The sequence below is a fragment of the Brevibacterium sp. UCMA 11752 genome (assembly GCF_021532235.1).
Classification (GTDB): domain Bacteria; phylum Actinomycetota; class Actinomycetes; order Actinomycetales; family Brevibacteriaceae; genus Brevibacterium; species Brevibacterium antiquum.
On sequence record NZ_JACBOS010000003.1, the window covers coordinates 169,949 to 400,634 of the forward strand.

Sequence of the window (230,686 nt, forward strand, 5' to 3'; positions counted from 1 at the left end):
GTCTGTCTCATGCATATGCAGACTCGAGTCCTCAATTCGGGTGCACGGGCTCTGCGTGATTCCGTGGCCCGCCGAGGTGGAGACACCGATGCCGGCTCAGACCTGGCAATGCACCTCGACACCATGGCTGCGGATCTCGCTTTGATGAGAGCGCATGCGCAAGCAGAACCGACACAGGATGAAGTGCGTGACGACCTCGTCCGACTGGCACACAGTCTGCGCCGTGAGATGCGCCTGCTGCAGTATGCCGTGACCGTTCATGATGAGCCATCGGCCTCGGCGGCGACCGCTGAACCGAGAATGTGAACGCCGAGATGTCACAGACTTTGCCTGTTCCGGTGAAAGACGGCGATGAGGAGCCACGGGAGTGCTGGGATGTGAACTTCGCATCCTCTGCCCTTGCGCGCGTCGACGGTGCACACGAAGACGAGCCGACTGCTTCGTTCATGCGCGGACGAACAGAGTTCGTACTGCCTAAGGCCCCGGTGACACGGCAAGAGCTTTTCGACCTTGTACGTTCCTCCGACTCCGCCCGACTCCGTCTGCCACACGATCTTTCGTTCCCGGACAAGGCAGACGAGGACGGCGAACACAGCCTCAGGGCCTGGACGTATGCGCTGGTGAGTCGAGTCATCGAGACGACGGGCCCTGCCTTGAGCAAAGAAGCCGATCGGCAGACTCCGCCACTCGTCGCCACAGAGCCGGCGGATGCTCCGACGCTCGTTAGCATCGAATCCCATGCCTCTGCCGCTGTGGCTGCGGTGGACGGCATCCATCGTGCAGTTGCCTCGGTCAGCGGTGCAGACGCTGCTGCAGTGGCCCTCTTCACTGCAGACGCCCTGGAGTCGACGGCGAGAATCTATGGCTGTGGAGGGACGGTTCGGAGACGACTCTGTGATGCGCTCACCTTTGCCGGAGCAGGTTTCGAGTTCCCCTGGAATGAGATCAGATCGGATGCCGAGTCACTGGCAATCCTGTACAACTTCTCACCGTTCCAAGACACCGGTTCAACTGTCGCATCGAAGCGCTTGCGAATGTTCTCCGAATCATTCGACGTCATCGCGTGCTCATTCCTCCAGCACAAGAAACAGGATCCGACGGTCGAGTCGATTTCGCGCCCTTACGTTGTGTCCAAGGAATTCCTGCCGCTGACACCCTCGTGGGCGTCGTGGGCGTCGTTCCGAGCCTTTGCCGAACGGGCCGCAGCTGCGGCCGGCGAGCGCGTGCGGACCCGCACGGACTACCGACGGCTGTACACGCGTGCCATGTGGGCACCGGCGCTGTATGCGGGTGCCAGAGTGAAGTTCATGCAGCCGGATCTGCCGTGGACCGCGGAGTTCTCCGACCCTCTGTCGCTCGACGTCGAGGGCACCTCTCGAGGAGGAAGTCTGCCGCGAGATGCGTTCACCGCGCCCCTCATCGACGAATGGGAACGCGACTTCGGTCCCCTCGAGGAGCTCGACCTCACGATCTTCCGATTCGCCGAACTTCTGGTGTACGCATATGCGGACGAGATCATCTTCACGAACGAACACCAGCGCCTCGTCATGCTCGAATCGATTCGCCGCCCACAACTGCGGGAACGAGTCGCCTCAATATCGACCGTCTCGCACCACCCGACGCTCGATTCGGGATTCTACGATCTCGAACATGTCGACTACCCGCTCGATGACGATCACCTTCACCTCGGGTACTTCGGAGAGTTCTACACCGCGCGAGGAATCACCGAGATCACCGATGCCCTGCGTTCTCTGCCCGAATCCGTCCGGGCACGTGCTCGTCTTCACGTCTTCACGAACTACATCCCCGAATCCGCCGGAGGTGTGAAGCCGGCAAGCTTCTCCCGCAGCCAGTTCGACCTGCTTGTACAGCGAACACTCGACGGGGTCGGGATCAGCGGGGTCGAGGACCTGGTCGTCTTCAACAACTCGTTGCCCTATCTGAGGTTTCTCGCTGTGACCCAGAAACTCGACTACCTCATTGTCACCGATGCACAATCAGGAACCGGACATTCAGTCAATCCCTATCTGCCGTCGAAGTGGAGCGACTACCTCGGATCCGCGGCGCGGGTGTGGGCCCTCGTCGAACAGGAAAGTGTGCTTTCAACGATGGACCTCGATGTCCGGACACCGATCGGCGACACTCATGCGGCCCGCGCAGCGATTTGGACCATGGGGGAAGAGAAGTTCGGTCCGGCGGCCACGATACCGCTCTCAAACGGTGACGTCTTATGAGCACGAGTCCCATGAGAACGACCGTCGAAACCGGCCCTCCGGACAACAGAGGAGCCGCTCTGACCGTCATCGGTCGCGCGGCAACACCTCCCGTGCCAGAGGCTGCGGATGGACTCAGCCTCGGTCGGCTCACCCACTCGACGCCGACCGTGGATCCGGGGTCCGCACTGATCGTCGGAACTCTAGAACTCGCACGTGACGTGCTCACGATTCGACCGGCCGTTGTGGGAATGCCGGGAATTCTCGCCGAGATGGCTTCGCTACCTGAGATCGACCTCCTCATCATCGACGCGGTCGCCTTCAGCCACGGGCCCTGGCTCGGTGCCGACGACCATCAGTCCCGTCACCTCGCCGAGGAGATCTTCGAAGCAGGCAGACTGCTTCGTGCACGCGGAGATCAAACATGGTTCGTTCCGAGCGGAACCCGCTTGGGAACGATGGGTGACCGGGTGCTGTCGACGTGTACGGCGAACTTCGCCGAGGTCTCCGAGGCTGACATCGAAGAAGGAGCGAATCAGTCGCCATTGTGGTCGCTCCTGGTGGACCTGGCGACGGGCGAGAACCCGCGCCGAAGTACTAAAGGAAATCGATGAAGGCCGGAACGCCGACGGCCCTCCTGGCCTGTGACATCCGATATGACGCCGATCCGTTGGGACAGGCGTGGATGGACTCCCTCGTCGCAGCACTGGTCGCCCGCGGGTGGGTCGTTCATGTGCTCGTACGGGAAGTCGACGCCGCGATCGACTATGAAAACATCCGGCGAGCTGGCGGGCAGATCGTCTCCCCGGGGGATGTCCCGGCCGACCATCGCGATGAACACGGTCACGCACCGCGCTTCCGAGCGCGCACGATCGTTCGCTCCACCGCCGAGCTCACCCCCGACATCGTCGTGGTGCAAGGGCGCACCCTCAGCCGTTTCGTCGCTGGGTCGGGACACATCGACACGCGCTTATGGACGATTCCCCTGGATCATCCTTATACCGGCGGACGGTTCGACCACGCAGACTTCTCTGATCTCGCGACGATCGCCAAAACGTCGAATCGAATACTCGTCGCGGACGAGATCCAACGATCGACATTGGACTCCGAGTTTCCCGCTGCGTCCTCGAAGGTACGAATTCTTCCCCTGTTCGGGCAACTCTCCCATTCAATCGAATCGACAGACCTCAGCGAGGCAGCGGCACTGCACATCCATGAGGGACTGTTTGCTGATCATGACGTCGAAGCATTCGAGCACCTCGGCTTCGCGCTTCGCGAACGTCGTCAGATTCCTCGCATCCACATACACGACGATCCGTCCGCCGCGGGACTACCAACCGCTTCGAACCCCGGCAGCGCACAATCGTACGGCCTTGCTGGGATTCTCAGAACACTCCCCGGCGTTGTTTCCTCAAATGCCGGGGCCGCCAGCGGATCGCTCGTCCTTCCCAGCGATCCCATGGCCCGACACTACGGACTTCTCCTGGCTCAAGCTCAGGGACGGTCGACGACCGATCTCGATCGGGTCGGCGGGTCTGCTTCGACTGGCATGGTTTCGAATGGCCCGGTTTCGAGCTGCCCGGATTCGAGCGAAGTGGTGTCGGCTGATCTGGTGCCCGAGGATTCCCGCCCATCGCTTGATCCAATGGATGAAGCCGCGGTCGAACCCATCACAGCGGTGAACAGTCGACCGCTGAAAATGGTCATCGCCGGAAGCGACTTCAAATTCGCCGGTGACCTCGTCGAGACGTTCCTCTCCGATCCCAGCTTCGATGTCCGATTCGATCTCTTTGACCACCATTCACACCCGCAGCCGAAGAAGAGCCGGCCCTACGTGGAATGGGCCGAGGTCATCCTGGCCGAGTTCGCGGTGTACAACGCGATCTGGTATTCGCAGAATTTGGCCTCCCACCAAACGCTGATCGTTCATCTGCACGGATTCGAACTGAACTCGGACTGGATCACGGAGCTCGACATCGACAGAGTCGCTGCCGTCGTCGTGCCCTCAGAGTTCTACCGCCGGCGAGCACATGAGCTGAGAGGGTGGCCGCTCGACAAGCTGGTCGTCATTCCGAACTCGGTGAATCCCTTCGACCTCGTTCGTCCCAAACACGACGACGCACGCTTCCACCTCGGCCTGGTCGGAATGGTTCCGATTCTCAAACGACCCGATCGTGCGCTTGACCTCTTGGAGCGTCTCACGGCAACCGATGACCGCTATATCCTGCACATCCGCGGGCACGCTCCTTGGAACTATTCGTGGGAATGGAAGAAGGCCGCCCACCAAGACGCCTATCGCGACTTCTACACGCGCCTCGGTCGACGACCCGAACTCCAGCGTGCGATTGCGTTCGAACCATTCGCGCCCGACATGGGCAACTGGTTGCGCAAGATCGGCTGGATCCTCTCCCCCAGCAGTCGAGAAACCTTCCACCTCGCTGCCATCGAAGGGGCGACATCGGGGGCAGTGCCTCTGGCATGGGAACGAGAGGGCGCTCAGGAGATCATCGGCGAGGAATGGACGTTTGCATCAACAGACGAGATCTATGAGTACATCCTCGCCCACAATGACACCGCGGAGGGGCATTCCGCAGCGGCCGGACGAGCACAGAAGCACGCCGAACGGTATCGCTCCGACACGGTCGGACACCGCTGGCGATCTGTGGTTTACGAGACCTTCAGCGGAGCCGCGAGAACCACCGCGGCTTCTGTTCCCAGCGGTGTCACGGGGAGTGTCTTCAGCGAGGTCGACGCCCTGGTCGCTGCCGGAGAGTTCGACGAAGCCAAAGGTGCTCTGGACAGAAACATTCAGATCACGAAGAACGATGCGTCGAAGCTCAAGGACCTGGAGCTGTTCGTCCGCGGGTTGCTCGCGCTCGATACTCGGCGCACCGAACTGCTGCCCCCAAACAGTCCAACGTGTCAGTGCGCGCGTACATCACAGCACGGACGGGGCACCGAGACCTACGTTCTCATCTCTGCGCTGGCCACCGGCTCCAGCGGCTCCAGCGGCTCGTCCCTCGTCACCGATCCCACTGTCGTGCCTGAGTCTCTAGGCATCGTTCCGTTCGGATACACGGGTGAGAGGCTCGCTGACGACGTTCCTGTCGCCGCGTACCGAACTGCAGCCGGCACTGCTCGCTCGGCAACGGCACACTCGGGTCCGATCGTCACCGATGTCTTGGAAGACCATCGTGATGCCTATGTGGCTGTGCGCCACGGTCTGCGCTTCGACAGGTGGGTCGAAGCGGTCGCCTCCGAACTGCGCGACCACCTGGGCCGATTCGAATCGAGCCAGGTACTTATCGAGGGGCCGTGGCATACCGCCCTGCCCGCCGCGATTGCGGCAGTTCGAATGGGACGACGCTTCGTCTGGGCACCGCCGGTCGAGTCGACGAAGAACGCAGTCGAAGCGATCAGCTCGAACCCCTACACGGGCGACATCAGAGCGCAGTTCATCGGTCTGCTCATTTCTCGCGCGGCAGCGGTGCTCGTTCCCGAAGCGCAAGTAAGTGTTGAGGAACCGTCAGTTCTGCACCTACAGATCCGCAATCGTGTCGACGTGTCAGCTGTTCGCCGGGAAGGCGTTGCCTCTGCCGACACAGTGCGGTTCGACTCCCGCACTGTGGACCAGATCGAGGAGCTCTCCGCGTCGCTGAATGGTTCTCATCCTCTCGGCGCGCTGAACTCTCCGATGCCGTCACCTGCCGGTGGCGACCGAACCCTGCGCCTGGCGGTTCTGGCCGATGAGCGATTCGTTCACCGCCTCAACTCCGCAGACGAAATGGTCGAGGCGATGTCGTTGAACTCGCCAGATGACCTTGATCCGTCGTTCGACGCACTGATCGTCGACGACAGTGCACTGGCCGAACCCCATACAATGCCTGGAACCAGCACTCTCACACAGCGGATCCGCAGCCTGTTCGATCTGGCGCGTTCTTTAGGTGTCCTCGGGATCTTCAACAGCGAGTCCAATGTCGGCGGTGAACGCTCGGCAACCACGGTCGCAGAGAAGGCCGATGCCCTGACAGGAACGCGCGCCTTGTTCGCTCTCGAACTTTTGGCGCGCAATCCGAATTCGATCACCCGTGTCGGCTCCTCCTCACTCATGACCAGCAACGGTCCTGAACTCCGTGCGGCCCTGGCCGCCGTCGGGGTGGGAACTCTCGGTTCTGATCTCGAGCGCAGCCAGCCAACCGGGCAGAGTGTGGATGGTGTTCGGGTCGATCCGGCCCGCTTGCGGATCAGCGCCTCCGACGGGGTCTCATTGGTCGTCGCCACCAGGCTCGGTGCTCAACGACTGCCGACCATGTTGGCCTCGGTTGCTGCACAGACGATGCATCCGTCCCGAATGGAACTGGTGATCGTTCACAACGGGCCCGAGGATGGGACTCGTTCGGTGGTGGAGGCGTTTGCCGAGGCGAATCCGAAACTGACTGTCCGGTATGCGCACTCCGATATCGAAGGGGCATCACCAGCACGCAATCTGGGTCTTGAACTGATCACTCGGGACTATGTGACGTTTGTCGACGATGATGACGAGATCGAGCGCAACTATGTCCTCAACATGTGGCTGTCGGCCGGCGATGACCTCGTCGTCGCAGCCCCGCTGCGCGACGTCACCGCGGAGGGGATCTCATTGACAGATCTCCCGAACAACCGCCGATTGGCCAATCTCTCCGGCCGACGGATCGGTCTCAACCGAGCCTCCGGCCTGCTGGGCCTGAACGCATGCAAGCTCATTCCTTCCCGCGTCGCACGGTCGATCCAGTATCCGACAGGTCTGCGCAGCGGAGAAGATGTCGCCTATATGAGCCAGCTCCTTCTGCATGACCTCGAACTCGTTCCTGCCGATACGGCACCCGACTCCGCGTATGTTCGGCACATGCGACCCGATTCGGTCTCGAGAAGAGAACTCACCCGGGACTTCGCCGTCGACCAGCGCCTCGGCGTCATCACCCAGCTAGAGAAGGTCCGAGCTGGCGGACCGACGACGATTACCGGCTGCATCCGCGCGCTGCAGATGGACCAGCTCAGCTTCATCGCACGCTATCTCACTGAGAACCCTCACGAAGGTGAGGACGTCATCGGCCGTGTGCTTCACTCCGGAGTGCCGACCTCGCAGCTCGCAGGACGATACAAATCGATGCATTCTTTGGCCCTGAAGATCGAGAGCTCCCCCGCATGACTGACAACCTCATCGAGCAGAAGCTGAAGCATCGTGGAGTCGTTCTCACCCTTGCCATGGATTCTCGCCGACCTGCACGAACCACTTCTCCGTCGTCGGGCAACAGGGAGTACCGGGCTGTCTACGGGCGGGGTGTGCTGTGGACCGACTCCGCGGTCATCTCCCTCGACCACGGCCTGCCGGACGGCATGAGAAGCCAAGCAGTCCGTCACCAATCCGGGCAGTGGTTCCTTCTCTTCCACCGTGCCAGCGATGACAGTTACCGGATCATCACCGATCCCCTCGGCTACCATCGCCTGTACTACTCCTCATTTCGCCGAGGCGATGATCAGATCGTCGTCATCGGGGACAATCAGACCTCCGTTGTCGGCGAACTCCGACGCCTCGGCCGCCCGGTCAACATCGACTGGCCCATCGCGGCCTCACACCTGCTGAGCACACACACGATGATGCAGAGCAGCTTCTCGCACCGCACCATGTACGCCGGGGTCCGATCGCTTCCTGCAGGTGCCGAGCTGGTCGTCGACCATGCCGGTGCGAAAGAGGAGCACAAGCATCTGTTCTCCGCCGCCTCCGATGCAGGCTACGACGACCTGCTGGAGGCAGGAATCGCGCGAGCGCAGGCGCAGATCCGGCTGCTTGCGGACAGCCAGGTGCCCGACAAGCGGCACGCGCTCTCCGGCGGCCGCGACTCACGAATGGCCATGGCGATGACGGTCTCTGCCGGAGTCCACCGCGAGTTCACCATGATGACTGCCGATCCGCGAAGAAGTCGGAATCCCAGCTCGCGAAAAGTGCTGGAACATGACCTCACCGTTGCATCCGAACTTCGTCGCCACCTCGGAATGCAGTGGTCTCGAGAGAGCGGAATCACAGGCGTCAGGCACGATGCCCACACGAGCTTGGACATCTTTCAAAGCCACGTTGCCGGGGCACGCTTCGCATGGGCGGGAAGCGGAGCAACCACGTGGCCCGATGCACTGCGGGTCGAAGTCCACGGAGGCTCCGGTGAACTGCTGAGACGGGCTTACCAGAATATGCGGGACCATCCATCGTTCGGCGCACTCGACGACCGTCCCGAGACCGTGGCAGTAGACGCGCGCGCACTTTTTCCCACTCTGGTCACACACCATGGATACCTGCCGCAGGACATGGCCGAAGAAGCCGCAGAGGCATTCGCCGACAGCCTGGATCGTGACGCGGATCTGCCCATGTCGGAGCAGCTGAATACGCATTACGCAGCGTTTCGCAACAGAGACCACTTCGGGCAGATCAATCAGCAATTCGCAAGGAATTCGTTAAAGCTCTATCCGCTTGCGCAGCCAGAGTTCCTTCAAGCCTCACGTCTCATCCACCCGGACGACCGGAACCGCGGAAGGGTCGCCTATGACATCATTCGGATGACCTATCCTCAGCTCAACGATTTCGCTTTCGACGACGGTCACTGGCCCGAACCGTTTCCGCTCACCGCACAGGTTCGCCGACACGGCACAGCGCCCTATGTCCCCACCGATCATCGGGACTTCTTCGAGGGGGAGGACCTTGATACCGCACTCAGAGCGGCCACGCCGCTTCTCTCCGATCCCAAGCACCCCATCGCGCCTTTCGACGGCACCAGTGCCGCGGCGTCATTGGCCGCGAGCTCGGCAAGTGAGCTGTCGGATCTTACTGACACACCATTGGAAAAACTGCATACACTCATTCCGACTCTCATCGCACAGGGGAGACTGGTCGCGGGAAATACGGCTGCCAAGTTGGAGTCAATGACGACAGTCTTCACCGGTCGCCATACCCCCTATGACTCGGTGCTGTTCGCTTCCGGTCTGCCCGCGAACGGTTCAGTTCTATCCGCTGTCGGGTCATGGCACTCGGCCCCCGCCCCACTGGTGAGAGTTGCGCACGATGAGCTTCTGGTATTCCACGTCGACCTCGAGACCCATACCGACGAGGCAGTCGTCACCATTCGCTGCAATTCTGCCGCTGCGAACTCGGTCGAATGGGCGGTCTACCTATATCAGGAACAGACCAAAATCGGCCAGAAATGGTATGACGATCGTCACTCTGCTCGATTCTCTTTAGCAGACGTGCCTGCCGAGACTCGAATCAGAGCACTCGTCTTCACCCGGGAGAAGGGACCGAGCAGTCGAGTGCATCGAAAGTTCAGCGCCTGGCGCACAATCTGACCAGAAGACTATAGACGTTCAGTCGTAGAGACTCGACGGGGCGAACTCGCCGATGCGCTCTCCGACCCCCAGCAGCTCTTCGATGGCGGCTACGGAACGTGCTGCCCCACGACCGTCACCGTAGGGGTTGACTGCTTTGGCCATGGAATCGTAGGCCAGGGAATCGTCGAAGAGTCGTGCCACCTCGGCGATGATGAGGTTCTTGTCGGTTCCGACCAGCTTCACGGAACCGGCGTCGACGGCTTCGGGGCGTTCGGTGTTCTCGCGCATGACGAGGACGGGCTTACCGAGACTTGGAGCCTCCTCCTGGATGCCGCCGGAGTCCGTGAGGACCACATCGGATGCGGCCATGACCGTGGTGAACTCACCGTAGGACAGTGGCTCCGTGACGAGGACATTACCGAACTTCTCGACTCGCGGAAGCACAGCTTCGCGCACAAGCGGGTTGCGGTGGGCGGGCAAAAGGATGAGGAGGTCGGGCCGCGCCTGTGCAAGTTCGGCCAGGGCATCGCCGATGTTCTCCATCGCCGAACCGAGGTTCTCCCGGCGGTGGGTGGTGACCAGCAGCTTCGGCCGATCGGCAACCACATAGTCCGCGACGATCGGGTCTGTCGGTGCCACGTTCATGTCCACGGCGAGGTGGAGTGCGTCGATGACGGTGTTGCCGGTGACGACAACGTCGGCGGGACTGATGCCCTCGGCGAGGAGATTGTCGCGCGAACGCGGAGTCGGGGCGAGGTGGAGTGCTGAGAGCTGGCTTGTCAGCTTACGGTTCGCTTCCTCGGGGAAGGGACTGTGGAGATTACCCGAGCGCAGACCTGCCTCGAGATGGATGACGGGGATGCCGCGGTTGAACGCCGCGATCGAGGCCCCCATCACCGTCGTCGTGTCGCCCTGGACGAGGACGGCATCCGGTGCGTTCTCTGCCAATGCGGTGTCGAGTTCTGCAATGACGCGCGAGGCGATGCCATTGAGCGTCTGGCCCTTCGACATGATGTTGAGGTCCGTGTCAGGCACGATGCCGAAGAGGTCGTTGACCTGGTCGAGCATCTCCCGGTGCTGGGCGGTGACAAGGGTGCGGGAGTGCAGGGAGCTGCTGGCGTCGATGCCACGGATGAGGGGTGCCACCTTGATGGCTTCCGGCCTGGTGCCGAAGACAGTGAGGACTGTGGGTGTCAAAAGCACTCCTGGTCAAGAGAACTGGGGGCGCCGTAGGGTTCACGGACGAATAGTCCTCATTATCCCATCACGTTTGTCGCACAATCTCGCAGTAATTATCGACCCTTTGCCGCTCGTTCACTCACTATTGTCCCGATCGCCACTCGAAGGGCCTTTCTGTCGACCATTCTGATGTAGTTGCCCGTTCTTCGATTCGGGTAACATCAGAATCTGTTAAGCAACAGTTTGGAGCACCATCCATGAACGCCATCGCCCTCAACAACCGCCCTTCGGTCGCAGTGATCGGTCTCGGTTACATCGGTCTGCCGACTGCCGCGGTCCTCGCCAGCTCTGGTGCGGATGTTGTGGGGGTGGATATCAACCAGGATGGCGTCGACGTCATCAACGCCGGCCAGGTGCCGTTCGTCGAACCCGATATGGCGACAACTGTTGCCGGTGTCGTCTCCCAGGGCTACCTCCAGGCGACGACGGTGACTCCGCATGCGGACAACTACATCGTTGCCGTCCCTACGCCGTTCACCGATGGCAAGAAGCCGGATCTGTCTTACATTGAGACAGCGGGCAAGCAGATCGCTCCGCTGCTGGAAGGCAATGAGCTCATCATCCTCGAATCGACGTCGCCTCCCGGTGCGACAGAGTTCCTCGCCGATACGATCTTCGCCGCCCGTCCGGACCTCACGCTCAAGCCTGGCAGCGCCCAGTCGATCTACTTCGCCCACTGCCCCGAACGGGTCCTGCCGGGGCGCATCATGATCGAGCTGCGCACCAACGACCGCATCGTGGGCACCCTCAACGGTGAGGCTGGGGAACGGGCGCGTGAACTCTACGAACTCTTCTGTGAGGGCGAGTTCCTCATGACAGATGCTCGGACGGCAGAGATGGCGAAGCTGACTGAGAATGCCTACCGCGACGTCAACATCGCCTTCGCCAACGAGCTGTCGATGATCTCGGATGGCCTCGACATCAACGTCTGGGAACTCATCCGACTGGCCAACCACCACCCTCGGGTGAACATTCTGCAACCCGGTCCCGGAGTTGGTGGCCACTGCATCGCCGTCGACCCGTGGTTCATCGTGGCCACCGATCCTGAACGCTCCTCCCTGATCAGGACCGCGCGCGAGGTCAATGACGCCAAGCCCGGCTTCGTCCTCGACAAACTCCTCCCCCAGGCCAAGCGCATCAACGATGTGCAGATAGCAGCACTGGGGCTGGCGTTCAAACCAAATATCGACGATCTGCGGGAGAGCCCGGCCCGGCAGATCGTGGGTCAGCTTGCGGACGAGCTCCCGCAGGCGAACATCATGGCCGTCGAACCCAACATCGACGAGCTTCCTTCCGAGTTGGATGCGCGTGAGAATGTGACGCTGACGGAGATGAACGAGGCCGTTCGTGCCGCCGATATCGTGTTGCTGCTCGTCGATCACAACGAGTTCGTTCGCCTGGATCGGACGCTGCTGGCGCAGAAGATCGTGCATGACACCCGCGGAGTGTGGAGCTGAGGAACTCAACCACACCATACGCAGAACGGGCGCTCGGTCATCGACCGGGCGCCCGTTGGCTTACATACGGAGGTCAGTCCTTCTGCGACTTTGTGAACGCCTGGTATTCCTTGATGACGTCCGCCGCCGGACCGTCGGAACGCAGGACACCCTGCTCGATCCACAGCGCACGGTTGCACGTGTCCTTGATCGTGCGCATCGAGTGCGAAACGAGGAAGACCGTACCGGCGTTTTCTCTGATCGCACGGATTCGGCCCTCGGAACGATCGCGGAACTTCTTGTCACCGACGTTAAGTGCCTCATCGACGATGAGGATCTCGTGCTGGACCGAAGTCGCGATGGCGAACTTCAGTCTCTGGGACATGCCCGAGGAATAGGTGCGCATCGGCAGATCGATGAAATCGCTCAGTCCGGTGAACTCGACGATCTCGTCGAACTTCTCCTCCACCTCGGGGCGGGTCAGCCCCAGTGCCAGGGAACCGAGAACAATATTGCGCGCACCGGAGAGATCAGGAATCAACGCTGCTCCGACGCCGAGGAGGTTCGGCCTCGAGGTCGCGTAGATCGCGCCTTCCGAAGTGGGCGTCAGTCCCGTGATGGAACGCATCAGCGTGGACTTGCCGGAACCGTTGGAGCCGATGACACCGATGGATTCGTTCTTGTGGGCGACGAAGCTGACGCCCTTGAGGGCATGGACCTCGCGAAGTCCGCGCCGCTTTGTCATCACGTCTTTGCTGCCGAGCTTGAGCTTCTTGCCCGTCGCCAAGGTCTTGTAGCGGACGTGAACGTCGTCGCAGACCACAACGGGCGGATGGTTCTTCGTCACGTCGGGAAGACTGCCGGTGTCGTAGACAACGTCATTGGATTCGAGAGCGTCATTGTCACTCATCGCGACCGAACCTCTCCTCGGCCTGCCAGAAGAAGACGAAGCCGATGATGAAGATGCCGAAGGCCCAGATGGCCAGGTGCCAGAAGTAGTCGTAGGGGATGACGCCATCCTTCATGAGGATTCCACGAGCAATAGCCAACACGTTGTTCAACGGCTGCCAATCGGCGTAGGGCTGCAGAGCGGGGTTGATCTTCTCAACCATGACCTTGAGGTCGAAGAAGACACCGGAAGTGTAGAAGATCATCCGCGAAATGAAGGGAGTGACCTGGGAGAGGTCACGGAAATGGACAGTAGCGCGGGCGAAGATGAAGGCCACGCCCTGGTTGAAGATCCAGAACAGGATGACGAGTGGGATGAAGAGGAACCAGTCCCAGCTGGGCCTCGCCCCCCACAGCATGACAAGGAGTGCCATGAAGATGAAGGTGGGGATGAAGTTCAGCAGGTTCTGAAACACTGTGGCAATGGGCAGAACGATGCGCGGGAACGGCAGAGACTGCACAAGGGATGCGTTCGAGATGATCGACTTCGCACCGCCGTTCATCGAGGTGTTGAAGAACTCGAGGACGAAGACGCCGATGATGACGAAGGGCGCGAAGTCGTCCGGACGCGCGGTGGCGCCCCTCATGATGAAGCCGAAGACCGTGCCGTAGATGAGCGCCGAGAACGCTGGACGCAGGAGCACCCAGAGCATTCCGAGGCGGTTGCGTTCGTTCTCACTCTGCATCCGGTACTTGGCGAGAGTGTAGGTGAAGTCGCTGCGAGTGATCAGCTGCTTGATGTACTGAGGCAGTGACGGCCGACCGCCGACTCTTTCGAGCCCATGCTCCTCAGCTAGCTTAGCCATATCCATGTACAGAAATTTCTCTCGTCGGCGACTGGGGCGAACACAGGAAGTCTACGTGATGAGGGTGGCCGATTCTCACAGTCGGCTATGAGCCTTGAAGTCGAAATCAGGGTCGTCGATCTGGGCCCGAGTCGGAATGTTATTACCTGCCAGTATTCGACGGGCGGCTGCCTGCATGGGCGGCCAGTTGAGAGTCTCGACACCGACGAGGCGGGCATCTGGGCCAGATCCATCGAAGTGGAAGACCTGGAATTTCTTGCCGCTCGGATCGTGTCTGATGATCGCTTCGGTAGCATCGGTGCTGGTCAGGCCTGCAGTGAAGACCTTTTCTGGGCCTTGGAAGCTCCAGTGCCACGGGATATCAGACCAGGGTTCGGCTTTGCCGTCCTCGTCGGTACTCAGCAGTTCGGCGAGGTATTTGCCGTGGCTTTCGGCCACCGGTTCGCAAGCCCAGGGATGGTCAAGGGCGAAGGTACCGTCGGCGATCTGCGCACAATCACCTGCCGCCCAGACACCTGGGTGAGATGTTGCCAACTTCTCATTCACCTCCCACGCCTCGGCGGGTCGGAGGCCATCGATGGGAATGAGGGCTGGACGGGCTCCGACACTAGTGACGAACAGGTTGTGAACGTCTGCCGGGATCTCGTCCGGGCTGCTGGTGTGGGCAATGAACGTCACACCGGCTTCTTTGTGCTTCTCAAACAGTGCCCTGCGCACTGGGGCAGATAGTTGTTTTCGCAGAGGTTCGTCGCCGCGCAGGTAGACGGTGGCTTCATGTCCGGCGGCGACCGCCGAGGCCGCCACTTCCATTCCCAGGTACCCGGAGCCCAGGACGCCGACGTTGAGCGGGGCACCGGATTCGGCGACGAACTCACGGATCCATTCGGCCTCGGCCAGGTTGTACACGGGCAGGGCATCCGGGTAGCCGGGGATGTCCGGCCGGTTCGCCTCCATGCCCGTAGCGAGGATGCAGTGGGTGAAGTCCAGAGTCTCCCCCGACGCCAAGTGGACGGTGCCGGCTACTGGGGTGTCTACGGTGGGACTGGCCTGCTGGGAGTGGGCCGCCGCCTCGGCGAGGGTGATCTCTGTGGCCTTGTCACGAACGAAGGTGATGAACTCACCGGCCTCCAGGTGGAAAGGCAGGTGATACCGGGAGTCGTCGAAGAGGTGTTTCGACAGTGGCGGTCGTTCGCTGGTCTCCCCCGCTGCCGGGTCGACGAGTGTGACCGCCTGGCCGCGTTCGCTGAGCTCCCGGGCGGCGGTGGTTCCGGCCAGCCCTGCACCTATGATGACGATCTTCTTTGCCATGTCTCCATGCTAGTCCGAGACAGCGGCTATGCGAGTTTTGTCGCTTTGGGGCGGACCATCACAAGGGGACATCATGAAACAGCCCCGCCGATGGTCGGCAGGGCTGTTTCCGCAGCGGCAGGGTGCTATCAAGCGTCACAGTTGCGTGGTTGCGCTGCCTCCACCGGTGCGATCGCCTGAAACCTTGGCCTTGGCGATCTGCGCAAGCGCGGAGACCTTCCCGCCCTTGAGGCCCCAATGCTGGGCGGAGTCTCCAGTGACCTTGATGAGTCCGAGACTCGGATCGTTGCGACCGCCCTCGAACCACGCAGCCGTCTCGTCATTCCACAGCTCGTCCATCTTGCTTTGGTCGTCGATGAACTCGACTCTGCCGGAGACCGAGAGCCAATTGCCCGCCTCGGCGACGGTAATATTGACCTGCGGGTTCTGGAGGAGTGCGACCGCCTGGTCTCCCTTCATGCCGAGGAAGAACCACACATCCGCATCGTCGGTGACCTGCTGGGGCACCATCGGATGCGCGAGCAGCTTGCCGTCGTCAAGGGCGGTCGTGAGCATCACGTACCCGCTGTCGCGGAGGATCTTCACGACGTCAGCCTGTTCCAGATTCTCAGTGTGTGTCATTGTTCGCTCCTATCGGTGTGCGTCGAACGATGTGTGCTGAGGTCAGCCTGCAGTCATCGGACCTCAGGACTCGTCATCTTGGGCTGCGGATTCATCGATGGCGGTGTGGGACCCATCGGGATTGCGATAGAGGGTCACTCCTTCGCCTTCGGCGGCGTCTTGGGCACGGTCCTCGACGTTGTCTTCGGTGTATCCGACCTTGGCATGGGAATCCATTTCGGAGGTCCCACCTAAAGGCTCAGTCGCCTCATCCAACTTTGCTGCGACATCGCGCGCTTTGTTCTCTGCGCCCGACTCGTCGCGTTGTTCTCTGGTCATGATCTCTTCCCTTCGCCGACGATTCCCAATGCGGTTGTACGGTCATTCTCACATGGGTCTCCACCTGACAACAGCCCCCTTGACCGGTCGCGGCTCACGCTGTCAGCGGCGGACCACCTCGGCGAGCAATCCTGACCGGGAGCATGGTGCATGAGGAACTGGCCCATGTTTAGACTGTGGGCATGGATGAAGAATCAGTCTCCGTGACAGAGATCCCCGATGGCGCTGCCATCATCGACGTTCGTGAGGACGACGAATGGGAGGCCGGGCACATCGAGGGCGCGCTGCACGTGCCGCTGGGCGAACTGCCCACCCGGCTCGACGATCTCCCCCTCGATGACGACATGTACGTCATCTGCCGCACCGGTGGACGCTCCCACCGCGCAGTCGCCTGGCTGACGAACAACGGCTTCGACGCCTATAACGTCACCGGCGGCATGGGTTCCTGGAACCTCGACCACGGCAAGCCGATCGTGTCCGAAAACGGCGAGGAGCCGTGGGTGAAGTAGACGCCACTCGGTTGAGGAGCGCCTCAGCTATCCGGCGATGAACTCCTGGATGATCTCCGGAGATGCGTGAATGCACAACATCTGCAGGTTGTCGCCTCCTAAGCTGCGGAAGCGGTGAACAGTCTCCGCCACAACGGTGACGATATTTCCTGCATGAGCCTCAAAAGTCTCATTGTCAGCCTCGATACGCGCCTCGCCGGCCAGTACCACCCATGTCTCCGTGTACGGATGCCAGTGCAGATCAGGGCCCTTCCCTGCCTGCACATCGACCCAGAAGAAGGAGATATCGGCCCCGTGCTCGGCGCCGATGAATTTCGCTGTCGCTGACCCGGGCAGCAGCGTCTGATTGCGGTCGGTGATCGTGATCATGCCGGTCTGCTCGCTTTGCCATCGAGCCAGAGGGTGTCCGATTCGTCGTTGTGGGCCCCCTCGGTGCCGACATGCTTGCTGTCGATCTGCGGCCCCTTCTTGATGACGTGGACCAACGCCATGCCATGTCCGCGGCCGAGCCCGTAATCAGTCTTGAGCCAATCGAGGATCACCCCGGCCTTCACCGCAGGATCGTCATAGCCGTGAGTCTTGGCGATGTCGATGAGTTCGCGTGGGGTCAGCCCCGTCTTGTCTTCGATGGTGTCGAGATAGGCCTGGAAAGACATGTCGTTGTCCTTTTATCGTCGCAGCGCCGGGCCCCAATGCTCGGCATGCGTGTGTCTGAATAGTACGGCCAGCCGGTGGTGCCAGTCCATGGGCGCGAATTCGAAGGGCTACTTCGTCGGATCCGGGATCTCATCGGGACGATACTTCGGCAGCCGCGAGGCCGGCAGGGCCGCGACGAGACTGATGCCCGCGAGGATGAGAAACCCGATCTTGAGAGTACGCAGGCGCTGATCGGCATTGAGCTCCACGGCCTGCTCGACCTGAGCCGGCGTCGCCGTAGTCTCGGAGAGAACGTCTTCGAGTTCGTCGTTGCTGATGAAGTTGATGTTGTCGAGGTCGACCTGGGCGACGATGTCATCGGGCAGGCCGGCATGGTCGTCGACGGCGTTCATGATTCCCGCGCTCAACACAGTCACCAGCACGGCCCCCATCATCGCCGTGCCCACTGCCGAGGCGAGGTTCTGGGCGGTGCCGCGGATGGAGCCGACGTCGCCGGCCAGATGCTTCGGTGCTGCGGTGACGAGGACGTTGAACACGAGGGTGACGAGAGCGCCTTGACCGATGCCGAAGACGATGAGTCCGAGGATCGTCGGCAGCGTCTCCCAGTTGTTCGTGACCACGAAGGCCAGCCACACCAGTGCCACGGTGGTCAGGCCGAAGGAGAAGAGGGCGATCGTGCGCGGTGAGTAGTGCTTGTAGAAGCGGACGATCAAGGTTGCTGTGACGAAGACGGTGAGGTTGAACGGAAGCATCGCCAACGACGTGTCGAAGGGGGTTCGGCCCTGCACCACCTGAATGTAGGTGGGGACAGTGAAGTTCACCGACGCCTCCATCGCGACGATGACGAACATCGCATACACGGCGGCTCGCTCCGTGGGCCTCGAGAGCACACTGATGTCGACCAGCGGAATCTTGCCATTGGCGATGCGCCTGCGTGTCCACATGAAGAACGCCTGGCCGAGGACGACTCCGACGATGACGAAGACCGGTGCCGGTGACAGACCCGCAATGGAGAACGGGGCGCCGTCCTCGGCGCGGATGATGCCCCAGGCGTTGAGATTGTTGAATCCCATGGTCAGCAGCACGATCGCAGCCCCGATGAGCACCGAGGCGACGAGGTCGATGCGGATGCTGGGATCGCCCTTGTCCGAACGCAGTTTGAAGCTCAGGGCGAAGACGATGGCTGCCAGACCGAGGGTGATGAAGAAGATGGGCCGCCATCCGACCAGAGTGCCCAGCGTGCCGCCGATGAGGAAGGCGCTCATACCCGAGAACGCACGCGCCGACCCCAGCGAACCCACTGCAGCCGCCTGCTGTGACCCCCGATAGTTCTCCGCGATGAGCGCCACCAGGGCCGGAACGATGATGGCAGCGGCAGCACCGGCGAGGATCTGCCCGCCGATCACCCACGCCACTGTGCGCGAGAAGATCATCAGCAGCGACGATGCCGCGAAGACGATGAGCACGACCCTGAAGATGATGACCCAGCCGATACGCTGCCCGAGCTTCGCACCCGTCATCACCAGCGCTGCGACGGCGAGGCCGTAGACGACGATCGTCGACGAGGCGACGGTGGGCGCCACCCCGAAGTCCTCGACCATCCCGCCCAGAGAGATCGGGAGGGCAGACACGTTGAAGGACATGAGCACCTGGGCGAGGAACAACCCGATCATCGGCGTCCAGGATGCACGAACCTCGGCGTGGTCGGTCGGTTCGGCCGGGGCAGTCATAGTGATTCCTTTCAGCGCTGAAGTGAAGCGGATGCTGGGGTGGATGCGAAGAGATTGAGACCCAAGGCTCGGGAGAGGTCGAAGCAGACTCGTTGGCCGCGGACGCTGTTGCCGGCGGAGTCGAGCCGGGGTGAGAACGTACCGAGCGCACCCTTGCCCGGAGCGATGGCGACGATTCCGCCGGCGACTCCCGATTTGGCCGGCAGCCCGATCTCGAAGAGCCATTCACCGCTGTTCTCATACATTCCGCACGAAGCCAGCAATGCGAGGGTGTCACGGGCCACCTCGGCGGAGACCACGCGTTCGCCGGTCACCGGGTTCACTCCCCCATCTGCCAGAGTCGAACCCATCACCGCGAGATCGTGTGCGCTCACCGACAGTGAACACTGGCGGGTGTAGATGTCGACGCTGTCCAGAGGATCAGTGATGATCCTCCCGTAGCTCTCGAGCAGTCGGGCGAGCGCCTTGTTTCGCTGGTTGCTCTCGATCTCGGAGCGGTAGACCCGCCCGTCGAGCTCGAGATTTCGTCCTGCGAACCGGGAGAGACCGCTGCGGATGGTCTCCCACTTCTCTGCCGGAGTCTCACCGGTCACCAGAGCCGTTGTGGCGATCGCCCCGGCATTGACCATCGAATTCATCGGATGCCCATCATTGAGTTCGATGGCCATCACCGAGTTGAAGGGCAGTCCCGTGTTGTTGACCCCGATGCGCTCGTGGACGAATTCATGACTGCGGGCCTGGCAGACGAGGGCGAAGACGAAGGCCTTCGAGATCGACTGAATGGAGAAGGTCACGTCGATGTCGCCTGCCTCATGGGCGCGGCCGGCGATATCGATGAAGCTGAGGCCGAACCAGGTGGGATCCGCCTCGGCGAGGATGGGGATGTAGTCGGCGATCTCGCCGTCGTCGAGGTCACGGTAACGGTGATGAGCCTCGGCGAGGATCCGGGCCGTTGCAGAAGGGCCGGGCAGCTCGCCGGTGTAAGCGCGCTGCTCGGGTCCTGCGGGTTCGCCTTCGAACACTGTCGACCGCCTCCTCACGAACAGGGATTGTTGCCACAGATCGCCACTTTCAGCCTAATCTCCTGCACATGTCCTGGATAGGTGCCGACTGCGATTTTCCGGCGACGATGGACCCTCCCCGTCCACGATGCAAGAACTGGAGGCTCAGGACTGTGTGCATCGGTTCGGGTTTGGCATTGTAGAAGTATGACTACTCGCGCCGGCCAGCTGGCCCAGGACAGGGATCTCGTCGATATCTCCGCACTTCTTGATTCGTATTACGATCTCGTCCCCGATTCCTCCGTGCCCGCGCAGGCCGTGAGCTTCGGGACCTCGGGACACCGCGGGTCAAGCTTCAACCGCGCATTCAACGAAGCCCACATCGCAGCGATCACCGCCGCCATCGTCGACTTCCGCAAGAAACAGGGCATCTACGGGCCCGTCTACTTGGGCCGTGACACCCATGCGCTGAGCGAACCCGCGTTCCTCACCGTGCTCGAGGTCCTTGCCGCCGCTGAGGTGCCCGCGCTCATCGATGAGCGTGACGGCTTCACTCCCACGCCGGTGCTCTCCCACGCGATCCTCGGCTTCAACGCGGGCAAGACCGCAACGGATGCGCAGGCCGACGGCATCATCGTCACCCCAAGCCACAATCCACCCTCCGACGGCGGCATCAAATACAACCCACCGCACGGTGGACCGGCCGGCTCAGAGACGACGACGTGGATCGCCGACCGTGCGAACTCCTACCTCGAAGCAGGATGGGAGAAGATTCCACGCACCGGGTTCCAACGGGCCTTCCACCTGGAGAACACCGAGAACTTCGACTTCATCTCCAACTACACCGAGGACCTCGAGTCAGTCATCGACCTCGATGTCATCCGCAGCTCCGACATCCACATCGGTGCTGATCCTCTGGGCGGGGCCAGCGTCGACTACTGGGCCGCAATCGCCGAGGACTTCGACCTCAACCTCACCGTCGTCCATCCCGAGATCGACCCCACCTGGTCATTCATGACCCTGGACTGGGACGAGAGCATCCGCATGGACTGCTCCTCGCCCTACGCGATGGCCGGGCTCATCGCCTCCCGCAACGACTTCGACATCGCCACAGGCAATGACGCCGATGCCGACCGCCACGGCATCGTCACCCCCGACGCCGGGCTGATGAACCCCAACCACTATCTGGCGACCGCGATCGACTACCTGCTCGACAACCGGCCAGAATGGTCCTCCAGCGCCGGCATCGGCAAGACCCTGGTCACCTCCTCGATCGTCGACCGCATCGTCTCCGCCCACGACCGGCCGCTGTTCGAAGTTCCCGTCGGCTTCAAGTGGTTCGTCCCCGGACTCCTCGACTCGACACTGGCCTTCGGCGGTGAGGAATCTGCAGGTGCCTCATTCCTGCGCCGCAACGGCAAGGTCTGGTCGACAGACAAGGACGGCATCATCATGGCTCTGCTGGCCGCTGAGATGACCGCGAAGACCGGACAGACTCCATCCCAGCGCTATGCGGGACTGGCTGCGAACTTCGGCACCAGCGCCTACGCCCGCCAGGACGCCCCGGCCACCCGGGAGCAGAAGGCGAAACTGGGAGCACTCGACGCCTCCCAGGTGAAGGCGAAGACCGTCGGCGGTGAACCGGTGACCTCAACACTTACCTCGGCGCCGGGAAACAATGCCCCCATCGGCGGGCTCAAGGTCACGACCGAGAACTCCTGGTTCGCGGTGCGACCCTCCGGCACGGAGGACGTGTACAAGATCTACGCCGAGTCCCTGCGCGATGAGGACCATCTGCGGGCCGTCCAGCACGACGCTCGGACATTGGTGGATGGGGTGCTGGAGTAGCCCGAAGCGGCTCCCAGCCACCAGCTGGTTACAGCTCGACGTCCTGATTCTGAGGCGGCAGGGCGGCGATGGCTGGGTGGTCCCGGCCGGTGTTGCCCAGGGCTGCAGCGCCTCCCGGCGAACCGAGCTCGTCGAAGAAGTCCACGTTATAGGTGTAGTAGTCCGCCCATTCCTCCGGGACATCGTCTTCATAGAAGATCGCCTCGACGGGGCAGACCGGTTCGCAGGCACCGCAGTCGATACATTCGTCGGGATGGATGTAGAGACTGCGTTCACCTTCGTAGATGCAATCGACAGGACATTCGTCGACACACGACTTGTCCTTGACATCGATGCACGGCTGCGCGATCACGTAGGTCATGCGGGCCTCCGCTCTCTGCTCGGATCGTCCACTTCCTCCAAGTGACGAATGGGATGAATCTCAGAGCCCACTCTAGGCCTTCGAGCCCAGTCTTCATATGGCCCGGATCACGTCCGACGAGAACGAAGAACCACCTCGGCGAGGTCCGGTCACGATTGGGTTTCACTGTGCAGACGAAAACGTAGCAAACAGCGCTCTGCAACAACCGTGTGTCACAGTCTGGTCGACACCGCCAAGCAGTCGTTCGCACCGCGTCATCAGGCAATATTCGTTGTCGTATGGATCCTATGGATTCCGCGCGCTTGCGCGACCGCCGCAGGATTGCAGACAGCTCGTCTCCAGGCTGTGACCCTCTCCGAGTTTTCTCCCAGGCAGTGTGGTCCTGACTTCAAGTCCGACCGCAATACTGGCAGGCGTCGATGAGGTGTCACCGCTCCGGTGACCACACTCACCGCAGGCATCACACAGCGAAGACGCCCCTCGAAGAAGAAGGATCGACACTATGAAGACCACCATCCGCAATCGCGCAGCAGCTCTGGGAATCACCGCCGTCGCCGGCCTCGCAGGAATCGGCCTGGCCAGTGGCCCCGCACTGGCAGCACCCGCACCCGCAGCGGTTACGAGCACAGCCGCCGACGTCGCACCGCAATCGGTTCACTATCCCACCGACACCGGCATCTACGCCGATGAGCTCGTCAGAGCCTGGGGTGCAGACAACTCGGAGCGGGTCGAAGCCTTTGCCTCACCGCAGGTCGTCGAGGCTCTGAACGAGCACGGCTCGAAGAATGCAACACATTGGGTGAGGACGGGCGGCGACGGAGCTGCGGGCACCATCTATTCGGATTATGAGAACACCGTGACGGGAGAGACCATGTCCGTCGGTGTCGCCAACGAAGAGGTGTCGAACGGCGGCGAATGGGGCGCACCCCACGGAGTCCACAAGGTCCAGTTCGGCAACTGAGGCGACATCACCCGATACGGGTGCGAAGAACCCCGCCCCTGAGAACTCAGGGGGCGGGGTTCTTCACGTGCACGGGTGGGCGGGGCCACCTCGGCGAGGTATCTGGTCTGACGTTTACAGGTGCGACTCCGGAGCGTTCTGGACGTACTCATCGAGGGTGTCGTTCTTGTACGCGTCCTGGACCTTCTTCAGTTCCTCTTCGTCGACGTTGACGATCGACTGACCATCACTCGATGTTCCGACGCCCGCGGTTGGGGAGGTGAAGAATTCGATGTCGCCGGGGCGGACGTCGCGCATCGCGAAGGCCGTGGCAGAGATGTACTGCGCGTCGAGACCGGAGTCGACGTACATATACGGAGAGAAGTCCTTGACCATGTTCTGGATCTTCTTCGGGTTCGACAGGGTGTCGGCGGAGATGATCTCGTTGGTCAGTCCCCGAATGAAGGCCTGCTGGTTGCGGGCGCGCTGGAAATCGCCGTCCTGGAAGGACTTGCGTTCGCGCACGAAGGTCAGCGCCTCGTCACCGTCGAGGACGTTCTCTCCCTTGGTGAAGGTGTAGCCGTTCTTCTCAAACGCCTGCTCGGAGTTCACGGTCACTCCGCCGAGGCTGTCGGTCAGTGCCTTGAAGCCCTCGAAGTCGATGATCGCGACGTGGTCGAGTTCCGTGCCGATGAAGTCCGAGATCGTGGACACGGCCAGGGGCAGACCACCCGTTGAGAGTGCCGAGTTGATCTTGGCCTTGCCGTGGCCTTCGATGTCGACCCAGCTGTCACGCGGGATCGACATGACTTGCACATCGGATCCGGACTCCGGGATGTGCATGACCATGATCGTGTCCGAGCGCAGTCCGCGAGAATCGTTGACGTCGACCTGGTCCATGGGCTCGTCGGAGCCCAGCAGCAGGATGTTCGTGCCGCCGTCTTCCTTCTGATCGTCAGGACGCTGCGTGCCGAAGATCTGCTCGTCGGTGAGCTTGTTCGCGTTGTTGTCGAAGGTCCGACCCACGTTCCACAGGTAGAGGCCTACACCGAGCACGCCGAGGATGACGATGACGAGCAGGGCGACAAGGATCTTGCGCCACACCTTCTTCTTTTTGCGTTTGGGACGCTGCGGTCGGTCTTCCTGGCTGTCGAACAGATCATCGAAACTGCTGTTGTCCGTCATCGGCACTCCGGGTTTCAGTCAATGCGGCGTGGGTGCCGGCGGGAGAGGATTGCAATATCAGCAATTATATAGCTTTTGTTACATTCCCCCGGACACCTTGCCCCGGTGCTCGGCTGTGTCTTGCCTGTGACCTGGGTTGATCGCTCGCCTGCGACTCGAATGACCGTCGCCGAGGTGACTCGACTCACCGGTAACAACGTCATATCCGTATAGTGGGCGCTTCATGCGCTAGGTAGACTTTGCTGGTGTTCAACAACTATCGGGAAATTCTGTCTCTTCCCGGTGCTCTCAAGTTCTCCTTGGCCGGTCTTGTTGCACGTATGCCCATCGCAGTTCTGGGCCTGGGAATCGTTCTGTTCATCCAGGGCGTCAGCGGCTCCTATGGTCTGGCAGGCATCGTCGCCGCCGTGTACATGATCGTCCAAGCTCTTGCCGGCCCCGGGATCGCGCGCCTTGTCGACCGTCGTGGCCAAGCCACCGTCATGGTGCCCATCGTCATCACCCACCTCGTGGCGCTCTCGCTGCTCATCGTCTCCGTCTACGCAGACTGGTGGGTGGGCCTCATCTTCGTCTTCGCCGGAATCGGCGGTGCCACTGTCGGCTCCGTCGGTTCGCTGGTGCGTTCGCGCTGGTCACACATCGTGGATTCGCCGAAAAAGCTGCAGACCGCCTTCTCCTGGGAGTCCGTCGCCGATGAGCTCCTCTTCGTCACCGGCCCCGTCGTCGCCACCGTGCTCGCCACTGCTGTGTTCCCACCGGCAGGCATCATCCTCTCGATGCTCACCGCCGGGATCGGCTCGGCTCTGCTCTACATCCAGAAGTCGACCGAGCCCCCGCCGATCGAACGCACCACAGAGGCTCGCGGGCACGTGTTCTCCAATCCGGGGATCTTCACGATCATCATCGTCAACGTGTTCCTGGGTGTGAACTTCGGCGCCATCGACGTCATCGCCGTGGCCTTCGCCGACGAGCAGGGTGTGAAGTCCCTGGCCGGCATCCTGCTCAGCGCCTTCGCCCTGGGCTCACTCATCGCCGGTGCGCTCTACGGGTCGAGGAACTGGAACTCTGCAACCCATCACCGTTTCGGCGTCACCGTTGCCCTGCTGGCCATCGGCGCGTGTTCGATGATGCTGGCCCAGGAAATGGTCTCCTATACGATCATCCTGTTCATCGTCGGCTTCACGATCGCCCCGAGCCTCATCGGCGCCAACTCCGTCATCGAGGCACTGGCACCGCCGAGGCGTCTGACTGAGGCCTTCGCCTGGCTGGGCACATCCTTGGGCTTCGGCGTCGCCTTCGGATCGGCCCTCGCCGGCAACATCATCGACGCCGCGAATGCGAAGACGGCGATGCTGCTGCCGGCCGGCTGTGCCATCGTCGGTGCTCTCTTGGCGCTGTCGCTGCTCAAACTGCTCAACCCGAAGCGGTCGAGTCACGAGGTGCGGGTCAACCGACCCGGACGGAACGTGTCGCTGAAGGGTTAGAGAGCGAGGGCCGACGGAGTGATCCTTCTGCGCAGACGAGCAGACTGAAGAGCCCGACGGGGCCGGGCCCCACGCTCGAACCGTGGAACCCCGAGCACCAGCCAGTCCAACTCGGCGAGAGGCCCATCGCGCTCGCGGGCGAGCACCACGCACCACGCACCACGCACCACGCACCACGCACCACGCACCACGCACCACGCACCACGAGCATCAAAACACCGCGTTGCAACGGGAGGTTGTGCCGTTACCGGTAGTGATGGCCGCCAAATGTCAAAGATTCTTGACGTGGCATGTCAATGATGTTTTACTTTTTATGTAAAGAATAGTTGACATCAGGAAACGGGATGGACGTTCAGACTTCGAATCTCAAGCACGTCCGCAAGGCCGCCGGTCTCACGCAGGCCCAACTTGCCCAACGCACCGGCGTCTCGCGTCAGACGATCATCGCCACCGAGCGCGGCGACTACGCACCCAGCGTCTATCTGGCACTGCGCATCGCCCGTTCGCTGGAGACCACAGTGGAAGAAATCTTTTCACTTCAGGAGGAAGCATAATGAACAACAGCAGCGACAGGAAGAACCGCAGCAACGAACTCGCCGACAAGATCGCAGGCTTCAACGACCCGTCGATGGGTGATGAACGCGAGCGCGACGTCATCCTGCGCGCGTATACGCTGGGGGCCGTCGTCTCCACCTACGTGTTCTTCGCGCTCGGACTCATCTTCGCAGTTCTCGGCGCGGGATTGTGGAGTGCATTTATCATCCTCGGCTCCATCGTGACCAGCAGCGCCATTTCGGGGTACTGCAAGCGCGAGAATGTGGACTTCGCGATGTCCATGGCCCGCGTCTCAGCGAAACGGCTGATCGTCGGCAACATCGCCGGCGCGGTGTTCGCCATTGTCTGGGTCAGTGCGATTGTCTTCCACATGAGTGAGGGCCATCCGCTCATCGATGCCGGCATGGGAGCAAGCACCACACTCGGTGCTGCAACCAGCACGTACGCCATCGTCATCGGTGCGACGGTCGGCTTCATCGCTACGATCACCCTCATGACGTTCTCTCGCATACGCAAAATCAAGCAGGCCCGTGCCGAAGCGGCCGCGGCGGCAGATATCGAAGACGAGGACTGACCCACCTCGGCGGTGTGGGCATCTGTTCAACCGACTGCCGGGCCCACGGCGGGCATCACTGCTCTTCTTCGCGGCAACGTCACTTCGCATCACTGCCTGAGCGTCCGTCACCGTTAACGCGAAAACACCCCGGCGCACCGGGGTGTTTTTGCTGTTTGCGGCGACGGACGCACGAGATGCCAAGAATGCGAGCGATGCGCGGAGTGCGCCTCAGGCCCAGTTCTTGTGCGGTGAGGTCTCGCCGACCCCCGGGTTGAAGACGTTGCACGGGTCGAGCTCCTTGAAGTGAGCCTCCATCTCCGGAGGCACCTGGTAGAGGCGACCATAGTTGTGCTCGGCGGGCACGGCCGCTCCGCGTGCCTCGAGCAGCGCCATCATCTGCTTCTTCAAAGCGATCGGGTCGACTCCCTTCTTCGCCACATGATCCTGGTGGAAGACGTGGCAGAAGAAGTGGCCGTAGTAGGAACTGATGTGCAGCTGGTCTGAGATCTCCGTGGGCAGCACCTCGAGCCAATCCTCGTCATCGCGTGTCAGCGCGACGTCGAAGGTGATCATCTCCGAGGAGTCTTCGCGGTGGAGATTGAAGTAGCGGGTCGCAGCACTGGCGGCACCGAAGCGGTGGAGCATGGCGGACTGAGCCTCATCGGCAGTGCAGATGAAGAATTCACCGTCACGGCCCGCCTCGGCGAAGAAGGTCGTGAGGAACTCCTCGGTCCTCTGCTTCTGGTCGCCGCTGACGACGAGGAGCAGATGGTGTTCAAAGCGGTCGCGGTACTCAAGCATTCGGTCCGGCAGCTGCTGCGGCAGCAAGTTGAAGGCACCCTGCGCGATGGAATCGGCGACGGTCTGTCCGAAGAAGGGCAGCTTCGCGAATACCCCGTTCGCCCAGTTCTTCAACGCGAAGAGCTTGATCTGTTCGCGGCTGCCGGCGTGTTTGACGGAGACGAACGTGTCCTTGCCGTACTTCTCGGCGAGGTCGAAGGACGGCCGTCCCATGTACTCACCGGAGATCGGCAGCGGCATGTCCGAGGTCAGGATCGCCCGGCGCAGGGCCTCGAGCTCGGCGGGGCTGTCAGTTCCCACGTAGAAGGTCGTCGAATCCTTCTGTTTGGGGAAGGTCCGCGTGCGCACGGCGAAGACCATCAGCTTGCCGGCCGACCCTGACGCCTCATGAAGGAATTTCGGGTTGGCGTTGTAGCGGGCAGGAGAATCGGTGATCTCGCGGACGTGCTCGCTGTATTCGGTGTCGAGGGTGTCTTCCGGGGGCGGCGTGACATCGGCTTCGTCCCATTCGCCGCGTTGGAGTTTATCGAGGATATGGGCCGGATCATCGCCGAGGCTGATGCCCAGGTGATTGACGAGTTCGACCCTGCCCTCGTCATCGACCCGGGCGAAGATCGCGTGCTTCGTGAAGGCCGGGCCCTTGCGAATCTGGCTGCCGCCGGAGTTGTTCGCGATGCCGCCGACGACCGAAGCACCGATCGACGACGAACCGATCACCGAGTGAGGTTCACGCCCGTGAGGTGCCAGCTTGTCATCGAGTTCGTACAGCGTGGATCCGGCCAGACACACGGCCTCACGAGCATCGTTGATGAGATGGATCTGGTTGATGCGCAGGGTGGAGATGATGACGATCTCACGATCGTAGTCCTGATCGCCGGGACCCGAACCTCCGGTCAGGCCGGTGTTCGCCGACTGTGGGATGACGATGAGATCGTGATCGACGCAGACCTGCAGAGCCCGCCACATATCGACAAGGCTGCCCGGCTTGAGGACAGCGAGCACACTGCCGCCGCCGAAGCGATTGCCTTTGGCGAAGGGTTCCGTCGCCCGAGCGGAGGTGAGCACATGACGACTGCCCATGATGTCGATGAAGGCGCTGACCGCCGGCGCTGGTCTCTGTCGTTGACTTCCGAACATTGTTGATAGCTCCTCTTGCATCGATGCGAACGTTGTTCACTCTACAAACCTGCGGATGGAATGGCGCCTGCGCCCATCCGTTATTTGTTCATGTGTCCCCATCGTCTGACGGGTCATTGTCGGCGCGACCTTCGTGCTGACGTTTTTCAGCACGCATCCGATCCCACTCGGTCAGACGCTTCGCGATGATGTGCTCGTAACCGTTGCTGGTGGGTCGGTACACCTTCTCCGGTTCCATGCCCTCGGGAAAGTAGTTCGCACCGGAAAAGCCCCCCGGCCTGTCCGGGTCATACTCGTAACCCTCCCCGTAGCCGAGGTTCTTCATCAGCTTCGTCGGAGCATTGAGAATATTTGCTGGAGGCATGAGGGAGCCGGTCTTCTTCGCAAGCTTCTTAGCCGCATTGAATCCACGGTAGACGGCGATGGATTTCGGCGCGGTCGCCAGGTAGACGACGGCTTGGGCGATCGCGAGTTCCCCTTCTGGGGAGCCGAGCCGCTCGAACACATCCCATGCCGCCAGCGCTTGTTGGACGGCTTGCGGGTCGGCAATCGCGATGTCTTCGTTGGCGAATCTGACCAGCCGTCGGGCGATGTAGAGGGGATCTTCCCCACCTTCGAGCATTCGTGCCAGCCAATACAGTGAAGCGTCGGGGTCAGAGCCGCGCATTGATTTGTGCAGTGCGGAGATGAGGTTGTAATGCCCCTCTTGAGCCTTGTCGTAGATCGGCGCGCGCTGTTGAACAAGATCGACTAGACCGGAGGTGTCGAGAGTCCCGCTGACGGTTTGAAGCTGCTCGATGAGGTTGAGTAGGTAGCGACCGTCGCCATCGGCCATTGCCACCAGGGCATGTCGTGCCTGCGCATCAAGCGGCAGTTCTCTCTCAGTGGTTTCCTCTGCTCGTTTGATGAGCGTGGTCAGCGCCTCCTCGTCGAGGCGTTTGAGGACGAATACCTGGCAGCGGGAGAGCAGTGCGGAGTTGAGCTCGAAGCTGGGGTTCTCCGTGGTCGCGCCGACGAGTACGACCGTGCCGTCTTCTACGTAGGGGAGGAAGGAGTCCTGCTGGGCGCGGTTGAAGCGGTGGATTTCGTCAACGAACAGCATTGTGCCTTGACCGATCTCGCGTCGCTTGGCCGCTGCCTGGAAGACTTTCCGGAGTTCTGCGACACCGGAGAATGTGGCTGAGACCGACTCGAAGACTAAGTTGGTGCGTTCGGCCAGCAGTCGCGCGATAGTTGTCTTCCCACAACCCGGTGGTCCCCACAGCACCATCGAGACCAGCCTGCGTTCGGCGAGCATCCGACCAATCGGGGCCTCTTCCCCCAGGAGGTGATCTTGCCCGATGACATCGCCGAGGGACTTCGGGCGCAGACGGTCGGCCAAAGGACGGCCAACGTCGTCAGGCTCAAACAATGACGGCGGCTCTTGGCTCACGATGTCACCTCCATCTTCATAGCCTAGGTGCAATGGTGGTTCTGCTCGTGTGAACGGTTCTTGATCGGCAGTTGTTCCCGGGCAAGGTCGTATGAGTCCCGAACGAACTCCTCGACCAAGGTTTGGGTGATGTCTTCGCCGGTGCGGTGATCAACCAACACCATTTCTCAGGGACGGCACCCTGGGGCTTCCCGGCACACAAGGCACATTAAGCTCTGAAACACCCCGCCGCAACAGGGTGTTTCAGAGCTGAATGTAGGCGGTGGCAGGTCGGCCAGCGGCATCGCTGCCAAGCGTTGCAAGATCTCAGGCGCGGCCCTTCTGAATGTTTTGGCCGCCGAGACCCACGATGTCACCCCTTCTGTGTTTATGCCGAACACTTGTCATCTTCGGACCTTGCGGCAGCCGGTGGCGTGCGTGGACACCAGGCGATTAGGGGTCCCGCTTGATCGTCAGTTCAAGTCAGTTCAACCTGAAGCTCTACAATTCTTGAACGTCTCTTGGTGCCTGTGTCAGTGTCACCATGCATGATAGAAGCATGGCGAGTACCTTTGGCTGGATAGCGATTGATCCCACACAGCGAAAACAGATGCTGGAGACCGTGGAGCTGTTTCGCGACAAAGGAACGGTCGACGACCTGGGCATCGGAGCTATCAGAGACGCAATCAGCGACACACTTTTCCCTGGTACCTCTACGCTGCACACTCGCCTACGGTACGTTCTTTTTGTTCCGTGGCTGCTCGAAGAAGCCTCAAATCATGACTCGGTGAAAGAAATGAGTTGGGCGTTCCACGATCTCGAACGTGATTTCATCGATGTGCTCAAAGCTGGAATGGGCCAGACTGCTGAAGGAATCGTTGGACGTCGGGCGGGAAAAAGCGTCCAAAGGGTGCCGAGCGTCATTTACTGGGGGATGATGCTCACTTGGGGAATAGTCGAGTCGGGTCTTTCTACCCAAGACTATTTTCGTCGACACGCGCTGCGTTTAGAGCAATTGCGCAATGCTCCGGCTCGTGAGGAAAACGAACCCCCACTCGAACTGATTCCAACGGGCATCGAGCCCAATCTTCCGCCAGCACCTTCGAAGCTGCTCAGAGACGCGACATTCTCACTACGCCATGAAGAAGCCGCATATCTGTCCGAGCAAATATCTCAAACGTGCGCAGGAAGCCTCCTGGTCCACTTGCTTCACCACGCGCCCGATTCGTGGAAGGAATCACATTCAGCTCCGGAGCACCTTTGGTCCCCCGAAGTTATTGAGACGCTCACCCCCGAATTGCAATCGACAGTCGACCTTGCTGAGCGATTTAGCCTGATCATTCAGGGAGCAAATCTTCTTTACAATCTCTTGCTTGCAGAGGCTACATCCAGTCGCGGCCAGGAGCGATTTCACGATGATCGGGTCGAATATTTTCGGAACGAAATGACGGAGTGGGCGTTCCAGGCACGCGAGATGCGCCCACTAGAAGCTGCAGAGCACACTGCCATCGGAAGCCTTATGGCAGTGCGCAGACGCACTTTCACGAAACAAACACAAGATTTTCTAGCAAGTTGGTTCGAGGCCGCACTCGATCCACTTGCAATCGCAGATTCAGATGCTGCGCGGCAACTGGTACGGCGCCGCGAACTTGCCGTCAAACGCCAGCGTGACCGGCTACGCCCCGGCAACTGGAAAGCATTGGACGCGTGGAGTGGTGCCTCAGGTACTAGTCGCTTCGAGTATCGCTGGGCTTACGCACGACGCCATTTGCAAGATATCTTCGACGGTTTGGAACGTGCATAATGCTCAACCCTGATTCTGCTGTACTACTTTCCGATGCATTGCAGCCACCTCCAGACTTTCGCATCGATACAGCGGTCGCCACGACGTACTCCCTTAATCTCACAGCGATGCTCGTTGCTCCGATGACATTCGCATTTGGCGATATCGACGATGCTCGTGCATTGGATTCCGGCGATCCAGTACAAATACTGGACGCGGTACAGCAGCACGTCGAGCGCATAACCGTCTTCTGTCAGGCGGCAGCCATTCACGTGCCTACATCACACAGCCGAATTCACACCTTTCTTGAGGACAGCATTTTCCAAGTTGAGCCAATGGATGAGAATGCCCTGTTCCACCCCAAGTTGTGGGCCCTGCGATACACCCGCGACTCAGACGATTCTCTTCACCATCGCGTGGTCGTTGGCAGCAAGAACCTCACACTCGATAGCTCCTGGGACACAGTCCTCGTTTTGGATGAAAACTCAGACGGAACGATCGCGGCAGCTCCGGCCGCCGATTTCGTATCGCAGCTTCCCGCGCTCTGCACATATCCCCTCCCCGACAACCGAATCGAAGCAATCAATTCGCTCGCTTCCACCATGCAGTCCGTGAGTCTCGAGCCGCCACATCCTTTCACTGGCGGAGACCTTCTGCCACTCGGACTTTCAGTGAATGACGCTTGGCCGTTTAACACCAAATCACAACGAACACTTGCCATCACTCCGTTCATCACGGCGGGCACCCTCAGTCGACTCCGTTCGACTACATCGGAAGCCACTTTGCTGAGCCGCCCAGCGGCCCTCGACCAGATCGGTACAAGAGGCACCTCCGGCTGGGACCTTCACGTTCTTTCTTCCGGTACAGATCTTGTCGATCGATCCGGCGACGAGTCGACGAAAATCGACGAATTCGCCTCGGTTCCTGCAGACGACACCGAGCCGCCTAGCTCAGGAGAGCTCTCTGGACTCCATGCGAAGACCGTCATCACTGATTTTCTCGATGGACGCTCCTCTGTGGTCACGGGGAGCGCCAACATCACAGCTGCGGCGTGGGAAAGAAATATCGAGTTCAACGCTATCCTCACCGGGCCGACGTCCATGTGCGGCGTCGACGCGGTCCTCGCCGGAAGTTCCAGTGGTGGTGGCCTGCAGATGATCATGGAGCCATATACGCCCGAGGGTGAACTCCCTTCGGACGATCCAGCAATAGCTGCCAGTTACCAGCTAGAAAGCTTCCACCGGGATCTGGTCCGAGCACTTCCGCGTCCCAGGCTTGATGTCATTCCACGCGATGATGCTTCTGCGACTGTGCGTCTCACGCTTGCACTTCCAGACGAAGTCCCTGGAGATACGAGTATCTGGCTGTCGACCGTTTCCGGCCAGAGGCGGGCTCTGGCAGAGGTGACTACTTGGGACATCGCGTTGGAGAACATCACTCCATTCATCGCGGTCGAATCACACAAGGAGGTAGAAGGTTCAAGAGTTACTCGCCGTTGCCTCATCAAGGTCGACGTCGTCGGAGCCCCCCAGGAACGCCGTCGACGCGCACTGGCCGACATTCTCAACTCCTCGGAAAGAGTATTGTCCTACCTAGCTCTTCTGCTTGGCATTGAGGAAACTCCTCGCGCAGGTTCGCTCATTGGTGCCCAGGCCGATACCTCGGCAGTCAAGGACGAGTTCAGAATCGCAGACGATGTAACTTCCGCGGCGTCACCGCCGGTCGTGCTATTCGAACCGCTTGTCCGTGCAGTCGGAAATGACCTCAATGAGCTCGCATCAGTTGCGGATCGAATAAAAGAGCTCAGGGATGTTCCTGAGGTGGAAGCACGTATTCCAGCCGACTTTCTGCAGATGTGGGACGTTGTACTGACGGTCATCGCAGAAAGGCGGGGACGATGACAGGCGAGAACGAACTTTCTTCACGGCCCGACACTGCGTCGATGCTTTCAAGCCTGAAGCCATTTCAGCGAGATACCGTCGATCATGCATTCGAACGTCTCTGGCTTGCCGATGACAGCGTTGACCGTTTCCTCGTCGCTGACGAAGTTGGACTCGGGAAGACTCTTGTCGCGAGAGGTGTTGCCTCCCGCTTAATCGACCGATTATGGCCCACTGGCAAGCCGATCACCATTGTGTACATATGTACCAATGCCCAGATTGCCCGTCAAAACCTCAATAGACTCCGCGATCTGACTAGGGGTTCCGAACAGAGTTTCGCAGATCGCCTCACCTTGCTGCCCAAGACTATGGGCCGAGACGATCGCCAGCGGGTCAACGTCATTTCGTTTACACCAGGAACTTCATTCCGCCTGGGATCAGCCACTGGCAGAGTCCAGGAACGAGCATTATTGCATTGGATGCTCAGGCATATTCTCGATTATGGCCTCCTCAGCAGAACGAGTGCACTCAGATATTTTGCCGATCAAGTTGGTCTAGAGAAATTCGTCGAACGTCTGTCATGGGAGAGTAGCCAGCCTGTCATCGGAAGCGCGCTCATAGCGGACTTTGAGCACTATTTGACCAACACTGCGGGACCCTTCGAAAACACAATACTTGATGACTTGATTGACGAGCTTGAGCATTGGAAGGGTAAACACTCTATCTCGGAAGAGATGGCACGACGGCAACGCAGTATGATCGGTGCTTTACGCATTGCCATGGCGCACGTGTCTGTAGCAAGGCTCGAGCCCGACCTCGTCATACTCGATGAGTTCCAGCGGTTCAAAGACCTATTTCCAGCAGCAGATGCCGATTTGACCTATTTGAGTGACGCTCAACGCCTTGCACAACGAGTCATCTCATCTCACGGCACAAAGTCTCTAGTTCTCTCAGCGACTCCTTACAAGATGTTTACTCTGCCAGATGAGCCAGAGGGAGACGACCACTTTCGCGATTTTCGCGAAACCGTAAAATTTCTGGCTGGTGAAGCGCGATCTGACCGAGTCATGGTCCTCTTGTCCGAGGTCCGCAATGGCATGCTCAGCCGAACTGCCCAAGGCAGAGAGACCGCCGAAGAGGCGAACAGGAAAGCCTCCGCGGAATTGAGCCGCGTAATGGCGCGCACTGAACGGTTAAAAGCCACCTCCAAACGCGACGGCATGCTCGTTGAAAAGCAACTTGCACCTCCTCAGTTGCACCCGTCAGACTTGCACACCTGGATGGCGCTAAGTGATATCACGCAGTTTCTGGGTAGCCACGACGCTTTCGAATACTGGAAATCAGCGTCTTACCCAGTCAATCTCATGGATCCGTCAACCTATCAGTTGAAGGCCAGACTGCTTGAAGCAATCGAAGCTGACGCCACCAGCTGCGCTAGCGTTCTCACCGACCACCCGCGCGGACTGCTTCATTGGAACGATGTGCAGAATTATTCTGCCTTGGACGCCGGCAACCCCAAGATGCGGTCGCTCATTGATGACTTCATGGGCCGCGAAGTATGGAAGTTGGCATGGCTTCCTCCTTCGATGCCCTACTTCGAACCGGTCGGGCCATATGCCTGCGAGGGCGCAAAGACTTTCACTAAACGCCTGGTGTTCTCCTCCTGGAACGTCGTACCCAAAGCAATAGCGACAATGGTCAGCTATGAAACGGAACGAAGGCTTGTCGACCATTCTGCTCGGAGAGTTAAAGGGGAACATCCCGTCTACGAAGGGCGCAGTTCCACGTCGAACATCCGTTTTCAATGGGATGTGAACACTGATCAGCCAGGCAATCTCGAGATGCTGGCGCTGGTACACCCATCCGTCGTGCTTGCACGTCTTGGCGACCCTCTCGAAGTCGCGCGGTCCACCGACCAGCAGCTTCCATTAGATCGGGAACGGCTGCTGGCTATGGTTACTGACCGTATCCAAGTCGCACTCGATAGTCTCGATCCGCCGATTTCAGAACTCACCTACACCGAGCCAAATTCACGGTTGGGTACCGGAAAAGCCTGGTATGGGGTCGCACCCTACCTACTCGACATCGCCGCCGGAATTGACGATCCTGGCCTACTCGAGAACTCTTGGACCTACACCACAGAAGAGGACTCTTCGTCCCGCCTCAGCGATCATGTGGCCTTTGCTGTAGATCCGGATCTCTCCCAATTGGGTCCAATACCTGAGGACCTTGCGAGCGTTCTTGCATTGGCTGCGACATCTGCGCCCGGCGTATGCGCTCTACGAGCACTGAGCCGAGCCACTGGACAAGCTGTGTCGTTGGAAGACGAAGGTCTGCGGCAAGCAGCGCTTCGCGCCTCTCGCGGCTTCGTCTCCTTATTCAATCGCCCGTTCATTACTGCCGCTGTCCGCAGTGCCAAATCCGACGCAGGTATGACCGGAGCTTACTGGCAACAAGTGCTCGAATACTGTGCCGACGGTAATCTGCAGGCGGTGCTGGACGAATATACCCATACCCTGATTGATTCGCTCGGGCTGAGTTCAGATCTACCGATCGAACGAATGAGGCGACTGGCTGATCAGATCGCCTCAACCGCCACCATGCGTACTGCCGAAAGTGTAGTGCACAATTTTGATGTCGACCACGATCAAGTCGTTGTCACTGACCGGCGTATGCGCAATCATATTGCTGCTCGTTTCGGTCGAGTTGAAACTTCAGATTCGGCCGCTGCACGTGAGGCTTCGGTGAGGGACAGCTTCAATTCTCCGTTTTGGCCGTTTGTCCTAGCCAGCACTTCCATGGGACAGGAGGGACTGGATTTCCATACGTATAGTCACTCTGTCGTCCACTGGAACCTTCCGAGCAATCCTGTCGATCTCGAGCAGCGTGAAGGACGTGTCCATCGTTATAAAGGACATGCGATCCGGAAAAACGTTGCTGCAGCACACGGCACAGCAGCATTGGACTTTTCTTACTCAGACCCATGGGAGGCAGTGTTCGACGCCGCAGAATTTGCTGAGCCTCCAGGCAGTTCCCTCATCAGCCCATATTGGGTATACGAGGGTGCAGCGGCAATCGAACGTTACGTTCCAGCAATGCCGCTGAGCCGCGAAATTTCCCAATACTGGCGCTTACGGAGAACACTCGGAGCTTATCGCTCCGTCATGGGCCAGCCCAGACAAGAAGATCTCATCCATCTACTTGGACCAGGCGTTGAGTGGCCGACGATAGATGTCTCTCCACGCCCCAACAGGTCGGAAACTCTCTCGGACCCAGCGTCAGCCGAATCCAAATGACGTGGCTTGCGTCTGCCTCCTGCCGCTGATGGGGAACAGTCGCCGCCTGAATGTACTGTCCGGCGGGGTCACTCAGCGGTGTCGCCTCGACGCCAGCGACACCGCGGAGAGGCTGAGCAGGCAGATCACCGCGACTGCTCCAAGCGAGATGCTGTAGGGCATGACCGGCAGCAGCGCCGCGAGCACCGTGGGCAGCAGGAAGCCGGAGTAGGCCAGCGAATAGTAGACGCCGGTGATTCCTGCGAGGTCCTTCGGTTCCGCGATGGCCTGGACGATGACGAGTCCTGCCACCACGCAGATGCCGTAGGCGATGCCGAGGACGATGGCGACGACGAAGGCCATGATCGGATCAGCTGCGAGCGCCGCGACGACTGCAAGGCCCATGCCGAGTGTCATGAGCGTGAGTCCGACGACGAGCGCACGCCCACCCGTCCACCGGTTGATGCGCGGGACAAGGTTCTGCACCAGGGCTCCGGCGCCCAGGGTGGCGACGGTGAGCACGGTCGCGTACATGGTCGTCCACTCCCCCAATGTGTTTTGGACCAGAGCGGGCATGACCGCGTAAGCGACACCCGCTGCGGCGAAGACCCACGGTGCGGCCGGGATGATGAGGCGGATGAAGGTGCGATGGCCGACCAGCGGTATCCGCAGGCCCCGCCACCAGTGCTGAGCCGAGCGGCGCTCCCTCGTGAGAGTCTCTGGCGCAGTGAAGACGATGAGCAGTGCGCCGATGCTCAAGACAGCGTGAACCGCGTAAGGAATCATTTCGGGAAGCGGCCCCCACTGCGCCAGGCAGCCGGTGACCGCGGCGCCGATGGCGAATCCCACAGTCAGCGTCAGTGCGGGGCGGCGAGCGCCGGCGGTGATGTTGGCCGTGCGGTCGAACGGTGGGGACGAGAGTTCCTTGATCCAGCTCGTGCCCACCGACATCGCCACTCCCACGCCGATCCCCGCCAGCACGCGGCCCACACACAGCAGCCAGAAGAGGTTGAAGCCGATGCCAAGAAGAACACTGCCGATAATGGCGGCGATCGTTCCGGCAATGAGAATCGGTTTGCGTCCGCGTCGATCTGAGAGCGCCGAGGCCACCAGCAGCCCTGGAATCAGCCCGCCGACGTACATTCCGAGCAGGAGGTTGGCCTGCCAGACCGCGTAGCCGCCGTCCTCTTCGTACATGTGCACGAGCGGGGTGAAGTGGTTGCCACCCCAGGCGAGCAGGAACATGGCGGGCACGACGCGAAGCCAAGCTCTGCCTCGGCGTTGGGGCACTGTTGCTACGGAGTGAGAGATTGTCGTTGCGATCTGGTGGTCTGCTGTTTCGGTTGCGGGTTCGGAAGTCATTGCCGGCGATTCTGGGTTGAGTGCTGCGGTTTCCGAGGTCACTGGTTCTCGGGGAAGTGCGAGGACTGAATGTGCTCGCGCACGACCTTTCCGAAGCCCTTGGCCTCGCCGCGTTCTGCGAGATCGGTGAGCTCGGCATGCTCGTCGAAGAGCGTGCGCAGCGAACTGGGCTGATCGATGACCACTTGGTAGGTCAGGCGGGCCAAGCGCGGGCCCATCGTGGTCAGCATCTCCTCGACAATGCTGTTGCCGCCGCTGCGGATGATACGGGCGTGGAAGGCGTAGTCGGCACTGGCGAAGTCGAGTGGATGACTGGCATCCAGAGCCTTCTGCTGCCGGCCGAGGAGCGTGCGCAGGTCTGCCGCCAGCGGCGCGAAGTCGCTGTCGAGAGTCAAGGCCTGGACGGCGTCGGTCTCGAACATGGCGCGCACCGCAAGCAGGTCGCGGCGCTCCTGACGGGTCACCGTGGTCACGATCGCGCCCTTTTTCGGCACGAGGCGGACCAGCCTCCAGCGCTCGAGTTGGAGCATCGCCTCCCGTGCCGGTGTCCGGCTGGCTTTCTGAGCCTCGGCGAGGTCGGCTTCTGTGAGGAGTTGGCCGGGCTCGTAGCGCTGCTCGATGATCTCGCGGGCGGCCCACGCAGCCATCCGCGCTGCGATCGGGGAAGCATCGTCGGTGGTCTCCCACGGGAGCGTCAGCAGGTCTTTCATTCCTCCACGCTATCAGATGCATACATCGATAGATGCATCAGTGATCAGGGAATTGCTGTGTCAAATATTCTTGACATCAAGATGTCAATGATGCTTTACTTTTTATGTAAAGAATCATTGACATTGCAAATGAGGTGCGAGGAAGCAGTATGGATGTTCAGACGTCGAGCCTCAAACAGGTTCGCAAGGCGGCTGGCTACACGCAGGTCCAGCTCGCCCAGCTCACAGGCGTATCGCGTCAGACCATCATCGCCACCGAACGCGGCGACTACGCACCCAGCGTGTACCTAGCTCTGCGGATCGCACACTCCCTCGACACCACTGTCGAAGAGATCTTCTCACTTCAGGAGGAAGCATGAGCAACACTCACAAGGTTCACCGGCCCAACGCTCTGGCCGACCGGATCGCGGGAATCAACGATCCGTCGATGGGAGATGAACGCGAACGCGATGTCATCCTCCGGGCGTATATGTTCGGCTCAGTCCTCACCATCTATGTCTTCCTTGCCCTCGCAGTTCTCTTCGCAGTCATCGGAGCAGGATTCTGGACCCTTCCTCTGCTGCTTGGCTCAGGAGTGTTGAGTGTCGCAGCGGCCAGTTACTGCAAACGTGAGAACGTCGATTTTGACCTCGCAACGGCACTCTCTTCCCCGAGGCGGCTGATCATCTCCTACGTCACATGTGGTGCGTTCGCAATCGCCTGGGTCTTCGCCATCGGGTTCCATCAGATCACCGGCCACCCTCTTGTCCCAGCAGGATTGGGTTCGATCGTGGACAGCGCCAACGGCAGTTCCCTGGTGATCGGCGGGATCGTTGGAATGGTCATTGCGATTGCGGCGATGACCATCACCCGCCAGCGCAAGCTCAAACAGGCCCGCCTCCAGGCCGCTCGGGCCGCCGAACTTGAGGACGAGGACTGAACGCCGAGCCGCCGAGGTGAACGATCGCCTCGGCGGCTCGGCGTTGACCATCACTCGCTTATGAAAACTTCTGAAAACTGCTACATTGACTCCTGGCCTCACGGCCACCACAGCATCGATGACACGACACGCGAAGACCTTTACAGAATCTTCTGACACGGCACGGTCGATCAACAACAACCGTCGACATGTCAGGAGAACTGATGACCTCATCACGCCATTCCCGCTCGCGCTCCACAGGACGCGCTGGGTGGATGATCGCGGTCGCCGCAGCCGCTGCGTTCCTCGCCACCTTCAATGAGACGTTCCTCAACGTCGCGTTCACACCGATCATGCCCGACTTCGGCATCAATGTGAGCAGCGTTCAGTGGCTGACCACCGGATACCTACTCGTCGCCGCGGTCTTCGTCCCCGTCGCGAACGTCCTCTATCACCGTTTCCCCACACGCACACTGTTCATCAGCGTCGTCACGATCATGGTCATCGGATCGATCGTGGGCGCGCTCGCTCCAAGTTTCAGCGTCCTTCTCGTCGGTCGCCTGCTGCAGGCCATCGGCACCGGCCTCCTCACGCCCATCGGCATGAACATCACTCTGGCGGTCTCGCCGCGGGAGAAGCTCGGCATGAACATGGGCATCATGGCCGCCATGACCACGCTTGGACCCTCTCTGGCCATCGTGCTCTCCGGCGCGCTGCTGACCATCGCTCCGTGGACGACCCTGATGTGGGTCTTCGGCGCCCTCTGTGTCGTCGTCCTCATCGCCGGCGCCGTCTTCCTGCGCACCGTGACCGATCTGGGCCGCCCTGTCCTGGACATTCCATCGTTCCTGCTCGTGGCCCTCGCCCTCGTCGGCGTCCTCTACGGTGTGACCGCGGCCTTCGGCGGTTCTGCCCTGATCGCGGGTGGCTCCTTCATCGTCGGGCTCATGACCCTATGGCTCTTCATCGTCCGTCAGCGCCGCATCGACCACCCGCTGCTCGACCTGCGTCCGTTCTCCAGCAAGCCCTTCGTGCTCGGTGTGATCATGACGATGCTGGGCCTGCTCTTCGTCTTCGCGATGAATGTCGTCATTCCACTGTTCCTCCAGGCCGCACGCGGCATGGACCCTCTGGGTGCATCGATCACGCTGGCACCGGGAATCCTGCTGACCGTGATCCTCGGTCCCGTGGCCGGTCGCCTGTTCGATCGCCACGGCGGCAAATGGTCGATTCCTCTCGGCTTCCTCGTCATGGCTGTCTTCGTCACTCTTGTCGGGGTTGCTGCCGGCGGCACGTCGATCCTGCTCTTCGGAATCCTCTATATTCCCGCAGTGCTGGCCACCGCTTTCGTCATCGGACCGGCACAGACCTTTGCGCTGTCCCATCTCGACCGTGAGACCAGCCCGCACGGCGTCACGGTCGTCTCGACGAGCTTCCAGATCGCTGGCTGCGTGGGCACCTCCCTGGCCGCCGGAATCTACGGCGCGCTCAGTGGTGCTCGCATGAGTTCAGGTGCCAGCGAGATCGACTCGCTGCTCACCGGTTTCCACGGATCCGTCGGACTCGTCGTGCTCACCTCAGTCATCGGCGTGGTGCTGGCGATCGTCGCCCACCGGTCGGTGCGCTCCGGCCTTTCGGGAGTCACCGTTGCCGCTGGTGCAGATTCGGAGCCCTCGACGATGCAGTCGATCTGATCCCACGGGCCTCGCCGATAGCGACGCCGTTCACCTCCAGCGATCACGGAACGCTCAGCCCAAGGTGTTGAAGTTCCCGACGAAGATGGCCTCCGGGTCGCGCTCCTCCTTGAGTCGGCGCAGCCGCAGCAGCGATTCTTCGGGCAGTGCATCCGCGAGGCTCTCGCTCGGGTTGAGAAACGTCACGGGCTTGCGTCCGGTCGTCGGCAGAGTCAGCGCCAGATCTGCCTGCTTCTTCGTGATGGACTCAGCGGCCTCCTCGGTGACGGGCAGTCCGAACATGTAGACACTGAACTGTTCACTCAATGCCCCGTGCGGGTTGTCGGTTGCTCGCGCGAGCGCCCCGCCGAGGTGCCTGACCTGCACCGATAGCAGCGGATCGATGGGCGTCTCGAGCAGTGCGTCGAGGGCTGAGTCGTCGAGTGAGGTGAGCAGCTCCGCGCGGGAGCTGCCGGGAACAGGGTCGGTCGGTTCGGCGGTGATGGTTCCCAGATCCGCAACGCTCATCGGTGCACGAGTGTCAGAAAGCGGTGTCGGCAACGCTTCGCTCGCGCGCATCAGACTGCGAGCCTCGGCCTCCTCCCCGAGGGAGGTTGAGTCGATCGCGACCATCGGGTCTGCGCCGGGGAAGCTGAGGAGCTCCAGCCACAGATTCAGATGATCCGGCGCAGTCGCTGTCATCGACCGGAACACCTCGGCGACCTCCCTGGCATGGACGGCTGGCCAGAGTTGGCGCCCACCGAACACCTTCGGAGCCTCGTGCAGCTGAACCTCAAGACCGGTGACGATGACGAGTTCGCTTCCCCCGCCGCGCAGAGCCCAGTAGAGCTCGGGATCCGTATCCGCTGTGACCCGTCGGGCCTGACCCTCGGCGTCGACGATGTCGAATGCGCGGATGTTGTCACCCACCCACCCGAAGGACCGGCCGAACCAGCTCAGGCCACCGCCGAGGGCAACACCGGCCACCGTCACCACTGGTGAACTGCCTGGAAGTCCCGTGAGTCCGTGCTTGGCTGCGGCAATCTGCAGCTGCCCGGCTTTTGTGCCGGATCCGATCGTTGCCGTGCGCTGGCTCAGGTCGATGTCGATCGAATTGAGCTGGGTGGTTCGTAAGAGGATCGCCCCGCCTGCTCGCCCGGTCGCGCCGTGGCCGGACGGTTGGGTCGCGATCGACAGGCCCTGAGCCCGGGCGAAGCGCACAAGATTGCTGATGTCGCCGACGTCAGCCGCCTCGACCACGGCGAGGACGTCCTGGTCGATGGCGCGATTCCATGGTCGATGAACCTCGTCGAAATCTGCGCTGCCGGGGAACCAGAGGCGTCCCTGGACAGTTGCTTGCAGCTGGACAAGAATGGATGTCGGCAGAAGAGTCACAATTGCTCCTTGGCTGGTGTTGGTGCGGATGTTGGTCAGTCCGACATCTGCCGAACGTACCCATGAGTCGTTTCCCACGACGAAAACGTGACGAGTCACCACCGGCAGGATGGCTATGACATCGAATTCGACGCCCCACCCCCTCGCCGATGTGGCCGATCAGTTCTCCTTCCATCGACCCAAGCTGTTCGCCATCGCCTACCGCACAATGGGATCTCCTTGGGCCGCGGAAGACGTGGTGCAGGAGACGTGGATTCGATTGCAACGAGCAGACATCGCGGCCGTCGACAACCTCGAGGCGTGGTTGACGACGGTGACCTCCCGAGTGTGCATCGATCTCATCCGCCGCGACGCCGCGAGACGCGAAGACCTGCGCTGGTCCGCGTCGGCCGAAGAGACGGCGGCGGAGGAAGCGCTGGAGGGTCAACCGGCAGACAGTGCCGTGCTCAAGGTCGATCTGTCGGCTGCTTTGACCATTGTCCTCGATACTTTGGGGCCTCTGGAGCGTCTCGCGTTGGTCTTGCACGACTTCTTCGCGCTGACCTATCACGACATCGCCCCCATCGTCGACCGCACGCCCATCGCGACCCGCCAGCTGGCGTCCCGTGCACGAGCGCGCCTGCGTCGCGTTGACGTCACCAGCGTTCAACACAGGCAAGAGTCTGCGATCACGGCCTTTCTCTCCGCAGCCCGTGAGGGAGATTTCGGCGGTCTGCTCCAACTGCTTGATCCCGAGATCGAACTGCGCAGCGACCCAATGGCCGTGGGGTTGGCCGGGGCTGGTGCAGAATTCGGCGCACCTCTCCTCGATCGCGAAATCGCCGGCTCTGACGCCGTGGCCCGAGTTTTCAACGGACGCGCTCAGGCGACCAGACTTGTCCATATCGATGGCGTTCCCGCTGCCGCGTACCTCGTCGATGGCGCTCCTCGGGCAATCTACTGGTTCCGGTTCGCATATGGCAGGGTCGTCTCCGTCGATGTGCTCGCCGATGAGACGATCCTGGCCTGTCTCGACATCATGGTCTAGGTGTCGTTCAAGAACTCGGAACTCGTAGGCACTGTGGACAACGCCGGTAATACCGGTAACGCAGTCAATACAGAATGCGAGACATTTTTTACTCAACGATCCTTGTCAGTTATTGTAGTCCTCGGCGCTATTCCGCGCTCAACGTCGAGCACAATTACAGAGGAGATTTCCGGGCACCCATGAGCTGGGCATTCGGTGGTGTGATCAACGTGGAATCAGTTATCTGGAGCGCCATCACCCTCAGCCTCATCACCGGAATGCTGTCGAAGGCATTGCCTCGAGTTCCGGGCGCGGTCGTGGGAACCGCGTGGGGAGCCACTGCACTGGCGGTGACCGGAGCTCTTCTCGTCAGAGACACCGCCGACACCAACCTTGAGATCGTTGGGCTCGGGCTCTTAGCCACTTTCCCGGCCTTCCTCACAGGTTTCACCCTGATCAGCCTCGTCGGGGATTGGAAGCGCGAGCTCACCGCCTGACAGCTCTGGCGGTGAGCTCGCAGCCCGAGGAACGCCGTCTCACTCCACTGCTGCTTCACTCCACGAGCTTGCCGACCTGGCTGATCTCCTCGACTCGCATGAGCTCGGCGACCTCGGGATCGACGGCGGGAATACTCTCCTTCACCACCCCGGTCGATGGCGACCACACGAGGTTGACCTGCAGGTTCTCATCCTGCTCGGGGTAGTCGCTGCGGTTGTGGCAGCCACGGGTCTCGCGGCGCTCGAGTGCGCATTCCAGCGTGGCGCGCGCTGCCAGAGCCGAGGATCTGAGGTCGAAGGCGTGTGAGAGGTCGGAGTAGCCGGCGATGTCGGGGTGGATGCCCACGTCGCTCATGCGCGTTTCGATCGACGCGAGCTTCTCGAGCCCTTCGGCCAATCCGGCCTCATCGCGGACGACTCCGGCATGGGCGGTCATGAGGTTGCGGATCTCGCGCTGCAGCGCCCTGACATTCTCCGTCCCCTCGGAGGACAGGAGATCATCGATCTCAGCTCTCGCCTCGGCGATGGCAGATTGCGACCGCACCTGCGCCCCCAGCTCAGACGAGTACGCGATGGCGGACTGACCGACGATGCGGCCGAAGACGAGGAGTTCGATGAGCGAATTGCCGCCGAGGCGGTTGGCCCCGTGCAGCCCGGACGAGGCCTCGCCGATGGCCCAGAGTCCCTCGACGTCGGTGCTGTGCTCGACCGGGTCGACCCACACCCCGCCCATCGAGTAGTGCGCGGTCGGGGCGATCTCGATCGGTGACTGGGTGATGTCGAGCATCTGCGTCTCCATCATCGTCTGGAACACGCGGGGCAGCCGGTTCATGATGGTTTCGCGTGGCAGGTGGGAGACGTCGAGCCAGATGCCGCCGTTCTCCGTGCCGCGGCCCTCGGCGATCTCGGTGTAGGCGGCTAGGGCCACACGGTCGCGGGTGGAGAGTTCCATGCGCTCGGGGTCGTAGCGTTCCATGAACCGCTCTCCCAGTCCGTTGCGTAAGATTCCGCCCTCACCACGTGCGGCTTCGGAGACGAGGGTGCCGGCAGCGTTCTCTGGTTCGATGATGCCTGATGGGTGGAACTGAACGAGCTCGGCGTCGCGCAGGCGGGCTCCTGCCTCGACGGCCAGGCGGAAGGAGTCGCCGGTGTTCTCGTCGCGGCGGGAGGATGTGCGGCGCCAGATCCGGTTGTGGCCACCGGCTGCGAGGATGACCGCGTCGGCATGGATCCGGTAGCGGGAGCCGTCGACGATGTCGAAGCCGAATGCGCCGAAGATGCGACCGTCGGCGACGAGGAGTTTGGTGATGTAGACGCGGTCGAGGATGGGGACATTCAGGGCCTCGGCACGATGAATGAGGGTGCGCTGGATTTCGAGTCCCGTGTAGTCGCCGGCGAAAGCGGTGCGACGCCAGGTGTGGGCGCCGAAGAAGCGCTGCGAGATCCGACCGTCGTCCTCCTTCGCGAAGTCCATTCCGTATCGCTCCAGGTCAGCAATTCCCTGCCCGGCTCCCTGGGTGACGATTTCGACGGTGCGGGGGTTGGCGAGGTCATAGGATTCCTTGATCGTGTCGGCTGCGTGCTGCTGCCAGGAGTCGTCGGGGTCCATCGTGGCCAGGGCCGCGTTGATGCCGCCGGCGGCCAGCGAGGTGTGCGCGTCGTCCTTGGGTCGCTTGCCGACGGCGAGGACGTCGGTGCCGGATTCGGCGACCTCGATCGCGGCGCGCAGGCCGGATCCGCCGGTGCCGATGACCAGCACCGAGGTGGAGATCGTGTGTTCGTGTGCGTGGGCATTTCCCTGTGTGGAGTTCATGTATTCCACGCTAGGTTCGGCCACCTCATGCGTCCAATGTATTGTTTCGCTTGAGTTGATAGCGATACGCTATGAACATGAATCTGGAACAGCTCGCGAGCTTCGTCGAGATCGCCAACACCGGTCATTTCACGAGGGCCGCTGCCACGCTTCACCTGGCCCAACCCTCATTGAGTCGGCAGATCTCGACGCTGGAGAAGGAGCTCGGCTCCGAACTCTTCCATCGCGCCCATGGACACATCAGTCTCACCGCCGCAGGCGATACTCTCCTGCCGACCGCTCGACGAATGCTCGCCGACGCCGAGGCGGTCCGTCGTGACATGGATGAGCTCGCCGGGCTGCGCAAGGGGCGGATCCGTTTGGGCGCGACTCCGACGCTGTGCGTCAGCCTCGTCGCCGAGGCGATCAGCAGCTTCCATCATGAGCATCCCGGGGTCGAGCTCGAGCTTGTCGAGAAGGGGTCGCGTGAGCTCATCGAGGCGCTGGGTGCCGGCGAACTGGACCTTGCACTCATCACGCGGACGTTGACTCCGAGCGCGCAGATGCCGAGGTTGCGGATGCGGGAAGTGCTCAGTGAGGACCTGGTGGTGATTGCGGGGGCGGACCGCCGTTCCGGCGGCAGCACCTCATGGTCGGGCGACAGCCGCAGCGGTGCTCCACTCCTGCCCGGTGACACGGTCACGTTGGCGGAGGTCGCGGCACTCCCCCAGGTGCTGTTCCATCACGGATACGATCTGCGCGAGGCCACCTCGGCGGCCTTCGATGCGGCCGGGTTGGCACCGAACATCGTCGTCGAGGGAGCCGAGATGGACGCAGTGCTGCGCTTCGTCGAACGCGGACTGGGGGTCGCAATCGTCCCGGCAATGGTCCTCGTCGATCGGCCGCGCCTGACCTCGGCACAGCTGCTGGAGCCGAGTTTGTCGCGGACGGTCAGCCTCGCCACCCGAGCGGACGTACGGCCGACCAGAGCCGCCTCGGCGATGGAGACAACGATCCTCTCGACCGCGAGGGTACTGGCCGAAGAGGATGCCGGCCTGGCGGCGCATGTGCGGCTGGTGAGGTAAGGGGGCGGCACCGACCACGACAAGCGCCCGCCGACGGGCCCAAGCGTCCACCGGCATGGGAGGATGCTTACATCGAGAGTTCACTGAAAGGGGCGGAGCATGGCGACAGAACGAACGCGCCATCGTCGGGGTGAGGGCGGAAAGCTTCGCGAAGAGATCCTCAATGCCGTCAATCGTCTCCTTGACGAATGGGGCAGTGTTGAACGTCTGACGATTCGGGCTGTAGCGGCTGAGACCGGAGTCGCCGCCCCAAGCATCTATATGCATTTCAAGGACAAGACCGACCTCGTCTGGGCCGCACTGTCCGACAAGTACCAACAGCTGGCCACCCAGATGCGAATCGCCGACGAGAAAGCGGATCAGGAAGGACCGGTCGAACGACTGCGCGCCCAAGTGCATGCCTATTGCCTCTTCGGTCTGAAAAACCCCGGACACTACCGCCTGCTCTACGAGACCAGACAGCCGCAGGCCGATACCGACCGGGTCCGGCACCACCCGGCCAGCGTCGTCTCAGGCAGCCTCCGAGCAGCCGTCACCCGGTGCCAACAGGCGGGTTGCCCCATGTCCCTGCCTGCCGATCAGCTGGTGCAGACCCTATGGTCCGGTGTGCACGGCACCCTGTCTCTCGCACACAGCCTCTTCGACGACGAAGCTCTGGAACCGATCGTTCTCGACATCGCCGACGGCCTCATCGACTCGACAGTCGTGGCCCCCGGGACCGAGTTCACCGACCGATCCAAGCAGATGGACAGTTCGGCCGCCCGGCGCCTCCGCAGCCTGCTCAGCGAATACTAGACTCCGCCCCCAACGATCGCCCTCACCAGGCAAGTTTTGCTGTCGCCAGCGGGTGGGTCTACAGTTTAACTGAACTTAGTTAGGTTATAGGTTCACGACTGTCGACAACGGCTCTCCGAACGAACCATCGCAGCAGACTGCGAGAGCCGCGTACCCGAAGGAACGTGTATGAACAGAGCGCCTCGCAATGACCTCCCCGCCCTTCGAACGGGCGTGATCGGGCTCGGAATGATCGGAGGAGGAGTCGCCACCAGCCTCTCCCGCAGCGGCTACCTTCCTCTCGTCTACGACATCAGACCAGAGGCAGCCGACCTGCCCGGAACCCCTGAACTGGCTGCCTCTCCTGCGGTTGTGGCGACAGCTAGCGACATCGTGTTCGTCTCCGTCGTGAACGCCGATCAGGCCTTGGACGTGCTCAACGGCAAGGACGGCCTGCTGTCCGGTTCACACTCCGGTCTCATCGTCGTCCTGCTGAGCACGGTCAGCCTGGAAACTGTAACCAGATTGTCCGAGCTCTGCACCGAATACGACGTGACTTTGTTGGACTGCGGAGTGACGCCAGGTGACAAGGCCGCCGAGAACGGAATGGTCGCTATGGTCGGCGGCGATGAGGAATCCGTCGAACACGCCCGCCCAGCTCTCGAGGGCTTCGCCAAGGCAGTGGTGCACTGTGGCCCGTTGGGTGCAGGGATGGCTACCAAACTGGCACGGAACGTCATCACCTACGGCAGCTGGCGCACTGTCAGCGAAGCTGCCTCACTCGCCGCATCCGCCGGGGTCAGCCCGCAGACTCTCATCGACGTCATCGAGACCGCCGACCCGGACGGCACCACTGCACTGATGCTGCTGCGTCAACAGCAGACCAGTGCCGCTGCCGCTGTCGGTGAGCAGATTCGTCCGCTGATGGCCAAGGACCTCGCCGCTGCCAAAGAGCTGGCGGCATCCTCGGGCCTGCAGATGCCGCTGGTTGACGTGGCGCAGGACAAGGCGACGGACACCCTTGGGCTGGATGACCCGAAAGCGTCCGCCGAGAATGGCAGCCAGGATGATGCCCACCAGATGATGGATGCGGTCTATGGCTCAGGATTCAGCCAGGCCATGCCGAACACCGGCACGCCTTTCGAGAAGGAGACCGCCGAGCATCTCTTCGGAGACGTCTGGAGCCGCCCCGAGCTCTCCATCCGCGACCGCCGCCTCCTCGTTCTGGGAGCCACGGCAGCCTTGGGCGACGCCGATCTCATCCGAATTCAGGTCCGCGGTGCCCTGGCCAACCAGGAACTGTCCGGCGAACAGCTCAATGAGGCTGTGCTCCAACTCGCCTATTACGTCGGCTGGGGGCGCGCATCGAGCGTGCACCGCGGTGTCGCCGCCGCCCTCGCCGAACACAGCAACCGAGACCAGGCTCACTGAGAACCCGACCCGAGAAGACACCAACCACCGAAGGAAAGAGGACATCACATGACTGAGACAACTACCCCCATGCCCACTGTGCGCGATGCCGAGTCGCCGCTGGATCCACCACCGGAGTACCAGGCACTCCAAGAGGAACGGCCTGTCCACTGGGTGCGGTTCCCCAACGGCTCCGAAGGCTGGCTGGTGACCCGGTTCGATGAGGGGAGCCAGGTCTTCTCCGACCCCCGTATGAGCTCCCACCGCCCGCGACACGATAATCCTGAAGGAGAAGCAGGAGAGAGCGCCGGCACCGATGAGAGCGGCCTGCCTCCGCTGTTCGTGATGATGGATGAACCGGATCACGGCGCTTACCGCAAGCTGCTGACAGGGAAATTCACGCCTAAGGCTGTGGCGAAGAATCTTCAACCGTACATCGATCGGATCGTCGACGAACACCTCGACGCGATTGCGTCGACATCTGGGCCGGTCGACCTCATCGAGGCGCTCTGCCTGCCGATTCCGTGCCTGGTGATCTGCGAGATCCTGGGTGTGCCGTACGAAGACCGTGACGGGTTCCACGGCGCGACAGAGGCAATGATGGATATGGGCAGATCCCGCGAAGAGCGAGACGCGGGAGCTCAGTGGCTGATGGGCTACATTTCAAAGCTCATCGAGACCAAGAGAAGCCAGCCGGAGTCGGACGGACTGATCAGCGAACTCATCCGCATCGCCGCATCGGGCGAGACCATCCTCACCGACAAGGACCTCACGGGCATCTGTGCTCTTCTGCTCTTCGCCGGCCACGACACGACCGCTGCCATGATGGGTCTGTCGATCATGACCCTGCTGACGCATCCGGGCAAATGGGAGGAGCTGCGCGAGAACCCGGAGAAGATCGGTCCGGCCATCGAGGAGCTTCTCCGGTACCTGACCATCGTTCAGTTCGGGCTCGGACGTGTGGCCCTCGAAGATGTCGAAATCGGAGAGGCACAGATCAAACAGGGTGACCTGGTCGTCGTCGCTATGCCGATTGCCAATCGTGATCCTCGGGTCTTCACCGATCCGGACGTACCGGACTTCGACCGCAAGACCACGCGCCATCTGGCCTTCGGCTACGGCGTTCACCAGTGCCTGGGTCAGAACGTCGCGCGCGCAGAGCTCAAGACGGTGCTGCCCAAACTCATCGAACGTTTCCCCGACCTCCACTTGGCCGTCGACCCCAGTGACGTCCCCATGGATGCCTTCGGGACGAACTACGGGGTCCGGGAACTGCCCGTGACCTTCTGAATCACCCCACACAACCGAACTGCCGAGGTGCACTGCGGCTCGACCGAAAGGAATACACAATGAGAATAACCATCGATGAAGACAGGTGCTGCGCGGCCGGCCAGTGCGTGCTGGCAGCCCCAGAGGTCTTCGACCAGCGAGACGACGACGGCATCGTGGTCCTGCTCCAGGAGGAGCCTCCGGAGTCCGAGTACGAGAACACCCGAAATGCGGCGGCGCTCTGCCCGGCCGCGGCAATCGTGGTCGAGGAATGACCGAGCGCCACGTCGTCATCGTCGGCACCGGAGCAGCCGGGATCAGCGTGCTGGAGAATCTGAGACGCTGTGGCTTCACCGGGTCGGTCACCATGGTCGGCGACGAAGAGACGACTCCCTATGATCGGCCACCGCTGTCGAAGCGGTTCCTCACAGGAGAATGGGAGCCGGAACGACTGCACCTCCGCTCCGCCGAAGCATTGGCAGAGTTGGCGGCAACATGGCTGCTCGGCCGCCGGGCTTCAAGCCTGGATGTGCAGGCACGACGTGTGTTCCTCGATGACGGTTCGGCTGTCAGCTACGACGAGCTGGTGGTCTGCACCGGCGTCCGCTCTCGACGACTGCCACTCAGCGATCAGGTCGACGGCGCACACGTGCTGCGCACTGTCAACGACGCATTGAGTCTGCGCGATGGTTTGGACGACCGCTCTGAACTCTTGATAGTCGGCGGTGGCTTCCTCGGAGCCGAAACGGCCGCCGTTGCGAGCAGTCTGGGAACACGCGTCACTCTGCTCAGTTCCACGGTGATTCCGCTTGCCGCGGCACTGGGCGAGGACGTCGCGGGGCTGCTCGCGGACCGACACCGAAGCAATGGCGTGCACCTGGAGCAGGGTCGCGCTCAGGGTGTCACGGTCTCTCCGGAGGGCACAGCCAGCGGGATCACCCTTGACGACGGAAGACACCTGCCTGCTGAGAAGATTCTGATGTCGGTCGGTTCCCACCCGAATGTCGAGTGGCTTGAGACCAGCGGCATTCCGATCAGCGACGGCATCGCGTGCGACGAGCACGGTGGAGTGGTGCCCGGCGTGTGGGCTGCCGGGGACGTTGCTGCCTGGTGGAGGCCCGAGGCTGATCGGCATGTGCGGCTCGAGCACCGGACGAATGCCACGGAGCACGGGATGAACGTCGCTCGCGCAATTCTCGATCAGCCTGCTCTGCCCCCTTCCGTGCCATACGTCTGGTCCGATCAATACGATCTGAAGATCCAGATTCACGGCCTCACTGCAGGAGCGGATTCGTTTGAGGTCATCGAAGGGGACGTCGCAGATGGCAGGTTCACAGCCGTCTATGGCCGGCAAGGACGAATCTGCGCAGCACTGGGCGTCAATATGATGAGACCGCTGAGAACCCTGCGTCCGCACGTTGCGGAGCAGACGCCGTGGACCGAGCTGGACCGGCTCAAGCCCGCCCTCTCGCTGAGCTGAGGCGAACTGAGCTGAGGTGAACTGAGCTGAGTTTTCGCTAGGGTGCTGAGAACCCGCGCTCAGAACCAGGCGTCGGCGAGCAGCTTCAGTGAACGCTCCGCCACTGCAGGGTCGTAGGCGTAGGTGACGGTGATGAGCTCATCTGCCCCGGTGCGCTCGACGAACTCCGACATCTGACGGGTCGCAGTCTCGGGTGAGCCCACGGCGCTGATCTGAAGCATCGGGTTGTCACCGCCGCCGGCCAGCTCACTCGGGTCGACCGGTGGCTGCAGCCGACGGCGCCGGCCGCGGCCGATGTCGGCGAACATCTGCTTGACCGACGTGAACTCGCGCTGGGCGGCGGCGTCTGTCTCGGCCACCATGACGTTGATCCCGGCCATGACGTAGGGCTTGTCGATCTGCGCGGTGGGTGCCTCGGTGGTGAAGGATTCGCGGTAGACGCGGATCGCGGCATCGATCTGGTCAGGAGCGAAGTGTGAGGCCAGCGAGAACGGCAATCCAAGCTGCCCGGCGATCGCGGCGCCGTTCGTCGTCGAGCCCAGCACCCAGATGGGGACGTCGGTGTTGGCCGAGACAGCGGATTCGATCGGCATCGTATGAGCCTTGCCCTCGGAGCTGAACCAGCCCTGCATGTCATAGATGTTCTGGGCAAAGGACTGCGGTTCGGCCGAGGAACGGCTGAGCGCCTGCGCTGTCATTCCGTCAGTGCCCGGCGCGCGGCCCAGCCCCAGATCGATGCGATCGCCATGGATGTTGGCCAAAGTGCCGTACTGCTCGGCAACCATGAGCGGAGCATGGTTGGGCAGCATCACTCCGCCTGAACCCACACGGATCTTCTCGGTCACCGATGCCGCCTGTGAGATCAGCAGGGCCGTCGCACTCGCGGCCAGTCCCATGGTGTTGTGATGCTCAGCGAACCACAGACGGCTATAGCCGAGTTCATCTGCCAGGCGCGCGGCCTGCATTGAGGTGTCGATGGCTTCGCTGGCGGTGGATCCGTCACGGATGGGAACGAGGTCGAGAATATTCAGTGGAACGGACACGGTGGCGGGATCCTTCGGTCGAGGGTGTCAGAGATCAGTCGTTGAGGACAACAGCCGCGCGCCGAGGTTCTATTCCGCAAACGTGCTCAGACGCGGTGAGGCCCCGAGCACATATGCGCTCGGGGCCTCACCATCAGTTCAGAGCTGATCTCTCATGTCAGCGTCGGATCAGCATCACTCGTTCTTCGGGCCGTCTCCCGAATCATCATCATTGGTGGTGCCGGGCAGGCCCTGGGCCTTGCGCCGCATGAGGAGGACGACGATGACGATGATCGCCAGGCCGCCGACTCCGAGCAGAACGATCATCGGTGTCGACATGCCGGAATCACTTCCGGTCGATTCGCCGATCTCGCCGCGCTCTTCGGTGTCCTTGCCCGGTTCGTCGACGACGCCGCCGCCGAGTCCGGCCTGTGAGGACTCTTCGACCGAGCCGCCGGCACCTTCGGCGTCAGCGATTGTGAAGTCGAAGTCACCGGAGATCGGGTGACCGTCCGATGACACCACGCGCCAGGTGACCGTGTAGTCGCCGGGCTTGAGGTTGTCGGGCAGTGCAACGGTGAGCTTCTTGCCGTCGACAGCGAGTTCACCTGCGGAGACGTTCTTGCCGTCGATGACAACCTTGACCTCGGAGCCGACCTCCTGGACTTCACCGGAGAAGGTCATCTCGATCCATTCAGGCTGCTGGTCGACCGTCGTTCCATCCTCGGGGTTCGAGGATACGAGCTGGTCGTGAGCACTGGCCGGGGCAAAAGCAAAAACACTCAAAGTAGCCACCAGCAGGGCAGCGAAGCCGAGCTTGAGGGCGGACCACGTGGTTCGAGTCATGTCAGTTTTCTCCTTCAACAATTACCTTCAGTATCACCGAGTCTGCTCGGCCAAAGAGTGCAGATAGTCTGTGATTCCCGGCACGGACACTTCAATTGTCTCAAGAGTTTCTTCGAAATTCTTCAATTGCCCCGCCCACGGGTCGGGAACATCCGGTGCGGGAGCATCGACTGCCTTCTCCGCAGCCACCCGAGGATCGAATTCGCGCAGCATACGCAGCTGCGGGCGCACCTCGGCGGGGAGGTCTGCGATGAGGTTCTGCAGGGCACGATGATGCCTGCGGGTCATCGCGATAGCCACGTCACGTTCGGCCAACCATTCGGAGGTGATCTGACGCGCCACGTGATCCTCGGTGCGGTAGCCGGCGGTCTTCAGCACCCGCGCCTGAGTGGGGTCGATGGGGTTGCCGGCCTCTTCATCGCTGATGCCGGCGGAGTCCACGACCGCCTCGGCGCCGCTGCGTTCCAGGTGGTTCTGGAGCACGCGTTCGGCCGTGACCGAACGACAGATATTGCCCGTGCACACGAACACCACGGATGCCACCATTGCGCGTTCCTCCTCGTCGATCCGATACCCACAGCTGCGGTGGGCCACCAGCGCATGCGCACCGGAAAATCCTGACCATTGTCCCTACTGATCACGATACTGTTGCACCATGACTTCTGAAACATCGAACGCTTCGGCGCGCCCTCAGGACGATCTGTTCCGCCACATCAACGGCGAATGGATCGACTCGTTCACCATCCCCGACGACCGTGCCGGCGACGGCGCGATGCGCGAACTCTTCGACACCGCAGAGACCAAGGTCCGCGACATCATCACCGCCGTCTCTGATGCCCCGCAGGAGCCGGGCAGCGAAGGCCAGAAGGTCGCCGACGTGTTTTCCTCGTTCATGGATCTCGACCAGATCAACTCCCTCGGCGTCACTCCCCTCGATTCCTCCTTCGCCGCCATCGACGCGGCCGAGGACAAGTCCGAACTGGCCAACCTCCTCGGCCGACTTGAGGTCGAAGGCATCGGCGGGGTCCTCGGCGGCTACGTCACCGCCGATGCGAAGGACTCCGACATCTACGCCCTCTACCTCGACCAGGCCGGGATCTCCCTGCCCGACGAGGACTACTACTTCAACGACGACCACGCCGAGGTGCGTGTGAAGTTCGTCGATCACGTGAAGAAGATGTCCGCCCTCGGCGGGATCGGTGCCAAGAGCAACATCTCCGACACCGAGGTGGCCGCCAAGGTGATGGCGTTCGAAACCGCCTTGGCCCGCCACCACTGGGACCGGGTCGCCTGCCGTGACGCCGAGAAGACCTACAACAAGCTCACCCTCGATGAGCTGCGCGAACTGGGTCCCGGATTCGACTTCGACTCCTGGTTCGCCTCCCTGGCCGCCGACGTCGACGGTGAGCTGACCTACCTGGTCATCGGCCAGCCCTCCTTCGTCACCGGCATGGCCGAGGTGTGGGCGCAGACTGACATCGAGACGATCAAAACCTGGCTGCGATTCTCCGTCCTCTCCGCCAACGCCTCGCTGCTGACCGATGAGATCGTCGAGGAGAACTTCGACTTCAACGCCCGCACCCTCTCAGGAACCCCTGCTCTGCGGGAGCGCTGGAAGCGCGGTGTCGGACTGGTGCAGGGCCTCCTCGGCGAGGCAGTGGGCAAACTCTACGTAGCCCAAGAGTTCCCGCCCGAGGCCAAGGACGCCATCGACCACCTCGTAGCGATGCTCATCAAGGCCTATGACAAGTCGATCAACGAACTCGACTGGATGAGCGAGGAGACGAAGAAGAAGGCTCTGGTCAAGCTCTCGAAGTTCACGCCGAAGGTCGGCTACCCCGAGGTGTGGCGCGAGTACCCGGCCGCGATCGACTCCTCTGACCTGGTCGGCAATGTCCGCCGCTGCGCCCGTGCCGAGCACGTGCGTCAGATCAAGCGCATCGGCAAGGAGATCGACCGCACCGAATGGCTGATGACACCGCAGACCGTCAACGCCTACTTCCATCCGGTGATGAACGAGATCGTCTTCCCGGCCGCGATCCTGCAGCCGCCGTTCTTCGACGCCGCCGGTGATGTCGCAGCGAACTTCGGGGCCATCGGCGCGGTCATCGGCCACGAGATCGGCCACGGCTTCGATGACCAGGGTTCGCGCTATGACGGCGACGGCAACCTCGTCGACTGGTGGACGGCCGAGGATCGGGAGCGTTTCGAGGAGCGCACCAATGCGCTGATCGCCCAGTACGAGGCCCTGGTTCCGGCCGGCCTGGACCCCTCGCAGCACGTCAACGGCGCACTGACCGTGGGCGAGAACATCGGCGACCTGGGCGGACTGTCCATCGGTTGGAAGGCACTTGAGCTGGAGCTGGGTCGGGCGCCGTCTTCCGATGAGGCCGCGACGTTCTTCGAAGCCTGGGCCAAGGCCTGGCGGGCGAAGATGCGCACCGAGGAGCGCGTGCGACGGCTGAGCATCGACCCACATGCTCCGGAGGAATTCCGCTGCAACCAGGTCGTGAAGAACATGACCGCCTTCCACGACACCTACGGCGTGGGCGAGTCGGACGGCATGTACCTGCCCCCTGAGGAGCGCGTCACCATCTGGTGAGCAGTATTCCGGGGCTGGGCTGGTGAGCAGGGTTCCGAGGCTGGTGAGCAGGGTTCCGAGGCTGGTGAGCAGTGTGCCTGGCGGTCAGCGACCCTGACCTTTGGCAGTTAACAGGCGGCGGCTCGGACACTTCGCAGTGTCCGAGCCGCCGCCTGTTTGTGCTGGCATCAGTAACCGCGACCGCTAAACCGCCCCGACGTCACTAATGACGCGCGGCGCCGGGCGAAATTAGTGACGTCGGGGAGTTTTAGGGTGAATGCTGCTGAGGGGTGTCGCCGGCCGAACGCAGCCATTTGGTCAGTCTCCTCCAGAAAGATGAGCCATGGTGTTTCGCACCATCGGCATGTGAGGTAGGTTACTTCGCATGCGAAGTAATATCAACGAGATCGAAGCAGTGAGTGTACGCATCCCCACATCGTCCGGCCCGATCCATGGACACGTGATCGAGCCGGGGAACTCCGAGGGCATTGCAGCAGTCGTCGTGCTCCACCCGGCCACTGCTGTCCCCGAGCGTCTCTACAGGGGATTCGCTGAGTTCCTGGCCGGCGATGGCTTCGCCGTCATCACCTACGACTACCGAGGGACCGGCAACTCAGGTGCGCCGAGTGAGAACCGGGGCATCCGAATGCGCGACTGGATGGCCCTCGATGTTCCGGCAGTCGCGCAGTGGGCCAGCGAGCGGTTTCCGGATGTGCCGCAGCTTGCGGTCGGGCACAGCATCGGCGGCCATGCCCTGTCACTGGATTACGGCTCATCCGGGCTGCGGGGGTTCGTGACCGTCGCGTCTCACGCCGGTGTCACCGCCGCCATTCCGAAGCTCTCGGAGAAGCTGCGAGTCGGCCTTGTGCTGCGCGTGCTCGGCCCCCTCACGGCTCGGCTCCTCGGGTATGTGCCGGGCCGCCGCTTGGGCCTGGGTGAAGATATGTCCGGCGCGTCGATGCTGGAATGGAGCAGATGGTCGAGACTGCCCCGCTACTTCTTCGACGACCCTACAATGGGCGCCGAGGCTCGAGCGGCGCGGGTGACGACGCCTGTCCTGGCGATCGGATTCAGTGATGACCTCTGGGCGACACCCGAGCAGATCGATGCCATTGCCGATCAATTGACCAGCGCCGAGGTGGAACGACGCACCATCGACCCAGGTTCCGTGGGCGCCTCGGCGATCGGTCACATGGGATTCTTCCGGCGAACGAATCGGGACGCTCTCTGGCCCGAGGTGAGCGCGTGGCTGCGACAGCGACTGGAGTTGATCCCATGAGCCGCGCCCGCACGCCTCGCCTGATCTTCCTCCTCAGCAATGCCGAACGCTCCGTCCGACGATGGATCGAAACTCGTGGCAGGTCGAACGGCATGACGGCCGCGAAGGGCGGGGTTCTGCTGTATCTGCGCCAGAACCCGGCGGCGACAATGAGCGAACTCTCGGCAGCGCTGCGGGCTTCCCCCGCCGGTGCCAGTGGGCTGTTGGCGAGAATGGAAGCTGGCGGACTCGTCGTCCGCGCCCCGGATGAATCGGATCAGCGCATCACACGGGTCACGCTGACTCAGCAGGGCAACCACGTTGCCGGCGAGACGACGACTGCGCTCGGCAACCTCAACGCGGCTTTGACCGAGGGATTCGATGAGCAGGAACTGGCCATAGTCGCTCGCTGGCTGAGTCACGCCGCCGACGTCATCAACACCGCTCAGCGGTAACGGCGCCTTCAACACCGCCCAGTAACGGCGCCTTCAGCGCTCCTCAGCGGCGACGGCGCCATCAGCGCTGCTCAGCGGTAACGGCGCCCTCAAGGTTCCTCAGCGGTGCTGGCGGATGAGACAGACCATGCGGTAGTCGAACTCTTCCCAGCTGGCGATCGGGGTGTTCGACTCCATGGCCGCCTCGAACTCTTCGATCTCGTCGAAGTCCGACTCCAGCGGGATGTCATAGGACATCTCGAGGTAGATGAGTCCGCTCGCATCTGTGTGCGCAACGTCGAATCCGGCGTTCTGCGGCGTCAGCTCATTGTTCATCACGATGAGCAGCTTTCCGTCGGTACCCGCGTACTCTTCCTCGATGCCGTCGACGTACCCCTCGGATTCGCGCAGTTCGCGCTGGGCTCGGATGACGAACTCGGCATACGCGCCGATGCCGATCACGGGGATGCGAGAGGTCAGGGCCTCGGTCGCGACCTTGACCAGGCGTGATCTCGCCTTGCGCGTCAGCGGCGCGACATCGCCTCCTGACATGGCGACGCCGTCGAAGCCGACCAGTGACTGAGCGCTGTGTTCGTGGTTCGGGTTGAGCAGCGTGGTGTCGAGTCCGAAGCGGGCGTACCACGGCCGGGTCACCTTCGCGCTCTCTTCGTCCCACCAGACGTAGAACAGGAACGGCACGTTGATGCCGGCTTCCGAGAAGTAGAACGGCGGGGTGCGCTCCCCCGCTGTGACCTCGAAGGGAACGACGTTGCCCTCGATCGGTGCCGGGCAGGTGGCGAATGCAGTGAACGCGAACGGGTAGTTGACGGCCCGGTTGAAGTCAACGACCAGTGAGCCGTCATGGTTCGGGACACCCAGGTCGAGGGTCCTCCACGCGGGTGTGGACACTCCATTCGTGGAGTCGTGGAAGTCGAGTTGCAGTCCGCTGGCGGGGTTGCCTGTGGCCAAGAGCGTCACCTCGCCTGCCTCACTGGTGAAGGAGACGGTGCCGACTGCCGGAGTCAGCACGTTCAGGTCGTCCTGCGCCGTGTTGATCTCGTGCACTTCAGGCTTCTCGAACGGAGTGAACTTGGCGAGGAACACGAAGCTGGGGTTCGGGTCGAAGACGGGAACTTCGAAGAACTTGCCCAGCAGCGGCGACTTGGAGTCGCGCACACGGATTCCGATCCGTCCGGCACGGTCGATGAGTTCGTAGAGCACATTGCCGACGGTGAACCATTGGAGGGATCCACCGGTAGGCAGCTTCGCGCTGAATCCGTTCTCTTCGACCCGTACCTCGGGCCCTGCGATCTCGGGGATCTTCGGCAGAATCGTGGTGTCGCTCGGCACCGAAGCCGAACTGGAAGGAGACGCAGCATTGGTGCTCGGGCCCGCCTCGGCGGACTTGCTCATCAGGTCGAAGGTCGCGGCAGCGGGACCGGCTTTGATCCCAGGCTCAAGGGCTACACTGACCCAACCGTCATCGTCGACGGTGAAGGTGCCAGGAGCGTCGGGCCAGGTCGCCGCGTCTTCGAGCCAGTGCAGACCGGACACACTCAGCCAGCCGAAGGGAGTCGCAAGTGCCGAGTTCCTCGAATCCCGCCAGGTGTTCCATTCGGTCACGAACTGGTTCACTTCGAACACTCCTTGCATTGCATTGCTTCTTGGCGCTGGTTCACGGGTTCTCGGGTGATGGTCGGCGCAGCCCGAGCGGTCGATGGCTCCTAAGGCACCAGCCCCCTCACCCGCTGCCGTGTCGACGCGACCTCGAAAACCAATGCCCTTGTGGCCAAAGCTACCGCAAACGATAGGCTGTGAAAATGAGTGCATCGCCCGTGAGACCACGTACGAAAACCCAGGTCGCAGCCGATCTGGCAGACTTCATCAGTTCTTCTCCCAGTTCCTATCATGCCACCGCGACGGCGGCTGCACGATTTGAGGCCGCAGGTTTCCTCGAACTCGATGAGCGCGAGAAATGGTCTCTCGAGCCAGGTCAGAGCCACTATGTCATTCGTGACGGTGCGATCATCGCATGGCGGACTCCGGCAGGCAAAGTCGGCGCCTCCGAGGCTGGCGCGGATGAAGCGTCCAGCGATTCGAGTGAACTTTTCAGCAACTCGGGTGGACTGCCCGGCACGGTTCCCGGCTTTCGCGTGTTCGGTTCTCACACGGACTCCCCAGCCTTCAAACTCAAGCCGGGCGAGGAGTTCACCACCGAGGGAACTCGCCAGATCGGCGTCGAGATCTACGGCGGGCCGCTGCTCAACTCGTGGCTCGACAGGGAGCTCGCGCTGGCTGGGCAGCTCAGCCTCGCCGACGGTTCCGTCGTCCTCGCGCAGACCCCGCCCATCGCGCGCATCCCACAGCTGGCCATCCACCTCGACCGCCAGGTCAATGACGGTCTGACGCTGGACAAGCAGCGTCACACCACCCCCATCATCGGCCTGGCTGGTCTGGCTGAAGCCGATGTCATCGAGATCCTCGCCGCCTCCGCGAAGGTGGATCCGGAGCAGGTCGTGGGACACGACGTCTACACGATCCCCGTTCAGTCCCCCGGGCTCTTCGGTGCCCAGGAGGAGTTCTTCGCCGCGCCGAGGTTGGACAACCTGTTGTCTGTCCACGCCGGAGTCTCCGCGTTGGTCGACGTTGATGCTGCGTCGTTGGATTCCGTTGCACTCTTCGCCGGGTTCGACCACGAGGAGATCGGGTCGAGTTCACGCTCCGGTGCCTGCGGGCCCTTCCTCGCCGACGTCACCGAGCGCATCATCGCCTCCCTGTTCCCCGGGTCGACGCGCAGTGACTACTTGGCTGCGCTGGCCTCGTCGATCTGCGTGTCCTCCGACGCGGGGCATGCGGCCCACCCGAACTATCCGGAACGCCACGACCCTCATGTCCGCCCCCGCCTCGGCGGCGGTCCGCTGCTGAAGCTCAACGCCCAACAGCGCTATGCCACGGATGCGGTGGGCACCGCCGCCTGGTCGCAGGCATGTACGGCGGCCGGTGTCGAGTACCAGAACTTCGTATCGAACAACGCGATGCCCTGCGGGTCGACGATCGGCCCGCTGACCGCAACCCGCCTGGGCATGACCACCGTCGATGTGGGCCCGGCACTGTATTCGATGCACTCGGCCCGCGAAATGGTCGCCATCGAGGATGTCGTGGCGCTGGGTGCGGCTGCGAAGGCGTTCCTTCAGGGGTGAGCGCGGAGCCGCGGGGGTGAGCTGAGTCGTTCTTGCGGGGCAGTCCAGGGAGTTTCCGCGAGGAGTAACCTGGACTGATGTTGCCGCATGAGCTGCCGGTGTCGCCGGGAGAATGGCCGCGCAGCGCGGGCTCTCTCACGCTGTCTCTGCCTGATCCTGAGGGCGTCGACGCCGTACTGCGCTGGCGCAACGATCCAGAGGTGACGGAGTGGCTGATCCAGACGCGCATCAACCCCGAGTCATTGAAGAAGGAATGGTTGAGCAGCCTCACCAATCCTTTGCAGCATGTTGTCATCGCGTGGCTCGGTGATGAGGTGGTCGCCTCAGGATCGCTGTGGATCGTCGACGGCATGGGCCAGAGCCATGGGGATCCCGAGGCCTACAGCAACCGAGAGGCAGACATCGACGATCTGGTCGATCCTCGCCGCCGCGGACGCGGGTTCGCCAGTCAGATCGCAGGGGTGATGCTTGGTCTGGCTTTCGACGAAGTCCATCTGCGACGAGTGACTGCGGGCTGCTTCGCCGACAACCATGCCTCCCGACGCGTTCTTGAGAAGTCGGGCATGCGGCTCGAACAGTACGGAGTCCGCGACTCGTGGCACGCCGACCACGGTTGGCTCGACGGCTGCACCTACGCGATGCTCGCCGAGGAATGGGCCTCGCTGAATCTTTAGGTGCAGCACCTCGGTGGAGGTCAAGCCTTCGGGGACATCAAGCTGAGGCGGCGCCGGGATGTGGGCGGCGCCGGGATGTGGGGACGAACCTCCACAGGTTAAGTCAGGCTGAGTTGGTTGCAACCAACTCAGCCTGACTTAGCGTGTAGAGCTCACTCGAAGCACACCCCCGCGAGCGGTTGCTGGCCGCTCACGGTTACTGACCGCAGGACTCTGAGCCCACGCGGCTTGATTCCAACCCGCCTCAGACAACCAGCCGTCAGCCAGCCGCCGGAAGCTTCCGGCGCACCTGTCTACTTGTTCAGCTCTTCCAAGGCCTTCTTCGAGCCCGGGTGGAGTTTGATCGGGTCAGGTGTCTCGGCGTTTTCGAGCTTGATGTCCTTAGCCGCTGCGTGGACCTTCTCCAGCTCGGCCTTCTTGTCATAGATCAGCTTCGTCAGAGCGCACGCGGTGCCTTCGTCCATGTCGTTGCGGACCATGAGGACGTTGGGAGTGGCGATGGTCTTGACGGCCTTCACACCTTTGTACGTATCAGCGGGGATCTCGTCGACTTCGTAGACCGGGTTGATCTCCTTCATCGGGTCCTCGAGCTTGGAGATGTCGAGGAATTCGACGTACTTGCCATTGGAGGTGAAGAGGTCGGTGACGCCGGCTGTCGGCAATCCGCCGGACCACACCATGCCGTCGATCGTGCCGTCTTTCATTCCGTCAACGGTCTTGGTCAGGTCGAGGCGCTGAGTTGTCACGTCGTCCTTTTGGAGCCCTGCCGTTTCGATGAGGCGGTTGGCGATGACCTCGGTGCCGGACTTCGGCGAGCCGGTGGAGATCGTCTTGCCCTTGAAGTCCTTGACGGATTTGATGTCTGCGTCCTTGCGCACGATCACGTGAGTGAAGTTCGAGTAGATGCGCGTCAGTGCCGAGATGTCCTCCGGCTGCTTGAAGTCTGCGTCACCGTTGACCGCATCGGCTGCTGTGTCGGCGAGTGAGAACGCAATGTCGTAGTCCCCGGATGACAGCTGCTGCAGGTTCTGCACGGAGGCACCGGTCTCGGCCGCGGTGGCCTTCAGATCGGAGTTGTCGGAGATGATCTGCGCCAGACCGCCGCCGAGGACGTAGTACACACCCGTCGAGTTTCCGGTGGCGACAGTGATCTGCCCGGACGCCGCGGTGCAGTCGCCGCCGCCCTCACCTGCCGGTTTGGCTTCCTGCTTACCGCCGCATGAGCTCAACGCCAGCACCGCGGCAACGGCTGTCGCCGTGATTGTGAACATCCTTGTTCGCTTCATGGACTTCGTCCCTTTCTCAGTTGGACTCGACCGGAGATCCGGTCGAGTGTGTTTCGGTGGATCCGATATCGCTGGTAGTCGCCGAGGTGGTCGTCGGTTTGCGACGCAGCAGCAGGTGAACGATGACGGCGAGGATGAGGGCAGAGAACCCGATCATCATCGACATCGGCTGGAGGTAGAGCAGGGCTCCTGCTGCGATGAAGCACAGGATGCGCTCCGGCCAGCCCGCACGGCGGATGATCCAGCCACCGGCGCCGGCGGCGAGTGCAGCCACGGCGAATGCGGAGACGAGCCCGGTCCATACCGCGCCGACGAAGCCGCCCTGGGCCACGAGGCTGGCACCTTCGGGCGTGAAGGTGAAGGCCAGCGGGACCAGGAACGCAGGTATTGCATACTTGCATGCCTGCCACATCGTTGCGATGACCCGGCCGCCGGTGATCGCCGAGGACGCGACGGCCGCCAGAGCCGTCGGGGGTGAGACCTCGGACAGGACGGCGTAGTAGAAGATGAACATCGCAGCGGCTGCCTCTGGGACACCGAGTGAGATCAGTGCCGGGCCTACGATGACCCAGCTGATGATGAACGAGGCCGTCACGGGCACCGCCAGGCCGAGGATGGTCACGGCCACGGCGGCGAAGATGCAGGTGAAGATGAGGACCGCGGTCGGGTCTGTCGACAATGCCTGCGCGCCCTTGATGAGGATGTCGGAGATGACCTGGCCGAGGCCGGTCTTCGTGATCGTCGAGACGATGATGCCTGCGGCCGCGCAGACGCTGGTCACCGGCAGGACCGAGCGGATGCCCGAGGACAGTGCCCCGTAGAAGACGTCCCAGATCGCGAGGAGAATCGTCTTCGGTTCGCCGAGGCGGGAGATGACGATTTCGATGATCCCGAAGCCGATGCCCACCAGGGTGGCGTAGACGACGGCCTTGAAGGGTGCCATGCCCATGGAGAGGAAGACGACGATGATGCTCAACGAGATGAAGTGGTAGAAGCCCCTCTTCAGGATGGGCCACGCGCGCAGGCCCGGAGGCGGCGTGTAGTCGACCTCGATCTTGCGGGAGTCGATTTCGATGGCGAGGAAGATGCCCAAGTAGTACAGAAGGGTCGGGACCACGGCCCACAACAGGACGAGTCCATAGGAGACGTTGAGCAGCTCCGCAATGATGAAGGCCGCCGCGCCCAGGGTCGGAGGTGAGAGGATCGCACCGATGCCTGAGGCTGCGAGCATTCCGCCTGCATTTTCCTTCGGGTATCCGGCCTTCTTCAGCACGGGCCAGGTCACGGCACCGAGTGAGACTGCAGTGGCGGTGCCGGAGCCGGAGACCGTGCCCAGGAGGAAGCCGGAGAGTGCGACGGTGCGTCCCGGTGCGGCCTTCGACTTCTTGAATAGTGAGAAGCTGAGGTCGATGAAGAAGCTTGCTGCTCCGGTCTTGTCGAGGACCGCTCCGTAGATCGTGAAGAGGACGATGTAGGTGGCTGCGACGTCGAGGGGGATGCCGTAGAAGCCGGATGCATCGTTGTAGAGGGCGTTGACGATCTGGTCGAAGTTCTGGCCGGCGTGGGATCCGGGCCAGCTGACCGGAATGTAGGCGCCGTAGTAGCTGTAGAGGAAGAAGACGATGCAGAAGATCGGCAGGATCAGACCGGTGGTTCTGCGCGTCGCCTCAAGGACGAGGAGGAGCAGAACGCCGCCCATGATGACGTCGAGTGTGGTCAGTGAGCCCTGCCGGTTGAGGAACTCGTTGAAGCCGCCGGAGAAGAAGGGCAGCACCGGGTAGGCACAGGTGAGGAAGGTGAGAACGACGAGCACCCAGTCGATGATCGACGGATTGTCGTTCGACCGGCGCTTTGTCTTCCTGCGTGGTTTCGCGGTGGAGTCAGCAGCCGCACCGCTGCCAGCGCCGACATCGCTGCCGGCAGCGACATCGCTGTCGACAGCCTCGGCGACGTCCAGGGCCTGGTCGGCGACATCGCTTTTGCGGCCGAAACCTGGCCGATAGCAGATGAAGACCAGTGGCAGGACGAACGCCAGGAACCACATGAGGTAGTACTGATTGCCTTGAGTCAGCGGGAAGAACACCTGTTTGAGAACGTACAGTGACACGACGAAACACACGATCCCCACGCCGAGGTCGAGCCTGCGTGTCAGGGTGCGCTGAGGCAGCTCCTCATCGTACTGCGCAATCAGTTCGTCGACGTTCGTCTGCGGTATCGGGTTCGCAGGAGGCGCCTCGGAAGGACGTGCGGACATCATTGTCCTTTCGGATGCTCGGGTCATATTGCTCAAGCTATGTTGCTCAGGTGTTGTTGTGAACCACCTCACAATATACCGAGCGTCCGCTCACCTTCATCTCCCGCGTCCCGACCAGCGGTCATATTGTCGAGATCGTTACTCGCAGTGCCGATAGGTGGGACTGGGACAACGTTCTCACGGCAGTGCCCCACCTCGCCACAGGTGACCCTCAACACACGACGGTTCAAGTTCCGCATTCGCCAACCACGGCGCCACCCTTTGAGATGAAATGTGCCTTGCCGAATACGGGGTAGATTGGGGCCATGAATTCTCCGACCCCGGTCTTCGACTCACACCTGCACATCATCGACCCCAAGCATCCTCTCGTCGAGAACAACGGCTACCTGCCGGACCCCTTCACTGTCGAGGACTATCTGATGCGCATCAGCGGTCTGGGCATTGCCGGCGGAGCAGTGGTCGCCGGGTCATTCCAAGGGTTCGACCAGTGCTACCTTGTCGATGCTTTGAGCACTCTTGGCCCCGACTTCGTCGGCGTCACTCAACTTCCCGTCGACACGTCCGATGATCGCATCCTGGAGCTCGACCGCGACGGAATCAAGGCACTGCGCTTCAATGTCGCCCGAGGAGGCTCCGCAGTCTTGGACGATATGGAACATATGGCTCGTCGGGTCCATGACCTCGCCGGCTGGCACTCGGAGCTCTACATCGATGCCCGCAGCATCGATGAGGATCTCAGTGACCGCATCGCCGGTTTGCCCGCCGTGAGCATTGACCATTTCGGCATGCACAGCGACGGCCTGCCCGCCCTGCTGAAGCTAGTCGAACGTGGCGTCAAGGTGAAGGCGACAGGCTTCGGACGAGTCGAACTCGACCCTGCCACCACGATGCGAGCGATCGTCGACGTTGACCCCTCGGCGCTCATGGTGGGCACGGATCTGCCGTCGACCCGGGCTCCTCGACCGTTCGAGAACACAGATTTCGACATCATCCGTGACACCCTCTCGCCTGAAGAACTCACCGCGGCGTGCTGGGACAATGCCGCAGAGTTCTATCTGGGACGCACGCGCGACTGATGGCGAAGCCGCGGAGAGCCTGATCGCGAGGCCATCGAGAGCCTGTTCGCGGAGCACTGGGCCAAGTCCTGGCGAAGCACGGGGCTCGTCTTGGCCTGTGTTGACCTCGATCAAGTAGCATTCCACGGATGAACTCCCCACGATTGAATCTCGCATCCACCCTGCACAGCCTCGACGGTCGCAGCTACGGAAATTACAAGCAGATCCGGGGCAGCTACGAGTTCGGGCCGGTCACCGTGTTCATCGACCGGGTCCAGGTCGACCCTTTCGCCTCGCCGTCGAAGGTCCGGATCAGAATCAACCGCGCCGAGGCGGGGTTCCCCACTGACATCACCACCGAACGCGCAGATCGCATCGCAGCCGCTGACTTCCTCTTCCGCGTCGGCAATTCATTCCAACGCAGTAAAAACCGCAACGCCGTCGTCCTCGGCCGACAGGGCCAGGAAGTGCTCGAGCGCACCAACGTCATCATCGACGACGAGGGCTTCGAGGCACGACTGCTCGTCAACCTTCCAGCACGCGGCAGACGCATCCTGGGTCACCTGGCCGCGGACATCCTCACCCGCGATGTCCCCGAGCTCGCTCAGGCGATGTTCGTCCACTCCAATCTGCCAGGCGCCGATTCCGGCGACGGCCCCGACGACCGCTCCGGTGGGAACCTGCGTGAGCATGTCCAGCTCCACCGGGATCAGCTGGAACTGCAGAATCACCTCGGCGAGGAAGGTCTTCTCGCGTTCATCGGCAATGGCGCGATCCTGCCGAGGAGATCCGGGGATTCTGACATGCCCATGGATTCGAACGCTGTGGCCTTCACCAGCCCGAGTTCACTCGAGCACACCGTCACGCTCTCGAGCGGGCGCAGGCTCACCGGCATGGCTATCCCGCGTGGTGTCACGGTCATCGTCGGCGGCGGCTATCACGGCAAGTCGACGATTCTGCGTGCTCTCGAGCGCGGCGTCTACCCGCATATTGCAGGCGACGGCCGGGAATGGGTCATCACGGAACCCAGTGCCACCTCCATCCGGGCCGAGGACGGTCGCGCCGTGACCGGCGACGACATCTCGCCCTTCATCAACAATCTGCCATCCGGCACTGACACGAGAGCCTTCACCACGACGAACGCGAGCGGGTCCACATCGCAGGCGGCCAACCTCGTGGAAGCTGTGGAAGTCGGTTCTCGTTCGCTGCTCATCGACGAGGACACCTCGGCGACGAACTTCATGATCCGCGACGATCGGATGCGCGCTCTCATCCCAGCCGACCGCGAACCCATCACCCCTTTCGTCGATCGCATCCGTCCGCTGTTCTCCCACCGAGGCGTCTCCACAGTGCTGGTCGCCGGTGGATCGAGCGCATTCTTCGAGGTGGCTGATCATGTCATCGCCCTCGATGCGTACGTACCCCAGGAGGTCACCGAGAAGGCGCATGAACTCGTGGGGGTGACATCAGCCGATGACACAGGAGAGGCGTTCGCCACGCCTCGACCCCGGATCCCCACGGCGAAGGCGCTGCACCCCAGCTCGAAGACGAAGTCGGCGAAGGCGAAAGGGCTCGGCCAGGTTCAGTTCGGCAAGGCCTTCATCGATCTGACCGCGGTGTCCCAGCTCGTCGACCCGCAGCAGACGACGGGCATCGCCGAGGCGCTTGAGTATATGGCCGAGATCTTCGATGACCAGATCTCACTCACCGAGGCTCTGGCCGAGGTCGAGGACATGCTCGACGCACAGGGAGTCGACGGCCTGACCGGCAACCGCGATCATCCGGGGCATGTCGCCCGCCCTCGTGCACAGGAGATCGCGGCAGCTCTCAACCGCTTCCGAGGGCTGCGTCTGGTGGACTGAGCCGACTCCCCGGAGTCGACTCGCCTTCAGAATCAGGGCACCTGCTCAGTGCTCCTCGATCTCTTTCGAGTCGGTCAGCGTACGAATCCCGATGATCGACATCACCAGTACGATACCGGCGAGGACCGCGAACGAAATCTGCTGTGAGTGCACGAAGCCGGCGACCGTCGCCGAATCCCAGGCCCCCTGCGGCAGTGTGCTGCCGAGAACCGTGGCCATGATCGTGCCGACTATCGCAACGCCCACTGCATTGCCGAGTTCCTGAGCGGTGTCGTTGAGTGCCGATCCGATCGATGTGTGCGTCTCCGGCAGTGCGCCGAGGAGGGCGACCGCACCGGTCGTCATGATCGTCCGCATCCCCATGGTCATGATGAGCATCCCGAGCGCGCACCAGAGGAAGCCGTGTGTGAGCGCGAAGATCCAGATCACGAGACTGACGAGGACGAGCGCGATGCCGCCGATCGAGGTCGTACGGTGGCCGAATCGGGCCACGGCGCGATCGACGAACGGGCCGGCGAGCAGCATGCCCGCGACGAACGGAAGGTTCGCCAGTCCCGCCTGGAACGCCGACCATCCCCAGGCGAACTGGTAGAGCTGAGTCGAGACGAACATGACTCCGACCATGGCGATCATTGTCGCGGTCTGCAGAATCGCTGACCCGCTCACTGTCGGCAGGGCGAGCAGTTTGAGATCGAGCATCGGTTCCTCGGCGGTCTTCTCTCGCCAGATGAATCCGGCAAGGGAGAGCACTCCGGCGGCGAAGACGATCACTGTCAACGGTGCACCCCAGCCGTTTTCGACCCCAGCGGTGAAGCCGTAGAGGAGGAAGCCCAGCGAGGCCACCGACAAGATGCCGCCGGGGATGTCGGCACCGCCTTCGCGACGGTCTGCCGGGTCGTCCTTGGCGACCCCGAAACGCACACCGAGCCAGGCGATGACCGCGACAGGGGCGTTGACCACCAGGAGTGCCTGCCAGGGCAGATTCGTGATCGCCAATCCGGCGATGGTCGGGCCGATTGCGAAGCCGATCATTGAGACGACCACGATGAGGCCGATCGCCCTCGTGCGCAGGTCATCACGGTCGAAGAGGCGGAAGATCAACGACATGGTCAACGGGGCGATGAATGCGGCGAAGACTCCTGCCATGGCTCGCACCGCGATCAGCTGTGCGGGCGTGGAGACGAGCAGCACCGCGAGTCCGGTGAGACCGAACAGCACGAGGCCGAAGAGGAGGGTCCGACGGCGACCGAGCTTGTCGCCCATCGTCCCGCCAACCATGAGCAACCCGCCGAACGTCAGCGAATAGGCGCCGACGATCCACTGCAGGTCTGCTGGAGAAGCGCTGAGGTCTCGCCCGATCGTGGGCAGAGCGACGTTGAGAATCGAGTTGTCGACCATCTCGACGAGCATGGTCAGACACAGAGCGAGAAGAGCAGGCCAAGCAGCTCGGAGACTCTGTGGTTTGCGTGCTTGCGTATCGGCGGATGAGGTGGCCGAGGAGTATGGGGAGGACATGTAGGTCCTTTCGCGGGTAGGTCGAAAGGTCGGCGGGAGTGCCGGCGAGAGAAGAACGTTGCGATCGAACAATGTTCGCCAATGGAACGACGTTCGATGCATCGAACTGTGTTCGAGGATAGAACGGTGTTTGATTGAATGCAAGTCTCTCGGTAGATTCAAGGCATGGCATCTGAGACTCCCCCGCGTCCGCGAGGCGACCACAACGTGAATTCACGCAGCCAGGACCCTCGTGATTCATCGACGGACGCTCAACGCAGGAGCATTCCCTCCCGACGCCGAGGTGGTCGTGGGGAGGCGCGCACGCGTACGTCCCTCTCGCTGGAGCAGATCATCGCCGCCGCGATCACCACGCTCGACGCCGTTGGGGCGGAGAAGATGACACTGCGCGGACTGGCCGCACAGCTCGACAGCGGCGTGGCCAGTCTCTACTGGTACGCCTCCGGCAAGGACCAACTGATGGCCATCGTCTCCGATGAACTGTTGGGACGGGCATTGGACGAGGCCGAGGCCCTCGAACGTGCCGATCAGCCGCACCCGAAGCAGTTCGAGAACTATCCTCCCCCAGAGCCCGATGGCCGCACGAGCACCGGTACCGCTGAGGGCCTGCTGCAGATTCGACGGCTCGTGCTGTGCCTGTTCGCCCAGATGCTCGAGCACCGTTGGCTGGCCTCTCAGCTCATCAAGGCGGGCCCCGACGAGCAGAATTCGCTGAGCTACTGGGAGTTAGTCGGTCAGGCCCTCCAGAATAGTGGGCTGGACCTGACCCGCCAGCTTCAGGCGTCAATGGTCGTGTCCACCTATGCTTCCGGCATGGGCGCGGAAGTCTCTCAGCGTGCGATCGAACGCGAAGCCGCCGAGGATGCTGAAGCCCAACACACTGCCCAAATCGACCACTGGGCAAGTTTCAGTGAGGAAGACTTCCCCTTCGTGCACTCCGTGCTCGGCGAGTTCGAAAACCTCGACGAGGCATCGGATTTCGTCATGGGCCTCGACCTCGTCCTGTCAGGGCTGGAACGCCTCACCTGGGACTGAACTGCTTTGAGGGTGAGGCCACGGCTCAGAAACCGTCGAGCTGCTCGAGGAGTTCGCCCACGGTGGCAACAGGCAGGGAGCACTGCGTCCCTCGGCAGACGATCGCGGTACCTTCGGGCACCTCGACCTCGGATCCGCTCACGCCCGGGACTCCGGTTGAATCGGTCAGGAGCGTGACCGCAGGGTGCCGGGCAGCGAATCCGCTCAACTCGGCATTTCGAGTGGCCACACGCACCGGGCTGAGTGCTCGCTCGGACAGCCACAGCGCGTGACCGCAGCCGCGCGGGGCTCGACCGGCGAGTGCCCTATAGACACCGAGCAAGCGATCGCGCAGTTCAAGAAGTCCTCCAGTGCTCAGATCCTCAGCCCCAGCGGTGCCAGTGGACGAGTCGCCACCCACCGCAAGACTGGCTGTCGGGCCATTTCCAACACTGCTGTCGACACCGAGCTCTGCGAGCAGAAGCGCCACCTCTGCTGCGGCAGATCTGCCGGAGGGCACCGTGTTATCCACCGGATCGGATGCTCTCACACTCAGGATCTCGTCGCCCATGGAGTCGAATACCTCGAGCGTCTCCCCTTCAGCAGTGAAGTCGGCGAACATCGTCGCGCTCAACGACACCAGGTCACTCACCTGCACGGACGCCCCCGGCAGCTGTCGAACTGTGATGCCGGCAGTGATGAACTGTGCCCAGTCAGCGAGTACGGCCTGGCCGGGTCCAGGTGTGTCGCCGGTGAAGCTGCGGCGGACGTTGAGCCTCGAATCGGAGCTGGCACCACCGGCGCTCACGTCTGAGTCGCCGTCAACGCGTGGACCGGAGTCGCCGAAGCGCGCCAGCATCGCGTCCCACAGATGGACTGCCGCACTCCCCCAGCTCACCGACGCATCAGTGTCTGCGGAAGCCCCGGCATCACTCGTCGCGTCCGCATCGCCTGTGGAACCGGTGTACAGCGCCGCTTCGGCCAGAGCCGTCACTGCCAGTGAATTCCATTCGGTGATCGTCTTCTCATCCCGCGCCGGCTGGGACCGCTGCTCCAGCAATTCTCTGAGCCCGGATCGTTGCGCGGCCGTCGCCGAGGTGGCCCACGGCGCGGGATGCTCCTCGTCGAAGGGCACCTCGTCCATGCCCAACCAGTCGATGATCCGGATGGCGGCGATGACGTTCCCGGAGAGCTCTGCGCCAGCCGGCGATTCGACGAGTTGGAGCAGCCCCTCCTGCCCCACCTCGGCAAACTCCTCGGGTGTCACGACGTAAGCGGCGCCCTCTTCCAGCACACCGTCAGCGTTGAGGGAGTCCGCGTCGAGCGCGGCGATGAAGCGGTCCCCGTCGGACATGTCCGCGTTGAGGAAATTCGCGGTGTCGGTGACCTCGCGTTCGGCGAGCGCCAACCACTTAGAATCCGGGTTGAGCGCGCGTTCGACCTTCGCCCACTGGACGGCGGCGCGCAGGTAGAGCGCATTGTCGTAGAGCATCTTCTCGAAGTGCGGCACGAACCACTGCCGGTCGACGCTGTAGCGGGCGATGCCGCCGCGCACCTGGTCACGCATGCCGCCGCTCGCGATCCGTGCGAAGGTGCTGCGCACCGCGATGAGGCAGTCGAGGATGAGTTCACCCTCGAGATGGCCATCGGCTCCCACCGTGTCGACCTTTCCAGGAGCAAGCGCCCCTTCCCTCGCCGAGGTGGTTCCACCCAAGCGCACGAATGTGGCCAAGAGCTGCATGAGGTTCATCAGCGGCGGGAACTTCGGTGCCTTGCCGAACCCGCCCCACGCGGGGTCATACGAGTCGAGCAGGGATTCGGCTGCCGAGTCGAGCTCCTCGGCGCTCAGCAGTTCCGAGGCGGCTTCGGCAGGCAATGCGTCCGAGACGGCGCTGGCCATATCGGCGAGCCCACGATCCATGCGTTTGGTCATCTCGGTCACCTCGTCGCGACGCTCCATCCACGACTGGGACACGGCCGCGAGCACCTGGGTGAACGCGGGCAGGTTCCCCCGCGGCGCCGGCGGGAAGTACGTCCCGGCGTAGAAGGGACTGCCTTCGGGTGTGGCGAAGATCGTCATCGGCCAGCCGCCCTGGCCACGCATCGCCTGGAGGGCGTTCATGTAATAGGAGTCGATGTCCGGGAGCTCTTCGCGGTCGATCTTGATCGGCAGGAAGTTCTCGTTGATGACGGCCGCGATGGCCTCGTCCTCGAAGGATTCGTGGGCCATGACGTGGCACCAGTGGCACGTGGAGTAGCCGATCGAGATGAGCAGCGGTACGTCACGACGGGCCGCCTCGGCGAGGTTGCCCTTCGTCCACATCCGCCAGTCGACGGGATTGTCGGCGTGGGCGCGAAGGTAGGGACTGGTGGACGACGCGAGTTCATTGGCCATGGACCCAGCGTCTCATTCGGAGGCCCGACTTGAGAACCGGCGTCTCATTCCACCGGCCCTGACCGTGGCGTCGACCATTGATCGGAACCGTCCTCTTATCGACAAGCCAACTGGTTAATTACCATGTGGTTCTATGGGATGATTCCACCATGGATGAGGAGACGTATTCACAGACGAAAAGGCCTGGGACAGGTGCCGCCGAGGACCAGAATCCTGCTCTCAGCGGCGGCCCGACTCCGATGCGCTTCACAGTGGTCGCACTCGCGTTCGTCGTTCATTTCGTCGCTTGGATCGGCTACTGCGCACTCATGGTCGCCTCATCCAACTACTACTTCGCCCAGGGCGTGCCCACCGGAGTCGCCATGTTCGTCCTGGCTTGTGTGGCCGGTGCCGCTGCCATCGTCATCGCGCGCGAGCTGCCGCCCATCCCGCGCAGCATTGTCACCGTGCTCAGCATTGCTGTCTTCGGAATCTCCGGCCTCGCCGAGGTGGTCGGACGCGTCGAACGACCGACGCCGGAACTGATGGTTGTGACCTTCGCAGAAATTGTCCCGCTCATCGGCATGCTCGTCTTCCCCTTCATCATCGCGGGGGTCCTCGTTGCAGTGGCGAGCAAGCCTGCGGTGGCGGGCCGGCCGACAGTCGGCGCAGGTATCGTGCTTCTTGCCTGTGTGGTGATCGCGTTCTGCTGCCTCCTGCCGTACTTCGGGTTCCTCGATCCGACTGCGCTGCCCTCATGGTTCAGGACGGAGTTGCCGATCGCACTGAACTCCGGAGTCGGCACGGTTGCCGTGGCGTTCGTGCTTGGGCGTGTGCAGCTCCGCGCCCTGTCGTTCGGCTGGTCTCTGGCCATCCGAGCCTTCGGCTTCGTCACCCTGGCTTGCGGAATGCACCTGTGCAGCCTCTCGACAGGTCTGCTCGTGGGCTTCTATCCTCTTGGCGACGGCGGCAGGATGTTCTGGAGGGGAGCCACGTTGGGGTTCCCCATCGGCGCAGCGGCCCTGCTCGTCTCTGTGGCAGCGGCGAGGCGTCGGCGCTGACCTCAGAGGTCTTCGACGACCGCGACGAGCCGGTCGGGCCTGTTGGTGATGATGCCATCGGCGCCGAGGTCGACAGCCTTCTCCATGTCTTCGACGCTGTCGACGGTCCACACAAGGCTCGACATCCCCAGCTCGTGAACATGGCCGAGGAAGGTGGCATCGGCCGCGATGTACTGGGGATTGACCTGATCGACCCAGGTGGCAAAGTCGCGCAGTTCGTCCGGGCAGGGCCGCCCCAGAACCCCGACGGGGATCTCCGGCGCCAGCGCGTGGAACTCACGGATGAAGGCCCAGTCACCGGACTGGACGACGAGCATCCCCGCCGCCAATGCCCGGTCCAGATAGTCAGGCGATGCGGTCAGAGATTCAACGAGCGCCTGGGCGAACCCCGGGTATTGGGTGGGGTGTTTGACCTCGAGGAGCAGCCCGGTGCGGGTCACGTGCACCAGATCGAGCACCTCGGCGAGAAGAGGGACCCGGACGCCGGTGAACGATTCGGACTTCCAGCTGCCCGCGTCGAGGCTGGCGATCTCTGCTGTGGTCATGGTCTTCACGCTGTAGTCCGTGCGGTCAGGATGGGCGAGGCGGACATTCGTCGTCCGCTCCACGGTGACGTCGTGGATGACGACGAGTTCTCCGTCAGCATTCATGTGCACGTCGATCTCGAGCATGTCGGTGCCCTGGTCGATGGCGGCGACGAAGGCCGGGATCGTGTTCTCCGGATAGTCGGCTGACGCGCCACGATGCGCGATGACCAGAGGCGGAACCCGGGTGTGGGTGACGGCCTCGGAGGTGTGGTTTGCGAGGGTGATTGGCATGGCGGGGACTCCTCAGAGTTGGCGACTCGGTGCAGGCTCGAGCGGCCGATGGCGCAGTGTATTGCCGACAACCCTAAGCAACCCGAGCAATGAACGGATGATGTCTGGGTAGACGCGACGTGAATGCTAGATGGGTACAGCGTCAGTTTCGGTCGGCTTTCGCCTTCCTGAGGGATTTGCGCCTTCCTGAGGGACTTTGCCTGTGTGAGGGACTTGCGCAGGGGCGATGTCATGCGTTTCCTCACTTCGGTGGCAGACTGGAGTGCAACTGCAGAAGTAGCACATGGTGTCCACACACCCCCATACCCACACATCAAGCACTGAGCTTGTCGAAGGAGGCATAGATCGATGGAGATGCTCCAGAGCGCGTTCGACAGTGTCAGCGGAGTCATCACGTACGTTCTCGTCGCGGTTCTCATCCCGACAGGGTTGTACTTCACGATTCGTACGGGTGCCGTTCAGTTACGGCTGCTGCCCGAAATGTTCCGCACGATCGTGGAACCAGGCGGACACGATTCCGAAGGCAATCGGAACATCTCCCCGTTCCGTGCCTTCTCCATCTCCGCGGCCTCTCGTGTCGGCACGGCCAATATCGCCGGTGTCGCGCTTGCCATCTCCTTGGGCGGGCCCGGTGCGGTGTTCTGGATGTGGCTGACTGCCATCGTCGGCGGCGCCACTGCCTTCGCTGAGTCCGCACTCGGGCAGCTCTACAAGGAGAAGGACGGACCGAACTTCCGAGGCGGTCCTGCGTACTACATCAACCGCGCGCTGAACATGAAATGGCTCGGTCTGGTCTTCGCAGTCATCGTCGCCATCACCTATGGCATCGTCTTCAACTCCGTGCAGTCGAACTCCATCGTCGACGCGGTCGGAGCATCATTCGACGTCGACGATTCCAACTTCGCCTTCACCGCAATCACCGGTGTGGTCGTCGCCGTCGGGGCCTACCTGATCTTCGCCGGAGGTGCCAAGCGCATCTCGAACGTCTCCGCATACCTCGTCCCGATCATGGCCGGGCTGTATCTGATCGTCGGCATCATCGTAGTGGCGATCAACCTCGGCGCTGTCCCCGGAATGATCGTCACCATCTTCAGCGACGCGTTCAGCTTCAACTCGATCGCTGGAGGCTCGATCGGTTCGATCATGCTCATCGGTGTTCAGCGCGGCCTGTTCTCGAATGAGGCCGGCATCGGTTCGGTCCCAAATGCGGCGGCGACAGCGTCGGCGTCGCACCCGGCCAAGCAGGGTTTCGTTCAGGCACTCGGCGTGTACTTCGACACGATCCTCGTCTGCTCGATCACCGCTTTCATCATCCTCCTGTCGAACCCGGAATACGGCAGCTCGGCCGAGGGTGTCCAGCTGACGCAGACCGCCTTGAGCGGACAGCTCGGCCAGTGGGCGATCCACTTCCTCACGTTCGCAATCTTCCTCTTCGCGTTCACGTCGATCCTCGGCAACTACTACTACGGCGAAGCCAATATCGAGCATCTGACCCGCAGCAAGACAGCGCTGCGCATCTATCAGGTGATCGTGATGGTGGCTGTCTTCATCGGCGGGATCGCCGCACTCGACCTGGTCTGGACGGCGGCAGACATCTTCATGGCGATCATGGCGCTGATCAACCTGTTCGCGCTCCTGATGCTCTCACCTGTGGTGTTCAGCCTGTTGAAGAACTATATGGAGCAGCGTCGCGCTGGGCTGGAGCCGATCTTCCGCCGCGGTGACCTTCCCACCTACAAACGCATCAACACCGATGTCGACGCCTGGGACGGCACGGACGAAGTCACCACGGCGAAGTTCTGGCAGGACCGTGGCAAGAAGGTACGCCCGGACGACAAGTGATTCTGCCGGCACAGTGATCGTGAAACCACACCGGGCGCACCCTTTGCTGAGAGCGCCCGATGTGGTTTTCATGTTCTCTACCTAGGAGGAAGTTCCCATGACTGTGGTTCGCAGAGAATTGGCCGAGTCCCTCGCCGAGGCGACCGGATGGACGGTCACGGCCGACTCCCATCGAGTGACGTTCACCAGTGATGATCCACCGCAGGTGGTCATCTGGACGGTCACCGATGCGGACCTCGGGCGCCTCCGGTACAACGAGAACCTCCGCGCATCAGGATACGGAGGCCGTCAGACAGCCGAGCTCGGTGTCTTGGGGCTGCCTCTCGGCGAAGCGTTAGGTCCGTTCGAAGGGGCCCGCGGATATATGCACGGGGCAGACCTGACGATCCGCGAGTGACCTAGGTCAGCGCTTGACCGACTTCGAGGTGGCTCCTGTCGCCCAGCTCACCTGGCTGAAGGTGACCCGGTAGGACTTCTTGCTCTTCGTCTTGACCTTGTACGTGGCCTTGCCCTTCTTGGCGGTGACCGTCTTGATGGTCTTCCACTTGCTCCCGGACTTGACCTGGAACTTCACTTTGGGGCTGTAGTTGACCTTGCCGTACTTCTCCGGGTTGTAGACCTTGGTCTTCGAAGTCAGAGTGACGGTCTTTCCGCTGCGCTTGGTCGAGAGCGAGGCGTACGTCTTGCCGCGGACGTAGAAGTAGCCTTTGGTTCGGTCAGCTCGTTCGACTTCACCGTATCTGTAATCAGGGTAGCTTCCATGGCTATACGCCCTGATCTCGGACGGACCGATCGTGTACTTCCCGAGCCCATCTGAAGATGGACAGAGCATGATCCGGTCCTTCTTCGAACTGCTGTAGTCCGAGAACCAAGCCGTATCTGTCCAGCCGTGACGGCCCTTGATGTCAGTGTCGACGTCCCAATCGTCGACCTTTGTCTTCTTGTGCTTCATGTAGACGTTTGTCCACTTGCAGTTCCAATCGGAGACGACAACGCTGTCGCCCGACAACTTGGTCACGTCGAAGGATGTACTTGCGGCCTCCGCGGACACAGCGGGACCGACAACAAGTGCCACAGCGGCAACGGCAGAAACAAGGGCGCGCCTGATGAACTTCAAGGGGACTCCCAAGGTAAGAGGTAAGAACTGGGATTGCCAGAGTTGGAGTCTTGGAATGTACTGTCGGCAGCGTCAGGCATCGAAACTTGAAAGTTGTATGACCGAAGAGTACCACGCCTGCAGTCGACGCTGGCCGCACGCATGAGAAAAGGTGGCCACGCTGCCAATGGCGTGGATCGCTCTATGCGATCGCCATTGGTGCGTGACCACCTTTCACGGCGTCCGCCGGTGCGTCAGCACCGAAACCGGACAACAGCCTGCTTCAGTGACAGATCAACGATCGGCCACCTCGGCGAGGGGGAGCTTGTCAGCTCACGAGAGGATCTCAGTCCTCTTCGACGATGAGCGGGTAGACACCGTTCTCGTCGTGGGTCTCACGGCCGGTGACCGGCGGGTTGAACACGCAGGCCATGCGCAGCTCTTCCTCGGCGACCACGGTGTGCTTCTCGTGTCCGTCGAGCAGGTACATGGTGCCGTCGGAGAGTGGGTAGGTTTCGCCTGTCTCGTGATCGGTCAGTGTGCCCTTGCCCTGCACGCAGTACACGCCCTCGATGTGGTTCTGATAGTGGAACGTCGAGGTGGTTCCTGCGTAGATCACGGTGTCGTGGAGCGAGAATCCGACGCGCTCCTTGCCCAGCACCATGCGGCGGCTTCGCCAGGTCTCTGACTTGATGTCGCGGTCTGTGTCGTTGAGGTCATCGCGGTTGACTACGTACATTCGTGGTCCTCTCGTTTGGTATATCAGACGGGTTGCCGATGTCTCAGTCGAAATGTCGACCGATCCACCGGCAACGCGTCATTCAAGTTACATGGTTGAGTCTCGGCGAACCGAAGCTCAGTTTTTCAGGCTCTCGCGCTCAGCTGGGGGCTGGCTCAGACCGCCGCAGGTTCTGCGGCCGGAGCGAACTTCAGCACAGCGGCCTCGATGATGTCGAGGCCCTGCTCCAGATCGTGCGACGAGATGGTCAGCGGAGGCATGATCTTCGTGACCTCATCCTTGGGACCGGAGGTCTCGAGGAGCAGGCCGTTGTCGAAGGCCTCTGCTGCCACCTTGCCGGCGACCTCGTCGTCCTCGAAGTGCAGTCCGGCGAGGAGTCCGCGTCCACGGATGGATGCTCCCTCTGCCTTCTCCACAATCGAGTCGAGGCGCTGGTGCAGTGCGGCGATCGTGTCGGCCAATTCGTTCTGGAACGTGTTGTCGGCCCAGAAGTTCTTGATCGCGGCGGTCGCCGTGACGAATGCGGGGTTGTTTCCGCGGAAGGTCCCGTTGTGCTCGCCTGGTTCCCAGACGTCGAGCTCGGGGCGGAACAGGGTGAGTGCCATGGGCAGGCCCGAACCGGAGATCGACTTCGACAGGCACACGATGTCAGGTTCGATGCCGGCCTCTTCGAAGCTGAAGAACGATCCGGTACGGCCGCAGCCGGCCTGGACATCGTCGACGATGAGCAGGATGTCGTGCTTCTTGGTCAGCTCGGACAGAGCACGAAGCCATTCGGCGCGAGCGGCGCGGAGGCCGCCTTCGCCCTGCACGGTCTCAACGATGACAGCGGCTGGCTTGTCGACGCCGGAGCCGGAGTCTTCGAGGACCTTCTCGAGCCACAGGAAGTCTGGGATCTCGCCGTCGAAGTAGTCGTCATAGGGAATCTTCGAGCTGTTGGTCAGCGGGATGCCTGCGCCTTCGCGCTTCATCGAGTTACCGGTCACCGACAGCGATCCCAGGGTCATGCCGTGGAACGCGTTGGTGAAGGACAGCATGTGCTGACGGCCGGTGACCTTGCGGGCCAGTTTGAGGGCAGCCTCGACGGTGTTGGTTCCCGTTGGTCCGGGGAACATCACGGTGTAGTCGAGTCCGCGCGGCTTGAGGATGAGGTCCTGGAAGGTCTCGAGGAACTCACGCTTGGCCGGGGTCTTCATGTCCAGCGAGTGCAGAACAGCACCTGACTGGAGGTACTCGATGAGAGGGTTCATCACGACGGGGTTGTTGTGCCCGTAGTTGAGAGCTCCGGCGCCGGAGAAGAAATCGATGAATTCCTTGCCGTCTTCGCCCCACTGCTTCGCGCCATGTGCCTTGGCGAAGGTGGCGGGCCAGGAGCGCGAGTATCCTCGCACCTCTGATTCGCGGGTTTCGAAGATATCGGGAGTTGTGGTCTTAGAGGTTTCGGTCATCACTTGAGTCCTTTCGACTTCTGGATTACCCGCCTGCCTCGTGAGCAAGCGGCTAGGCGGTGGCCGCGACCGATCAGTTTCGGGTACGGCGCTCGCCCGTCGGCGTCCTCAGACGGGATCAGCTGATCCCCAGGTCGCCTGGTGGCACCACGCTTCTCAGCGGTGCATCACAGTGGTGCGATTTCGTACAGGTACTCGGTGTCGTGACCATCCGGGTACAGATCCGGAGTGATCAGCGCACGTCGTTCGCAATTTGCGTCACGCTGCTCAGCGAATGACTGGAACAGTCGGTTTGACGCGTCGTTGTCATCGGTGATCGTCGTCTCCAGGCGGAGCGCATTGGTGCGATCAGCCAGCTCGTTGAGCATGGTCTTCGCCAATCCGTGTCCGCGGAAGTCCGACGACACTGCGACCTGCCAGATCATCAGCGTGTTAGGCCGATCCGGGCGGGTGTAACCGGTGACGAACCCGGCGGGCTCTCCGCCGATTCGCGCGATGGTCGAGGTTGCCGAGAAATCACGACACCAGAGGATGTACGAGTACGAAGAGTTGAGGTCGAGAACGGCCGAATCTTTAGCCAGTCTCCACATGTGTTGTCCGTCCTCCATGGTTGGAGTACGAACATCGGTTTCTGTTTGAGGTTCAGCGACTGCGTTTCTCACGCCCCCAAACCTAACGACCTGAGGATGAGCGTCAACTCCGAAATCGGCGATTCACGCCACATTCGGGGGTGATTCCCGCGCGTGTTCCCCAAGTCATGAACCGGGGCTTCCCCATGGCATCTCTGGGATGCGCCAGGGCTCTCCTGCGCGCTCATTCCGGGGCAGAGCTTCGTTATCGTTTCGTTACATTCCAGAGGGTTTGGAACAGCGGTTCCACGGCTGTTCCACGTTTCGAAGCCGTCTCGGGGCATACCTGGAGGATGGCTTTTCAGGGTATGGGCAGCAGGGCCTCATGGCCGCCTCGTGGGCAGCTTCAGCATTCGACGACGTTGACGGCGAGGCCGCCCTGTGCTGTCTCCTTGTACTTCGAGCTCATGTCCGCGCCTGTCTGGCGCATCGTCTCGATCACCTCGTCGAGGCTGACTCTGTGCTGGCCATCGCCCCACAGGGCCATCCTCGAAGCGTTGATGGCCTTGCCGGCGGCGATCGCGTTGCGTTCGATGCACGGGACCTGCACGAGCCCGGAGATCGGGTCGCAGGTCAGGCCCAGATTATGCTCCATGGCGATCTCGGCGGCATTCTCGACCTGCTCGGGAGTTCCGCCCATGATGGCGGCCAGTCCCCCAGCTGCCATCGACGACGCGGATCCGACCTCGCCCTGACAGCCCACCTCGGCGCCGGAGATCGATGCCCTCTCCTTGTACAGGACGCCCACCGCCGCCGAGGTGAGCAGGAAGTCCACGATCGCCGTGTGCTTGGCGGCCTCGCCGCCCTTGACCACGGAATCCACATAGTTCAGCGCATAGTGGAGGACGGCAGGGATGATGCCGGCGGCACCGTTCGTCGGCGCGGTGACCACGCGGCCACCCGAGGCGTTCTCCTCGTTGACGGCCATGGCGATGAGGTTGACCCATTCCAGGTAGTAGCCGGGATCGCGATCGGGGTCCTCGGCCTTGAGCTTGAGGTACCAGTCGTGGGCGCGCCGGCGCACTTTGAGTCCGCCCGGCAGATAGCCAGAGCGATCCAGGGACGCCGAGGCGCATTCCTCCATCACGGAGTAGATGTGGAGGAGTCCGTGGCGGATCTCGTCCTCATCGCGCATCGACTTCTCGTTGACGAGCATGATCTCAGCGACGGACATGCCCGTGTCCTTGCATCGCTGCAGGAGTTCGACGGCCGAGTGAAACGGGTACGGCAGCTCTTCGCTGTAGGACTGCAGCTCGGCGTCGACGACCGAATCGGCAACGGCGAATTCGCTGGCGTCGTCGTCTCCGGACTCGGCAACAGCCTCGGCGGCCTGCTCCTTCTCACGGAACTCGGTCTCGGAGGTGACGAAGCCGCCGCCCACGGAGTAGTAGGTCTCTTCGGCCAGAGTCTGACCTTCGGCGTCGAAGGCGGCGATGGTCATGGCGTTCGTGTGTCGGGGTTGGATGGTCAGGGGACGCTTGACCATATCGTCTTCGGTGAAGGCGATCTCGACGCCGCCCCCAGCAGAGTTCGCGATGGCCCCAGCAGAGTCCGCGCCGTCGGCAGCACCAGTGCCACCGGCAGCGTCGCCGAGGAGGATCGTTCCCGTCTCGGACATGCGAGTCCGGCGGGCAGTGAGTTCATTGGCTTCGACGCGATCGGGTGCACAGCCCTCAAGGCCGATGAGGATGGCGTCGAAGGTGCCGTGACCGGCACCGGTGGCGGCAAGGGATCCGAACACATCAACCTTGATGCTGGAGACGGATCCGAGCTTGTCGCCCAGAAGTGTGAGGAAGCTCGATGCCGCTCGCATCGGGCCGACGGTGTGAGAACTCGACGGGCCGATGCCGACGGTAAAGAGATCGAAGACGCTCAGTGGCATGGAAGATACTCCGATTCTTTTCAGGTGATCGATGGGACCGACCAAGGCCGGAAGTTCCAGCCCGGTCGGACTGCGTCGTTCCAGCCGTGGCCGGTCCCATCGGTCGGAGGGTGTGTCAGAGGGAATTGGCCTCTGCGTAGCCTGCTGCATCCATCACTTCGCCCAGCTCGGTGACGGTGACTTCGAACAGCCAGCCGTCGCCGTAGGGGTCGGAGTTGAGCAGTCCTGGGTTGTCCGTGGCTGCCTCGTTGATGGAGGTGACTTCACCGGTCACGGGGCAGTACAGGTCGGAGACCGATTTGGTCGATTCGACCTCGCCACAGGTCTCGCCTGCGGTGACGGTGTCGCCGATCTCGGGGAGGTCCACGTAGACGACCTCGCCGAGGGCGTCAGAGGCGACTGCGGTGATGCCGATCTTCACCGTGTTGCCGACGATGGCGTCAGCGCTGGCGTTGATCCACTCGTGTTCGGCGGAGTAGGTGAAGTTCTCTGGAAGTGGGGGCAATTGCGCCATGATCGTCCTTTTCTGCTTGATTGACAGCTGTGTGGGTGAGCAGGTGCCCCCCCAGTGTACGAGTCACCGGGGGCATCGGCACCAGGTTCAACGGATCAGTTCTCGCCGCGTTTGTAGAACGGCAACTCGGTCACCGAGAATTCATGCGCCTTGCCGCGGATGTCGACGAAGACTGGTGTGCCGGGATCGGCGAGTCCGCGATCGAGGAACGCCAGGGCGATGGGGTGCCCGAGCGTCGGCGAAGGCTGTCCGGAGGTGATGGTCCCGACGGTTGTCCCGCCTTCGGCACCGACCTCGTCCGCCGAGGCGAAGACGCTCGCTCCCGATCGTGCGGCGCGACGGCCCGCCGAGGTGAGTCCGACGAGTACGCGGGCCGGTTCGGTCTCCCCCAGCTTCGCCAGTGCCTCACGGGCGGCGAAGTTCTCCTTCGTTGTGAACCCGATCATGCGGCCGAGTCCGACGTCGAAGGGTGAGGTCTCGAGGCTGAGTTCGTTGCCGTAGAGCGGCATGCCCGCTTCCAGGCGCAGCGAATCACGTGAGGCCAGTCCGCAGGGCACGAGGCCGTAGTCGACTCCGGCCGTCGTCAGGGTCTCCCACAGGCGCTCGGCGGCGATGTTGGGAATGTAGAGTTCGAAGCCGTCCTCGCCGGTGTAGCCGGTGCGCGCGAGCATCAGGTCGATGCCCGCGATCGTCAGCGGCATCCACGCGTAGTACTTCAGCTCCCGAACCGCCTCGCCGACGGTGATCCCGGTCGAGTTGACCGAGGAATCATCCGCGGTGCCGTCGACGGCCGCATCGTTGGCCGCTGATCCGTCCGCCGCTGTGGTCGCGGGTCCGAATTCCCCATGTGCACCCTCATCGAGGGCGCGCAGGATGATGGCCTCGGAGTTCGGCCCCTGCACGGCGATGAGCGCAGTGTCCTCGGACTCGTCGAAGAGTTTGGCATCGGCTCCCGGGGACTCGTTCTGCAGGAAGTACCGCAGCCGTTCCTTCAGGGTCGCGAGGACGGTCGGGGTGTTCGAGGCGTTGGGGACGATGAGGAACTCTTCGTCGCCGATCCGGTAGGTGATGAGGTCATCGAGGAGGTAGCCCGCCTCATTGACCAACACACCGTACTTGGCCTTGCCGATCTTCATCTTCGAATACTTCGCCACGAGCGCGTAGTCGAGGAACGCGGCGGCGTCGGAGCCGGTGAGGCGGACTTCGCCCATGTGGGAGAGGTCGAAGATTCCCGCGGCCTCACGCACGGCCCGGTGCTCGGCCAGTTCGGAGCCGTACTTCAGCGGCATGTCCCAGCCGCCGAAGTCGGTGAAGGATGCGCCCAGCTTGTCGTGGGTTGAGTGCAGCGGGGTCTCGCGCGTCGAGTTCTCAGTACTCATCAGTCGTCCTCTTCATCGTTGACTTCGAAGGCCTCTGGCGGCGGGCAGGTGCACACCAGGTTGCGGTCGCCGTAGGCGCCGTCGATGCGGCTGACCGGCGGGAAGTACTTGGTTGCCTTCAGTCCCTTGACCGGGAACACGGCAGTCTCGCGGGAGTACTTGGCATCCCAGTTATCCATCACGACGGTCGCCGGGTGCGGGGCACCGGCCAGTGGGGACTCCTCGTAGGTGTACTTGTCGCCGATCGAATCGATCTCTGCGCGGATGACGCGCATGGCTTCGATGAAGCGGTCGAGTTCGTCCTTGTCTTCAGACTCGGTCGGTTCGACCATCAGGGTGCCCGGGACCGGGAACGCCAGGGTCGGGGCGTGGAAGCCGAAGTCGATGAGGCGCTTGGCCACATCCTCGGCGGTGACACCGGACTTCGCGGTGGCCTCGCGCAGGTCGAGGATGGTCTCGTGTCCGACGAGTCCGTGCTCACCCGAGTAGAGGATGGGGAACACGTCGTGGAGTTTGGCCGCCAGGTAGTTGGCACCCAGGAGTGCGGCACGAGAGGCCTCGCGCAGTCCGTCGCCGCCCATGAGTTCGAGGTAGGCGAGGCTGATCGGCAGGACGCCGGCTGAGCCGAACATCGAGGCCGAGATCGGCAGCTCGTGCGCATTCTCATCCCCGGCCACGAGTTCCGCCGAGGTGGGATCACCGGGCAGGTACGGGGCGAGGTGTTCGCGCACCGCGACGGGTCCGACGCCGGGTCCGCCACCGCCGTGGGGGATGCAGAAGGTCTTGTGCAGGTTGAGGTGGGAGACGTCGCCGCCGAATTCGCCGGGCTTGGCCAGACCGACCATCGCGTTGAGGTTCGCACCGTCAACGTAGACCTGACCGCCGGCTGCGTGGATCTTCTCGCAGACCTCACGGACCTCGGATTCGAAGATGCCGTTGGTCGATGGGTAGGTGATCATGATCGCGGCGAGCTTGTCCGCGTTCTTCTCGATCTTCGCGTCGAGGTCGGCGATGTCGACCGATCCGTCCTCGGCTGTCGCGATGACCTGGACCTTGAGTCCGGCCAGGACCGCGGAGGCGGCGTTGGTGCCGTGAGCCGACTGCGGGATGAGCACGACGTCGCGGTCGGTATCGCCGTTGGCGACGTGGAAGTTGCGGATCGCGAGCAGTCCGGCCAGTTCACCCTGGGAGCCGGCGTTGGGCTGCAGGGACACACGGGCATAGCCGGTGACCTCGACGAGCGAGTTCTCCAGGCGGGTGATGAGGGTGCGCCATCCGTGCGTCTGCTCGACGGGGGCGAAGGGGTGGATCGAGGCGAACTCGGGCCAGGTGATGGGTTCCATCTCTGCTGCGGCGTTGAGCTTCATCGTGCACGAGCCCAGCGGGATCATCGTCCGATCCAGCGCCAGGTCCCGGTCGGCCAGGGTGCGCAGGTAGCGCATCATCGAGGTCTCGGAGCCGTGTGCGCTGAAGATCGGGTGGGTGAGGAACTCGGTCGTGCGGTGGAAGCTCTCGTCGAAGGCCGGGGTGGGCACGTGGTTGGCTCCGAATGTCCCCGCCGAGGCGGCTTCGAAGTTCGCCTCATCGACCCGGGCGATGATTCCCAAGGCTTCGAGCAGACCGTTGGCATCGGCGACCGAATGGGATTCGCCGAAGGAGACGCCGATGGTGGAGTCGTCGATGACGCGGACGTTGTAGCCGCCGCGCTCTGCGACGGCTCGGGCCGCTTCCGCATCGGCGACGCGGATGGCCACGGTGTCGAAGAACTCACGGCTGACCACCTCGGCGCCGGGGGCGGTGTTCGCGGCGGTCGCGAAGGCCTGTGCCAGGCGGTGGATGCGGGAGGCGATGCGGGTCAGGCCGACGGGGCCGTGATAGACGGCGTACATCGAGGCGACGTTGGCCAGCAGCGCCTGGGCGGTGCAGATGTTGGACGTGGCCTTCTGCCGACGGATGTGCTGTTCACGGGTCTGCAGGGCCAGACGGTAACCGGGCTTGCCCTGGGCGTCCTTGGAGACGCCGACGAGGCGGCCCGGCAGCTGACGCTGGAGGCCGGACTTCACGGCCATGAACCCGGCGTGGGGTCCGCCGAAGAACAGGGGGACGCCGAAGCGCTGGGCCGAGCCGACGGAGATGTCGGCGCCCTGGGAGGCGGGATCCTTGAGCAGGGTCAGAGCCAAGAGGTCGGCGTCGAAGGTCACGAGTGCGCCGCGGTCATGGGCGCCGTCGACGGCCTCGGTGAAGTCACGGATGACGCCGGTGGTGCCGGGCTGGGCGCAGACGATGCCGAAGATGTCCTCGCCGGCGAGCCCCTCGGCCAAGTCAGCGACAGTGACGCGGAAGTCCATGGCCTTCGCACGGGCGCGGACGACGGCGATGGTCTGCGGATGGAGTTCGGAGTCGAGGACGACGGTTGTCCCCTTCTTCACTGCTCGACGCATGAGAAGGACAGCCTCGGCGACGGCGGTGGCCTCGTCGAGGAGTGAGGCGTTGGCGATGTCGAGACCGGTGAGGTCCTGGACGACCTGCTGGAAGTTGAGCAGCGCCTCGAGGCGGCCCTGGGAGATCTCCGGCTGATAGGGGGTGTAGGCGGTGTACCAGGCGGGGTTCTCGACCAGGTTGCGGCGAATGACGGCCGGGGTGATCGTGTCGTAGTAGCCCTGGCCGATCATCTGCTTGCGCATGATGTTCTGGCCGGCGATCGCGCGGAGGTCATCGAGGACCTCGGCTTCGGAGCGGCCCGTGGGCAGGTCGAGTCCGTCGATCTGAATGGATTCTGGGATGGCTGCACTGGAGAGTGCTTCGAGGGAGTCGTAGCCGAGTTCGGCCAGCATGGCCGCGGTGTCGTCGGCCCGGGGGCCGATATGCCGGTCGGAGAAGGGGCGTTCGGTGTCTCCGGTGGGAGCCGTGGTGTGCGCGAGTGAACTTGTGTGGGCGAGTGAACTGGTCAATTGCCGTCCTTGGGTCGGTGTCGCGCCCGCCTATGGAGGACGCACTGAGCAGTGGCGGTCCTCCCCGTTCTGTCGGACGCGATCCTCCGTTCCGCTATGCGCACTCGACGTCACGTGCGTGAACACGTGCGCCAGGTATCGCGCATCGGGCCGGAGTCGGCTCCTTCAGATATGCCTGCAATCGGTGGTACTGGGCCTGAGAGTTTCCCGGGGAGGGAATTGCACCTACGGCGCTGCTTCGCACTGGTCGGGCAACCGGTGGTTGCGACAGTTGAGCAGCTCTCCCACGTCATGTCTTAACGGCAGTATTCAATTGTGTGGTTCTGCATGTTGCTGGTGTGGCGGATATTCCGATAGCTGGTGTGGCTATGAACTTATGGGGCCAAGTCTAGTGTCTGCGATCACGGCGGACAAACACCGTGATGGGCGCGGTTACCCGTGAGTCGGCTGCTCCGTCCGTGGTTGTGGGCTCGCGTGCGATTCTGTCGAGGAAATCGCACGCGAGCCCACACTGACGGAGTCGTCCCGAAGCTGCCGCGCCCCAACTCGAGGAATTCCTGGGCCGAACAACTCGAGGAATTCCTGGGCCGAACAACTTGAGGAACTTTTGGTCCGAAAAACTGCTCGCAGATCGGACCAGAAGTTCCTCAAGTCGCACTCGGAAGTCGCACTTGGAGCCGATCTCCGGGGGCAGGGTTCAGATCTCTGCGAGGTCCTTGCCCTTGGTCTCCGGCAGCAGGACCATGGCGATGACCGTACCGAGGCACAGCAGGATCACCCAGCCGCTCGAGAGCCAACTGAGATCGAGCGAATTGAACAGCCCGTTGAGATAGGGCGCCGTGCCACCGAAGACTGCGACGGACACCGAATAGGCGAAGCCGATGCCCTGGGTCCTCACCTTCGTCGGGAATGCTTCCGAGAGCACCGCGGACAGCAGCGCACCGGACATCGCGACGATGAGGAGGGCAACAGAGGAGGCCACGAACAGTGTCCATCCCGCCGAGGTGATCATGGCCATGAGCGGAAACTGGAAGACGACCATGAGGAGACCGAAGCCGATGATGACCGGGCGACGACCGATCTTGTCCGAGAGCGCTCCCCAGAATGGCAGGGAGATGAGCGCAATGATCTGTGCGCCGACCGTGGCCCAGTATGCCGTCTGCGCGTCCATGCCGCGTTCGGTGATCGCCAATGTCGAAGCGTAGGACGACCAGGTGTAATGGGCCGCGGTGATGCCGGAGGTCATCAGGACGACGAGGACGATGGCGCGGGCGACTCGTCGGCGATCGAGCGGTACGACCGCAGCTGTATCGGCTTCTTCGGCTTCGAACACGTCGCTTTCAATCATGCCCCGGCGCATATAGAGGGCAACCAGTGCGAGCAGACCACCGAGTGCGAAGGGGATCCTCCATGCCCAGTCGCCGACAGCTGCTTCGGAGAAGACGTTCGTGATGATGCCGCCGATGGTGTAGGCCAGCACGGATCCGCCGAAGATCGCGACGAAGACGATGCTGCCCCAGAAACCGCGCCGATGCGCGGGAGCGATCTCCGCGATATAGGAGTTCGCGGTCGCCGATTCACCTCCGTGGGCAAAGCCCTGGGCCACGCGAACGAGAAGGAGCATGATCGAGGCGAAGATGCCGATCTGCCCGTACCCGGGCATGATCGCAATGAGGAATGACCCTCCGGCCATGATGAGCATGGTGACGATGAGGACGAACTTCCGGCCTCTGCGGTCAGCGATCTTGCCGAACACGATTCCACCCAGGGGCCGCATCAGGAATCCGACTGCGAAAACGCCGAGCGTGGCAAGGACCGATGACACCTTGTCATCACTGTTGAACATGGCCGCGGCGATGAATGGAGTGAACACCGCATAGGCGCTCCATTCGTACCACTCCAGAACATTGCCGATGGTGCTGGCGAAGACCGAACGCCTCTTCAGACGCAGAGGCGCCGTTGCCGCTGCTGCTTGTGCTGTCATTTCTCTACCTTTCAAGGTTCTTCGAGATCGCCGAGGCGGACTCGAGGAGCAGTGGAACACCCTGTTTGAGTGAACCGGTGAAGTCGCCAGCGGCCGGAGCTTCGCCCGAGAGCCAACGTGTATAGATCGCTTCACTGAAAATCGCTGCCTTCCACAGCGCCAAGGTCTGATACCAGGGCAGCGCGGAGAGGTCGAGGCCCGTGTGTTCTTGGTACCTCTGCATCATCTGCGCGCGATCGAGGAAACCGTCCTGACTGGTCACAGGCGTGAGATCCATGATGGTCTGCGGATACTTGGGATCTGCGTAGGTCGCGGTGAAGTACCCCAAGTCCGCCAAAGGATCGCCCAGCGTCGACATCTCCCAGTCGAGGATCGCGGCCACTTCGATCGGCCGGTCCGGCTTGATCATCGCGTTGCCGGCCCGGTAGTCACCGTGGACCACCGAGTGGCGCTGCGTCTCCGGTCGGTTGTCCTCCAGCCATTGACCGATGCGGGCGACTTCGGGCAGGGAGCGTGTCGTGTTCTGGTCCCACAGCGAGGAGAACAGAGCCACCTGTCGCTTGAGGTATCCGTCCGGACGTCCGAGAGCCGCCACGTCGGGGACGGTCACGTCCACGCTGTGCAGAGACGCCAACTGATCGACGAGGATCTCACTGAACCTCTGCCTGTCGGTCCGCTCATCGAGGATCGCCGGGAGTGCATCGGTGACGACGAGGCCGTCGACGAAATCCATGATGTAGAACGGGACTCCGAGAACCGACTCGTCCTCACAGACCTGCAGGATCCGTGGAACATCGACCCCCTGGGCACCGAGCGCGATCTGAATCTTCGCCTCGCGCACCATGTCATGGGTCGATTTCGGAATCGGCGGCCTGGGGCCACGTCGCAGGACAACATCAGCGTCACCTCGGCGAATCCGGTAGGTGACATTCGACTGTCCCTCTCCGATCCTCGACCACTGCAGCCGGCCGCTGCCGATCCCGCAGGCGTCGAAGTACTCCGTGAGCGGCTCGGTGACGAGCAATGGCGGTGCCGGGAGTTCGGCGGCTTCAGCGAAGGTGTCGACGACATCGACGAGAGTTGCACTCAAGGGGTACCACCAACGACATCGCGACGTGGCTCGCCTGCGGCGACTTCCTTCCGACGCTTCGACGAGGCGCGGCGTGAGATCGCAAACTTGTGCGTCTCGGTGGCGCCGTCGTAGATGCGGAAGGGCCGGACTTCATTGAGGTACTGGATGAGCGGAAGTTCATCTGAAACCCCGTCGCCTCCGCACAGCTGCACGGCTCGGTCGATGACCCGATAGACGGCTTCCGAACAGTAGACCTTGGCGATCGAGGACAGAGAGCCTGCCTGCTTCTGATCTCCTTCGAGGACGAGCCCGGTCTTTGTGATCATGGCGTCAGCGGTTTCGATGTCGATGACCGACTGGGCGATCAGCTCTTGGGCCAGTCCCTGTCGGGCCAGAATGTCGCCGAACACCTCGCGGTTCTCACACCGGTCGAGCGCGGTGTCGAGGGCTCGGCGGGCCAGACCCAACCACCGCATGCAGTGCGTGAGTCGAGCCGGTGCCAGACGGACCTGGGCGTAGGCGAATCCCTGTCCGGGCGCGCCGAGAACTGCGGATTCGGGTACGCGCACGTCGGTGAAGTGGACGTAGGGGTGACCGCCGGCGATGGTCCGGTCGACGGTGTGGATCGACCGGCCCACCTCGATGCCGGGGGTGTCTCGGTCGACGAGGAACATCGTCGCCGACTGCCCTCTTCCCGAAGCTCCCTCCCCCTGGGACGCACTCGAATCCGTGGCGGCCATGACGATGAAGAAACTCGAGAGTTCCGCCCCGGAGATGAAGCGCTTATCACCGTTGATGACCCAGTCCTCGCCATCCTTGACCGCCGAGGTGGCCAAGGCAGCCGGGTCCGATCCGGTACCGGGATGCGGTTCGGTCATCGCGAAGGACGATCGGACATCGCCGGCGGCCAACGGTGCCAGGTAGCGCTGTTTCTGCTCGTCGGTGGCGATGAGTCCGAGCATGTGCATATTGCCTTCGTCGGGAGCCATGCAGTTGAGGACGGCGGGCCCGATCGGCGAGTAACCAGCCTCTTGGAAGATCGGCGACCAGTGCTCGATCGGTACGCCCTGTCCGCCCCATTCCTTGGCCACATGAGGCGCGAAGACACCGGCGGCCTTCGCCTTGGCCTGCAGCTCCAGACGCACCTCTTCGTCGAGGTAGACCCCGGGCCGAGGCTCGGCCGGAATGACGACCTCACGAATGAAGGTCCTGGTCCGGAGCCGCAGCTCCTCGACTTCAGTGGGCAATGCGGTCATGCTGTTCCTCCTGCGGTGATGAGTCCGCCGTCGGCGGTGAGTACCTGTGCAGTGATCCAATCGGCATCGGATGAGGCGAGATAGGCCACCGCGGCTGCGATGTCGTCTGGGGCGCCGAGGCGTTTGAGCGGGTAGGCGTCGGCGACTTCCTGCTCCTTGCCTTCGTAGAGGGCGGTGGCGAAGTTCGTCTTGACCACGGCCGGCGCTACGGCATTGACGCGAATGTCTGGCCCGAGTTCGACTGCCAGGGTTCTGGTCAGGTGGGAGACGGCGGCTTTGGAGATTCCGTAGAGTCCGATGCCGGGGCTGGGCACCTCACCGGCGACGGAGGATACGCTGACGATCCGCGCCTTGTTCTCTCGGAATCCCAGCCTTTCGTAATGGACGGCGTTCTGGATCCAGGCGAGGGTGCCCAGGACGTTGACGTCGAGGACCTTGCGGGCCGCGTCGAGATCGAGGTCGATCATCTGCCCGTAGACGGGGTTGATTCCGACGTTCGTGACCAGAACGTCGAGCCGGCCGTACGTGGAGGCGATGGTGTCGAAGACTTCCGCACGATGGGCGGCGTCGTCGGACTTTCCGGCGATGCCGACTGCGGTGCCCTCCGGGAAGGTCGCGACCACCTCGGCGAGGGCCTCAGGCTTACGCGCGGTGATCACCACCTTTGCGCCTTCGGCTTGGAGCCGCTTGGCGATCCCGAGTCCGATGCCACGGCTGGCTCCGGTCACCAGAGCAACCTGGCCTTCGAAGCGACGGCCGATACTTGGCTCAGTCATGTGCTCTCCTGTCGTCATGGTCTGTTCCCCGGCGCGCCTTGGCCGCGCAGCAGTCTGCGTTGGATCTTTCCGGTGTGTGTCTTGGGCAGGTCGCCGATGATGTGAACGGTCCGCGGATATTTGTATGCCGCGAGCCGTTCCTTCGTGAAGGCGATGAGATCGTCACCCGTGGTGGTCTCGCCCATGCGCAGCGACACGAAGGCGACGACCGTTTCACCTCGGTACTCGTCGGGCTCGCCGACCACAGCGGCCTCGAGCACGGCAGGATGTTCATAGAGGACGTCCTCGACCTCTCGCGGCCACACCTTGTAGCCAGACGCGTTGATCTGGTCCTTGATTCGATCGACCAGGTAGATCCATCCGGCGTCGTCGATGACGGCGACATCGCCGGTGCGAAACCACCCCTCGTCGAAGGCGGTCTCATTTGCCTCGGGCTTGTTAAGGTAGCCGGGAGTGATCTGCGGTCCGCGCAGTTCGAGTTCACCGGCACTGCCATCGGTCACGACCTGCTGATCGGCGATGCCGACGACGCGGGCTTCCAGACCGGGAAAGGGCACTCCGATGGCCAGGGTGTCGGTGGCCGGGTCCACGGGAGCCTCGGTGTTCGGTGGGACTCCGATGACCGCCGAGGCGGTTTCGGTCATTCCGTAGATGTTGTGGATATAGAGTCCGAACTTCTTCCGGAACCGATCGACCGTGGCCGGCGGCACAGGTGCACCGCCGGAGTAGAGGAAGCGAATGCTGGCGAAGTCCGCCGAGGTGGCTGTGGAGTGTTCGAGCAGAGCGTTGTAGACGGTGATCGAGCCTATGGTCACCGTGACTCCATAATCCCGAATGGCCGTGACGATCTTGTCGGCATCGACGCGACCGGTGAATGCAAGGGTGATCGGGAAGGCCAGTGAGGTGGCGGCGCAGGCAACTGCTCCCGTGATGTGGAAGAGCGGTGCGACGGCGAGCATCACGTCACGCTCGCCCAGCCCGAGCCACTGCCCGTAACCCATGGCCACGCTCATCACATTTCGGTGAGTGGCCACCGATCCCTTCGCCGGTCCCGTGGTGCCGGAGGTGTAGGTGAGCAGGGCAGGGTCATCGAGACCGGGCAGCAGCTCCTCGTGTCTGGTCGCGCCTGTCTGGTGCGCATCGAGGAACGCCGGCCATGAGTCGATGTCGACGTCCGTGCTGCCTGCAGGCGTCTGTGCTGAAGGAGTGGGCTTAGAGGCCGCCGCCGGCTCGGTGTGCTCCGGTGAGTACTCGTCATCGGTGGTGGTGAGCACCCAGCCCACGGAGCTGTCGGCCACAGTCCGCACGAGGGATTCGAGATCACCTTCGTCGCAGATGACCGCTGCGGCCTGGGAATCATCGATGAGCGCCCGCAGCTCTCGCCCCCGGTACATGGGGTTGAGGACGAGCGGGACGATACCCAGCTTCCACGCGGCCAGCAACGCCACCGCGAACTGCGGAACGTTCTGCAGATAGATGCCGATGATCGTGGATTTCCCGAAGCCTCGGGCGAGGAAACCAGCCGCGAGGGCTTCAGCATCCCCATCGATGTCCGCGGTGGTGAAGCTGCGGTGCTGATAGACGATGGCAGTCTGCCCAGGGCTACTGTAGACGCGGGCGTTCCAGGCATGAGCCACTGATTCCTCGCGGATATCCGGGTCGAGGCCGACACCCGCAGGGTAGAGCTGTGTCCACACGTGCGACGAGGCGGGGGCCGTATCTGCGGCGTTCAGGCGTTCATTCGTCATCGAACATCCATTCCTGGTCTGGGGGCTTTCGGCTGGACCGACCGAGCGCTCGCTCGGTATTGCCTGTATCCTAAGTCACAGGAACCGAAAGGCACAAGGGGTCGACTGCGCTTCGCAGTGGGAGCGTGGGCACTCAGCCCCTGAGTACCCGTAGATTAGGACTGGAAGCAGTCATCACCGTTCGCTTGAGACAAGGAATTTTCGTGGGCAGTTGGAGAAACTATCAGACGCCGTTGCTTTCTCCGATCCTGCAGGCGGCGCTGGAGAACTTCGTTCTCGGCGGATTTCACGGAACCAGCATTCGCCAGCTCGCTCATGCGGCAGGCCTCTCCGTTCCCGGCCTCTACCACCACTATCAATCGAAACAGGCGATCCTGGCAGAGATCGACCGGCTGGCGATGACAGATCTGTGGTCGCGCAGCGTTGAGGCCCTGTCCGACGGGCCACAGGAGCCCCTCCCCCGGTTCGAGCGACTCATCGAATGCCTCCTGCTCTTCCACGCCCAGCAGTCAGACATCGCCTTCATCGCGTTCAGCGAGATCCGCAGCCTGCAGGGCGAATCGCGGGACGCCCATATTGCCGCACGTGACCGGCAGCAGAAGCTTCTCGACGAGGTGGTCGCCGAATGCGTCTCCGACGGCAGCTTCGCGACGGAATTCCCGCGGGACGCTTCCCGCGCCATCACCACGATCTGCACCGGTGTGTCCCAGTGGTACCGCCCCGGCGGCGAGCTCGATCCCGCCGGAGTGGCCGAGCGCTATGGAAAGATCTGCCGTCACGCAGCAGGACAGCCCGTCGGCAACTAGTCAGACCGGCAGCTCGCCTGCTGCGAAACAGCGGCACTTAGCGTAAAGAGGTGGCCGCCCGAACCGTGTTCGGACGACCACCACTTGAAGAACAGTTCAGCCAGAGTGGCCGCACCCCTTTGCCGAGGGGAAGGCTCAGGCCTTTCCGCCAGCGGTGATGACTCCTCCGTCGGCGGTGAGCACCTGCGCGGTGATCCATTCCGCGTCGGAAGAAGCCAGGTAGGCCACTGCAGCGGCGATGTCCTCGGGAGTGCCGAGCCGTTTGGCGGGGTAGCTGGAGGCGACTTCCTCTTCCCTGCCTTCGTAGAGCGCGGTGGCGAAGTTCGTCTTCACCACGGCAGGAGCGACAGCGTTGACACGGATGTCGGGTCCGAGTTCGACTGCCAGCGACTTCGTCAGGTGCGAGACTGCGGCCTTTGAGATGCCGTAGAAGGAGATTCCGGGGCTGGGCACCTGACCGGCCACCGAGGAGATGCTCACGACCCGGCCCTTGTTCTCGCGGAAGCCCAGCTTCTCGTGGTGGACGGCGCCCTGGACCCAGGCAAGTGTGCCGAGGACGTTGACGTCGAGGATCTTACGAGCAGCATCGAGATCGAGGTCGATGAGCGGTCCGTAGACCGGGTTGATGCCCACGTTCGTGACGAGCACGTCGAGTCGACCGAACTTCTCGGCGATCGTGTCGTAGACCTCCGCCCGGTGCGCCGGGTCATCAGACTTCCCCGCGATGGCCAGGGCAGTGCCTTCTGGGAACTGCGCGACCGCCTCGGCGAGGGCCTCGGGCTTGCGGGCGGTGAGGATGACCGTCGCCCCTTCGGCCTGCAGCCGCTGGGCGATGCCGAGTCCGATTCCACGGCTGGCGCCGGTGACGAGGGCGACCTGGCCGGTGAATCGGCGGCCTGACTGGGGAGAGGTTTCGGTGCGATCTGACATAGGTGAACTCCAATGTTCCTGTAGACGGCGAGCGGCCCTCGCGGTGAAGCGAGCGTTCGTTCAGTGACCCGATCACATCGTATGCACGACTGCGGCCGAAGACAAGGAGAGCGGGGCGGGCTCGGGGAAGGTCGCACCCGCGGATGAGGAGACAATGGAGGAGTGAACCATCTGGAGCATCATCTCGACCTCGGCGAGGCCCACCTGCTGCCCCGCGCACGCGAAGCGATCCTCACCTGGACGCTGCAGGAATCGGCCGGAGTCATCGCTCGCCCTTCGCGCCGCGTGCATCCTGGCCAGGTCATCGACCTGTGGCTCAATCCAGTCTGGCCCTCGGCGCCGAGGCGGTGGCGCGGCCGGGATCTGGTGCTGCCGGTGGGATCATGCATCGTTCTCGAGGTCATCGATGAGAAGGCCCGGGCCGGCTTCATCTACCGCACCCTGCCCGGGCATCTGGAGTCGGGTGAGCAGACGTTCCTCGTCTCCGTCGGTTCGGACGGTCGCCTCGGCGTCTCCATCACTTCGGAATCCGTTCCCGGGCACCGGCTGTTGAAAGCCGCCGCGCCGATGTCCGTTGCAGCGCAGCGAATGATGGCCCGGCGATACGCCGCTGGGCTGAAACGGATGCTCGCCCCGCGGCCGCGTAGCGATCATGACTGAAGCCCAACTGCGCGCGATGAGATCGGCCTCATCACTGCTGGGGCGAGAGCTGACTTTCCTTGAAGAGTTCACCGGCGGTCAGCACGCGACCACCATCCTCACTACAGACGGTGAGAGCGAACTTGTGGTTCGAGCCTTTCCGGCACACCACGATGCGGCGGTCCGGGAAGCCGAAATCTTAGAGAGACTATCCGCACTTGGCGTCTGGGTCCCTCATCTGGTCGCGGCCAGCACCGAACTCGACAATCCCGTCATCGTCACCTCACGCATTGCCGGCAGTACGCCGCTTCCTGACCTCTCGCCGATGACGATGGCCACGGAAATGGCGGCTGCCCTCGTGCACATTCACGAAATCGATGGCACCGGACTGCGACCGACTCCAGCAGAACCTCCTCGTGGGCATGCTCCGATCATCAAGCGAGCCCAACGGGAATGGGACCGCCTGGACATGAACGAGGCCGTGCTCACCCACTCAGATTTCTGGTGCGGAAATGCACTCTGGGAGGGCGAGCGCCTCATCGGAGTGGTCGACTGGTCAGGCGCCAAATGCGGCCCACGCGGTGTCGACGTCGCCTGGTGCCGACAAGATCTCGTCCTCCTCGGCTCCCCCGAGGCCGCTGAACTCTTTCTTGCCGAGTACGAACGACTCCTGGGCCGCCCGATCAGCGATATCAACGCTTGGGATGTGCAAGCCGCAGCTCGAGCACACGACCGCGTCGAGACCTGGCTGCCGAACTATCTCGGGATCGGACGGACCGACATCACTGCCGAGTTGCTGCGCGAGCGCCTCGATGCCTGGAACGCGAAGTTGTAATCGGCGGGGCGAGCACGTCCGGAGTCGCTCACCCCACGCTCGGCAGGACCTCCTCGGCGAGGGCGAGCACCGCAGCCAGGGCGGTCTTGCCATGCTCGGTCCGGTGCGCCAGGTACAGCGTTGAGGGGTCCTGCGGAATGTCGAGGGGCACGGCAACCGTGCCGGCCTCACGCGTATTCGCCGAAACCGAGTCGAAGGTGATCGAGATGCCCAGGCCCGAGGCGACGAGGGCCCCGATCGTCTGCGAGTCCGGGGCAGCCTGGACCAAACGAGGCGAGAAGCCGGCGTCGCGGCACAGTCGCATCGTGTTCTCTCGCAGGGTCGAGCTGGGGTGTTCCGGCAGGGTGATGAAGTCTTCGTCGGCAAGGTCCTCGACGCGGAGGGCCGAGTGGCCAGCCAGTCGATGACCCTCGGGCAGGGCCGCGCACAGACGCTCGACCATTACCGGTCGCCCTGTCACTTCCGGTGGCTGCTTGCCCCATCTCACCAGCGCGAGGTCAAGGGTTCCGTCGACAAGTCGGGCCAGGCCCTCCTCGGCGAAGACATTGGATTCGAGGCTGAAGACGATTCCGGGATTCTGTCTCCGCGAGGCCGTCACCAGGCTGGCGGCTAAGGTCCGCGAGGAGGACCGGGCGAAACCGAAGCTGATGCGTCCGGTCTCCCCCGTTGCCGCTCGCTGCACGGAGTCGAGAGCGAGGCTCTGGAATTCGATCATCTTCCGCGCCGGCTCAACCAGCGCCTCACCTGCGGGCGAGAGCTTCACATTCCGGGTGGTGCGTTGGAACAGGGTGACGCCGAGGTCGTCCTCGAGAGCCCTGATCGTGCGGCTCAGCGGGGGCTGAAGCACACCCAGGCGCTCGGCGGCCCGGCCGAAGTGCAGTTCCTCGGCGACGGCGAGAAAGGCACGCACCTGCTGAATCTCCATCATGTCTGGCTCCCCTGTTCCCCTACGTCCACGTCGGCTGCACCAGTCACTGCAACTGTTGCCACGCTGCCTACTTAATTATCATTTGCGATAACAATCACTTCTCATTATGACTCACTTTGCTATATTGTGGGGTGAAACACTTTGAAGAACTTCAGAGCCGAGCAGAACCACCGGGAGCGTTCATCGATGAATGGCGAGACAGCCGCGACCCAGGCAGCAGCGGATCACGGTCAGGAACCGCAGGCCCCCGCCGACAGCGCGGCCGATCAGAGGCACACCATCGACGACTTCTTGCCTCGCGCTGGCAACGGTCCGCTGTCCGGCCAGGTCGTCGTCGACTTCTCCCGAGTCCTCGCCGGCCCCTACTCCACGATGATGCTCGCGGACCTCGGCGCCACGGTCATCAAGGTCGAGGGCCCCAACGGCGACGACACCAGGAACTGGAGTCCCCCGGTTCGCGATGAGGACGCCACCTACTATCTGTCGATCAATCGGAACAAGTTCGACATCGTCCTCGACTTCTCCGATGCCGATGATCTGAAGGTCGCCCAGAAGCTTGCCGCCAGAGCCGACATCGTCGTCGAGAACTTCAAACCGGGAGGCTTGAAGAAGTTCGGCCTCGACTACGACTCGGTCAAGGACACCAACGCCGAGGTCATCTATGCCTCGGTCACCGGCTTCGGCGCCCACAATCCGCTGCCCGGGTACGACCTGCTGGTGCAGGCCATGTCCGGATTCATGAGCGTCACCGGCAGTCCCGACGGCTCCCCCTATCGTGCCGGCGTCGCGGTCTTCGACGTCATCACCGGTCTGCACACGACGATCGGGATCATGGCCGCAATCCAGCACAAGAATCTCACCGGCGAGGGGCAGCTGGTCGAAACCAACCTCATGTCCTCGGCGATGTCGGGCCTGGCGAACCAGTCCGGAGCCTATGCCGCCGCAGGTGTGACACCGACGCGCATGGGCAACGCCCACCCCAGCCTCTACCCGTATCAGCCGATGGCGACAAAGGACGGCGAACTCATCGTTGCTGCAGCCAACGACGGCCAGTTCGCGGCCCTCGCCACGGCCCTGGGACGACCGGACTGGGCTGAAGATGAACGCTTCGCCAAGGCCAAGACCCGCAATGCCCACCGTGACGAGCTCGAGCCGGAACTGCTCGAAGCACTCCAAGCCCACACGGCTCAGGAATGGTTCGACAAGCTCACCGCCGTCGGCCTGCCCTGCGCCCCGATCAACTCGATCTCCCAGGGAGTCGAACGCGCGAAAGACCTCGGCCTCGAGCCGATCATGGACACCGGCCACGGCGAGCGCATCATTCCCACGATCCGCAATCCGATCCGTCTGGCGAAGTCCGAGGTCTCCTACGATCTCGCGCCACCCGAACTCGGGGCCGACTCCGATCAGGTCCGCGCCTGGCTCGACAGCTTCTGACCGTCAACAACGAAAGCCCCACCTCGGCGAGGGAATCAGCCACCACCTCGGCGACCACATCAACCTCACCGCACCGCCTCACCACATAAGGAGAACGAAGAATGGATGCTTCGGAACTCGATGACGTTCTGTCCATCGTCCGCGAATTCGTCCGCGAGAAGGTCGTCCCCATCGAACTCGACATCGAAGCCGACGACGCCATCCCGGAGACGATCATCAAGGAATCCGCTGAAATGGGTCTCTTCGGATGGGCCCTGCCCGAGGAGTACGGCGGGCTGGGCATGAATGCCGAGCAGGATGCCCAGCTGGCCATGGAACTCGGCTACACCACTCCGGCGTTTCGTTCCGTGTTCGGCACGAACAATGGAATCGCCGGTCAGGTTCTCGTCAACTACGGCACGGACGAACAGAAGAGTCAGTGGCTGCCGAAACTGAGCTCCGGCGATGTCGTCGCCTCGTTCGCCCTGACCGAATCCGAAGCCGGCTCCGACCCCTCGGGCATGCGCACCAGAGCCGTGCGCGAGGGCGAGGATTACGTCATCAACGGCAGCAAGCGCTTCATCACCAACGCCGAGTCCTCCGATGTCCTCATGGTCTTCGCCCGCACCGACCCGAACGCAAAGGGCTCGAAGGGCATCTCGGTCTTCCTCGTCCCGACGAAAACTGCCGGCGTCACCGTCGGAACTCATGACAACAAGATGGGGCAGGCAGGAGCCTGGACCTCGGAGATCTTCTTCGACGACGTCCGAATTCCCGCCGCCAACCTCATCGGCGGAGAGGAGGAGAAGGGCTTCTACGCCGCGATGGCCTCACTGAACAAGGGCCGTCTGCACATCGCCGCGATCTGCGTGGGCCAGGCCACGCGCATTCTCGATGAGTCCGTGACCTACGCCGCCGAGGCGAAACAGGGCGGAGAGCCCATCGCTCGGTTCCAGCTGGTCCAGGCGATGCTCGCCGATATCTATACCGAGGTGGCCGCCGCCAAGGCCCTGGTGCTCGCGGCTGCGAAACGTTGGGATGCCGAGGAGGATCGGAAGCTTGGCCCCAGTTCTGCGAAGCTCTTCGCCTCCGAAGCACTGGGCCGCATCGCCGATAAGGGTGTCCAGATCCAGGGTGGAACGGGCTATATGCGCGAATCCGCGGTCGAACGCTTCTACCGGCACGCTCGTCTCTTCCGCATCTATGAGGGCACCTCGGAAGTCCAGCGCGTCGTCGTCGCCCGACAACTGCTCAAGGGCGCCCACAAACCACAGTTCAACCTGTAAACGACGCACCAGCCGAACACCGCACCCCAGTCGAACACCGCGCAGCCGCTGCTCAACCGCATACAGAGAAAGAAGGACCCTATGACCGATACGCACACGACCACCTCCGCGTCCACCGCTCAGGGCATCTCAGAGATCCCCGGCCTGCTCACCGGCAAGGTCGCCGTCATCACCGGCGGCGCCCAGGGACTGGGCCTGGCGATGGCCCGCAGCCTCGTCAACTCCGGAGCAAAGGTCGTCCTCGGCGACATGAACGAGGAGAGCCTGCAGGCAGCCGTCACTGAACTCGGCGGTGTCGACTCTGCTGCCGGGGTCGTGTGCAATGTGGCTTCCCTGGAGAACACCGAAAAACTCGCCGAGGCGGCCACGACGACCTTCGGTGGCGTCGACATCTGGGTCAACAACGCCGGCATCACCCGTGACGCGACGATCCGCAAAATGACGGAGAAGGAGTTCGACGACGTCATCTCCGTCCACCTGCGCGGGACCTGGAACGGGCTCAAGGTCGCCACCGGTGTCATGCGCGAACAGGACCGCGGCGGCGCCATCGTCAATGTCTCGTCCATCAGCGGCAAGGTCGGCATGCTCGGACAGTCGAACTACTCGGCGGCGAAGGCCGGCATCGTCGGCATGACCAAGGCCGTGGCCAAGGAGGTCGCGTTCAAGGGCATCCGCATCAATGCGATCCAGCCCGGCTTCATCAACACCGCTATGACCGCGGCCATGCCCCAGCACGCGATCGATTCGAAGCTCGCCGAGATCCCGCTGGGCCGCCCCGGAGAGCCCGAAGAGGTTGCCTCGGTGGTGCTGTTCCTGGCATCTGGCCTGTCCAGCTACCTCACCGGCACGGTCACCGAGATCTCCGGCGGGCGCCACATCTGATCACTGTTCAGACCCCGTCAGCATTCGGCCCTCGCCGAGGTGAGCCGACGTCCCCGCGGGGACGTCGGCTCTTCGCATTCCGGGGTCAGCCTCGGCGAGGATCTACGTGGTCAGTCTCGGCGATAATTTGCGTGCTCAGTCTCGGTAGGAGCGCCTGCGGGGAAGTCTGACGACGCCGAAGACGATCATGCCCACCAGCGGCAGCAGCGGCCAGATCCAGGTCACCCCGGATGCGTTGACCATGCCCACATCGGCCATGATCGCCAGTCCCGCACAGATCGCTGCTGCGGCGAGGATCGGCATCCACACCCGAGGGGCAGGGCGATCGTCGGGCTGCGCAGATTCGAACCGGCCGAAGATCACTACGAGGATGCCGGTGATCGCGAGCAGCGCCAGGCACCACAGAGGACGGGTCAGCCACCACACACCGGTCAGCGGGGTGGGCAGCAGCGCCTCGGCATCGAGTGCGAGGAGCACATGGGCCAGCGTCGTCAGAGCGGTGAGATGCCACAGGAACCAGGTCATGATCCGCTGGTTCACAAGGACGGTGAGCATCCACAGTCCTGGGCTACGCAGCAGCGCCGCCAGCGGTCGCTGAAGCATGAGCACGATTCCTGCCTGGGCCATTCCGAGGAAGGCCATGGTCACCCGGGTCGGGGCCGAGTTGGAGATCGCATCGGTGCCGGCGGTGATCATCGAGACCGGGTACGGGCCGAATCCGACGAGGAGTCCGAGCCCGATAGCGCCGATGGCGAAGAGCAGCAGACAGCGCTTCAGACTGGCGAGTCTGCTGTCGAGCCACGCGTAGCCGAACTGGTGGAAGCTGGCCCACACGAGCAGGTAGTTGGGGTAGCCGGCCAGGATGCTCCCGGTGGTGATGCTGATGACGTCGATGATCCCTGCCGCGGCGATTCCGAGGACGATCGACCACCAGCCCCATTTCTCCCACAGCACCAAACAGGGCGGAGCGACGATCGCGACCAGCAGGTAGGCGGCGAGGAACCAGGTGGGCACCAGAGCCATCTGCGATGCCAGCTGCACCGCGGCAGGTTCGGCGCCGAAGCTCAACGCAATGATGCAGGTGAGCAGCCAGACGAGCAGCAGTGGAATGAGGGGCAGTCCCAGGCGACGCAGGCGAGCGCGCAGCCATTCGGCGTAGCCGATGTGCTTCCGTCTCGCCGAACGCCAGGACAGAGCGTTGGAATAGCCGCCGACGAGGAAGAAGATCGGCATCACCTGGAACACCCAGGTCAGCGGGTGCGTCCAGCGAGCCTCGTCAAGCAGGCCGTGCGGCTCGATGCCTCCGGTGGAGCTCACCGCGATGATCGTCCAATGTCCCAGCACGACGACGGTGATCGCCGCCGCGCGGAGGAAGTCGACTTCTCGGTTGCGGGAGTCAGGGGTGGCGGCATCGATCTTCCGCGCCTGAGCCATGAACGAGCGAGGCATATGTGAGGATCCTTTTCGGCAGGATGGGACTTCAGGTAAGTGGCCGGACGGCGGTGGCAGGCTGGCCGCAGCAGGACGGCCGCAGCATGGAGGCGGTGGTTGAGCCGCGGGCGAGCGGTGGTGCCGGTCAGGCTTGGTATTTCACCTGGCCGCCGACCACGGTCAGCGCGACTGTGGTGTCACGGATCGCCTCGGCGTGGGCGAAGAGCGCCTCTTCGGATTCGTAGCCGAGCAGGCCGTCGTCGGAGTCGGCTGCGTTGGGATTCAGCCCCTCTGCCACACACGGATCGGAGTCGACGACGATGAAGTCGGCGTCCATGCCCGGGGCCAGATAACCTCGGCGATCTTCGAGTCCTGCCGCATAGGCCGGGCCCTGAGTGTGCTGCCGAATTGCCTCGGCGGCGGAGAGCCGCCGTCGAGGCTGGAAGCTCGTGGCCGCGTCTCCGGAGATGTTCGCCCTGGTCATCGCCGCATAGATCGCTGCGAAGGGATTCGCGGGCTCCACCGGCCCATCGGAGCCGAACGCCACGTGTGCCCCGGCGGTCACCAGGTCGGGCCAGGCGTAGGCGGCAAGTTGCGCAGATTCGTCGATGAGGTGAAGCAGGTGCAGGTCAGAGATGCAGTGACGGGGCTGCATGGAGGCGATGACGTCGAGTTCGGCGAACCGGGCGACGTCGGCGGGCTGGATGAATTGGGCGTGCTCGACCCGGTGGCGCAGTGGGCGTTCGAAGCGTTCCTGCGCCTCCTTCGTGGTCTGGCGCAGACGTTCGAAGACGTTGAGCACATGGTGGTTGGCCTGGTCGCCGATGGCATGGATGGCAACAGAGATACCGGCCTCGGTGGCCCAGCGTGCGTTCTCGAACAGGTCGTCTTCTGACATCTGGGCGATCCCGTAGTTGGCGTCCTCCGGCGCACTGCTCAAGGCGTCCTCGGGCACGGTGCCGGGGTAGGTGTAGAACTCCTGCTCGGCGCCCGCCTCGTCTCCCACCTCGTCGGGGGTCACAGTCTCTGCGTGAGCGTGCGGCTCGGGAAACGGTGAGGACATGTGACAGGTGTGCGAGCCCAGGGCTCCATCGGAGAACAGCTTCAGGCCACCTCGGCGCAGCCAGTCATCGCCGTCGCCTGTGTGCCATCCGGTCTCGATGGCCCAGGGCACCTCCGGTGAGCGCAGGTACTTCGTGACACGGATGTGCTGTCGGTCGGCTTCGCGCAGGTCGTACCACCCCAGCGTCGAGGCGATGGAGTCGAAGTCGTGGATCCCGGTCAGCCCTTGGGAGAGGAACAGCTTCTGGGTGCGATCGAGTCGCTCGACCTGTTCTGCGCGGGAGGGTTCGGGAATGAATCTGGCCACCAGGTCGGTGGCATCCTCACGGACCAGCCCGGTCAGCGAGCCCTCGTCATCGCGCACGAATTCTCCGCCGAACGGGTCCGCGGTGAGATCATCGATGCCGGCGATCTCCAGGCCGTGGGCATTCGTCCAGAGGGTGTGGAGATCGACTGACCACATCGCCACCGGATGGTCGGGCACGGCCTGGTCGAGGAGTTCGCGATCGGGGTAGCGCGGGTCATCCCACTTGTTGATATCCCACCCGGAACCGACGACCCATTCGCCGAACGGCATCTGGCTGGCGCGTTCACGGATGGCGTCGACCGCCTCAGTCAAGGATCGGACATCGGAGAGATCGAGGTCGGTCAGGGAGTCTGCGTAGTGGACCGAGTGCATGTGCGCGTCGACGAGGCCGGGCAGGATGACCTGGCCGGCGCAGTCGATCTCCTCGATTTCGAGGCCCGGAATCACCGTGGTGGCTCCGATTCCACCCGCCGAGGCGAGCGCTGCCGTCGTCGAAGACTCGGAGGCTGCGATGTCGAGCAGTTCGGCTCTGGTGCCCACGGCCACGATCGTCTCCCCCTCGACGAGGATCGAGTCGGGTGCCACCGCCGAGGTGGCATCAGGGGCGGCAGGTGCAAAACTTCGCACGACGGCATTGGAGAACAGACGCATGAGCACCAGTCTAGAGCGCAAGTGCACGCGTTCCGGGCTGGGGCGCGAGGTGGTTTCTGCGCGCCGATACCGCGGCTCTTCTACCGGGAGTAGAATCCGAGGCATGGCCACTGTCTTCAGTTCTCAGGACACCCGTCTCGCCGCGGGTGCTCGCATCGTTCTTCCTGCCATCTGGCTCGGTCTCATCATCGGCATCTCCCTCATCGAGGCGCCGCTGAAGTTCACCGCGCCGGGCATCACGATCCCGCTGGGGCTGGGCATCGGCCGTCTGGTCTTCACCGCCATGAACTGGGTCGAGATCGTCATCGCCGTGATCCTGCTGTGGTCGGTGTTCAAGTCGGCCGTCGGTGCCCGGTACCGGCAGCTGACATGTGCGGTGACGGTCGTCCTCATCGCCAAGGTCGCCGTGATCCGACCCCTGCTCAACAAACGCACCGATGCTGTGCTCGCCGGTGTCGATGACGGCGGGTCGAGCCTGCACCTGTTCTACATCGCCGCCGACGGTCTGCTCATCGTCGGACTCATCACCATGCTCATCGTCGCGGCCCGCCGCTGGGTCACGATCCGACCTGCCGTCAAGGACGGCCCGCGGAGCTGACCTCGGCGGAGGTGGCGCTCACCGCGTGCGGCTGAGGCTCATCGTCAGCGATCCAGGGACACGATTCTGCTGTTCGCGTTGGTCGCCATGACCAGTGGCAGATCGTGCGTGGCCCAGATAATCGTGTGCCCGGCCTCGGCCAAGGCGCTGAGCAGACGGGCGAACCGTGCTGCGTTCGAGGCATCGAGTGCCGCGGTCGGTTCGTCGCAGACGATCGTGTCGACTCCGCTGGCCAGGGCCCGGGCCAGGCACACTCGGGCTGCCTGACCTCCGGAGAGCTCGCCGCACTTGTGCTCGAGCAGCTCCGGCCTCAGCAGCGCACGGACCACGATGTCGGTTCGCTCTTCGGTCTCCAGCTTGCGGCCGAGGATGCGAGCGGTTCGGTCGATCACCTCGGCGACGGTGTGCCTGGGGTTGAGCCATTCGCGTGGGTTCTGCGGCACCAGCACTCCCGGCTCACCGCGGATGCGCCCGCTGGTGGGGGTGAGGAATCCGGTCATGGCCAGGCACAGGGTGGTCTTGCCGCTGCCCGAACCACCTCGCAGAACGGTGACGTTCCCGACGGGGAAATCGGCGCTGACCGGGCCGATCCGGGTGCTCCCGTAGTCGATTTCGAGCTCATGCAGCTCCATCGGCGTCACCTCGATTCTGCTGTGCCCGATCATCACTGACATGGATGACGTCGCCGCCGGGGATGACGTCGCCGCCGGGGATGACGTCGCTGCCGTGGATGGGTGCCCCGTCCAAGCGGCGCAGTTCATCGCCGACACGATAATCCTGCCCGCCGAGGTGGCCCGGAGTCAGCGGCAGCGGGTGGGCTCCCGCGTCCGGTGCGGCTGCGGCAAGGGCCCGACTGTAGGCATTGTCGGCGTCTCCTGCCAAGAAATTCTCGACAGTGCAGGTGTCGACGATGTGTCCGTTGAAGAGGACGGCGACACGGTCATCACCTCGGGCGTTCCTGGCCATGCCGGAGAGGTCGTGGGTGACAGCGAGTACGGCGGCTCCATTGGTACGGGCGCATTCGTCGAGGATGCCAACCATGGAATCGGCCTGCCGGGGATCAAGTCCGGCTGTGGGTTCGTCACAGACGAGCAGCCTCGGCGTGTGTGACAGGGCCGCGGCCAAAGAGACCCGGGAGATCTGTCCGCCGGAGAGCTCGTGGGGGTATCGCTGAAGCAGCGTGTTCTCCAGACCGAAGGGGCGCAGGTCCGGATCATCGATTCCGGCGCGGTGGAACCACTGCCGCAGACGCAGCCGCGGTGGGAACGTGTCCATGGCGTTCTGCGGGGCCCAGGCGAGTTCGCCGCGCCCGCGCAGCTCGGCCAGGCGCTTCCTGCCCCGCCGGGTGCCCAGGTCGATCCGGCGGATGCCCGAGTCGGCGGGGCTGGCGCCCGAGTCGATCCGGCGGGTGCCCGAGTCGGTGCGGCGGGCACCCGGGGCGATCAAATCGCTGCCCAAGTCACCATGCTCGGCACCGAAGTCGAGGCGACCGGTGACTTCGGCGCGGGCAGGAGTCAGCCCGGCCAAGAGATTGCAGAGTGTGGATTTCCCGGCCCCGGACTCCCCCACCAGCCAGGTGATGTGCCCCAGCGGCAGAGTCACGGACAGGTCGGAGAGGATGTGGGCTCCGGCCGACGGCAGTCGCAGAGAACACTGGCTCACGGCAATGGTCTTCACAGTGATCGCGGCCTTTCTCCGAGTCGGCGGGACATGATCGTCGGCGGCAGGAGCAGCAGCATGAGTGCCAGCGTCGGGACGAGCAGTGTCCACCATGCTCCCACGGTCATGTCGTTGCGACCCCAGGCGATGAGCGGGCCCAGGGACACCGCGGCAGGGTCGACTCCGATGCCCAGAAACGAGGTGGTGGCCTCGTGGACGACGGCCGAGGGGAAGGTGATCGCCATGGCAGCGGCCACTCGCCCCCAGACAGCCGGGAGCAGATGCCAAGTCAGGATCTGACGGCGGGTGGCGCCGAGGCGGCGGTCGAAGCGCACCCACCCGGAGTTCCATTCTTCGCTGAGTTTCGGCCCGATGAGCTGGGCAGCTATCGGCCAGTGCGTGAGTGCCACCGTGACCATGATCGCTTCTCGTCCCCCGCCGAGGATGCCCACGACGATGAAGGTCAGCAGCATCGAGGGCACGGTGACGGTGGCGATGAGCAGTGCCGTGGAGATCTTCGACAGTGCCCGCGACAGGGTGGACACGACTCCGATGGCGGCCCCGATGAGAGTTGTCGCCGAGGCGGTGAGGAGTGCGGCAAGAGCCGATCCCCCGGCCGCGGTCCAGGTGGTTCGGAAGACGCTGCGTCCGTAATGGTCGGTTCCAGCCGGTCCACCGTCTCCGGGTGGCAGCAGGGAGTTGGCGAAGTCGGTGGTCTGCGTCGGCAGGAAGCGTCCGATGATGAGCAGCACCAGGACGGCCGCGATGGCGAGAATCGGCAGTCGAATTCTCATGACCGATCACCGCTGGTCGTCGCGGTGCGCACCAGCAGCACGAGTCCTGTCGTCACTCCCGCAGCGATCGAGGTGACGGTGGCCAGCAGCGGCAGGTCGGCTCCGGCTGCGGCTTGGACGAGTGCATTGCCCAACCCCGGATAGGCCAGCACCGCTTCGACGGCGGCCTCGCCGAGGACGATGGTGGGCAGGTAGACCAGTGCGGGGCCGCGCACGGCGCCGAGCACGGTGGGCAGCACCGTGCGGATCCGGGCTCTGTGGCCAAATCCGCGGCCGATCAGTGCACGGGCCCACGGAGTCGACCACACCTCGGCGGCGGCAGAACGGGCCGCGGCGATGAGCGGGGCGGCCCAGGCGAGCGCGATCGTGATCGCCACCCCGGGGATGAGAGTGATCGGGGCACTGGTGGCGGGGTTGGGCAGCGAAGCGCCCCAGACCACGACGATGATCAGCGCGATGAGGAACGAGGGGACTGCCAGCCAGGCGCCGAGGATGCCCGAGGCACTCGAACTCTGGGCCAGTCCCGGGAAGCGGGCCAGCGCTATCGCCACCGCACCCACCACGATCACGGTGATGGCTGCGGCGCAGATGCTGGCGGCGATGGTGTTGAGACCGCGAGAAGTCACGATCTCTGCGACCGGGGCGTGGAGGATCCGGGAATAGCCCAGGTCGCCCGTGGTCACCGCCGTGATCAGCCACTGCCACCAGGCGGAGAGCCACCCACCGGAGTGGTAGCCGGCTTCGAGGTCGGCTCGTGCCTGCTCGGAGGCGAACTCCCAGCTGCCGACGGTGTGGGCCAGAGGGTTCGCCGGTGAGGCCGCGGCCAGAGCGAACACGCCCGCACCAGCGGCCAGCACCGCGATGAGCATCCCACCGCAGACGATCGCGCAGCGACGTACGACGCCCCTGGTCACGGTGCCCCTCAGCTCTTCGTCCAGTCCGCCAGATTCCACCATGGACCCCAGTCGGAACCGTGGACGTGGGGTTCGAACGTGGTGTCCGGAACGTCCCAGCCGTCGGTGTCGGCGACATAGGTGTGTTCGAGGAAGGCGACGATGAGGTAACCGGGGTCGTCCATGTAGAGGTCCTGGACCCGGCGGTAGTCCGCGTAGGCCTTCGCCTCATCGGTCTCCTCGGCGGCATGGTCGAGGAGTTCGTCGGCTCCGGGAATCTCCACGTCGGAGGGATTGTCAAAGACCCCGGAGGTGCTTGTGCGGGTATGCAGTGCCGCCCTGATCTGGTGATCGATGTTGTAGGGCTGTTCCCCTCCGGCGTAGACGATCGCCTGCTTGGTCATGGACTTCTCGATCTCGTCCCATTCGCCGGCTTCGACCTCGACAGTGATGCCCAAGGGTTTGAGCTGTGCGGCAACCTCGGCGGCGATGTCCCCGCGCACGGAGTCACCGGCGGGATAGGTGAACGGGATGCTCGCGCTCTGACCGTTCTTGGAACGAAGGCCGTCGTCACCCTTCTTCCATCCGGCTTCGTCGAGCATTCTCTGCGCGGCCTTGATGTCGAGTTCGAAGTCGGCCGAGGGTTCGTAGGCGTCTCCGTAGAACTCACCGACCGGGGTCGAGGCCGGTGTGCCGTGGCCGGCGAGGACCTCGTCGACGATCGTGTTCCGGTCGATGGCGATGTTGAGTGCCTTGCGCACGGTCGCCGAGGCGGTGAACGGGTTGTCAGAGGGCAGGGTCAGTCCGCGCCAGTCGGCGGTTCTCGCGGTGACGATCTCGTGGTCGTCCCCCGCGATCTTGTCGACCGAGCGCGGTGGCACGGCTGCCCCGGAGACCTTGCCGTCGGAGACTGCCGCCGCCAGCGCGGAGGAATCCGCGTAGGCCTGGACCGTCACCGATTTCAGTTCCGGAGTGGTGCGCCAGTAGTCGTCCCTGGCCTTGAGCACCGCGGTGTCCGAGGTCAGGGAGTCCAGGACGTAGGCACCGGTGCCGACGGGTTCGCTGTTGACGCTCCAGTCGGCGGCCGGAGTGCCCTTCTCGATGGCCTCGCTGGGCAGGATCCCCAAGGTCAGCCGTGAGGCGAACGTGGGCGTCGGCTCGCTCAACCGGAAGACGGCGGTGGACTCATCCGGTGTTTCGATGTCCTCGATCATCCGGAATGCGTCGACGACCTCCGATGCGGAGTCGGGGTCGATGATGGCCCGATAGGTGGCGGCCACGTCCTGCGAATCGAAAGCGGAGCCATCGGAGAACGTCACGCCCTCACGCAGTTTCACCGTCCATGCGCTCGAGTCCTCATTCGCCTTCGGTTCCGCGGCTGCCAGCGCCGGCGTCAGGTCCGGCATCTGTCCCGTTCCCGAGTCCTCCTGCAGGCGCAGCAGCCCGTCGTAGAAGGGGGAGTTGCCGTCGACGGAGTAGCCGTTGACCGGGTTGTATCCGCCGAGGTTCTCTGTGCCGATGACCAGCTGCGAGTCGCCCCCGTCGGGAGCCTCGCATGCGGAGAGTACGAGTGCGAGCGCTCCCACAGAGGCCACCAGCGCCGAGGTTGTCCTTCGTCTCATATGGTCGACTCAGTTCAGTGCTGGTGGGCTTCTCCACCTTCGGCATGGGTGTGCATATAGCCTTCGCCTTCTTCCTCGGCGTGGAAGTGCGGGGCCATCGGGCCGGGGTCGACTGGGGTGTGGTCGCCTTTGACGAAACGAGCGTGGACCTCGCGGACCCAGGCGGCCAGTGCGTCAACGGTCTCGGGGACCTTGCGGGAGACTCCGAGCACAGGCCCGCCCTCGCGTGCCTTCTTCGCATCCTCGAGCATGAGATCGACGTCGACATCGACGTACGGGCCGAGGTCGATCTTGTTGATGACCAGGAGGTCGGCGCGACCGATTCCCGGTCCGCCCTTGCGTGCAACGTCGCCGCCGCCGGCGACGTCGAGGACGAAGAGCTGGGCATCGACGAGTGCTGGTGAGAACGTGGCGGTGAGGTTGTCGCCGCCGGATTCGATGAGGACGATATCGAGGGGATCGAAGTCCTCTTCCAGTGCTTCGACGGCCAGCAGGTTCATGCTCACATCATCGCGGATGGCCGTGTGCGGGCAGGCGCCGGTCTCGACGGCGCGGATGCGTTCGTCAGGCAGGACTCCTGCGGCCTTGAGGAAGCGTGCGTCCTCATCGGTGTAGATGTCATTCGTGATGACGCCGATGCGGAACTCCTGCGCGAGCGCGGTGCAGATATTGGCGATCGAGGAGCTCTTGCCGGTGCCGACGGGCCCGGCAATGCCCAAGCGCAGTGCGCGTTTTCCAGTGCTCATTGTCTTTCCTTCTCTTCGTGGTGGTCCTTGTAGTTTGTGGATGTCAGGTCAGTCGTGGGGCTCATCGTGGAACTGCGGACCAGGTCTGTTCGCGGCCCCAGGGTTCGCCGATGTGCGTGAGTGCGGCGTCGAGGCGTTTGCGCAGCGCCAGGCCGTCAGACCCGACCGCAGTGATCTGCACGCAGTTCTCATCCACGGGCAGGATCGCGGTCTGCGGGTCGATGACCACGGTCTCTGCCGGCAGTCCGCCCTCGGGGTCGACGATGACGATGGAGCCGACGCCCAGTCCTCGTCCTGCTACGGCGGGTGAGTCGAAGCCGGGGCTGTTCGGTCCCAGGTCGAAGCGTTGGATGCTCAGCGGGGCACCGCCTCGGCGAACGGTCAGGCCGGAGCTGAGGTCTCCAGGGTCTTCACCGTGACGGCCGAGGACGAGCTCTTCACGGTAGAAGAGTCGCGCATCGGCGGCGAGGTCGATGTCGACGGTGTGCGTGTGGCGGCACCCATTCGCCGCGATCACCGGCTCCGGCACCCACACCAGGGTCGCTGCCTTACCGACGTGGGCCTGCGATTCCAACAGCGAGGGGTGACCGTGCACGCCTGGCAGCACGAGCGTGGCCGAGACTTCACGGATGAGCAGGCTCGAACCGTCGCCGACGCTGACGTCGAAACGGTAGTGGTCCCCGCCGAGTGGCCCGGCTGCTCCCGAGGTCAGGGCGATGCGGGCGGCGTTCGGATCTCGATCGATATAGGGTTCGTGGCCGCTGGCGCCGGTGGGTCGCGGCACCAGTGGGGCTTGAGCGCGCAGGCCCGAGACGCGGGTTCCCGGCTGGCCGGGTTCGCTCAGCTCGGTCGCCACAGAGGCCCGGCACGTCATGCCGCTGGGGCCGTTGGGTTTCACCTCGGCAGGGGACATGGTGCCGGGGCTCCTGCTCTCAGGATGCGAATAGTCGAACATGGTCCTTCACGTGCATCTCGGCGGCGAAATCTGACAGGGGCGAGCTCAGCGCCGGCAGGTCCCGGGCCGGGGTGAGTTCGTAGTCGGCGGCTGCCTCCGCGGCGGCGTCGAGCTCTTCGCCCAGGGACAGGATCGCCCCGTGGGCTTGAAAGGGGTCGATGCTCATGAGCTTGACCGCGGCGGTGGCCGGTCCGGTGACTGCTTCGTGGAGCACGACGGCCGCCGTCTCCGCAGCCCCCAGCCCCAAGGCTCGACCGACTGCCCCGTACACGAGTGGCTGCTGCAGTCCCTTCGGCAGGTTCTCCAGCAGCGGGTGCGGATGGATCCGCTGCATCGACCGCAGCATCAGCGTCCCCAACCACTCCCCCGTCGTGCGCAGGGCCGGGGCGGGTGTGCGGGCACAGAGTTCTGCGTCGAGACCGGCGAGGGACTGCGCGATCTCGTTCCCGAGCATCTCGTCCACGGCCGTATCAGCGGGACGATCGCCCACCTCGGCGAAGGACCGGTGATCACCGACGATGTGCCGAGCCGAAACCGCGAAGGCGGCGTTCATCAGCCCGGTCGTGTGCAGGCGTCCGCGCAGGAAGTCCTTCAGGTCGGACACATCGGTGACCCAACCTTGCCGGATGGCCTGTTCGAGCCCACCGGAGTGCGCGTACCCGCCCGAGGGAAGTCGCCCGTCGCCGAGCATCAGGAGGGTCGCGCGTGAGGAGCTTCGTGTCATTCCCGTTCTCAGAACAGGAAATAGCGTTGGGCCATGGGCACGAACTTCGCGGGTTCGTGTTCGATGAGTTCATCATCGATGGTGACCGCGTAGGTGTCGGAGTCGACCTCGATCTTCGGGCGGGCCGAGTTGTGGATCATGTCGTCCTTCGTGACTCCGCGTGTCGAGGTGATCGGCACGAAGGGCCTGTCGACGTTGACCTTGTCCGCGATGCCGTCGGCGATCGCGTGTTCCGATACGAACGCCATGCTCGTCGCTGCTGCCGCGGACGACCGGAAGTTGAAACCCATCCGCTCGGAGACAGGCTGCGGGGTCGGGATCGAGGCGTTCGGGTCGCCCAAGGCGGCCACGGCCGCCATGCCGCCCTTGAACACGGTGTGCGGGCGGACCGCGAACATCGAGGGCTGCCAGAGCACGAAGTCGGCGAGCTTGCCGACCTCGATCGAGCCGACGTGGGCGTCGATGCCGTGAGCGATGGCCGGGTTGATCGTGTACTTCGCGACATAGCGCATGGCGCGGTTGTTATCGGCCCGATCATCGCCTGCCAATGGTCCGCGCAGGCGTTTCATCTGGTGAGCGGTCTGCCAGGTGCGCATGGCGACCTCACCGATGCGACCCATAGCCTGAGCGTCGGAGGACATGATCGACAGTGCTCCCATGTCCTGGAGAACATCCTCGGCGGCAATGGTTCCCGCCCGCACCCGACTCTCGGCGAACGCGAGGTCATTGGGCACCTGCGGATTGAGGTGGTGGGCGACCATGACCATGTCGAGGTGTTCGTCGACGGTGTTGGTCGTAAACGGCCGCGTCGGGTTGGTCGAGGCCGGGAGAACGTTGAGCTCTGAGGCGATCGTGATGATGTCGGGTGCGTGGCCGCCGCCGGCACCCTCGGTGTGGAAGGCGTGGAAGGTGCGCCCCTTGACCGCGGCGAGCATGTCTTCGACGAAGCCGGCCTCGTTGAGGGTGTCGGAGTGGATGGCGACCTGGACTCCGGTGTCATCGGCCACGCGCAGGGCGTTGTCGATGACGGCGGGTGTTGCGCCCCAGTCCTCGTGGATCTTGAAGCCGCCGGCACCGCCGCGCACCTGTTCGAGCAGGGCTTCGTCGTTCATGGTGTTGCCGCGCCCCAGGAAGAGGACGTTGACCGGCCAGGGGTCCATGCTTTCGAACATGCGAGCCAGCCACCAGGGGCCGGGGGTGGCCAGTGTGGCCTTCGAGCCTTCCGTTGGCCCCGTTCCGCCGCCGACCATTGTCGTGGTTCCGGCCATGAGTCCGACTTGGAACATGTCGGGTCCGACGTAGTGAACGTGCGTGTCGACGGTGCCGGCGGTCATGATAAGTCCGTTGCCGCTGGCGATCTCCGTGTTCGGGCCGATGACCAGGTTGGGGTCGACGCCGTTCATGGTGTCGGGGTTGCCTGAACGTCCGATGCCGACGAACCGGCCGTCGCGGATGCCCACATCGGCCTTGATGACTCCCCAGTGGTCGAGGATGATCACGCCGGTGATGACGAGGTCGGGAGTACCTTCAGCACGGGTCCGTGATGATTGGGCCATGGATTCGCGAGCGGACTTTCCGCCGCCGAAGACGACTTCGTTGCCGCCGACGCAGTAGTCCTTGTCGATCTCGATGACGATGTCCGTGTCGGCCAGTCGGACTCGGTCACCGACGGTGGGGCCGAACGATGCCACGTATTCGGACCTCGATATGTCAACCATCCAACTCTCCTCTGCATTCGCCTCGGAACCCGAGGGCGATGCGTGCGCCCTGAATGGGAACGAGTTCGACTTCTTCATCGGCTCCCGGTTCGAAGCGCATCGCGCCGCCGGAGAGCACATTCAGTCTCTTGCCCCAGGACCGTCCGCGGTCGAATTCCAAGCCGGGATTCACCTCGGCGAAATGGAAGTGCGAACCGACCTGGATCGGACGGTCGGAGACGTTGGCGACTCTCAGGGTCGTCACGGCCAAGCCGACGTTGATCTCGACGGGTTCATCGCGGAGGAAGATCTGTCCGGGGATGACCTTGTCTGCAGCCGTGACCGGTGCTGCGGACTCCTCGCGTGGGCCTTGGCGGGATCCCGAGCCGGGCCGCCTCGGCTCGCTGGGGCCGCTGGGGCCCGATGATGGGTGCCGCTCACGTTCGTCGATGCCAGGTTCCTGGATGACGGTGGCTTCGACGTCGTCGTAGTCACGGCCCGGATCATCGCTGGGATGCTCGGCATCGATGTCGCGATGCTCGGGCTGGAGTTCTTCGTTTTCGAACGGGTTTGTGCCCTGCTTCTCGTCGTCGGGTCCCGTTCCCGCCGGTCCGTGTTCGTTGCTCATCATTGGAGCGGTCCTGTCACGGTCACGAGCTTGGTCCCATCGGCGAAGGTCGCCTCGACCTGAACCTGGGTGAGCATTTCCGGTACCCCTTCCATGACGTCATCTCTGCTGAGCACGTGCCGGCCTGATTCCATCAGGTCGGCGACGCTGTTTCCGTCTCTGGCACCTTCAAGGAGATAGGAGGTGATGACGGCTGTCGCTTCGGGCAGGTTGAGTTTGAGGCCGCGGTCTTTGCGCTCCAGGGCCAATTTTCCGGCCGTGTAGATCATCAGACGCTCTTGCTCATACAAACTGAGAAACACTTTTCCCCCGGTGCGTTCGAAAGGTATGTATCAATTCGCAAAGGTGATGTGGAGGCTGCCTGTCACCCCGGGTGCTCGAGACCCGGGCCGGGCACGTCGAATGACGCCCTGGAGCAGCGTCTCACCCGCGAGAATACGCTCATGCAAGCAACCTTACCCATCGCTTTGCGGCAGTCAAGTCCACAACGGAGGTCGTCTGCGACAGGGTGACGGAGGTCGTCTGCGGCCGGGTGGCGGAGGTCGTCTGCGGCCGGGTGGCGGAGGTCGTCTGCGGAGCGTCAGCTCGAGGCAAGCACGGGGTCTGCTCTGCCCGAATTCGGGGCCAGCGTGGTTCCGACTCGGCGTCAGCAGCTCACGTCCAGCCTGTCCGCGAGGCCACTTGTCGGCGTCGGCCGGAACATGCGCGGGAGTCGGCGCGCCCCGCGGATCTGGGCGAGCATACACCTTTCCACGTTGAGCGCACTGGTCGATCACCTTTGGTGCAAGAAGCTAGTTTGCAGACTGGCTTCCTGCACCAAAAATGATAGAAGTAGAGGGTTGGAATCGGCCCGTTACGGGCCACTGCCACTTCAGGTGGTGCCCGTCTTCGACGTCTCGGCGACTGCGGTGTAGACGGTGCCGACGCCTGAGCCCGCAGGTGTGTAAATAAGGACCTGCAAGATCTGAGACCACTAGCTTCCGCTCGAAGGGACTCCACGCCACTGCGCGGGTGGACTCAGCTTCGTCGATGCATAGGATTATCGAACAGCGCCAGCAAACTTCCTCAGTTCAGGAGCTTGGGCGTACAGTTTCGTTGCAAACGTGTTCAGGTGAAGAAGGTCCTTGAACCTCATGCGGATAACCGTATACCCCAAGGACAGCAACCGATTGTGCCGGTCGCTCTCCCGGTTCATCGCCTCTCGACCCTCGGCCAGATACTTACCTATGCCATCGACTTCGACAATCGTCTGAGTTTCCTCGTGGACGAAGTCGACGCGGCCAACGAAGCCCCTGGCATCGTAGATGTTTATCTGCTGCTCGAATCCGCTGATTTGGAGAGCATGCAGGTCGAACGAGCAGAAACTCTCGGCAATGCTCTCCGACACCGGATTGAGTGAGTCAGCCATCCGCCGAGCAGTCGCGTGACCGGTCGGAAGACGCGTGATCGTGGGATACCAGTTCTCCACAATCTGTTTACGCGCAAGTTCCCGGAACCAGGATGGATACCCGAAGCGAAGGTTGAGTTCCCCTTCGACATCCAGGACAGAGGTTCGAAGCACTGCCTCCATCGCAGCGAACCCTGCCTGCTGTCCTTCCTGACGCACGAGATCCAGCGAAGTTCTGATGGGACGTGTGATCACAAGGTGGGAGAACGCACATTGGTCTGCCTTGTCGACTGTCCGTACCGTTCGGATGATCTCAGTAGACCGGGAACCGCTGGTGGGGTGAACGACGAAGATCGGTCCAGATTTCACTCCGAATAGTGGAATACCGTGTAGCAACGCTGCAGAGGTACCCCAGACAGTATCGCTGCTCCTGTACCTCGAATAGCTGAGAACGCGCAATCGTCGCAGTTGCTCCTGGTACGAGAAATCATCCCGAAGCTGGGCACGCGTCTTCTGCGAATGCAATTCGGTCCAACTCGGATCGTCGATGAAACGAGCAATTTTTCGATGAGCGCTGTTTGAGCAGTTGAGCACGACGGTGTACACGCCGCGACACAGGCGCCGCATGCAACATTCCTGAGCCTGACGAATAACCCGAGTCGATACCCCGGCTGATACAAGGTCTCTGTAGTAGACGATGTTGTACATCTGCCGATCATGAGCTGCAGCGCCCAAAGAAGGCTAGAGCGATTTGTCTGCCTGTGGAAAGCCTTCAGCCATCCACAGCCGTTCCGAACACGAGTGGCCGGGTTTTCCACAAGTGTTCTGCCCCGATTCACAAGAACCAATTCGCACAGCACGATCCGCTCAGCTAGCCACGACCTACGGTTCCCGACGATCGCTACGGCACTGTCGATCACCTTGCGTACGGGCCTCGCTCACTTTCAGTGCACACAACTAGTCTGCGAACTGCTCTTCTGCATCAAAGATGGTCGACACCGCGAATCTCCCTCTAGAAGCGGCGTCCCGGCACACCAGGCACGCCTCGTTGAGATCTGCCGGGCGCCCACACAGACGCCTACCGCAACCGCGCCTCCTGTTTCAGTAGTACACGGCCAACCGACCGCGCGGGCCGTCGATGACTTCGACGGGGGTGTCGAAGACGCGGGTGAGCACCTCGGCGGTCATGATCTCCGCAGGTGTGCCGAACTCGACGACGCTGCCGGTCTTCACGGCACAGATGTGATCGGCATAGTGCCCGGCAAAGTTGATGTCGTGGAGGACGATGACGATGGTCCGACCCATCTGCGTGGCGGCCCGACGCAGGTGCGCCATCATCTGCACGGAGTGCTTCATGTCCAGGTTATTCAAGGGTTCGTCGAGCAGGACGTAGTCGGTGTCCTGAGCCAGCACCATGGCCACGTAGGCGCGCTGCCGCTGCCCGCCGGAGAGTTCGTCGATGAACCGGTCCTCGAGGTCGCTGAGTTCGAGGAAGTCGATGGCCTGGGAGATGATCTCCTCGTCGGCAGCCGTCAGGCGTCCCTTGGAGTAGGGGAAACGACCGAATCCGACGAGCTGGCGGATCGTCAGCCTGGTGATGAAGTGGTTCTCCTGGCGCAGGATGGACACGATCTTCGCCAGGTCCTTCGACTTCGTCGACGACACGTCATAACCGGCGACCTCGATCGCCCCCTCGTCGATGCCCAGCAGGCGGCCGATCATCGTCAGCAGCGTTGACTTCCCGGCGCCGTTGGGCCCGACCAGCGCGGTGACTCCCCCGGCGGGGATCTGCAGATCGACAGGACCGATCTCGACGTCGTTGCTGTAGGACTTACGGACATCGCTGAGAGTAATCACAGTCGTCCCTTTCTCATGATGACGAAGAGGAAGGCGCCTCCGCCGATGACCTCGATGATGATGGAGACGACGCCCTCGGCGTAGAACAGGTTCTTCATGATGAAGTACGCCCCGCCCAGGACGACGAACCCGAGGAGGCCGGCCATCGGCAGCACGTATCTGTGGTCGTAGGTGTCGGAGAACTGGTAGGCGAGCATCGCGACGAGGAAGCCGAGGAAGATCATCGGTCCGATCATCGACACGGACACGGCCATGAGGATCGAGACGAAGAACAGGATCTTCATCATCTCGAACTTGTGGTTGAGTCCCAGGTTGCTGGTCGCGTCTCTGCCGAGTGCGAGGACATTGAGCCTAGATGAGCTCAGGTAGATCGCGGCGCAGGCGAGGAGACACAACGGGATGGAGACAGGGAGATAGCTGGAGTCCGAGTTCGAGATCGAGCCGAAGAGCCGGGCCGAGAGCACGTCGAATTCACTCGGCGTCAGGGTCCGCTGCATGAACGTCGCGATCGAACCGAGTCCGCCGCCGATGACGACGCCGATGAGCAGCATGATCGCGATATTGCCGTATCGGCCTGAGAGCAGCCAGCCGTAGAGCGCGAGCGAGAGCCCCACCATGAGCAGCAGCTGCACGGTGAAAGGCACCAACCCCTTGAGATCGACGATCGCTGTGACCCCGAAGAAGTACATGGCCCCGGTTTGGATGGCCACGTACAGCGATTCGAAGCCCATGATCGACGGCGTGATGATCCGGTTGTTCGTCACTGTCTGGAACGCCACGGTCGCGAACGCCTGGCACAGTGCGACGATCGCGATGACGACGAGGTTCTTCATCCGCAGCTGCGCAATGAGCCAGAACCCCTCGTCGGTGATCGGCAGCGGGTTGTCCCAGGCCAGGAGGCCAAGAGCGATGGCCGCCGAGGCCACGATGAGCCCGGCCATGATCGACCAGTACCGCCACTTGGATTTGGACGTGGCCAACGACCCGGAGGAGCGCCGAGGTGGCGCTGAGTCTCGCTGCATCCTCGGCGTGGTTTCGTTCGGGTATCGCGTGGACTCTGTCGTCTCTGCGGACATGGCGCGCCTCATCCCCGCTTCCGCTGTCGCAGGAGCAGTGCGACGAACACCGCAGCGCCGACGATTCCGAGGATGACGGAGACCGGCAGTTCGAAGGGCATGATGATGACTCGGCCGATGAGGTCGCAGATCGTGACGATCGCGATGCCCAGCAGGCAGACCCAGGGCAGATTGCTGCGCAGGTCATCGCCGCGGATCATCGAGACGATATTGGGCACGATGAGGCCGAGGAACGGCAGACTGCCGACGACCACCGTGACGACTCCGGTGGCGATGGCCACGAGGATGGTGCCGATGAGGATGACCTGGTTGTAGTTGAGGCCGATGTTCGTCGCGACCTCTTTGCCCAGACCGGCGACGGTGAAGCGGTCGGCGGTGATGAAGACCGCGATGACGACGATGACGACGACCCACAGGATCTCGTACTGACCGCGCAGGATGGAAGTGAAGCTGCCGGCGAACCAGATGCCCAGACTCTGGAGCATGTCAGTCTGGACCGCGATGAAGGTCGAGATCGCGCCGACCACCGCACCGAGCATGATGCCGATGATGGGCACGATGAGCGATGATTTGAGGGAGACTCGGCGCAGGAACATGAAGAAGACCAGAGTGCCGATGAACGCGGCGATGATGGCCCCGATCATCCGCGCCAGGATCGAGGCGTCCGGGTAGACGATGACGGTGAGCATCAGACCCAGCCCGGCCCATTCCGTGGTGCCGGTGGTCGTCGGCTCGACGAACCGGTTCTGCGTCAGCAGCTGCATGACCAGGCCGCACATGGCCATCGCCGCACCTGCGAGGACCAGGGCGATGGTGCGCGGCACGCGGGTGATCTGGAACATCTCGGATCCCCCATCCCCGCCGAATATGTCGTAGACGCCGGTGAAGAGGGAGAGCACGAGGAGAAGCAGGACGCCGAAGACGCCAACTGCCAGCTTCCAGCTCAGCAGCTGCCCCTTTGCCCTGGCAGGGCCCTTCCTCACCGAGGTGGCCTCGGCAGGGCTGTGGCGTGTACTCGTCATTCTCTCGATCTCACTTGCTGCCCGGAGGCGCTATTTCTGCTCTTCGAGCTTGTCAGCGAATGAGTTGAAGAACTCGGTGTAGGTCTGGATACCTTCGTTGAGGTAGGTGTCCTGCGGGAAGTAGACGATCTTGTCGTCCTTGACCGCGGGCACATCCTTGAGCGCCTCTGACTTCTCGAGCACCTCGGCGGCGGGAGCCGATCCCTCATCGCGTTCTTCGGGGGCGAAGGAAGCGTCTCGGTCCAAGACGATCATGAGCTCGGGTTTGGAGTCGGCGATCGCCTCAACAGAGATGTCGTCTCCCTGGTGGTCCTCGCTGCTCGAGTCCACTTCGAGGGCCGGATCCAGACCGAGGATGTCGAAGACCGGTCCGACGGTGCGTCCGACCGAAGGAGCCGAATAGCCGATGTCACCCGCCGAGGTGATGAGGCCCATGGCCTTGTCATTGCTGTCATAGGCGGCCTTGGCTCGCTTCACCGAGGCATCGTAGTCGTCGACGATCTTCTTCGCTTCGTCCTGCTTGCCGAAGACCTCTCCCAAGCTGGTCGTCTGGCGTTTGAGTTCGGAGCCGAAGTCTTCGCCGTCGCGCGGATCAAGTTCGAGCACGGTCGCCTCGGGTGCCAGCTTCGCAAGGTCGTCATGGAACTGTGCGAACCGCTGGCCATTGATGATGAGATCCGGCTTGGCCTCGACGACCTTCTCAAGGTCGGGCTCGCGGTGGGATCCGAGGTCGAGGACGGAGTCGTCCTTCGTGTAGCTGAGGCCCTCGGGCATCAGAGCGACCGCGCCGGCACTGAGCTCGATGCCCCAGGTGTCGAGAGTCTCGAAGGTGCGGTTGTCTGTGGCCACCACAGAGGAAGGAGGGCTCGCCACGCTCTGCGCTCCGTTGTTGTCCTCGATGTCGATGGTGCTGCCGGAATCGGCATCGGCACCGGTGTCATCGGCGGCAGCTTGGCCGCAGCCGGCCAGAGCGAGTGCAACGACGCCGGCCAGGGCGGTGAAACGAAGGCGAGACGAACCCATGGTGATCTACTTCCTGCAAAAGTCATTGATGTCAGATGAACACGAACTGTGAATTAGCTTAGCCTAAGCTTCACTCAATACGTGACAGTAGTATGACGTTATTCATCTCACATTGACTCTGGGAGTAGTTCATGGCGCCGGGTCAGCGCCTCAGCCGTCAGATGGAGTCGATGAGACGCCTGACTTCCCGCTCGGACGCCGCGGCCGCCGTCGGGCCACCGGATCCGCCGCGGTGGACAAAGGCACCGGCCTCGGCGGCAATGACGCCGCCGCCTGCATAGTCATAGATTCCGAGTCCCCGTTCGGCATAGCCGTTGACCTTGCCCTCTGCGAGCATGCACAGGTCGATGGCCGCCGATCCGCAGCGCCGGATATCGTCGTAGCCGTCCATGAGAGTCAACAGCTTCGCCAGCTGCGGCCCACGATTGTCCCCGGTGTAGGCGAAGCCGGTTGCCAGCAGTCTGCCGGAGAGCCCGACCGGTGTGCCGCGCAGGCGTCGAGCGGGGATGGCCGACGTGGAGCCCCGTGCCAGCGCCGCCCCATCAGCCAGTGCCGCCCCATCAGACTGCGCCGCCCCTTCGGAACGCCCTGCTCCTCGGCCCCCGGAGAGCTGCCCCTCGACGCGATAGGCTCCACGGCCCTTCGCGCCCACCCAGGTGGCATCCAATCCCGGCGAGGCGACGAGGCCGATGAGCCACTGCTCCTCGCCAAGGCCGCGCCCGTGGGCCTCGCCTGCCTCACAGACCCCGACCGAGAATGCATAGTGCTCGATGTTGCGCACGTAGTTCACGGTTCCGTCGATGGGGTCGACATGCCATTCCAGCGGCGGGCCGTTGTCGCTCATGTCGAGGAGGTCATCGCCGCTGGGGTCGAAGCTGTTGAGTCTGGCCACGAACTGCGCATCGAAGAAGTCGATGGGGTCCAGTCCCGGCGCACCTTCCTCACCGACCATGGTGTCCGAGGGTCGAACCTTCGCCAGGTATCCGCGGACGAGTGATTCGATCTGCGCGTCTGCGAGAGTCACGAGATCGTTGGGCGAAGTCTTCGTGTCCACCACGGAAGCGTCAAGCTGTGCCCCGAGGGAGCTGCGCCAGGCCACCATCTGCTCCCACGCCATCATGGATAGGTCCGAGGCGATGCGAATCAATGGCAGATCGTTGACAGCACTGGGCAGAAGGTCGGTCTCTGAGCTCATGGTTCAACTCTAGTCGGCCCCGGCGGGGCCTCTCCTGTAACAACACTGCAATACAGGCCCGAGTGTGTACTTCTTGTATCTAAGCCGCATTGTGACCGAACTCCAGGAGATTCGGGACTGCGAATTCGACCAACCGAGCTTCACTGCGGGGATCAGAAATCGATACTCAGGAACCGGACTTCTCGATGACAAGAGCACCCGGTCGAAAGGTCTCTTCTCTTCCTCTGAACAGCAGTTCATCTAATCCCGCGTTCATGGTTTTCACATGATTCCCACAATAAAGAAATCTTGTTATCAAACAGTGATCAAACGAATGACTTTGGTCACCGTTGAGCAAACGAGGTGCCCCTCGGGAGCGAATCACGTCACTGTGATGCGCAGTCCCGACGAGCACCTCGGTCCACCGTCAGCCGGTAGGCGCTTCTACAGCGCCGCCTTGGCCCTATTTAGCGGGGGCTGGAATCGATCTCGCAGCATCATTGCGCTGGACCTGACCATGCCTGCGCACGATCTCCTGCACCGCCTGCGAGGAGGTGCCTGCCGCCTCGGCGATGGACCCGAAGGTGGCCCCTTCCTCACGAGCGCGAAGAATCGCCATCACGTAATCGGTATTGATTTTTGCTCGCTGACGAGAAACCTTTCGAACTGCACCAACTAAGGCTGTCTGGTCAACTGTTAATTCACGGGCGCGACGCGACATGGTTTCTTCCCTTACTTATGACTATGGCTCGATGCCAGCTAGATGTGTAGTTCCATTAGATACCATGTATATGAGAATAAGCCAATAATTCCCGAATTACAGAAGTTCAGACGCTTTCTGGCTCATCTTATGTAACGGTTCGATAACACCCACGAGGTTTCGCGCTCCTTACTATCGGGTATTCTCACCTACAGACGGCACCATCCCACTCACTGTCGAGGGAGTACCTCACTGACAACCGAAGTGGCAGAATGCGGACATGACCACATTGGCTCACAGCTCCAGTGCACCTCGGAAGTCTGCGGAGACAGAGATGTCTCTCGCCGATGTCCTCTCGACCGAGCTCCGGGCCGCGGGGGTCCGGGACTTCAGCGTCGACGACACCGATCGTGCCGCCTACACCACCGATGCCTCCCTGTTCCGCCTGGTTCCGCAGGCGATCGTGTTCCCGCATGACGAGGCCGATGTCTCGCACACACTGGCGATCGCACGCCGACTGGGAGTACCGATCACCAGCCGCGGCGCCGGAACCTCGATCGCCGGCAATGCGATCGGCACCGGCATCATCCTCGACTTCTCCCGCCATATGAACGAGGTCCTCGCCCTCGACCCCGAGGCGCAGTCCGCCTGGGTCCAGGCCGGATGCATCCACGCTCACCTGCAGGCACAGGCGCGGCCGCACGGCCTGCGCTTCGGCCCGGATCCCTCCACTCATACTCGCTGCACGATCGGCGGGATGATCGGCAACAACGCCTGCGGGCCACGCGCCCTGGGCTACGGGCGCACCGGCGACAACATCCTCGCGCTGATCGTCATGCTCGTCGACGGCACAGTCGTCACCCTCGACGACACCGACTCCTCAGGGACGTTCCCGCGTCTGCATGAACTCGTCGGCAGTGAGCTGGGCACCATCCGGACGAATCTGGGCACCTTCTCTCGGCAGGTCTCCGGGTATGGGCTGGAGTCCCTGCTGCCGGAGAACGACTTCGACCTGCGCCGGGCCTTCGCCGGGACCGAGGGCACATGGGGCATCGTCCTCGCCGCGAAGATGCGCCTGGTCAAAGACCCCACCCACACCTCGGCGGTGGTGCTCGGATATGAGGACATGGTCGCCGCGGCACATGACGCTCCCCTGTTGAAGGACTTCCCGGTCGCGGCCTGCGAGGGCCTCGACTCGCGCATGCTCGATCGGGTCATCGAGACCAAAGGCGCCGAGGCGGTCCCTCATCTGCCACAGGGTGCCGGCTGGCTCGTCGTCGAGCTCACCGGCGAGGACGAAGCCGAATTGGTCGATGAGACGAAACGCCTGATCAGGGAGTCCAATGCTCTGGATTCGGCGGTGCTCGGCCCTCAGGCCGCAGCAGCGGTGTGGGGAATCCGCGCCGATGGTGCCGGCCTGGTCTCGCGCACACCTGATGGTCGTGACGCCCACGCCGGGTGGGAGGATTCCGCGGTTCCGGTGGAGCACCTCGGCGACTATCTGCGTGATCTCATGGCTCTGCTCACCGAGCATGGGCTGTGGGGGATCCCCTACGGGCACTTCGGTGATGGTTGTCTGCACATGCGCGTCGACTTCCCGCTCGAGGATCCCGACGGACCCGAGGTGATGCGCACGTTCATGGTCGCCGCGACGAAGCTCGTGGCGCGTTACGGCGGGTCGGTCTCCGGCGAGCATGGCGACGGCCGTGCCAGGTCCGAGCTGCTGCGTCTCATCTATCCCCCGGCCGTGCTGGACATGTTCAAGGAGGTCAAGGAGCTCTTCGATCCGCAGTACCTGCTCAACCCGGGTGTCATCGTCGACCCGGATGCCCTCAGCGAGTCCCTGCGGCTGACCCAGCTCCCGCTGCGAGAGGAGCTGCCCGGAACTTTGGCCATGGCCTACGAGGGAGAGTCGTCGGGCTTCGCCTCCGCCGTCCATCGCTGCACCGGCGTCGGCAAGTGCCGCGCCGACTCCGCCGACAGCGGCGGCGTCATGTGCCCGTCCTACCAGGCCACCCGCGATGAACGGCACTCCACGCGCGGTCGTGCCCGGGTCCTGCAGGAGATGGTGTCCGGGGATCTCCTCGACTCTTCGTGGCAATCCCCCGAAGTCGCCGATGCACTCGACCTCTGCCTGTCCTGCAAGGCATGCGCCACCGAATGCCCGACCGGCACTGACATGGCCACATACAAGGCCGAGGTCCTCCACCAGTCCTACCAGGGCAGGCTGCGCCCGATGAAGCACTATTCGCTCGGTTTCCTGCCGCAGCTGGCACGCGTCATCACACCCCTGGCCCCCGTGGTCAACCGCGTCTCGGGCCTGCCGGGGCTCACGACCGTGGCCAAGAAGCTGGCCGGGATCGACATCCGCAGATCCATCCCGCAGTTCGCGTCGACGACGTTTCGGAAATGGTGGACGAAGACAGACAGCACCGCCGCCGAGGTGGGGCGCCGAACGAAGACCCGTGAGGTGATTCTGTTCGCCGATTCGTGGTCGAATCATTTCGCGCCGCGCATCCTCGCCGCCGCTGTTGCCGTGCTCGAACGCGCTGGCGTCACGGTGCGCGTCATCGACCAGACCGTGTGCTGTGGTCTGCCCCTGATCTCGACCGGTCAGCTCGATGCGGCGAAGGCGAACCTGGGAGCGACGATCAGCGCGCTCGACGCCACCGGGGATGTGCCCATCGTCGGGGTTGAGCCCTCATGTCTGGCGACCCTCAAGGACGATTCGCAGAAGCTCTTGGCCGATGAGGCCTCGGCACGAGTCGCGGCACGTGTGCAGACCTTCGCGCAGTACCTGCTCAGCGTGGGTGCCGAACTGCCGAAGTTGGACGGGGTTGAGGCCCTCGTGCAGCCGCACTGTCATCAGTCGGCGATCTTCGGCAATGCCGCGGACAAGGAGCTGCTGGCCAGAACCGGAGCCGCAAGCCGATTCCTGGGCGGCTGCTGCGGTCTGGCCGGAAACTTCGGCGTTGAGGAAGGACATTACGAGACCTCTGTCGCCGTGGCCGAGGTGGCCTTGCTGCCAGCCCTGCGCGAGCAGGAAGCACTGCGCAATCGGACGCCGAACGCGGTCGGCGCTGGAGGAGCAGCGGGGACGCAAGGACATGCTGGCGACGATGAGCGAACACGGGTCGTCTTAGCCGATGGCTATTCCTGCCGCACACAGATCGCCGACCTCAGCGATGCACAGGGCGTGTCGCTGCCGGAGCTGCTCGCCTGGGGCTGGGGACTCGAACCCACCCGCTAAGACAGCGCGGCGACGGGCTCAAGCACGCGGACGGTCTCAGGCACGCGGAGCCTGAGGTCAGCTCGCCGACTCCCGGGCTCAGGCCTTGGCGGTGAGGACTGGGACCTCTGCTTCGAGCAGGATTCGCTGGGCCTGCGAGCCGAGGATGAACTTGCCGATCGCCGAACGTTTGCGCAGGCCGATGACGATGAGCTGGGCGTCGTGTTCTTCCACCAGTTCGTTCAGCGTTCCCGGCAGATCGTCTTCGTGATCGGGCTGGAGAACCTCGACCGCGACGTCAGAGTCCTTGCCCAGTGCGACGATGCGGTCGATGACGTCTTGGTCGATCTCGGTCGGGGTGCCACTGGCTCCGCGTCGTTGGGAGTTGATCACGACAGCATTGCTCGACCGAAGTTTGGCTTCTGCGAAACCCGCGCGCAGAGCCGCCTCACCCTCAGGAGCAGGAAGGTAGCCAATGAGAATCGTCATATCGAGCAGTATATTAGCTCTGCCCTGATTCGTTCATTCCCGTATCACCGTGAGGACATCGCGCGGTCATCCCAGCTCCAGCTACCCGAACCTGCAAAAGCCCACCGCCTGCACGACGCTTTTGCAGGCTGAGGTGGCCGGCAGTGCACAGAGTACTCATTCCGATCGGCTGCCACCGGTCCTGCTCAGATGGTCCGCCCGCTCACCGAGATCGCGCAGCGCACCCAAAAGCTCCGGCGGCTCGACGACCCGGAAATCCACGGGAGTTGCTGCGGTGATCACGGCCGCCCAGGCAAGGTCCTCGACACCGAACTCGACGCGGGCGCCGTCGTCGCTCTTCGTGATCGTCGCCGTCCTCGTCGGGAACCACGACTTCGTCTCGGCCACGGTTGCGTCGACATCGATGATCACGGTGTGGCGGTACGCGTCGGTGGTGACGGCGGAACTCACGGCCGCCTCGGCGTCGGGATGGTCCCGGGGTGCGAAGGCGAAGGTCGTTTCGTGGACCTGGCCCATCCGATCGAGGCGGAAGACCCGCCAGTCATTGCGGGCGAGATCCCAGGCGTAGAGATACCAATGCGCGCCGAGGACGACCATCCGCACCGGCTCCACCCGGCGCTCCATCGACTTCGCGCCCGAGCTCTCTGCGCTCATCCGTTTCGCGTGGGCGAAAGTCAGGACGCTCCGGGACGCGATCGCCGAGGCGGTCGTCATGACCGCTGCCATGTCGACTCCCGGTTCGTGACCAGCAACAACAGAGACTGCCATGCTGATGTCCCCGATCGTCTCGCGCATTCCGGCAGGAAGCATCCCGCGCAGCTTCGCGGTGGCCGAATCGGCGTTCGAGGTGCCCAAGCCGGCGCCGTTGAGCAGCGCCAGGCCGAGTGCTGTGGCCAGCGCCTCGCCGGTCTCGAGCTGCAGCGGGGGCAGAACAGTGCGCGAATGAGCACGGTATCCGCCGGCCGCGCCCGAGACGGATTCGATGACATAGCCGAGCTGGCGCAGATTCGCGATGTCGCGGCGGATGGAGCGAGGTGTGACGCGAAACTGCGCGGCCAGCTCGGTCGCGGAGTAGGTCCGTCCCGAGCCGATCATCCCCAGCAGGGACAACAGACGAGAATCAGCGGTCATAGCGGACAGTATATGTCCGCAAAGCGTCGGACACTTGTGTCACAGATCCGGACGGCCGGTTCTGCACCAGACGATCAGGAGAGATCATGCCATTCTTCGCCCCATCCGTCACGACCGAAGCCGACGCCCAGTTCTCGTTCCTCGAACAGCAGTGCTCGCAGCTCAAGATCACCGCTCTCGGCCTCACCGACGAACAGGCGCGCAGCACGCCGACGGTGAGCGGGCTGAGTATCTCCGGCCTCTTGACGCACGCCGCGCAGGTGGTGATCTCCTGGATCCAGCAGGTCCGCGATCCTTCGCTCGAGGTGACAGCGAACGACTATGCGGAGTACAACAGACGCTTGGGCCTCGACGAAATGTTCGATGGCTCGGCTCTTCCCGACCTCGACATCGCCGAGGTGGTCACCGCCTTGGAGACGGCCATGACCGAGATCGACGTGGCCCGCAGGGCGGTCGAGGAGAACGGGACCGATCTGTCCACGGTCGCCCCGATGCCTCACAATCCCTGGATGCCCAAGGACTTCGTCATGAACGTCCGGTGGATCCTCGGCCATCTCAACACCGAGATCGCCCGCCATGTCGGTCACGCGGACATCATCCGCGAGTCCATCGATGGCGCGATCGCCTATCAGCTCAATGCCCAAGCCGATGGTCAGCCCTGGCCACCCGAAGAATGGAGCTGAATCAGCCCGGCGCCTGCAGCACGCAAAAAACTACCCGGTTCTGCATCAGCACGGTGAGTGCGACGTGCTGATGCAGAATCGGGTAGTTGGTCTTGCCGGCAATGCCGACAGCGTCGGCGCCTGAGATTCAGGCCGCGAACACGGCGCCCTTCGACACCCTGTCGACCAGGTGGTCGGTGTAGGCGGGCATGGTGAGGAATTCGGGGAAGTCCTCACCCAGTGCGCTCTTACGGAAGATCTCAACGGCCTCGGTGTAGTGGTCTGCGGGGTGGCGCTCGATGACTGCGAGCTCCTCGCCCATGTACCGCTCCACCAGGTCGCGGGTGACCTGCTTCCCGTTGTCCAGCGTCACCGAGTGGCGGATCCACTGCCAGATCTGGGACCTGGAGATCTCAGCGGTCGACGCGTCTTCGAGCAGGTTCTCGAGTGCGACGTTGCCGTTGCCGCCCAGCCATTCGTTCATGTAGCCGATGGCCACACGGATGTTCAGGCGAACACCTTCCTCGGTGACCGTGGTGTCCAGACCCGACACGTCGAGCATGTGCTCGGCGCAGGCGTGGGCATCGACCCGGCGATTGTCGAGCTGGTTCGGCTTGTCGCCGAGTGCGGCATCGAAGACCTCCAGCGCGTCATTCACCAGTCCGGGCTCGGCCACCCAGGTGCCGTCGAAGCCGCGCGAGGCTTCACGAGCCTTGTCTTCGCGCATCTTCACCAGCTCCGAGGCAACGAATTCCTTGTCCGGGTGAGTGGTCATGAGGTTGCCCATGGTCCCGATCGCGTGTGCCCCGCGGCGGTGGCAAGTCGAGACGAGGCGGTCTGCGAACGCCTGCAGCAGCGGCAGTCCCATTGTCAGGTGCTCGCGATCCGGCAGCACCCACTCCGGGGAGTTGCGGAAGTTCTTCACGAGTGAGAACAGGTAGTCCCAACCTGCGGCGTTGAGGCCAGCGCAGTGATCGCGCAGCTCCCACAGGATCTCTTCCATCTGGAACACAGCGGTGATCGTCTCGATGTGAACTGTCGCCCGGATGGTTCCCTGCGGAATGCCCATGTAGTCCTGTGCGAAGACGAAGATCTCGTTCCACAGGCGTGCTTCGCGGAAGGACTCGAGCTTCGGCAGGTAGAAGTATGGTCCCGAGCCGTTGTCGACGAGTCGGCGGGCATTGTGGAAGAAGTAGAGACCGAAGTCGACCATGGCGCCTGAGGTCTCTGACTGGCTGCCCTTGTCATCGACGTGGATCAGGTGCTTCTCCGGCAGGTGCCAGCCACGGGGACGCAGGCCGATGGTGGGCTGCTCACGGTTGTTCACGCCCGGCAGGTTGCCCCGGATGGCGTTGAACAGGTTGAGCTGTCCGCCGATGACGTTGGCCCAGGTCGGGCTGGTTGCGTCTTCGAGGTCGGCGAGCCAGACCTTCGCACGGGAGTTCAGCGCCGCAACTACTTCAGGTTCGGAGACGGGGCCGGTCAGTTCGACGCGGCGGTCTTCGAGACCGGGGGCTCCTGTCGCGCCGGCGACCTTCCATGTGGTGTCGGCCCGGATTCCTGCGGTGTCGGGGGTGAACCTCGGGAACGTGCCGTTCCGGATGCTCTGCGCCTGACGCCCGCGGACTCCCAGCAGCTTGCCCAGACGGTCGCTGAAGCGATCGTGGAGCGCTGCGATGAAGTTGAGGGCGGACTCCGAGAGGATCGTGTCGAAGCCTGGTTCGATGGGGGCGTTGATTTTGATGTGAGACATGGGGCTTCTCCTCACCCGTCGGAATGTGTGCTGCTGATGTGCGTTGCGGTGGCTGTGCCGGTGGTGCGGTTCTGCGGTGGCGGTGCTGCGCTGGTGGTGCTGTTCTGCGGTGGTGCTGGTGTCGCCGAGGTTGTGGTTGGAGCTGTGATGTGTGGTGTGCCGGCGCGGACCAACAGTGCAAACCCCGTGAAAACACTGTCGATCCGCGCCGAGTACTAGGTGACCGGGCCCGGCGAAGCCGGTGTCCGTCCTCGCGTGACCGGTCGGGTCACCGGAGGCTCAGCTGAACTGAGCGGATTCGGTCGAACCGGCCAGAGCTGTCGTCGAGGACTCTGGGTTCAGCGCGGTCGAGACCAGGTCGAAGTATCCGGTTCCGACCTCACGCTGGTGCTTGGTTGCGGTGTAGCCGCGGTCCTCGGCAGCGAACTCGCGTTCCTGCAGCTCGACGTACGAGGTCATCTGGTTGCGGGCGTAGCCGTGAGCCAGATCGAACATCGAGTAGTTGAGCGCGTGGAAGCCGGCCAGGGTGATGAACTGGAACTTGTAGCCCATGGCTCCCAGCTCACGCTGGAACTTCGCGATGGTGGCATCGTCGAGGTGCTTGCGCCAGTTGAACGACGGCGAGCAGTTGTAGGCCAGCATCTGGTCCGGGTACTCCGCGTGGATGGCGTCCGCGAACTTCTTAGCAGCTTCGAGGTCCGGTGTGGAGGTCTCCATCCACAGCATGTCCGCGTAGGGAGCGAAGGACAGTCCGCGGGCGATGCCTGCTTCGATGCCGTTCGTGATCTTGTAGAAGCCTTCGGAGGTGCGCTCACCGGTGACGAAGCGCTGATCGCGCTCGTCGATGTCCGAGGTCATCAGCGTTGCCGCTTCTGCGTCGGTACGGGCGATGACGAGGCTGGGCACGTTCTCGACGTCGGCTGCGAGGCGAGCCGCGTTGAGGGTGCGGATGTGCTGCGAGGTCGGAACGAGAACCTTGCCGCCGAGGTGGCCGCACTTCTTCTCAGAACCGAGCTGATCCTCGAAGTGCACACCGGCTGCGCCGGAGGAGATCATCGAGCGCATGAGCTCGTAGACGTTGATCGAACCGCCGAAGCCTGCTTCTGCGTCGGCCACGATCGGTGCGAACCAGTCGTCGACGTTCTTCTTGCCTTCCGAGGTCTCGATCTGGTCGGCGCGCATCAGAGCGTTGTTGATGCGACGCACGACCTGCGGCACCGAGTTGGCCGGGTAGATCGACTGATCGGGGTAGGTCTGTCCGGCATTGTTCGCATCGGCGGCGACCTGCCAGCCGGAAAGGTAGATGGCGTTGAGGCCGGCCTTGACCTGCTCCACTGCCTGGTTGCCGGTCAGCGCACCGAGTGCGTTGACGTAGTCGCCGGACTTGATGTCGGTGGAGGCCACCTGGTTCCAGAGGCGCTCGGCACCGTGGCGAGCCAGCGTGTGCTCTTCGATCAGCGAACCGCGCAGTTTGACGACATCCTCGGGCTCGTAGTCACGAGCAACTCCCGACCAGCGGGCATTGGTGGCCCAGTCGCGGCGGATGGCCTCAGCATCGTGCAAGTTGCTCTGCGTGGTGTTCTCAGTCATTCTCATTCACTCCTCGTCGTTCGGGGTTGGTGAGATCAGTCTGCCGTGACCGCAAGGGGCCCGACAGACATTTCTCCGATGAATAATCGGCAGTTTTCCGGTTTTAGAAATTCCGGCGTTCTGTCATACTGATTTTCAGCGCATGTGAACCACGCCACGATGACGATTGGAGCCGCAATGACAAGCAAAGAGACCGATCTGAGGGATGCAGAAGCCGAAGCGGATACCCTGAGCATCGGCAGAAGAATTCGGTTTTTTCGCAAACAGCGCGGACTGACCCTCACCGAGCTGGGCGAGAAGGTGGGGCGTGCAGCCTCCCAGATCTCGACGATTGAGAACGGCAAGCGAGAAACTTCTGTCACCCTCCTCAGTGCCATCGCGAAAGCCCTGCAGACCGAGGTCGCCGAGCTCATCGATCCCACGCCCATCGATGGCAGACAGGCTCTCGAGCTTGAAGCCGAGCGTAATCAGGCCTCACCCATGTACTCCTCCTTGGGTCTGCCGCAGGTGCGGATCAAGTCGCTGCCCCATGATGCCCTCGAAGCGATCGTGGGTCTGCAGCGGCAGTTGGGCCAGGTTCTCGAACGCCGTGCCGCGACTCCGGAAGAGGCTCGTCGGGCCAACCGGGAACTGCGCGAGCGGATGCGCGAGAAGAACAACTACTTCGCCGACCTCGAGACCCAGGCCGCAGATCTCCTGCGCCTGGCCGGATACGAATCGGGGACGGTCTCCCAGCGGCAGACGGCGACGATCGCGGAGAAGCTGGGGTTCAGCCTCCACTACGTCTCTGACCTGCCCTCATCCACCAGATCGATCTCCGACACTGCGAACAATCGCCTCTACCTGCCCAATACCGATGCGGCCTTCGACCCGCGCTCACATCTGCTCACGAGCCTGGCCGCGCACGTGCTCGGCCATGATGCTCCGAAGGATTTCAGCGAGTTCCTCCAGCAGCGGGTGGAGGCGAACTATCTGGCCGCCGCTGTTCTGCTGCCGCAGAGTTCGGCGGTGCCGATGCTCATCGAGGAGAAGAAGAAGCGCGAGCTCTCCGTCGAGCATCTGCGCGATATGTTCGGCGTCGGCTACGAGATGGCCGCCCACCGCTTCACGAACCTGGCTACCGAGCACCTGGGTCTGCCCGTGCATTTCATGAAGGTCCACCGCTCGGGCACGATCCACAAGGCGTACTCGAACGACGGCCTGCCCTACCCCACCGACCCGCTCGGCGCAATCGAGGGCCAGTTCGCCTGCAAACGATTCACTTCTCGCACGGTGTTCCGCGTCGCTGACAGGTTCAGCCCGTACTACCAGTACACGGACACCCCTGAGGGCTCCTTCTGGTGCACCGCACGCGTACTTCCCGGCGGTGACTTCGCCATCAGTGTAGGAGTCCCCTTCGCCCATGTGAAGTGGTTCGAGGGACGAGAATCCCAGATCCGCTCCAAGTCAGCCTGCCCGGATCCCGCGTGCTGTCGCCAGGCGCCCGATGATCTGGCCGAGAAATGGGAGAACCAGGCTCTGCCCTCGGCGCAGATGCATGCGTCTCTGCTGGCCGCGGTTCCGCCCGGTGCTGTCCCGGGCGTCGATGATACTGAAGTCTACGAATTCCTCGAACGCCACTCCGGCTGATTCGGTCGAATCAACCGTGTGCGCCGTCTGAGGTCACCAAGCGTTCGCCTCAGCCGTCCGCGTCGCCTCAGCCGTCCGCGTCGGCGCGGCCGTCCGCGTCCGCGGAGCCGTCGAGGACTCGGTTCGCGATACGTTCGGCCGTGGCCAGCGCCGAGGTGGCCCCTGACCTGGGGAGGCTTCTGACCATGGTGAGCCTGCCGCGCGTGGTCACCCGCAGTTCGTCCACGAGCGTGCCCTCTGCGTCGATGGCCTGCGCGCGGATTCCGCGCGAGTCGGCCCGGACATTCGTAGCGTCGATGGCAGGAACGAACTTTCGGATCTCCTCGACGAAGGCGGAGGTGCTCACGGCCGACTTCGCTCCGCGAGCGGCAGTCTTCGCTGTCTGCGCCGCGAACTTCCAGAACCCCTTGAAGCCGACGGTCGACCCCATATCCCCGAGGTCGAAGCCGTGCTTGTCATAGCGTTCGCGCCCCAGGGACACGATGGTGTTCGGGCCCAGGACCAGCCCACCTCTGATGCCTCTGACTACGGATCTCTCGGAGAAGGGGGAGCTCGGATCGGGGACCGTGCTGATGATGCCCCGGACCACCTCGGCGGGGTCGTCGGTCGCCGGGTCATCGATGGCGTAGTAGTCGCTGGTGAATGGGACGATGCGAGGCTCCTCGTCGAAGCCCGCCGCCGCTGCCAGACGGTCGGCTTGGAGGCCGGCGCAGACGATGACGAGGTCGAACACCTCCGTGTCCTCGGGCGAGACCGTACGTTCGCGCTCGCGTCCGGCAGGTTTCCGGGGCTCGTCCCCACCGGTGTGCTGGGGCTCTCCCCCACCCGAGTGTCGAGAACGTCCTGAGGCGGGATTGGTGAACCGGTCGCTGAGGTTGTCGATCGTGTCTTCGACCTGATTGAACCAGTCCTGAGAGCCGAAACGACTGCGCAGCTCGTCGCGGAAGTCGATGACCGGTCCGGTGGTGTTATCGCCGCGATATGTCCGCGGAGCCTCGTGTACCTGGTCGTCGATATCGCCGTCGGAGCCGATATCGTCATCGGAGTCGATATCGCCGTCGGAGCCGGAGTCGATATCCCTGTCGGCGCCAGAAGCGGAGTCACCGTCGGAGCCCTCGGCGCCTGAAGCGGAGCGATCGGGGCCGACAGCGGGCTCGCTCTGCTCGGGTGCTGCCGTGCGCATGCGCAGGCGAACCTCGTTGCTCATCACGTCGACGCCGGTGACCTCTGTGCCGAAGCGGAACGTGCCGCCGGCAGCGCTGACATCGGAGGCGAGCGCCTCGGTCAGAGCAGTGAAATCGGTGACGGCCGTGTGCGGTGCGTAGAGTGCGAGGACGCCCCTGGCGTTGGGTTCGACCTCCAGCATCTCCTTACGGTCAAGCAGCCGGACTCCCGGAATCGAGTTCGCTTCGGCCCGGGCGAGGATCTCCTCGAGTCGGTCGGCCTCGTCCGTATTCTGCGCAATGAGCAGCTGCCCACACTCGCGGTAGGGGATGCCGCGTTCGGACACGAACGGGACCAGCAGCTCCACACCTCGGCGAGCGAGCTTCGCCTCCGCCGAACCCGGCTGCGCAGCGAGGGCGGGATCCACGATCCCCGAGGTGTGCCCGCTCTGATGCGCGGCGAGGCGGTCGGCCTTGTCGAAGACGGTGACTTCGGCGGCGGGGAGCCTGCAGGTGAGCTCACGGGCGAGCGCCACTCCGACGATTCCGGCACCGACCACGGCCACTCGTGAAATACTCATACAGCAATCTTGGCACCGATCGCGGAGAAGGAGAAGGATGTCGACGGCCCTGAACTGGACTGGCAAGGATGCCGCCTTCGCACTCGGTCGACGGCTGATCTCCGCGGATGCTTCGGGCCGCCTCGGCGAGGGGCCGCACTTCCTTCGCGACGGTGACGCCTACGTCCCCGCCGTCGATGAGAACATGCTCGTCGTCGGGGACAACCTGCCGGCGCTGACCGGACTGCTTGCCACCCACCGGGGACGGATCAAGGTCGTCTACATCGATCCGCCCTACAACACCGGCAACGCGCTGGCGTATAAGGATCACGGGCATGATCACGCGAGCTGGCTGAACTTCATGACACCGCGGCTGATGCTGGCGCGCGAACTCATGCGCGAGGACGGGGTGATCTTCATTCACCTCGACGATGGTGAGAGCGCCTGGGCGCAGCTGCTGGGGCATGAGATCTTCGGCGAGGCCAATTCTCTGGGTACCCTGATCCATCAGCGCGCCAAGGGCGGCGGCAACTCCCCCTCCTTCGTCCGCGGTCACGACTACGTCCATGTGTGGGCGAAAGTCGCTGATCAGGCGGGTGCGTTCCTGACGGAGAAGAAGGCACCGGCGAAGCTCGAGATCATCGGCGGCAGACGCATGCTCGTCGAAACCGATGTGCTCCGCGCCGGATTCGGCCGCTACGCTCGCGGCCAGGAACGCCGGCTCATGTACGAGGACATCCTCGAAGTCAAGGGCGCGAAGAAGCTCGCCGAGGTGGACGCGAAGTTGGGCACAGGAGAATTTGTTCTGCGACCCTGGGGTCCAGCGGGCAAACATGCCGTGGTGCGGGTGACGCCGGCGGAGAAGGCGAGTTCGAAGCTCTACTCGATCATCAAGGCCCTGGGAGGGCAGAACGACCTCGAGGATCTCGGGCTGGGTGGGATCTTCAGCTATCCGAAGCCCGTGGAACTGGTCAAGACGCTCGTGGCTTCCCAGACCTTCTTCGACCCCGAAGCAATCGTCCTCGACTTCTTCGCCGGCTCGGGCACAACCGCGCAGGCGGTGATGGCCGCCAACCAACGCGACGCAGGCTCACGCACGTTCATCCTCATCCAGACCCCGGAACCGCTGCAGACGAAGAACGCGCGCAGCCTGGTGGGCGCGGACACCGAGGACGGTTTCCCCGAGATCAGCCGACTCACCGCGGAACGGATCCGACGAGCCGCGAAGCGCTGCGACCCCGAGCTTCGCTTCACCGAAATCGCGGTGGCCGAGCAATGAATTCTCGCCGGCACCCTTGAGTCTTTCCTGGTGACGGTGTAGGAATGCATAAAGACTCATATGTCGGCAATGATTTCGAGAAGAGTGATCCAGTGCCCACCTACGTCTACCGATGCACGACCTGCGGCGACACCGAACAGGTTTTTCCGATGAGCCGGAAACCCGAATCCATCACCTGCCCCGGCTGCCGCAGAACGGCCGTCTCAGCATTCACTTCCCCTCACCTCGGCGCCGGTTCCGGGACCGCCTTCGGCGTCATCGACGCAACTAAGAAGACCGCAGAGTCACCACCCGTCGTCTCGCGCGTTCCCTCCTCCGGTCGCCGTGGGCAGCCGGTGAGTCGGGATCCGCGGCACGCGAAGCTCCCCCGCGCCTGAGGTCGATCGGCTTCCGGGCGGAGCACAGAGAAAGGGAAAGAACAATGCCGGACAATGTATTTCCACTCGATTCGACTCAGCCATTCACCGCCCAGGAAGTCACCGGTCACAACCGCTGGCACCCGGACATTCCCGCAGCCGTGCATGTGAACCGGGAGAATCCTTCCGATTGGACTGCCGCGAATGGTTCGACGGGGCCATCAAGAACGATGACAGTGCCGATGACATCCGCGACGCACCGATGGACATCGTCCACGCCCTGTCCGGACCTGTAGCCATTGAAGGTGCGAAGCCAGGTGACCTGCTCATCGTCGACATCCTCGACGTCGGGCCGATCCCACAGGAGGATGGACCGCTGGCCGGGCAAGGCTGGGGCTACACCGGAATCTTCGCGAAGAAGAACGGCGGCTCGTTCCTCGTCGACCAGTTCCCCGACGCCTACAAAGCAGTCTGGGACTTCTCCGGCGGGACGGCGACATCGCGCCACGTCCCAGGTGTGTCCTTCACCGGAATCGTCCATCCGGGCCTCATGGGCACCGCCCCGAGCAAGGACCTGCTGGGCAAGTGGAACACCCGCGAGGCAGCCCTCATCGCCACGGACCCGGATCGTGAACCGCCCCTGGCGCTGCCACCGGAACCGCAGGGTGCGATCCTCGGCTCGCTGAGCGATTCGGAGTTCGACCGGGTGGCGTCCGAAGGTGCGCGCACGGCTCCCCCGCGGGAGAACGGCGGCAACCAGGACATCAAGAACCTCACAAAGGGCACACGAGTCTTCTACCCGGTGTTCGTCGACGGCGCGAACTTCTCCGTCGGCGATCTCCACTTCAGCCAGGGCGATGGTGAGATCACCTTCTGCGGCGGCATCGAGATGGGCGACTTCGTCGACATCAGCGTCGACCTCATCAAGGGTGGAATGGACACCTACGGGGTGAGCGAGAACGCCATCTTCCAACCAGGCAATACCGCCCCGCAGTACTCCGAGTGGCTGGCATTCTCCGGAACCTCGGTGACGCTCGACGGTGAGCAGCGCTACCTCGACTCCCATCTGGCTTACCAGCGGGCGTGCCTGCACGCCATCGACTACCTGTCCAAGTTCGGCTACAGCCCGGAGCAGGCCTATCTGCTGCTCGGCGCGGCACCGATCGAAGGCAGGTTCTCCGGAGTCGTCGACATTCCCAATGCGTGTGCCACCGTGTACCTGCCGACCGCGATGTTCGATGTCGACATCTCACCCAGCTCCAACGGGCCCACGCAGATCGATCCGGGCATCGGGGCACCCCACTCGGCGTTCTGAGCACTGCGTCTGGGGTTCAGGTGTCCTCTGTCATCTCATGATGCTGAGACGGGGCGCGGTCTCATGTGGACAATTCAGCTCGAGTCCAGATTTCGGTCGTAGCCTCGAAGCAGACACGAACGGTATCACCGTCGGTCTGTGAACCGTTGTTCTGCAGATAGTTGTTCCCCAGCTTTAGGAGCCAGCATGTCCGTCGTCGCCATCAATACCCTCACCGTCCCCGAGGCGGCACGCGGTGAACTCGAGAAGCGCTTCGCGGCACGCAAGCACTCCGTCGACGGCTCACCCGGTTTCGAAGGCTTCCAGCTGCTGCGTCCGGTCTCCGGCGGCGACCAGTACTTCGTCTACACGCAGTGGGCCACACGTGAGGACTTCGAGAATTGGCGCTCAGCCCGCAAGCCCTCACACGAGTCCAACGCCAAGGAGCCCGTCTCTGAGCAGGCCAACCTCCTCGAGTTCGAGGTCGTCGACCTCGGCGACTGATCTGCCTGCCGTGGGCAGGCGGCAGCGGATCGCTTGCTAGCTGTCGTTGTCCTTGTCGAGTTCGCTGAAGGTCTCCACGTTCCGCGGTGTGCCGGCGATGAGGATCTCATCGTTGGCATAGAGCGTGACGTCGCGATCGGCGATGTCCCAGGAACCGCCTCCATCGCGTTTGAAGGCGACGATCGTGACGCCGTATTCCGTACGCAGTCCCAGCGACCCCAGCGGCACGTCGGCGACTCGCACCGGCGGTGTGGTCCTGGCGAGGACGAAATCCTCATCGATGGGCAGGAAGTCCGAGATGTGTCCCTTGATGAGGTGCGCCAGGCGCCGACCCATGTCGTTCTCCGGACTGACGACGTTCTTGACCCCCAGCTGATGCAGGATCTCGGCGTGGGGGTCGGTGATGGCCTTGGCCCAGATGTGCCGATTGCCCAATTTGAGGATGCGTGAGGTGATGAGGATGCTCGCTTCGAGGTCGCTGCCCACTGCGATGACGACACGGTCGACCTCCTCGATGCCGACCTGACGCAGAACCGTCTCATCGGTGGCATCACCGCGGGAGACGTAGGTCAGCACCTCGGCGTGGTCCGACACGACCTCCTCGGAGATGTCGATGCCGATGACCTCGACTCCGTGCTTGACCAGTTCCCTCGCCAGGGAGCCGCCGAACCGGCCCAGACCGATCACGGCCACCGCTCCATGCCGGGCGGCAGGTTTCGGATTGCCGGCGAAGAACACAGCAGGCCGAGCCAACCACGATTTCTCATTCATTTCGACGTCCTCTCTGAACTGTCAACGGTACTGTCATCCATCAGCCGATCAGCGGCCTTTCCTTCGGCAGTTCGAATCGCTGTGGGCGCGCCCGCAGGGCCAGCACCGAGGCGACTGTCACCGGGCCGAGTCGCCCCAGGGCCATCGTGATGATGATGACCACTTGGCTGAGTCCCGGCAGATCTACTGTGATCCCCGTCGACAGCCCGACGGTGCCGAAGCCCGAGATGACTTCGAAGAGGATCCGATCGAAGCCGAGCGACGGAGCATCGAGCATGATGACCATGGTTGCCGCAATGATGAGGCTCAAGGACAACACGATGACCGTCGTCGCCTGCCGGTGCACGGACCGGGCCACTCGCCGGCCGAGCAGATTCACCGCCCGCCCACCGGTGATCTCTGTCCAGGTCATGGCCCCGAGCACGAGGAACGTCGTGATCTTCACACCACCGGCGGTACCGGCAGGGCCTCCTCCGATGAACATCAGAATGTCCATTCCCAGCCAGGTCGCAGGATGCATCTGCGAGATGTCGACCGAGTTGAACCCGGCCGTACGGGTCACCGTGGACTGGAACGCCGACGCCTGGATCTTTCCCCACACGTCGAGAGTTCCCATCGTGTTCGGGTTGTTCCATTCGATCACCGCGATGTAGATCGTTCCGCCCACGAGCAGCACCGGTGTCATGACGACGACGGCTCGGGTGGTCAGACTCCAGGTCAACGGTGACCGGTAACGTCTCGCCAATTCGATGACCACCGGATACCCGAGACCGCCGAGGATGACGGCGCAGCTGATCGGGCCGCAGATGAATGGGTCCGCCACGAAGTTCATGAGGCTGGTGCTGTGCAGACCGAAGCCTGCGTTGTTGAAGGCTGAGACCGCGTGGAAGACCGCGCTCCATACCGCTTCGCCCAGCGGCTCGTCGTAGAAGAGGCGCAGACGCAGGAAGAGCGCCACAGCGACGACGAACTCTGCTCCCACGGCAAGGACGACGATGCGCCGCACCATGGGTGCGATTCCTCCGATCGCAGAGCTCTTGGTCTCCGTGGCCACGGACTGGCGAAGTCTCAGACCCGTCTTGCCCGCCACCACGATCGCCAAGAGAGCGGTGAAGAGCAGGACACCGAAGCCTCCGATCTGGATGAGGGCGAGGATCACCGCCTGCCCGAAGAAGGTGAAATCTCCTCCGGTGTCGAGAACCGCCAATCCGGTCACGCTCAGCGCCGAGGTGGCGGTGAAGAGTCCGGACAGCAGCGAGATACCGCCCGGTGCCACCGTAGCGGCAGGCATCATCAGCAGTCCCGTACCGATGACGAGAGCTGTGAGGTATCCGATCACCACACGGGCGATGGCATCACGATGAGTGCTGTGCACAGCGAGAAATCTAGCACCATGTCACCCGCCGAACTCGAGACACGGCGAACTCACAGGTCGGGTCCTTGCAGCCGCCAGCACAACAGCCACCGGGTTGCCCGCTCCGCGACCCATAGGCTCTGGCTGACAGCACTCATTTGCTGAGTGATCGCACCCGTGTCCCTTTCGGAGATGGCGTTGACATTACCGGCCGGAAACTCTCAGAATCCTGCTACTGTGCACAACAGCACAGTCGGGTGAAAAGAGGGATGCGATGTCGCAACAGCAGACAGCGGTCGGAGACCGGGGCCACGGTTTCGTCAAGGCGCTTGGCACGGTCGATGCACTTTTCATCGGATTCGGGGCGATGATCGGCTTCGGCTGGGTCGTCCTCACCGGAGAATGGCTCAGCGGTGCCGGCACAATGGGTGCGATTCTCGCATTCGTCGTCGGCGGCATCATCATGTGCTTCGTCGGTACGGTCTATTCCGAGATGGTCGCTGCCATGCCGCACGCGGGAGGTGAGCACAACTATCTCATCCGGGCGATGGGACCGCGCGTCTCGCTGTTCGGCTCCTGGGCGATCACCGGCGGCTACATCAGCGTTGTCATGTTCGAAGCAGTCGCAGTGCCGAAGACCGCCCTGTATCTGTTTCCGAATCTCGAACACATCAAGCTGTGGACCATCGCCGATTCCGATGTGTATCTGACCTGGGCGCTTGTCGGCACCGTGACCGCAATCATCATCGCCTGGATCAATATTCGGGGCGTCAAACTCGCCTCGCTGGTGCAGACATTCGTCGTCTCGTTCCTCATCATCGTCGCGTTCCTCCTACTGGCCGGTGGCCTGACCGGCGGCGAAGCTGCCAATGCCGAGCCGCTCTTCACCGGTGGCGGTGCCGGTTTCATCGCCGTCGTCGCCGTTGTGCCCTTCCTGTTCGTCGGCTTCGACGTCATCCCGCAGTCGGCGGAGGAGATCAAGCTCCCGCCGGCCAAGATCGGCAAGCTCGTCGTCGTCTCTGTCTTCATGGCGATCGCGTTCTACGTCATCATCATCTGGATGACATCACTGGCGATGCCGGCCTCCGAGCTGGCCACCCACGACCTCGTCACGGCCGATGCGTTGGCGACGATGTTCAATTCCGCCTTCTGGGGCAAGCTCGTCATCGCCGGTGGACTCGCCGGCATCATCACCTCGTGGAACGCATTCCTCATGGGGTCCTCCCGCCTGATGTGGGCCATGGCCGTGGCCGGCATGATTCCTGCCTGGTTCGGCAAGCTGCACCCCAAGTACCGCACCCCCGTCAACTCGATCATCTTCATCGGAATCCTCTCCGCCCTGGCTCCATTCCTCGGCTCAGCGGCCCTGGGCTGGATCGTCGACGCGGGTTCACCGGCAATCGTCATCGCCTACTTCCTCGTCAGCGTCGGATTCATCATTCTGCGCAAGCGCGAACCTGCGATGGGCCGTCCCCTGCGCATCGGGGGCCAAGGCAACGGCGGTATGGTCATCGGCGTCATCTCGGCCGTGCTCACCCTGGCGCTCTTCATCCTCTACCTGCCCATCACCCCGTTCTCCGCGCAGCTGGCGTGGCAGTCGTGGGCGATGTTCGGACTCTGGCTCGCCGTCGGCATCTTCTTCATGTTCCGCCTGCCCACCGGCGTCAAAGCAGGACCCAACGCCGAAGAGGAACTTCTGGCGAAGGTGAAGTCGCTGCGCAAGAAGTGACTCGGAGAGGGCCGCAGTGAGAAGCGGCCGCACTTCGTTGCACGCGTGTTGGTGGGCTCCACCTCACCGCAAGCCGCAAATCACCCCGCCGCAGATGTATGAATTGGCACGACCAGTGCCGCAGGTGAAACCAGCGGTTGCATCGGCACCGCGAGAAGGCAGCAGCCGCGCGGGAAGTCTTTGGCTCTGTGGTGAGTACGATGCCCAACTATGGTGAGCGAGATGTCCAGTTGCGGGCACAAGCGAGCGCGGGCACCGGCATAGTGCACAGTGACCGCGCTCGGTTCAGGGGAGCGGAACTCAGAGGCAGAGACCTCCCGCTATCCAGTCACTCGCCGCAGATCAGACTGCGGAATCGAGTCCGTTCATCTTCAGGCGTTCACGCTGATTGGGGTTGACGCTCGGACGGAACGGCATCTCCACCACCTCGGCGCGAACCGGCATACCGGGGGTATCGGCGAACGGTTCGGGCAGATGGACCCAATATTCCGTACCCAATGCCGTCGCGTCGACCGGCACGTGGGCCATCGCGATATTGGCTTCGAGCTCCGGCGAGTACCACGGAGAGGTCACATAGCCGACGGGGTATCCGCTGGCAGCCGCGCTGACCAACCAGAAGTCGGGTGCGTAGTCCGTGATCGGTCTGCCGCCGATCATGAGTCCGACCAGCTTGGTCTTGAATGGCGGGGTGCCGGCCTCGACCTGCTCTCGCACCTCCTCGAGCTTGGCCTTGCCGATGTAGTCGACTTCCTTCTTCCGCGGCACCTGGTAGCTCAGGTTGACCTGGAAGGGATACGTCTCGAAGTCCATGTCCTGACCCCATGAGAGGATCCCCGCGGCGATCCTGCGATGGTGGCTGGGAGCAACGACCTTGAGATTGTAGGGAACACCGGCTGCGAGTACCGCGTTCCACATGTCCTCGGCATACTTCGTCGAGTCCTTGAGGTAGATCTCGTAGCCCTTCTCCCCCGTGAACCCGGTCTGGGAGATGATGACGTCGTGCCCGCCGACCTGGGCCTCCATGAGTCCGTAGCTGGGCAGGGTACGTCCCTCCTCCCCGACAAGGTCGGCGATGACATCGACGGACTTCGGTCCTTGGACCTGCACAGGCGAAACGTCGATCTCCTGGATGGTGACGTCGAACCTGCTGCCGACATTGACACCCTGCAGCCAGAGCATGAGATCGGTGTCGGAGAGGCTGAACCAGAATTCGTCGATCGCCACCCGCAGCAGGATCGGGTCGTTGAGGATGCCTCCGGCCTCATTGCACAGGAGCACATAGCGAGCGCGCATGACGGGAATCTTGGTCGCGTCACGGGTGATGACGAAGTTCACGAACGCCTCGGCGTCGGGACCCTTGACCTGGATCTGACGTTCGACGGCGACGTTCCACAAGGTCACGTCGTTGACGAGGGACTGGTACTCGACCATCATCCCGCCGTCTTCGCGAGGCACATAGCCGCGCGGGTGGTACATCCGGTTGTAGATGGAGGCCCGCCAGCATCCCTGCTGCATGGACAGCTCCCAGTACGGGGACTTCCGCACTCGGGTGTCGATGAGCATCTCGACCGGTGTGGGGCCTGATTGGCGTAGGTTGAATGGGACTTGTCTGTCGCTTTGGTCCACTGATGGAACGTTGTTGTCCATGATGTTCCCTGCCTCAAACAGTTCTATAATATGGAACTGGATTCCCATATTATGGGTACAATTAGTGTAGGATCGAAGTATCGGCGGGCGCAAGGGTTTCCGAAGAGAATCATCATCCGTCGACCACTTCCCAGGAGTCTCTCAAGGGAGCCGAGGATGTCACAGGAAGTTCTGGCCTCACTGCTGAAGTCCGCGCGGTACGAAATCCTCCCCACCGCGGGCGTGGTCGACCGTGTCCACGAATATGTCGTGCCCGGCCGCGTGATCACCGTGACCGCCTCGACCGGCCTGACTCTTGAGGCGACTCTGTCCACGGCAGAGCAGCTGCAGGCGCTCGGATTCCAGGCGGTGCCCCACATCGCGGCACGCATGGTCCAAGGCAGAACCGAACTCGAGGAGATCGTCGAGCGCCTGACACAGGCCGGCATCGATCGGATCTTCGTCCCAGCCGGCGACGCCACCCCTCCTGCCGGTGGCTATGCGGGAGCACTCGACCTCATCGTCGACCTCGCAAGCATGGCGGCACCGATCCAGCACCTCGGCGTCAGCGCCTATCCGGAGACCCATCCGCTCATCTCCGACGATGTCACCGTCCAAGCGATGTGGGACAAACGCGACTACGCCACCCACCTCGTGTCGAACCTGTGCTTCGACCCTGGAACCATAGCCACCTGGCTGGCCCGGGTGCGAGCGCGCGGCATCGATCTGCCGCTCATCCTCGGCATCGCGGGCAAGGTGGAATTGGCGAAGCTGGCCCGGGTCGCATCGAAGATCGGGGTCGGCGAATCGACGCGGTTCCTGCGCAAGAACACCGTCACGTTCACCAAGATGGCCAAACCCGGCGGCTACAACCCCCGGAAGTTCCTCGACAAGCTCGCACCCGCCCTGGACAACCCGACCATGGGCGTGGCCGGTCTCCACATCTATACCTTCAATCAGATCAAGGACACGGAGATCTGGCGGCGCAGGCAGCTTGCGGCTCTCGGTCACAACGACGAGGTCCCAAGCACGTCCTGAGGCTGCAGGCATGCCTGACCGACGACAGATTCGTGTCACCATGTCACACTTCGAGCCCGCCATCCGACGACGTTGGTGACAGGCGAAGTACGTCTGTCGCAGCGTTCCCGCCGGAACGTGCCGTTCCTGTCAGGAAAGGACACTCATGGCTCGTATCAGCCTCGACCAGGTCAGCAAGAAGGGCTACGCCCATGTGGCTCGGCTCGATAGCTACTGCCGCACCGCGCTCGGCGACGAACTCTACGATCTCATCAAGCTCCGCGCCTCAATCGTCAACGGCTGCGGCTTCTGCGTCGACATGCACTCCACCGACCTGGAGCGACTCGGCGTCCCGTCCCGAAAGCTCTTCGCTGTTTCGGCCTGGCAGCACGCCGGTGCCCTGTTCGATGAGAGGGAGCGCAGCGTCTTCGCCCTCACAGATGCTGTGACGAAGCTCGGCCCGGAGACCGTGACGGACGATATCTGGGATGAGGTGGCCAAGCACTTCAACGCCGAGCAGCTCGGCGACCTGCTCCTTGCCATCTCCACGATCAACATCTGGAATCGCCTGGCGATCGCCACCGAGACCACTCCGCCGACCGGCGAGGAATCTGCAGCGCCCACCGAGGTGACCGTTGCCTCGGGCGCGGAATCATCGGCGAACTGATCTACATTGGGAAGGTGGACGAGATCGAGCTCGGCATCGCTGAGGACACAGACACAGACACCGTCACCGAGGCGACCCGCGCCTGGGCCGCTGAGAAGGGTCGTCTGTTCGGAATCGCCTACCGCATCCTCGGCGATGCCGGCCATGCTGAAGATGTGGTCTCAGAAGTCGGCATTGCCGCAGTCGTCCACGAACGCAAGACCGACGAGGCCATCGCTTCCTGGCCGGCCTGGCTGACAACGGTGGGTGTCCGACGTGCGATCGACCGCTCCCGGCACCTCGCAAGCATCAAGGAGGACTATCCGGGTCCGTGGCTGCCGGAGCCGGTCGCGACCGATCAGCTGCCTGAGGACGCGGTCGCGAACCGGGAGCTGCTGTCGCTGACGCTTCTCCACCTTGCCGAGCAGCTGAGCCCAGAGGCTCGAGCGGCCTTCGTCCTGAACCGGGCCTTCGATATGAGCGCCGAGGAGGTCGCCCGGATTCTCGAGAAGAAACCAGCTGCTGTGCGGCAGATGGTCTCACGGGCGGCACGCCGGCTCGACGTTGACCAGCCGGTGACTCGTGCAGCGGACAGGACGGTGCTGACCCGCCTCATCGACGCCATCCACAGTGGAGATCTGTCCACCGCACTTTCGCTGCTGCTGGCCGAGGATGCCGTGTTCTGGGCCGATGGAGGAGGAAAGGTCTCCTCCGCGCTCAATCCGATCTTCGGCGCCGTTCGGATCACCCGGTTCTTCAGCTCCGTCATCACACCCGGTGACCCGAACGGTCTGGACTTCAAAGGGATCGTCGACGTCAACGGCGGAGTAGTCGTCGCTGTGGTTCGCGCCGATCACGACCATGTCCTGGAAGTGCAGGTCGATGCCGCGGATCGTGTGTGCGGTCTGCGTCTGGTGAGCAATCCGGGCAAACTGGGTCGGATCTGAGCTAGCAGGAAAACCTCTCATTCCTCAACGGGGTGAGGCCGACCAAGACGCGGGAGAGATGCAGCTACCACCGCGAGACTATCGACGACACGAGTCGCGAACGTGCCTACCGGTGGGTGACCTTGCGTTTGAGGCTGCGGGAGAGCAGACCCGCCTCGTCGACGAGGAGTTTGCCGACGGTCTCGTGGTGGTCAGCGATGCGCATGGTCGGACCCGAGATGCCAACGGCTGCGACGACCCTGCCGTCAACGCCGTACACGGGTGCGGCCAGGGCATCGAGTCCCTCTTCGAATTCCTCGTGCACGATCGCATACCCGCGTTCGCGCACCTCGGCGAGGTTGTCCATGAGGTCTTTCCGGGACCCCAGTGTGTACGGGGTGCGCCGCTCCAGACGGCCAGAGGGGACGGGGATGATGTCGAAGGCGTACATGATCTTGCCCAGCGCCGAGCAATGCGGCGGCACCTCCACGTCGACCCAGTTGGTGGCGCCGAGGACGAAGGTCGAATCGACCTGCGCGACCTGCACCACGCCCGTGGAGCTCGGGACGGCGAGGTTGACCGTCTCCCCGGTTTCCTCACTCAGCCGCTGCAGGGTGGGATCGGCCGCGGTGACCAGCGTTTCGACCCGATCGAAGCGCGAAGCGTAGGTCGCGAACAGAGAGCCTCCGCGATAGAGCCCTTCGCCGTCACGTTCGACCAGCCCATTGCGCTCGAGGGCGGAGAGCAGGCGTGAGACCGTCGAGCGAGCCAGCTCCGTCGACTCCACCACCTCGGTGTAGGAGATCGGGTCATCCGACTTCACCACCAGCGACAATATCTCTGCCGCTCGATCGATCGACTGGGTCCCATTGGTCATAGCGCTCAACTCCGTCGGGGAAAGATATGCCGCGGCACCATCGGCACTCCGGCGGCATTCACCCTACATCACACGTGGTTCGCCTCTGTCCGTGTTGTGTCATGTGAGCTACAGTTTCGAAATGAGCAACAGCGAGACGAACTCCGGCTCCGTGCAGTCGGTTGACCGCGCGGTCACGATTCTCGAGGTCATCGCCCGCACCGGGCTCGCTGGCGTCACCGACATCGCCGCCGAACTCGGCGTGCACAAATCGACTGCCTCGCGCATCGTCTCCACGCTCGAGGCCCGCGGCCTCGTCGAACAGGATCAGCATCGCGGCAAGTACCGCCTGGGTCTTGGCATCCTCCGTCTCGCCGGGGCCACCACCGCACGTCTCGACATCGTCCAGGAAGCCCGCCCCATCGCCAAGCTCTTAGCCGAACAGACCGGTGAGACGATCAACGTCGCCGTCCTCTCCGACGGCGCGGCCCTCTACCTCGACCAGGTATCGGGCAACGCCTCTGTCCAGAGCCACAACTGGGTCGGCCAACGCATCCCCCTGCATGCCACTTCGAACGGCAAAGTCCTCCTGTCGGGCCTGAGCGAGGCCGGCATCCGCACCGCGCTCGAAACGAAGCTGCCGACCTACACCCCGCACACAGTGACCTCGATCCCCCACCTCCTCACCGAGATCGCCGAGGTGGTCACCGCCGGGCACTCGATCGTCATCGATGAGCTCGAGGTCGGCCTCACGGCCGTGTCTGCACCCATCCGCAACGCCCACGGCGATGTCATCGCCTCGATCTCGGCCTCGGGCCCGGGCTTCCGATTCACCGACACAAAGGTCGATGTCGCCAAGGACCTGCTGGTGGCTGCGGCCGCCGACATCTCGTCACGGTTCGGCTGGCGCGAGCGCTGAGCCTTCCACGGTCTCCAGCGCTGACGAACGCTCGCCGAACAAACCCTTGACACGCCTCGGCGGGCGGAGGACGATCGAAGCACCCAGTTTCACATAGTGCGTCACGTTGCATAGTACGCAACATGTGCCGTTGAAGGCGAAGATGCCTTCGGAGAGGAGCCTCCCATGGCTTCCATTCCCACCCAGGCCAGTGTCGTTGTCGTCGGTGCAGGCATCGTCGGCAACAGCCTCGTCCACCACCTGGCCGAACTCGGCTGGAGAGACATCGTCCAGGTCGACAAGGGCCCGCTGCCCAACCCGGGCGGCTCCACCGGTCACGCCTCGAACTTCATCTTCCCGGTAGACCACTCCCGCGAGATCACGGACCTCACCCTCGACAGCGTGCGCCAGTACAAGGAACTCGGCGTCTTCACGCAGTCCGGCGGCTTCGAAGTCGCCCGCACCCAGGAGCGCATGCAGGAGCTGCAACGGCGGATGGCCTCGGCGAAGGCCTGGGGCATCGAATCCCACCTGGTCACTCCCGAAGAGGTCATTGAGAAGGTCCCCTTCCTCGACCCGTCCGTCATCGTCGGAGCCTTCTGGACACCGACGGTCGGCGTCGTCGACTCCGTGGGGGCTGGCACGATGATGCGCGAATCCGCCCAGGACAAGGGCGCGCTCACGGTGTCACCGAACACCGAGGTGACCGGCATCGACGTCGAGAACGGGGCGATCGCACGCGTCCACACGACCAAGGGGCCGATCGAGACGGATAAGATCCTCATCGCCTGCGGAGTCTGGAGTCCGCGCATCGCGGCCATGGCCGGTGCCGCGATCCCGCTGACTCCGGCGGTGCACCAGATGATCAGCGTCGGCCCGGTTCCGCAACTGGCCGAGCAGACGGGTGAGATCTCCTTCCCGATCGTGCGCGATATGGACACCTTCTGCTACGAACGTCAGCACGGCTCGGACATGGAGATCGGCTCCTACGCTCACCGGGCGATTCTTCACGAACCCGACGAGATCCCATCGATCGAGGCTGCGAAGCTCTCCCCCACGGAGATGCCCTTCACCGACGACGATTTCGACCCGCAGCTCGAACAGGCCCTCGAACTCATGCCCGATGTCCTGTCCAACCCGGACGTCGAGATCCGCTACGCGATCAACGGCCTTCTGTCTCTGACTCCCGACGGCGCTCCCATCATCGGCGAATCACCGGAGGTCAAGGGCTTGTGGTCGGCGGCAGCGGTGTGGGTCAAGGAAGGCCCGGGCGTGGGACGAGCCGTGGCCGAGTGGATGACGAACGGATGTCCGGAGGTCGACGTCCAGGGCGCCGACATCGCCCGTTTCCATCCGCACCAACGCACGCGCGAACACGTGCGCGCCCGCACCTCGGAAGCCTTCATCAAGACCTACGGCATCGTCCACCCGGGCGAGCAGTGGAACTCCGACCGCAATGTCCGCCTCTCCCCCATGCACGCACGCGAGAAGGAACTCGGCGCCGTATTCTTCGAAGTCGCCGGCTGGGAGCGCCCCCAGTGGTACGAATCGAATGCGCCGCTGCTCGATGAATTCGGCGAGCGCGTCATGGACCGCACCGCCGAATGGGACTCCCGCTGGTGGTCACCGATCATCAATGCCGAACACCTCGCACTGCGCGAGCGCGCCGGACTCGTCGACCTCTCAAGCTTCGTCATCTTCGACGTATTCGGACCTGCGGCCCTCGATGCCGTCCAGTCCATCGTGCTGGCCCAGATGGACGTGAGCATCGGTCGAGTCGTCTACACTCCGGTCCTCGACGAGACCGGCGGGTTCCGCTCGGACCTGACCATCATGCGACTGGCCCACGACCGATTCCGGGTCGTCACGGGCGCTGCCCACGGCATGGTCGACGTGAAATGGTTCGCCGATCGGCTCCCGGAGACGGGTACCCAGATCGCCGAGCTCACCTCCTCGTGGACGACGATCGGCCTCTGGGGACCACGAGCACGCGACATCCTCTCCCAGGTCACGAACGCAGACGTCTCCCACGAAGGCTTCAAGTTCGGCACAGCCCGGACCATCGAAGTCGGTTCGCTGCAGGTCCTGGCCTCCCGCATCTCCTACGTCGGCGATCTGGGTTGGGAGCTCTACATCCCCATGGAGTCCGGACTCAGACTCTGGGACGTCCTCACCGAGGCCGGGACAGAACACGGCCTCGTGCCGGTGGGACTCGGCGTCTACGGCACGACCGGTCGCATCGAGAAGGGCTATCGCGCCTTCGGTGCCGAACTCGACTCCGAGCGCAGTGTCATCGAGGTCGGCATGGCCCGGCCGAAGGTGAAGTCGCAGAACTTCGTCGGCCGCGACGCCCACCTGCGCCACCGCGAGGCGGACCCGAAGGCGATCCTGTGCTCGCTCACGGTCGACGATCACAGGAGCGCCAACGGCGAGAAGCGCTACATGCTCGGTGGGGAACCCATCCGATCACAAGACGGGCAGCCGCTCATCGACGGGCACGGGCACCACGCCTTCGTCACCTCGGCGGGGTCAGCCCCGAGCCTCGGCAAACATGTGCTCATGGCCTTCCTTCCTCCCGCCGAGGCGGTCCTGGGCAACCAGCTCACCGTCGTCTACATGGAGGAGGCCTACCCGGTGACGGTAGCCTCGATCGACGCCACCCCTCTGTTCGATCCCAGCAACGAGAGCATCAGGAGGTAGACGATGGACATCCTCGTCTGCATCAAACGCATCCCCGACATCTCTGGCCAGATCACGCTCGACGCCTCAGGCACGGACATCGACGACTCCGGCCTGGGCCACACCACCTCGGCGCATGAGGAATGCGCGGTGGAGCTGGCCATCCAGACGGCCGCAGCCACCGGCGGCAAGGTCACGGTACTGACCTTGGGCCCCGCCGAGGCGGTCGAACAGCTGCGCGCGGCCGTGGGCGTGGGCGCCAACGACGGAATCCTCATCGAAACCGAGGAACCGGGTGCGTTCGGGCCCGAGGACATCGCCCAGGTCATCGGCGACGTCATCCGCGACCGCGCCGAAGGGGGCCAGAGTTTCGATCTTGTGCTGCTGGGCAATGATGCCGCCGACACCGGCGACTTCCAGGTTCCCATCCGCCTGGCCTACGACCTCGAATACCCGGTGCTGACGGGGATCCAGACGCTGAGTGCGAGCACGGGTTCCAGCTCAGACAGGTCCGGCAGCTCAGGTGGCGGGTCAATCGAGGCACGCGGGATCGGGCCGGCCGGCACAGAGATCTTCTCTCTCGAACTGCCCGCCGTCATCGCGGTCCAGGAGGGCGGCGTCGACCCGCGCTATCCCTCGATCACCGGACGGATGAAGGCGAAGAAGGCTCGCATCGCCGAATATGTGGCACCCGAACCGGGTGCCGGAAATCCGCGCATCGGCCTCGAGCTGCCACCGGACACAGCGAATGAGGTCACCATCCTCGGCGAGGGCCCGGATGCAGCTGGGGCCCTGGTCGACGTGCTGGAAGAGATCGGAGTGATCAGGTCATGACTCTCGTATTCGTCGAAACCGATGAGAGCGGTCAGGTGGCGCTGACCTCCGCCGAGGCGCTCACCTTCGCCCGCACGAACGCGGACGTCCTCGCCGCCGACTCGTTCTCGGCAGGAGTGGAGGCCGCTGTGATCGGCGCGCTTACCGAGGCCGCCACCGAGCAGTTGGCCGCCCTCGGCGTGGACCGAATCCACCACCTCGAGACTGCGGATCTCGAGGCCTATTCGGCTCCGGCTTGGGCGCAGGCCCTCGTCGACATCGCGCCGGAGACCGGGGCGGTTCTGGCCTCGGGCACTCCGCGCGGAATGGAGCTCATGACCCATGTGGCTGTGAGAACCGGGGAGCGGATGGCGGCCAATGTCGTGGCCGCCGATGAGGAAGGACTGCTGCGGCAGGTGCTCGGCGGGGCCGCGTTCGAACGTCTTCAGGTCGGCGGTGACTTGCAGGTTCTCACCCTCGCCGGTCACGCCTGCAACCCAGAGGAGACCACGCCGACGACGCCGGAGGTCCTCACCCACTCCCCCGAAACAGCTGCAGAGGATCTGCGCGTTCGCGTTGTTCGCACCGAGGTCGAGACCGCTGACGACAATGACACCTCGGGCCTGACCCAGGCCCGTGCCGTCGTCGGTGCTGGTCGCGGGGTCGGTTCGGAGAACGGATTCGGCGAAGTCCTCGAGCTCGTCGACCACCTCGGCGGGGCATTGGGTGTCTCTCGTGTGGTCACGGGTCTGGGTTGGCGCCCCCACACAGAGCAGGTCGGTCAGACCGGCAGCCGGATCACACCGGATGTCTACATTGCGTGTGGGATCTCAGGCGCAATCCAGCACATGGCCGGCATCGAGGGGGCGAAGACGCTGATCGCGATCAACACCGATGAAGAATCGACGATGGTCCAGCGTGCCGACTACGCGATCATCGGAGACCTCCACGAGGTCATCGGCGCGGTCAACGAGGAGATCAGGAGCCGGCGCGGCTGATGCTGCTCACAGACCCAATTCGGCGAACACCGAGTCGGTGTCGGCACCGATGACCGGCGCCCGCCGAGGTTGGCCTGCACTGGCCATGCCATCCGAGGTGGGCACAGTTGAGGTGGCCGCTCCGGTTGAGGTGGCGACGGTTGCCGGGCCGAACCTCGGTGCCGGTGCGGGCTGCTCGATTCCGGCCTCATCGGTGTAGAAGAGCCCCCGCTGTACGTTATGAGGATCGGTCTTCGCCTCAGCCATGGTGCGGACCGGTTCGACGCAGGCGTCGCTGTCGGCGAAGAGTTCTTCGAGTTCAGCCAAGGTGCGTGAGGCGAGCTCCTCGGCGAAGACTGGCCGCATGAGGGGCCAGTGCTTCGGCTGCCAATGGTTGATCTCGCCCAGCGGTTCGGGCAGGCGGTCCTCGATGTCGAGAGTGCGGATGAATTCGGCGAAGAAGGCCGGTTCGATGCAGGCAACGGACACGTACCTGTCATCGGCGGTGGGATAGACGTCGTAGAACGGTGCTCCGGAATCCAGGAGGTTGCGCCCGCGTGCGTCGTGACGCCACATGCCGACCTCGGAGAAGCCATGCATCATCGAATACAGGAGATTCGCGCCGTCGATCATGGCGGTGTCGACGACGGTGCCGATGCCGCTGGTGCGGGCACTGGTGAGGGCGCCGAGAACGCCGACGACGAGGAGCATGCCGCCCCCACCGAAATCGCCGATGAGGTTTGCGGGGAACTGCGGTGGCCCATCAGCGCGACCGAGCTGGTTGAGCAGTCCGGCAGAGGCGATGTAGCCCAGGTCGTGCCCGGCCTTCTGCGCCTTCGGTCCGTCCTGTCCGTAGCCGGTGATGCGGCCGTAGACGAGGGCAGGATTGAGCGCGTGGAGATCGTCAGGGCCCAGGCCCAAGCGTTCCGCGGCGCCTGGGCGGAAGCCTTCGATGACGATGTCGGACTTCGCAGCCAGGGACCGGGCGAGGTCGATGCCGGCTTCGGACTTGAAGTCTGCGGTCATCGACCTTTTGCCACGGTCGAGAACAGGGTTCATGGGCTGGCCGGCTGTCTTCGGCGGATCAAGGCGAATCACCTCGGCGCCCATATCTGCCAACATCATTGAGGCGAAGGGGCCGGGGCCGATTCCGCCGAGGTCGAGGACACGCACGTCTTTGAGCACTGTCATGATTTCCTTTCGTCGATCTGTCCTGTTTAACTATAGAACGATCGATCAGGTCCGAAGAGGCAGCAGGGCCGCACCCGACGATAAGAGGTCCCGGTGATCTGGATCGTCCGGTCGCCCTGGTAGCGTCCCATAGTCGGAGGTGGAGAGTCTCCGAAGCAGATGAGTCGAAAGGTTGTCCGTGAAGACATTCGAGTATTCCCCAGAGGTTCGCTGGTCCGATCAGGATCTGCTGGGTCATGTGAACAATGCCCGCATGATCACCCTCATCGAGGAGTGCCGCATCAGGTGGCTCCACGAGGCCAAAGCCGGGAGTTTGACCGGCGGTGGCATGCTCGTCGCCAACCAGTCGATCGACTACCTGCTCCCCGTCATGTACGGCCCCGAACTCACAATGACGGTGACTATCAAGAGGATCGGCAACACCTCCTTCACCGTCCACACGCGCGGTGACCAGAGCGGCCAGAAGGTGTTCAACTCCGACGTCGTCCTCGTCCACATCGACCGGGAGACCGGCAAGCCCTCGCCGATCCCCGAGGGCATCCGCAGCATCCTCGGGGAATATCTCGCCGAAGCCGACTGATCACTCAGTGGACCATCGGCGCGCAGATGCAGGCTCGGTTGCCGTCGAGATCCTCGAGAACCCAATAGGACGGAGCAGCTGTGTCGCTGACGAGGTGGCCGCCCGCAGCGAGAGCTGCAGCAATCCGCCCTTCGGCCTCGCCATGGCTTACCCAGACATCGAGATGCCACCTCTGCGGGACGGCTGACTCCGGCAGAGGGAACTGGCCGTCGTCTCGTGGCTTCTGCCACCACAACAGCGTATTCATCTGGCCAGTTGGATCGACGAGATCACCACCCGCATGCACTCCCGCAGGTTCACCGCCGAGGAGTGCCGCGTAGAAGTCAGACACTCGATCACTTGAACTCGTGTCGAGAGCGAATTCGGCCTGCATCAGGCTTGCGGTGTCAGCACTCAGGCCCGCTTCAGCGGCGATCGTGCTGATCTTTCGAGCGAGAGTGATATCCCGTTCGGTCACACCGCCGACGTCGTGACTGCCCACAGTCACGGTGACACCGGTCTTCGTGAGAGCGATGTCGGGGGCATGGTTCGACAGTTCTGCCGCCTCCCCGATCGCGTTGACGAAGGCAAGACCTTGGCCGAATTCGTCGGTTCTGAATCTGGCCCTGATCGGTCCCGCCAGCTGCCTCCAGTCCTCGACGGCAGCGCCGAAGATCTGCGAACTGGTGAGTACGCCATCGTGTCCCACAACTCGCTCCTCCCGTGATGCGTGATTGCGTTTGGTCGCAAGAGTCACGCTATCGGAGGAATCTGGCCCCCTCAGCAAGATGGCCGTTCTGTTCATGCTCGATGGGCCCTCGTGCACATAATCTGAGGGCATGAAACTCGACGCGATCTCAATCATCACCGCAGACATGTCCGCAGCAGTGCGGTTCTACTCCGCGCTCGGCCTCGACTTAGCCGACGGCGGCGCGGATGCTCCGCATACGGAGTTCTCCTCGGGCAGCCTCCGCCTGCTCCTCGACACTGAGGCGGTCATGCTCAGCATCGATCCCGAATGGACCCGGCCGACCGGTGGCCACAAGATGTCCCTGGCCTTCGACTGCTCCACCGCCGAGGCGGTCGATACGACATTTGCCCAGCTCACTGCCGGTGGTGCCGGTTCAGATCCCGTGGCCGGAGTCGTCAACGAACCGTGGGATGCGTTCTGGGGTCAGCGCTACGCCGTGGTCTCCGATCCCGACGACAACTATGTCGACCTCTTCGCAGCACTGGGTTCACCGGCCCAGCAGTGACTTCTCGTCTCTCCACAGATGGGCCGCATCGGCGTAACCCGTTGCCGTTGCGGCCGCCGTGCGGGTGGAACCGGCGTCGATGAGTGCCCGTGCCGCCTGCCAGCGCAGAACCTTCGACAGGTGTTTGGGTCCGTAGCCGAACCATGCGGCGGACAGCCTCCGCAGCTGCCTGGGTGAGTATGCGAACTGTGCGGCCACCTCGGCGATGTCCGGCTCCGGTGATTCCTCACGCACACCGAGCAGACGGGCCAGCTCAAGCGGCGCCGAATCGATGTCGGCCCGGGCCGTCAGCATCTTGGCGATGTCCAACAGATGCCTCTGCCCGACACCAGGTCCGAGTTCGGGGACGGTCGTGCGACTGCCTGCAGTCACCACAGCATCGAGAGGGGTCACCCTGTCGGCGAGCTCGGCCGCCGAGGTGGCCAGCAGCTGCGGGAGCACTCCGGGGTCGAAGCGCAGACCCACGACCGGCTGGGCTTCACCACTCGTCGACGCAGAACGGAAGATTCGTGCGGTGGAGTCTGCTCCGGCGACGACGACGCGGGAATCGATGACGATGAGATCCATGCAACCGTCGGGCACGATGAGGGAAGGCTTCGACGGGACGCTCACAGCCACCTCGGCGAGGGCCGATGGCGGGTGGGCATCGGGGGCCGACGTCCACAGCGAAGCGCGGAGCCTGGGAATGCGCATCTCCGTGTACATAGGGTGCTCGGCCTTCTTCAGTTTCGAGCGGTATTCTTGAGGGTGATCGGCTCGACCGCAACGGTCGCCTTCTCTCCTCAGACTAACCGGTACTCGACGCCCCAGGAAGGAACAATGGCAGCTGCATCCCCTTCGCCGACATCAGCACGTCGGCAGGCACGGCATGTCACTGTCTTCCTCGACGTCGACGGAGTGCTCAACTCGTACCCGGTGCCCAAACTGCGCATCATGACCGAGGGGCGCAAGAAGCTGCAGGCCTGGCACTACGAACTGCATTACAAGCCTGCGGTGATCGCGTTCTTCGACCGTCTCGTCGACACCCACGATGTCGACGTCGTGTGGCTCTCCACCTGGTCTAAGCGGTGCAAAACTGAGCTGGAGCCGAAGTTCGGTCTGCGCAACTCCTTCGAGGTCATTGAGATGCCCGATGAGTCCCACAACCGCTACGCCAACGATCCGCACCTGTGGTGGAAGGCCCGCGCAATGGAGGACTGGCTCGCGGAGCACGAACACGGTCGGGCCGTCTGGATCGATGACGATCTCGCAGCACCGGCCACGCACCACTACTTCGTCGAGCACTATCCGGCGAACCGGCTCAAACTCATTGCTCCTGAATTCGCGCAGGGCCTGACGAAGGCGCACCTGAAGGAGATCAAGGAATTCGCCTACCCGAAAGAGGACTCATGACGCGTATCGGTCTGCTCGATTCCGGACTCGGGCTGCTCGGCACCGCCGATGCACTGTTCCACCTGGCACCGCACGCGGATCTGATCCTGGCCATGGACCCGGACTTCACCCCCTACGGCAGTCTCAGCCCCGAAGCCCTTGAAGCCAGGGCCCTGAACTCGGCAGCAGTGCTCTCCGAGTGGGAGCCCGATGCGATCGTCATCGCCTGCAACACTGCCTCCGTCCAAGCCCTCGAGGCCGTCCGCGCCCGCTACGAACCCGACATTCCCGTCATCGGCACCGTGCCAGCTGTGAAGATGGCGGCCGGGACCGGGCAGGACTTCGCCATCTGGGCGACCCCGGCCACGACGGGCAGCGCCTATCAGCAGAACCTCATCGACACCTTCGCCGCCGAGGTGACCGTGTCCAAGGTGGCATGCCCGGGCCTCGCCGAGGCGATCAATGAGGCTGACATCGCCACGATCGATTCCGCGATCGACGCAGCCCTGAACCAGATGGATCCCGGCATGGAGACCATCGTGCTCGGATGCACCCATTACGGCCTGGTCGCCGACCGGATCATGGCCGCCCGGGCCGGCGCGATCACACTCTTCGACTCCCCCATTCCGGTGGCGAAGCAGACCCTGCGCAGGATCGGAGTCGAGGCCCACGGCGTCAGCCCGAATCAGCCCGACACCGGCGAGGTCATCGCCACCTATGCCTCCGGTCGACTCATGCGCCTGCCCCAGTCATTGGATGCCTATCCCGCCGGAAAACGACTGTTGGCGCGAGAGCGAATCGCGGCAGCAAGGTCCTGATGGTCCGCGACTCTTTGAACCATTGCCGGGAGTCGGCTCGGCATTGTCGCCGCGCCGGGTCTTTTTTGCTGCAACGGGGTTAATCTGAAAGGACAGGCAATCGTCTGAGGAGGCGGTTCGATGTTCTTCTTAATTCTCATCTTCGGTCTGATCGCGCTCGGTGCCATCGGCCTCGGAAACAGCCTGAAGATCGTCAAACAGTACGAGCGCGGTGTCGTGTTCCGCCTAGGTAGAGTCACCGAGGAACCCAAGCGGCCCGGGATGACGGCCATCATCCCATTCGTGGACAAGCTGGAAAAGGTCAACCTGCAGATCATCACCATGCCGATCCCGGCCCAGGAAGGCATCACCCGTGACAATGTCACCGTCCGGGTCGATGCGGTCATCTACTTCAAGGTCGACGATCCCAGGCGTGCCATCGTCGATGTCGAGAACTACCAGCTCGCCGTCGGACAGGTGGCGCAGACGTCTCTGCGCTCGATCATCGGCCAGAGCGAACTCGATGATCTGCTCACGAACCGGGAGCGGCTGAATCAGGGTCTGGCCATCATGATCGACAGCCCAGCCGTCGACTGGGGTGTCCACATCGACCGGGTCGAGATCAAGGACGTGGCCCTGCCCGAGTCGATGAAGCGATCGATGTCACGCCAGGCAGAGGCCGAACGTGAGCGTCGTTCACGCGTGATCATCGCCGACGGTGAGTTCCAGGCCTCGAACAAGCTCGCTCAGGCCGCAAGTGCGATGGCGGATACGCCCGCAGCTCTGCAGCTGCGTCTGCTCCAGACGATCGTCGAAGTCGCCTCCGAGAAGAATTCGACTCTGGTTCTGCCCTTCCCGGTCGAGCTTCTGCGTTTCCTCGAGGGGAACACACCGAAGGCGGCTACGGCCTCAGCCGAGGACGTCCCCGTGGGAACGTCGAGCAGCAACAGCACCGGCGCGGCGGCGAACGCCTCGTTAAGCGCCACCTTCGGAGCAAAGGACACAGAACATTCGTTGGACGATCTCAGCGGAATGGTCCGTGCCCTCTCCGATTCGATGAGGCTGAACGAAACGATGCACCTGCCCGCATCGATCAAACTGCCCGGCATGGAAAACGACACGGCCACCTCGGGGAGCGCAGCTGCGAACGACAAAAAGACGCCCGCATGATGTGCTGTGATCTGTTGTGCTCAGCGAGCTTCCATCCCGAGTGACTAGGCTTGAGTCATGGACTTGAAACGCACCAGCAGATCAGTCATCGTCAACGGCGTCATCGCGATTCTCGTCGGATTGCTGATGGTGGTTTGGCCTGGCACCAGCGCCGAGGTGGTCGTGCGCATCTTCGCCATCTGGCTGGCCGTCATCGCCGTTTCATCCTTCGTCCTGGCGCCGAAGGGCACACGTTCGGGAAGTCTGGTGGCTCGCTCCGTCCTGTTGATTCTGCTGGGCGCGCTCATCTTCTTCTCGCCCATGTTGTTCGCATCCTTCGTCACCATACTGACCGGATTCGCGGTCATCTTCTTCAGCTTCCTCGCAGTCACCGCCTCGCTGTTCATTCGCCGCATCGGGGTGCGCATGTGGTGGCTGTTGACGGCCATCGGCGTCGCCGGCATCATCCTCGGCGGATTCTTCCTCTTGGCCCCGGGCGCTGGCATCACCGCACTGATCTTCACCCTCGCGGGCTTCATCGTCGTCGTCGGCATCGGCCTGGTCGCCCTCGGGTGGCGTCTGCGCAAGACCGCTCAGACGATTCGCCAGGATCCGCACCGCAGGCCACCTGAGGATGGTGGCGGCGACGTCATCAGCGGCGAGATCATCGAATAGGTTCGACCGCCTCGGCGACGGGACACCACCAGTCACCAGGCGGACCACTTATCGCCGAGCGCACAGGTTACAACTGGTCCGCTCGACGATAACTGGTCCGCTCGATGTTCTAGTGCGCCGGCTTCCGATAAATGCGGACAAAACTCTGGATCAAAGGCAGGGCTCCGTGTTAGCTTATTCACCATGGGAACATTAAACTGCAGCGCAACGACAGCGCTGAGCTTCTACATTCGTGATCGCCGCGCCTGACAGCGCGCTCGATTCACTTCCTGCGATCCGCTGACCTCATCGAACCCTCGGCACCACCGGTCCATTGATGGACCCGTCGCCGCCGAACCGATCGAGCAGGATCTGTAGCAGCGCGTTGTCGACCCGGACAGACATCAGCATCCGGGGCGAAGCCGCAATTCTCTGACACGTGTCTTTGCACATTGTGCTGCCCTGGGTGCTCCCTTCTTCATTTCCGGAGCGCGCCCATGCGACCTCATTCATCATTCGGCGGCCGACACGAACTCGGCCAGAACTTCCTGCATTCACCCTCAGCTCTCACTACGATCGCAAACCTCACCCGCGCCACCACCGGTTCCATTTTGGAGATCGGGCCTGGCACCGGTGCGGTGACTGCTCAGCTGTACACGCTGGGCAGACCGCTCACGCTCGTGGAACTCGACGAAACGAGGATCAGTCACCTTGAACACTCATTCCCGCGCGCCCAGGTCAGACACGCAGATGTCCTGAGGTCCAGGCTCGATCAGCCCGTGATCGTCGGCAGCCTGCCCTTCCACCTGACCACGCCCATTCTGCGCAGACTCCTGCGCGCCAGCAGATGGCAGAACGCCATTCTGCTCACCCAATGGGAAGTGGCCCGCAAACGCGCCGGTGTCGGCGGATCGACCATGATGACCGCCCAATGGGCACCGTGGTTCGACTTCCGGCTCATCGAACGCGTACCTGCCCACGCCTTCACACCGAAGCCCAGCGTCGACGGCGGCATCCTCACCATCGATCGCCTGGCAAACAGCCTCGTGCCTGATCGGCACAGGTCGGACTACCAACAATTCATCCGCACAGCCTTCACCGGACGCGGACGTGGGATGAAAGGAATCCTCACGACAATGAACCTCACTGACCGCACCACGCTGCAATCGACCATGGACCGCAACGACGTCAGAGGAGACACCTTGCCACGAGATCTCAAACCCGAACAGTGGGCCGGACTGTATTCGGCCCTCGGCACGACCGAGACAAGCACCGCGAAGAACCCATCAGCTGCACAGAAGCAGAGCAGGAAATCACAGAAGAAGGGAAACACCATGCGAAACGACAACGGACATAAGAACCCCAGCGTCGCGGCCGGAACGGGAGAGATCCCCGTGATTGCCGAGAAGCCGGTGATCACGGGTGAGATTCCCATCGTCGGCGCCGCCCAGGCGGCAAAGAAGCTCGAGGCCCAGATTCCGGGAGTCGACTCTGAGGCCAAGACGAAGAGCCACGACAAGGGACACCTGCAGGCCGAGCGCGGTTTTATGCCGCAGCACGGCAAGCCGTCCCAGCCTCAGCCGCGGTGGAATCTGCCACGGCGCCAAGGCTGACGGCTGACAGCTGACAGCTGACAGCTGACGGTCACACCACACGCGGGCACGAGCCAATCGTGCCCGCGTGTCCATCATCACAACCAGAATTCCGCTCGGCAGACATACTCACTGAGCTCGGATCAGATGACGGCCGTATACCATCTGACCAGGAACTTCACGTAAACACACGATAAACTACGGCTATTGTGCATCTCCTGTTCGCCGGAGGAGCTGAGTGTGTTCATCTTCCATTCATCAACCCCTTAACCTTGCGGACATCCAGAGTGCGAATCATGGGAGACAGCTGGAAATACATCTCATGATCCTCGCTAGGAGACGCGCATGACCCAGGCTCTGGCACCAGAGACCTTCACACCGACGCAGACCGTCGGCCGCAGCAATGATCGTCGCTGGCACCTGGCCTTCGGCCTGCTGCTCGCGATCACTCTCATCGCCTTCACCTTGTGGTCATTCGACTATGTCAGCCAGGGCGCACCGCGCATGGTGCTCATCACGACGGTCATCTTCGGTGCGTTCATGGCGTTCAACATCGGAGGCAACGATGTGGCGAACGCCTTCGGCACCTCGGTTGGTGCGGGCACCCTGACGATGAAGCAGGCGCTCCTTGTTGCGGCTGTCTTCGAGGTCAGCGGTGCGCTGCTGGCCGGCGGCGATGTCACTGACACCATCAAGAGCGGAATCGTCGACCTGGGTGCCGTCTCCCTCGACCCGATGGAGTTCGTCTACATCATGATGGCTGCCCTCCTCGGTGCGGCAGTGTGGCTGCTGATCGCCACTCGCATGGGCTGGCCGGTCTCGACCACGCACTCGATCATCGGCGGCATCATCGGCGCCTCCCTGACCATCGGCTTCGTCACCGGCACCGGAGGCTTCGCCATGGTGCAGTGGTCAGAGGTCGGCATGATCGCCATCTCATGGGTCCTCTCCCCCGCGCTCGGCGCGCTCGTCGCCTTCCTCATCTACGGGGCGATCAAGAAGTACGTCCTCGGCGATGCCCTGTCAAAGACCCTGAAACCCCACATGCTCGCTCCCACCGGCGAGAACAGCCACGCTGCAGGCGTCGGAATGGACCGTGAACGCGACCCCGGTACCGCGGCTTCGGCCGATCAGCCGGTCGGTTCGCACTCCACACTTCAACGTTGGGTTCCGCTCATCGCCGCAGGCGGTGCCGTCATCCTCACCGCGATGCTGTTGTTCAAGGGCCTGAAGAATCTCGACGTTGCAGTCAACGCCGTCGGAGGCACCCTCATCATGGCGATGATCGGCCTCGCCGTGTGGATGGCGGTCTTCGTCTTTGCCAAGACCCTGCGCAAGCAGACAGTTCCCCGCGCGACCTACGTCCTCTTCTCCTGGATGCAGGTGTTCACCGCCTCGGCGTTCGCCTTCAGCCATGGCTCCAACGACATTGCGAACGCGATCGGGCCCTTCGCCGCAGTCCTCGACGTGCTCAAGACCGGCACCATCAGCTCCGAGGCGACCGTCCCCTTCGCTGCCATGCTCACCTGCGGGATCGCCCTTGTTGCCGGCCTCTGGTTCATCGGCCGCAAGGTCATCGCCACAGTCGGGACCAAACTCACGGAGATCCACCCTGCATCCGGCTTCGCCGCCGAGCTCGCTGCCGCGGCCGTCGTGATGGCAGCTTCAGTCAGCGGTCTGCCCGTCTCTTCCACCCATATCCTCATCGGTGCGATCATCGGCGTAGGTCTGGTCAACCGATCGGCGAACTGGAAGCTGATGAAGCCGATCGCCATGGCTTGGGTCATCACCCTGCCGGCCGCCGCGAGCATCGGTGCCATCAGCGTCCTCAGTCTGCGCACGTTCTTCGGCTGACAAGCTGCCTGCCAACGGCGGCTCGGACCGGCATCAGATGCATCGGTCCGAGCCGCCGTCGTGCGTTTCGAGCAGCACGGACCTCGTCGACGCTCGTGTCAGCCTCTGCAGATAGAATTGTTCTCACGTTCACGAGTCGTGGCCATCGGTACCTGGCCGGCCACGCGGCAACCCGTCATCGACCGGGTGCCCCAGGGATAGAACGGGTCGGCGCCACAAGGCGTTGGCAAGCTTCGATCCGGGCGCACTGCGCCCGAGGAACGGGTGCCGTCATGTCACGTGACACCAACGAAAACTGGCCTGGGTTCTCCAAGGAGGAGTCCCTCCAATGGGCCCGTGTCTTCCTCCGCCACTCACCCCAAGCGCTTCCGCCCAGCGACAAGGCACTCGCACACGCCGACATCTCGCGCGGCATACCCCACGCGGGCCCAGACTGGGTGAGGACCGCAGAGCAGGCCCGCACCATCGATTTCACGCCCGTGCTCTACCACTCGCTCTTCACATCCTTGGAGTCCATCGACGCAGACTCATTCAGACGGCATCCGAAGAATCGTGAGATCACCAATCGCGCCTGCGTTCCGGGGATTCCCTTCGACACCGAGCTGTGGAAGGAGTGGCCGCAGTTGGTCCTTGACGACGAATTCGCTCCGGGAACAGCCGCAGAACTGGTGCTCACGTTCGCTGACATGACCTATCGCAGCTGACGCGGTGCCCTGTTGCAGATGGGCATCATCCTCGGCGGTGGGGTCAGGCCACCGACAAGTACACCGCCGAGGCGATCGCCCGATCGATCTCGCTTGGTTCGCCGCCGATCGCGACCCCGACACGTCCAGTTCCAGCGTCGGACGATGCACTTCCAGCGTCGCGAACCTCGACTGTCGCACCCGGGCGCACCCCCACCTCGGCGAGGTGGGCAAGGACTGAAGGGTCCGCGTCCGAAACCCGGATGACCGTGTAGGACCCGGGGTCAGCCTCGGCGAGGAGGAGCGAGGACTCATGGGACTCGATCTGCCCGTCGGGGCCGGGGATCGGGTCCCCATGAGGATCGGCCTGAGGACGGCCGAGGAACGCGTCGATGCGATCGACAAGCCGGTCCGAGGCCGCATGTTCGAGGATCTCCGCCTCATCGTGGACCTCGTCCCAGCCATAGCCCAAGGATTCGACGAGGAACGTTTCGAGCAGGCGATGCCTGCGCACCATCGATAGGGCTATCGTCTCCCCCTTCGAGGTCAGCACCGGAGGGCGATAGGGCACGCGGACGATGAGCCCGAGTTCATCGAGACGTTTGAGCACCTCGGTGACGTTGGCCTTCGTGGTGCCGAACCGGTTCGCCAACTCGGTGGCAGTCATCGGTGTCCCGCCCCATTCCTGGGCCGACCAGATCGCCTTGAGATAGTCCTGGCTGACCTCGGACACTTCGCCTGCACGCATGCGCTCAGCGTAGCCGATGTGACGGGGCCGCCAACAGAAACGGTCCTCGTCTACAGTCGAGGGTGAGACCTGAACAGACCCAGCGGAGCAGACGACGATGACCATGCACCTCGGCCGCACCATCACCACCGGTGTGATCACCGCTGTCCTCTTCATCGGCATCTTCGCTGCGATGAATGCCGGACAGCCGTTGAGATCTGACGACACTGCCGACCCGTCGAATGCGCCCAGTCTCGGGTTCGGTCTTCTTGGACTGTTCTCGGTGCTCTCTGTCGTGGTCTCGTTCGGGCGCCGGTCCTCGACGCACGGGCGCCGGTCCTCGACGCACGAGCGGCAGCGACGTGAAGGGGCGGGACCGACATTCCTCATCGTGCTCAACGAGTATTCCTTGGGCGGAATCCTGATGATGGGACTGATCCAGGCCGCCTGCCTGTCCCTGACGATGCTGATCTGTCGCGGTTTCGCCGTCGACACCGGTGCCCCGGGCACGTTATGGGCAGAATTCTTCTCCACCCCGCTGCCCTTCCTCGCGGTCTTCGCAGCGGCCTGGGCGAGTACGAACATCGGGCTCGCGTACCTATCTGTGGCGATGCTCGTGCGCACTATCGTTGTTCTCTCGATTCTCGCGCTGTTCCTCTTCATCGGTCTCGGCATCGCGGTCATGATGGCGTTCGGAAGGCTCGAGTCCGCAGACCCCGTCGCAAGCTTCCTCGCCTCCGGTCTCGCTCTGCTGATCACGATTCCACTGCTCATCGGTGCACGGAAGCTGGCACTGGCCAAAGCTCCGGCCCGAGTCTGACCTCGGCCCGGGTTCAGTCTGCTCCGCCCCGACACGAGGGGTCGCGGATCTGGAACAACTTTCGCCTGCGGGAGAAGGTGCAGCCTGGAAGAATCACAGCATGAGGATGAGGACGCATAAGTTGAGCACCACCCTGGTCTATGCAGTGGCTCTCGCACTATTCATGGTGGTCATCTTCGCCCTTGCGAACGCCGGCATCGACCCCCGCGCCAGCCGCATCGGGGATTTCGACCCCAAAGGCGCCGCGACGGCGTGCTTCGGCCTGCTCGGCCTCTATCACTCGATTGCGATCGTCTTCTTCGACGAGGATGACTCTTCGAAGTCAGCCGCTGCGGCCGCCGATTCCCACCTCCCCGGGACACCCGATTCGTACACCGGTTTCATCCGACAGTCCTGGTACAAGGTGCTGTCGGTGGGGCCCATCTTCGCGGTCTTCTGCACAGCCTCGGTGTTCATCTGGCATTCGTTCGCCGAATTCCCGGGACGTCCGGGAACGGTGTGGGGCGACTACGCTACATCGCCAGTTCCCGCCCTCACCCTCTTCCTCCTGTGCTGGGCCAGCACCAATATCGGGTTCATGTTCGCCTCCATCGCCGAGGCGTTCAACCGGGATCGGCTCGGTCTCTTCATCACGGCGATGGTCATCATGTTCATCGTCGCCCTCGGCATCACTGTCGGTTTCATCTTCCTCCCAGAGCAGTCGACCGGCGCGGCGCTGACGATGGCCGCACTCGCTGTGCCCTTGACCCTGGTCACCGTCATCGGCGCCCGCGCCTGGGCCATCGCCCGAGTGGATCGCTACGATGCGAACCACCCCCGACTGAGTGCTCGGGAGCGACGGCGTTCGGAGCAGTTCGGTCCCGATCATCAACGCCGGCCCGCTCCAGGTGCGCCGCCGTTCGACATGCTCCGAGACGGGGAGCAGCTGCTCATGCACTTCAAGAGCGAACGGACCCCGGAACCGCAGATGCTCATCGCCACGAATCATAGGTTCGTCCGTGCCTCGATCCTCGGATCCGATCGGACCTTCATTCTCGAACAGGCCAGTCCCGGGCAGCTCCTCGGCGCCAGTTCTGAGCGAGTGGGCCACGATCTGATGACGACTGCGCACTTCCGCGACCGCCAGGACATGCGCGTCGTCGGTGGAGATCCCGAACAGTCCCGGGCCTTCGCCGAGGCGGTCAGTCGTCTCGCACGAACCGGACAACTCCGCGGCTGAGAACCGGACCTAGTCCGCGGCTGAGAGCCGGACCTAGTCCGCGGTTGAGAACCGGACCGTCGCGGCCCCTCCTCACCGCCTCTGCCGGGTCACGTGAGCTACCTGAAGATAACGAACTTGCCCTGAAAATAGGGGGCGGAGTCCCTGGCAAAGCACCGAGAGTCTAAGATAGATCGGTGCCCTTTTGGGCGAGTCCAGAGTTTCCGACCGGAGGTTATGCGTGCAGGATCCCAACGAAGAGAAGATGAAACGACCCATCGTCGAGCGTGAGCGCTTCGGCGGTACCGACAGATCTGCCCGAGACGTCGACCCCGAGAAGCGCCCTCCGATCTCCAGCACGGAGATGAGCCGCGGTCCCGCCGAGCTCACGGACGAGCGGGGATCCCGGGTCAACTGGAAGGTCTTCATCATCTCCTCGGCGGTGATCCTCGGCTTCTCGATCTGGGCGATGCTCATGCCCGACTTCGCACAGTCGACGATGAAATCGATCGTTGACTGGATCGCGACGAACCTCGGCTGGTACTACGTCCTCACGGTCACCGTCGTCATCGCCTTCGTCCTCTGGGTCGCCCTGTCCAAAGAAGGTTCGGTGCGTCTGGGCCCGGACCATTCCCGGCCGCAGTACAACCTCTTCACCTGGGTCGCGATGCTCTTCGCCGCGGGTGTGGGCATCGACATGCTCTTCTATTCGGTGACCGGGCCGATCACCCAGTTCCTGCAGCCGGTCAACGCCGATCCCGAGTCGGCGGCCGCCGCGCAGGATGCCGTGGTGTGGACGATGTTCCACTACGGCATCGCCGGCTGGTCGATGTACTCGCTGCTGGGCATGGCCATGGGCTACTTCGCCTACCGCTGGGGCATGCCCCTGTCGATCCGCGCAGTCCTCTACCCCTTGCTGGGCAAGCGGGTGCGCGGAGCCACGGGGGACGTCATCGACATCTTCGCGCTCGTCGGCACCGTCTTCGGCGTAGCCACCTCGATGGGCATCGGCGTCGTCCTGCTCAACGTCGGATTCTCCGAACTCTTCGGTCTGCAACAGGGCCTCGCACTCCAGATCGCCCTCGTCATCGTCGCGGTCATCATGACGATCGCGGCCTGCACCTCCGGTGTGGACAAGGGCATCCGCTTGGTCTCCGAGCTCAACCTCTGGTCCTGTGCCGCGATGATGCTCTACATCCTCGTCACCGGCAAGACGGCCTTCCTGCTCAATGCATTGGTCGAGAACATCGGCCGCTTCATCTTCACTCTGCCAGAGCGCACCCTGTCCACGTTCGCCTATGTCGATGACGGCTCTGCCTGGATGGGCGCCTGGACGCTGTTCTTCTGGGCATTCTGGCTGGCCTGGGGTCCCTTCGTCGGACTGTTCCTGGCCCGCATCTCCCGTGGACGCACACTGCGCGAGTTCGTCATCGCTGCGATCACCGCGCCCGTGATCTGCGACTTCATCATCGTCTCGATCTTCGGCAACTCCGCCCTCTCAGAGGTCTTCAGCGGCAACAGGGACTTCGCTCAGCAGGCCATCGATTCACCCGAACAGGGCTGGTATGCCCTCCTCGACATGTTCCCGGGATCGACGTTCCTCATCGGCCTGGCCACGCTCTCCGGTCTGCTCTTCTACCTCACGAGTGCGAACTCGGGTGCGATGGTGATGTCGAACTTCAGCTCCACCATCCCCAACCCTGAGGAAGACGGAGCGAAATGGCTGCGGATCTTCTGGGCCGTCGTCACCGCTGTGCTGACCATCGCCATGCTCGTCGCGGGAGGGGTGACGACGATGGAATACGCGACGCTGATCTTCGCCCTGCCGGTGACGGTCATCGCCTATCTCGTCATGGCCTCCTTCTCGAAGGTGCTGCGCATGGAGCGAGCAGAGAGGGAGGGCCGGACCCGCAAGCGTCGAACCACTGCCGTCCACGGTGGCCGCACCCCGGAGAAGACGTGGCGTCAGCGCCTGGCTACTCTGCGCTCCTACCCATCGAAGAAGTCCGTCGACAGGTTCGTCAACGAGGTGGTCGAACCCGCTCTGGAAGCTGTGGCCGCCGAGTTCCGCGAGCTCGAATACACTGTCGAGCTGACTCAGGAGACCGGCCCGGAATCGGGAATCACGGAGTTCACGCTCATCGTCGACATGGACGAACAGCGCAACTTCCACTACCAGGTCGCCGCTGTCGAACACAATGTTCCCTCATTCGGTGCACGCAATGCCCCGCGCGGCGATGACGTGTACTACCGGATCGAGGTCTTCACCCAGACCGGTTCCGAGGGCTATGACCTCATGGGTCTAAGTGGGCAGCAGATCATCGACGACGTCCTCGATCGGTACGAGAACCACTTGTCGTTCCTCGCCTATTCGCATGAGCACTCGTACCAGTCGGTCGTCACGCCTCCGAGTCCCCCGGCCACGGATTCGATTCCGGCGGTGCCCACCTCGGCCGAGGAAGTCGAATCGGTCGAGGAAGTCGAATCGGAACCTGCCGGCAAAGGCCGCTGATGCGCCAGACCGTGCAGGTCCGCTGAACCAGCCAGCTGGAGAACCGAGCCGACCGTGAACCGAGGCTGTCCCCGACACCGGGGGCAGCCTCGGCGCATTCATCGGGGTGTTGCACGATCGCGTCCTTGGCACCATAGTCGAGTCAGGGATGTCGTGGGCTCAGCGAGACCCACACGGATGCGAGAACCGGGAGGTGGTTCGCCGTGGACTTGATCGCGGTGCTGTCATTATTGTCAGCCGAGGACTACACGATCGCCCGCGAGGTCCTCCAGCGCGGATTCGGTCTCCTCTTCTTCATCGCCTTCCTCAGCGCCTGGAACCAGTTCCCCGCGCTGCTGGGCGACCATGGGCTGACTCCAGCACCACGATTCATCGCGGCCACCACCTCCGCTCAGGCGCCGAGCCTGTTCCGGTGGAAGCGCTTCACCTACACGGACCGCCGGCTGCGCATCGTGTGCGGCATCGGCATGATCGCGGCGATGACCGTCGTCGTCGGCCTCCCCCAGGCCGGGCCCGCGTGGACGACGATCCCGGTGTTCGGACTCATGTGGTGGCTCTACTTCTCAATCTCGAGCATCGGGCAGCGCTTCTACGGCTTCGGCTGGGAATCGCTCCTACTCGAGGCCGGATTCCTCGTCGGATTCCTCGGCTCTCACGAGGTGGCTCCCTCGCTGCTGATGATCTTCTTCCTCCGCTGGTTCGTCGTCCGCGTCGAGTTCGGGGCGGGCATGATCAAGATGCGCGGGGACAGCTCGTGGCGTGACCTGTCCGCCATGGACTATCACCATCAGACCCAGCCCATGCCGGGGCCGTTGAGTCGCCGAGCCCATCTGATGCCCGGATGGTGGCATCGAGGTGAGACTCTTGGCAGTCACGTCGTCCAACTCATCGCACCGTGGCTGCTCTTCCTCCCCCAACCCATCGCATCCTTCGCCGCCGTCGCCATCATCATCACACAGCTCGCACTCGTCATCACCGGCAACTATGCCTGGCTGAATTGGGCGACGATCCTGCTTGCCTTCGCCGGGATCAGCGACTCGTTCCTAGCCTGGATCGTCGGTGGGCCCTGGCCCGGATGGGGCTGGCCTATCGGGTCCCTCGCCGAGGTGGCGGGATGGTCGACGTCGAACGCTGAGTTCGGGTCGGCTGGGTCGGCCGAAGTCCAACCGCTGTGGTGGGCGATCCTCATCTTGGCCTTCGTCATCTGGCAGTGCGTGCTCAACATCCCGGCTCTGCGCAACCTGTTCTCGCCACGTCAGAAGATGAATGCCAGCTTCAATCGGTGGGGTTTGGGCAACGCCTATGGCGCCTTCGGGTCGATGACCGAGACCCGTGACGAGATCATCATCGAAGGCACCCTGGATCCCGATGCAACGATGGACTCAGGAGACTGGCGGCCCTATGTGTTCAAGGGCAAACCCGGGGACGTGCATCGTCGCTCCCCGATCGTTGCGCCCTATCACCTGCGCCTGGACTGGCTGATGTGGTTCGCGGCCCTCGGTGACTACCGGCAGTCCTGGTTCTATGCGCTGCTCGAACGCATCGGGGACGGGGACGCGCAGATCCGAACGCAGCTGGGCCCTGACCCCTTCGACGGTCAGGCACCGGCTCTCATCCGGGTCCGGATCTTCACCTACCGCTACGCCACCGGTGAGGAACGACGGCAGGCACGGGAGGAAGGACAGCCTCGGCCGTGGTGGGTGAGGTCGAATCCTCGCACCATGGTCGAGCCCACGGACCTGCGGAACGGGTGAACGGCTCTGCAGAACCGGACGACCCCGCTGAGCTGAGTGCCTCCACGGCCCGATTTGCGCAATTGCGCAGGTGAGAAACTTGCTCCGCTGCTCAGCCAAGCCTAAAGTTAATGTACATTAACTTTCCGATCCTGACTCAGGCTCGGGCACCAGTTTCCGATTCAGGAGCCGCCTTGCCCCACCTCAGACACCACAATCCTGCCCGCACACTGACAGCCGTCACCGCGTGCGCCCTCACACTCGGTCTCACCGCCTGCACAGCCGGCAGCTCCGCGCCCGAATCGGACGTCGGCGAGGGAGGCAAGCCTGTCGTCCTCACCACATTCACCGTCCTCGCCGACATCGCAGAGAACGTCGCCGGAGAACATCTCGACGTCGCGTCCATCACCAAGGTCGGTGCCGAGATCCACGGCTACGAGCCCACCCCCGGAGACATTCGCAGAGCTTCGCAGGCCGACCTCGTCCTCGACAACGGACTGAATCTCGAGCAGTGGTTCGAGCAGTTCGTCGGCGACCTCGATGTCCCCCATGCCGTCGTCAGCGAAGGCGTCCAGGAGCTCTCGATCACCGCGGACGCATACGCCGGCAAACCCAACCCGCATGCCTGGATGAGCCCGCTCAATGTGCAGATCTATGCGCAGAACATGGCAGAGGCCTTCAGCGACCTCGATCCCGATCACACCGAGGACTATCACGACCAGGCCGAGGCCTACAGCACCCAATTGCAGGACGTCCAGGACGAACTCCTCGCGGACCTGTCAGTACTGCCGAAGAAGAAGCGGGCCCTCGTCACCTGCGAAGGCGCGTTCTCCTACCTCGCCAGGGATGCTGAACTGGCCGAGAAGTTCATCTGGCCGGTCAACGCCGAAGCGCAGGCAACACCCGGTCAGATCACCTCGGCGATCGAATTCGTCGAAGCCAACGACGTGCCCGCAGTCTTCTGCGAGTCCACGGTCTCTCCGGCTCCGATGGAACGGGTCGTCGAGGCCACCGAGGCAGAATTCGGTGGCACCCTCTACGTCGATTCACTTTCCGAGGCCGACGGCCCGGTTCCAACCTACCTTGATCTCATCCGTCACGACGTGTCTGTGATCACCGAAGCCCTGACAGGAGAGAACTCATGAGCACTCCCGCCATCGCCGTCAACGAAGTGACCGTCCACTACGGGCTCGTCGTGGCTCTCGACCGTGCTTCCTTCACCCTCGAGCCGGGCCGGATCTGTGGTCTGATCGGCATGAACGGGTCCGGAAAGTCGACGCTGTTCAAGGCGATCATGGGCATGGCAGCGCCCGATTTCGGTACCGTCGCCATCAACGGCGAATCCACTGCCTCGGCACGGCGGGCCGGTATCCTCGGCTACGTTCCGCAGAGCGAGGACGTCGATTGGGACTTCCCTCTCTCCGTGCGTGAGGTGGTCATGATGGGCCGGTACGGACACATGGGGCCACTGCGCCTGCGGAAGAGAGCCGACCGCGAGTCGGTCGATGAGGCACTCGAACGCGTCGAACTCACCGAGTACGCCGACCGTCAGATCGGCCAGCTCTCGGGTGGACAGAAGAAGCGGGCCTTCGTTGCCCGGGGAATCGCGCAGGGTGCCACGATCCTCCTGCTCGACGAGCCCTTCGCCGGTGTCGACAAACGCACCGAAGCCACGATCACCAGCCTACTGAGGGAACTCGCCGCCGCAGGTGCCACAGTGCTCGTGTCCACCCACGACCTGCACGCACTGCCCGACTTAGCCGACGAGGCGATTCTGCTCATGCGCAGGGTTCTGCTCCAAGGCGACCCCCAGGAGATCCTCCAGCCCGAGAACCTCGCCCTGGCCTTCGGCCTCGACGTACTGAACGCAGGTGCGGCAACATGACCGTCTTCAACCTCCTATTCGAACCAATGGGCTATGACTTCATGCTTCGCGCACTGGCAACCACCCTGATCGCGTCCATCGTCTGCGCCGTGCTCTCGTGCTGGCTGGTGCTCATCGGCTGGTCGCTCATGGGAGATGCAGTCTCGCATGCTGTGCTGCCCGGAGTCGTCCTCGCCTATGTCCTCGGCGCACCGTTCGCGCTGGGGGCTGTGGTCTTCGGATTCCTCGCCGTCGGGCTCATCGGCGCCGTGCGTGATACGAGCCGGATCAAGGAGGACGCCGCGATCGGAATCGTGTTCACGACGCTGTTCGCTCTTGGGCTCGTACTCATCTCCGTCGTCCCCTCGCACACGGATCTCAACCACATCATCTTCGGCAACCTCCTCGGCGTCTCCTCCTCCGAGCTGCTTCAGGTGACCGTCCTCGGCGTCATCACCCTGGCGGTGCTTGTGGCGAAGAATCGGGATTTCACCCTCTTCGCCTTCGATCCCACCCATGCACACGCGCTCGGCCTCAACCCGAAGGTCCTCGGTGCAATGCTGCTGGGCCTGCTGGCACTGACCTCAGTCGTCGCACTGCAGGCCGTCGGGGTGGTCCTCGTCGTCGCCATGCTCATCATCCCCGGCGCCACCGCCTATCTGCTCACCGACCGGTTCCAACGCATGCTTCTCATCGCCCCGGCGATTTCGATCGGCTGTGCGCTGGTCGGGCTCTACGCGAGCTACTACCTCGACACCGCTTCGGGCGGCATGGTCGTGCTCTCCCAAGGTGCCGCCTTCGCCCTCGTCTACCTCTTCAGCCCCCGGCACGGACTGATCGGTCGGCGCCTGTCTGTGCGCAGGCGGCGGGAGCTGGTCAACACGAGCTCTTCCGTTGCCCCGCTTTGACCGTCGGGGCCGCGCAGTCGCGACTGACGACATCGACGTCAGTCCCGGTCTGGCGGACCCGACTCAGTCGATGCCCAACGCCAGGAGCACGATGAGCACGACATTGAGTGCGATGATGAGCCCCGAGGCGAGGATCGCGACGATCGTGATGATTCGTGAGTTCGCGTACTGGCCCATCACCGTCCGATTCATCGTGAGCCTGACCAGGGGAATCATCGCGAACGGAATGCCGAGGCTGAGCACGACTTGGCTGAGGACGAGGGACCAGGTCGGGTCTGCTCCGATTCCCAGGATGATGAGCGCGGGGATCATGGTCACGGCCCTCTGCCACACGATCGGGACGTTGACCCGCAGCAGGCCCTGCATGATCGAGGCCCCCGCATAGGACCCGACGGCGCTCGAGGTCAGGCCGGAGGCGAGCAGTCCGATGCCGAAGAACAGGCCCACAACCTCGCCGAGGTTGGCCGACACGACCGCGTGCGCGCCCTCGATCGTGTCGGTTCCGTCCTGACCGCGCAGCGAGGCAGCGGCGAGCAGAAGCATGGCGATATTGACCGAGCCTGCGATGACGAGGGAGAGCACGACGTCCCACCGGCTGGCCCTGAGCAGCTGGGGAATCGACGCACGCGGTGCCGCGCCGTGCCGGTCGACGGACAGCGCCGAATGCAGGTAGATCGCGTGGGGCATCACGGTCGCACCCAACATGCTGGCAGCGAGGACCACCGAGTTCGTGCCCTCAAGTCTGGGCACGATTCCACCTGCCGCTTGTCCCCAATTCACATCGCCGACGAACAGGCCTGCTAGAAAGCCAATGGCGATGATTGCGAGCAGGGTGATGATCACCGTTTCGAAGGGACGCTGACCACGGGTGGACTGGATCGAGAGCAGGAACAGGGACACGACGCCGACGATGACTCCACCCAGAAGCAGCGGCAGGTCGAAGAGGATCTTCAGGGCGATGGCACCACCGATCACCTCGGCGATGTCGGTGGCAATGGCCACGACCTCCGCCTGCCCCCAATACGCCAGTCGTGACCGGCGGCTCAGCCTGTTCCCGAGGAGGCTTGGCAGCGAATGCCCGGAGACAAGACCGAGCTTCGACGACAGGTACTGCACGAGAACAGCGATGAGGTTGGCCGCGACGAGGACCCACACGAGCAGATATCCGTATTGGGCGCCCGCGCTGAGGTTGGCCGCGACATTGCCCGGATCGACGTATGCGATCGCCGCGACGAAGGCCGGCCCCAGGAGGAAGAACGTCGAGACCTTCTTCGGGCGCGCCGCAGTGACTTCGGGGCTGCCGGTTTTCGATGGATCGACGTTCATAAAGTTAACGTACATTGACTTTTCCTTGCGGGCAACATCTCCGCATGGGACCGCACTTCCGCACGAAGCTGGTCTTCCGCATGGGACTGCACTTCCGCATTCGGCTGCCCCTGGTAACTGAACACAGAAAGGCCTACGATTCGACTATGCCCACTGAACATGTTCACTCACGCGCAGATCGTCGGCTGAGGACCGAGGAGAAGGTCATCTCTGCCGCCGCCGATCTGTTCCTCGAGTTCGGCTACAAGACCACGACAGTCAGGGGCATCGCCAAACGCGCCGAGGTGTCCGTGGGCAGGGTGATGGCCGCCGGCGACAAGGATGTCCTCCTCGTTCGCTGCTACGACCGATGGATCGGCCAGCTCCAGTCCGGGAACTACACTCTCCCTGCTCGGGCACGGGCAGTCACAGAGGCGACGCAATCGACGCGAACCCGCGCCAGGCCAGCGGCCACCTCGGCGGTGCAGAACCACCTGGTGGGGATCTTCCTGCCGTTTCTCGAGTTCTTCGCCGCTCACGAGGACCTGTCCCGGGACTACGCGGCCGCGCTGATGCGCGTGGCCGGCAAGCCTCAGGTGTTCGAAACTCTGGCGGCGGACCTGCAGGACAAACTGTCGTCGAGTCTGGTCTCGATCGGGATCAGCGAGGCGTATGCCCAGGCCAGTGCCGTCGCACTCTATGACTCCTACCTCGGCATCCTGTTCCGGTGGGCGGCCAGCGATATGAGTCTCGCCGAGGCGACCGAGGCCCTCTCGGACAGCATCGCGTTCCACACCCAGCTGAGGCGACCCATATGACGCCGTCTCCCGATATAAGGAGTTCGACATGACCTTGCTTCCCGATCCCTGGTGGCCGGTGGCGGTGATGGCCCTCATCGTCCTCGTCGACGGCTTCCTGACATTCTGGCCGCCGAAGGTCATCGCCGCCTGCCTTGACGGGGTCGGACTTCCGCGTGACTGGTGGTGGGTGCTCGCGGTGGTGAAATTCCTCGCGGCAGCCGGGCTGGTCGCCGGCTTCTGGATTCCGGGCGTCGGCCTGGCTGCGGCCGTCGGCCTCATCGTCTACTTCCTCACCGCTGCCGCCGCCCATCTGCGTGCCGGTTACGTCGGCCGCGACTTCTGGGTCAACTGTCTGGGGCTGCTCGTACTCAATGTCCTCATCCTCGTCTTCTGCTTCCTCGTCTGAGTGATTGCTTCCTCGTCTGAGTGATTGCTGCCTCGTCTGAGCCGCTGCTGCCTCGCTTGAGCCGCTGCTGCCCGAACACCGCGGAATCGCCTAGGCGCCCGCGACTGAGAACTTGTCTTCACCTGTGGAAGCGTGTGGCCCCTTGCGGTAGATTTCATTGTGGAGTTGCGTTCGACTACCGGCGATTTCTCGCACGCAATTCCACAGTGACCGGCGCTTCGGCCGACCATTTGGCACCGCGGCCCAAAGGCAGAGGCTAGGGCCGAGAGGACGGCACCACGACGGAGGGATTGGCAGCGTGGCCGAATCTGCAGAGGATCGATACGCCCGTTGGACGTGGATCCACGAGACCGCAGTGATGACCGGGTGGGACTTCGCCGCACTTGGCTCCCGCCTGGTCGCCGACGAACCGCCCTGGGATTTTGAACTGAGCTGCGCCAAGGCGATGGCGAGGTCGGCTGCCTGCCTCGACATGGGAACCGGGGGCGGCGAGCGCCTTCGCGACCTCGTCAGGCGCGTCAGTGCAGTCGGGGGCTTTCTCGGTCGCGAATCTGTGGTCCATGCCAGCGAGGGGTGGAAGCCGAATCTGGACGTGGCCACCTCGGCGCTAGCGGAATACGGCATCGAGGTCCGCGAGTACGACAGCGAGACCGGCGAGCCCATGCCGTGGCCCGACGATTTTTTCGACCTCGTGATGAACCGGCATGAGAGCTACGATCCAGCCGAGCTCGCTCGAGTAGTGAAGCCCGACGGAGGCTTCATCACTCAGCAGGTCGACGGCACGGAAGCATCCGAGTTCAGGCTCTGGTTCGGAGGCTGGCCCGAGACTCCCCAGAACCGGCTCGGACCGCGCCTCAATGAGCTCGAGGAACAGGGGTTCACCATCACCGATGCCGACGAGTGGACCGGCATGATGGAGTTCGCCGACGTCGAGGCGGTCATCGAATACCTCGCCTATATCCCCTGGGATGTCCCGGGGTTCACGGTGGCGGACAACCTCGTCGCCCTCGACCGGTTGGCGGCCCGCCGCTCTCCGATCGAGGTCACGCAGAAGCGCTTCCTCATCGTCGCCGAACGCTGACGCATCCGCCTCGGCAGATGGTCAGGTTTTCCCGACCTCGGTCACAGGTAAGCCGCATGGGCGGGCAGTGGGCGGCGTCGATAGTGTCGAAGACATGACCTCGCCGGACTTCATGTACCCCCAGCCCACCGATGACGAGTTGGCTGCTCAGCAGCCCTATACCGCGGCGTTGGGACTGGGAAGTCACGCGCACGAGGCCAGCCATCACAGCGCCAGCCATCACAGCGCCAGTCATCGCAGCCCCAGTCACGCGCTCAGCTCTGGTCAGTCACCCACTTCACCCGCTTCACCCAGCGCGGAGACCGATCACAACGGGGCATCACCGACAGGTGCGAACCGCCCACTGCTGGGCAAGGTCGCCCTGGTCCTCACAATCGTCGCCGCGGGACTGTCCCTGCTCGGCTCGATCGTCCTGGGTGTCACCATCGGACCGTCGGAGGCCGAATTCGGGTACTACTTCTCCGACGTTCCCAGCTGGTACCAGAACCTCGCAATCGCACTCGCCGGCCTTCAGGTCCTGTGTGCCGCGCTCGGCGTCACCGGTCTCATCATGGGCATCGTCTCAGCCGCCTCTGGCCGCGCCAGGACTCAGGGCATCGTCGCAATCGCCATCGCCGTCCTAGTCCCCTTCATCTCCTTCGGGTCCTTCATGATCCTCAGCTTCATCTTCGCCTGAGGCTCTCGCGCAGTTCAGACTCGGCTTCGTCCGATATTCAGACTGACTCTTGACACGATCCGTGTCTCCAGGGACGATTAAACAAATCGATTTGGCCTCCAATGATGCTGGGCTTGATCATGATGCGTTTCCGAGGAGAGTCCTATGACCGCCGCACCCGAAGCAGCCGAGACCGTTCATCCCGTCGATCAGCTTCGACCGATGCACAGGCTCATCCCGTTCGCCATCCAGCACGTCCTGGTCATGGTGGCCACACCGATCTCCTCGGTCTTCCTCATCGCCGGCGCATTGGACCTCGACGAGGCTGCCACCTCGGCGATCTTGGCGGCGGTCTTCATCTTCTCCGGCCTCGGGTCGATACTCCAATCCGTCGGCGTATGGAAGATCGGCGTCAAACTGCCCTTCGTCATGCTCCCCGGCGGCGCAGCCACGGTCCTGTTCATCACGATCGGCCAGGGTGCCGACATCGAGACTGCCGTGGGCGCAGTCATCCTCACCGGCGTCTTCTACATCCTGGCAGTCACCCTGTTCGTGAAACTGCTCAAATTCTTCCCGCCGCTGGTCATCGGGATCATGGTCATCGTCATCGGCGTCAACCTCGTCCAAGTCACCGGCAAGCTCATCGTCGGTGAGGCCGACACCCAGGAGTTCGGCGATCCGCAGAACCTGCTGCTCGGCCTCATCACGGTCGTCATCACCGTGCTGTGCTTCCGCTTCCTGCGCGGAATGCTCGGCAAGCTCTCGGTCGCACTCGGACTCATCGGCGGCACCATCGTCGCCGCGTTCATGGGCGTGACCGACTTCGCCGCACAGACCGGCGGCCCGCTGCTGGCGGCCCCGACGCTCTTTCCCTTCGGCACCCCAAAGTTCGATGTCATCGCCGCGATCCCGATGCTGCTGTGGGCCTTGGCCTCGATGGCCGAGGCGACCGGACAGACGATCATCAACGGCGAGATCGTCGAGAAGAAGGTGGATGCCAGTCGCGACGTTCCACGGCTGATCCGCGCAGACGGCATCATCACGATCTTCGGTGGAGTCTTCGGCACACCGGCGATGGTCACCAGCGGTGAGAACGTCGGCATTGTGCGTGCTTCGGGTGTGCGCAGCAGGTTCGTCACGGCCTTCGCCGGCGTCCTCCTCATCATCATCGGCATCAGCCCCATCGCCAGGATCCTCAACGGCATACCGGCGGCAGTCGTCGGCGGAACGGCAGTCGTGGTCTTCGCGATCATCGCAGTCCTGGGCATACAGATGCTCGCCAAGGTCGACTTCAACCAGACCGGCAACCTCATCACGGCCACCGTCGGATTGGCCGCCGGGCTTCTCCCTGTGCTCATTCCGGGTATGTACTCACAGCTCTCACCCAACGTCGCCTCGCTGCTGGGCAGCGGAGTCGCGATGGCCGCATTCGTCTCAGTGCTTCTCAACCTGCTCTTCCACCACACGGGCAAGCGCAACAGGCACCCGAAGTCTCGGACGGCAATCGACGATCCCAGCCACCTGGCTCAGCGCCCCGGCGACTACCGGATCTGATGTGGCGGTATGGCTCTGCTGATCTGATCAGGCAGGCTGGGAAGTCGATCAGGCAGGCCCGCTGAGACGATCACGCTGGCTGGCTGCGACGATCACGCAGGCCGGGAAGTCGATCAGGCGGGCCCGGAGGTCGATTCTCTGACAACGAGGGTCGGTGCGGATGCGCTTGTGGCCACCTGCTCGGATTCACCGTCGAGAATAGCGACGAGGCGCTCAACGGCCGCGCCCGAGATCTCGTCGAGTCCCAGGTCGACAGCGGTGAGCGGTGGTGTGCTCGTGCGGGAGCGCAGACCGTCGTACCTCGTGGCGATGAGCAGATCGTCTCCGACCGTCCGTCCCGCCTCAACTCCTGCCCGCACGGCACCAGTGGCGAATGCATCGATGGGAACGATCAGTCCGTCGACTTCCGGATGCTCAGCCAGCAGCCAGGTCGACGCGCGGTACCCGCCGTCCTCACCATCACCTTCGTCCGCCTCGGCGATCAATGGGGTGAAGCCGATACGAACGGCAGCGGCCTCATAGACCGCCCGTGCGGCAGCCTGCGATCTGCGCCGATCCGAGCCCACGACGAGAGCCGGATGCTGGGCTCCGCGCTCCACGAGATGCGAGACGAGAAGCTCCGCGGTCTCTTCATGATGCAGATCCACAGTGCGTTCGCCTGCAGGACCATCGATCGCCACGAACGGAATGCCGCGGTCATTCAGAGCCGCAGCGATGGGGTCATCAGCAGCCGGCTCAAGGAGGATCGCACCATCGATGTCGAGCCGGTCGACGGGATTGGCATCGCCGTCTGGTGGAGCGAGGACGAAGACGTAGCCCTTGAGCAGTGCGGTCCGCGCGCATCCCATCGCGAGTTCGGTGAAGAATCCCAGCTGCGAGGGTCCAGCGGAGACGGCCGAAGGCATCGACGACAAGAGGGCCAGCGCCTGGGACCGGCCTGAGCGGAGCCCCTGGGCCCGGACGCTGGGACGATAGTTCAGACTGGCGGCGACCTCTTTGACCTTGTCCCGTGTAGCCGAGTTGACCTTGCCCAAACCGTTGAGGGCATGGGACACGGTCGTGCGCGAGACACCGGCTTCACGAGCCACATCGGCGATCGTGGCCCGACTCGGACGCGAAGAATCTCCCATGCCCTCAGACTACTGGACGAGGGCTCATGACTGGATGATGACGATGGCCCCGGAGATGATCGCGAAGCCGAGGACGATGTATCGCAGCACCGGACCGTCGAGGCGGTGGTGGACGTACTTGCTGAGGAAGGATCCGATGGCCAGGAAGGGCAGCATGGCGGCGGTGAACAGCATCGTCGGCCCACTGACCTGACCGCTGATGGCCAGGACGATCAGGGAGATGACTTCCCCGACGAGGAAGCACACGGCCACCGTCGAGCGCAGTTCCGGGCCGGGACTGTGCTGGTAGGCCAGTGCATAAGGGGGTCCGCCGATGCCAGTCGAGGTCTCGGTGACGCCGGTGATGAGTCCGACGATGGCCAGAACGGGCTTGTTCGGAGTGAACTTCGGGGCGAGCAGTGCGATGACGGCGGCCACGAGCGTTGACCAGCCGATGAGCAGAGCGAGTTGGTGGAGGTTGACGATGACGAGGATCCACAGCCCGAAGAACGTGCCGGCGAAGCGGCCCACGCTGATCCATTTCACCCCGTGCCAGTGGATGTCGGATCGCTCCCGGGCCGCAACGTAGAAGTTCAGCGGGATCATCAGCACGAGTAGCATGACGGGGATGAGGCTCGGGTCGATGAAGCTGACGACGGGTGCCGTGATCATTGCGAATCCCATGCCGGTCGAGCCCTGCACGAAGGCTGAGAGCAGCACGGTGATCGCGACGATGCTGAAGGCGAGGATCGAGAGGCCGAGGACCGTCACCGGCGGTGCTCGCTCATCCACGTGGCGCGATGTTCGCTCGCCGACGGGTCGATGCGGGTGATCGGAGAATCGGCGACGACTCGATGGGAGACCTCGCGGGCACGCTCAAGGAAGGCGCGTCCGTCCCAGTCGACGGGCCAGCCCTTCTCGAGCCGGAGCCTGCCGTCGACGATCACGGCCTCGATCTGGTCGCGGTTGGCGATGCGCACGAGCTCCCAGGGCACATCCCAGGAGGGCACGAATTCGGGAACCTCGAGGTCGATCACGAGCAGGTCAGCAAGTGCTCCGGGGGCGATCTCTCCGACTTGCCCGGCCAGGCCGACTGCGTCGGCTCCCCCGCGCAGTCCCTGTTCGAGCCAGGTCCAGCCTCCGCCGCTCGAGGAGTCGCCGACGGTGGTTCCGCCGGTCAGTCTCTGTGCTGTTTCAGCCGCATCGAGGAGACGGAAGGCGTCCGAGCGCGTGCCGTCGGTACCCAGTCCCACGCGCATTCCCAGTTCGTGCATGAGCAGAGCGGGTGCGACCGCGTTGCCCTTCCAGGAGCTCGCCACCGGATTGTAGGCCACGGCTCCTCCGCTCTCGGCCAGGAGTCGGATCTCGCGCGGAGTCAGGAGGGTGGCGTGCGCGGCCAGAAGTTCGGGACCCAGAGCGCCGAGGCGGGCCAGTCGTTCCAGCGGACGCTCCCCGTTGGCGATGAGGGATCGTTCGACTGCGGCGAGATGTTCGTTGAGGTGGGTCTGGAAGGGGACTCCTGCTTCGCGTGCCAGCTGCGTGACCGCGATCAGGGCCTCGTCCGAGGCGACCTCGGGGATCGAGACCGCCAGCGAGGGGTGGACCAGAGGATCGGCGTCCCACCTGTTCAGGTGGCGTTCGGCGGCGGCGACCACCTCGGCGACCTCAGCGGTCTTCGTACCTCCGCCGAGGTCATTGCAGATCACGCCGAGTACGCAGCGCAGGCCGATCTCGGCGGTGACGTCGGAGATGGCAGAGACATCGACGCTGGCCCGAGTGCCGGCATCGGCGACCGTGGTGAAGCCGCCGCGCAGCGATTCCCACGCGGCCAGACGAGCAGCGACGTCGATGGCCTCGGCGTCCATATTCGCCTCCATCGGCACCCAGACGCGCTGGAAGATCTCGGAGGGTTCACCGAAGACGAGTGACTTGCCGAAGGACTGCGTGAGGTGATGATGCGCGTCGATGAAGCCCGGCATGAGGAGGCGCCCAGGCAGGTCGATGCGGGAGGCATCGGCGGGGGCTTCAGCGGCAACCGATTCGAGCGAGCCGACGGCGGCGATGCGACCGTGGGCAACGAGGACGCCATAGTGAGACTGCGGGCCCTCGGGAAGGAGGACCTGTTCGGGGATGAGCAGTGTCGGGGCCTGATGCAGATTGTGCAGCTGGGTCATGTCATCCTTCGTCGTCACAGGGGCCTCTTCGACCCTGCATTTTCCTCTGGTCAACGATATCGCGCGGAGGTCTCCACCCGAGAAAGCCAAATCGATTTGGTTAGCTTTAGTCTACGGGTCGGCGCTGGGGTGCGTCAACGGCCCGAAAGTCTGTGGCCAGCACGGTGTTCGGCCCCGGGGTGGGGCACGGTGTTCGACCCTGGGGCGGGGCACTGGCCGAGACCGTAAAATAGGTGGATGACCTCATTGCCCCTCACCCTCACCTCGGCGGAAGACGGGCAACTGGACTGCCACTATTTCAACGACGGACTGTGCCGCTCCTGCACCTTCATCGAAACGCCCCACTGCGATCAGGTGGCGGACAAAGAAGCCTGGTGCCGCCAGGTGCTGGCTGACCACTCCCCCGATGCCTGGCTGCCTGCTGCTGTCGGTCCCGACCGCGATTTCCGCAATCGGGCGAAGCTCGCCGTGGGCGGTTCGGCCGGTGCAGTCACCTTGGGCATCCTCGATCAGGACTTCCACGGCGTCGACCTGCGCGAGTGCGGAATCCAAGCCCCGCAGATCCGCGCGATCATCCCGATCATCGGCGACTTCCTCAACGACACCGGGCTTGCGCCCTATGACGTTCAAGCTCGCCGAGGTGAGCTGAAGTTCGTCCACATCACCGCGGCCCCCTCGGGGGACCTGATGATCAGATTCGTCGTCCGCTCCCAGCACGGCCTCGACGTGCTGCGATCGCGGCGCAACCAGCTCATTGCGCTGATCCCGACGGCGACGGTCATCTCCGTCAACCTGCTGCCGGAGCACAAGGCCGTACTCGAAGGCAGTCAGGAAGTGATGCTGCTCGGTGGTTCCCTGCGCATGAACCTCGACTGGGTCGACCTGCACCTGCGTCCGCAGTCCTTCTTCCAGACCAACACAGACGTGGCGATCTGTCTCTACAGCCAGGTAGCCGACTGGGTCGACGAGATTGCGCCGACCTCACTGTGGGATCTGTACTGCGGCGTGGGTGGGTTCGCGTTGTACTGCGCGGGGGCGAGCGTGCAGCAGACTGCGCGCACGGTCACCGGTGTCGAACTGAGTGAGCAGGCCATCGAATCTGCGAAGATCAGCGCTGCCGAACTCGGCGTCGGCTCCCAGTCAGGTGCCGCGGTCGAGTTCATCGCCGGTGATGCCACGGAGTTCGCCGAGGCGAACCTGGCGACCGGCGAACGACCGGATTGCGTGATCGTCAACCCACCTCGGCGAGGGATCGGGGCCAGGCTGTCGGCGGCCCTGGAAACCTCCGGGGTCGAGCACATCGTCTACTCGAGCTGCAATCCGCTCACCCTCGCCAAGGACCTCGACCGGATGCCGAGCTACGCGGTCGTCCAGGCCCGGGTCTTCGACATGTTCCCGCATACGAAGCATCTCGAGGTCGCCGTGGTGCTGGAACGTCAGTGAACCTACGTCCGCGCACAGAGCACCTGCATTTGGCGTCAAAGACTTCTCACACTCGGCTGGCGGCAAGCAACGGTTGGTAACTCCTGGTCGATCCTGGTGCTTGGATCGACCAGGACTTACCAACCGTTTCGAGCTTCCATGGCCTAAGAGCGGCTGATTCCAAAGATCCTGATGTTCCTTGCGTACGGGCGGCTGACCTCAAATCGGTTAAGCTGTCGATCATGACCGGACAGGCTTTCAGCCGCTCACGGATCGGTAACCCGGTCGACCGTTGAGCCGCCGTGGACGCGAATACGATATTCGCGGTCCACCCCCTTTCGAAGGTATACCTCACACAGAATCCACCTTTCGAAAGGACACTATGTCAGCAATCTTCAACCACACCATCATCGCCGCCGCTGATCCGGCGGAGTCGGCTCAGTTCTACGTCGACATCCTCGAGGCCGAGCACACTCAGTCGTGGGGAGCCTTCTCCAACATCATGCTCGACGAAGGTGTGATGCTGCAGTTCGCGACTCCCCCGCCGACCTTCGATATCCAGCCCGTGCATATGGCCTTCCTCTGCACCGATGATCATTTCAATCGCGCGGTGGCACTGTTGGACGAACGGGGCGCCGACTACTGGGCGGACCCGCAGCGGACTCGCCTGCACGAGACGAACACCGAGCACAACGGCCGCGGCGTGTACTTCTTGGACCCTTCGGGCATGTATTTGGAGCTCATCACGAAGCCATACCTGTGAGGCTGTACCCGTGAGGCTCGGGCTTCGGTGAGTCAGCCAGCCCCGGTTTCCGGTGGCCGGGCACGGACGAGTTCGTCGGGCTTGGGTGAGCCGGCCGGGCTCGGATCCGCTGCACGGCCTGGTTTGCTGGCCGTACTGGTCTGCTGGTCGGTCAGGATCGCTCACCAGGCTGTGTAGGATCTGTTGCATGCGGCGAGAAGGATCAATCCTGATGATCGGAGCATTGATCGCAGCCTCGCTCGCCGCTTGCGCATCGAATCCGACCCGAGCCTCTCGCTCTGACGGCACGACATCAGCCCATGCGGTGGAGGTTCCGCCCGTCGGGGGCCTCCCCGACTACCAACTCGGCGGCGCGTACGAGCCAGTTGAGCGTGTCAGCATCGTTGCGCGTGACAGGTCGGTCGAACCAGCCCCTGGTCGCTACTCGATCTGCTACGTCAATGGCTTTCAGACACAGCCGGATGAACTCGAGACCTGGGACTCGGATCTGCTGTTGTCCAGAGATGGCAAGGCGCTTGTCGATCCCGAGTGGCCTGATGAGGTTCTGATCGACACGTCGACCAGTGACAAGCGCGAGAGAGTCTTCGACACGGTCAGTCCGTGGATACGCGGGTGTGCCGAAGCGGGCTTCGATGCCGTTGAGTTCGACAATTTCGACTCGTTCACCCGCTCCCAGAAGGCACTCGTCATGGAAGACAACGCAGCTCTGGCAAGCTCCTATGTCGAACTCTCTCATCGCTTCGGCCTCGCAGTCGGACAGAAGAACGCCGCAGAATTCTCGCGTACTCTGCACGAAGAAGTCGGCTTCGATTTTGCCGTCGCCGAAGAGTGTTCCGCCTTCCGAGAGTGCGATGAATACACTCGGGTCTACGGCCAGGCGGTCATCGACATCGAATACACCGACAACCTCCCTCGCAACTGGGACGACATCTGCGAAGACTCCGAGACACCGGCCTCAGTTGTTCTGCGCGACCGCGACCTCACTGTCGCCGATAACCCGCGCCACACAGCTCGCCACTGCTGATCCCGCTTCGACCATCGAAGACCCGAGTACAGGGTCGCCTTCACACTCGTCCGCCAGTGAGCAACGAGCGGTGAGCAACGAGCGGTGAGCAACGAGCGGTGAGCAACGAGCAACGGTCGGTAAGTCCTGGTCGATCCAGGCGCCTGGATCGACCAGGACTTACCGACCGTTACTCAGATCGAAGGAGGCGCGCGAATCGTCACGACAGCAGGCTCTGGCGGAACTGTTCGACGACGGCTGGGAGTGGACCGCGCTTGCGGTGGACGACAACTAAGGTGCGTTCGATGGCCGGGCTGATCAGCACGCTCTCGATGCCCTCGAACTTGACCAATGGAACGACCATCTCGGGCACTACGGAGACACCCAACCCGGCCGAAACCAGGCCGCCGACAGCCGGGATGCTGCGTGCTGTCTGCACGATGTCGACGGCCACATCGTGCTTGGCGAAGGCATGGGTGACCAAGGGCCCGATGCTGGTCACAGCGTCGAAACCGATGAACTTCTCACGAGCGAAATCGGTCCAGACGAGTTCATCGCGCTGAGCGAGGCGGTGGCCAACGGGCATGATCGCTACCAACCGGTCCGAAGCAACTCCTTCAACCTCCAGCTCGGCCGGGATGCTTGAGTCGAGTGCCAGAATTCCCAGATCAACGGTTCCATTGAGGATCTTCTCGGCCACGTTCTCCTGCGGTTCGTCATGGATCTTCAGACCCACCTGCGGCAGGTCGCGGCGGAAATCAGAGATCACGGAGGGAAGCAGCGTCGCCGTCACCGAGGGCAGGCATGCCACCCGCACAACCCCGTCATCACCATTCATGTGCCGTGAGATCCGGTCGAGCGCCTCATCGTAGGTGGCGACGGCCATCGAGGCATGAGCGGAGACCTCCTCGCCGAGGCGCGTCGGCACCACCGAGCGCGTGCTGCGATCGAAGAGTCTGCCGCCGATGCGCCGTTCGGCTTCAGCCAGCGCCCTGCTGACTGCGGGCTGAGAGATCTGCATGTCCTCGGCAGCGAGGGTGAAGCTGCGCAGTCGGTGCAGCGTCTCGATTGTGCGCAGGTGGTACATCGCCAGATTGATAACCATAGATCATCAGTGTAGAGCGAATCGGTATTGGACGATCCACTCAATACTCCTGGAACATAGACACTGATCTCTGAGAAAGGAATCAAAGGTGCTTTCACTCATTGGATACGTATCAATGCTGGTGATTCTCGCTCTGCTGCTCTGGCAGAAGGTCTCACCCATCGTTGCCCTTGCCGGAGTCCCGATCGTCGCGGCTCTCATCGCAGGCAACTCACCGTCCAAGGTCAGCGAATTCGCGTTGGCCGGCATCACCAGCGTCGCCAGCGTCGTCGTGATGTTCATATTCGCGATCGTCTTCTTCGGAATACTGCGCCACGTTGGCTTCTTCGATCCCGTCATCGATCGGATCATCCGCCTCGGCGGTTCTTCGCCGAAGGCCGTCGCCGTGGCCACGACCCTCCTGGCCAGCGTGGCCCACCTCGACGGCGCCGGTGCGACCACGTTCCTCATCACCATTCCGGCCATGCTGCCGATCTACCAACGTCTGGGCATGAGCCGCCTGACGCTGACCGCATGTGTGGGTCTCGGTGCCGGTGCCATGAACATGCTCCCCTGGGGTGGCCCGACCGCGCGTGCCGCGGCCACCGTCGGCGTCGAGGCGAACGAGGTGTGGACACCGCTGATCCCCGCTCAGATCGTCGGAGTCATCGCCGCGCTTGGAGTCGCCTGGTTCCTCGGCAGCCGCGAAGCCAAGCGCATCGCCAAGGGAAAGCCCTCCGAGTTCGCCGAACCTGTCCACGCCCATGATGCCAACCAGACCACACGTTCCTCCGGTGCTGACACTGGGGCACGGACCACCTCGGTGATGGTGGACACCGGTGCCCATGGCACCGCCGTTGATGGCACTGACAGCACTGCTGCCACCGACGACTCCCCCGAAAAGGACCACCGCAACATCCCACTGTGGGTCAACGGCCTCATCCTGCTTGCGACTCTCGTGGTGCTGATGTGGGGCATCGTCTCACCAGCTATCGCGTTCCTCGTAGCCACAATCCTCGCGCTCATCATCAACTTCCGCGGACTGGAGAATCAGTCCCGGCAGTTCGACATCAGTGCGAAGTCAGCCATGCTCATGGCCAGCACACTCTTGGCCGCCGGCGTCCTCCTCGGCGTCCTCGACGAAAGCGGAATGATCGAGTCGATGGCCGACTCCGCGGTCCAGGTCCTGCCCGCCGGAATCATGCCGATCCTGCCCATCGTCGTCGCAGTGCTGGGCGTGCCCATGAGCCTGTTCTTCGGCCCCGACGCCTACTACTTCGGCGTCCTGCCCGTCCTGTCTGCGGTGGGATCGAACTACGGCATCGACCCGGTCCTCCTCGCCCAAGCCTCGATCATCGGACAGGAGACTCTCGGGTTCCCCATCAGCCCGCTGACCGGTTCGTTCTACCTGCTGGTCGGGTTGGCGAACGTACCGATCGGCAAGCACATCCTCGGCCTCATCGGCTGGGCCTGGCTGGTCAGTATCATCGTCCTCATCGCTGCAATCGTGATCGGAGTGATTCCCCTGTGGGTAGCTTGAACCTATCGAGCCCGTCCGGGCTCTCGTCGCCGCCCAAACCTGCCCATCATGTGCGTGTGGGGGCCGGGGCGGGATTCGCCGGTGACCGGCTGGATCCCGCGATCGCCTTGGCCGAGCACGGCAAGCTCGATTTCCTCGTCTTCGAACTCCTCGGAGAGAGAACGGTGGCCGCGGCTCAACGACGTGAGCGGGAGAGCGCGGATACCGGCTTCGACCCGACTCTGGTCGAGCGCATCCGGTCAGTCGCCGGTCACTGCGCCGCCAACGGCACCCGTATCGTGACCAATGGCGGTGCCGCGAATCCGCGGGCTGCTGCACATGCCGTCGCCGAGGCGGTTCGAGCGTTGGACATCGACCTGCCCGTTGCCTACGTCACCGGGGACGATGTTCTTCGCATCGTCAACGACGAGGATCCGCTGACATGGGGAACCGGGCAGCCGGCATCCACCGCCGACGGTGAGCTGATTTCGGCCAATGCCTATCTGGGGGCCGAGCCGATTCGGCGAGCCCTGGACTCAGGTGCACGCATCGTCATCACCGGACGCGTCGCAGACCCCTCGCTCTACGTCGGTGCTCTGGCGCACTACTTCGATTGGGACCACAGCGATGCCGATCTCATCGGCCGTGCCACGGTCATCGGGCATCTGCTCGAATGCGCTGGTCAGGTGACCGGCGGCTATTTCGCTGACCCAGTGACGAAGCCCGTTGCCGGCCTCGCCCGTCTCGGGTTCCCCTTCGCTGATGTCGACGCCGATGCGCAGGCCGTACTGAGTAAGCTCGAGGGCTCGGGAGGCGAGGTCACAACACGTACCTGCACCGAACAGCTCCTCTACGAAGTCGCTGACCCCAGCGCCTACATCACCCCCGATGTCATCGCGGACTTCTCACGCGTGACCTTCGGGGAGGCAGGCGTCGACCGAGTGCGTGTGAGTGGAGGGACGGGAACGCCCCGGCCCAGCAACCTGAAGGTCACTCTCGGCTACGACTCCGGGTGGCAGGGTGAAGGACAGCTCACCTACAGCGGTCTCCGGTCGAAGGAACGTGCCGAACTGGCGGCGGCCATCGTTCTCGAACGCCTCGATGACCTCTACGATGTCGATCCCGAGTCGGTGTTCGTCGAATACATTGGGATGGCTGCGGCATTCCGCGGTCTGGTGCAGGTCGATGACCCCGCCGAGGTACGTCTGCGCATCGTCGGAAGCGCAGCGACCCGGCAGGAGGCTGCAATCATCGGTGACGAAGTCGAGGCGCTCTATACCAATGGTCCGGCCGGCGGTGGGGGTGCCCGGAAGTCCGTAATCAGCGTCGTCTCGGTGAAGTCATGCAGTGTGGATCGAAGCACCATCGAAGAAGCGGTCACCGTCGAGTTCGTTGACGGCTCAGCGGATGAACTCGCGAACAACGACCCCGCAGATCAGAACTCCGACGCCAGGCGAAAAGGAGGCCCCGCATGACCCAGATCGACGAACTCGCGTCGGTGCGCACCGGCGACAAGGGCGATACCCTCATCCTCGCAGTGATCGGCCACGACCAGGCGGCCTATGACCTGCTTGACCAGGAGCTCAGCGGTGTACGCGTCGCCGCCCACTTCGGCCTCAACGCACAGGCTGTCACGCGCAGTGAGCTGCCGACTCTGCACTCCTTCAGCTTCGAACTCTCCGGGCTGCTCGGCGGCGGAGTCACCGGCTCGCCCAACCTGGACGGACACGGAAAGACCATGAGCTACCACCTGCTCACGTTCGAAATCTGAGTGCTGGCAGGCCACGCGAGATACCTCACACTCTTCATCAGGGTGCCGATACGAGGCGGACATTCCACGCTAAAGCGAATACACTCGTCACCTACAAGGCTCCACGAACACCCCAGTTCGCGGAGCCTGTTTCTTGCCATTGCGCACTACCCCCACCGCCCCCTGATGAAGACTCCTGCCCGCCGCCGAGGCTGGCTCGAGCTTGGAGACCACAATGACGATGCTGGACAACCACGTACCTGAACCGGAGCCTGACCCCGGGTCGGAAGCCGACTCGGAGCCTGACCCCGCGGCGAGCACCACTGCATCCCAAAAGATTGCCGCGGACGCAGCAGCCGCGCAGGATGCCGACTCCGCCCGGCGAAGCCCCATCGGGGGCGTCTTCTACTGGTCGGTGGCCTTCGTCATCGCCTTCGTGCTCTGGGCTGCGATCTCACCGGAGAGCCTGGGCGCCATCATGACCACTGCGATGACCGCGGTCTCATCGGGCTTCGGCTGGATCTATCTCGTCGTGCCGTTCGCCGCGATCGTCATGCTCGTATGGTTTGCGGCCAGCAGATTCGGTCGTCTTCGTCTCGGGTCCGCGGATTCGAGGCCGGAATACAGCACGTTTGCCTGGCTCGCGATGATCCTGGCCGCAGTCATGGGCATCGGCCTCGTCAGCTACGGCGTGGCAGAGCCAATGTCGCACTTCATGGTCCCGCCCCACGGCCTGGCTGAGCCGGAGACCATGAACGCCGCAATCCGCGCCATGCAGTTCTCCTATCTCGACTGGGGCTTCCAGGCTTGGGCCATCTTCGGAGTCTTCGGCCTGGCCATCGGCTATTCCACACATCGCAAAGGTCGTCCGGCTCTCGTATCGACGATGCTGCGCCCAGTCCTCGGACGGTTCGTCGACGGGTGGGTCGGCAAGTTCATCGACATCCTCACCATCATCGCCACCCTGTTCGGAACGACAACGTCGCTGGGCCTCGGCGCCTCGCAGATCGGTGAGGGCCTCAAAGTCGTGTTCGGCATCGACGCCACCGTGACTCTGCAGGTCGTCGTCATCGGCGTGCTGACGCTGCTCTTCACCGGCTCGGCTCTCTCCGGCGTCGGCCGCGGCATCAGATACGTCTCCCAGATCACCCTGACTATGGCGACCGTCCTCGGACTGTTCGTCTTCATCACCGGGCCCAGCGGCTTCGTCGCCAATCTGTTCGTGCGCTCGGTCGGTTCCTTCGCCGGCGACTTCCTGCAGCTGAGCTTCATGACGCCTTCGAGTGCTGCAGACAGCGAATGGATGCAGGGCTGGACCTACTTCATGATGGCCTGGTGGCTGTCGTGGAGCGCCTTCGTCGGAATCTTCCTGGCCAAGATCTCCAAGGGCCGCACGATCCGCCAGTTCGTCGCCGGCGTGCTGCTCGTTCCGAGCGCCGTATTCTTCCTCTGGTTCACCATCATGGGCGGGTCTGCGATCAAGCTCGACATGGGCGGAGCGAAGATCGGCGAGGCGACTGCTGCCAATCTCGACACCGCATTCTTCAGTCTGCTCGAGGAACTGCCGCTCACGCTTCTCGTCTCGATCTTCACCATCATCATGGTGATCCTGTTCTTCGTCTCCTCTGCTGACTCGAACACCTTCGTGCTCAGTTCGCTGTCCTCGCGAGGCTCGTTCGAGCCGCGGCGACCGGTCATCGCCACCTGGGGATTCCTCACCGGCGCGTGCGCGATCGTGCTGCTCCTCCTCGGCGGACTCCAGGCTCTGCAGCAGGCGGCGATGCTCTCCGCGGTGCCATTCACCGTCATCGTCGTCGTCCTCGGAATCGCTCTCATCAAGGAGCTGCGCAGCGACCATCAGATCGTTGAGGAAGTCGCCCGCGAAAAGCACGTCCTCGGGCTCTGAGCCTCACTCTGACCCCAGCTTCATCGAGCGGACCACTTACTGGCGAGGGGACCAGTTATAGCTAGTCCTCTCGCCAGTAAGTGGTCCGCTCATGTGTTTTGTTAGGGGATCACCGCAGTTGAGTGATCGTCCTGGAAGCGACATAACTCATAAAGCGCCGACGCCATTTTTATGAGAAACTTGTATTACTCATAATTTTGGGATGGTGACTATGAGTTTAGGCAACCTCGAACCAGCACAACACAACGCGCCAAACTGGCCACCGATCGGCGCCGAGACCTACGATTGGGTTTCGCGCTCAAGCTTCGGTCCGAGAGCAGCGATCCATGCTGGAAGTATGCAATATGACTCTTCAATTCCACCGACAATCGCTGACCGAACCCCCGTTATAGATCCTGAAGTGGCTGCAGTCGCAGAGGAAGCAATTCGAGAGCTGAGCCGATTCGACGCCGAACTGGGATTTCAAATTGCAGGTTTTGCACCAGTCCTCCTGCGGTCGGAAGCAGCATCATCATCGCAGATCGAGAACTTGACAGCCAGCGCTCGCGCAATATTCTCCGCAGAGCTCGGAGCTCGATCTGGCAGTAACGCTGAGCTGATTGCGGCAAATGCTCGCGCTCTGCTCACAGCGCTCAAAAGCGCTGAATCGATCTCAAGTAACTCGATACGAACGATCCACGAAGTCCTCATGGGGACACAGTCCCGACACGCTCCGGGCGACTTCCGGGACGAACAGGTGTGGATCGGCACCCGTGCCGATTCCCCTGTAGGTGCAGAGTTCGTGCCACCTCACCATTCCCGAGTGCCTGACCTCATCCAAGACTTGATGATTTTTGCGGAACGAGCCGATGTTCCAGCTATGACGGCGATAGCGATCACGCACGCACAGTTCGAGACGATCCATCCGTTCACGGATGGCAACGGGCGAACCGGGCGCGCGATCGTGCAAACGATGCTTCGACAGCGAGGTATCACTCGAAATGTAGCTGTACCAGTGTCAGCAGGGCTGCTTGCAGATGTTCCTCGATACCACAGCGCATTGACGGAGTATAGGAAAGGCAACGTCGATCCGATCATTCGAATATTCGCAGAGGCTGCGTTCAGGGCTATAGATAACAGCACTCAACTCGTCGCAGATTTGCGCCGAATTCGTCAAAGCTGGAATTCGAGGTTGACCGCCAGGAAGAATTCGAATGCCTGGAGGCTGCTTGACATCCTGATCGAGCACCCGGTCTTCAATTCCGCCACCGCGGCAGAGGAACTGGGCGTTGCGCAACCCAACATTTATCCACCCCTGAAGGCGCTCGTTGACGCCGGCATTGCCAGCTCGAAGGCCGAACATGGATTGGGGCCGTTCTGGCGCAGCGACGAAATCCTTGCAGCGATCGATGCCTTTGCCGCGCGTGCCGGACGGCGACAGAACTCATAAAGAGATGCGCTGATTTTTATGAGCAACTCTTCTAAGTCATAAAAATGGCGCGTTCACCTCAACTTCACGGATCACCTCAGCTTGGCGGTCACCTCGGCGGCGGCCGCGAGGACCTTGTCCACGAGCGGCTCGGTGTCGGCGTCCTCGTCCAGCGCGTCACCGGAGGCTCCTGAGCCCAGCGCATCACCGGCAAGAGAGAGCCCAATGGCTGCGATCGGACGCGAGAGGACGTCGTAGACAGGGGCCGCGATCGTCGAGATCCCGGGGGTGACCTCACCATGTTCGATCGCCCACCCAGCCCGCCGATCCTGCGCCAGGATCGCGTTGAGCGACTTGACCGTGGTCGGGCCCTGGCCGGTACGGGTGACGAACCCGGACTCGGATTGGAACATCGCCAGCACCTCTGACTTGGGCAGATGCGCGAGTATCGCCCGCCCGGTCGCCGTCAGGTAGCTGGGCATGCGCACACCGGTGGCGGTGATGACCGCAACGGACTTCAGGGACTGCTCCTTGAGCACGTACACGGTCTCCCAGCCGCGGATGACGGCCAGCTGCGCCGTGGCCGAAGTGTCATCGGCCAGCTGCCGCACGATGGGCTGTGCCAGGCGCTGCAGCGGGTTCGTGCGCAGATAGGAGCTGCCCAGCTCGTGCACGCCGGCCCCCAGGGCATATCCGGATTCGGTGCGGACGACGAGTCCCAGCTCCTCGAGCACGGTGAGCAGTTCGTAGGCACTCGAGCGCGGGATCTCCAGCGCCCGCACCAGTGCACCGGCCGTGATCGGACGATTCGATGAGGCAAGGTGCCTGAGAATTGCGATCGAGCGCCGCAGCGCCGGAACCTCAGCCACAGCTCAGCCCTCCATCCCCAGCGCCGCGAAGGCAGCCCGGTACAGCTCAGAGATCTCACCGAGTTCGGTGTGCACACCGTCGCGGACCCGAACTTGGGCGCCGCTGACGGTCATCGTCACATCCGCCGAGGTGGCCGAGAGGATGATCTGCTCTCCCACCGAACCGAAGGTGCGCATGCTGTCGGTGGCCACTGCGATGAAGTCACATGCCTTGCCCACGGCCAGTTCACCGACGGGCAGGTCGAGGCTGCGCGCCCCACCCGCCGTCAGTGAGGCGATGAGCTCGGCAGGCGAGAAGCGGCCCCGCTGGCCTGAGCGCAGCCGTTCCCCGGCTTCCAGGCCCTGGGTCTCGCGCAGGGCGTCGAGGAGGACGTGCTGATCGGAGCCGATCGAGATCGTCGCTCCGGCATCGGCAAGTTCGCGGGCCGGACCGATGCCGTCGGCCAGGTCGGCCTCGGTGCACGGGCACATGACGATGGTGGCTTCTGCCCCGCCCAGGGTCGCGATGTCGACATCACTGAGGTGCGTGGCGTGGACGGCCGAAAGATTCGACGCGACCACACCGGAACGTGCAAGGACCTGCGTGGGTGTCGTTCCGTACGCGGCTTGGCAGGCTTCGTTCTCCGCCGGTTGCTCGGACAGATGGACGTGGACCGGTCCCTCGAGTTCAGCGAACCGGGGCAGGTTCGCGGCCGGGACGGCGCGGATCGAGTGGATGGCCGACCCCACGTAAACGAAGCTCTCACCAGGAGATACGACCGGGAACTCGGTGGCGAAAGACTCGGACAGAGCAGTGTGACGATCCATGTAACCATCGATGGTCCCGTCGCCGAAGCGGGCCTGCTCGGCCGAAAGATCGGTGTCGATGCCGCCGGTGAGATAGCAGGTGTCGAGGAGTCGGATGCGCAGTCCCGCCGAGGCGGCCGCTCGTGCCAGCGCCCGTTCCATCGCGTGTGCACGCGCCGATGATTCCTCATCGTCGCCGACCGAAACGTCCCCGCGGGGACGTCGCGACTCAGCCTCGGTGCCCAAACGGTACGGTGTCCCGTCGGGTTCGTGGTGGACGTAGTGGAACTCCCCCACCGAGGTGTAGCCGCCGGCGAGCATCTCCGCGAAGACCGCACGAGCCACGGTTTCGTAGTTCTCCGGGCTCAGCTTCGCGGCCACGGAGTACATGACTTCGCGCCAGGTCCAGAAGGTCCCGCCGTCACCGTGGGTGCGTCCCCGCAGGATGCGGTGGAAGGCGTGGGAGTGGGCGTTGACTCCCCCGGGCAAGGTGAACCCGGGGACCACCTCGGCGATGGTGGGTGGGGTGTCGATTCCGGTCTCGACCGAAGTCAGGGTGCCGGTCTCATCGGCGGTGAGCAGGACACCGGTGGCGACCTTCCCGTCGACCCAGGCGGTCTCGCACCAGAAGCGCGTGCTCATGATGCGGCCCCCACAGTTCCGGCAGCGCCCAAGCTGCTCACTCCCAGTTCCCCTTCGAGGACTGTGACCAGGGCGGTGACTCCGGCTCGCTGATCGTCGTTCTCGCAGGCCTCTTCGGGTGCGTGTGAGACTCCGGTCGGGTTGCGCACGTAGAGCATCGCCGAGGGCACGTGTGGGGCGAGGATGCCCGCATCGTGTCCGGCGCCCGAAGGCAGCAACGGTGCGTCGGGCAGCACGGAGGACAGCCGGGAGTTGAGTTCGGCGGTGAAGTACGTCGTCGGTGAGTAGGACTCCTGGGAGATCGACACCTCAACGCCGGCCCCCTCAGCATGCTCGCGGGCACGCCTCGAGATCGCTTCGAGCACCTGCTTGACGACGGCGTCATCGGCGTGACGGATGTCGAGCCAGAAGCTCATGCCCGAGGCGATGACGTTCGTCCCGCCCGGGTGGATAAGGGTACGGCCGACCGTGGCCACGGCACTCGCGTCAGTGGCGGCCGCTAGGGTCGGAATATCGCCGATCACGCGGGAGGCCGCGACGACAGGATCGGCGCGGTGGCTCATCGGGGTGGTGCCGGCGTGGTTGCCCTGACCGGAGAACGCGAAGTGCCAGCGGCCGTGGCCGATGATCGAGGAGCCGATCGCCACTGCCTGGTCGGTGTTGATGAGTCCGATGCCCTGCTCGACGTGGAGTTCGATGAAGGATCCGACCTTCTCCAGCCGGGCTTTGTCGGTGCCGATGCGGTTCGGGTCGAGCCCGTATCCGCGGGCAACGTCGGCGAAGGTGTCACCATTGGCGTCGGTGAGACTCAGTGCCCGGTCGGCCTCGATGGCGCCGGTGATGAGGCGTGATCCGAGGCAGGCGACTCCGAAGCGTGAGCCCTCTTCCTCGGGGAAGACGGCGAGCGCGAGCGGCCGCTGAGCGCGCTCGAGTGCCCCCGATGCCTTGAGCTCGTCGATGGCCGCCAGCGCCGAGGCGACGCCGAGGGGGCCGTCGAAGGCACCGCCACCGGGGACGGAGTCGAGGTGGGAGCCGGTGACGACGGCGTTGTCACCGGGCGCGGTCGCCCACGCCCAGGTGATGCCGTTGTCGTCGACTTCGGTGTCGAGGCCACGCCGGGCCGCCTCGGCGAGGAACCAGTCACGGAGTTCGCGTTCGGTGTTCGAGAACCCTGCCCGCTGGTATCCGGGACCACGAGTGTCACGGCCGGTGTCCTCGATCTGGGCCAGGAGGGAGACGACGTCGCTCATCTCAGTTCGCCTCGCCCGAACCGTTGGAACCGGACTCACCCGAACCGTCGGTGCCGGATTCGTCCTGATGGGTCGTTGCCGCGTCCGTACCGGAGGCTGCAGCGGCAGCGTTGAGGTTGCCCAGGGCGGTGAACTCGGGGTCGTTGACCGCCGGTGATCCACCTTCGGGCAGCCAGGTGCCGGCAGCGGAGGTGACGGTGTGCTGCAGCGGGGAGACCGACTCGGCGGCGGCGACCAGGGAGCCGTCCTTGACCTTGGCGATCGTCTCGGCGAGCTCGGGGGACAGGAAACGGTCCGGGCCGGGTCCGGGAACGGTTTCGCGGATCGTGGAGATCACGGCACCGGTGACCGGCGCCGGAGCGGCCTCGCGCATATCGCAGGCTCGGGAGGCGGCGTAGAACTCGATGCCGATGACGCTGGCCAGGTTGTCGACGACCTTGCGCAGTTTGCGGGCGGCCGACCAGCCCATAGACACGTGATCTTCCTGCATCGCCGAGGACGGGATCGAGTCCACCGAGGCGGGGCTGGCGTTGCGCTTGGCCTCGGAGACCATCGCGGCCTGCGTGTAATGGGCGATCATCAGTCCCGAGTCGACGCCGGCATCGTCGGCGAGGAACGGGGTCAGATCCTGGTTGCGGGTGACATCCATCATCCGGTCGGTGCGGCGTTCGGACATGGAGGCCACGTCGGCGGAGACGATGGCAAGGAAATCGAGGGCGTGAGCCAGGGGTGCGCCGTGGAAGTTGCCGTTGGAGGAGACCATGCCGTTGGTGAGCACAACGGGATTGTCGATGGCCGCACGCAGTTCACGCTCGGCGACCTGAGTCGCGAAGGCCACAGCATCGCGGGCGGATCCGTTGACCTGCGGGGCGCAGCGCATCGAGTAAGCATCCTGAACGAGGTGGGTCGAGTCGCGGTGGCTGGCGGTGATACCCGAGTCCTTGAGGGCTGCGAGCATGTTCGCGGCTGCCGCGGACTGGCCATCGTGGGGGCGCAGGGCGTAGTGGAGTTCGGGGGCGAATACGGCATCGGTGCCGAAGAGTCCCTCGATGCTCATGGCCGCGGAGACGTCGACGGCGGTGAGCAGGTTCTCCAGATCCGTCAGGGCTATGATGAGCATGCCCAGCATGCCGTCGGTGCCGTTGACGAGCGCCAGGCCTTCCTTCTCGGCGAGGGTCACGGGCGTGATTCCCGCCTTCTTGAGGATTTCGTCGGCGGGCCCGGCGACACCGTCGGGTCCGGTGGCCACGCCTTCGCCCATGACAACGAGGGCACAGGCCGACAGCGGTGCGAGGTCGCCCGAGCAGCCCAGCGATCCGTATTCGTGGACGACGGGGGTGATGCCTGCGTTGAGGAGGTCGACGTAGGTCTGGAGCACCTCGGCGCGGACGCCTGCCCGGCCGGTGGCCAGGGTGCGGGCGCGCAGCAGCATGAGGGCGCGCACGACTTCACGTTCGACGGGTTCGCCGACGCCGGCGGCGTGGGAGCGGATGAGTGACTTCTGCAGCTGCGTGCGCAGTTCGGCGGGGATGTGGCGCTGGGCCAGGGCACCGAATCCGGTGGAGACGCCATAGACGGGCTTCTCTGCCTGTGCGAGTGCGTCGATGGCCTCTCGGTACTTGTTCACGCGGGTCAGGGTGGTCTCGCTCAGGGCCACCTTCGCATCGTGGCGGGCGACGTCGACCACCTGGGCGAACGTGAGGGTATCGGGATCGAGATCGATGAAGACTGACATCTGGGACCTTTCGGTTGAGTGAGTTATACGTACGTGTTGTGTGTGGTTCAGACCCGTGGTGTGGTTCAGACCTGTGGGCGGTTGTCGGCGACGAGTTCGCCGCCGGAGTAGACGCGTTCGACGAGTTGGACTCCGGGCCGGTAGGCCAGGTGGCGGTAGCTGGGGGCGTCGAGGATGATGAGGTCGGCCCGGGCTCCGGCGCCGAGGTGTCCGACGTCGGTGCGCTGCAAGGCGTTGGCTCCACCGGCGGTGACGGCCCAGACTGCCTGTTCGACGGTGAAGTGCATGTCACGTACGCCGATGGCGATCGTGAAGGGGATGCTGTTGGAGAAGCCCGATCCCGGGTTGCAGTCCGTGGCGATCGCCAGGCTGACTCCCGCCTCTACGTAGCGACGGGCGTCTGGGTAGGGCTGGCGGGTGGAGAATTCGATGCTCGGCAGCAGGGTAACGACGGTGCCCGCCTCGGCGAGAGCCTCGAGGTCCTCGTCCGAGGCGAAGGTGGCGTGGTCGACGGAGACACAGCCGAGTTCCGCGCCGAGTTTGAGCGCTCCCCCGTCGGTGAGCTGGTTGGCGTGCAGTCGCGGCTTCATGCCCACGGCCTTGCCGGCCTCGATGATCCGACGAGTCTGGTCTTCGGTGAAGGCACCCTTTTCGCAGAACACGTCGATCCACTTGGCCTGACCGGTCGCGGCCGGGATGATCTCATCGACGACGAGGTCGACGTAGGCTTGAGGGTTCTCCTTGAACTCCGGTGGCACCACGTGTGCGGCGATGAGAGTCGATTCGGGCGTGTGCCGGTTGATGATCCTCAGCGCCCGCAGTTCGTCCTCGAGCGTGAGCCCGTAGCCGGATTTGACCTCGAAGGTCGTCGTGCCCTGACGGGTAGCCTGACTCATGAGGTGGACGAGGTTGGCCTCGAGCTCCTCGTCGCCGGCGGCACGGGTCGCGGCGACGGTTGTCGCGATGCCTCCGGCCGAGTACTTCTGGCCGGCCATGCGCGCGGCGAATTCCTCGGACCGGTCACCGGCGAAGATGAGATGGTTGTGGCTGTCGACGAAGCCGGGGATGACGGCCTTGCCGCCCAGGTCGATCGTCTCCAACTCCACTCCCCCGCTCGCCGAGGTGAGGGTGCCGTTTTCGATGTCATCGTCGTCCAACGACGAAGAGGTGCTCCGATCGCCGAGGTGATCCTTGACCGCACTGTCCGCCTGAGCGGACGGGCCTGACCACAGGATCCGACCATCATCGATGAGCACGGCGGCATCGTCGATGACGCCCAGGGCGCCGAGGCTGTCGAGGTCGTTGACGACCAATTCGCTGATCCCGGTGATGAGCTGCAAGGGAGTGTCCTTCGCGATCGAGAGTAGTTCACTCTCAGTATGGACCGCGCACGCTCACCACTGAAGTGTGATCAGCGAAATTCGTCCGATATTTCGGACAGTTCGTGAGCGGCGCCTCATAGCCCCCAAGCCCGCCGCAGACGCAGTTCGGCGTCGTTACCTCACGCCCTCACTTCTCGCGCAGGTCACCCTTGTGGATCTTGCCGACCGAGTTCTTCGGCAGGCTGGCGACGATGTGGATCGCGCCAGGAACCTTGAACCGAGCAAGCTTGGTCTCGAGGAACTCCTGGAGCTCTTCGCCCGTGGTCTTCGCGTCGGTGCGCAGTGCCACATGGGCGACGGGAACCTCTCCGTACTTATCGTCCGGGCTGCCGACAACGGCCGCCTCGGTGACCTGCGAGTGGCCCAGGAGTGCGTCCTCGATCTCCTTGGGGTAGATGTTCTCTCCGCCGCGGATGATCATGTCTTTGATCCGGTCGACGAGGGTGAGGTACCCGTCCTCGTCGAGATATCCGATGTCCCCGGTGTGCAGCCATCCGTCCCTGAGCGTCTCGGCTGTCGCCGCGGAGCGACCGAGATAGCTCTTCATGACGGTCTGCCCAGCGATGACGACCTCCCCGGCCTCGCCGGCGTCCAAGAATCGTCCCTCCGGGTCCTTGGCCGACACGGTGATTCCCGGCAGGGCTGTGCCCACGGTTCCCGGGCGGTGGGTGCCGTCGTTGCGGTTGAGGGTCGCCGCCACCGAGCATTCCGAGAGACCGTAGCCTTCGAGGATGGTCACGTCGAACTTCGATTCGAAACGGGTGATCGCGTCGACCGACATCGGTGCCGCACCGCAGATGACGTACCGGAGGGAAGAGGTATCGACGCTGCGCTGGGCTGTGGCCTCAAGGACCGAGTAGATCGTCGGCACCGCAGAGAAGTAGGTGGGGCGCTCTTCTTCGACGGCGTCCCAGAAGGTTGTCGGATCGAACTTCGGCAACACGTGGACGCTGCCGCCGAACATCAGCGGTGCCACCGTGCCGGCGAGGAGTACGTTGCAGTGGAAGAGGGGGAGCACGAGGAGGCTGCGAGCGTCCTTGCCGAAGTCGATCCCGCTGAGGATCGACCACACCATGGACGAGATGTTGGATTGGTCGAGTACGCAGCCCTTCGGCCTGCCTGTCGTACCCGAGGTGTAGATGATGAGTGATGCGTCGTCGCCGCGGATATCGAGATCACGGATGGGTTCGGCGCCTCCGCGGAAGCAGTCCTCGTCGACGGGGAGGAAACCAAGCCCACGGATGTCAGCGATCATCCCGGCGCGGGAGTCGCCGATGAGCACCACGGCACCGGAGTCGTCGAGCTGGAAGCTCACCTCGGCGTCGGTCAGGGCAGGGTTGATCGGGGTCAGCGCCGCACCAAGGGACCAGGTCGCGAACATCGTCGTGATGACCTCGGGAACGTTGCGCAGAAGCACACCGACCACAGAGCCGTGACCGACCCTGAACTTGGTTCTCATTGCGTGTGCGGTCGCAGCCACAGCGGATGCGAATTCGGAGTTGTCGAAGCTGCCACCGGGCCAGCTCAGGCACGGCCCGTTGGGATCGAACAGAGCGCGATCGGCAGGGAGTCCGACCACATCGGCCACGGGGAAGGCTGAGGCCACAGCCGCCTCGGCGACCCTCTGCTCGGCACATGACAGCTCGTCGACACCGGCCAGATCGTCGACACCTGCCGAGCCATCAGCGCGGGCCCCTGCTTCGTCGCGGGTCGGCGTGTAGCTCCTGGTCGACGCGGAAGCGGTATTCGAGATCTGCATAGTCCGATCGTATCCAAGCATCATAGTCAGCACACTGGACGCGCACGTCAAAGCACTTCCCAATGTTCGGTCAAGGGTACAAAAGGACCCCGGAACCGCCTCAGATGTTCTCACCACGAAGATCAGGTCGCGCTAATCTGTCCCTATGGCCCCCTCTCCTTCAGGGACGTCCGATGACGGGCGCGATCCCACAGATGACACCGCCGAGGTGATGGAGCACCTCGCGCGGATCTCCGCCGAGCTGAGTCCGCGCGTACCAGAGCTGACGCGGACCGTGAACGACTATCTGGCCACGCGGATCACAGAGCTCGGCGAGGAACCCACGCTCCTTGACCTGCTCAGTGCGAGCATCGAAGGAAATATCGAGACCATCTTCCATGCGATCCGGCATGGAATCGCCTCAGACAACCTCGAACCACCGGTCGCGGCCTACGAATACGCCAGACGGCTGGCACAGCGCGGTATCTCCGTGAATGCGCTGGTCAGGGCCTACCGCCTGGGGCAGCAGCGATTGCTGCAGGCCGCCTACGACTACATCGCCGAGGATGCCGAACTCCCGGTCGATCTGGTCCCGGCAGTGTTCCAGCGTCTGGTCGACGAGGTGTCGGAATACATCGATTGGATGTCGGAGAAGGTCGCCCTCCTCTACCAGCAGGAACGTGACGCCTGGTTGGCCAATCGCACCACCGCCCGCGAATCCCAGGTCAGAGGCATCATCGAAGGCAGGCACATCGACGCCACGGCGGCCGCGGCGACGTTGGGATACAACCTCGCCGCCCGTCATGTGGCGGTCATCGCCTGGACCCACCACTCTGCACCGGACACCGTCGATGGCCTGGGCAGATTCACCTCCGCCATCAACGCCGCGGCCGCAGCGATGGGCTCCCCACGATCCAGTCTGATCATCAGTCGCGACCAGGACACTGCTTGGGGGTGGATCTCGGTGCCCGAGGGCTGGGAGTACGAGGAGTCCCTCGGTGATCATCTGAGTGCCACCGAATTCGTGCACCTGGCCCTCGGTTCCGCTCACACGGGAGCGGAGGGATTCCGACTCTCTCACCATGAGGCCATGCGAGTCCAGAACGTGTGCCTGGCCGGACGAACTCCTGCGGCGCTGAGCTCGCACGATGAGCCCGGGATGGCTCTGGTCTCACTGCTGACCAATGATGTCGAGGGGGCCCGCAGCTGGGTGCGCTCCGTGCTCGGCCCACTGGCGGAGAACTCCGAGGCCAATGCTCGCCACCGTTCGACCCTGCTGACATTCCTGCGACACGACCTCAGCTACACGGCCACGGCCGCTGCCATGACGATGCACAAGAACTCGATCCGGTATCGGGTGGAAATGGCGGAGGCGATGCTCGGCAAGGAGTTGAGTTCGAATCGGCTCAACATCGAGGCAGCCCTCTATGCTCACAGCTATATCTTCGAGTCACGGGAACCAGGTCCGGACTGAGCGTGGGCGCGGGCCGGGAGGCGCGAGGCGCGAGAGGCATCGCGCGAAATGCGGGAAGCGCGAGCCGGTGGGGGTAGTTCAACAGTCGAAGTCAGGGTGAGCAGGTTTGAAACTGCTCACCCTGACTTCGACTGTTGAATCGAGGCTCTGCCCCTACTGCGCGGCGGACTCCTCGTCGCGCTTATCGAGCTCGGGGATCATCGGCACACGCTGTCCGCGCTCTTCGGCAACCTCGGCAGCGCGGTCGTAGCCGGCGTCGACGTGGCGGATGACGCCCATGCCCGGGTCGTTCGTCAGCAGACGGGCGAGCTTCTTGGCAGCGAGCTCGGTGCCGTCGGCCACGGAGACCTGGCCGGCGTGGATGGAGCGGCCGATGCCGACGCCGCCGCCGTGATGGATGGACACCCAGGTGGCACCCGATGAGGTATTCACCATGGCGTTGAGCAGCGGCCAGTCGGCCACGGCGTCGGTGCCGTCGAGCATCGATTCGGTCTCACGGTAGGGGCTGGCGACCGAGCCGGAGTCGAGGTGGTCACGGCCGATGACGATCGGGGCCGAGATTGTGCCCTCTGCGACGAGCTGGTTGAACAGCAGTCCGGCCTGCTGACGCTCCTTGTAGCCGAGCCAGCAGATGCGTGCCGGGAGACCCTCGAACTCGACGTACTCATTGGCGGCGTCGAGCCAGGTGTGGAGGTGCTCGTTCTCGGGGAAGAGCTCCTTGAGTGCCTTGTCGGTGACCTCGATGTCCTTGGGATCACCGGAGAGGGCGACCCAGCGGAACGGTCCGAGACCTTCGCAGAAGAGCGGACGGATGTAGGCGGGGACGAAGCCGGGAAACTCGAAGGCACGCTCATAGCCGGCCTTGCGGGCTTCATCGCGGATCGAGTTGCCGTAGTCGAAGACCTCGGCGCCGCGGTCCTGGAACTCGACCATGGCACGCACGTGCTTGGCCATGGACTCTTCTGCGCGGATGGTGAACTTCTCCGCGTCCTGCTCAGCTTCCTCGTGCCAGTCATCGACGCTGACACCGATGGGCAGGTAGGACAGCGGGTCATGGGCCGAGGTCTGGTCGGTGACGATGTCGACCTCTGCGGCCTCAGGACGGTCGAGGATCATCGGCAGGATCTCAGCGGCATTGCCGACGAGGCCCACAGACAGCGCCTGCTTGTTCTTCTTGGCCTCGATGACCTTGGCGAGTGCGGTGTCGAGATCGGTCTCGACCTCGTCGAGGTAGCGCTTGGACTTGCGACGGTCCAGACGGGTCTTATCGACGTCGATGATGAGGCAGGCCCCGCCGTTGAGCGTCACGGACAGCGGCTGGGCGCCGCCCATGCCGCCGCAGCCGCCGGTGATCGTCAGGGTTCCGGCCAAGGTGCCGTTGTAGCGCTTGTCAGCGATGGCGCCGAAGGTCTCATAGGTGCCCTGGAGGATGCCTTGGGTGGCGATGTAGATCCAGGACCCGGCGGTCATCTGGCCATACATCATCAGCCCCTCGGCCTCGAGCTCGCGGAAGTGCTCCCAGTTGGCCCAGTCGCCGACGAGGTTGGAGTTGGCGATGAGCACGCGTGGGGCCCATTCGTGGGTGCGCATGACACCGACAGGCTTGCCCGACTGGACGAGGAGAGTCTCATCGTCTTCGAGGTCATCAAGGGTGCGCACGATCGCGTCGTAGGCCTCCCAGGAGCGAGCCGCGCGACCGGTGCCGCCGTAGACGACGAGGTCTTCGGGGCGCTCTGCGACCTCGGGGTCGAGGTTGTTCATGAGCATGCGCTTGGGTGCTTCGGTCTGCCAGCTCTTGGCAGTGATCTCGGTGCCGCGGTCGGCGCGGATCACGCGTGAGGGATCGTGCTGGGTGAAGCCGGGCTTCGTGGTCTTCGCGCCCGAGTTCTCGGAGGTGGCGGTCATGTGTCTCTCCTTCTGATCGTGCATTCCGGCGGATCGCCTGTCCAATGGTCTGGTTCGGCACACGTGGCTTCGGATAATCAGGTGTGCCCTCGGCCCGCCGCTGCGTCGTCAATGACTACATCACCCATTCTGTCGCTTGGGAGGAGATGCGGAAGTGGCGCACATCAAGTTCTGTCCGAAATGTCGGACACACTTCATGTGCGCTACACGAGTTCGCCTTCGCAAAAGGGGAGTGTGTCACCGCGTGGCCCGGCCTGGACTGAGGGCTCAGCCCGAAGGCTCAGTCGATGGGTCAGGCCGAGTCGCCGCGCACGAGGACCCGCTCACCTTCGACCTTCACGTCCCATGCGGGCTGATCGACCGACGCCGGGCCTCGCTTCACGGAGCCGTCCGCCAAGGCGAAGGTGCTTCCGTGCCAGGGGCATCGGATGCAATGGTCGATGACCTCACCCTCGTCCAGGGGTCCACCCGCATGGGCGCAGGTGGCGGACAATGCACGGATCGCCCCATCGTCCTTGACCATCACCACCGGCACTCCGTCGGCCTCCACTCGGAGAGGTGTGCCTTCTGTGACGTCAGCGACCGCGGCAACATCGCACCATTGTCCGCTGGCCTCTTCGAAAGCCGTGTGGTTGACACCGACGCCCTGAACATACGAGAGGTGGCCGCCCAGGTAGCCACCGAGACCTGTCGCCGACATGCCCAGCAGGGACAGAACCACACCCGCCTTCCTGTTTCCCCTCGTCCTGGCCAGCCACGAGACGAGCTGCAACGATGTTCCGATCGAGTTCGACACCGCATGAACATAACCGACGCGCTGAGCTGCCCCTTGCTCATCCGACCAGTCGGAGGCTCCCGACATCGCGGTCGGCACCGCCGCCAGCACACCGAAACCGACGAGTTTCTTCGCAGCTGCTGCACTATCCTCCCCGCCCGTCAGATCGAGCAACGACGCCATGGTCCACGCCCCTATGGGAATGTCGGTCAGCATCGGGTGCAGTTGGTGGCCCAGCCACGTACCGGACAGCGCGTTCTTCACCAATCTGGCGCCAGTCACCTTTTGAACGGCGCTTGCAGCAGGCTCGGCAAAACTATCGAACTTTTGCTGGGATTCGATCCCTTCGATCAGCGATTGCAGGATTTTCATGTCTGACCCCTTCTCTTCATTGAGATATTCGTTGCCCGAGGCGGCACCCAGGGTGATCGAATCGTCGATGGCGACCATGATCGGAACCATACGCCTCAGACGCAGGTTTCGGGACCCCTCGAAATCTGTGCGACCGTCTGTTTCATCGGATTTTTCGGAGGAGACGGGTCCCTACCCTCATTCCATGTGGGGTCTTGCAGTGTTGCCCGGTCCGAAATTCATTCATGCAATCTACTTCTCAATCGAGACGATATCGATTCTGTAAGTAATGATGAAAAGGGCATAGTGTGACGAGTGAAACACCGAATCTCCGAGCATCAGAGAAGAGGAACAACGATGTTCACTGCCCCCACCGCTGTCGTCGCAGCCACCGAATCACAGGACCTGCACACGACCAGGACCCGGGCCCAGAACTGGCGCTCGAAGGAGATCGGAATCCCCGACCGCGACCTCACCGACCAGGCTCTGGCCGATCTTGCGACGACGGCGGCCAACCTCGGCGAACATCCCTTCGAACGCACCGTCGCGGCGATCCAGTCAAGCCGCAGCGGTGACTACCCGGTCATCCCCGACATCACCTCGGCCTCCGAGGTCCTGCGCGAATTCCTCCGCGCAGGCCGAATCGACGGCTGGCTCTACGTGCGCGAATCCGACGGTTACGTCCATCCCTACCTCGTGATGACCATCGCGGTCGAACACGGGGACAAGACTCGCGGACCGCGTGTGAAGCTGACTCTCGAGGCCGACAATCCGACGGTCAAGCGCCCCTCCCGAGTTCCCCGCATCCTCTATTTCGAAGACACCGAGATCGTCGGCAAGACGCCGGAAGAGGCACTGACCGCAGCCGGAGCCTTCCGCGAGAATCAGTCGCTCAAGGACGAGTACTCGACCCGTCTGGCCGAGTTCAAGGAGATCATCGAACACGGCTTCGGCTCCCAGTACATCTTCACCGGGCGCGCGATCCGCACCGACGACCACCGCGCGGCCAATCGCCGGGCCGGACGCAAGGTCGTCAACGACGTCGCCCCCGATGAGATCGCCGGCCTGCGCGGGTCGACCCCTTCCGTCCTCTTCGACGAAGACGAGCTGGGAACGATTCCGCTGCTCACGGCAGTGCGCGTCTTCGACCTCGGCGCCCAGGACTACCTCGACGTCAACACCGGCGACCTCGATGCCTACGCCTACGACCCGAGCCTGCAGGACAAGCTGGTCCTCCCCGACGAACAGCGTGAGCTGCTGACCATCCTCACCTCGGACATCGGCGTCTTCACCGGTGACATCATCAACGGCAAATCTGCGGGCAACGTCATCCTCGCCAAGGGTCGTCCCGGCGTCGGCAAGACTTTGACCGCCGAGGTGTATGCCGAGGTCATCGGCAAACCGCTGTACTCGATCCACTCCGGATCGCTGGGCATCACGCCCGAGGCCGTGCGGAAGAATCTCGAGGTCATCTTCGACCGGGCCAAGCGCTGGGATGCCGTGCTCCTCCTCGATGAGGCCGATGTCTTCGTCCTCGAACGCGGCCTCGATCTCGTTCAGAACGCGATCGTCGCGGAGTTCCTGCGCACCCTCGAATACTTCGATGGGCTCCTCTTCCTCACGACGAACCGGATGAACGGAGTCGACGAGGCGATCCTCGCCCGCTGTGCCGCCGTCATCGAATATCACGCCCCGAGTCCCGAGGATGCCCGTCAGATCTGGCAGATCATGGCCCGCGGCAATGACATCGAGCTCGACGCGGACCTCCTCGACCGTCTGGTCAATGACTTCGTCGACATCACCGCCCGTGACATCAAGATGGTGCTGCGCCTGGCACTGCGCATCGCCGCCCACCGAGGTGCGGCGCTGAGTATCGACGACTTCGTTCATGCCGCTCACTTCCGCGGAATCCACACCACGGACGAGACCTCCGGCAACTCGTCCCCCGAGGAGAGCTCCACACCCGCGGACACCTCGGCGCCTGCGCAGCCTGCAGCCAGGCAGGTCGAACCGGCATGATGCTCGAGACCCGCCAGCTGCAGTACTTCGCCACCGTTGCCGAGGAACGGCACTTCGGCAAGGCGGCGGAGCGCCTCAAGCTGGCTCAGCCCTATCTCTCCCAGCAGATCCGCAAGCTCGAACGACAGCTGGGCACCACCCTGCTCAACCGGACCACCCGCACGGTCGCCCTGACCTCGGCAGGAAGCCACCTCCTCGAGCAGGCCCGTCGAGTCCTGTCCGAACTCGACACCCTCGGCACCGAGGTCCAGCTCATCGGCGCCGGGCTCAAGGGCCCGCTGCGCCTCGGCTTCACCGGCTCCACAACTTATGGAGTGATGCCGCAGGTCGTGCGCCGCACAGCCATGGCCGCGCCCAACCTGCAGTTGGGCGTCAGCGGCGAGATGACCACGCCCCGGCTGGTCTCCCAACTGCTCGAACGCAGCATCGACATCGCGCTCCTGCGCTACAGCTCTCCGATGAAGGGGCTGAGCTACCAGGTACTCGGACATGAGACCTGCATCCTGGCCGTACCGACCGGTTCCCCGCTGGACGACCTCGAGTCGATCACAGCCGCCGAGCTGGCCGAGACATCCCTGGTCGGCTACCCGGAGAACTCCGTGGTGTCGGCGGTCACGACGGCGTTTCTCTCCGAGCAGTCGGCGTCTCCCGACTACTCGATCCGCGCCTCGGAGACCTCGACTCTGATGTCGCTGGTCGCCGCCGGGCTGGGGCCCGCCATCGTCCCCCGCACTGCCACTGCTCTGGAGATCCCAGGCGTCCACTTCCGTGAGATCACCGAAGCACCCCGGACAGAACTCGCGCTGGCGTGGCGCACGAACGAAGAGACCCAGACCGTCACCCGCATGACCCGGATCATCGCCGAGGTGGTCTCCGACGTCATCGAGGAAAAAGCAGCCGATCCGGCAGAGTCACCCGCCGAACCGGCCGAGTCCCCCGCCGAACCGAAGGAGAACGCATCGTGAAGATCACCCACCTGGAGACGGTGCCCTACCGGATCCCGATGAAGAAGCCGCTGAAGTTCGCCAGCGGCGCGGTCCACCACGTCGAGCATGTGCTCGTGCGCCTTCACACCGATGACGGCCTCGTCGGCACCGCGGACATTCCGCCCCGCCCCTACACCTACGGGGAAACCGTTGAGTCAGTCATCGCCGTCATCAACACGATCTTCTCCGACGCACTCATCGGCGCTGACCCCCTCGACCGCGCGGCGATCCATTCCAAACTGCATCGCACGATCGGCAACCAGACAGCCAAGGGCGGCGTCGACATCGCCCTCTGGGACCTCATCGGCCAGGCGTATTCCACGCCTGTCCATCGTCTCCTCGGCGGGTACTCCTCCTCACTCGAGGTCTCCCATATGCTCGGCTTCTCCCCCACTCAGGCCGTCGTCGACGAGGCACTGTCGTTTGCGGAAACCTTCGGTGTCCACTCGTTCAAGATCAAGGTCGGCCGCCGTCCGGTCTCCCTAGACATCGAACTCGTCACTGCCCTGCGTGAAGCGCTGGGCCCCGACGCGCTCCTCTACCTGGACGCAAACCGCGGCTGGAGCGCCACCGAGGCGGCCCAGATGCTCGCGGGCACTGCCGACCTGGATCTGCGGTTCTTCGAAGAACCCAATGACGCCGCCGAGGTGCTCACCCGACGTCAGCTTGTGACGAACTCACCGATTCCGATCGTCGCCGACGAATCGGCGCCCAACCTCGGCGATGCCGCCCGTGAGATCCATACGGGGGGAGCCAACGCCCTGTCGATCAAGACGGCGCGCACCGGTTTCACCGAGTCCCAGAAGATTCTGTCCTTCGCCGAGGCCCTGGGCCTCGACGTGCTCATGGGCAACCAGATCGACACGCAGCTGGGCAGTGTCGCAACCGTGACCTTCGGTGCGGCGTTCGAGCACTCCTCCAGGTACCCGGCGGAGATGTCGAACTTCCTCGACATGGCCGATGATCTCATCGCCTCCCCGCTGGAGATCAGGGACGGGCACATCCACGCACCAACCGTCCCCGGTGCCGGCACAGCCATCGACGAGGACAAGCTCTCCCACTACCGCATCGATCGATGACTTCCCGGGCCAGGTGAACCAGCCGGGCCTGAGAGATTCGCAGAACCTGACGTACACAACATCAACAAAGGAGTAGACATGTCAGAGAACAGTTTCACAACTGAGACCACCGCCAAGGCAGCGGACTCGGGCGCCAACGCCTCCGCACGCTTCCGCGAACGCCAGGCTCAGACCGGCGGCGGAGTCGTCGATCATGAGCGGGTCGAGCTGCTGGCAGGCAAGGCCATCAAGGCGCTGACCGACATCGTCGAAGAGGAGCAGGTCAGCTACGAGGAGTACAACGCCCTCAAAGCTTGGCTGATCAAGGTCGGCGAGGACGGCGAATGGCCGTTGTTCCTCGACGTCTGGATCGAGCACGCAGTTGAGGAAGTCGCCAACCAGGATCGCGAAGGCTCGAAGGGCACCATTGAGGGCCCCTACTACCTTCCGGACGCGCCCGAAGTCGAGTGGAACGGCACCATCGACATGCGCTCAGACGAGCCCGGCACCCCGTTCGTGTTCAAGGGCCAGGTCACTTCGGTCAGCGGCGAACCGCTTCCCGGAGCCAAGCTCGAACTGTGGCACGCCGACAACCTCGGCTTCTATTCCCAGTTCGCGCCGGGTCTGCCCGAGTGGAACCTCCGCGGCACCTTCGTGGCCAATGAAGACGGCGCCTACGAGATCCACACGATCCGTCCCGCGCCCTACCAGATCCCCACCGAGGGTGCCTGCGGTCAGCTCATCGAAGCTGCCGGCTGGCACGCCTGGCGTCCGGCCCACATGCACTTCAAGGTGTCGGCGCCCGGCCACAAGCTCATCACTTCGCAGCTCTACTTCCCCGGCGATCCGCACAATGATGACGACATCGCCTCGGCGGTCAAGCCCGAGCTCCTGCTCGACCCTCAGCCCAACCCGGATGAGGAAGGCGAGATGACGACCTACAACTTCGTCCTCGATCCCGAGGGCTGATTCGACCCCCGAGGGCTGATTCGACGTCGAAGGCTGAGCTCAGCCGCACGGACCCGCATGGCACAGTTGAGCCATACAGCTCATAACTCGGCAGGGCTGCGCGGTGCCGGCGGCAGCATTTCCGCCGTTTGATTGAGACCCATCACTTTGCGTGCGAGAAGCCAGTTTGCATACTGGCTTCTCGTCCGCAAAGTGATGGGTCTCTGCACTAAAAGTGTCAGACGAGACAACAGCGGAGGCGGCAGCGGCAGCGGCAGCGGAGGCGGCAGCGGCAGCGGCAGCGGAGGCGGCAGCAGCAGCGATGACAACTGCTTGAGGTTCGGCACTCTTGGTGCTGCAATGCACTCGCACCTAAGGCAGTCGACGGCCAGCGTGAGTAGTCGACGGCACCCAAGGTAGTCGGCGGGTCCCTGAGTAGCCAACGGCCCAAGCGGGCCAACCCATCACACCGACGGCACGTCCCCCGACAGGTGCACGGCGGCGAGCTCGGTGCGGGACCGGATTCCGAACTTTCCGTAGATGTGTGTGAGGTGGTACTGCACAGTCTTCTCTGCGATGAAGAGCTTGCGTGAGACCTCGGCGTTGGTCATTCCCTGGACGACGAGATCAGCCACGGACATCTCCTGCGGGGTCAGAGGCACGTAGCCGCCTGCCTCAACGGAACTCTTGACCGCACCCCTGCCGTTGTCGGTCTCCGACATGCCGCGCCAAGACATTCCCGTGGCACGCAGCTCTTGATCGCAGCGCTTGATGAGAACCGTGGCGCCCACACCTTCGTAGAATTCGCGCGCCCGGACCAGGCTCTCCACCGCCTCACGCCGCCGGTTGGCTCGGCGCAGCATCTGGCCGCGGCGCAGCAGCACTTGAGCAGTCGCGGTGTCCTGCTGGCTGCGGGTGAAGAGTTCGAGCGCCCGGGCGAAGTCCGCTTCCGCGGCCGGGATGTCGCCCGTGTCCTGGTGACTCCTCGCCGAGGCGAGCGCTGACTGTGCGCGGATGTGTTCTCTGGCCTCGGCAGTGTTCTTCTTGAAGTCCGCTGCCACCTGCTGCGCCTGGTCGGAGTGGCCGAGGGTGATGAGCGCATCGACGTATTCGGTGGACCAGGGCCAGAAGGAGGCCCTGTCCTGGGTCCATGAGTCCACGTCGAGCAGCGGTCGCAATGCTGCCGCACGCCCATCGTGGTCGCCTCTGACGTTCGCTGCCACGGCCCTCACCAGACGTGCCGGTACTTGCATGGCCAGATAGTCGCTGAGGATGGCGCTGCTGTCTGCTCGCCTCATCACCTCGTCAACGGGGTGACCGCGCCAGAGTTTGATCTCCGCGGCGGTCCAGTTCAGGAGCGGAGCCACGAGAGAGATGTTGGCGCTGTCGGCCCGCCGCAGGCCGATTTCGGCCGTACGCAGACCCTCGTCCCATTCGCCGAGGAGGTACTGGACCCGGGCCAACCAGCCGTGAGCCCACAGCGATATCCGCAGGGATCCCCGTTCGTACTGGGTCGGGACGGCGGCTTCGAATTCCCGCACCGCCTCCCGCAGGTCCCCGGCCAGCATCGACACCCACCCCACGCAGAGACGAACCCGCTGGTTCTGGGCCCCGGTGAGGTGACGGTCGGAGAGGTCCTCAAGATCCTCCTTGGCCTCGACGATCTTGCCCTGTGCGGCGAACCCCAGAGCTCGCATCGCATGGGACTCGACATTCGCCGGTTCGTCGACCCCGCCGAGGGACATCGCCCGGTTCGCCCACTCACGAACCTTCGGGCCATCCCAGCGCACCAGGGAATCGAGTGTGCGGCGCAGCGCGATCTGTGCGGTGAGTCCGTCGTCGTCCGTGGGTGCGGCGGCGGCCCGGGATAGGAGGTCGTCGGCCTGTGCGGCATGGCCCCGGTGGATGGCGACATTGGCCAGGACGGTGTCGCGCAATGTCGAGGGCGCGATGTTCTTGCCGATGTCGATCCAGGGCAGGACCTCAACGACCCTGCCTGCACTGGCCAGAGCGTCGATGCCTGCCAGCAGCTCGTCGTCGCGGTCAGCCGAAGGCGCCAGGACACGTGCCGCACCGAAGTGCAGCTCAGCAGCGTCGGCCCAGCGCCCGAACCTCTCGGCGACGGCCGCTGAGTCCCTGAGGCGACGAGCGAGTTCACCATCGGCCCCGAGCGCGGCCGTGGCGAGGTGGACTAAGCGTTCGTCTTCCCGGTAAGCGGAGTCAGCGGCCCGTTCGTGAAACTGCCGTCTGGTCGAGGGTGCCATGGCGGCCATGATCACGCGGGCCGAGGTCGTGCGGCTCAGGGCCAGGGTGAGCCGTCCGGCCGAGTTCCGTTCGCGGAACACTCCGTGGGCCACACCAAGGTCGACGGCGGGACCCGGATCGTGCAGAGAGGCCACGCTTGCGATGCGGGCAAGGTCTTGGGGACCACCGAGGATCGCCAATGCGGAGGCCACATCCGAGACTTCGGCCGAGCCGGTGGCCTCGATCGGGTCGAGGACCTCCCGGATCACGCTGTCGGGCAAAGGCAGGTCGGCGGGATCAGCTGGCCAACGGCTCTCGGGCAGCAGGGACAGGATCTCCTGCGCCACGCGCAGACGACCGGAGCTCTGGGCCACGAGCACCGAAGCACCGTGCTCGCCGATGTCGTAGACCCCTCGGGCACGCGCCAGTTCAAGGGCGTCGGCGCGACCGAAGTCCGGGATCGTGACCCTTTCGGACACGGGACTGGTCGTCATCCGCAGAAAATCGGGGTCCACCTTGGCGGACGTCTTCGGGTCGACAGCGATGAGGAGCAGGACACGGGTCCCGCGCAGACGACGCCCCAGCTGGCTGAAGATCTGCAGGCTCTCCGGATCTGCGAGGTGGATATCGTCGAGGACGACGATGCGCTTCTCCTCATCCTCGCTCTGCAGCTCCTCGAGGAGGGACTCCGCGATCTGCACCCGGTCGCTGGCCGAACACTCGCCGTCGACGGACTGCCAGATGGGGTCCCTTGTGCGCAGCTGCCCGAGCATCGCGTAGGGCACCTCTCGGCTCCATTCCGCGCCGACGAGGATCTCACAGTCATCATCGGTCTCGTCCTGGACGGCCCGCAGGACACTGGACTTGCCGGAGCCGGAACCGCCCTCGAGCACGAGGTCCCGACCGCCGCTGTCGGCGATCGAGTCCCACAGCTCGAGCACGGAGGCCAGGGCCCGAGCGGGACCGGGGAGAAGGTCACGCCGGCCGATGCCTGCGTTTGGTTCGTCTATCCCTGATCACCGCCGCCGATGGGCAGAACGGAGCCGTTGATGTAGGACGCCGCATCCGAGGCGAGGAAGACGATGGGCCAGGCCTGTTCCGGCAAGGTCCCATACCTCTTGAACAGGCTGGACTCGGTCGTCTGCTCGACGACTTCGCGGAACCATCCTTGTTCCTCCTCGGTCTGGGCTCCCGGACCTCTGGGGATCCGGCGTTCTGGTGCTTCGGTGCCGCCGGGTGCGGTGGCCACGACCCTCACTCCCGCCTCGGCGGCCTCCATGGCCAGTGATGCGGTGAGCGCGTTGACCCCGCCCTTCGCGGCGGAGTACGGGACCCGGTTGATGCCGCGCGTCGCGATCGACGACACGTTGACAATGGTACCTGTCCCCCGCGACTTCATCTCGGGGAGGATCGCCCGGCACATCCACATCGTCGGGAACAGGGAGCGACGGATCTCGGCTTCGATCTTCTCGGGCTCGTAGAGTTCGTAGGGCTTGGCCCAGATCGTGCCGCCGACGGCGTTGATGCAGACGTCGGGGAAGCGCAGCTTCTGCGCCGCCTCGGTGACGACGTGCTCCGCGCCCTCCCAGGTCTCCAGGCCGCCCAGCACCGTCGCCGAGGTGAGGCTTCGTCCTCGTGCATCGGCGATGTCCTTCGCCTCAGCTTCGGTCTCGGACACGAGGTCCGAGCGGTCGGACAGGATCAGGTCCGCGCCCTGGGCGGCCGCGAGAAGGGCGGTTTCGCGCCCGATGCCCTGCGCGGCTCCGGTGATGAGGACGAGCTTGCCGGCCAGCAGCCCCTGGTCGACGAGGACGGATTGGTCGGTGGGCACGGACTGGTCAGTGGGCACGGATTGGTCGGCGGGCGCGGACTGGTCAGCTCGTACCTCAGGAGGCATGCGGCACCACCGAGCTCATCGTGGCGCGAGCGTGCTCACTGTGGGCGCGCAGGACACGGCGGGCGGCCTCGATGTCGTTGTTCTCGAAGGCGTCGACGAGCTCGAAGTGCTCGGTGTCGACCTCGGGTGCGATCCAGCCGCCGTTCTTCAGCGCTTCGACGATCTGACTCTGCACCTGCAGGCGACGGAAGCTCTCGAGGAAGGCAGGGTTGTCGGAGAGGACGAAGAGGTATTCGTGGAATTCCTCGTTGAGCTTGCCGAACTCCTCCGCGTCGACGATCTCATCGCCCTTGAGCACGGTCGACACGTTCTCGGCCAGGCGGCGGAACTGTTCGAGCTGCTTGTCAGTGAGCCTGCCCATGAGCAGTTCTGTCACGGCTAGCTCCAGGCCGGTGCGGGCCTCGAGATGGGCCATCGAGTCCTGGTGGGTGAAGGAGAGGCGGCCCGTCTCTATCGACGAAACGGCTTCCCCGGCGCTGACCTTGTCACCGGATTCCTTGATCGACTCGGTGCTCATCGGTGCACCCGATTCGTCGTCATCGGTCGAGCCCTTGGGTGCGAAGCGTTCGTAGTAGAAGTTGGCCGGGGTGATTCCCTCGTCACCGAGCCACTTCGAGACTGCGTCGACCATCGGCGGTGGACCGCAGAGGTAGATGTCGACATCGCCGCCGGCCAGGTGCTCGTCATCGAGGAACTGGGTGACATAGCCCTTCTGCTCAGCGGTGGACTCCGGGGAGGACACGCAGTAGCTGTAGGTCAGCGTGCTGATCTTCTTCGCGTATTCGTCGAGGATGTCGAGGCCCACGAGGTCCGAGTCGTTGGTGACGCCGTAGACGAGGTGGATGGGCTGGTCGGTACCGTCGTCAGAGATCTTCTCGAGGATCGACAGGATCGGGGCGAGCCCGGTTCCACCCGCCAGCAGCAGCATGCGACGTTTCGGAGGGCGGAGGAAGAACGTGCCGAAGGGGCCGGTCATCGTCAGCTTGTCACCGATCGCGGCACGTTCGGTGAGGAAGGTCGACATGGCACCACCCGGGGTGTTGCGCACCATGAAGGAGGTCTTCTCGACCTTCGGGCCCGAGCTGAAGGAGTAGGAGCGGGCCTGGTCCGTGCCTGGGACCTGGAGGTTCATGTACTGTCCCGGCAGGTAGGCCAGGTCATCGCGCTTGTCCACGGACAGGGTGAAGCTGACCGTGGAGTCCGCGTGGAACTCCAAGTCGACGATCTCGGTCTCGAACTCCGAGGCCGAGGTCTTGGCGATATCCGAAGTCGTGGGCACGTCGATGATCATGTCCGACTCGGGAGTGGCCTGGCAGGTGAGCACGTAGCCTTCCTCGAGCTCCTCCTCTGTCATCGCATCGTCGATGAAGTCGCCCGGGTCGAATTCGCCCGAGGTGCAGAAGGACTTGCATGTCCCACAGGCCCCGTCGCGGCAGTCGGAGGGAAGGTTGATCCGTGCCTTGAAGGCGGCTTCCATCACGGTCTCGTACGGGTTGACCTTGATGATCTTGGTGACGCCATCTTCGAAGCTGATGGCTACGTCGTTGCTCATGGTTGTCCTTCTTCTCTCTCGGGCTGCGCTTCCTCACGCAGATGGTCAGTCCTCGGCTGGTATCGCCGCGGTCACTCGTGGTGAACGCGGCTCAGATCATGTAGATGTCGATGAGCTGATGCACGGTGTCGTTCTTGAGGATGACCTTCTTGGCCGTGATCACCGGGCTCTCCCCGGAGATGTCGAGCGTGTAGAGGCTGTGGCCGTAGTAGGTCAGCGTCGACTGGTACCGGTAGTAGTGGGTGGTCCAGCTGAAGCGGGCCTCCACCGTGTCACCGTCGCGGCTGAGGAACTCCACGCCGCTGATGTTGTGCTCGGTGCGCGGTTCCGGCATCGAGGTGGCAGCCGAGCGGTCGGTCCTGATGCGGAAGACTCTGTCTTCGAGTCCGCTGCGGTTCGGGTACCAGATGAGTGAGATCTCGTTCTGGGGGTCGGTCGTCAGAGTGTCGTCGACGTCCCAGGCCGGCATCCAGAACGGGGCGTCGGGGTGGTAGCACTCCAGCCACTCTTCGAAGTTCCATTCGTCGAGGAGCCTGGCCTCACGGTAGAGGAACTGGCGGATCCATTCTGAGGTTTCGGGATCGACGATCAGTGCGGACTTCGTCGCGGGTGCTGTCATGGTCATGATTGCGGGTTCCTTCCTTACTGCTGCTGCCGTGCGGCGGCGCGTGCGTCCTCGGTGGCGAGCGCGTCAATCATCACCGACTGCCAGTACTCGTGCTGGACCGGGTAGAGTCCCTCGTCCTCGGTCTTCGCGCCCGAGGCGATCGGGTTGATGCCCAGTTCCTTGGCCTGCTCATCAGGGCCGTCGATCTGGTGTTCCTGGCCACGCGACATGTCGTTCCAGGGTGATGCCGAGGCCCGGTAGGTCTTGTGCGCCGAACGGAATTCCTCGAGGTCGTCCGGGGTCGCCATTCCGGTGGCGTTGAAGAAGTCCTCGTACTGGCGGATGCGGTTGGCCCGGGCTTCCTGTGATTCGCCCTTGGGGGCGATGCAGAAGGTCGTCACCTCGGTCAGGTCGGCTGCGATCGGGCGGATATGTCGGATCTGCGAGCTGAACTGGTCCATCAGGTAGACGTTCGGGTAGAGGCAGAGGTTGCGGGAGATGTTGGTCATGAAGTTGGCCTTGGTCTCGCCGAACTCTTCGACGAGGCGTTCGCGTTCGGACCACAGTGACCGATCCTCTGGGTTCGTCCATTCCTGCCACAGCAGCAGGTGACCGTAGGGGAATGAGTAGAAGCCACCGGCGACCTTGCCCCACCCTCCGGCGTCCATGGCCTTGGTCTCGTTCTCCGACTCACCGGACTTGCGGCGCGCAGTGGTGGCCGCGTAGTTCCAGTGAACCGAGGTCACATGGTAGCCGTCGGCCCCGTTCTCCGTCTGCAGCTTCCAGTTGCCTTCGTAGGTGTAGGTCGTTGCACCCTTGAGGATCTCGAGGCCGTCCGGTGACTGGTCGACGACGGAGTCGATGATGACTCGGGTGTCGCCGAGGTGGTCCTCCAGGGGCTGCACATCAGGGTTGAGTGAGCCGAAGAGGAACCCGCGGTAGCTTTCGAACCGCGCGACCTTGGTCAGGTCGTGTGAGCCTTCCTTGTTGAACTGCTCCGGGTAGCCGCCGTTGCGTCCATCCTTGACCTTCAGCAGCTCACCGGAATTGCGGAAGGTCCAGCCGTGGAAGGGGCACGTGAGTGTGGTGCGATTGTCGGTCTTGCGGCGGCAGAGCATCGCCCCGCGGTGGGCACAGGCGTTGATCAGGCAGTTGAGCCCGCCCTGCTTGTCCCGGGTGATCATGATGGGCTGTCGACCGATGTAGGTCGTGAAGTAGTCGCCGATCTCGGGGATCTGGGATTCGTGGGCGAGGTAGATCCAGTTGCCTTCGAAGATGTACTTCATCTCGAGCTCAAAGGTCTCTTCGTCGGTGAAGATCTGCCGATTGACGCGGCGGACGCCCTCTTCGGGCCGTTCCTGGACTCCGTTCGCGATGAGATCTCGAGTGTCAGCGCTGAAATCGAGGGTATCGGTCATGGTGAGCCTCCATTGGTCTCTCGTTGAGTAGGTCTCTTGTGGATGGTCATCTTGCTGGTCGTCGGCCTGTCGCCGATGAGTTGACCACTCCATCCTGGTCGCCCGTGATGCAGTTCACACCAGGGGGACCCCTAGGAGTGACCCAGGGCATCAGGACTGGGGTTCTCAGGGCCTGTCACTCAGCTCTGCGACCCGTAATGTGACCGGTGACCTCACAGCGAAAACTGCTGTCGACCCGGCAAGGACAACTGTCGGAGTTCATCTAAGTCTCTGCGCGCACAAGGGTGTTCTGCGCGGATGAGGAAAGGACTGCAATCGTGAATCGCATCGAAGCGCTGTATTCGGATCTCTCACGCCTCGGACGGGAAACGGAGATGATGGACACCGTCATCACGATGCTCGCCGACGATCTCTTGGAGTCAACGACCGCCGACGGACACAGCAGGCAGGTCGTCATCTCCCGCGTCGTGGACGGAGGCTTCGAACTCGCCGATCTGATCGGTGAGAAGCTGAACCTGCCGGCAACGGACGATGACCAGGCCGACGATGTCCGTGCCCGCTACCGCCGGTGCCATCTTGCCTTCACCGCCGCCGCCGCTCAGCTGGCCAAGCTGCCCGAGGACACCGTCTTCGACTACCGCGGCCTGCAGCTGACCCCTGGCGACATCGTGCCGCAGCGGATCGGGGAGATCGTCATCGCCCACGATTCCCTGGGCACCGCGTGGACCATCGAAGAGGCGGATCCGGATTCCGCCCTCGACGCACTGGAGACCTTGATCAGACGCCTGACGATCGCCGAGGCGGCACCTGCCCTGGTCGTGGACTCGACCGAGGGTGACCACTGGGAGATCGGTGAGAACGGCCAGGCCGTCAGCGGCGACCGTGAAGATCTCGTCCAGTGGCTGGCCTGGGGCTACCCCGGTGAGCTGGAATCGACGTCGCCGCTGCCCACTCTGCCCACACTTCCGCGCTGGACCTGAGCACCGACGCTCACGTCCCACCACACCCCCTGACCACCTCGGCGGGGGTGCCCCGGAATCTCTCCGAGGGCCGATCAACGCACCGACCTCAAGGACTGAAGACCATGTCGCACACACTTGTCAGCGCACAACCTGTGCAGGAACGGAAGACAGCGGGCTGGGTGGCGTTCATCGCCTGCGGCGCTCTCGTCTTCGACGGCTACGACCTCACCGTCTACGGCACCATCATGCCCACGCTGCTCAACGACCCCTCCCAACTGGGCGCCCTCGACCCATCCACGGCAGGGCTCCTCGGCTCCTACGCTATGCTCGGCGTCCTCGTCGGAGCGCTCACCTGCGGGGCAGTCGGAGACTGGCTGGGACGCCGTCGCCTCCTGCTCGTGAGCATCTCCTGGTTCTCACTCGGAATGCTGTTCACAGCATTCGCCACATCCGTGATGGCCTTCGGCATCCTCCGCTTTCTCAGCGGACTGGGCCTCGGTGCGGTGCTGGCTGTAGCCGGGGCCACCATGGCGGAGTTCGCCCCCGCGAACAAGCGCAACCTCTACAACGCCATCGTCTACTCCGGTGTCCCGGCCGGCGGCGTGCTCGCCGCCGGACTGGGAATCATCCTCCTTGAGCCCCTGGGCTGGCGCGGACTCTTCATCATCGGTGCCGCTCCGCTCGTGTTGGTGCCCATCGCTTTCTTCAAGGTCCCTGAATCGCCGAGGTGGCTGCTCACTCGAGGCCGCCGCGAGGAGGCCATCGCAACTGCTCGTCGTGCGGGCACCCCCTTGATCGACGATTCCCAGCTGGTCACCGATTCGGCTTCGGTCGAACGCACCGGCTTCGCTGCTCTGCTCACACCGCGCTGGCGCATGGCCACCATCTTCCTCGGCTTCCTGTCCTTCGCTGGCCTCCTCCTGACCTACGGCCTCAACACCTGGCTGCCGGAGATCATGCAGGGGTACGGCTACGACACCTCGGGTTCTCTGGCCTTCCTCCTCATCCTTAACGGAGGCGCCGTCATCGGCGCCCTCATCGGGTCGAAGATCGCCGATCGCTTCAGCCCCCGGCCGATCATCGTCTCGACCTTCGTCCTTGCCGCGATCACGCTCACCCTGATGACCTTCCAGCTGCCGATCGCCTTCCTCTTCGCGTTCATCGCCATGGCCGGAGTTGGGACACTCGGCACTCAGGTGCTGGGCTACGGGTACGTATCGACGTACTACACGACGAACGCACGGTCGGCAGGTGTGGCCTGGTTCGCCGGATTCGGGCGCATCGGCGGAGTCATCGGGCCCTTCATCGGCGGCTTCATCGCCGCCATCGGGCTCGGCGGGGCACAGGCGTTCTACGTGTTCGCCGGCGTCGCCCTCTTCGGGGCGCTCATGGCCTATCTGGTTCCCAAGCAGCCCGACCTGGAAACCGCCGACATGGACCAGGCGGCTGTACCCGCGACTGCGACTACGGCCTCGGCTGCGGACCGAACACCGCTGACCACGAACGACGCCGCATCGGCGTCCCACCCGCAGAGCTGACACCCACCACGAGACGAGATTTCACTGTATGCACGAGAACCCAACGACCACCTCGGCGACTTCGCGCTCGACTGAGAAAGCCCCCCTGATCGAGCGCCCGACGGGGCGGATGCCCAGTCTGCGCGACATTCGTCGGGACATCGGCCCGCAGTACTGCCTCAATGCCGTCGTCGGACTCATCTTCGGCATCACCGGCCCCATCGCCGTGACCATGGCGGTGGGTCTGGCCGGTGGTCTCAGTGATGCCCAGCTTTCGTCTTGGGTCTTCGGGATCTTCCTCTCAGCGGGCCTGGCCACCCTGGTCATGTCGCTGGTCTACCGGCGACCGTTGGGATTCGCGTGGTCGATTCCCGGCACCGTTCTGCTCGGGCCCTCACTGCAGCACTTGAGCTTCGGCGAGGTCGTCGGGGCCTTCTTCGTCGCCGGTGTGCTGACCCTGGGCTTGGGCATGAGCGGCCTGGTCCGGCGTGCCATGGCCGCTATTCCGCCTCCGATCGTCATGGCCATGGTGGCCGCGATCTTCCTGCGCTTCGGCATCGACATCGTCGACGCGGGACGCTCGACTCCTGCGATCGTCATTCCGATGATCATCGCGTTCATCGCACTCACGGCCCTGCCGGGACTGGGCCGCTTCATGCCTCCGGTCCTCGGTGCTCTGCTGGTCGGCTTCATCGCCGTCGTCGTCCTCGGGCAGCTGGACCTCTCATCCGGCGGCCCGGTCCTGGCTGACCCGGTGTTCACCGCGCCAGAGTTCACCTGGGCGGCTCAGCTCGAACTCGTCGTCCCCCTGACTCTGACGGTCCTCGTCGTCCAGAACGGTCAGGGTGAGGCCGTGCTGCGCGCCGCCGGACATGCGACTCCCGTCAACGCCTCTGCCGTGGTCTCTGGCTTCCTGTCGGTGCTCAATGCCTGCTTCGGTGCGGTCTCCGCGTGCCTGACCGGGCCGACCAACGCGCTGCTCACCTCGTCCGGGGACCCTAAGCGACAGTATTCGGCGGCCGTCTTCTACTCGTTCCTCTGCTTCATCGCAGCGCTGTTCTCACCGCTGGTCACCCGTTTCATGCTCGGCACCCCGGAGGCCTACATTCTGGCTCTGGGCGGAATGGCGATGCTCGGAGCTCTGCGTCAGGCTTTCGTCTCGGCGTTCTCATCCAAGTACACCTTCGGCGCTCTGGTCACCTTCGTCGTCACGATCGCCGAGTTCGACCTGTTCAACATCCATGCGGCGTTCTGGGGAATCCTCATCGGCTGTGTGGCCTCACGCTTCCTTGAGCCTGGGGACTACAAGCGCGACGATTTCATGCACCGCGAGCCCACCCAGAGCACAACACCCAAATAGCTTCAGCTGGCGACGGCTCTCGCACTGATCGGTTTGATCGCAGGGTGGACACTCAGCGCCTCGCGTCCCTTCAACTGATGGACGACGAGGACTGACGTCGCAGCCGTGTTCGGCGAAAACAGCTGCACCGGCTCGGTTCTGTCTCCAAAATCCAAAGTCAGCGTCATGGCGTCGATCTCTGGGAAGAACGCCGCTACCGCATTGAAGTAGAAGGAGAGCGTGCGGCCACCGATTGGGATGATCAGCCGACGGTCTGTCACCAGTACGTCGACGTACTGGATCACGCGCCACTGCGCGGCCGCCACACGCTGGGCCTGGGCTCTCGCGTTCGCGTTACCGACTGCTGATCCGATCATCGCCCCAGCGACGAAGAGTGGGCTGCCCATCGCGAAGACCCCTCCAGTCTGATACGTCACGTTCTGCCCGTAGAACCTGGCGTATTTGGCACGGTACTGGTCGACAACCTGTTCGCCCGGTTCAAGGTTGAGATTGAAATTCTCGAAGGCAGGCAGGCGGTCACCGCGCATCAGCGCCTCGCACCATTGAGTCGCCTGGACCCGCGCAATCGTCCTGGCCTCGAAATCACAGCGAGGACCACCCTCGGCAACGATCTGCTGTTCCAACTGTCGCGCCATGCATTCATTGCGCTTCTGCAGTTTACGGTGATACATGTGGCTGGAGCGGTATGTCTTCTGCGCACCGACGATGGTCATGATCAAGAACACGATCGGTGCGACCACGGCGCAGATGATGGCGACGACCATGAGCCACACGATCCCCGGGTCGTCTGTTCCCGGCATCGCCATGACAGCAAGGGCGCTGAATATGATGATCGACAGCGGAATGAGCAAGAGCGGAACCACCCAATTCAGATGTCTTGCCCAACCGCCCTCTGCGACCATTCCCATGCCCTTCACTGGCTGCATATCCTGAATTCCCACCCGCTCGAATTAGACGAAATCATCAACGATTCAGCCATGGTCCATTGTTACTACAAATGCTAGCGCACCAGTGCGAAAACCTTTGGCCACGAGCACGACGGATGACTCACGCCAGCCATCCGACATATCGGACGAATCTCATTCGGGACTCGTTGTCTTCCGCGCTCCTCACCTCGAGGATTGTCCTCATGGACGCAACGAAGCAACTACTCCACGGGGTCAGGGTCGCGGACTTCTCGCGAGTGCTGGCCGGACCGTATGCCACCGCCATGCTCGCCGATCAGGGCGCCGAGGTGTTCAAGATCGAGATGCCGGGACACGGTGACGACTCCCGCCACCTAGGTCCCTTCACCGAGACCGGCTCGACCTACTTCACCTCCCTCAACCGAGGCAAACGATCCATCGAAGCCGACCTCAAGGATCCTGTAGCACACGAGAAGCTGCTCGACTTCATCCGCACCTGCGATGTCGTCGTCGAGAACTTCCGCCCCGGCGTCGCGGCCAAACTGGGACTGTCCTTTGAGGACATCAAGGCGGTCAAGGCCGACATCGTCTACGCTTCGATCTCCGGGTTCGGCCAGAGTGGTGCCCAGGCGAAACGCCCCGCCTACGACACCGTCATCCAGGCGCTCAGCGGTCTCATGTCATCGACCGGTTTCCCCGACGACTCCCCTACCCGCGTAGGCGAATCCATTGCGGACGTCTCCGCAGGAGTCTTCGCCGCCTTCGGCATCTCGAGCGCGCTCTTCCACCGCCAGGCCACCGGCGAAGGTGCCCACATCGACATTCCGATGCTCGACGTCATGCTCGCGATGCAGCCGACGAACACCGCCATCCATGCGGCCGGCTCCACACCGAAGCGCGTCGGCAATCGGCACCCCATCTCCGCACCCTTCGACACCTACGCCGGATCCGATGGTCTCGTCGTCATCGCCGTGGCAAATGACAAGCTCTTCGGCGTCCTCGCTGCCACGCTCGGCAAACCCGAGCTCGCCACCGATGCCCGGTTCGCCACCGACAGACTCCGCTCGGACAACGACGAGGATCTGCGCACCGAGATCGAGGAGTTCACCAGCACTCACACGGTGTCCGAGCTGTGCGCGATCTTCGACGCGGCAGGAGTCCCCAACTCCCCGGTGCTCAACTTCACCGAGGCGATCGACGGCCCCATCACCGCCGGCCGCGATCTCACCACCACCGATGCCCGCACCTGTCATACGCACCTGCGCCACCCCCTCCTCGTCGACGGTGTCAGGCCGACATCCGCGCTTCCGGTGCCCCACCTCGGCGAGCACAATGACGAGCTGAGCGCAGAACGAACTGACGCACCCCGTTCAGCAGAACCGACGAAGGTGTAGGACCATGGGATTCGACATCAGCGCGGACGAGCAGGAACTCGTCGCCGCCGTCACACAGATCAGCAAAGATGTCATCGTGCCGCAGGCCGCGGCCGCGGATGCGAACGAACGCGTCTCGGACGCAACATTGCAGACCCTCGCCGAGGTGGGAGTCCTCGGTCTCAACCTGCCCGAGGAATTCGGTGGGCCCGGCGTCGGCTCCGTGGCGATGAGCCAGATGGTCGCCGCGGTGACCGAGGCGTGCGCCTCGACGGCCTCGATCATCACCGCGCAGTTCCTTGCCACCGACTCGATCCTCCTCGGTGGCACCGATGCCCAGCGCGAGGACTGGCTGCCCAGGGCCGCAGCCGGTGAGATCATCGGATCCTTCGGCCTGACCGAACCGGGGGCGGGATCCAACCCTGCCGAAATGTCGACGAAGGCGACGAAGGTCGACGGCGGCTGGCACATCAAGGGCGCGAAGTGCTTCATCACGAACGCCGGTTTCGCTGACTTCATCGTCGTCTACGCAAAAACCGACGTCGAGGCCGGGCACAGGGGGATCAGCGCATTCATCGTCGACACCGCAGCCGCCTCCGCGGGGCTGGACTTCAATCCGCCGGAGAAGACCATGGGCCTGCGCGGCAGCCCTGTCTACGAATTCGTCATCGATACGATCGTTGCCGACGACGCGCTGCTGGGCGTCGAGGGCGAGGGCTTCACCACGGCCATGCGCGTCCTCGACCGGGGCCGCATCGAGGTCGCGGCGATGAGCCTGGGAATCTCGAAGGCCGCACTCGACGCGGCAGTGGCCTGGTCCGGCGAGCGCAAGATCAACGGCAAACCGCTCAATCGTCTGCAGGGCATCGCCTTCAAGCTCGCCGACATGTACACGAAGTACCGCTCGGCCTGGCTGCTGACGATGGATGCCGCGGAGCAGAGGGACGCCGAGGTGGACTTCACCAGGTCCTCGGCCACGGCCAAGCTCGCCGCATCCGAGGCCGCCGCGTTCATCGCCGACGAAGCGCTGCAGATCCACGGCGGCTACGGCTTCACCAGGGACTTCCCGCTCGAACGCTACGTCCGCGATGCCAGGATCTACCGCATCTATGAGGGTTCCTCGGAGATCCAGCGCACGATCATCGCCCGCAGCCTCTCGGCCTGAGGGCGAACGCGAGAACCTCGCCGAGGCGGGACCTGACGTGAACGATCACGGCGGGCCGCCTCGGCGCGAAACATTGTCCTACGAATTTTCCGAGATATCGGACAAAAGATGTGATGTGGACCTCGTCTGGGACCTCAGTGCGGTGCCACACTGTTCCTGATTCAACTTTCAAAGGAGAAAACCATGGCGAGCTCGTCCAATTCGGGGATTGAGAGACGATCCATCGAAATGGTGCCCGACAATGAACGTCACGGCACCGCACGTTCCCAGTTCACGCTGTGGTTCGGCGCCAATACCCAGATCACCGCCATCGTCGACGGAGCACTCGCCGTCGTCTTCGGTGCCGATGCACTGTGGGCCATCATCGGACTGCTCATCGGCAACATCATCGGCGGCATCGTCATGGCCCTCCACTCCGCGCAGGGCCCACAGTTGGGTCTGCCGCAGATGATCTCCTCCAGGGCGCAGTTCGGCATCATCGGCGCGATCATCCCGCTGGTGCTCGTCGTGCTCATGTACATCGGCTTCGCCTCGACCGGCGCAGTCCTCTCGGGCCAGGCCGTCAACCTCATCATCGGCGTCGATACACCCGCGGTGGGCATCATCATCTTCGGTGCACTGACCGCGGCCGTGGCCCTGCTGGGATACAAGTACATCCACGTCCTCGGACGCATCTCCTCGGTGACCGGCCTGCTCGGATTCCTGTTCATCACGGTCTGCGTGTTCACGAAGATCGACGTTCCCGGGCTGGTCTCCAACTCGAGTTTCGCGTTCCCTGCGTTCCTCTCCGCGATCGCCCTGTCATTCGGCTGGCAGATGACCTATGGCCCCTATGTCGCGGACTACTCCCGCTACCTGCCCAGGTCCACACCATCGTCGAAGACCTTCTGGTTCACCTTCGGCGGTTCCGTCATCGGGTCGCAGTGGTCGATGACCCTGGGCGCGCTCATCGGCGCAGCCGCAATGACCGAGACCGGCAACTCCTTCGTCGAGAACCAGGTCGGCTTCGTCGGCGACATCGTCGGCGGAGGCGTCTATGCCTTCCTCATCTTCATCGTCATCCTGATGGGCAAGCTCACCGTCAACACCCTCAACGCCTACGGTGCGTTCATGTGCACGCTGACCATCCTCACCTCCTTCGGTGAGAAGACGAACATCCGCCGCTGGACACGTGCAGTCTTCGTCATCGGCATTGTGACCCTGACCGTGCTCGTGGCACTGATGGCCTCGGCGGACTTCCTCGCGAACTTCAAGAACTTCGTGCTGACACTGCTCATGGTCTTCATCCCGTGGAGCATCATCAACCTCACCGACTTCTACCTGATCTCCAAGGACCGCTTCGACATCCCGGCCTTCTACGACCACAAGGGCCGCTACGGCAAATGGAATTGGCGAGCACTCGTGACCTACGGAATCGGTGTCGTCATCCAGATCCCATTCCTCGCACAGTCCTTCTACACCGGGCCTATGGTCGAGAAACTGGGTGGAGCCGACATCTCCTGGCTCGTCGGCAGCATCGTCACTTTCTTCCTCTACTACTTCCTCGTCCGCAACCGCAGCGTTGCACCGGAGGAGACGATCTACCCTGACGTGGAGGCACTGGACGCGCAGCGCGCCTGAGCTCGTGCGCAGCCTCTGGCGCGGGCCCTGGATTGAGACTTCTCGGTCCAGGGCCCTTGTCATGCCCCACCAACTCACGGCGCGACTGCTCGAATGCTCGATCGATAAAGTTACCAATGAGTTCTACCATCGAGTAGTGTTGTGATGTCCGTCACCAACGGATTCCGCATCAGAGCCGACTGCGACCACGGCACCACCGTCGAAACGGTCGGCACCTCGACCGCCACTCTCACCGCCGAGACACACGACAGAGTAGGAACGCCATATGAGTACTTCTCGACATGTAACGCTTCCACACGCACGACGCATCGCAACGGCAAGCGCAGCCGCCATCGCCGGCCTGGCGCTCACGATGGGCGCGGTATCCGCTCCGGCCCAAGCCCAGGACCTTGTTCCCCAGTCGGAC

The 230,686-nt window shown here is 63.3% G+C and carries 192 protein-coding genes, 2 pseudogenes and 2 riboswitches (2 of these 196 cut by a window edge); of the genes and pseudogenes, 100 read left to right on the top strand and 94 right to left on the bottom strand.

The window, feature by feature from the left end; translation table 11 throughout:
- The 5 genes from HU144_RS00850 to HU144_RS00870 all read left to right on the top strand — a co-directional run.
- Positions 1–306, top strand: the 3' portion of a protein-coding gene (locus HU144_RS00850) for a hypothetical protein (RefSeq protein ID WP_235349706.1). Its footprint begins 138 nt before the window's first position; 306 of the gene's 444 nt are visible here — the last part of the coding sequence; the start codon falls outside the window, past its left edge; its stop codon occupies positions 304–306.
- A 71-nt stretch (positions 307–377) separates the two neighbouring features.
- A complete protein-coding gene (locus HU144_RS00855) occupies positions 378–2,234 on the top strand; it encodes a hypothetical protein (RefSeq protein ID WP_235349707.1) in 1,857 nt (618 codons plus the stop codon).
- Positions 2,231–2,827 (top strand): hypothetical protein, encoded by a 597-nt coding sequence (locus HU144_RS00860; RefSeq protein WP_235349708.1) that lies wholly within the window; start codon positions 2,231–2,233, stop codon positions 2,825–2,827. Before HU144_RS00855 ends, HU144_RS00860 begins: the two co-directional genes overlap by 4 nt.
- Positions 2,824–7,401, top strand: a complete 4,578-nt coding sequence (locus HU144_RS00865; protein ID WP_235349709.1) for a glycosyltransferase — start codon at positions 2,824–2,826, stop codon at positions 7,399–7,401. Before HU144_RS00860 ends, HU144_RS00865 begins: the two co-directional genes overlap by 4 nt.
- Complete coding sequence (locus tag HU144_RS00870; RefSeq protein WP_235349710.1) at positions 7,398–9,584, top strand: hypothetical protein; 2,187 nt, start codon at positions 7,398–7,400, stop codon at positions 9,582–9,584. Before HU144_RS00865 ends, HU144_RS00870 begins: the two co-directional genes overlap by 4 nt.
- Before the next feature lie 18 nt (positions 9,585–9,602).
- On the opposite strand, the gene wecB is transcribed toward HU144_RS00870, so the two are convergent.
- On the bottom strand, positions 9,603–10,763 hold the full coding sequence (gene wecB / locus HU144_RS00875) for a non-hydrolyzing UDP-N-acetylglucosamine 2-epimerase (RefSeq protein ID WP_235349711.1): 1,161 nt from the start codon (positions 10,761–10,763) through the stop codon (positions 9,603–9,605).
- 239 nt (positions 10,764–11,002) lie between these two features.
- On the opposite strand from wecB, the gene wecC reads away from it, so the two are divergent.
- Positions 11,003–12,262: a UDP-N-acetyl-D-mannosamine dehydrogenase gene (gene wecC, locus HU144_RS00880; RefSeq protein WP_235349712.1), complete on the top strand. Its 1,260-nt coding sequence runs from the start codon at positions 11,003–11,005 to the stop codon at positions 12,260–12,262.
- Positions 12,263–12,335: 73 nt separating this feature from the next.
- Here wecC and HU144_RS00885 read toward each other — a convergent pair whose 3' ends face one another.
- From HU144_RS00885 to HU144_RS00905, 5 genes are all read right to left on the bottom strand, one after another.
- Positions 12,336–13,151 (bottom strand): ABC transporter ATP-binding protein, encoded by an 816-nt coding sequence (locus HU144_RS00885; RefSeq protein WP_235349713.1) that lies wholly within the window; start codon positions 13,149–13,151, stop codon positions 12,336–12,338.
- On the bottom strand, positions 13,144–13,995 hold the full coding sequence (locus HU144_RS00890) for an ABC transporter permease (RefSeq protein ID WP_235349714.1): 852 nt from the start codon (positions 13,993–13,995) through the stop codon (positions 13,144–13,146). The genes HU144_RS00885 and HU144_RS00890 overlap by 8 nt, the downstream gene beginning before the upstream one ends.
- Positions 13,996–14,070: 75 nt before the next feature.
- On the bottom strand, positions 14,071–15,303 hold the full coding sequence (locus HU144_RS00895) for an FAD-dependent oxidoreductase (RefSeq protein WP_235349715.1): 1,233 nt from the start codon (positions 15,301–15,303) through the stop codon (positions 14,071–14,073).
- Between the two features lie 135 nt (positions 15,304–15,438).
- On the bottom strand, positions 15,439–15,924 hold the full coding sequence (locus HU144_RS00900; protein ID WP_235349716.1) for a pyridoxamine 5'-phosphate oxidase family protein: 486 nt from the start codon (positions 15,922–15,924) through the stop codon (positions 15,439–15,441).
- 63 nt (positions 15,925–15,987) lie between these two features.
- A complete protein-coding gene (locus HU144_RS00905; protein ID WP_235349717.1) occupies positions 15,988–16,242 on the bottom strand; it encodes a hypothetical protein in 255 nt (84 codons plus the stop codon).
- Positions 16,243–16,424: 182 nt separating this feature from the next.
- Between HU144_RS00905 and HU144_RS00910 the strand changes: the two genes are divergently transcribed.
- Positions 16,425–16,751: a rhodanese-like domain-containing protein gene (locus HU144_RS00910; RefSeq protein ID WP_235349718.1), complete on the top strand. Its 327-nt coding sequence runs from the start codon at positions 16,425–16,427 to the stop codon at positions 16,749–16,751.
- Between the two features lie 27 nt (positions 16,752–16,778).
- Here the strand turns inward: HU144_RS00910 and HU144_RS00915 are convergent, their stop codons facing one another.
- The 4 genes from HU144_RS00915 to glsA form a co-directional block, all read right to left on the bottom strand.
- Positions 16,779–17,120 carry a cupin domain-containing protein gene (locus HU144_RS00915; protein WP_235349719.1) on the bottom strand — a complete coding sequence of 114 codons (342 nt, stop codon included), beginning with the start codon at positions 17,118–17,120 and terminating at the stop codon, positions 16,779–16,781.
- Entirely contained in the window at positions 17,117–17,407 is a 291-nt protein-coding gene (locus HU144_RS00920) for a DUF4287 domain-containing protein (protein ID WP_235349720.1), read from the bottom strand. Before HU144_RS00920 ends, HU144_RS00915 begins: the two co-directional genes overlap by 4 nt.
- A gap of 108 nt (positions 17,408–17,515) precedes the next feature.
- Complete coding sequence (locus HU144_RS00925) at positions 17,516–19,138, bottom strand: MFS transporter (protein WP_235349721.1); 1,623 nt, start codon at positions 19,136–19,138, stop codon at positions 17,516–17,518.
- Between the two features lie 11 nt (positions 19,139–19,149).
- Positions 19,150–20,160 carry a glutaminase A gene (glsA, locus tag HU144_RS00930; RefSeq protein WP_442862637.1) on the bottom strand — a complete coding sequence of 337 codons (1,011 nt, stop codon included), beginning with the start codon at positions 20,158–20,160 and terminating at the stop codon, positions 19,150–19,152.
- Between the two features lie 186 nt (positions 20,161–20,346).
- Between glsA and pgm the strand changes: the two genes are divergently transcribed.
- Positions 20,347–21,987 carry a phosphoglucomutase (alpha-D-glucose-1,6-bisphosphate-dependent) gene (gene pgm, locus HU144_RS00935; protein ID WP_235349722.1) on the top strand — a complete coding sequence of 547 codons (1,641 nt, stop codon included), beginning with the start codon at positions 20,347–20,349 and terminating at the stop codon, positions 21,985–21,987.
- A 28-nt stretch (positions 21,988–22,015) separates the two neighbouring features.
- On the opposite strand, the gene fdxA is transcribed toward pgm, so the two are convergent.
- On the bottom strand, positions 22,016–22,348 hold the full coding sequence (gene fdxA / locus HU144_RS00940) for a ferredoxin (RefSeq protein WP_009884581.1): 333 nt from the start codon (positions 22,346–22,348) through the stop codon (positions 22,016–22,018).
- A 502-nt stretch (positions 22,349–22,850) separates the two neighbouring features.
- Between fdxA and HU144_RS00945 the strand changes: the two genes are divergently transcribed.
- A complete protein-coding gene (locus HU144_RS00945) occupies positions 22,851–23,309 on the top strand; it encodes a hypothetical protein (protein ID WP_096159397.1) in 459 nt (152 codons plus the stop codon).
- 114 nt (positions 23,310–23,423) lie between these two features.
- On the opposite strand, the gene HU144_RS00950 is transcribed toward HU144_RS00945, so the two are convergent.
- Entirely contained in the window at positions 23,424–24,473 is a 1,050-nt protein-coding gene (locus HU144_RS00950; protein ID WP_235349723.1) for an LCP family protein, read from the bottom strand.
- 245 nt (positions 24,474–24,718) lie between these two features.
- Between HU144_RS00950 and HU144_RS00955 the strand changes: the two genes are divergently transcribed.
- The 3 genes from HU144_RS00955 to HU144_RS00965 all read left to right on the top strand — a co-directional run bounded on the left by HU144_RS00955 (position 24,719) and on the right by HU144_RS00965 (position 27,086).
- Entirely contained in the window at positions 24,719–25,957 is a 1,239-nt protein-coding gene (locus HU144_RS00955) for an MFS transporter (RefSeq protein WP_235349724.1), read from the top strand.
- Positions 25,958–26,301: 344 nt separating this feature from the next.
- Positions 26,302–26,511 (top strand): helix-turn-helix transcriptional regulator, encoded by a 210-nt coding sequence (locus HU144_RS00960; protein ID WP_009884585.1) that lies wholly within the window; start codon positions 26,302–26,304, stop codon positions 26,509–26,511.
- Positions 26,511–27,086, top strand: coding sequence for a hypothetical protein (locus tag HU144_RS00965; protein WP_009884586.1), 576 nt, complete (start codon positions 26,511–26,513; stop codon positions 27,084–27,086). Before HU144_RS00960 ends, HU144_RS00965 begins: the two co-directional genes overlap by 1 nt.
- Positions 27,087–27,296: 210 nt before the next feature.
- On the opposite strand, the gene dld is transcribed toward HU144_RS00965, so the two are convergent.
- Both dld and HU144_RS00975 read right to left on the bottom strand, forming a co-directional pair.
- Complete coding sequence (gene dld / locus HU144_RS00970; protein ID WP_235349725.1) at positions 27,297–29,006, bottom strand: D-lactate dehydrogenase; 1,710 nt, start codon at positions 29,004–29,006, stop codon at positions 27,297–27,299.
- 88 nt (positions 29,007–29,094) lie between these two features.
- Positions 29,095–30,438: a replication-associated recombination protein A gene (locus tag HU144_RS00975; RefSeq protein ID WP_235349726.1), complete on the bottom strand. Its 1,344-nt coding sequence runs from the start codon at positions 30,436–30,438 to the stop codon at positions 29,095–29,097.
- A 538-nt stretch (positions 30,439–30,976) separates the two neighbouring features.
- On the opposite strand from HU144_RS00975, the gene HU144_RS00980 reads away from it, so the two are divergent.
- The 3 genes from HU144_RS00980 to HU144_RS00990 are packed head-to-tail and all read left to right on the top strand — an operon-like array spanning position 30,977 to position 37,376.
- Positions 30,977–32,221: a DUF6361 family protein gene (locus HU144_RS00980; protein ID WP_235349727.1), complete on the top strand. Its 1,245-nt coding sequence runs from the start codon at positions 30,977–30,979 to the stop codon at positions 32,219–32,221.
- Positions 32,221–34,101 carry a phospholipase D-like domain-containing protein gene (locus HU144_RS00985; protein ID WP_235349728.1) on the top strand — a complete coding sequence of 627 codons (1,881 nt, stop codon included), beginning with the start codon at positions 32,221–32,223 and terminating at the stop codon, positions 34,099–34,101. Before HU144_RS00980 ends, HU144_RS00985 begins: the two co-directional genes overlap by 1 nt.
- Positions 34,098–37,376, top strand: coding sequence for a helicase-related protein (locus HU144_RS00990; RefSeq protein WP_235349729.1), 3,279 nt, complete (start codon positions 34,098–34,100; stop codon positions 37,374–37,376). The genes HU144_RS00985 and HU144_RS00990 overlap by 4 nt, the downstream gene beginning before the upstream one ends.
- A 72-nt stretch (positions 37,377–37,448) precedes the next feature.
- Here the strand turns inward: HU144_RS00990 and HU144_RS00995 are convergent, their stop codons facing one another.
- Positions 37,449–38,717: an MFS transporter gene (locus tag HU144_RS00995; RefSeq protein ID WP_235349730.1), complete on the bottom strand. Its 1,269-nt coding sequence runs from the start codon at positions 38,715–38,717 to the stop codon at positions 37,449–37,451.
- A gap of 38 nt (positions 38,718–38,755) precedes the next feature.
- Positions 38,756–39,427, bottom strand: coding sequence for a GntR family transcriptional regulator (locus tag HU144_RS01000; RefSeq protein WP_235349731.1), 672 nt, complete (start codon positions 39,425–39,427; stop codon positions 38,756–38,758).
- A gap of 149 nt (positions 39,428–39,576) precedes the next feature.
- Between HU144_RS01000 and HU144_RS01005 the strand changes: the two genes are divergently transcribed.
- The 3 genes from HU144_RS01005 to HU144_RS01015 all read left to right on the top strand — a co-directional run bounded on the left by HU144_RS01005 (position 39,577) and on the right by HU144_RS01015 (position 42,019).
- Positions 39,577–39,786: a helix-turn-helix transcriptional regulator gene (locus HU144_RS01005; RefSeq protein WP_235349732.1), complete on the top strand. Its 210-nt coding sequence runs from the start codon at positions 39,577–39,579 to the stop codon at positions 39,784–39,786.
- The gene (locus tag HU144_RS01010; protein WP_235349733.1) at positions 39,783–40,346 is read left to right on the top strand and encodes a hypothetical protein; all 564 of its coding nucleotides are present in this window, start codon (positions 39,783–39,785) and stop codon (positions 40,344–40,346) included. Before HU144_RS01005 ends, HU144_RS01010 begins: the two co-directional genes overlap by 4 nt.
- 203 nt (positions 40,347–40,549) lie before the next feature.
- The gene (locus HU144_RS01015; RefSeq protein WP_235349734.1) at positions 40,550–42,019 is read left to right on the top strand and encodes an MFS transporter; all 1,470 of its coding nucleotides are present in this window, start codon (positions 40,550–40,552) and stop codon (positions 42,017–42,019) included.
- Between the two features lie 54 nt (positions 42,020–42,073).
- On the opposite strand, the gene HU144_RS01020 is transcribed toward HU144_RS01015, so the two are convergent.
- Positions 42,074–43,492: an FAD-binding oxidoreductase gene (locus HU144_RS01020; protein WP_235349735.1), complete on the bottom strand. Its 1,419-nt coding sequence runs from the start codon at positions 43,490–43,492 to the stop codon at positions 42,074–42,076.
- A gap of 16 nt (positions 43,493–43,508) precedes the next feature.
- Between HU144_RS01020 and HU144_RS01025 the strand changes: the two genes are divergently transcribed.
- Both HU144_RS01025 and HU144_RS01030 read left to right on the top strand, forming a co-directional pair.
- Positions 43,509–44,420 carry a sigma-70 family RNA polymerase sigma factor gene (locus tag HU144_RS01025; RefSeq protein WP_235349736.1) on the top strand — a complete coding sequence of 304 codons (912 nt, stop codon included), beginning with the start codon at positions 43,509–43,511 and terminating at the stop codon, positions 44,418–44,420.
- 179 nt (positions 44,421–44,599) lie between these two features.
- On the top strand, positions 44,600–44,896 hold the full coding sequence (locus tag HU144_RS01030) for a hypothetical protein (protein ID WP_096162434.1): 297 nt from the start codon (positions 44,600–44,602) through the stop codon (positions 44,894–44,896).
- Positions 44,897–44,951: 55 nt separating this feature from the next.
- On the opposite strand, the gene HU144_RS01035 is transcribed toward HU144_RS01030, so the two are convergent.
- On the bottom strand, positions 44,952–46,709 hold the full coding sequence (locus tag HU144_RS01035; RefSeq protein WP_235349737.1) for an FAD-dependent oxidoreductase: 1,758 nt from the start codon (positions 46,707–46,709) through the stop codon (positions 44,952–44,954).
- Between the two features lie 77 nt (positions 46,710–46,786).
- On the opposite strand from HU144_RS01035, the gene HU144_RS01040 reads away from it, so the two are divergent.
- The 6 genes from HU144_RS01040 (at position 46,787) to HU144_RS01065 (ending at position 52,706) form a co-directional block, all read left to right on the top strand.
- On the top strand, positions 46,787–47,773 hold the full coding sequence (locus HU144_RS01040; protein ID WP_235349738.1) for a LysR family transcriptional regulator: 987 nt from the start codon (positions 46,787–46,789) through the stop codon (positions 47,771–47,773).
- A 99-nt stretch (positions 47,774–47,872) separates the two neighbouring features.
- Entirely contained in the window at positions 47,873–48,568 is a 696-nt protein-coding gene (locus HU144_RS01045) for a TetR/AcrR family transcriptional regulator (RefSeq protein ID WP_092104269.1), read from the top strand.
- A gap of 168 nt (positions 48,569–48,736) precedes the next feature.
- Positions 48,737–49,978, top strand: a complete 1,242-nt coding sequence (locus HU144_RS01050) for an NAD(P)-binding domain-containing protein (RefSeq protein ID WP_092104271.1) — start codon at positions 48,737–48,739, stop codon at positions 49,976–49,978.
- Positions 49,979–50,026: 48 nt separating this feature from the next.
- On the top strand, positions 50,027–51,247 hold the full coding sequence (locus tag HU144_RS01055) for a cytochrome P450 (protein ID WP_197679680.1): 1,221 nt from the start codon (positions 50,027–50,029) through the stop codon (positions 51,245–51,247).
- Positions 51,248–51,306: 59 nt separating this feature from the next.
- A complete protein-coding gene (locus tag HU144_RS01060; RefSeq protein ID WP_092104273.1) occupies positions 51,307–51,501 on the top strand; it encodes a ferredoxin in 195 nt (64 codons plus the stop codon).
- Complete coding sequence (locus HU144_RS01065; RefSeq protein WP_235349739.1) at positions 51,498–52,706, top strand: NAD(P)/FAD-dependent oxidoreductase; 1,209 nt, start codon at positions 51,498–51,500, stop codon at positions 52,704–52,706. Before HU144_RS01060 ends, HU144_RS01065 begins: the two co-directional genes overlap by 4 nt.
- A 59-nt stretch (positions 52,707–52,765) precedes the next feature.
- Here HU144_RS01065 and HU144_RS01070 read toward each other — a convergent pair whose 3' ends face one another.
- The 3 genes from HU144_RS01070 to HU144_RS01080 all read right to left on the bottom strand — a co-directional run bounded on the left by HU144_RS01070 (position 52,766) and on the right by HU144_RS01080 (position 55,120).
- Positions 52,766–53,749, bottom strand: coding sequence for an LLM class flavin-dependent oxidoreductase (locus HU144_RS01070; RefSeq protein WP_235349740.1), 984 nt, complete (start codon positions 53,747–53,749; stop codon positions 52,766–52,768).
- 174 nt (positions 53,750–53,923) lie between these two features.
- Entirely contained in the window at positions 53,924–54,574 is a 651-nt protein-coding gene (locus HU144_RS01075) for a copper resistance CopC family protein (RefSeq protein WP_204234373.1), read from the bottom strand.
- A 33-nt stretch (positions 54,575–54,607) separates the two neighbouring features.
- Entirely contained in the window at positions 54,608–55,120 is a 513-nt protein-coding gene (locus HU144_RS01080) for a low molecular weight protein-tyrosine-phosphatase (protein ID WP_092104284.1), read from the bottom strand.
- A gap of 109 nt (positions 55,121–55,229) precedes the next feature.
- Here HU144_RS01080 and HU144_RS01085 point away from each other — a divergent pair, with 109 nt between their 5' ends.
- The 3 genes from HU144_RS01085 (at position 55,230) to HU144_RS01095 (ending at position 58,868) form a co-directional block, all read left to right on the top strand.
- Complete coding sequence (locus HU144_RS01085) at positions 55,230–57,176, top strand: M13 family metallopeptidase (protein WP_235349741.1); 1,947 nt, start codon at positions 55,230–55,232, stop codon at positions 57,174–57,176.
- Positions 57,177–57,540: 364 nt separating this feature from the next.
- Positions 57,541–58,434, top strand: coding sequence for an alpha/beta hydrolase family protein (locus HU144_RS01090; protein ID WP_235349742.1), 894 nt, complete (start codon positions 57,541–57,543; stop codon positions 58,432–58,434).
- Positions 58,431–58,868, top strand: coding sequence for a MarR family winged helix-turn-helix transcriptional regulator (locus HU144_RS01095; RefSeq protein ID WP_235349743.1), 438 nt, complete (start codon positions 58,431–58,433; stop codon positions 58,866–58,868). The genes HU144_RS01090 and HU144_RS01095 overlap by 4 nt, the downstream gene beginning before the upstream one ends.
- Positions 58,869–58,967: 99 nt before the next feature.
- On the opposite strand, the gene HU144_RS01100 is transcribed toward HU144_RS01095, so the two are convergent.
- Positions 58,968–60,482 (bottom strand): DUF1684 domain-containing protein, encoded by a 1,515-nt coding sequence (locus tag HU144_RS01100; RefSeq protein ID WP_235349744.1) that lies wholly within the window; start codon positions 60,480–60,482, stop codon positions 58,968–58,970.
- Positions 60,483–60,667: 185 nt separating this feature from the next.
- On the opposite strand from HU144_RS01100, the gene HU144_RS01105 reads away from it, so the two are divergent.
- Together HU144_RS01105 and HU144_RS01110 are read left to right on the top strand one after the other, a co-directional pair.
- Positions 60,668–62,047, top strand: a complete 1,380-nt coding sequence (locus tag HU144_RS01105) for a M18 family aminopeptidase (RefSeq protein WP_235349745.1) — start codon at positions 60,668–60,670, stop codon at positions 62,045–62,047.
- A gap of 77 nt (positions 62,048–62,124) precedes the next feature.
- The gene (locus tag HU144_RS01110; RefSeq protein ID WP_235349746.1) at positions 62,125–62,721 is read left to right on the top strand and encodes a GNAT family N-acetyltransferase; all 597 of its coding nucleotides are present in this window, start codon (positions 62,125–62,127) and stop codon (positions 62,719–62,721) included.
- A gap of 293 nt (positions 62,722–63,014) precedes the next feature.
- Here the strand turns inward: HU144_RS01110 and HU144_RS01115 are convergent, their stop codons facing one another.
- The gene (locus HU144_RS01115) at positions 63,015–64,007 is read right to left on the bottom strand and encodes a TAXI family TRAP transporter solute-binding subunit (protein WP_235349747.1); all 993 of its coding nucleotides are present in this window, start codon (positions 64,005–64,007) and stop codon (positions 63,015–63,017) included.
- Between the two features lie 16 nt (positions 64,008–64,023).
- Entirely contained in the window at positions 64,024–66,261 is a 2,238-nt protein-coding gene (locus tag HU144_RS01120) for a TRAP transporter permease (protein ID WP_235349748.1), read from the bottom strand.
- A 305-nt stretch (positions 66,262–66,566) separates the two neighbouring features.
- Here HU144_RS01120 and HU144_RS01125 point away from each other — a divergent pair, with 305 nt between their 5' ends.
- Entirely contained in the window at positions 66,567–67,337 is a 771-nt protein-coding gene (locus HU144_RS01125) for an amidohydrolase family protein (protein WP_235349749.1), read from the top strand.
- 128 nt (positions 67,338–67,465) lie between these two features.
- Positions 67,466–69,178: an ABC-ATPase domain-containing protein gene (locus HU144_RS01130; RefSeq protein WP_235349750.1), complete on the top strand. Its 1,713-nt coding sequence runs from the start codon at positions 67,466–67,468 to the stop codon at positions 69,176–69,178.
- Between the two features lie 45 nt (positions 69,179–69,223).
- On the opposite strand, the gene HU144_RS01135 is transcribed toward HU144_RS01130, so the two are convergent.
- Entirely contained in the window at positions 69,224–70,693 is a 1,470-nt protein-coding gene (locus tag HU144_RS01135; RefSeq protein ID WP_235349751.1) for an MFS transporter, read from the bottom strand.
- Positions 70,694–70,858: 165 nt separating this feature from the next.
- On the opposite strand from HU144_RS01135, the gene HU144_RS01140 reads away from it, so the two are divergent.
- Positions 70,859–71,728, top strand: a complete 870-nt coding sequence (locus tag HU144_RS01140; protein ID WP_235349752.1) for a TetR/AcrR family transcriptional regulator — start codon at positions 70,859–70,861, stop codon at positions 71,726–71,728.
- A 25-nt stretch (positions 71,729–71,753) separates the two neighbouring features.
- Here the strand turns inward: HU144_RS01140 and HU144_RS01145 are convergent, their stop codons facing one another.
- On the bottom strand, positions 71,754–74,102 hold the full coding sequence (locus tag HU144_RS01145) for a thioredoxin domain-containing protein (RefSeq protein ID WP_235349753.1): 2,349 nt from the start codon (positions 74,100–74,102) through the stop codon (positions 71,754–71,756).
- Between the two features lie 149 nt (positions 74,103–74,251).
- Here HU144_RS01145 and HU144_RS01150 point away from each other — a divergent pair, with 149 nt between their 5' ends.
- On the top strand, positions 74,252–75,142 hold the full coding sequence (locus HU144_RS01150; protein ID WP_235349754.1) for a hypothetical protein: 891 nt from the start codon (positions 74,252–74,254) through the stop codon (positions 75,140–75,142).
- 2 nt (positions 75,143–75,144) lie between these two features.
- Here the strand turns inward: HU144_RS01150 and HU144_RS01155 are convergent, their stop codons facing one another.
- Complete coding sequence (locus HU144_RS01155) at positions 75,145–75,960, bottom strand: glycerophosphodiester phosphodiesterase (RefSeq protein WP_235349755.1); 816 nt, start codon at positions 75,958–75,960, stop codon at positions 75,145–75,147.
- A gap of 348 nt (positions 75,961–76,308) precedes the next feature.
- Between HU144_RS01155 and HU144_RS01160 the strand changes: the two genes are divergently transcribed.
- Both HU144_RS01160 and HU144_RS01165 read left to right on the top strand, forming a co-directional pair.
- Positions 76,309–77,802, top strand: a complete 1,494-nt coding sequence (locus HU144_RS01160) for an alanine/glycine:cation symporter family protein (RefSeq protein WP_235349756.1) — start codon at positions 76,309–76,311, stop codon at positions 77,800–77,802.
- 97 nt (positions 77,803–77,899) lie between these two features.
- Positions 77,900–78,199 (top strand): hypothetical protein, encoded by a 300-nt coding sequence (locus tag HU144_RS01165; RefSeq protein WP_235349757.1) that lies wholly within the window; start codon positions 77,900–77,902, stop codon positions 78,197–78,199.
- 6 nt (positions 78,200–78,205) lie between these two features.
- Here the strand turns inward: HU144_RS01165 and HU144_RS01170 are convergent, their stop codons facing one another.
- The 13 genes from HU144_RS01170 to HU144_RS01230 form a co-directional block, all read right to left on the bottom strand.
- Entirely contained in the window at positions 78,206–78,820 is a 615-nt protein-coding gene (locus tag HU144_RS01170) for a hypothetical protein (RefSeq protein WP_235349758.1), read from the bottom strand.
- 424 nt (positions 78,821–79,244) lie between these two features.
- The gene (locus HU144_RS01175; RefSeq protein ID WP_235349759.1) at positions 79,245–79,637 is read right to left on the bottom strand and encodes an ectoine synthase; all 393 of its coding nucleotides are present in this window, start codon (positions 79,635–79,637) and stop codon (positions 79,245–79,247) included.
- A gap of 155 nt (positions 79,638–79,792) precedes the next feature.
- Positions 79,793–81,085 (bottom strand): diaminobutyrate--2-oxoglutarate transaminase, encoded by a 1,293-nt coding sequence (gene ectB / locus HU144_RS01180; RefSeq protein ID WP_235349760.1) that lies wholly within the window; start codon positions 81,083–81,085, stop codon positions 79,793–79,795.
- Between the two features lie 167 nt (positions 81,086–81,252).
- On the bottom strand, positions 81,253–81,693 hold the full coding sequence (ectA, locus tag HU144_RS01185) for a diaminobutyrate acetyltransferase (protein ID WP_186293117.1): 441 nt from the start codon (positions 81,691–81,693) through the stop codon (positions 81,253–81,255).
- A gap of 367 nt (positions 81,694–82,060) precedes the next feature.
- A complete protein-coding gene (locus tag HU144_RS01190; protein ID WP_235349761.1) occupies positions 82,061–83,596 on the bottom strand; it encodes an L-serine ammonia-lyase in 1,536 nt (511 codons plus the stop codon).
- 115 nt (positions 83,597–83,711) lie between these two features.
- The gene (gene gcvH, locus HU144_RS01195) at positions 83,712–84,110 is read right to left on the bottom strand and encodes a glycine cleavage system protein GcvH (protein ID WP_235349762.1); all 399 of its coding nucleotides are present in this window, start codon (positions 84,108–84,110) and stop codon (positions 83,712–83,714) included.
- A 95-nt stretch (positions 84,111–84,205) separates the two neighbouring features.
- On the bottom strand, positions 84,206–85,489 hold the full coding sequence (locus HU144_RS01200; RefSeq protein ID WP_235349763.1) for an aminomethyltransferase family protein: 1,284 nt from the start codon (positions 85,487–85,489) through the stop codon (positions 84,206–84,208).
- Positions 85,489–88,440, bottom strand: coding sequence for an aminomethyl-transferring glycine dehydrogenase (gene gcvP, locus HU144_RS01205; protein ID WP_235349764.1), 2,952 nt, complete (start codon positions 88,438–88,440; stop codon positions 85,489–85,491). The genes HU144_RS01200 and gcvP overlap by 1 nt, the downstream gene beginning before the upstream one ends.
- A 175-nt stretch (positions 88,441–88,615) precedes the next feature.
- Positions 88,616–88,737, bottom strand: a riboswitch (glycine riboswitch).
- Positions 88,738–89,137: 400 nt separating this feature from the next.
- On the bottom strand, positions 89,138–90,424 hold the full coding sequence (locus tag HU144_RS01210) for an MFS transporter (RefSeq protein ID WP_235349765.1): 1,287 nt from the start codon (positions 90,422–90,424) through the stop codon (positions 89,138–89,140).
- Between the two features lie 4 nt (positions 90,425–90,428).
- Positions 90,429–91,514 (bottom strand): phosphotransferase family protein, encoded by a 1,086-nt coding sequence (locus HU144_RS01215; protein WP_235349766.1) that lies wholly within the window; start codon positions 91,512–91,514, stop codon positions 90,429–90,431.
- The gene (locus tag HU144_RS01220; protein ID WP_235349767.1) at positions 91,511–92,752 is read right to left on the bottom strand and encodes an acyl-CoA dehydrogenase family protein; all 1,242 of its coding nucleotides are present in this window, start codon (positions 92,750–92,752) and stop codon (positions 91,511–91,513) included. Before HU144_RS01220 ends, HU144_RS01215 begins: the two co-directional genes overlap by 4 nt.
- Positions 92,749–93,528 carry an SDR family oxidoreductase gene (locus tag HU144_RS01225; RefSeq protein WP_235349768.1) on the bottom strand — a complete coding sequence of 260 codons (780 nt, stop codon included), beginning with the start codon at positions 93,526–93,528 and terminating at the stop codon, positions 92,749–92,751. The genes HU144_RS01220 and HU144_RS01225 overlap by 4 nt, the downstream gene beginning before the upstream one ends.
- Before the next feature lie 14 nt (positions 93,529–93,542).
- Positions 93,543–95,276 (bottom strand): class I adenylate-forming enzyme family protein, encoded by a 1,734-nt coding sequence (locus tag HU144_RS01230; RefSeq protein ID WP_235349769.1) that lies wholly within the window; start codon positions 95,274–95,276, stop codon positions 93,543–93,545.
- Positions 95,277–95,479: 203 nt separating this feature from the next.
- Between HU144_RS01230 and HU144_RS01235 the strand changes: the two genes are divergently transcribed.
- Positions 95,480–96,082 carry a TetR/AcrR family transcriptional regulator gene (locus HU144_RS01235; RefSeq protein ID WP_235349770.1) on the top strand — a complete coding sequence of 201 codons (603 nt, stop codon included), beginning with the start codon at positions 95,480–95,482 and terminating at the stop codon, positions 96,080–96,082.
- Positions 96,083–96,217: 135 nt separating this feature from the next.
- On the opposite strand, the gene HU144_RS01240 is transcribed toward HU144_RS01235, so the two are convergent.
- On the bottom strand, positions 96,218–97,012 hold the full coding sequence (locus HU144_RS01240; RefSeq protein WP_235349771.1) for an SDR family oxidoreductase: 795 nt from the start codon (positions 97,010–97,012) through the stop codon (positions 96,218–96,220).
- 162 nt (positions 97,013–97,174) lie between these two features.
- On the opposite strand from HU144_RS01240, the gene HU144_RS01245 reads away from it, so the two are divergent.
- Both HU144_RS01245 and HU144_RS01250 read left to right on the top strand, forming a co-directional pair.
- Positions 97,175–97,672, top strand: a complete 498-nt coding sequence (locus tag HU144_RS01245) for a DUF1990 domain-containing protein (RefSeq protein ID WP_235349772.1) — start codon at positions 97,175–97,177, stop codon at positions 97,670–97,672.
- Positions 97,665–98,486 carry a phosphotransferase family protein gene (locus HU144_RS01250; RefSeq protein WP_235349773.1) on the top strand — a complete coding sequence of 274 codons (822 nt, stop codon included), beginning with the start codon at positions 97,665–97,667 and terminating at the stop codon, positions 98,484–98,486. The genes HU144_RS01245 and HU144_RS01250 overlap by 8 nt, the downstream gene beginning before the upstream one ends.
- 28 nt (positions 98,487–98,514) lie before the next feature.
- Here HU144_RS01250 and HU144_RS01255 read toward each other — a convergent pair whose 3' ends face one another.
- On the bottom strand, positions 98,515–99,414 hold the full coding sequence (locus HU144_RS01255; RefSeq protein WP_235349774.1) for a LysR substrate-binding domain-containing protein: 900 nt from the start codon (positions 99,412–99,414) through the stop codon (positions 98,515–98,517).
- A gap of 186 nt (positions 99,415–99,600) precedes the next feature.
- Between HU144_RS01255 and HU144_RS01260 the strand changes: the two genes are divergently transcribed.
- The 3 genes from HU144_RS01260 (at position 99,601) to fabG (ending at position 102,998) form a co-directional block, all read left to right on the top strand.
- Positions 99,601–100,851 (top strand): CaiB/BaiF CoA transferase family protein, encoded by a 1,251-nt coding sequence (locus HU144_RS01260; protein WP_235349775.1) that lies wholly within the window; start codon positions 99,601–99,603, stop codon positions 100,849–100,851.
- Positions 100,852–100,952: 101 nt separating this feature from the next.
- Positions 100,953–102,116: an acyl-CoA dehydrogenase family protein gene (locus tag HU144_RS01265; protein ID WP_235349776.1), complete on the top strand. Its 1,164-nt coding sequence runs from the start codon at positions 100,953–100,955 to the stop codon at positions 102,114–102,116.
- Between the two features lie 81 nt (positions 102,117–102,197).
- Positions 102,198–102,998, top strand: a complete 801-nt coding sequence (gene fabG / locus HU144_RS01270) for a 3-oxoacyl-ACP reductase FabG (RefSeq protein ID WP_235349777.1) — start codon at positions 102,198–102,200, stop codon at positions 102,996–102,998.
- Positions 102,999–103,133: 135 nt separating this feature from the next.
- On the opposite strand, the gene HU144_RS01275 is transcribed toward fabG, so the two are convergent.
- Positions 103,134–104,447 carry an acyltransferase family protein gene (locus HU144_RS01275; RefSeq protein ID WP_235349778.1) on the bottom strand — a complete coding sequence of 438 codons (1,314 nt, stop codon included), beginning with the start codon at positions 104,445–104,447 and terminating at the stop codon, positions 103,134–103,136.
- A 127-nt stretch (positions 104,448–104,574) separates the two neighbouring features.
- Positions 104,575–106,449 (bottom strand): amidohydrolase, encoded by a 1,875-nt coding sequence (locus HU144_RS01280; RefSeq protein WP_235349779.1) that lies wholly within the window; start codon positions 106,447–106,449, stop codon positions 104,575–104,577.
- A 103-nt stretch (positions 106,450–106,552) separates the two neighbouring features.
- Between HU144_RS01280 and HU144_RS01285 the strand changes: the two genes are divergently transcribed.
- Positions 106,553–107,047 carry a hypothetical protein gene (locus tag HU144_RS01285; protein WP_235349780.1) on the top strand — a complete coding sequence of 165 codons (495 nt, stop codon included), beginning with the start codon at positions 106,553–106,555 and terminating at the stop codon, positions 107,045–107,047.
- Between the two features lie 44 nt (positions 107,048–107,091).
- Here HU144_RS01285 and HU144_RS01290 read toward each other — a convergent pair whose 3' ends face one another.
- The 18 genes from HU144_RS01290 to HU144_RS01375 form a co-directional block, all read right to left on the bottom strand.
- Complete coding sequence (locus HU144_RS01290) at positions 107,092–107,679, bottom strand: ATP-binding cassette domain-containing protein (protein WP_235349781.1); 588 nt, start codon at positions 107,677–107,679, stop codon at positions 107,092–107,094.
- Complete coding sequence (locus tag HU144_RS01295; protein ID WP_235349782.1) at positions 107,666–108,820, bottom strand: ATP-binding cassette domain-containing protein; 1,155 nt, start codon at positions 108,818–108,820, stop codon at positions 107,666–107,668. Before HU144_RS01295 ends, HU144_RS01290 begins: the two co-directional genes overlap by 14 nt.
- On the bottom strand, positions 108,721–109,500 hold the full coding sequence (locus tag HU144_RS01300; protein WP_198397496.1) for an ABC transporter permease: 780 nt from the start codon (positions 109,498–109,500) through the stop codon (positions 108,721–108,723). Before HU144_RS01300 ends, HU144_RS01295 begins: the two co-directional genes overlap by 100 nt.
- Entirely contained in the window at positions 109,497–110,456 is a 960-nt protein-coding gene (locus HU144_RS01305; protein ID WP_235349783.1) for an ABC transporter permease subunit, read from the bottom strand. Before HU144_RS01305 ends, HU144_RS01300 begins: the two co-directional genes overlap by 4 nt.
- Positions 110,423–112,015 (bottom strand): ABC transporter substrate-binding protein, encoded by a 1,593-nt coding sequence (locus HU144_RS01310; RefSeq protein WP_235349784.1) that lies wholly within the window; start codon positions 112,013–112,015, stop codon positions 110,423–110,425. Before HU144_RS01310 ends, HU144_RS01305 begins: the two co-directional genes overlap by 34 nt.
- 14 nt (positions 112,016–112,029) lie before the next feature.
- On the bottom strand, positions 112,030–112,761 hold the full coding sequence (ureG, locus tag HU144_RS01315) for an urease accessory protein UreG (protein ID WP_235349785.1): 732 nt from the start codon (positions 112,759–112,761) through the stop codon (positions 112,030–112,032).
- 61 nt (positions 112,762–112,822) lie between these two features.
- Positions 112,823–113,716 (bottom strand): urease accessory protein UreD, encoded by an 894-nt coding sequence (locus HU144_RS01320; protein ID WP_235349786.1) that lies wholly within the window; start codon positions 113,714–113,716, stop codon positions 112,823–112,825.
- Positions 113,694–114,440, bottom strand: a complete 747-nt coding sequence (locus HU144_RS01325; protein WP_235349787.1) for an urease accessory protein UreF — start codon at positions 114,438–114,440, stop codon at positions 113,694–113,696. The genes HU144_RS01320 and HU144_RS01325 overlap by 23 nt, the downstream gene beginning before the upstream one ends.
- 8 nt (positions 114,441–114,448) lie before the next feature.
- Entirely contained in the window at positions 114,449–116,158 is a 1,710-nt protein-coding gene (locus HU144_RS01330) for an urease subunit alpha (RefSeq protein ID WP_235349788.1), read from the bottom strand.
- The gene (locus HU144_RS01335; RefSeq protein WP_235349789.1) at positions 116,151–116,768 is read right to left on the bottom strand and encodes an urease subunit beta; all 618 of its coding nucleotides are present in this window, start codon (positions 116,766–116,768) and stop codon (positions 116,151–116,153) included. Before HU144_RS01335 ends, HU144_RS01330 begins: the two co-directional genes overlap by 8 nt.
- Positions 116,765–117,067 (bottom strand): urease subunit gamma, encoded by a 303-nt coding sequence (locus HU144_RS01340; RefSeq protein WP_092104410.1) that lies wholly within the window; start codon positions 117,065–117,067, stop codon positions 116,765–116,767. The genes HU144_RS01335 and HU144_RS01340 overlap by 4 nt, the downstream gene beginning before the upstream one ends.
- A 737-nt stretch (positions 117,068–117,804) precedes the next feature.
- On the bottom strand, positions 117,805–118,860 hold the full coding sequence (locus HU144_RS01345; protein ID WP_235349790.1) for a DUF559 domain-containing protein: 1,056 nt from the start codon (positions 118,858–118,860) through the stop codon (positions 117,805–117,807).
- 393 nt (positions 118,861–119,253) lie between these two features.
- The gene (locus tag HU144_RS01350; protein ID WP_235349791.1) at positions 119,254–120,009 is read right to left on the bottom strand and encodes an iron ABC transporter ATP-binding protein; all 756 of its coding nucleotides are present in this window, start codon (positions 120,007–120,009) and stop codon (positions 119,254–119,256) included.
- The gene (locus tag HU144_RS01355; protein WP_235349792.1) at positions 120,006–121,085 is read right to left on the bottom strand and encodes an iron chelate uptake ABC transporter family permease subunit; all 1,080 of its coding nucleotides are present in this window, start codon (positions 121,083–121,085) and stop codon (positions 120,006–120,008) included. The genes HU144_RS01350 and HU144_RS01355 overlap by 4 nt, the downstream gene beginning before the upstream one ends.
- 8 nt (positions 121,086–121,093) lie before the next feature.
- Positions 121,094–122,107: an ABC transporter permease gene (locus HU144_RS01360; protein WP_235349793.1), complete on the bottom strand. Its 1,014-nt coding sequence runs from the start codon at positions 122,105–122,107 to the stop codon at positions 121,094–121,096.
- A 30-nt stretch (positions 122,108–122,137) separates the two neighbouring features.
- Complete coding sequence (locus HU144_RS01365) at positions 122,138–123,130, bottom strand: siderophore ABC transporter substrate-binding protein (protein ID WP_235349794.1); 993 nt, start codon at positions 123,128–123,130, stop codon at positions 122,138–122,140.
- 157 nt (positions 123,131–123,287) lie between these two features.
- Positions 123,288–124,325, bottom strand: a complete 1,038-nt coding sequence (locus HU144_RS01370) for an inositol monophosphatase family protein (RefSeq protein ID WP_235349795.1) — start codon at positions 124,323–124,325, stop codon at positions 123,288–123,290.
- A gap of 442 nt (positions 124,326–124,767) precedes the next feature.
- A complete protein-coding gene (locus HU144_RS01375) occupies positions 124,768–124,923 on the bottom strand; it encodes a hypothetical protein (protein WP_235349796.1) in 156 nt (51 codons plus the stop codon).
- 361 nt (positions 124,924–125,284) lie between these two features.
- Between HU144_RS01375 and HU144_RS01380 the strand changes: the two genes are divergently transcribed.
- Positions 125,285–128,254 carry an FAD-binding and (Fe-S)-binding domain-containing protein gene (locus HU144_RS01380; RefSeq protein ID WP_235349797.1) on the top strand — a complete coding sequence of 990 codons (2,970 nt, stop codon included), beginning with the start codon at positions 125,285–125,287 and terminating at the stop codon, positions 128,252–128,254.
- 78 nt (positions 128,255–128,332) lie between these two features.
- Here HU144_RS01380 and HU144_RS01385 read toward each other — a convergent pair whose 3' ends face one another.
- Together HU144_RS01385 and HU144_RS01390 are read right to left on the bottom strand one after the other, a co-directional pair.
- The gene (locus HU144_RS01385) at positions 128,333–128,722 is read right to left on the bottom strand and encodes a universal stress protein (protein WP_235349798.1); all 390 of its coding nucleotides are present in this window, start codon (positions 128,720–128,722) and stop codon (positions 128,333–128,335) included.
- A 156-nt stretch (positions 128,723–128,878) separates the two neighbouring features.
- Positions 128,879–129,853 carry a helix-turn-helix transcriptional regulator gene (locus HU144_RS01390; RefSeq protein WP_235349799.1) on the bottom strand — a complete coding sequence of 325 codons (975 nt, stop codon included), beginning with the start codon at positions 129,851–129,853 and terminating at the stop codon, positions 128,879–128,881.
- Positions 129,854–129,939: 86 nt separating this feature from the next.
- On the opposite strand from HU144_RS01390, the gene HU144_RS01395 reads away from it, so the two are divergent.
- Positions 129,940–130,536, top strand: coding sequence for a mycothiol transferase (locus tag HU144_RS01395; RefSeq protein WP_235349800.1), 597 nt, complete (start codon positions 129,940–129,942; stop codon positions 130,534–130,536).
- A 127-nt stretch (positions 130,537–130,663) separates the two neighbouring features.
- Here HU144_RS01395 and aceB read toward each other — a convergent pair whose 3' ends face one another.
- On the bottom strand, positions 130,664–132,268 hold the full coding sequence (gene aceB / locus HU144_RS01400; RefSeq protein ID WP_235349801.1) for a malate synthase A: 1,605 nt from the start codon (positions 132,266–132,268) through the stop codon (positions 130,664–130,666).
- 279 nt (positions 132,269–132,547) lie between these two features.
- Positions 132,548–133,858, bottom strand: coding sequence for an isocitrate lyase (aceA, locus tag HU144_RS01405; protein WP_069599346.1), 1,311 nt, complete (start codon positions 133,856–133,858; stop codon positions 132,548–132,550).
- A 177-nt stretch (positions 133,859–134,035) separates the two neighbouring features.
- On the opposite strand from aceA, the gene HU144_RS01410 reads away from it, so the two are divergent.
- Positions 134,036–135,487, top strand: a complete 1,452-nt coding sequence (locus HU144_RS01410) for an XRE family transcriptional regulator (protein ID WP_235349802.1) — start codon at positions 134,036–134,038, stop codon at positions 135,485–135,487.
- A gap of 67 nt (positions 135,488–135,554) precedes the next feature.
- Here the strand turns inward: HU144_RS01410 and HU144_RS01415 are convergent, their stop codons facing one another.
- A complete protein-coding gene (locus tag HU144_RS01415; protein ID WP_235349803.1) occupies positions 135,555–137,231 on the bottom strand; it encodes an FAD-dependent oxidoreductase in 1,677 nt (558 codons plus the stop codon).
- A 37-nt stretch (positions 137,232–137,268) separates the two neighbouring features.
- Between HU144_RS01415 and HU144_RS01420 the strand changes: the two genes are divergently transcribed.
- The 4 genes and pseudogenes from HU144_RS01420 to HU144_RS01435 all read left to right on the top strand — a co-directional run bounded on the left by HU144_RS01420 (position 137,269) and on the right by HU144_RS01435 (position 140,643).
- Positions 137,269–138,489, top strand: a complete 1,221-nt coding sequence (locus HU144_RS01420; protein ID WP_235349804.1) for a site-specific DNA-methyltransferase — start codon at positions 137,269–137,271, stop codon at positions 138,487–138,489.
- Between the two features lie 44 nt (positions 138,490–138,533).
- Positions 138,534–138,866, top strand: coding sequence for a zinc ribbon domain-containing protein (locus HU144_RS01425; RefSeq protein WP_235349805.1), 333 nt, complete (start codon positions 138,534–138,536; stop codon positions 138,864–138,866).
- Between the two features lie 44 nt (positions 138,867–138,910).
- Positions 138,911–140,160 (top strand): annotated as a pseudogene (gene fmdA, locus HU144_RS01430) (formamidase).
- A 186-nt stretch (positions 140,161–140,346) separates the two neighbouring features.
- A complete protein-coding gene (locus tag HU144_RS01435) occupies positions 140,347–140,643 on the top strand; it encodes an antibiotic biosynthesis monooxygenase family protein (protein ID WP_235349806.1) in 297 nt (98 codons plus the stop codon).
- Between the two features lie 36 nt (positions 140,644–140,679).
- Here the strand turns inward: HU144_RS01435 and HU144_RS01440 are convergent, their stop codons facing one another.
- Positions 140,680–141,414 carry a potassium channel family protein gene (locus tag HU144_RS01440; RefSeq protein ID WP_235349807.1) on the bottom strand — a complete coding sequence of 245 codons (735 nt, stop codon included), beginning with the start codon at positions 141,412–141,414 and terminating at the stop codon, positions 140,680–140,682.
- A 40-nt stretch (positions 141,415–141,454) separates the two neighbouring features.
- Positions 141,455–142,789, bottom strand: a complete 1,335-nt coding sequence (locus HU144_RS01445; RefSeq protein WP_235349808.1) for a TrkH family potassium uptake protein — start codon at positions 142,787–142,789, stop codon at positions 141,455–141,457.
- 253 nt (positions 142,790–143,042) lie between these two features.
- On the opposite strand from HU144_RS01445, the gene HU144_RS01450 reads away from it, so the two are divergent.
- Positions 143,043–144,497, top strand: a complete 1,455-nt coding sequence (locus tag HU144_RS01450) for an APC family permease (RefSeq protein WP_235349809.1) — start codon at positions 143,043–143,045, stop codon at positions 144,495–144,497.
- Positions 144,498–144,839: 342 nt separating this feature from the next.
- Here HU144_RS01450 and HU144_RS01455 read toward each other — a convergent pair whose 3' ends face one another.
- Positions 144,840–146,144, bottom strand: coding sequence for a glycine cleavage T C-terminal barrel domain-containing protein (locus HU144_RS01455; RefSeq protein WP_235349810.1), 1,305 nt, complete (start codon positions 146,142–146,144; stop codon positions 144,840–144,842).
- A gap of 156 nt (positions 146,145–146,300) precedes the next feature.
- On the opposite strand from HU144_RS01455, the gene HU144_RS01460 reads away from it, so the two are divergent.
- The 3 genes from HU144_RS01460 to HU144_RS01470 all read left to right on the top strand — a co-directional run bounded on the left by HU144_RS01460 (position 146,301) and on the right by HU144_RS01470 (position 148,733).
- Complete coding sequence (locus tag HU144_RS01460; protein WP_235349811.1) at positions 146,301–147,161, top strand: methylenetetrahydrofolate reductase; 861 nt, start codon at positions 146,301–146,303, stop codon at positions 147,159–147,161.
- Between the two features lie 145 nt (positions 147,162–147,306).
- Complete coding sequence (locus tag HU144_RS01465; protein WP_235349812.1) at positions 147,307–147,807, top strand: carboxymuconolactone decarboxylase family protein; 501 nt, start codon at positions 147,307–147,309, stop codon at positions 147,805–147,807.
- Between the two features lie 14 nt (positions 147,808–147,821).
- Positions 147,822–148,733, top strand: a complete 912-nt coding sequence (locus HU144_RS01470; RefSeq protein WP_235349813.1) for a sigma-70 family RNA polymerase sigma factor — start codon at positions 147,822–147,824, stop codon at positions 148,731–148,733.
- 106 nt (positions 148,734–148,839) lie between these two features.
- Here the strand turns inward: HU144_RS01470 and HU144_RS01475 are convergent, their stop codons facing one another.
- The gene (locus HU144_RS01475) at positions 148,840–149,589 is read right to left on the bottom strand and encodes an IclR family transcriptional regulator (protein WP_235349814.1); all 750 of its coding nucleotides are present in this window, start codon (positions 149,587–149,589) and stop codon (positions 148,840–148,842) included.
- Between the two features lie 121 nt (positions 149,590–149,710).
- On the opposite strand from HU144_RS01475, the gene HU144_RS01480 reads away from it, so the two are divergent.
- The 4 genes from HU144_RS01480 to HU144_RS01495 all read left to right on the top strand — a co-directional run bounded on the left by HU144_RS01480 (position 149,711) and on the right by HU144_RS01495 (position 154,956).
- Entirely contained in the window at positions 149,711–150,487 is a 777-nt protein-coding gene (locus tag HU144_RS01480; protein ID WP_235349815.1) for an IclR family transcriptional regulator, read from the top strand.
- Positions 150,488–150,652: 165 nt separating this feature from the next.
- The gene (locus HU144_RS01485; RefSeq protein ID WP_235349816.1) at positions 150,653–153,166 is read left to right on the top strand and encodes a GcvT family protein; all 2,514 of its coding nucleotides are present in this window, start codon (positions 150,653–150,655) and stop codon (positions 153,164–153,166) included.
- Between the two features lie 3 nt (positions 153,167–153,169).
- On the top strand, positions 153,170–153,979 hold the full coding sequence (locus tag HU144_RS01490; protein WP_235349817.1) for an electron transfer flavoprotein subunit beta/FixA family protein: 810 nt from the start codon (positions 153,170–153,172) through the stop codon (positions 153,977–153,979).
- Positions 153,976–154,956 (top strand): electron transfer flavoprotein subunit alpha/FixB family protein, encoded by a 981-nt coding sequence (locus HU144_RS01495; protein WP_235349818.1) that lies wholly within the window; start codon positions 153,976–153,978, stop codon positions 154,954–154,956. Before HU144_RS01490 ends, HU144_RS01495 begins: the two co-directional genes overlap by 4 nt.
- A gap of 6 nt (positions 154,957–154,962) precedes the next feature.
- Here the strand turns inward: HU144_RS01495 and HU144_RS01500 are convergent, their stop codons facing one another.
- A complete protein-coding gene (locus HU144_RS01500; protein ID WP_092104484.1) occupies positions 154,963–156,126 on the bottom strand; it encodes a CaiB/BaiF CoA transferase family protein in 1,164 nt (387 codons plus the stop codon).
- Positions 156,127–156,304: 178 nt separating this feature from the next.
- Between HU144_RS01500 and HU144_RS01505 the strand changes: the two genes are divergently transcribed.
- Positions 156,305–156,706, top strand: coding sequence for an acyl-CoA thioesterase (locus HU144_RS01505; RefSeq protein WP_092108940.1), 402 nt, complete (start codon positions 156,305–156,307; stop codon positions 156,704–156,706).
- Between the two features lie 4 nt (positions 156,707–156,710).
- Here HU144_RS01505 and HU144_RS01510 read toward each other — a convergent pair whose 3' ends face one another.
- Positions 156,711–157,394 carry a 4a-hydroxytetrahydrobiopterin dehydratase gene (locus HU144_RS01510; protein WP_235349819.1) on the bottom strand — a complete coding sequence of 228 codons (684 nt, stop codon included), beginning with the start codon at positions 157,392–157,394 and terminating at the stop codon, positions 156,711–156,713.
- Positions 157,395–157,524: 130 nt separating this feature from the next.
- On the opposite strand from HU144_RS01510, the gene HU144_RS01515 reads away from it, so the two are divergent.
- Entirely contained in the window at positions 157,525–157,941 is a 417-nt protein-coding gene (locus HU144_RS01515; RefSeq protein ID WP_235349820.1) for a VOC family protein, read from the top strand.
- On the opposite strand, the gene HU144_RS01520 is transcribed toward HU144_RS01515, so the two are convergent.
- The gene (locus HU144_RS01520; protein ID WP_235349821.1) at positions 157,924–158,646 is read right to left on the bottom strand and encodes a helix-turn-helix domain-containing protein; all 723 of its coding nucleotides are present in this window, start codon (positions 158,644–158,646) and stop codon (positions 157,924–157,926) included. The genes HU144_RS01515 and HU144_RS01520 overlap by 18 nt on opposite strands.
- A 114-nt stretch (positions 158,647–158,760) precedes the next feature.
- Here HU144_RS01520 and HU144_RS01525 point away from each other — a divergent pair, with 114 nt between their 5' ends.
- From HU144_RS01525 to HU144_RS01555, 7 genes and pseudogenes are all read left to right on the top strand, one after another.
- Positions 158,761–159,333, top strand: coding sequence for an HAD domain-containing protein (locus tag HU144_RS01525; RefSeq protein WP_235349822.1), 573 nt, complete (start codon positions 158,761–158,763; stop codon positions 159,331–159,333).
- Positions 159,330–160,130 carry a glutamate racemase gene (locus HU144_RS01530; RefSeq protein WP_235349823.1) on the top strand — a complete coding sequence of 267 codons (801 nt, stop codon included), beginning with the start codon at positions 159,330–159,332 and terminating at the stop codon, positions 160,128–160,130. Before HU144_RS01525 ends, HU144_RS01530 begins: the two co-directional genes overlap by 4 nt.
- A 120-nt stretch (positions 160,131–160,250) precedes the next feature.
- The gene (locus HU144_RS01535; protein WP_235349824.1) at positions 160,251–161,279 is read left to right on the top strand and encodes a slipin family protein; all 1,029 of its coding nucleotides are present in this window, start codon (positions 160,251–160,253) and stop codon (positions 161,277–161,279) included.
- Positions 161,280–161,336: 57 nt separating this feature from the next.
- Positions 161,337–161,933: an HdeD family acid-resistance protein gene (locus HU144_RS01540; RefSeq protein ID WP_193071338.1), complete on the top strand. Its 597-nt coding sequence runs from the start codon at positions 161,337–161,339 to the stop codon at positions 161,931–161,933.
- 476 nt (positions 161,934–162,409) lie between these two features.
- Positions 162,410–163,168 (top strand): annotated as a pseudogene (gene erm, locus HU144_RS01545) (23S ribosomal RNA methyltransferase Erm); the annotation flags it as partial.
- A gap of 681 nt (positions 163,169–163,849) precedes the next feature.
- The gene (locus HU144_RS01550) at positions 163,850–165,358 is read left to right on the top strand and encodes an inorganic phosphate transporter (protein ID WP_235349826.1); all 1,509 of its coding nucleotides are present in this window, start codon (positions 163,850–163,852) and stop codon (positions 165,356–165,358) included.
- A 127-nt stretch (positions 165,359–165,485) separates the two neighbouring features.
- A riboswitch (SAM riboswitch) is annotated at positions 165,486–165,597 on the top strand.
- A gap of 33 nt (positions 165,598–165,630) precedes the next feature.
- A complete protein-coding gene (locus HU144_RS01555; protein ID WP_235349827.1) occupies positions 165,631–166,062 on the top strand; it encodes a hypothetical protein in 432 nt (143 codons plus the stop codon).
- Between the two features lie 43 nt (positions 166,063–166,105).
- On the opposite strand, the gene HU144_RS01560 is transcribed toward HU144_RS01555, so the two are convergent.
- Complete coding sequence (locus tag HU144_RS01560) at positions 166,106–166,789, bottom strand: metal-dependent transcriptional regulator (RefSeq protein WP_235349828.1); 684 nt, start codon at positions 166,787–166,789, stop codon at positions 166,106–166,108.
- Between the two features lie 97 nt (positions 166,790–166,886).
- Here HU144_RS01560 and HU144_RS01565 point away from each other — a divergent pair, with 97 nt between their 5' ends.
- From HU144_RS01565 to HU144_RS01595, 7 genes are all read left to right on the top strand, one after another.
- Positions 166,887–167,588, top strand: a complete 702-nt coding sequence (locus HU144_RS01565) for a hypothetical protein (RefSeq protein WP_235349829.1) — start codon at positions 166,887–166,889, stop codon at positions 167,586–167,588.
- A 121-nt stretch (positions 167,589–167,709) separates the two neighbouring features.
- On the top strand, positions 167,710–168,807 hold the full coding sequence (locus HU144_RS01570; RefSeq protein WP_235349830.1) for a hypothetical protein: 1,098 nt from the start codon (positions 167,710–167,712) through the stop codon (positions 168,805–168,807).
- A gap of 244 nt (positions 168,808–169,051) precedes the next feature.
- On the top strand, positions 169,052–171,298 hold the full coding sequence (betT, locus tag HU144_RS01575) for a choline BCCT transporter BetT (protein WP_235352633.1): 2,247 nt from the start codon (positions 169,052–169,054) through the stop codon (positions 171,296–171,298).
- Between the two features lie 203 nt (positions 171,299–171,501).
- Positions 171,502–173,052 carry a lipase maturation factor family protein gene (locus HU144_RS01580; protein WP_235349831.1) on the top strand — a complete coding sequence of 517 codons (1,551 nt, stop codon included), beginning with the start codon at positions 171,502–171,504 and terminating at the stop codon, positions 173,050–173,052.
- Between the two features lie 173 nt (positions 173,053–173,225).
- On the top strand, positions 173,226–174,176 hold the full coding sequence (locus HU144_RS01585) for a metal ABC transporter substrate-binding protein (protein ID WP_235349832.1): 951 nt from the start codon (positions 173,226–173,228) through the stop codon (positions 174,174–174,176).
- A complete protein-coding gene (locus HU144_RS01590) occupies positions 174,173–174,916 on the top strand; it encodes a metal ABC transporter ATP-binding protein (RefSeq protein WP_235349833.1) in 744 nt (247 codons plus the stop codon). Before HU144_RS01585 ends, HU144_RS01590 begins: the two co-directional genes overlap by 4 nt.
- Complete coding sequence (locus HU144_RS01595; protein WP_235349834.1) at positions 174,913–175,803, top strand: metal ABC transporter permease; 891 nt, start codon at positions 174,913–174,915, stop codon at positions 175,801–175,803. The genes HU144_RS01590 and HU144_RS01595 overlap by 4 nt, the downstream gene beginning before the upstream one ends.
- A 63-nt stretch (positions 175,804–175,866) precedes the next feature.
- On the opposite strand, the gene HU144_RS01600 is transcribed toward HU144_RS01595, so the two are convergent.
- Positions 175,867–177,144 carry an Nramp family divalent metal transporter gene (locus HU144_RS01600; protein WP_235349835.1) on the bottom strand — a complete coding sequence of 426 codons (1,278 nt, stop codon included), beginning with the start codon at positions 177,142–177,144 and terminating at the stop codon, positions 175,867–175,869.
- A 29-nt stretch (positions 177,145–177,173) separates the two neighbouring features.
- On the opposite strand from HU144_RS01600, the gene HU144_RS01605 reads away from it, so the two are divergent.
- The 5 genes from HU144_RS01605 to HU144_RS01625 all read left to right on the top strand — a co-directional run bounded on the left by HU144_RS01605 (position 177,174) and on the right by HU144_RS01625 (position 181,604).
- Positions 177,174–177,926: a TetR/AcrR family transcriptional regulator gene (locus HU144_RS01605; RefSeq protein WP_235349836.1), complete on the top strand. Its 753-nt coding sequence runs from the start codon at positions 177,174–177,176 to the stop codon at positions 177,924–177,926.
- 28 nt (positions 177,927–177,954) lie between these two features.
- The gene (locus HU144_RS01610; RefSeq protein ID WP_235349837.1) at positions 177,955–178,314 is read left to right on the top strand and encodes a DoxX family protein; all 360 of its coding nucleotides are present in this window, start codon (positions 177,955–177,957) and stop codon (positions 178,312–178,314) included.
- 298 nt (positions 178,315–178,612) lie between these two features.
- Positions 178,613–179,395 carry a class I SAM-dependent methyltransferase gene (locus HU144_RS01615; protein WP_235349838.1) on the top strand — a complete coding sequence of 261 codons (783 nt, stop codon included), beginning with the start codon at positions 178,613–178,615 and terminating at the stop codon, positions 179,393–179,395.
- Between the two features lie 94 nt (positions 179,396–179,489).
- On the top strand, positions 179,490–180,071 hold the full coding sequence (locus tag HU144_RS01620; RefSeq protein WP_235349839.1) for a hypothetical protein: 582 nt from the start codon (positions 179,490–179,492) through the stop codon (positions 180,069–180,071).
- Positions 180,072–180,215: 144 nt separating this feature from the next.
- Positions 180,216–181,604 (top strand): uracil-xanthine permease family protein, encoded by a 1,389-nt coding sequence (locus HU144_RS01625; RefSeq protein ID WP_235349840.1) that lies wholly within the window; start codon positions 180,216–180,218, stop codon positions 181,602–181,604.
- A gap of 113 nt (positions 181,605–181,717) precedes the next feature.
- Here HU144_RS01625 and HU144_RS01630 read toward each other — a convergent pair whose 3' ends face one another.
- The 3 genes from HU144_RS01630 to HU144_RS01640 are packed head-to-tail and all read right to left on the bottom strand — an operon-like array spanning position 181,718 to position 184,905.
- A complete protein-coding gene (locus HU144_RS01630; RefSeq protein WP_235349841.1) occupies positions 181,718–182,734 on the bottom strand; it encodes a LacI family DNA-binding transcriptional regulator in 1,017 nt (338 codons plus the stop codon).
- A gap of 24 nt (positions 182,735–182,758) precedes the next feature.
- Positions 182,759–183,505, bottom strand: coding sequence for a sulfite exporter TauE/SafE family protein (locus tag HU144_RS01635; protein WP_235349842.1), 747 nt, complete (start codon positions 183,503–183,505; stop codon positions 182,759–182,761).
- Entirely contained in the window at positions 183,481–184,905 is a 1,425-nt protein-coding gene (locus HU144_RS01640; protein ID WP_235349843.1) for an amidohydrolase family protein, read from the bottom strand. Before HU144_RS01640 ends, HU144_RS01635 begins: the two co-directional genes overlap by 25 nt.
- Positions 184,906–185,124: 219 nt before the next feature.
- Between HU144_RS01640 and HU144_RS01645 the strand changes: the two genes are divergently transcribed.
- The 3 genes from HU144_RS01645 to HU144_RS01655 all read left to right on the top strand — a co-directional run bounded on the left by HU144_RS01645 (position 185,125) and on the right by HU144_RS01655 (position 188,096).
- A complete protein-coding gene (locus tag HU144_RS01645) occupies positions 185,125–186,330 on the top strand; it encodes a methyltransferase domain-containing protein (protein WP_235349844.1) in 1,206 nt (401 codons plus the stop codon).
- A 361-nt stretch (positions 186,331–186,691) separates the two neighbouring features.
- Positions 186,692–187,072: a VOC family protein gene (locus HU144_RS01650; protein WP_235349845.1), complete on the top strand. Its 381-nt coding sequence runs from the start codon at positions 186,692–186,694 to the stop codon at positions 187,070–187,072.
- Between the two features lie 211 nt (positions 187,073–187,283).
- Positions 187,284–188,096, top strand: coding sequence for an endo alpha-1,4 polygalactosaminidase (locus HU144_RS01655; RefSeq protein ID WP_235349846.1), 813 nt, complete (start codon positions 187,284–187,286; stop codon positions 188,094–188,096).
- A gap of 199 nt (positions 188,097–188,295) precedes the next feature.
- On the opposite strand, the gene HU144_RS01660 is transcribed toward HU144_RS01655, so the two are convergent.
- On the bottom strand, positions 188,296–189,180 hold the full coding sequence (locus HU144_RS01660) for a LysR family transcriptional regulator (protein WP_235349847.1): 885 nt from the start codon (positions 189,178–189,180) through the stop codon (positions 188,296–188,298).
- A gap of 88 nt (positions 189,181–189,268) precedes the next feature.
- Here HU144_RS01660 and HU144_RS01665 point away from each other — a divergent pair, with 88 nt between their 5' ends.
- From HU144_RS01665 to HU144_RS01685, 5 genes are all read left to right on the top strand, one after another.
- Positions 189,269–190,699 carry a CitMHS family transporter gene (locus HU144_RS01665; protein ID WP_235349848.1) on the top strand — a complete coding sequence of 477 codons (1,431 nt, stop codon included), beginning with the start codon at positions 189,269–189,271 and terminating at the stop codon, positions 190,697–190,699.
- A 56-nt stretch (positions 190,700–190,755) separates the two neighbouring features.
- Entirely contained in the window at positions 190,756–192,153 is a 1,398-nt protein-coding gene (locus HU144_RS01670) for an acyclic terpene utilization AtuA family protein (protein ID WP_235349849.1), read from the top strand.
- Positions 192,150–192,449: an AtuA-related protein gene (locus HU144_RS01675; protein WP_235349850.1), complete on the top strand. Its 300-nt coding sequence runs from the start codon at positions 192,150–192,152 to the stop codon at positions 192,447–192,449. The genes HU144_RS01670 and HU144_RS01675 overlap by 4 nt, the downstream gene beginning before the upstream one ends.
- 214 nt (positions 192,450–192,663) lie before the next feature.
- Positions 192,664–194,334 (top strand): BCCT family transporter, encoded by a 1,671-nt coding sequence (locus HU144_RS01680; RefSeq protein WP_235349851.1) that lies wholly within the window; start codon positions 192,664–192,666, stop codon positions 194,332–194,334.
- A 400-nt stretch (positions 194,335–194,734) separates the two neighbouring features.
- Positions 194,735–195,763: a Fic family protein gene (locus HU144_RS01685; protein ID WP_235349852.1), complete on the top strand. Its 1,029-nt coding sequence runs from the start codon at positions 194,735–194,737 to the stop codon at positions 195,761–195,763.
- A gap of 71 nt (positions 195,764–195,834) precedes the next feature.
- Here HU144_RS01685 and HU144_RS01690 read toward each other — a convergent pair whose 3' ends face one another.
- The 6 genes from HU144_RS01690 to HU144_RS01715 form a co-directional block, all read right to left on the bottom strand.
- Complete coding sequence (locus HU144_RS01690) at positions 195,835–196,611, bottom strand: IclR family transcriptional regulator (protein ID WP_235349853.1); 777 nt, start codon at positions 196,609–196,611, stop codon at positions 195,835–195,837.
- A gap of 3 nt (positions 196,612–196,614) precedes the next feature.
- Positions 196,615–198,039, bottom strand: a complete 1,425-nt coding sequence (locus tag HU144_RS01695) for an amidohydrolase family protein (protein ID WP_235349854.1) — start codon at positions 198,037–198,039, stop codon at positions 196,615–196,617.
- The gene (locus HU144_RS01700; protein ID WP_235349855.1) at positions 198,036–199,289 is read right to left on the bottom strand and encodes an allantoate amidohydrolase; all 1,254 of its coding nucleotides are present in this window, start codon (positions 199,287–199,289) and stop codon (positions 198,036–198,038) included. Before HU144_RS01700 ends, HU144_RS01695 begins: the two co-directional genes overlap by 4 nt.
- A 1-nt stretch (position 199,290) precedes the next feature.
- Entirely contained in the window at positions 199,291–201,024 is a 1,734-nt protein-coding gene (hutH, locus tag HU144_RS01705) for a histidine ammonia-lyase (protein WP_235349856.1), read from the bottom strand.
- A 65-nt stretch (positions 201,025–201,089) separates the two neighbouring features.
- Entirely contained in the window at positions 201,090–202,364 is a 1,275-nt protein-coding gene (gene hutI / locus HU144_RS01710; protein WP_235349857.1) for an imidazolonepropionase, read from the bottom strand.
- Between the two features lie 169 nt (positions 202,365–202,533).
- On the bottom strand, positions 202,534–204,165 hold the full coding sequence (locus HU144_RS01715) for a class I adenylate-forming enzyme family protein (RefSeq protein ID WP_235349858.1): 1,632 nt from the start codon (positions 204,163–204,165) through the stop codon (positions 202,534–202,536).
- Between the two features lie 145 nt (positions 204,166–204,310).
- Here HU144_RS01715 and HU144_RS01720 point away from each other — a divergent pair, with 145 nt between their 5' ends.
- Positions 204,311–205,618: a PucR family transcriptional regulator gene (locus tag HU144_RS01720; RefSeq protein WP_235349859.1), complete on the top strand. Its 1,308-nt coding sequence runs from the start codon at positions 204,311–204,313 to the stop codon at positions 205,616–205,618.
- A gap of 153 nt (positions 205,619–205,771) precedes the next feature.
- Here HU144_RS01720 and hutU read toward each other — a convergent pair whose 3' ends face one another.
- Both hutU and HU144_RS01730 read right to left on the bottom strand, forming a co-directional pair.
- Positions 205,772–207,523: a urocanate hydratase gene (gene hutU / locus HU144_RS01725; protein ID WP_235349860.1), complete on the bottom strand. Its 1,752-nt coding sequence runs from the start codon at positions 207,521–207,523 to the stop codon at positions 205,772–205,774.
- Positions 207,524–207,815: 292 nt separating this feature from the next.
- Positions 207,816–208,748: a Rieske (2Fe-2S) protein gene (locus HU144_RS01730; protein ID WP_235349861.1), complete on the bottom strand. Its 933-nt coding sequence runs from the start codon at positions 208,746–208,748 to the stop codon at positions 207,816–207,818.
- 258 nt (positions 208,749–209,006) lie between these two features.
- Here HU144_RS01730 and HU144_RS01735 point away from each other — a divergent pair, with 258 nt between their 5' ends.
- From HU144_RS01735 to catA, 4 genes are all read left to right on the top strand, one after another.
- Positions 209,007–210,668, top strand: coding sequence for an ATP-binding protein (locus HU144_RS01735; protein ID WP_235349862.1), 1,662 nt, complete (start codon positions 209,007–209,009; stop codon positions 210,666–210,668).
- On the top strand, positions 210,665–211,633 hold the full coding sequence (locus HU144_RS01740; protein ID WP_235349863.1) for a LysR family transcriptional regulator: 969 nt from the start codon (positions 210,665–210,667) through the stop codon (positions 211,631–211,633). The genes HU144_RS01735 and HU144_RS01740 overlap by 4 nt, the downstream gene beginning before the upstream one ends.
- The gene (locus HU144_RS01745; RefSeq protein ID WP_235349864.1) at positions 211,630–212,733 is read left to right on the top strand and encodes a mandelate racemase/muconate lactonizing enzyme family protein; all 1,104 of its coding nucleotides are present in this window, start codon (positions 211,630–211,632) and stop codon (positions 212,731–212,733) included. Before HU144_RS01740 ends, HU144_RS01745 begins: the two co-directional genes overlap by 4 nt.
- A 78-nt stretch (positions 212,734–212,811) precedes the next feature.
- Positions 212,812–213,681, top strand: coding sequence for a catechol 1,2-dioxygenase (gene catA / locus HU144_RS01750; protein ID WP_235349865.1), 870 nt, complete (start codon positions 212,812–212,814; stop codon positions 213,679–213,681).
- A gap of 443 nt (positions 213,682–214,124) precedes the next feature.
- Here the strand turns inward: catA and HU144_RS01755 are convergent, their stop codons facing one another.
- The 5 genes from HU144_RS01755 to benA form a co-directional block, all read right to left on the bottom strand.
- The gene (locus HU144_RS01755) at positions 214,125–216,914 is read right to left on the bottom strand and encodes a helix-turn-helix transcriptional regulator (protein ID WP_328284313.1); all 2,790 of its coding nucleotides are present in this window, start codon (positions 216,912–216,914) and stop codon (positions 214,125–214,127) included.
- Positions 216,911–217,801: a 1,6-dihydroxycyclohexa-2,4-diene-1-carboxylate dehydrogenase gene (locus tag HU144_RS01760; RefSeq protein ID WP_235349867.1), complete on the bottom strand. Its 891-nt coding sequence runs from the start codon at positions 217,799–217,801 to the stop codon at positions 216,911–216,913. The genes HU144_RS01755 and HU144_RS01760 overlap by 4 nt, the downstream gene beginning before the upstream one ends.
- Positions 217,791–219,353 carry a benzoate 1,2-dioxygenase electron transfer component BenC gene (gene benC / locus HU144_RS01765; RefSeq protein ID WP_235349868.1) on the bottom strand — a complete coding sequence of 521 codons (1,563 nt, stop codon included), beginning with the start codon at positions 219,351–219,353 and terminating at the stop codon, positions 217,791–217,793. Before benC ends, HU144_RS01760 begins: the two co-directional genes overlap by 11 nt.
- Before the next feature lie 91 nt (positions 219,354–219,444).
- Positions 219,445–219,978 carry a benzoate 1,2-dioxygenase small subunit gene (gene benB, locus HU144_RS01770; protein WP_313900587.1) on the bottom strand — a complete coding sequence of 178 codons (534 nt, stop codon included), beginning with the start codon at positions 219,976–219,978 and terminating at the stop codon, positions 219,445–219,447.
- A 17-nt stretch (positions 219,979–219,995) separates the two neighbouring features.
- Positions 219,996–221,378, bottom strand: coding sequence for a benzoate 1,2-dioxygenase large subunit (gene benA / locus HU144_RS01775; protein ID WP_235349869.1), 1,383 nt, complete (start codon positions 221,376–221,378; stop codon positions 219,996–219,998).
- 317 nt (positions 221,379–221,695) lie between these two features.
- Between benA and HU144_RS01780 the strand changes: the two genes are divergently transcribed.
- The 3 genes from HU144_RS01780 to HU144_RS01790 all read left to right on the top strand — a co-directional run bounded on the left by HU144_RS01780 (position 221,696) and on the right by HU144_RS01790 (position 225,217).
- Positions 221,696–222,358, top strand: a complete 663-nt coding sequence (locus tag HU144_RS01780) for a mycothiol-dependent maleylpyruvate isomerase (RefSeq protein ID WP_235349870.1) — start codon at positions 221,696–221,698, stop codon at positions 222,356–222,358.
- A 104-nt stretch (positions 222,359–222,462) separates the two neighbouring features.
- Positions 222,463–223,878, top strand: coding sequence for an MFS transporter (locus HU144_RS01785; protein ID WP_235349871.1), 1,416 nt, complete (start codon positions 222,463–222,465; stop codon positions 223,876–223,878).
- A 28-nt stretch (positions 223,879–223,906) separates the two neighbouring features.
- Positions 223,907–225,217 (top strand): benzoate/H(+) symporter BenE family transporter, encoded by a 1,311-nt coding sequence (locus HU144_RS01790; RefSeq protein WP_235349872.1) that lies wholly within the window; start codon positions 223,907–223,909, stop codon positions 225,215–225,217.
- Positions 225,218–225,219: 2 nt separating this feature from the next.
- Here HU144_RS01790 and HU144_RS01795 read toward each other — a convergent pair whose 3' ends face one another.
- Positions 225,220–226,143 carry a hypothetical protein gene (locus HU144_RS01795; RefSeq protein ID WP_235349873.1) on the bottom strand — a complete coding sequence of 308 codons (924 nt, stop codon included), beginning with the start codon at positions 226,141–226,143 and terminating at the stop codon, positions 225,220–225,222.
- A gap of 203 nt (positions 226,144–226,346) precedes the next feature.
- Between HU144_RS01795 and HU144_RS01800 the strand changes: the two genes are divergently transcribed.
- From HU144_RS01800 to HU144_RS01815, 4 genes are all read left to right on the top strand, one after another.
- Entirely contained in the window at positions 226,347–227,516 is a 1,170-nt protein-coding gene (locus HU144_RS01800; RefSeq protein WP_235349874.1) for a CaiB/BaiF CoA transferase family protein, read from the top strand.
- A gap of 4 nt (positions 227,517–227,520) precedes the next feature.
- A complete protein-coding gene (locus HU144_RS01805) occupies positions 227,521–228,660 on the top strand; it encodes an acyl-CoA dehydrogenase family protein (RefSeq protein ID WP_235349875.1) in 1,140 nt (379 codons plus the stop codon).
- A gap of 183 nt (positions 228,661–228,843) precedes the next feature.
- A complete protein-coding gene (locus HU144_RS01810; RefSeq protein WP_235349876.1) occupies positions 228,844–230,280 on the top strand; it encodes a purine-cytosine permease family protein in 1,437 nt (478 codons plus the stop codon).
- A 265-nt stretch (positions 230,281–230,545) separates the two neighbouring features.
- A protein-coding gene (locus HU144_RS01815) for a lipase family protein (RefSeq protein WP_235349877.1) crosses the window boundary here: on the top strand, positions 230,546–230,686 show its beginning. 1,302 nt of this gene lie beyond the right edge of the window; the window shows 141 of its 1,443 coding nt (coding positions 1–141); it begins with the start codon at positions 230,546–230,548; its stop codon lies beyond the right edge, outside the window.

Bases quoted from the DNA above. Each gene is read 5' to 3' on its own strand.
- HU144_RS01805 (WP_235349875.1), top strand. From the start codon at position 227,521: ATGGGATTCGACATCAGCGCGGACGAGCAGGAACTCGTCGCCGCCGTC.
- HU144_RS00990 (WP_235349729.1), top strand. From the start codon at position 34,098: ATGACAGGCGAGAACGAACTTTCTTCACGGCCCGACACTGCGTCGATG.
- HU144_RS01760 (WP_235349867.1), bottom strand. From the start codon at position 217,801: ATGCCTCCTGAGGTACGAGCTGACCAGTCCGCGCCCGCCGACCAATCC.
- HU144_RS01650 (WP_235349845.1), top strand. From the start codon at position 186,692: ATGTCAGCAATCTTCAACCACACCATCATCGCCGCCGCTGATCCGGCG.
- HU144_RS01085 (WP_235349741.1), top strand. From the start codon at position 55,230: ATGACTTCTGAAACATCGAACGCTTCGGCGCGCCCTCAGGACGATCTG.
- HU144_RS01520 (WP_235349821.1), bottom strand. From the start codon at position 158,646: ATGTACACGGAGATGCGCATTCCCAGGCTCCGCGCTTCGCTGTGGACG.
- HU144_RS01385 (WP_235349798.1), bottom strand. From the start codon at position 128,722: ATGACGATTCTCATTGGCTACCTTCCTGCTCCTGAGGGTGAGGCGGCT.
- HU144_RS00985 (WP_235349728.1), top strand. From the start codon at position 32,221: ATGCTCAACCCTGATTCTGCTGTACTACTTTCCGATGCATTGCAGCCA.
- HU144_RS01095 (WP_235349743.1), top strand. From the start codon at position 58,431: ATGAGCCGCGCCCGCACGCCTCGCCTGATCTTCCTCCTCAGCAATGCC.
- HU144_RS01455 (WP_235349810.1), bottom strand. From the start codon at position 146,144: ATGGACAACAACGTTCCATCAGTGGACCAAAGCGACAGACAAGTCCCA.
- HU144_RS00885 (WP_235349713.1), bottom strand. From the start codon at position 13,151: ATGAGTGACAATGACGCTCTCGAATCCAATGACGTTGTCTACGACACC.
- HU144_RS01390 (WP_235349799.1), bottom strand. From the start codon at position 129,853: ATGACCGCTGATTCTCGTCTGTTGTCCCTGCTGGGGATGATCGGCTCG.
- HU144_RS01715 (WP_235349858.1), bottom strand. From the start codon at position 204,165: ATGCAGATCTCGAATACCGCTTCCGCGTCGACCAGGAGCTACACGCCG.
- HU144_RS01125 (WP_235349749.1), top strand. From the start codon at position 66,567: ATGAATTCTCCGACCCCGGTCTTCGACTCACACCTGCACATCATCGAC.
- HU144_RS01595 (WP_235349834.1), top strand. From the start codon at position 174,913: ATGACCGTCTTCAACCTCCTATTCGAACCAATGGGCTATGACTTCATG.
- HU144_RS01225 (WP_235349768.1), bottom strand. From the start codon at position 93,528: ATGACTGAGCCAAGTATCGGCCGTCGCTTCGAAGGCCAGGTTGCTCTG.
- betT (WP_235352633.1), top strand. From the start codon at position 169,052: ATGAAACGACCCATCGTCGAGCGTGAGCGCTTCGGCGGTACCGACAGA.
- HU144_RS01130 (WP_235349750.1), top strand. From the start codon at position 67,466: ATGAACTCCCCACGATTGAATCTCGCATCCACCCTGCACAGCCTCGAC.
- HU144_RS01440 (WP_235349807.1), bottom strand. From the start codon at position 141,414: ATGAATGAGAAATCGTGGTTGGCTCGGCCTGCTGTGTTCTTCGCCGGC.
- HU144_RS01475 (WP_235349814.1), bottom strand. From the start codon at position 149,589: ATGACCAATGGGACCCAGTCGATCGATCGAGCGGCAGAGATATTGTCG.
- aceB (WP_235349801.1), bottom strand. From the start codon at position 132,268: ATGTCTCACATCAAAATCAACGCCCCCATCGAACCAGGCTTCGACACG.
- HU144_RS01055 (WP_197679680.1), top strand. From the start codon at position 50,027: ATGACTGAGACAACTACCCCCATGCCCACTGTGCGCGATGCCGAGTCG.
- HU144_RS01105 (WP_235349745.1), top strand. From the start codon at position 60,668: ATGAGTGCATCGCCCGTGAGACCACGTACGAAAACCCAGGTCGCAGCC.
- fdxA (WP_009884581.1), bottom strand. From the start codon at position 22,348: ATGACCTACGTGATCGCGCAGCCGTGCATCGATGTCAAGGACAAGTCG.
- pgm (WP_235349722.1), top strand. From the start codon at position 20,347: ATGACTACTCGCGCCGGCCAGCTGGCCCAGGACAGGGATCTCGTCGAT.
- HU144_RS01330 (WP_235349788.1), bottom strand. From the start codon at position 116,158: ATGGTTGACATATCGAGGTCCGAATACGTGGCATCGTTCGGCCCCACC.
- HU144_RS01150 (WP_235349754.1), top strand. From the start codon at position 74,252: ATGGATGAGGAGACGTATTCACAGACGAAAAGGCCTGGGACAGGTGCC.
- HU144_RS01610 (WP_235349837.1), top strand. From the start codon at position 177,955: ATGACCTTGCTTCCCGATCCCTGGTGGCCGGTGGCGGTGATGGCCCTC.
- HU144_RS01355 (WP_235349792.1), bottom strand. From the start codon at position 121,085: ATGTCCGCAGAGACGACAGAGTCCACGCGATACCCGAACGAAACCACG.
- benB (WP_313900587.1), bottom strand. From the start codon at position 219,978: ATGACCATGACAGCACCCGCGACGAAGTCCGCACTGATCGTCGATCCC.
- HU144_RS01300 (WP_198397496.1), bottom strand. From the start codon at position 109,500: ATGAGAATTCGACTGCCGATTCTCGCCATCGCGGCCGTCCTGGTGCTG.
- HU144_RS01090 (WP_235349742.1), top strand. From the start codon at position 57,541: ATGCGAAGTAATATCAACGAGATCGAAGCAGTGAGTGTACGCATCCCC.
- HU144_RS01380 (WP_235349797.1), top strand. From the start codon at position 125,285: ATGACCACATTGGCTCACAGCTCCAGTGCACCTCGGAAGTCTGCGGAG.
- HU144_RS01175 (WP_235349759.1), bottom strand. From the start codon at position 79,637: ATGTACGTAGTCAACCGCGATGACCTCAACGACACAGACCGCGACATC.
- HU144_RS01785 (WP_235349871.1), top strand. From the start codon at position 222,463: ATGTCGCACACACTTGTCAGCGCACAACCTGTGCAGGAACGGAAGACA.
- HU144_RS01810 (WP_235349876.1), top strand. From the start codon at position 228,844: ATGGCGAGCTCGTCCAATTCGGGGATTGAGAGACGATCCATCGAAATG.
- HU144_RS01045 (WP_092104269.1), top strand. From the start codon at position 47,873: ATGGCGACAGAACGAACGCGCCATCGTCGGGGTGAGGGCGGAAAGCTT.
- HU144_RS01630 (WP_235349841.1), bottom strand. From the start codon at position 182,734: ATGGGAGATTCTTCGCGTCCGAGTCGGGCCACGATCGCCGATGTGGCT.
- catA (WP_235349865.1), top strand. From the start codon at position 212,812: ATGTCAGAGAACAGTTTCACAACTGAGACCACCGCCAAGGCAGCGGAC.
- HU144_RS01495 (WP_235349818.1), top strand. From the start codon at position 153,976: ATGACTCTCGTATTCGTCGAAACCGATGAGAGCGGTCAGGTGGCGCTG.
- HU144_RS01675 (WP_235349850.1), top strand. From the start codon at position 192,150: ATGACCCAGATCGACGAACTCGCGTCGGTGCGCACCGGCGACAAGGGC.
- HU144_RS01735 (WP_235349862.1), top strand. From the start codon at position 209,007: ATGTTCACTGCCCCCACCGCTGTCGTCGCAGCCACCGAATCACAGGAC.
- HU144_RS01410 (WP_235349802.1), top strand. From the start codon at position 134,036: ATGACAAGCAAAGAGACCGATCTGAGGGATGCAGAAGCCGAAGCGGAT.
- HU144_RS01485 (WP_235349816.1), top strand. From the start codon at position 150,653: ATGGCTTCCATTCCCACCCAGGCCAGTGTCGTTGTCGTCGGTGCAGGC.
- HU144_RS01230 (WP_235349769.1), bottom strand. From the start codon at position 95,276: ATGACGAATGAACGCCTGAACGCCGCAGATACGGCCCCCGCCTCGTCG.
- dld (WP_235349725.1), bottom strand. From the start codon at position 29,006: ATGTTCGGAAGTCAACGACAGAGACCAGCGCCGGCGGTCAGCGCCTTC.
- HU144_RS01530 (WP_235349823.1), top strand. From the start codon at position 159,330: ATGACGCGTATCGGTCTGCTCGATTCCGGACTCGGGCTGCTCGGCACC.
- ectB (WP_235349760.1), bottom strand. From the start codon at position 81,085: ATGACCGAAACCTCTAAGACCACAACTCCCGATATCTTCGAAACCCGC.
- benA (WP_235349869.1), bottom strand. From the start codon at position 221,378: ATGACCGATACCCTCGATTTCAGCGCTGACACTCGAGATCTCATCGCG.
- HU144_RS01490 (WP_235349817.1), top strand. From the start codon at position 153,170: ATGGACATCCTCGTCTGCATCAAACGCATCCCCGACATCTCTGGCCAG.
- HU144_RS01240 (WP_235349771.1), bottom strand. From the start codon at position 97,012: ATGTCAGATCGCACCGAAACCTCTCCCCAGTCAGGCCGCCGATTCACC.
- HU144_RS01320 (WP_235349786.1), bottom strand. From the start codon at position 113,716: ATGTTCGACTATTCGCATCCTGAGAGCAGGAGCCCCGGCACCATGTCC.
- HU144_RS01035 (WP_235349737.1), bottom strand. From the start codon at position 46,709: ATGAACTCCACACAGGGAAATGCCCACGCACACGAACACACGATCTCC.
- HU144_RS01200 (WP_235349763.1), bottom strand. From the start codon at position 85,489: ATGAGTACTGAGAACTCGACGCGCGAGACCCCGCTGCACTCAACCCAC.
- HU144_RS01515 (WP_235349820.1), top strand. From the start codon at position 157,525: ATGAAACTCGACGCGATCTCAATCATCACCGCAGACATGTCCGCAGCA.
- HU144_RS01590 (WP_235349833.1), top strand. From the start codon at position 174,173: ATGAGCACTCCCGCCATCGCCGTCAACGAAGTGACCGTCCACTACGGG.
- HU144_RS01695 (WP_235349854.1), bottom strand. From the start codon at position 198,039: ATGAGCACGCGCTTCTGGTGCGAGACCGCCTGGGTCGACGGGAAGGTC.
- HU144_RS01305 (WP_235349783.1), bottom strand. From the start codon at position 110,456: ATGGTGGAATCTGGCGGACTGGACGAAGAGCTGAGGGGCACCGTGACC.
- HU144_RS01285 (WP_235349780.1), top strand. From the start codon at position 106,553: ATGGCCACTGTCTTCAGTTCTCAGGACACCCGTCTCGCCGCGGGTGCT.
- HU144_RS01450 (WP_235349809.1), top strand. From the start codon at position 143,043: ATGTCGCAACAGCAGACAGCGGTCGGAGACCGGGGCCACGGTTTCGTC.
- HU144_RS01795 (WP_235349873.1), bottom strand. From the start codon at position 226,143: ATGCAGCCAGTGAAGGGCATGGGAATGGTCGCAGAGGGCGGTTGGGCA.
- HU144_RS01030 (WP_096162434.1), top strand. From the start codon at position 44,600: ATGAGCTGGGCATTCGGTGGTGTGATCAACGTGGAATCAGTTATCTGG.
- HU144_RS01135 (WP_235349751.1), bottom strand. From the start codon at position 70,693: ATGTCCTCCCCATACTCCTCGGCCACCTCATCCGCCGATACGCAAGCA.
- HU144_RS01280 (WP_235349779.1), bottom strand. From the start codon at position 106,449: ATGCGTCTGTTCTCCAATGCCGTCGTGCGAAGTTTTGCACCTGCCGCC.
- wecC (WP_235349712.1), top strand. From the start codon at position 11,003: ATGAACGCCATCGCCCTCAACAACCGCCCTTCGGTCGCAGTGATCGGT.
- HU144_RS01155 (WP_235349755.1), bottom strand. From the start codon at position 75,960: ATGCCAATCACCCTCGCAAACCACACCTCCGAGGCCGTCACCCACACC.
- HU144_RS00865 (WP_235349709.1), top strand. From the start codon at position 2,824: ATGAAGGCCGGAACGCCGACGGCCCTCCTGGCCTGTGACATCCGATAT.
- HU144_RS01310 (WP_235349784.1), bottom strand. From the start codon at position 112,015: ATGAGACGAAGGACAACCTCGGCGCTGGTGGCCTCTGTGGGAGCGCTC.
- HU144_RS01680 (WP_235349851.1), top strand. From the start codon at position 192,664: ATGACGATGCTGGACAACCACGTACCTGAACCGGAGCCTGACCCCGGG.
- HU144_RS01000 (WP_235349731.1), bottom strand. From the start codon at position 39,427: ATGAAAGACCTGCTGACGCTCCCGTGGGAGACCACCGACGATGCTTCC.
- HU144_RS01565 (WP_235349829.1), top strand. From the start codon at position 166,887: ATGACCATGCACCTCGGCCGCACCATCACCACCGGTGTGATCACCGCT.
- HU144_RS01275 (WP_235349778.1), bottom strand. From the start codon at position 104,447: ATGCCTCGCTCGTTCATGGCTCAGGCGCGGAAGATCGATGCCGCCACC.
- HU144_RS01420 (WP_235349804.1), top strand. From the start codon at position 137,269: ATGTCGACGGCCCTGAACTGGACTGGCAAGGATGCCGCCTTCGCACTC.
- HU144_RS01075 (WP_204234373.1), bottom strand. From the start codon at position 54,574: ATGACTCGAACCACGTGGTCCGCCCTCAAGCTCGGCTTCGCTGCCCTG.
- HU144_RS01605 (WP_235349836.1), top strand. From the start codon at position 177,174: ATGGGACCGCACTTCCGCACGAAGCTGGTCTTCCGCATGGGACTGCAC.
- HU144_RS00920 (WP_235349720.1), bottom strand. From the start codon at position 17,407: ATGTCTTTCCAGGCCTATCTCGACACCATCGAAGACAAGACGGGGCTG.
- HU144_RS01480 (WP_235349815.1), top strand. From the start codon at position 149,711: ATGAGCAACAGCGAGACGAACTCCGGCTCCGTGCAGTCGGTTGACCGC.
- HU144_RS01435 (WP_235349806.1), top strand. From the start codon at position 140,347: ATGTCCGTCGTCGCCATCAATACCCTCACCGTCCCCGAGGCGGCACGC.
- HU144_RS01625 (WP_235349840.1), top strand. From the start codon at position 180,216: ATGACCGCCGCACCCGAAGCAGCCGAGACCGTTCATCCCGTCGATCAG.
- HU144_RS01790 (WP_235349872.1), top strand. From the start codon at position 223,907: ATGCACGAGAACCCAACGACCACCTCGGCGACTTCGCGCTCGACTGAG.
- HU144_RS00895 (WP_235349715.1), bottom strand. From the start codon at position 15,303: ATGGCAAAGAAGATCGTCATCATAGGTGCAGGGCTGGCCGGAACCACC.
- HU144_RS01260 (WP_235349775.1), top strand. From the start codon at position 99,601: ATGAATGGCGAGACAGCCGCGACCCAGGCAGCAGCGGATCACGGTCAG.
- HU144_RS00890 (WP_235349714.1), bottom strand. From the start codon at position 13,995: ATGGCTAAGCTAGCTGAGGAGCATGGGCTCGAAAGAGTCGGCGGTCGG.
- ectA (WP_186293117.1), bottom strand. From the start codon at position 81,693: ATGGAGGACGGACAACACATGTGGAGACTGGCTAAAGATTCGGCCGTT.
- HU144_RS01190 (WP_235349761.1), bottom strand. From the start codon at position 83,596: ATGCCACTGAGCGTCTTCGATCTCTTTACCGTCGGCATCGGCCCGTCG.
- HU144_RS00980 (WP_235349727.1), top strand. From the start codon at position 30,977: ATGGCGAGTACCTTTGGCTGGATAGCGATTGATCCCACACAGCGAAAA.
- HU144_RS01005 (WP_235349732.1), top strand. From the start codon at position 39,577: ATGGATGTTCAGACGTCGAGCCTCAAACAGGTTCGCAAGGCGGCTGGC.
- HU144_RS00965 (WP_009884586.1), top strand. From the start codon at position 26,511: ATGAACAACAGCAGCGACAGGAAGAACCGCAGCAACGAACTCGCCGAC.
- HU144_RS01040 (WP_235349738.1), top strand. From the start codon at position 46,787: ATGAATCTGGAACAGCTCGCGAGCTTCGTCGAGATCGCCAACACCGGT.
- HU144_RS01065 (WP_235349739.1), top strand. From the start codon at position 51,498: ATGACCGAGCGCCACGTCGTCATCGTCGGCACCGGAGCAGCCGGGATC.
- HU144_RS01425 (WP_235349805.1), top strand. From the start codon at position 138,534: ATGCATAAAGACTCATATGTCGGCAATGATTTCGAGAAGAGTGATCCA.
- gcvH (WP_235349762.1), bottom strand. From the start codon at position 84,110: ATGGCGCAATTGCCCCCACTTCCAGAGAACTTCACCTACTCCGCCGAA.
- HU144_RS01025 (WP_235349736.1), top strand. From the start codon at position 43,509: ATGACATCGAATTCGACGCCCCACCCCCTCGCCGATGTGGCCGATCAG.
- HU144_RS01550 (WP_235349826.1), top strand. From the start codon at position 163,850: ATGACCCAGGCTCTGGCACCAGAGACCTTCACACCGACGCAGACCGTC.
- HU144_RS01290 (WP_235349781.1), bottom strand. From the start codon at position 107,679: ATGGAGCTGCATGAGCTCGAAATCGACTACGGGAGCACCCGGATCGGC.
- aceA (WP_069599346.1), bottom strand. From the start codon at position 133,858: ATGACTGAGAACACCACGCAGAGCAACTTGCACGATGCTGAGGCCATC.
- HU144_RS01050 (WP_092104271.1), top strand. From the start codon at position 48,737: ATGAACAGAGCGCCTCGCAATGACCTCCCCGCCCTTCGAACGGGCGTG.
- HU144_RS01220 (WP_235349767.1), bottom strand. From the start codon at position 92,752: ATGACCGCATTGCCCACTGAAGTCGAGGAGCTGCGGCTCCGGACCAGG.
- HU144_RS00910 (WP_235349718.1), top strand. From the start codon at position 16,425: ATGGATGAAGAATCAGTCTCCGTGACAGAGATCCCCGATGGCGCTGCC.
- HU144_RS01145 (WP_235349753.1), bottom strand. From the start codon at position 74,102: ATGGCCAATGAACTCGCGTCGTCCACCAGTCCCTACCTTCGCGCCCAC.
- HU144_RS01415 (WP_235349803.1), bottom strand. From the start codon at position 137,231: ATGAGTATTTCACGAGTGGCCGTGGTCGGTGCCGGAATCGTCGGAGTG.
- HU144_RS01295 (WP_235349782.1), bottom strand. From the start codon at position 108,820: ATGGTGGACACTGCTCGTCCCGACGCTGGCACTCATGCTGCTGCTCCT.
- HU144_RS00995 (WP_235349730.1), bottom strand. From the start codon at position 38,717: ATGACTTCCGAACCCGCAACCGAAACAGCAGACCACCAGATCGCAACG.
- HU144_RS01010 (WP_235349733.1), top strand. From the start codon at position 39,783: ATGAGCAACACTCACAAGGTTCACCGGCCCAACGCTCTGGCCGACCGG.
- HU144_RS01540 (WP_193071338.1), top strand. From the start codon at position 161,337: ATGGACTTGAAACGCACCAGCAGATCAGTCATCGTCAACGGCGTCATC.
- HU144_RS01555 (WP_235349827.1), top strand. From the start codon at position 165,631: ATGTCACGTGACACCAACGAAAACTGGCCTGGGTTCTCCAAGGAGGAG.
- HU144_RS01255 (WP_235349774.1), bottom strand. From the start codon at position 99,414: ATGATGGAGATTCAGCAGGTGCGTGCCTTTCTCGCCGTCGCCGAGGAA.
- HU144_RS00960 (WP_009884585.1), top strand. From the start codon at position 26,302: ATGGACGTTCAGACTTCGAATCTCAAGCACGTCCGCAAGGCCGCCGGT.
- HU144_RS01365 (WP_235349794.1), bottom strand. From the start codon at position 123,130: ATGGGTTCGTCTCGCCTTCGTTTCACCGCCCTGGCCGGCGTCGTTGCA.
- HU144_RS01335 (WP_235349789.1), bottom strand. From the start codon at position 116,768: ATGATGAGCAACGAACACGGACCGGCGGGAACGGGACCCGACGACGAG.
- HU144_RS01140 (WP_235349752.1), top strand. From the start codon at position 70,859: ATGGCATCTGAGACTCCCCCGCGTCCGCGAGGCGACCACAACGTGAAT.
- HU144_RS01655 (WP_235349846.1), top strand. From the start codon at position 187,284: ATGATCGGAGCATTGATCGCAGCCTCGCTCGCCGCTTGCGCATCGAAT.
- HU144_RS01720 (WP_235349859.1), top strand. From the start codon at position 204,311: ATGGCCCCCTCTCCTTCAGGGACGTCCGATGACGGGCGCGATCCCACA.
- hutH (WP_235349856.1), bottom strand. From the start codon at position 201,024: ATGTCAGTCTTCATCGATCTCGATCCCGATACCCTCACGTTCGCCCAG.
- HU144_RS01700 (WP_235349855.1), bottom strand. From the start codon at position 199,289: ATGAGCGACGTCGTCTCCCTCCTGGCCCAGATCGAGGACACCGGCCGT.
- HU144_RS01370 (WP_235349795.1), bottom strand. From the start codon at position 124,325: ATGAGCTCAGAGACCGACCTTCTGCCCAGTGCTGTCAACGATCTGCCA.
- HU144_RS01015 (WP_235349734.1), top strand. From the start codon at position 40,550: ATGACCTCATCACGCCATTCCCGCTCGCGCTCCACAGGACGCGCTGGG.
- HU144_RS01525 (WP_235349822.1), top strand. From the start codon at position 158,761: ATGGCAGCTGCATCCCCTTCGCCGACATCAGCACGTCGGCAGGCACGG.
- HU144_RS01600 (WP_235349835.1), bottom strand. From the start codon at position 177,144: ATGTACGTTAACTTTATGAACGTCGATCCATCGAAAACCGGCAGCCCC.
- hutU (WP_235349860.1), bottom strand. From the start codon at position 207,523: ATGACCGCCACCTCCGAGAACTCGGGCGCGAAGACCACGAAGCCCGGC.
- HU144_RS00945 (WP_096159397.1), top strand. From the start codon at position 22,851: ATGAAGACCACCATCCGCAATCGCGCAGCAGCTCTGGGAATCACCGCC.
- HU144_RS01395 (WP_235349800.1), top strand. From the start codon at position 129,940: ATGCCATTCTTCGCCCCATCCGTCACGACCGAAGCCGACGCCCAGTTC.
- HU144_RS00860 (WP_235349708.1), top strand. From the start codon at position 2,231: ATGAGCACGAGTCCCATGAGAACGACCGTCGAAACCGGCCCTCCGGAC.
- HU144_RS01110 (WP_235349746.1), top strand. From the start codon at position 62,125: ATGTTGCCGCATGAGCTGCCGGTGTCGCCGGGAGAATGGCCGCGCAGC.
- HU144_RS01460 (WP_235349811.1), top strand. From the start codon at position 146,301: ATGTCACAGGAAGTTCTGGCCTCACTGCTGAAGTCCGCGCGGTACGAA.
- HU144_RS01160 (WP_235349756.1), top strand. From the start codon at position 76,309: ATGGAGATGCTCCAGAGCGCGTTCGACAGTGTCAGCGGAGTCATCACG.
- HU144_RS01060 (WP_092104273.1), top strand. From the start codon at position 51,307: ATGAGAATAACCATCGATGAAGACAGGTGCTGCGCGGCCGGCCAGTGC.
- HU144_RS01535 (WP_235349824.1), top strand. From the start codon at position 160,251: ATGTTCTTCTTAATTCTCATCTTCGGTCTGATCGCGCTCGGTGCCATC.
- HU144_RS01560 (WP_235349828.1), bottom strand. From the start codon at position 166,789: ATGCGTGCAGGCGAAGTGTCCGAGGTCAGCCAGGACTATCTCAAGGCG.
- HU144_RS01800 (WP_235349874.1), top strand. From the start codon at position 226,347: ATGGACGCAACGAAGCAACTACTCCACGGGGTCAGGGTCGCGGACTTC.
- HU144_RS01115 (WP_235349747.1), bottom strand. From the start codon at position 64,007: ATGAAGCGAACAAGGATGTTCACAATCACGGCGACAGCCGTTGCCGCG.
- HU144_RS01325 (WP_235349787.1), bottom strand. From the start codon at position 114,440: ATGACACGAAGCTCCTCACGCGCGACCCTCCTGATGCTCGGCGACGGG.
- HU144_RS01360 (WP_235349793.1), bottom strand. From the start codon at position 122,107: ATGACGAGTACACGCCACAGCCCTGCCGAGGCCACCTCGGTGAGGAAG.
- benC (WP_235349868.1), bottom strand. From the start codon at position 219,353: ATGAGCAACGACGTAGCCATCAGCTTCGAAGATGGCGTCACCAAGATC.
- fabG (WP_235349777.1), top strand. From the start codon at position 102,198: ATGACCGATACGCACACGACCACCTCCGCGTCCACCGCTCAGGGCATC.
- HU144_RS00900 (WP_235349716.1), bottom strand. From the start codon at position 15,924: ATGACACACACTGAGAATCTGGAACAGGCTGACGTCGTGAAGATCCTC.
- HU144_RS00915 (WP_235349719.1), bottom strand. From the start codon at position 17,120: ATGATCACGATCACCGACCGCAATCAGACGCTGCTGCCCGGGTCAGCG.
- HU144_RS01465 (WP_235349812.1), top strand. From the start codon at position 147,307: ATGGCTCGTATCAGCCTCGACCAGGTCAGCAAGAAGGGCTACGCCCAT.
- HU144_RS01210 (WP_235349765.1), bottom strand. From the start codon at position 90,424: ATGACAGCACAAGCAGCAGCGGCAACGGCGCCTCTGCGTCTGAAGAGG.
- HU144_RS00925 (WP_235349721.1), bottom strand. From the start codon at position 19,138: ATGACTGCCCCGGCCGAACCGACCGACCACGCCGAGGTTCGTGCATCC.
- HU144_RS00950 (WP_235349723.1), bottom strand. From the start codon at position 24,473: ATGACGGACAACAGCAGTTTCGATGATCTGTTCGACAGCCAGGAAGAC.
- HU144_RS01730 (WP_235349861.1), bottom strand. From the start codon at position 208,748: ATGGTCGCCATCGACGATTCGATCACCCTGGGTGCCGCCTCGGGCAAC.
- HU144_RS01165 (WP_235349757.1), top strand. From the start codon at position 77,900: ATGACTGTGGTTCGCAGAGAATTGGCCGAGTCCCTCGCCGAGGCGACC.
- HU144_RS00905 (WP_235349717.1), bottom strand. From the start codon at position 16,242: ATGACCAGAGAACAACGCGACGAGTCGGGCGCAGAGAACAAAGCGCGC.
- HU144_RS01660 (WP_235349847.1), bottom strand. From the start codon at position 189,180: ATGGTTATCAATCTGGCGATGTACCACCTGCGCACAATCGAGACGCTG.
- HU144_RS01080 (WP_092104284.1), bottom strand. From the start codon at position 55,120: ATGGTGGCATCCGTGGTGTTCGTGTGCACGGGCAATATCTGTCGTTCG.
- HU144_RS01250 (WP_235349773.1), top strand. From the start codon at position 97,665: ATGACTGAAGCCCAACTGCGCGCGATGAGATCGGCCTCATCACTGCTG.
- HU144_RS01120 (WP_235349748.1), bottom strand. From the start codon at position 66,261: ATGTCCGCACGTCCTTCCGAGGCGCCTCCTGCGAACCCGATACCGCAG.
- ureG (WP_235349785.1), bottom strand. From the start codon at position 112,761: ATGAGCACTGGAAAACGCGCACTGCGCTTGGGCATTGCCGGGCCCGTC.
- HU144_RS01375 (WP_235349796.1), bottom strand. From the start codon at position 124,923: ATGGCGATTCTTCGCGCTCGTGAGGAAGGGGCCACCTTCGGGTCCATC.
- HU144_RS01740 (WP_235349863.1), top strand. From the start codon at position 210,665: ATGATGCTCGAGACCCGCCAGCTGCAGTACTTCGCCACCGTTGCCGAG.
- HU144_RS00870 (WP_235349710.1), top strand. From the start codon at position 7,398: ATGACTGACAACCTCATCGAGCAGAAGCTGAAGCATCGTGGAGTCGTT.
- HU144_RS01345 (WP_235349790.1), bottom strand. From the start codon at position 118,860: ATGTACAACATCGTCTACTACAGAGACCTTGTATCAGCCGGGGTATCG.
- HU144_RS01500 (WP_092104484.1), bottom strand. From the start codon at position 156,126: ATGACAGTGCTCAAAGACGTGCGTGTCCTCGACCTCGGCGGAATCGGC.
- HU144_RS01645 (WP_235349844.1), top strand. From the start codon at position 185,125: ATGACCTCATTGCCCCTCACCCTCACCTCGGCGGAAGACGGGCAACTG.
- HU144_RS01620 (WP_235349839.1), top strand. From the start codon at position 179,490: ATGACCTCGCCGGACTTCATGTACCCCCAGCCCACCGATGACGAGTTG.
- HU144_RS01265 (WP_235349776.1), top strand. From the start codon at position 100,953: ATGGATGCTTCGGAACTCGATGACGTTCTGTCCATCGTCCGCGAATTC.